Genomic DNA, 220536 nt, shown 5'->3' with positions numbered 1-220536 from the left:
TACGTCCAAGCCGTCCGCGTTAACAACACGATCTTCGTGTCCGGACAGCTGTCCCATACGCCGGAGGGGCAGTTGGTCGCACCCGCAGAGCTGGGGGCGAATGGTAAGCCCGCCAACTTCGACACCATGGAAGCCCAGATGCGGCGCACCTACGAGAACGCGCAGGTGCTGCTGGCAGAGCTGGGTGGTTCGCTCGCGGACGTGGTCGAGGAAACGCTGTTTGTCATCGACGTTCCGTCGGCTTTCGCGGCCAGTGGCAAGGTCCGGCCGGCTGTGTATGGTCAGCCGGTGCCTCAGGTGGCCAGCAACCTGATTGGGGTCTCGGCGCTGGCCTTCCCAGAGCAGCTGATTGAGATTGCCTTCCGGGCAGAAGTTCAGGGCTGAAGACATGGGCGGGCAGAGGCGCCTTCGCGCGCTTATGTGACCAGCGTGCCGCGGAGGACGCACCGGGCGTGCTGGAGGGCAGGGCGTGCAGCTGCTCCTTGGCTACTGCCGATGGGTGCTTTTCTGGTGCCCAAGCCCTAGTTCGACGCTGACAGCCCCATGCAGCTAGGCCGGGAATGTATCGACGAAGAGCTAGGCGGTAGCCTCGCCATCCGGAAGTTCCGCAAAACTGGACGTGAATCCAAGTACTGCATTGATGTATTCGTTCACGTCAAAAGTGAAAGTGCGTGAACGATCCTTCATATGGACCGTTGTCCGTGCCAGCAGAGACACATACGCCAGCCTCTCAAGTGGGAGGGAGACCGAATTATGTGAAAGGTTTGAGAGTTCATTTTCCCAGTTAAATGCGTCAATGTCGTCGTGCATGCCGAGAAACTTCGCGATTGCATGGACGTTCGTGATGTTCTTCTTCAGATCCGAAAGCAGCGCTCTGGCTGGGCTGGGATAATCGCCGTTCACCAATGATCGATACTGTTTGGGATCTTTGAACCGAAGGCAGCAAATGTAGCAATCTATGAATGGAAACTTCATCCTTCGTGCGGGGAAAGTTCGCACGAATGCCATCAATAGTGTATTGGCCTGAAGCGCATCTCGAAGCTGAAATCCAAAGGATTGTGATATTTCACCAAAAAAAATACTGTATTCTGCTTGATCAAGTGCTGCAGGCTGATTTTGCAAAAGCTCTCTATATGATCCTGCATGGAGTTTATTAAATAGCCTTTTTTTGAACTCAATTAGATGATTGGGGTTGTTCGCCCCTGGGAATGCTTGGAAAAGGTAATCTGCATAGTCCGTCATGCTCGGCTTCGGCAAGTTGAATTCGAAGTCGAAGAACTTCCGGAGGTATTTCTCAGCATCGACGCCTTGTCCGTACACGGCATTCACGGCCTCGGGCAAATTATCGTTATCTGTAGCAATTAGGAAGCAGACTCCGTCGACATTGAAGAAATGCTTAACTCTTTCTAGAAACTTAATTGCAAAGTCGGGCCGGCAACGGTCTAGCTCGTCGACGATTACGACAAGGGGTGATTCGATTTCTGATTCGAGAGAATTTTTCAGTGCATCTTTCGCATCAGCCAATGAAAGCCTGAATCGCTCTTCGGCCGACCGCCTTGCCCGGTCCCATCCTAATAGTCCTTCGGCCAACTCGGGCATTGCGGATGCGAGATCTACTACTTTGCCCCCCCCGGGAACAATGGCGCTGGCTAGAATCGACAACGCAGGAAGCGATATCTTTCCGGCCGACTCCGCAAGGGCGGTGACAACTTTCGCGGTAGCTCTCTTTGCGCGACCCTTTTCCATGGCACTAAGGCGATCCCCGAGTGCGGTAGTCATGGCCAAGAGCGGATCGTCAATGTAGTCGGACTGCCAGGCATCCATTCGTACTACAGGGATCTTCAGCTTTCTCTCTAGATGGAACGACAATCTCTCCAGGAATGTCGATTTCCCAGTTCCCCATCCGCCTTTCATTGAAATTACGAACGGAGATTCCCCAAGTGTTGCGATGAGCGTGGAAAGCACCTCACCTGCTTCCCTTCGTGAAAGCGGGTCGTTAGCCCAAGGGGCGTTCGGATTGATGGATGGCCCTTTTGCCTTCTGCAGTGACATTCCGGGTGTACCTTCCTGGCATGGGTGTGCAGAGCGTGCACTATCGTATATCTCGCCTCAAGTGGGCATTGATCCCCTATGGATCGGTCGTTCGTTGTGCTTGGCCAGCCACATCAATTGGCGCAGACATGGGGCGGGGAGGTGGAGGGCACAGCCCTGAAGAAGACCACGGTGGAGTGGCTCCAGTTGCTTTAGAACGCCGGACGCTGAACGCCGCCGTCGTGGAGCGGGAGAGTAGGCAAATCACCCGAGTTGGCGGGCGATCTCAGAAGCAGGCTCGTGGTAGTAGATCATCAAAGACTTGAGGTCCCGATGTCCGATGATTCGAGCCAACTGCAGGATGTCCAACTTCTTCGAAAGCCTCCAGATGGCCTCGGCGCGGCTGTCGTGGAAGTGCACTTCCCTATGTCCGGTCGAATCGCGAACTTTTCGCCAGAGCGCATCACGCACGGCAGATTTGAGCTGGAAGACGGGCCCGAAGCCAAGGGGAAGTGTCTTCAGGATCTCGCAAGCCCGCCGGCTAAGCGGCACATCTCTTGCGTCGCCGTTCTTGGTTTTGGGCAGGTGAACGTATTGCTCGGAAAGATGCACGTTCGGCCAAGTTAGTGACAGGATTTCTCCAGACCGCATGGCTGTCTCTAGGGCGAGCAGGAACGCCAAGCCCGTCCGCTGGGTGGCCGTCTCCGCCGACAGGCCCTTGTCGAGCCCGAACGCTGCGATCAGGTCGGCTTCCTCAGCTTGAGATACGCGTCGCGCGCGCCCTTTAGGTTGCTGCGGCCAGCGAACGTCCGACATGGGGTTTTGCTTTATCCACTTCCATTCCCGACGTGCAGTCTCAAACACGGACCGCATCAGGTTCATTTCGCGAGCAACCGTCCCAGGCTTGACTTGCTTAAGCCTTCCATCTCGCCAAGCGATGATGTCCGAGCTGTCGATTGCCGCGATTCGCCGGTCCAAGAGCGGAAGCGTCCGTTCCCAGGCAGCGATGCGGACCGACTCCCACCGTTCGCCAGCTCGCTTGGGCGCTTCTTCCTTGACGTAGCGGCGCATCGCTTCGCGCAGCGACTTGTCTGGCAGCTTCCCACCTCGAAGTTCTGCCTCTCGCTCAAGAGCCCACTTCGCGGCTTCCTGCTTTGTGTGCTTGGTAGTGGAGTCGCGAACGCCTGCCACGTACACCTGCACGCGCCACTTGTTCCCCGATCGTTGGATGCTGGCCATGGCCGCATCATATGGGGAATTTTTGGGGAGAGTAGCCGGGCAAGTCCGGGCAAATCGTGGTGATAGCGGAAATTAGGGTCACCCTAAGTGCCTGATTTCGTGACGAATCGAGGCGAATCGTGGCGAACACGTAGGCTCCCCAAAACGTGGGATGGTGCCCGGAGCCGGAATCGAACCGGCATGGGGTTGCCCCCGGCGGATTTTAAGTCCGATGCGTCTACCAGTTTCGCCATCCGGGCCTGCAGCGCGGCGCCGATTGTAGCCCAGCTGCAGAATCGCAGCCGGATTGCCGTGGGGCGGCAGCGTGTTTAACTGTCGCTCCCATTCATGTCATAGTCCCAACCATCGTTCCCAGGGGGGGAGCCGCACGATGTCGCTGCACGCGATTGCCTATGCCAGTGAGGCCCGCGCCGATCTGCAGACAACCGATCTTGACCGCCTGCTGGCCGATGCCACGGCATTCAACCGTGTAGCCGGTGTCACCGGTGTGCTGATGTTCGATGGCAGCCGTTTCCTGCAGTACCTGGAAGGCCCGGAGGACGGTATCGATTCGGTGTACCAGCGCATCGTCAATGCGCGCAGCCACGGCCAGCTGAAGGTGCTGTGCCGCGCGCCGGTGGCGCAGCGGGCGTTTCCGCGCTGGTCGATGGGAACCCGGCGCATTGATGCGGAGCTGCTGGCACAGATCGTTGAATCGGCGTGGCCGGGCTTCCTGCTTGGCAGCGGTGGCTTCGAGCGCCTGCGGCAGGCCTGGACCGGCGCCGATGGCGAACTGGAACCGGCCGCGGTCGCACTGGGCTCCTGATCCCATCTTGGCGGGCAGGCGCCCGGGCCGTTACGCTGTCGCCTTTCTGGCGTGGAATTACACGGAGTGGTGCAGCGAATGAGCAGGTCGGCCGAATCCATGGCGGCATGCATGCCGTTGCGCGGGACATGCCAGTGAGCGCGTCCCTTGCGGCAGCGGAGACCCCGCGTTTTGCGGTGATCGGCCTGGGCTACGTCGGCCTGCCGTTGGCGGTGGCCTTCGGTCGGCACTGGCCGACGCTGGGCTTCGACATCGATGCCGATCGCATCGCCGAGCTGCGCGATGGCCAGGACCATACGCTGGAGGTGGAGGCCGACGAGCTGGCCAGTGCTCGGCAGCTGCAGTACGGCAGCGATCCGGCCTTGCTTGATGCATGCAACGTCTACATCGTCACCGTGCCGACGCCGATCGATGCCTATGAGCAGCCCGATCTGGAGCCGTTGCGTTCGGCGACGCGGCTGATCGCCAGCCATCTGCGCGCGGGTGACCTGGTGATCTACGAATCCACGGTGTACCCCGGCACCACTGAAGAAGTCTGCGTGCCGCTGCTGGAAGAAGGCTCGGGCCTGCGCTTCAACGAAGACTTCTATTGCGGCTACAGCCCGGAGCGGGTCAGTCCCGGTGACCGCCAGCGGCGCCTGGCCGACATCCGCAAGATCACCTCGGGGTCGACAGCGGAAGTGGCTGCGGTGATCGATGGCCTGTACCAGCGCATCATTGCCGCCGGCACGTTCCCCGCGCCATCGATGCGCGTGGCCGAGGCCGCCAAGGTGGTCGAGAACATCCAGCGCGATGTGAACATCGCGCTGGTCAATGAGTTGGCGCTGATCTTCGACAGGCTGGGCATCGATACCCAGGATGTGCTCGATGCCGCCGGCAGCAAGTGGAACTTCCTGCCATTCCGGCCGGGCCTGGTCGGCGGCCATTGCATCGGCGTGGACCCGTATTACCTGCTGCACAAGTCCGAGAGCGTGGGCTACCACCCGGACCTGATCCACACGGCGCGGCAGGTCAACAACCGCGTCGGTGAGCATGTGGCGTCGCGGGTGCTGGCGATGCTGGCCGAACGCGGCCGTGAACCAGTGCAGTCGCGCATCCTGGTGCTCGGTGTGACCTTCAAGGAGGATTGCCCGGACCTGCGCAACAGCCGCGCGCTGGAGCTGGCGCAGCGCCTGCGTGATGCCGGCGCTCAGGTCGAGGTCAGTGATCCCTGGGTCGGCCCGGCGGCATTGGCCGATGAGGGCGTGCAGTGGCTGGCCGAACCCGTGGCAGGGGCCTATGACGCGGTGGTGCTGGCGGTTGCCCATGCCCGCTTCAAGGCGATGGATGAGGCGGGTATCCGGTCGCTGCTGGCGCCGGGCGGCCTGGTCTACGACGTCAAATCGGCCTGGCCACGCAACGTGGTTGACGATCGCCTGTAAACCCGGGCGGCGGGCAGCACGGTAGACTCGCAGGCAGTTGCAACCAAGGAACGCCATGCACCGGTATATCGTCTACCTGCTCGCCATCCTGATGTTCCCCATCTGCCTGTGGTTGGCCACGATCTGGCCGGCCTGGTACTGGGGCGTCGGCCTGACCGCCGCGATGGTGGCACTGGGGACCTGGGACCTGCTGCAGAAGCGCAGCACGCTGCGCCGCAACTATCCGGTGATGGCGCACTTCCGCTACGGCCTGGAATCGATCGGTCCGGAAATCCGCCAGTACTTCGTGCAGAGCGACCTGGAGGACGTGCCGTTCTCGCGCCAGCAGCGTGCACTGATCTACCAGCGGGCCAAGAACGAGATGGACACGGTGCCGTTCGGCACCCTGCGCAGCACCTACGCGGTGGATTACGAGTGGATCAACCACTCGCTGGCGCCGACCGCCATCGCCAAGCACGATTTCCGCGTGCTGATCGGCGCCAATTGTGCAAAGCCGTATTCGGCGAGCGTGTTCAATATTTCGGCGATGAGCTTTGGCTCGCTGTCGGCCAACGCGATCCGCGCACTGAACGAAGGCGCGCGGCGTGGTGGCTTCTACCACGACACCGGTGAAGGTTCGATTTCGCCATACCACCGCGAGATGGGCGGCGATCTGGTGTGGGAGATCGGCTCGGGCTACTTCGGTTGCCGTGACGAAAAGGGCGGTTTCAGTGAAGAGCGCTTCGTCGCCAACGCCACCCATGATCAGGTCAGGATGATCGAGATCAAGCTGTCGCAGGGCGCCAAGCCCGGTCATGGCGGCGTGCTGCCGGCGCCAAAGGTGACCGCCGAGATCTCGGTCACCCGTGGCGTGCCGATGGGCGTGGACTGCGTATCGCCGTCGCGTCACTCGGCGTTCTCGACGCCGGTCGAACTGCTGCAGTTCGTCGCCCGTCTGCGCGAACTGTCCGGCGGCAAGCCGGTCGGTTTCAAGCTGGCCATCGGCCACCCGTGGGAGTGGTTCGGCATTGCCAAGGCGATGCAGGAAACCGGCCTGCTGCCGGACTTCATCGTGGTCGACGGTGCCGAAGGCGGTACTGGCGCAGCACCGGCGGAGTTCGTCGACCATGTCGGCGTGCCGATGCACGAAGCACTGCTGCTGGTGCACAACACGCTGGTCGGCCTGGACCTTCGCGAGCGGATCCGCATCGGCGCGGCGGGCAAGATCACCAGCGCCTTCGACATCGCGCGCACCATCGCGCTGGGTGCCGACTGGTGCAATGCCGGCCGTGGCTTCATGTTCGCGCTGGGCTGCATCCAGTCGCTGAGCTGCCATACCGACAAGTGCCCGACCGGCATCGCCACCCAGGACCCGGCGCGCTGGAAGCACCTGGATGCACCGGACAAGGCCACCCGCGTGTACAGCTACCACGAGCACACGCTGCACGCCCTGAAGGAGCTGTTGTGTGCGGCCGGCCTGAACGATCCGGCCGAACTGGGGCCGGAGCACATCCTGCGTCGTGTTTCGCCTGTCGAGATCCGCTCGCTGGCGTCGCTGTACCGCTACCTGGAACCGGGCGAGCTGCTGCACAAGGTGCCGGATCATGCGGTGTTCCATGCATTCTGGGCCGATGCACGCAGCGATTCGTTCCAGCCGCCGCCGAAGATCCAGGCGCTGCGCGCCAGCAAGTCGCGATAATGTGTTGCTGTAGAGCCGAGCCCATGCTCGGCTGCTTCTCTCATCGCAATATTGGAACGAAGAACAGCCGAGCCGAGCATGGGCTCGGCCCTACAGGGGGATGTCATGCGGTTCAGGACCGGCACCATCGACGATGTCGCCATGCTGTGGGCACTGCGCACGCGTTGCGTTCGCGAGACGTGCAGCAGCCATTATCCGGCGGAGGTGATCGATCCGTGGTCTGCTTCGCCGCCGCCGTCGCAGTACGCACGGCTGCTGGGGCAGGGAGGCTGCGTGGTGGCCGAGGACGGGCAGGGTGTCCTGCTCGGGTTCGGCGTGTTTGATACCGACGCCAATGAAGTCGATGCGCTGTTCGTCGATCCGGATCGTGGCGGCACGGGCATCGGCCAGGCGTTGATGCAGCGTCTGCTGGCGATGGCCGATCGTGAGCGCGAGGTGGTGCTGTCAGCCTCGCTCAATGCGGTGCCGTTCTACCAACGGCAGGGATTCATTGCCGTGCGGGAGGAAGCCTACCCGCATCCCAGCGGCGTGGCGCTGGCTTCGGTGAGCATGCGCAGGCCGTGGTGAGCGCCCGGGGATTGGAGAGTCGAGCCATGCTCGACTGCTTCATCGTCTGAATCAAAGGCAGTCGAGGATGGCTAGACTCCACAATGCGGGCGTCACCGCCCAGCCAGCCACCCGATCACGCCCTCAGCGGCGCGCAGGCCACTGGCATAGCACGCCGTCAGCAGGTAGCCCCCCGTGGGGGCCTCCCAGTCCAGCATCTCGCCGGCACAGAACACGCCGGGTACTGCCCGCAGCATCAGGCCATCATCCAGCGCATCCAGGCGCACGCCGCCGGCAGTGCTGATCACCTCGGCCATCGGCCGTGGACGCAGAAGGCGCAACGGCAGGCGCTTGAGCGTGGTAGCCACGGCAGGCAGGTCGTGGCCCGCATCCTTGCCAAGGATCTCGAACACCAGGGTGGCCTTCACCGCATCCAGTCCGGCCTGACGGCGCAGATGCTCACCAAAACTGCGACCCTTGCGCGGCCGCGAAAGATCGGCCAGCAGGCGTGCTTCATCGCGTCCCGGCACCAGGTCCAGCCACAGCATGGCATGGCCATCACGGTTGATGGTCTCGCGCAGGTCTGCGGCCAACGCGTAGATCAGGCTGCCTTCGATGCCGTACTCGCTGGCTACGCATTCGCCCTGCAGCGACTGCGGTTGTCCGGCCAGGTCGAGCCAGTGCGCGACCACCGGCTTCAATGGTGCGCCTGCATTGCGCTGGGCGAAGAACGGCGTCCAGTCGATGTCGAAGCCGCAGTTGGCCGATTGCAGCGGCGCAATGTCCACGCCTCGTGCCTGCAAGGGGGCGACCCAGGCGCCATCACTGCCCAGCTGCGGCCAGCTGCCGCCACCCATCGCCAACACGCTGGCATCGGCGTGGACATCGATCTCGCCGGCTTCGGTGGCGAAGCGCAGCGCGCCGTCGTTGCCCCAGCCGATCCAGCGGTGGTTGGCATGCAGGCGCACGCCCTGTTCCTTCAGTCGGCGCACCCAGCCGCGCAGCAGCGGCGCAGCCTTGCGGTCGACCGGAAACACGCGGCCGGAGCTGCCGACATAGGTCTCCACGCCAAGGCCGGCAGCCCAGTCGCGCAGCGCCTGCGCGTCGAAGCCATCCAGCCAGCGACCCACGGCCGTGGATTGCTCGCGGTAGCGGCTGTCGAACAGCGGCCGCGGATCGGAATGGGTGAGGTTGAGACCGCCCTTGCCGGCGATCAGGAACTTGCGGCCGGGTGAGCCCTTGGCCTCGTACAGGTCCACGTCCAGCCCCGCGGCGCGCAGGCGCTCGGCGGCGAACAGGCCGGCCGGGCCACCGCCGATGACGGCGACCCGATGGGGCAATGCGGTATTACGGCTTGACATCGAGCAGCTCGACATCGAACACCAGCGACGAACCGGCCGGAATCGGCCCGACCCGGCGGTCGCCGTAGCCGTAATCCGGCGGGATCATCAGCGTGCGCTTGCCGCCGACCTTCATGCCGGCCACGCCCTCATCCCAGCCGCGGATGACCTGGCCGGCGCCGAGCGCGAAGGTGAACGGCTGGCCGTGCTTGAAGGAGCTGTCGAAGGTCTTGCCGTGCTTGGTTTCGGTGCGGTTGTCGTAGATCCAGCCGGTGTAGTGCACGGTGACCTTGCTGCCGGGAACGGCTTCGGTGCCGGTGCCAGCGACGGTATCGATGCGCTCGAAGGTGGTCAGGGTGCCGCCCGGCGGCGGACCGGAGGGCTCGCTCGAGCAGCCAGCGGCGGCGAGGGACAGCAGCAGGGGAAGCAGCAGGCGGCGCATCGGGCGTTTCCAGAAGGGCGCAGGGCGAGGGCGGCAAGGGTAGCGCATCGGCGCCGGGTATCATGGCGGCATGGCAAAACTCCTGCTCAATCTGCGCAATGTCGGCGACGACGAATATGCCGATGTCTGCACGCTGCTCGACCAGCACGGCATCGCCTGGTACCGCACCGAACCCAGCCCTTGGGGCATTTCCAACGGTGGCCTGTGGCTGCGCGAGGACGCCGATCATCCGCGCGCGAAGGCGCTGATGGCCGGGTACCAGGCGGCGCGCGGTGTGCGCGTGCGGGCCGAGCGTGAGCAGGCGTTGCGGGATGGCACGGCGGAGACCTTTGGCAGCCTGTTCCGGCGGCGGCCGGTGTTCGTGGTGCTGGTGCTGCTGGGCATGGCCGCTGCGGCGGCGCTGGTGCTGCTGCCGTTCATGCTGTTGCGGGGGTAAGGGGCTTCTGGCCGGGTTGCACCCGGCACCCGCGGTAGTGCCGGCCGCTGGCCGGCAACAGCAACAGCAACGGCAGGCAATCCGTGGCGGGCAGGGCGGTGTCGGCAGGCGGGACACGCCGTAAACCCATCCTTGGGGGCTCGATGGCGCCATCCATGGCGCCAACGGTCCCGCCTGCCCACACCGCCCCGCCTCTGACAGATTCCGGGTGTCTGCCGGGCTTGGGGTCGGATCCCTCTGCTGCGCAGAGGGCTCTGACCCCTGAATCTGTCTGTGCGGGCGGGAGGCGCTAAAATGGCAGGATGATCGCCAACACCGCTGCCTACCATTTCGCCGTCATCGACGCCCCCCAGGCCCTGTGCGACCAGCTGCTGGCGCGTGCCCAGGCGGCCGGGTTGCGGGGCACGATCCTGGTGGCGGGCGAGGGACTGAACCTGTTCCTGGCCGGCGCGCCGGAGGCGGTCGAGGATTTCTACGCCGCGCTGCATGCCGATGCGCGTTTTGCCGGGATGCGGGTCAAGACCAGCCTGAGCGAGCACCAGCCGTTCGCGCGGCTGAAGGCCAAGGTGAAGGACGAGATCATCAGCTTCCGCCGCGATGACGGCCAGCCGCTGGACTATCCGCGTGCACCGGCGGTCGATCCGGCCACCGTGCAGCGCTGGCTGCGGCAGGGCCACGATGACGCCGGCAAGCCGGTGGTGATGCTCGATACCCGCAACCTGCAGGAAGTGGAGTACGGCACCTTCAAGGATGCGCTGGTGCTGCCCATCCACAAGTTCACCGACCTGCCCGAGGCGCTGGCGCCGCATCGCGAGGCGCTGAAGGACAGCACCGTGGTCAGTTTCTGCACCGGCGGCATCCGCTGCGAGAAGGCCGCACTGTGGATGGCCAACGATGGCATGGACAACGTGCTGCAGCTCGATGGCGGCATCCTCGGCTACTTCGAGGAGGTGGGCGGCGAAGGTTATGAAGGCCGCTGTTTCGTGTTCGACGAGCGCGTGGCGCTGGATGCCGAACTGAAGCCGATGGTCGACCAGCCGCTGCCGGAGCCGCGCCCCAGCGCGTTCTGACACGCTTCGGTAGAGCCGGCCGCTGGCCGGCTGCCAGGGCACTTTGCCTGCCGGCCAGCGGCCGGCACTACCAATCGCGCTTGGCGCCGCGGATCAGGGCACCCCGGATCGGCCGGGTCAGCGCTGAACCGGCTCCGCGGGAATCAGCATCCCGCCACCGTCACTGGCCGCTGCGCCTGGCCGACCCCATGCAGGGGAGATCCTGAGACGGAAAACCGCTGATGATCCCGTTGTCGATCCTTGACCTGGCCCCGGTCTGCGAGGGCAGTGACACCACCGCCGCCTTCGCCAACATGCTGGAACTGGCCCAGCACGCCGATGCACTGGGCTACCGCCGTTACTGGCTGGCCGAACACCACAACATGCCCGGCATCGCCAGCGCGGCCACGGCCGTGCTGATCGGCCACGTCGCGGGCGGCACCCGGCGTATCCGCGTCGGTGCCGGCGGCATCATGCTGCCCAACCATGCGCCGCTGCAGGTGGCCGAGCAGTTCGGCACGCTGGCTTCGCTGTATCCGGACCGCATCGATCTCGGCCTCGGCCGTGCGCCGGGCACCGATCAGCCCACCGCGCGTGCACTGCGCCGCTACTTCGACAGCGCCGACCAGTTCCCGCAGGACGTGCGCGAGCTGCTGCACTACTTCGAGCCGGTACAGCCCGGACAGGCGGTGCAGGCGGTTCCGGGCGGTGGCCTGCGGGTGCCGACCTGGATCCTTGGGTCCAGTCTGTTCGGCGCGCGCATGGCCGCCGCGATGGGCCTGCCCTATGCGTTTGCCTCGCACTTTGCGCCCGATGCCATGGACGAGGCGCTGGCGGTGTACCGCCGAGAGTTCCGTCCCTCGGCCACGTTGAAGCAGCCGCACGCGATGCTGGCCCTGAATGTCGTCGCCAGTGACAGCGAGGCCGAATCGCGCCGCCTGTTCACCAGCCAGCAGCAGAGTTTCGTCAACCTGCGCCGCGGCCGGCCGGGCAAGATTCCGGCGCCGATCGACGACATCGAAGCCTTCTGGGAGCCGCACGAAAAGCTCGGCGTGGAGCGGGCCCTGGCCTGCACCGTGCTCGGCGATCCGCAGCAGGTGGCCGATGGCATCGCCGCGTTCGTTGAGCGTCACTTGCCGGACGAGCTGATGCTCACCGCCAACCTGCATGACCACCGTGCGCGCCTGCGTTCGTTCGAACTGGCGATGCAGGCCTGGCATGCCCGCCACGCGGGCTGAACAATGGCGTCACGGCCCGTTGCAGCCGCGACGGGTCTGATGGGGGCTCTTCCCATTGGAGCCTCCCATGGCGGATACCCGCGCCGAACACATCGCCCAGCTGGCAGAACTGATCAAGGACGTGGAGGTGGCGATGTTCACCACCACCGGCGTCGACGGACGACTCTACAGCCGGCCGCTGGCCACCCAGCAGGTCACCTTCGACGGTGACCTGTGGTTCGTCATCACCGCCGACAGCCCGAAGGTTGCCGAGATCGCGCTTGATCCGCACGTCAACGTGGCCTATGCCTCGCCGTCGAAGAACACCTACGTATCGGTGGCGGGGCGCGCGCGCATCGTTGACGACCGCGCGAAGATCGAGGAACTGTGGTCGCCGGCGATGAAACTGTTTTTCCCGGGCGGCAAGGACGACCCGAACCTGCGCCTGATCCACGTGCGGGCCGACTCGGCCGAGTATTGGGATGGTCCGGGCACGCTGCTGGGCAAGGCGTTGAATTTCGTGCTGTCGGCGGTGCAGGACGAGCCGGCGCAGTTGGCCGACAATGGCTTCATCGACCTTCGGTGAGGATCGATGTCCGGTATTGGTAGTGCCGGGCGCTGGCCGGCAGACCTGGAAACGTGGCAGCCGGCCAGCGGCCGGCTCTACCGGATTCCGGCTCAGAACCAGCGCTGGAACAGGTCCACCGTGTAACCCACCAGCTGTCCCGAACTGAAGCCGAAGAACGCGATCGCCGCCAACGCGGCGATCCAGTTGAACAGCATCAGCGCGCCATCGCGTTCCAGCAGCGCCAGCGAGAACAGCAGCAGCTGGAAGCCGAACAGGAAATTGGTGAAGGGAATCGGCAACGAGAGCAGCAGGCCCAGCAGCACCAGCAGAAGGCCGCTAAAGGCGTGGGCGGGGAGGGGTGTCAACAGCTGCGGCAGGCGTGGCCTCAGCATCCTGTCCAGGCGCCGCAGTGGGCGGTCGATGCGGTCCAGGAAACGGTGCATGGTGCCGCGCTTGGGTCCGCGGCGGGCAATGAAGCCGGGCAGCCACGGCCGGCGCAGGCAGAACAGCATCTGCAGGCCGATCAGGATCACCAGTGGGCCGCTGACCGCGCCACCCATGCCCGGGATCGGGATGAACGAGGGCAGGATCGCCACGAACAGGAACACGCCGAACGCGCTCTGCTGCAGGTTGCTCAGGATCTGGCCGAGCGGCATGTGCTCGGCCGGGTCGCCGGAAGCGAACATCTCCAGCAGGGTGCGGATGCCCTCGTTGCGGTAGGCCGGGCGCTCGGCGCCTGGACCCTGGCCGGCCTCAGGCGGTGAGCTCATCGGCCTGCTCGTCGGACAGCGTGCGCAGCAGCAGCTTGTCCACCCGCGCACCGTCCAGGTCGACCACTTCGAAGCGCCAGCCGGCCCAGTCGAAGTACTCGCCTGCGTGCGGGATGCGGCCGAAGTAGTGGATGCACATGCCGGCCAGGGTGTAGTAATCGCCGTCCTCGGCATCGGGCAGCTCGTTGCTGCCGATCAGTTCGCGCAGGTCTTCGATCGGCAGCGAGCCATCCACCAGCAGCGAACCGTCCTCGCGGGTCACCACCAGCGCATCTTCATCGGCATTCTCCACCGCCTGCAGGCGGCCGACCACGGCGCCCATCAGGTCGCTGATGGTCACCAGGCCCTGGATCTCGCCGTACTCGTCCACCACCAGCGCCATCGACTGCTGTTCCTCGCGGAAGATCTCCAGCAGCTTCATCGCGTGGGTCGATTCGGACACGTAGAGCGGTTCGCGCAGGGTCTGGAACAGCGCGTTGTCGCCACGTGCCATGCGCGTGGCCAGCGATTTCAATTCAAGTACGCCGACCACGTCCATGTCGTTGTCGCGGTACACCGGGTACCGCGAGAACTCGTGCTCGGCCATGATTTCCAGGTTGCGCTCCAGCCCGGCCTGGGTGTCCAGCCAGGCAATGCGGTTGCGCGGGGTCATCAGGCTGTCGGCGGTGCGGTCGCCCAGGCGCATGACGCGGTTCATCATGTCACGCTCGTGGGCGTCGATCACACCGGCTTCGTGGCTCTCGGCCACCAGCATGCGGATCTCTTCTTCAGTCACCGAGGCGACTTCGTCCTTGCCCAGGCCGAACAGGCGCAGCACCAGCTGGGTGGTCTTGGACAGCAGCCAGACGAAGGGCAGGGCCAGCTTGGCCAGCCAGCTCATCGGCATCGCGACCAGGCCGGCAATGGCCTCCGAGCGGGTCAGCGCCAGGCGCTTGGGCACCAGTTCGCCGAAGATCAGCGTGATGAAGGTGATCAGGCTGACGGCCAGTGCGGTACCGATGTTGCCCGCGTACGCAAACCCCGGCATCAGCCCCTGGATCCAGCCGGCGAAGGCCTCGCCCAGCGCCTCACCGCCGAGGTAGCCGGTCAGCACGCCGATGACGGTGATGCCGATCTGCACGGTGGACAGGAAGCTCTCCGGCTTCTCGGACAGCTCCAGTGCCTTGGCCGCGCGCTTGGAGGTGGCAGCCATCTGCTTCAGGCGGCTCTTGCGCGAGGTCATGACCGACATCTCGGACATGGCGAAGAAGCCGTTCAGCAGAACAAGCGCGAAGACAATCAGGATCATTTCAAACACGGGCGTCGTCCCCGGTTGGTGGCAGGGAGGGCGGGTGCTGGCGATGGCGGCAGGCGCTCAGGAACGGGGTCCGGCGCGGCGCAGGGGGATAAGGGTCGTCGTCCATAAGGTGCGCCCGAAGGCGCGCTGGCATCTTAGCAAAGGGGCATGGCAGGGTGGCAACCGCCTGTTCAGGTTGGGGGTTCCAAGGCCTCGAAAGGGGGCGGGGATACCCGTGATGGTCATCTAGCCGTCATAATTCCGTCTGGTGCCGTCCTTCCCGCGACGGCTGACAGGTTTCTCAATGTTCTCTCTGCAGACCATTTTCGGTTCCGGCAAACAGTTCTACACCCTGCTCGATGAGGCTGCCGTCGCGGCTTCCGACGCCGCCAAGGCGCTGCATTCCATGCTGCGCGAGGCCGACCGCCAGCCCGCGCTGGACGCCTTCAAGCTGGCCCGCCTGCGCGAACGCGCGGCCTCGGACAAGATCAGCCAGGCGCTGGTGGACAGCTTCATGACCCCGATCGAGCGCGAAGACATCGAAGCGCTGGGCTCGGCGCTGTACAAGATTCCCAAGCAGATCGAGAAGTTCGCCGACCGCTATTCGCTGGCCACGACGCACCTGGAGCACATCGACTTCGCGCCGCGCGCGGCGATGCTCGAACAGGCCGCCGGCGTGGTGGTGGAGATGGTGGCCGACCTGCGCCACATGAACCTGGACCGGATGACCGCGCTCAACGAGAAGCTGCGCTCGCTGGAGAACGAGGCCGACCGCCTGATGCTCGAGCTGTACCGCGACATCTATTCGGGCCGCCTGGACAACCTGCAGATGTTCCTGCTGAAGGAATTCTTCGAGATCCTGGAAAAGGCCATCGACCGCTGCCGCGAGGCTGGCGTGGTGGCGTACCAGATCGTGTTGAAGAACAGCTGACGGACGCCGCCGCATGTTGACCCTTGTCCTGGTGGTGATCCTGGCCGCGCTCGTCTTCGAGTTCATCAACGGCTTCCACGACACTGCCAACTCCATTGCCACCGTGGTGGCGACCAAGGTGCTCTCGCCCGGCTGGGCGGTGATGCTGGCCGCCTTCATGAACCTCATCGGTGCACTGACCGGTACCGCGGTGGCGCTGACCATCGCCTCGGGCCTGCTCAACACCAACGTGGTCGAGGTCACCCCGCAGGTGATCCTGTGCGCCCTGCTGGGCGGCATCATCTGGAACCTGATCACCTGGTGGAAGGGCCTGCCGTCCTCGTCCTCGCACGCCCTGATCGGTGGCCTCTGCGGCGCCGGCCTGGCTGCCGCCCACAACAACTGGGACGCGCTGATCTGGTCCGAGCGCCTGGGCAGCTGGGCGCAGAACAAGGGCCTGCTGTGGAAGGTGTTCGTGCCGATGATCACCTCGCCGATCGCCGGCTTCCTGCTCGGCATCGTGGTGATGGTGCTGCTGTGGGCGCTGATCGCCGGCCTGGCCAAGATCGGTGGTGCCATCGGCCGCCTGGCGCGTCCGCGCATCGTCAACGCCTTCTTCGGCAAGGCGCAGATCGCCTCGGCGGCCTACATGGGCTTCGCCCACGGCCACAACGACGCGCAGAAGACCATGGGCATCATCGCCATGACTCTGATCGGTGCCGAAGCCACCGGCGCATTGAACGACCTGCCGTCCTGGCTGGCCTTCATGCACCCGGACGCGCATGCCGGTGACGGCATCGCGATGTGGATCGTGCTGACCTGCGCGGTGGTGATGGCGGCCGGTACCGCTTCGGGCGGCTGGAAGATCATCAAGACCCTGGGCCACAAGATGGTCAAGCTGCACCCGATCCACGGCTTCGCCGCGGAGACCAGCTCGGCCACCATCCTGACCCTGGCGGCCCACTTCGGCATGCCGGTCTCGACCACGCACAGCATCTCCACCGCGATCATGGGCGTCGGCTTCGCCAAGAACCCGCGCTCGCTGAAGTTCGGCGTGATCGAGCGCATCGTCTGGGCCTGGATCCTGACCATCCCGGCGGCCGGTGGCTGCGCGTACCTGATCCTGAAGCTGTTCGAGCTGTTCGGCTGGACCTGATCGCCCCACGCCAAGGTTGCAAACGAAAAAGCCCGCCATATCAGGCGGGCTTTTTCATGGGCAAGAATTTTCCGCACCCACCGTGTCGACCAAGGTCGACACCTACCAGAGCAGAACCAGGGTCAGGGCCCGTTGCCAAGCAACGGGATCCGCCCCCGTGCCGACCAACGGTCGGCACCCACCAACAGCCGTCAGGAAGCCAGCTTTTGCAGTTGCCGTTGCCGTTGCCGTGGCTGCCAGCGGGTGCCGGGCCGCAGGCCCGGCCAAACCCCTTCAATTACGCTGGAACAACGCCTGTACATCCTTGCGGAACGCCGCCTGGCTGTCCGCCCGGCTGTAGAACATGTGCCCGCCCGGATAACTGCGCACCTGCACCCGGTCCGGATTGCTGCCCATCGTCGGCATCTGGTCCACGGTCAGGATCGAGCCCATGAACGGGCACGACAGGTCATTCCAGCCATGCACGATCAGCACCTGCAGATGCGGGTCGATCGCCACCGCCTGGCGCAGCTGGGTCACCGCACCCTGGCGCAGTTCGCCATTGCGGTCCCACAGCCGGTTCACGTCGTAGTTCAGCGCCTGGTAGCGCGCATCTACTTTCCAGCCGACCACGCGCGTCACGAAGTCGACCATCGCCGTGGTGGTCGGCGCGATGATGCTGTCCAGCAGTGGATCGTTGGCGCGCTGCTCCGGATCATTCGGGAACGGATCGAACGCGGTCACGTTGGAGTCGTAGCGGCTGCCCAGCGTGCCCTTGTCGCGGAACACTTCACGCAGGTAGGCCTGGGTCTCCAGGCGCCCGCCAGCGCGGCGCACGAACTGCGGGTCCAGTCCGGTCAGCGCGGTGACCCGGCGCAGCATGGCCTCCGTAGCCTGCGGATCGCTGCGGCCCTTCATCAACGCGGTGGCGTAATCGCCACGGGTGTACTCCACCACCTCGCGCATCGCCGCATCGGTCAGCTTGCCCTGGCGCTCCAAGTGCGCCGCGGCGATCGACGGCAGCGTCTGCATCCACGCCATCGGCGAGACATCGGCGTTGTCTTCCAGGGTCGGGCTCAGGTAGGGCGAGACCAGCACCAGTCCGTTCATCGCCACGCCCAGCCGGGTCTGCAGGAAGTGGGTGATGCGCGGGCCGCGGTAGCCACCGTAGCTCTCGCCGGTCAGGTACTTGCGCGAGGCCATGCGCTGGTTGCGCAGCAGCCAGTCGTAGATCGAGCGCGACAGGTATTCGACGTCGGCACTGGGGTTGTAGAGCGCTTTCTTGGCTTCATCGTCGCCGATCCGCGCGCGGCTGAAGCCGGTACCGACCGGATCGATGAACACCAGATCGGTGAAGTCCAGCCAGGTGCCCGGGTTGTCGTGCAGGGTGGCCGGCGCCGATGCGCTGTCACCCTCGGAGCCGAAGGTCACCACCTTGGGCCCGATCGCGCCCATGTTGAGGTACACCGACGACGCACCGGGGCCGCCATTGAGCGCGAAGGTCACCGGCCGGTCCTTGCCCGGCATCGTGTAGGCGGTGAACACCACATCGGCGATCACCTTGCCCTTGGCATCGCGTACCGGCAGGGTGCCGACGGTGGCGGTGTAGTCCAGGGTGCGGCCGGCCAGGCGCATGCTCTGGCGGGCCGAGGCGTCGGCGGGCAGCGCAGGCGCTTCGGTCTTGTCGTCTTTCGGGTCGGGCTTGCCCTCGGCGTCGGGCGCGGCCAGCACGCTGGCAGGGGCGATGAGCAGGCCGACGCAGAGCGCGGCAGTGTGCAGCAGGGACTTCATGGCACCGGTTCGGCAGCGGAAGGGGGTTCCGATGCTAGGCCGGTGGCGGGCCATGCCGTATGTGTCCAAAGGCATGGCCGTGCGTTGAGCCCGCTACTGGCCAGATTGGGTCAAGCGGGGAGGGTGGCTGCGGCGTCGTCATCGGCCAGCAGGCCGTAGACGGCCGAGTCGGCCAGCTGCCCCTGGATGCGCCAGCGCTGGCGCAGCACCCCCTCGCGGTGGAAGCCCAGGCGTTCCAACACGTGCGCGGACGGCGCATTGCGCGGGTCGATCTCGGCTTCCACCCGATGCAGGTGCAGGGTGCGGAACAGGTAGGCCAGTACCTGTTGCAGGGCCTCGTGCATATAGCCCTGGCCCTGGCGATCGGGTGCCAGCAGGTAGCCGATCTCGGCGCGCGCCGCATCGCGGTCCACCGCGAATACCACGCAGATGCCCAGCAGCGGACCTTCCAGCGACTCGCGCACGGCCAGCTTCAGCTGGGTGCCGATTGCATGGGCGGCGAGGTCATCGTCGATCTGCTCGCGCGCTTCGGCCAGTCGCGTCCAGGCTGGATGGTTCCACCATCGCATGACATCCGGGTTGGACTGCAGCGTGAACAGCGCGGCGGCGTCGTCACGACGGATCGGGCTCAGGACCAGCCGTGCACTGTGCAGCGGCAGGCCGGGGAACAGCAGCGAGTGGCTGGCCAATACGATGGTCCACACGGGTGGACGCGCATTATGGCGCTGCCGGGTTTGCCGATGGGGGCGGATGGGGTCGGAGCGCATGGGGTCGGATCCGTTTCCTGACAGGAAACGGCTCTGACCCCACTGCCGCCAACCGGGTCAGAGCCCTTTCCTGCGGAAAGGGATCCGACCCCGCTCCGGATCAGACTTCCAGCGAAGCCAGATCGCCCTTCGACTCCAGCCAGCCCTTGCGGTCGGACGCGCGCTTCTTGGCCAGCAGCATGTCCATCAGCGAACGGGTCTGCTCGCCATCGTCCACGGTCAGTTGCACCAGGCGGCGCGTATCCGGATGGATGGTCGACTCGCGCAGCTGGTTCGGGTTCATCTCGCCCAGGCCCTTGAAGCGGGTGACGTTGACTGCGCCCTTGATCTTCTCGCGCTCGATCTTGTCCAGCATCGAACGCTTCTCTTCCTCATCCAGGGCGTAGAACACCTGCTTGCCCACGTCGATGCGGAACAGCGGCGGCATTGCCACGAACACGTGGCCGGCATCGACCAGCGCCGGGAAATGCCTGAGGAACAGCGCGGTCAGCAGGGTGGCGATATGCAGGCCGTCGGAGTCCGCGTCGGCCAGGATCACCACCTTGCCGTAGCGCAGGCCGGTGATGTCGTCCTTGCCGGGGTCGCAGCCGATGGCCACGGCCAGGTTGTGCACTTCTTCGGAGGCCAGCACGCTGTTGGACGACACTTCCCAGGTGTTGAGGATCTTGCCGCGCAGCGGCAGGATCGCCTGGAAATCCTTGTCGCGCGCCTGCTTGGCGCTGCCGCCTGCCGAGTCACCTTCCACCAGGAACAGCTCGGTGCGCGACAGGTCCTGGCTGATGCAGTCGGCCAGCTTGCCGGGCAGGGCCGGGCCCTGCGTGACCTTCTTGCGGACGACCAGCTTCTCGGTCTTCAGGCGCGCACTGGCGCGCTCGATGGCGATCTGCGCGATCTTCTCGCCCAGCTCCACGTTCTGGTTCAGCAACAGGCTGAACGCATCGTGCGCGGCGCCCTCTACAAAGCCGGCGGCCTGGCGCGAGGACAGGCGTTCCTTGGTCTGGCCGCTGAACTGCGGGTCGGTCATCTTCAGCGACAGCACGAACGACACCCGGTCCCACACGTCTTCCGGGGCCAGCTTGACGCCGCGTGGCAGCAGGTTGCGGAAGTCGCAGAACTCGCGCAGCGCCTCGGTCAGGCCGGTACGCAGGCCGTTGACATGGGTGCCATGCTGGGCGGTCGGAATCAGGTTGACATAGCTTTCCTGGACCAGCTCACCTTCCGGCAGCCAGGCCACGGCCCAGTCCACCACCTCGGTGTCCTTCTTGAGGTTGCCGACGAACAGGTCGGCCGGCAGCGATTCGCGCTCGCCCAGTTCCAGCTTCAGGTAGTCGCGCAGGCCGTCTTCGTAGTACCAGGTATCGACTTCACCGGTGGCTTCGTCGGTCAGCTTGACGGTCAGGCCCGGGCACAGCACGGCCTTGGCGCGCAGCAGGTGCTTCAACGCGCGCACTGCGAACTTGGGCGTGTCGAAGTACTTCGGGTCCGGCCAGAAGCGCACGCGGGTACCGGTGTTCTTCTTGCCGACGGTGCCGACCACCTCCAGCGGCGTGGCGCGGTCGCCATTGCGGAAGGTGATGCGGTGTTCGGCACCTTCGCGCTTGATGTGCACCTCCACCAGGGTCGACAGCGCGTTGACCACGCTGACGCCGACGCCATGCAGGCCGCCGGAGAAGGTGTAGTTGTTGTTGCTGAACTTGCCGCCTGCATGCAGGCGGGTGAGGATCAGTTCGACGCCCGGGATCTTCTCTTCCGGATGGATGTCCACCGGCATGCCGCGGCCGTCATCGCTGACCTCCACGCTGCCGTCCTTGTACAGGGTGATCTCGATCGAGCGGGCATGGCCGGCGAGGGCCTCGTCCACCGAGTTGTCGATCACTTCCTGCGCCAGGTGGTTCGGGCGTGCGGTGTCGGTATACATGCCGGGACGGCGCTTGACCGGGTCAAGGCCGGACAGGACTTCAATATCGGCGGCGTTATAGCGGGCGTTCATCTATCTTCTAAAGCGCGGAGCGACGCGCAAGTGTGCGGTCTGGACGGCGATTTTGCACGCCTGCGGTTCAGCCTCGGCGCCGGGGAGGGGGTAAAATGGCAGCCGCTGGAATCTGAACGCCGGCGGCCCCATCGGGTCGAAACATCCAAGCCATACCGCGAGGAGGACCTCATGAAGAAGTTGCTGACCGTTGCAATCCTGGCCGCTGCCGCCGTTGCAGTGCCGCTGGTGGTGGCGCAGAACGCGGGCCAGCCGGCCCCGCAGCAGGGTGACCAGGCCGACAAGGCGCAGGCCGAGGCCGATGCCAAGGCCAAGCGTCGTGCCCAGGCCAATGCCGAAATGAAGGCGCAGGGCCAGCCGGCCCCGCAGAAGGAAGAAGAGGAAGAAGCGCGCAAGAAGCGCTGATCCCGCAACCTGCCAAGCGCCCTTGCGACAAGGGGTGCGCAACGGAACGCCCCGCTCAGCGGGGCGTTTCTTTTTAGGAACGTGGCGTCTGCCCCTTGGGTTGGCGGCCATCAATCTGTAAACTATGGCTTTCCGGGAGTAAGTGCGTGTCCACCCTTTGCGAATGGGCTGGAGCGGCCAAGCGTGGCTTCCAGCATGGCGGGTCGCAGGTGACGGTCGATTTGACCGGCACGGCCGCCCCGACCTCGCACGATGGTCCCCGTCCGGCGCCTGCCGCCGCACGGATCCGCACCTCCCTCGCTGTCCCAGCGAACCGGAAAACCCCCTCCGAGCACCATGCCCGCCCTCCGGGTGCGCGTGGTGTTGCCGTTTTCCATTTCCAGACAGGATGCTTGCAGCCATGACTCCCTTGATTTTCGTAACCGGCGGCGTGGTGTCCTCGCTCGGCAAAGGCATTGCCGCCGCGTCGCTGGCCGCCATTCTCGAAGCCCGTGGCCTGAAGGTCACGATGATGAAGCTCGACCCGTACATCAACGTCGACCCGGGCACCATGAGCCCGTTCCAGCACGGTGAGGTGTATGTCACCGACGACGGCGCCGAGACCGACCTCGACCTGGGCCACTACGAGCGCTTCGTGCGCACCCGCCTGAGCCGCAAGAACTCGGTCACCACCGGCCGCATCTACGAGAACGTGATCCGCAAGGAGCGCCGCGGCGACTACCTGGGCGCGACCGTGCAGGTCATTCCGCACATCACCGACGAGATCCGCCGCTGCATCGACGAAGCCACCGAAGGCTACGACGTGGCGCTGGTCGAGATCGGTGGCACCGTCGGCGACATCGAGTCGCTGCCGTTCCTGGAAGCGATCCGCCAGGTGCGCACCGAGCGTGGCCCGGAGAAGGCGCTGTTCATGCACCTCACCCTGGTGCCGTACATCGGCGCCGCCGGTGAGCTGAAGACCAAGCCGACCCAGCATTCGGTGAAGGAGCTGCGTTCGATCGGCATCCAGCCGGACGTGCTGCTGTGCCGTTCCGAGCAGGCCGTGCCGGATTCGGAGCGCCGCAAGATCGCCCAGTTCACCAACGTCTCCGAGCGCGCAGTGATCAGCGTGCCGGACGTGGACGTGCTGTATCGCATTCCGTCGGGCCTGCACGCGCAGGGCCTGGACGAGATCGTGGTCAACCAGCTGAAGCTGGCCGACAAGGCCGGTCCGGTCGATCTGTCGATGTGGGAGGACGCAGTCGATGCGACCCTGCATCCGCTGGATGAAGTGACCATCGCCGTGGTCGGCAAGTACGTGGATCACCAGGATGCCTACAAGTCGGTCGGCGAAGCACTGAAGCACGGCGGCCTGCGCCAGCGCACCAAGGTCAACCTGAAGTGGCTGGAAGCACAGGATCTGGAAGGCACCGACATGGCCGCACTGGCCGATGTCGACGGCATCCTGGTGCCGGGTGGCTTCGGTGACCGTGGTTTCGAAGGCAAGGTGCTGACCTCGAAGTTCGCCCGCGAGCAGCACGTGCCGTACTTCGGCATCTGCTACGGCATGCAGGCGGCCGTCGTCGATTACGCGCGCAACGTGGTCGGCCTGGAAGGCGCCAACAGCACCGAGAACGACCGCCAGTCGCCGAACCCGGTGATCGGCCTGATCACCGAATGGCGCACCGCCACCGGCGATGTCGAGAAGCGTGACGACAAGAGCGACCTCGGCGGCACCATGCGCCTGGGCCTGCAGGAACAGCGCCTGAAGCCGGGCACGCTGGCCCGTGAGCTGTACGGCAAGGACGTCGTCGCCGAGCGCCACCGCCACCGCTACGAGTTCAACAACCGTTACCGCACCCAGCTGGAAGATGCCGGCCTGGTGATCGCCGGCAAGTCGATGGACGACACCCTGGTGGAAGTGGTCGAACTGCCGCGCGACGCGCATCCGTGGTTCCTGGCCTGCCAGGCGCACCCGGAATTCCTGTCCACGCCGCGTGACGGCCACCCGCTGTTCATCGGTTTCATCCGTGCCGCGCGCGAGCGCAAGGCCGGCGGCAAGCTACTTTCCGAAGCGCGCGCCTGACTTGTGAATGGGGGCTTCGGCCCCCATCCTGCATGCTTCAACCCCCAGCGCACCGGCCCGGCCGGTGCTGCGGACAACAAGGAAACGCCATGAAACTGTGTGGATTCGAGGTCGGGCTGGACCAGCCCCTGTTCCTGATCGCCGGCCCCTGCGTGATCGAGTCGATGCAGCTGCAGCTCGATACCGCCGGCAAGCTGAAGGAAGTCACCGACAAGCTCGGCGTCAACTTCATCTTCAAGTCCAGCTTCGACAAGGCCAACCGCACCTCGGGCACCGCGTTCCGCGGCCCGGGCATGGAAGAGGGCCTGAAGGTCCTGGCCGAGGTCAGGAAGCAGATCGGCGTGCCGGTGCTGACCGACGTCCATGAGTACACCCCGATGGACGAAGTGGCCTCGGTGGTGGATGTGCTGCAGACCCCGGCGTTCCTGGTCCGCCAGACCGACTTCATCCGCAAGGTGTGCTCGGCCGGCAAGCCGGTCAACATCAAGAAGGGCCAGTTCCTGGCGCCCTGGGACATGAAGCCGGTCGTGGAGAAGGCCAAGGCCACCGGCAACGAGCAGATCATGGTCTGCGAGCGCGGTGCCAGCTTCGGCTACAACAACCTGGTCAGCGACATGCGCTCGCTGGCGGTGATGCGCGATACCGGTTGCCCGGTGGTGTTCGATGCCACCCACTCGGTGCAGTTGCCGGGCGGGCAGGGCACCAGTTCCGGTGGCCAGCGTGAGCACGTGCCGGTGCTGGCCCGTGCTGCCGTCGCGGTGGGCATCTCCGGCCTGTTCGCCGAGACCCATCCGGATCCGTCCAAGGCCCTGTCCGATGGCCCCAACGCGTGGCCGCTGGACCAGATGGAAGCGCTGCTCGAGACCCTGATGGAGCTTGACGCGGTGACCAAGAAGCACGGCTTCTCGCGCTTCGCGTGAGTCGTGACCCGCGGGTGGCGCTGGAAGCCCAGCGTCATCGCCGGCACTGGAAACAGTTGCCCTGGGGCCTGATCGCACTGGGCCTGGCCGTGCTGTTCACCGTGGGCATGTTTGGCCTGGTGCTGATCGGTGCGGCGTCGGTGCGCCCCCCGGGTGATGGCAGCAGCGCGCTTGATCTGCGCGCGTATTTCATTGCGCTGCTGGTCGCGGAGCTGCTCGGTGCCGCGGGGTGCCTCGCGGCCGCGGTGCTGGCCTGGCGGCTGAATCGCGGCAAGGTGGCGGCCGGCTTTGCGATCATCCTGCTTTCGCTGTGGCTTGGCGCCCTGTTCTACGGATTGCTTTGATGAATACGAGCACGTCAGCGTGCGGCTGGCCCTGGGGCCTGGTCGCGCTGGGGCTGTCCGTGCTCGCCTGGGCGTCCCTGCTGCTGGGAGTAATGGCCTTTGCGGCCAGCTTCGGCTCGCCGGGTGACGGAAACCATGGCATCCAGGCCATGCAGTACTGGATCGTGGCCGCGCTGGTCACGCTGGGTGTGTCTTTCGTCGGCAGCCTGGTGGCGATGGTGCTCGCTTGGCGACGCCGTCGTGGACCCGTCGCGGCGGCGGTGGCCGGTGCGTTGCTGGTGATGCTGGTGTCGCTGGCCCTGATCGTGATCGGGTCCAGCTGGGGCTGATGCCGCCCAGGCCATTTGGCAAGTGGCGGGCAGCCGGGGATAATCACGCGGCATTCGTTTTGTCGCCCCCTCTCCAGACAGGTAACCGGCCCGACCATGAGTACGATCCGCAGCATCCACGCCCGTGAAATCCTTGACAGCCGTGGCAACCCCACGCTGGAAGCCGAAGTCATTCTGGAGGACGGTTCGTTCGGTCGTGCCGCGGTTCCCTCCGGCGCCTCGACCGGCACCAAGGAAGCGGTCGAGCTGCGTGACGGTGACAAGACCCGTTATCTGGGCAAGGGCGTGCGCAAGGCCGTCGACAACGTCAACACCACGATTGCCGCCGCGCTGAAGGGTTTTGAGGCCACCGACCAGGCCGGCCTCGACCGTCGCCTGATCGATCTGGACGGCACCGAGAACAAGGGCCGCCTGGGTGCCAACGCGCTGCTGGGTGTTTCAATGGCCGCCGCGCATGCCGCCGCTGCATCGAACAAGCAGGCACTGTGGCAGTACCTGGCTGCCAGGACCGGCGTGACCCCGGCGCTGCCGGTGCCGATGATGAACATCATCAATGGCGGCGCGCATGCCGACAACAACGTTGACTTCCAGGAGTTCATGGTGCTGCCGGTCGGCTTCACCTCGTTCTCCGAAGCGCTGCGTGCCGGTACCGAAATCTTCCATTCGCTGAAGTCGGTGCTGAAGGGCCACGGCCTGAGCACCGCGGTCGGCGACGAAGGTGGCTTCGCGCCGGACTTCCGCAGCAACGTCGAAGCGCTGGACACCATTCTCGAAGCGATCGGCAAGGCGGGCTACACCGCCGGTGAAGACGTGCTGCTGGGCCTGGACGTGGCCTCCAGCGAGTTCTTCGAGAACGGCAAGTACAACCTGGTCGGCGAGAACAAGCGCCTGACCTCCGAGCAGTTCGTCGACTTCCTCGCCGACTGGGCCGCGCAGTACCCGATCATCACGATTGAAGATGGCCTGGCCGAGAACGACTGGGCCGGCTGGAAGCTGCTGACCGACCGCATCGGCAAGAAGGTGCAGCTGGTTGGCGACGACCTGTTCGTGACCAACCCGAAGATCTTCCAGGAAGGCATCGACTCGGGCACTGCCAATGCGATCCTGATCAAGGTCAACCAGATCGGCACTCTCAGCGAAACCCTGGAAGCGATCGCCATGGCCGATCGTGCCGGCTACGCCGCCGTGGTCTCGCACCGTTCGGGCGAAACCGAAGACACCACCATCGCCGACATCGCAGTGGCCACAACCGCCACCCAGATCAAGACCGGTTCGCTGTGCCGCAGCGATCGCGTGGCCAAGTACAACCAGCTGCTGCGCATCGAGGAAGCCCTCGGCGCCGGCGCGCGTTACGCCGGTCGTGACGCGTTCGTTTCGCTGAAGCGCTGAGCCGATGCGCGACTGGCGCTGGATGCTGCTGGTGCTGGCCCTGTTGCTGGGCTGGCTGCAGTACCGCTTCTGGTTTGGTCCGGGCAATTCGGGTGAAGTGATGATGCTCGAAGCCCAGGTCGCCAACCAGGAGCGGGACAATGAGGGCCTGCAGCAGCGCAATGATGCGCTCGCTGCGGAAGTGAAGGACCTCAAGGAAGGCCAGTCCGCCATCGAGGAACGCGCGCGCAGCGAGCTGGGCATGATCAAGCCCGGCGAGAAGTTCTATCGCGTGGTCGAGGATGTGCCGGTGCACCCGGCGCAGCCTGCGGCAGGTGTCAGTGCGCAGGTTGGCGACCACCCGGCGGACGTGCCATGAGTGCGGCGATCTGGGTCGTGGTTCCGGCTGCTGGCCGTGGCACCCGCTTTGGCGCGCCGTTGCCCAAGCAGTACCTGCAGGCGGGCGGGCAGATCCTGCTCGCCCATACCCTGGACGCCCTGCTGGCGCATCCGGCCGTAGCCGGGGCAATGGTAGTGATCGGCCCGGACGACGCCGACTGGCCCGGCTGGAACGAGTGGGCGGGCAAGCCGGTGCTCACCTGCATCGGTGGCGCGACCCGTGCCGCTTCGGTGCTGGCTGGCCTGCAGGCGCTGCCGGAGACGGTGCGCGCTGATGAATTCGTGCTGGTCCACGATGCCGCGCGGCCGAACCTGTCCCTGGTCGATCTCGGCCGCCTGCTTGAAGTCGGTCGTGCCGATCCGGTCGGGGCGATCCTGGCCGCACCGGTACGCGACACCCTCAAGCGTGCGGGCGACGACGGTGGCATCGATGGCACCGAGCCGCGCGAGCGGCTGTGGCGCGCACTGACACCACAACTGTTCCGCCGCCACCAGCTCAGCCGCGCGCTGTCCGAAGCCGCCGCCGCCGGTGTTGAAGTCACCGATGAGGCCATGGCCATGGAGCGCCAGGGCCAGCGCCCGCTGCTGGTGGAAGGCAGCGAGGACAACTTCAAGGTCACCACCCCGGCCGATCTGGACCGGTTTGAATTCGTACTTTCCCGCCGCGCCGGCTGACCGTCCGCGCGGCCCTGCAGCAAGGGTTGCATCCATGAGCACCGCACCGTTCCCGCCCGTCCGCATCGGCCAGGGCTACGACGTCCATGCCTTCGGTGAAGGCGACCACATCATGCTTGGCGGCGTGAACGTGCCGCACAGCTGCGGCGTGCTTGCACACAGCGACGGCGACGTGATCCTGCACGCCCTGTGCGATGCCATGCTCGGCGCACTGGCGCTGGGCGATATCGGCCAGCATTTCCCGCCCAGTGACGACCGCTGGAAGGGGGCCGACAGCAGCGAGTTCGTGCGCCACTGCGACAGCCTGCTGCGTGAGCGCGGCTGGCGCGTCGGCAACACTGACATCACCGTGATCTGCGAGCGTCCGAAGGTCGGCCCGCATGCGCTTGCGATGCGTGAGCGCATCGGTGGGTTGCTGCAGCTGCCGCTGGACGCGGTCAGCGTCAAGGCCACCACCTCGGAGAAGCTGGGCTTCACCGGCCGTGGTGAAGGCATCGCCGCGCAGGCGGTCGTGTTGCTGGTGGCGGCATGATCCCGCTGCCGTTGGCGTTTGGTGCGCCGTTGTTGACGGCGCGCATCCGCACCACGCCGGACGATTTCCAGGTGGATGAACTGCCGGCGTTCGAGGCGAGCGGTGAAGGCGAGCATCTGCTGCTGCACATCCGCAAGCGCGGCGCCAACACCGTGCATGTGGCCAAGGTACTGGCAAAATGGGCGGGCCTGCCGGAAATGGCGGTGAGTTACGCCGGCATGAAAGACCGGCACGCGGTCACCACCCAGCGTTTCAGCGTGCACCTGCCCAAGCGCATTGCGCCGGACCTGGCCGAGTTGGCCAGTGACGAAATCGAAGTCATCGAGGCAACCTGGCACAACCGCAAGCTGCAGCGCGGCGCACTGGCCGGCAACCGCTTCAAGCTGGTGCTGCGCGAGGTGCAGGGGGATGCCGCCGCGATCAGCGAGCGCCTGCAGCAGATTGCCGCGCGCGGCCTGCCGAACTGGTTTGGTGAACAGCGTTTCGGCCGCGACGGTGGCAACGTGCCGGCTGCACTGGCGATGTTCGGTGGCCGCCGCATGCGCAAGGACCAGCGTTCGCTGCTGCTCTCTGCAGCCCGTTCGGCGCTGTTCAACCGCGTGCTGGCCGCGCGCGTGGAGCAGGGCAGCTGGGACCAGCCGCTCGATGGCGAAGTCTGGATGCTCGATGGCAGTCGCAGCGTGTTCGGCCCCGAGCCGTACACGGATGTGCTGGCCGAGCGGCTGGCGCGTTTCGACATCCATCCCAGCGCGCCGTTGTGGGGCGAAGGCGAGCTGCGCAGCACCGACGCTGCGCGTGAGCTGGAGCTGGCCGCGCTGGACGACGACGAGTCGAAGGCACTGCGGGCCGGCCTGGAAGATGCGCGCCTGAAGCAGGAGCGCCGCGCGTTGCGTCTGCGTCCGGCGCTGCTGCAGCACCAGTGGCTGGCCGACGACGTGCTGGAACTGTCGTTCGCGTTGCCGCCAGGCTGCTACGCCACCGCCGTGCTGCACGAACTCGGCCCCGTCGAAGACGCCTCGCAGGCCTGACAGAAAAAAGGGGACGGAGGGAATTAAGTCGTTTGTGGCACAAACGACTTAATTCCCTCCGTCCCCTTTTCAACGCCGCGCCAGCAGCACCAGTACCGCGCCGGTGCCGCCTTGTCCGGTCGGTGCCGAATGGAATGCCAGCACGTCGTTGCGCAGCCGCAGCAGGCGATCGACCAGGTTCTTCAGCACCGGTGCGCCGCCATCGGACTGCAGTCCCTTGCCGTGGATGATGCGCACGCAGCCGTACTCGTGTGCATGCGCTTCCAGCAGGAACTGGCGTAGCAGGGCTTCGGCCTGTGCGGCGGTGGCGCCGTGCAGATCCAGTTCGTCCTGCACCGAGTACTGGCCGCGCTTGAGGCGCTGGAACAGGCGTGGTGGCAGGTTGTCGCGGCGATAGCTGGCCACGTCGCCGGCTTCCAGTGGCGCACTGTCGCGCAGCAGCCGGGCGAACTCGCCGGCGGCTTCGGCCTCGTCACGTTCGGCCATGCGCGCACGCGGTTTCGGCCGGGGCGCGGCAGGTGCCGGCTCGGCATCCTTGCGCAGCGGCTTCACTTCGCCGATGGCCGCACGGAACAAGGCGGCCGGATCTTCGTCATCAGGGTGCGACATGCGCACAGGGTAAACCGCCGGCGCAGGTCTGCCTATGACGGTTCGATGTCGGCCGTGACCGCTGACAGGGTAGGACCGGCGGCCCGCATGCGGCACAATAGACGATGCCCTTGCAGGGTCGACCGCTTCCGCAGGGGAGCGCGACGGTCCCGCCCACACTGCACGGTGATGGAATCGAATTCTTGGAAAATCAAGCGGTTAAATCGAAGATGCGAATCCTGGTCAGCAATGACGATGGTGTCGACGCCGCAGGCATCCGGATGCTTGCCGCGGTCCTGCGCGAGGCCGGTCACGAAGTCACGGTGGTTGCGCCCGACCGCGATCGCTCCGGCGCCAGCAACTCGCTGACCCTGGACCTGCCGATCCGGCTCAAGCGCATCGACCATTACACCGTTTCGGTGGCCGGTACACCCACCGACTGCGTGCACCTGGCGCTGACCGGCCTGCTTGAATTCGAGCCTGACATTGTCGTGTCCGGCATCAACAACGCCGCCAATCTCGGCGACGACGTGATCTATTCCGGCACCGTCTCGGCGGCGATGGAAGGTCGCTTCCTCGGCCTGCCGGCGGTGGCGGTCTCGCTGGTCAGCCGCAACCACGATCCGAAGCACTTCGAGACCGCCGCGCGTGCTGCGGTGGAGATTGTCGCCCGGCTCAAGGCCGATCCGCTGCCGGCCGACACCATCCTCAACGTCAACGTGCCGGACCTGCCGTGGAGCGAGGTGAAGGGCTTCGAGGTCACCCGCCTCGGCAACCGCCATCGTGCCGAAGGCTGCATCGCGCAGAAGGATCCGCGCGGCAACGAGGTGTACTGGATCGGCCCTGCCGGCCGTGAGCAGGATTCCGGTCCAGGTACCGATTTCCACGCGGTGCGCACCGGCCACATCTCGATCACCCCGATCCAGGTCGACCTCACCCGCTACCAGGCGCTGGAGAAGGTCGCCAGCTGGGTCGGCGGCCTCAGCGCCGCGCTGGACCAGCCGGCATGAGCCCACGCCTGCGATTGCAGCCGGAAGCCGTCGGTATCGGCATGACCTCGCAGCGCGTGCGTGACCGCCTGGTCGACCGCCTGCGCGAAGCCGGCATCGTCGACGAGCCGACCTTGAACGCGATCCGGGTGGTGCCGCGCCATCTGTTCATCGATGAAGCCCTGGCCTCGCGTGCCTATGAAGACACCGCGCTGCCGATCGGCCATGGCCAGACCATCTCGCAGCCCTGGGTGGTTGCGCGGATGACCGAGGCAGTGCTCCAGGTCGCGCCGAAGCGGGTGCTGGAAGTCGGTACCGGTTCCGGCTACCAGGCCGCCATCCTTGGCGCGTTGGGCCTGGAGGTCTACACCGTGGAGCGCATTGGTGATCTGCTGCGCCAGGCCCGCAAGCGCTTCCGTGCGCTGGGCATGAACATCCGCACCAAGCACGACGACGGCCGCGTCGGCTGGGCCGAGCACGGCCCGTTCGATGCCATCGTGGTCACTGCGGCGGCGCCGGCACTGGTCGACGCCCTGATCGAGCAGCTGGCCGAAGGCGGCCGCCTGGTGGCGCCGGTCGGTGGCCCTGGGGCGCAGTCGCTGGTACAGCTGGACCGCAAGGCCGACGGCAGCATCGAACAGCACGTGCTGGCGCCGGTCACGTTCGTGCCGCTGCTGTCTGGCATGCTCGACTAATCCACGGAGCAGGGTTGCATGAAGATTTTCGGGCCGCTGTACGAGCGGGCGATGAAGTGGGCGGCGCACGAACGCGCGCCGACCTACCTGACGGTGTTGAGCTTCTTCGAGGCGATCATCTTCCCGGTGATGCCGGAGGTGATGCTGGCGCCGATGTGCGTGGCCCAGCCCAAGCGCGGCTGGTGGTTTGCCACCCTCAGCCTGGCCGGCTCGATGGTCGGTGCGCTGGTCGGCTACGCGCTGGGTCACTACGCTTTCGAGGCGATCAAGCCGCTGTTTGAAGTGCTGGGCATGCTGCCGGCGATCGAGCAGGGCATCACCACCGTGCAGGCGAAGATGGCCGAATCGCCGTGGGCGGTGTTCACCTTCCTGGTGCTGGGCGGCTTCATGCCCATCCCGATGAAGGTCTTCACGTGGGCATCGGGTATCGTCGGCGTACCGATGCCGCAGTACCTGTTGAGCATGCTGATCGGTCGCGGCAAGCGCGTGTTCGTGCTGGCTGCGGTCATCCGTATCGGTGGTGCGCGTGCTGAAGCGGCACTGCGTCGCTGGATTGAACCGCTGGGCTGGATCGCCACCGCGTTGGTGGTGGTGCTGATCGCCTGGCTTGTATGGAGGTCGAAGTTCGCATGAGTCCTGATCGTCTGAGCAAGGGAGTGCGCATCGGCGCGCTGGCGTTGCTGGTTTCCACCCTGGCCGCCTGCGGCACCGCCAGTGTGGTTCGTCCTGGTGGTGGCAGCACCGGTGGTGGTGTGACCACGCCGAAGACCTCGGTGCCCAAGCCCGGGCAGACCGTGGTGGTGCGCAAGGGCGACACCATCTATGCGCTGGCCCGCATCCATGACATCACCCCGGCCGACCTGATTGCCTGGAACAGCCTGGACAACCCCTCGACCATCCATCCGGGGCAGGTGATCCGGCTGTATCCGGCCGGTGCCAGCGGCGGCCGCGCGCCGACCACGGTGGTCACCGCGCCGCGCCCGGGTGGCAGCAGCGCCGGCAGCACGGCGCCAACTCCGGCGCCGGCCGGTCCGGTGAAGAGCAACATCGCCTGGCGCTGGCCGGCCGATGGCGCGATCGTCGGCCGCTACGTTGCCGGCGATGCGACCAAGCAGGGCGTGGACATCGCCGGTACCAGCGGCCAGCCGGTCAAGGCCACCGCCAACGGTGTGGTGGTGTACTCCGGCGCCGGCCTGGTCGGCTACGGCGAGCTGATCATCATCAAGCACAGCGACCAGTGGCTGTCGGCCTATGGCCACAACCGCAAGCGCCTGGTGAATGAGGGGCAGAGCGTGAAGGCCGGTGAGCAGATCGCCGAGATGGGCCGCACCGGTGCGAACCGCGACATGGTCCACTTCGAGATCCGCTACAACGGCAAGCCGATCGACCCGCAGCAATACCTGCCGGCGCGCTGATCGTCGATTCATAATCCGGGCGGATCCCCGGCCCGGCGCAGCGCGCCGGGCGTTTGCCGACGGTGCGGCCCATGGGCCGCAAACACCGCCGGCTCACCCGCTACAACGGCAAGCCGGTCGACCCGCAGCAATACCTGCCGGCGCGCTGATCGTCGATTCATAATCCGGGCGGATCCCCGGCCTGGCGCAGCGCGCCGGGCGTTCGCCGACGGTGCGGCCCATGGGCCGCAAACACCGCCGGCTCACCCGCTACAACGGCAAGCCGGTCGACCCGCAGCAATACCTGCCGGCGCGCTGAGGCAGTGGGATCAGGTGGCGCCGGGCAATGCTCGGCGTTCCCGACCTGTAGCGTCGAGCCATGCTCCACTCGCTGTACGCTGCCGCCGTGGGTGGCCGTTTGCGACCTTGAGTGGCACATCTCAAGCTTCCCGACAAGCCAGGGAAGCGGCATGCTTCAACGGAACCAGCCTCCCGATCCGGTGCCGCATGTCTCGCCCAACAGCCCTTTTCGCGCTGCTCATCGTCGCGCCGTTGGCGACCGCCGCCAGCGATCCACGTGACGTGGTCACCCGCCTCTACGACGCCATCCAGGCGCCGCAGTCGAACGAAACGGCGATTGCTCCGCTGCTGGGTGATGCCCTCCGCTCAGCCATCGATGCGCAGCGTGCATATGAACAGGCCTGCACCGCACTGGCCGCGCCCGACGAGAAGCCGCACATGCTCGACCAGAGCCCGTATCTGTTGGCGTCGGACCGGCCGGAGACGATAACGGTGGGAGCGCCCGGATCGAGCGGTGACGCCACCTGGGTCCATGTCGACATGGCCGTGGGCGACTATCGCTGGACCGACCGGGTCCTGCTGCAGCGGCAGGGCCCGGACTGGAAGGTCATGGATATCCGCTGGGGGCAGGGTGGCAACCTGATCGGTCGGCTGCAGGCGTTCTCCGCGTTCCGCTGCACACCTTCGGGCAGCTAGTGCCCGGGCGCACCCGGCGGCTCGAACTCAGCCTTCCAGGATGAAGGCGGCCGCGACCTTGCGGCCTTCGCCGGCCAGAATGTTGAAGGTGCGCGCGGCGGCCGGATTGTTCATCACCTCCAGGCCGATGCCACGCGACAGACAGGCGGCCATCACCACCGCGGGCGGGAATACCTGACGGTCTCCCGTGCCGAGCACGATCAGCGCCGGATTCAGCGCCAGGATCGGCTCCAGGTCCGCCAACTGCAGCGCGGCGGCACTTGCCACCGGCCAGTGCGTGACCAGTTGGTCCGGGGTGAGGAAGAAACTGCCGCCCAGCACCCGGTCATTCACCTTGGCCGAGCGGCCATCTGCGGCACGCAGGCTGTAGGCGTAATCCGGCGGTTCGTGGTTCAGCTGCATGACGGTAGGACGATCAGCCGCGCGGCAGCACGATCTGGCGCTGTTCCTTGCTCGGGCGGTACAGCACCGCGACGTGGCCGATGCGCTGCACCAGCGCGCTTTCGGTGGCTTCGACGATCTCGCCGATCATCGCGTCACGGGCGTCGCGATCCTCTGCGGCGACCTTCACCTTGACCAGTTCGTGGCGCTCCAGCACTTCGTTCAGCTCAGCGATGAAGGCTGGGGTCACACCCTTGCCGCCGGTCTGCAGCAGGGCCTTCAGGTCGTGGGCTTGGCCGCGCAGGAAACGGGTCTGGGAGGCGGTCAGGGCGATGGACATGCAGGAAAACACGGTTGAATGGGACGATCAGGGTATCATGAGGACCCCATCAGCCCCTATTTTCAATGGCTACCCGCAGCAAAAGCAGCCAGCGCTGGCTCAAGGAACACTTCTCCGACCCCTTCGTGAAGAAGGCGCAGGCTGAGGGCATGCGCTCGCGCGCCGCCTACAAGCTCGAGGAGCTGCTCGAACGTGACCGCCTGCTGAAGCCGCACATGGTGGTGGTCGACCTTGGCGCGGCCCCCGGCGGCTGGTCTCAGCAGGTTCGGAGACAGATCGGGGACACCGGTCGTGTGCTGGCGCTGGACATCCTGGACATGCCGCCGCTGGCCGGCGTGGAGTTCCTTCATGGTGACTTCAGGGAAGAAGCCGTCCTATCGCAGTTTGAAGCCATGCTCGGGGATCAGCCGGTAGACCTTGTGCTGTCGGACATGGCCCCCAATAAGAGTGGTGTAGGCGCGGTCGACCAGCCGCGGATGATGCACCTGGCGGAGCTGGCCCTGGATTTTGCCGACAACCACCTGAAGACCGGTGGGGCGTTCCTGATCAAGCTGTTCCAGGGTGAGGGCTTTGACGACTACGTGCGCGACATGCGCCGCCGTTACGACAAGGTCTCCATCCGCAAGCCGGAGGCGTCGCGCAAGCGCTCTCCCGAGGTGTATGCCTTGGGTCAGGGAAAACGCGCCCACATGAAGTAAGCTCGCAACGTACGCAAGTTCGACCCCCACGCAACGCCAGCACTGAGAGGAACACCGGAGCCAATGAGGATGAACGACTTGACCAAGAACCTCCTGCTATGGGTGGTCGTCGCCGTCGTGCTGATGGTGGTCTTCCAGAGCTTCTCGCCGAAGTCCTCCGGGGCCGGCGCGCAGGGCGCGTCGTACTCGCAGTTCCTGGACCAGGTGGACAGCGGCAACGTGCAGAAGGTCGCCTTCGGCGGCGACATGCGCGGCGGCACCAGCCAGCTGACCTACACCACCCGCGGTGGGCAGTCGTCCACCATCACCGCGCCGTTCGATCGTGACCTGATCAACGTGCTGCGCACCAAGAACGTGGAGATCGTGCAGGAGGAGCCGTCCAGCGGCATTTCCCTGGGCGCGATCCTGATGAATTTCCTGCCGGTCATCCTGATCATTGGCTTCTGGTTGTTCATCATGCGCCAGATGCAGGGCGGCGGCGGCGGTGCCAAGGGCGCGATGTCCTTCGGCAAGTCGCGCGCCAAGCTGCAGGGCGAGGACCAGATCAAGGTCACCTTCGCCGACGTCGCCGGCTGCGACGAGGCCAAGGAAGAAGTGGGTGAGCTGGTCGACTTCCTGCGCGACCCGTCCAAGTTCACCAAGCTGGGCGGCAAGATTCCGCGCGGCGTGCTGATGGTGGGCCCGCCGGGCACCGGCAAGACGCTGCTGGCCAAGGCCATTGCCGGCGAAGCCAAGGTGCCGTTCTTCTCGATCTCCGGTTCGGACTTCGTGGAAATGTTCGTCGGCGTGGGTGCCAGCCGCGTGCGTGACATGTTCGAGCAGGCCAAGAAGCACGCCCCGTGCATCATCTTCATCGACGAAATCGACGCCGTCGGTCGCCACCGTGGCGCCGGCCTGGGCGGTGGTCATGACGAGCGCGAGCAGACCCTGAACCAGCTGCTGGTCGAGATGGATGGTTTTGAAGGCGGCGAAGGCGTGATCGTGATCGCGGCGACCAACCGTCCGGACGTGCTGGATCCGGCGCTGCTGCGTCCGGGCCGTTTCGATCGCCAGGTGGTGGTCGGCCTGCCGGACGTGAAGGGCCGCGAGCACATCCTGAAGGTCCACATGCGCAAGCTGCCGCTGGCCGACGATGTCGAGCCGATGGTGATCGCACGTGGTACCCCGGGCTTCTCCGGCGCCGACCTGGCCAACCTCTGCAACGAGGCGGCCCTGTTCGCCGCGCGCGGCAACGAGAAGGAAGTCCGCATGGACCACTTCGACCGTGCCCGCGACAAGATCCTGATGGGTGCCGAGCGCCGCTCGATGGCCATGAGCGAGGACGAGAAGACCCTGACCGCGTACCACGAAGCGGGTCACGCCATCGTCGGCCGCCTGGTGCCCGAGCACGATCCGGTCTACAAGGTCACCATCATTCCGCGCGGCCGTGCGCTGGGCGTGACGATGTACCTGCCGGAAGGCGACAAGTACTCGATGAACCGCGTGGCGATCCAGTCGCAGCTGTGCTCCCTGTACGGCGGCCGTGTCGCCGAAGAGCTCATCTTCGGCGAGGACAAGGTCACCACCGGCGCCTCCAACGACATCGAGCGCGCAACCAAGATGGCCCGCAACATGGTCACCAAGTGGGGCCTGTCGGAGCAGCTCGGCCCGATCGCGTATGGCGAAGAGGACGACGAGGTGTTCCTGGGGCGTTCGGTCACCCAGCACAAGAGCGTGTCCAACGACACGGCGCGCCGGATCGACGAGGAAGTGCGCAACATCCTCGACAAGGCCTATGCCCGCACCACCCAGCTGTTGACCGAGAACATCGACAAGCTGCATGCGATGTCGCAGTTGCTGCTGCAGTACGAGACCATCGACGCACCGCAGATCGACGCCATCATGGAAGGCCGCGATCCGCCGCCGCCGGCGGGCTGGAGCAAGTCGAACAAGGACGGTGGCAACGACAAGGGCGGCGACGCCCGCCCGCTGCCGCCGATCGCAGGCCCGGCCGAATCGCATTGACGGCCCGCTGCACGTAACACCAGACGAGGCCGGGGAAACCCGGCCTTGTCGTTTCCGGGCCTTCGGCCCCTTCCGAACCGAACTGATGCTGGAGCCTGCATGTCCGCCCCGAAGCCTGAACCGATTTCCCACACCGCCGAAATGATCATCGCCACCGTGGTCGGCGTGGGCGTAGGGCTGGGCGCCGACAACCTGCTGCTGGGCTGCGTGGTGGGTATCGGTGTCGGCATCGTGCTGAGCATCGCCAGAACCCTGTACGTGGACCGCAAGCGCCGCCGCCGTTGAGGGGTGTCGGCAGGGCTGCGCCCTGCACCCGTGGTAGTGCCGGCCGCTGGCCGGCAACCTCAGCAGCAACAGCAGAAGCGGGCATTCCTTAGGGGGGCGGGGCGGTGTGGTTTGGCAGGACACGCCGTAAACCCGTCCATGGGGGCTCGATGGCGCCATCCATGGCGCCAACGGTCCTGCCAACCCACACCGCCCCACCTCTGACAGATTCCTGCTGCTGTTGGTAGTTGTCGACCTTGGTCGACACGGTAGATCCACGCCATGCGTGGATGAATCTCTGTCAGATCGAAATCAATATGGGGTCAGATCCGTTTTCCGTAGGAAAACGGATCTGACCCCACGCCATTCCGACAGATCGCGAGAAACTGTCGAAGGCGGGGTGGGTCCGGTTGCGGGAGTGTCCGCGGCATGGATGCCGCGGCCAAGCCCCCATGGGTGAGGGCGCTTTGCTTGCGAAGCACTGCTTCGCAAGCGCCCGAACGCACAGCCGCCAGCGGCTGGGCCGGCCTGGGGGTTTACCGCGTCTTCCGTAACCGGACCCACCCCGCCATCCCTCAGTACACCTGCTGTTGCTTCGGCTGTTGCTGTAGCCCGGGCCTCTGCGGGTGCAGGGCGCCGCCCTGCCGAACTAAACTACCCGCCGTCGTCCCTGCAGGATTGCCCATGTTCGATACCTCGCCCCAGCTCGATTGCGCCGGCCGCATCCTGCGCCTCGACCGTGCCCGGGTCATGGGCATCGTCAACGTCACCCCGGACTCCTTCTCCGATGGCGGCGCGCATGACACCACCGAGGCTGCGGTCGCCCATGGCCTGAAGCTGGTCGAGGAGGGCGCCGACCTGCTCGATATCGGCGGCGAATCGACCCGCCCGGGCGCTGCGCCGGTATCGGTCGAGGAGGAGCTGCGCCGGGTGATTCCGGTGATCGAGCAGCTGGCCGCACGCACCCGGGTGCCGATCAGCATCGACACCTTCAAACCGGAGGTGATGCGCGCGGCGGTGGCCGCTGGCGCCGGCATGATCAACGACATCTTCGGCCTGCGTCAGGAGGGGGCGCTGGACGCCGCCGCTGAAACCGGCGTGCCGGTGGTACTGATGCACATGCAGGGCGAGCCGGGCCACATGCAGGCCGATCCGCACTACGACGACGTGGTCGCCGAGGTGCATGGTTTCCTGGTGCAGCGCCTGTTCGCTGCCGAGATGGCGGGCATTGCGAAGAAGAACCTGCTGATCGACCTTGGTTTTGGCTTCGGCAAGAGCACCGCCCACAACATGACCCTGCTGGCGCGTTCGGAGCGCTTCCTGGAACTGGGGGTGCCGGTGCTGGCCGGCCTGTCACGCAAGCGCAGCCTGGGAGAACTCACTGGCCGCGACACGCCCTCCGAACGCGTGGCGGCTTCGGTGGCCGCGCACCTGATCGCGGTCCAGCGTGGCGCGCGCATCGTGCGCGTGCATGACGTGGCGGCCACCGTCGATGCGCTGAAGATCTGGCAGGCAGTGGAGGCCGTGCCGACGCCGCGTGCCGACGCTGCGCCGACGATCCGCTGGCCGGACGAAGACTGATGGGCGTCGATCGGCGGCCGCTGGCGATCGCCGTGATGGGGCCGACCGCCAGTGGCAAGACCGCCACCGCAATCGCTTTGGCACAGCAACTGGACGGCGAAATCGTCAGCGTCGATTCGGCGCTGGTATACCGCCACCTGGACATCGGCTCGGCCAAGCCTGATGCGGCCGAGCGGGCGCAGGCGCCGCACCATCTGCTGGACCTGCGCGATCCGTGGCAGACCTACTCGGCGGCCGAGTTCGCCGCCGATGCCGGCCGGGTCGTGGCCGACATCGTGGCACGCGGCAAAACGCCGATCCTGGCAGGTGGCACGGGGCTGTACTTCCGGGCCCTGCTGCAGGGCCTGTCGCCGATGCCGGAGGCCGACCCGGTGATGCGCGAAGCACTCACCACCGAGGCGGCCGAGCGGGGCTGGGCGGCATTGCACGCAGAGCTGGCCGAGGTCGATCCGGCCGCCGCCGCACGCATCCATGCCACCGACCCGCAACGCATCCAGCGGGCACTGGAGGTCTATCGCCTGACCGGCACGCCCATCACTGAATGGCAGCGCCGTCCGGGCGTGGCGCCGCTGCCGGTGCGCACCCTCAAGCTGATCCTGGCCCCGCGTGACCGCGCGGTACTGCACCAGCGCATCGAGGCGCGCTTCGACACCATGCTGGCGCAGGGCTTCCTGGACGAAGTGCGGGCACTGCGCGCGATGCCGGAAATGGCCGCCGTGGAGGCCCCGTTGGACCTGCCGGCGGTGCGTGCGGTCGGCTATCGCCAGGCCTGGGAGTACCTGGACGGGGAGGGTGATGCCGCCCGTTTCCGTGACAAGGCGATCTTCGCCACCCGCCAGCTGGCCAAGCGCCAGCTGACGTGGCTGCGCGGCGAGCTTGATGCGCGCTGGTTCGACCCCCATATCGACCAGGAGCGCCTTGCCGGCGCGGTGTCGGCCTTCGTCGCACGCTGAACTCCCGCCAGCCGTGTAACATCATCGGTCGGCGGGCGGCTCGGGGGCCGTGGCAACCGTCGGCAACCCAATAAGAACAATAATCAGGAGTGTGCAATGTCCAAGGGGCAATCGCTGCAGGATCCTTTCTTGAACGCACTGCGGCGCGAGCGCGTGCCGGTTTCGGTGTACCTGGTGAACGGCATCAAGCTGCAGGGCACGATCGAGTCGTTCGACCAGTTCGTGGTCCTGCTGCGCAACACGGTCAGTCAGATGGTCTACAAGCACGCCATTTCCACGGTGGTTCCGGCACGCAACGTGAAGGTCGGTCCGGGCGGTGGTTACGTGCAGTCGGGTGAAGGTGGTCAGGCAGGTGATGAAGCAGACGAGTAATACCGGAGCGGTGAATGTTTGACCGCTCGAAAAAGGGCGAACACGCCCTGTTGATCCAGCCCCATTTCGGCAAGCTGGAAGACGATGTGCTGGAAGAGTTCGGTGATCTGGCCCGCTCGGCTGGGGCCAGCATCGCCGCGACGATCACCGCGCGCCTGGACCGTCCGAATCCGTCAACCCTGATCGGCAGCGGCAAGCTGGACGAGATCAAGGCCGCGGCCGATGCCAGTGGCGCCGACCTGATCCTGGTCAACCATGCGCTGAGCCCGGGTCAGGAGCGCAACCTGGAACGCTTCCTCGAGCGCCGGGTGATCGACCGCACCGGTCTGATCCTGGACATCTTTGCCCAGCGTGCACACAGCCACGAGGGCAAGCTGCAGGTCGAGCTGGCGCAGCTGCGTCACTTGGCTACGCGATTGGTTCGCGGCTGGACCCACCTGGAGCGCCAGCGCGGCGGTTCGATCGGCCTGCGTGGCCCGGGTGAAACCCAGCTGGAAACCGACCGCCGCCTGTTGCAGAAGCGGGTCGAGCAGCTGCAGAAGCGCCTGGAGAAGGTTGAAGTGCAGCGCACCCAGATGCGCCGTGCGCGTGTGCGCAGCGAGCTGCCGCGCGTGGCCCTGGTGGGCTACACCAACGCCGGCAAATCGACCCTGTTCAACGCCATGACCGGCGCCGAGGCCTATGCCGCCGACCAGCTGTTCGCCACGCTGGACCCGACCGTGCGCCGCATCGCGGTCCCGGGCGGCAGCGTGGTGCTGGCCGACACCGTCGGTTTCGTCCGCGACCTGCCGCATGATCTGGTCGCCGCGTTCCGCTCGACGCTGTCCGAGGCACGCGAGGCCGATTTCCTGCTGCATGTGGTCGACGCCGCCGATCCGCACCGCGAGGAGCGCATCGCCCAGGTGGACGAGGTGCTGACCGCGGTCGGTGCCGGTGACCTGCCGCAGCTGCTGGTGTTCAACAAGATCGATCGCATCGACGGTGCCGACGTCCGCCACGATGGCCAGGATGGCGTGCCCGACGAGTCGCGTCGTGAACGTGTCTGGATTTCCGCGCGTGACGGGCAGGGCCTTGAGCTGCTGCAGGCAGTGCTGGGCAAGCGCCTTGGCCTGCAGCACGTGACCGGTGAATTGCGCCTGCCGCCGGATGCCGGCCGCCTGCGTGCGCGCCTGCACCAGCTGGAAGTGATCCGCAGCGAACAGGCCGATGAAGAGGGCTGGCTGCTGCAGGTGGACCTGCCGATTGCCGAAGCCGAGAAGCTGGCCGCCAGTGCCGATGGCGCGCCGATCCGGGCGCTGCTGCCGGAGAAACTGCCGGAGTGGTGAGCTAGCGGCCCATGGCTGGTGGTGCCGGCCGCTGGCCGGCAACGCAATCGTGCCGGAGGGGCGCGACATCCGGCTGTCATCTGCGGTACAACGGGGTTCTTCACCCCACCGTCATGCCGATGTCCATCCCCACCGACGCCGATCTCAATGCCCAGTCCGCCGCGCTCGGGCAGCGCCTGCAACAGGCCTCGCTGCAGCTGGTCACGGCCGAAAGCTGCAGTGGCGGCTGGATCGCCAAGTGCATGACCGACATCGCCGGTTCTTCGGCGTTCTTCGACTGCGGCATGGTGGTCTACAGCTATGAAGCCAAGCAGCGCCTGCTGGGCGTGCGTGCGCAGACGCTGGAACAGTTCGGCGCGGTCAGTCGCGAAACCGTTCTGGAGATGGTGTCCGGTGCGCTGGTCAATTCCGGTGCCGGCATCGCCGTGGCGGTGACCGGTATCGCCGGCCCCGGCGGTGGCAGTCCGGACAAGCCAGTCGGCAGTGTCTGGATCGGCTGGAAGCGCCGCGGTGGTTACGCCCGCGCCGAGCTGTTCCAGTTCGATGGCGACCGCGAAGCCATCCGCCGGCAAACCGTGGCGGCGGCATTGCACGGTATCGACGCCCAGCTGTGACATGCTGCTCCGGTAACCGTCCGGAGCACGCATGATGTGGGAAACGCTGGGCACGGTCCGTGACCTGGGCCGACTGCAGGAAATCGCCGTTGTCCTGATCCGCTACGGCTTCGGCGACGTGGTGCGGCGCATCGGCCTGGCCAGCACGCTGGAGCGGGCAGGGCGCCTGTTGCACTGGAACGAGGACCGGCAGGAGCTGCTGCGGATGACCGCACCGGTGCGCGTGCGCAGTGCGATGCAGGATCTTGGCCCGACCTTCGTCAAGCTTGGCCAGGTGCTGGCAACGCGCGTCGACCTGTTGCCGCCGGAGTGGATTGCCGAGCTGTCCGAACTGCAGAACGCGGTGCCGGCGCTGCCGTACGCCGAGATCCGCGGGCAGCTCGAAGCCGACCTGGGCGCGTCGCCGGCGGAGGTATTCGCCTTCCTTGACGAAACCCCGATGGCCGCCGCCTCGCTGGCGCAGGCCCATCGCGCGCGGCTGCATGATGGTCGTGAGGTGGTGCTGAAGGTGCGGCGTCCCGGCATCCGCGACGTGGTCGAGGCCGACCTGCGGCTGCTGGCGCGGCTGGCCGAGATCGTCGAGGCCCGGTTGCCGGACCTGCGTCGCTATCGCCCGGCCGAGGTCGTGCAGCAGTTCACCGTATCGCTGCGCCGCGAGCTGGATTTTGCCGCCGAATGCCGCAATGCCGAACGCATCGCGCGCAACTTCAGCGGCCGTGACGACATACTGATTCCGAAGGTGCACTGGCAGTGGACCTGCGAGAGCTTGAACGTGCAGGACTTCGTCGACGGCATTCCCGGCCGCGATCTGGCTGGCGTCGATGCGGCGGGCCTGGACCGGCGCGAGCTGGCGCGGCGTGGTGCCGGCATCGTGCTGAAGATGGTGCTGGAGGACGGCAGCTTCCACGCCGATCCACACCCCGGCAACATCATCTACCTGCGTGACGGCCGCATCGGCGTGATCGATTTCGGCATGGTCGGCGCGCTGTCCGAAGTGCGCCGCTTCCAGGTCGCGCAACTGCTGCACGGCCTGGTCGAGCAGGACCCGCAGGGCGTGGCCGACGTGCTGCTGGACTGGGCCGGCGGCGTGGAAGTGGACGAGAACCGGCTGCAGCACGACATCAGCCAGTTCGTCGACCAGTACCGTGGCGTGCCGCTGAAGGACCTGCGCATCGGCCTGATGCTGGGCGACATCACCCAGCTGCTGCGCAGCTACAGCCTGACCCTGCCGGCCGACCTGGCACTGATGATCAAGGCCTTCCTGACCCTGGAAGGCATGGGCCGGCAGCTGGATCCGGATTTCGACATGGCCAGCGCCGCCCGCCCGTTCCTGGAGCGTGTGGTGCTGCAGCGTTATGCGCCCAGGGCGCTGCTCAAGCGCGGCCGGCGCAGCCTGTTGGGCCTGGTCGACTTCGCTGGCGAGTTGCCGCGCGACCTGCGCAAGCTGGTCCAGGCGGCGCGCCGTGGGCGCCTCCAGCTGAAGGTGGAGACCACCGCGCTGCAGGGCTTTGGCGAGCAGGTGAACCGGGCCGCGAACCGACTGGTGGTGGGCGTGATCACGGCCGCGCTGATCATCGGCTCGTCGATCGTGATGCACAGCGTCGGCGGGGTTTCCAGCCGCTGGTTGCTGGCGCTGGGCGTGTGCGGATTCATCGGCGCCGGCTTCTGCGGCGTATGGATCCTGGTTTCGATATGGAGAAGCGGCAAGCACACCTAGTGTGCTTGCCGCAGCGGTTCCCGCTGGGAACCGCGGAATCGCACAGCGATTCCTGTAGAGCCGACTGCCAGTCGGCTGCATTTGCTTTTGCTTTTGCCCGCCGGCGGGGCGTTCGCGCGCTTGCCGAGCATGCCTCGGCCCAACAAGCCCGCACCACCCCGATCGCCCCGGCACTTGCAGTCGCGCATATTAGTAGTAATACTACTAACCATGGACCTGACCGACACCCAGCAGGCGATCCTGCAGTTGATCGCCGAGCGTATCGAGAGCGAAGGCGCACCGCCGTCGCAGACTGAAATCGCACGCGCATTCGGCTTCAAGGGCGTGCGCGCGGCCCAGTACCACCTGGAAGCCCTAGAGCAGGCCGGTGCGATCCGTCGCATCCCGGGTCAGGCCCGCGGCATCCGCCTGGTGCAGGCACCGCCGGTCGAGAAGCTGGCCGAGCCGGGCCTGGCCGACAGCGTGCTGCGGCTGCCGGTGCTGGGCCGGGTTGCGGCCGGCCTGCCGATCGGTGCCGACATCGGCTCGGACGATTTCGTGGTGCTGGACCGGGTGTTCTTCTCGCCGGCGCCGGACTACCTGCTGAAGGTGCAGGGCGACTCGATGATCGATGAGGGCATCTTCGACGGTGACCTGATCGGCGTGCACCGCACCCGCGACGCCCATTCCGGGCAGATCGTGGTGGCCCGCATCGATGACGAGATCACGGTCAAGCTGCTGAAGATCGCCAAGGATCGCATCCGCCTGCTGCCGCGCAATCCCGACTACAAGCCGATCGAGGTGCTGCCGGATCAGGACTTCGCGATCGAGGGCCTCTATTGCGGCCTGTTGCGGCCCAACCGTTGACCCGTTCCGTAGCGCATTACCCCGCGGTCTTTTGTGGCGATTCTCTGGTTCCACTGAGGTTGGTACGGATGTCCGATAATTCTTTTCAGAGCGCCGGGCAGAATCTCAGCCTGTGCGATACGTCCGACTTAAAGTGAACCCATGGCAAAGAAGACCCCCAAAGACAGCAACTCCAACGACACGACCTCTGCAAGGACCAATCCGATGGACGAGAATAAGAAGCGCGCCCTCGCTGCAGCTCTGGGCCAGATCGAAAAGCAGTTCGGCAAGGGCTCGGTGATGCGCATGGGCGACCGCGTGGTCGAGCCCGTCGAAGCCATCCCGACCGGTTCGCTGATGCTCGACATCGCGCTGGGCATTGGTGGTCTGCCGAAGGGCCGTGTCGTTGAGATCTACGGGCCGGAATCCTCGGGCAAGACCACCCTGACCCTGCAGGCCATCGCCGAATGCCAGAAGATGGGCGGCACCGCGGCCTTCATCGACGCCGAGCACGCGCTGGACCCGATCTACGCCGCCAAGCTGGGCGTGAACGTGGACGACCTGCTGCTGTCGCAGCCGGACACCGGTGAGCAGGCGCTGGAAATCGCCGACATGCTGGTCCGTTCGGGTTCGGTGGACATCCTGGTGATCGACTCGGTCGCCGCGCTGACCCCGAAGGCCGAAATCGAAGGCGAGATGGGCGACCAGCTGCCAGGCCTGCAGGCCCGCCTGATGAGCCAGGCGCTGCGCAAGCTGACCGGTAACATCAAGCGCTCCAACACCCTGGTGATCTTCATCAACCAGCTGCGCATGAAGATCGGCGTGATGATGCCGGGCCAGAGCCCGGAAACCACCACCGGCGGCAACGCGCTCAAGTTCTACGCCTCGGTCCGCCTGGACATCCGCCGTATCGGCGCGATCAAGAAGGGTGACGAGATCATCGGTAACCAGACCAAGATCAAGGTCGTCAAGAACAAGCTGGCACCTCCGTTCAAGCAGGTCATCACCGAGATCCTGTATGGCGAAGGCATCAGCCGTGAAGGCGAGCTGATCGACATGGGTGTGGATGCCAAGCTGGTGGAGAAGGCTGGCGCCTGGTACAGCTACGGTGAAGAACGCATTGGCCAGGGCAAGGACAACGCCCGCGGCTACCTGCGCGACAACCCGACTGTCGCCGCCAAGCTCGAGGCCGAGCTGCGCGAGAAATTCCAGCCGGCCGAAGCGGCCCGCGAGGAAGGCGACGACGAAGGCGAAGACGAATAAGGCTTGCTGTGGGGCAGGGTGGCGCCGTCAGTGACGTCGCCCTGCCCCGCAGGTTCGAATCGCCCAGGGATGGGCTGGGCGCCACGGATGGCGCCACCCTTGGAGTACCCATGTCCGACGCCGAAGACATTCCGACCGGCCGCAAGCGCCGGCCTCGTGAGCAGACCCCCGTGCAACGGGCGTTGGGCCTGCTGGTCCGCCGCGAGCACTCGCGCAAGGAACTCACCCGCAAGCTGACCTCCCGTGGCATCGAAGACGAAGCCGCGCAGGCCGCTGTCGCCAAGTTGACCGAGGCCGGCTGGCAGGACGACACCCGTTTTGCCGAGAACCTGGTGAGGATGCGCGCCAACACCGGTTATGGGCCGATCCATGTCCGCGCCGAGCTGGGGACCCATGGCCTGGACAGTGCCGCGATTGCCGCAGCGATGGACAGCTACGAAGGCGACTGGCAGGAAAACGCCCGTGATCTGGTCCGCCGACGCTTTGGCGAGGCCGGCCCGCAGGACCTGACGCAGCGGCGCAAGGCTGCCGATCTGCTGGCCCGGCGGGGCTTCGACGGCGACAGCATCCGCCGCGCGACCCGCTACGACCCGGATGACTGAGACTGGCGGCGCCGGGCCTGATACCCTTTAGGTTTTCGGCGGTCCCTCGCGACCCTGGCCAACGCGGCCGGTGGTCCGGGTCCGCCGGCCCGCAGACTGCCAGCCCCCAATGAACGCATCCGCCAAATTCACGACATCCCAGATCCGCAGCGACTTCCTTGAATTCTTCAAGGGTAAAGGCCACACCATCGTGCCGTCGGCGCGGCTGGTGCCGGGCAATGATCCGACCCTGCTGTTCACCAACTCCGGCATGGTGCAGTTCAAGGACGTGTTCCTTGGCGCGGAAAAGCGCAGCTACGTGCGCGCGGCCGACGTGCAGCGCTGCCTGCGCGCGGGCGGCAAGCACAACGACCTCGACCAGGTCGGCTACACCGCGCGCCACCACACCTTCTTCGAAATGCTGGGCAACTGGTCGTTCGGCGACTACTTCAAGAAGGACGCGATCGCCTGGGCCTGGGAGCTGCTGACCCAGGTCTGGAAGCTGCCGGCCGAACGCCTGCTGGTCACCGTGTACCAGACCGACGACGAAGCCTACGAACTGTGGCGCGACATGGTCGGCGTTCCGGAAGAGCGCATCGTACGCATCGGCGACAACAAGGGCGCGCCGTTCGCTTCGGACAACTTCTGGCAGATGGCCGACACCGGCCCGTGCGGCCCGTGCACCGAGATCTTCTACGACCACGGTGATCATATTGCCGGTGGTCCCCCGGGTTCCCCGGACGAAGACGGCGACCGTTTCATCGAGATCTGGAACCTGGTGTTCATGCAGTTCGACCGCCAGCCCGACGGCACCCTGGTGCCGCTGCCGGCACCGTGCGTGGATACCGGCATGGGCCTGGAGCGCCTGGCGGCGATCCTGCAGCACGTGCACACCAACTATGAGATCGACCTGTTCCAGGCGCTGATCCGCAAGGCTTCCGAGCTGACCGGCACCGCCGACCTGGAGAACAAGTCGCTGCGCGTGATTGCCGACCACATCCGTGCCTGTTCGTTCCTGATCGTCGATGGCGTGCTGCCGTCCAACGAAGGCCGCGGTTACGTGCTGCGCCGTATCATCCGCCGCGCCCTGCGCCATGGCTGGATGCTGGGTGTGCGCCAGCCGTTCTTCAGCAAGCTGGTGCCGACCCTGGTCGAGCAGATGGGCGAGGCCTATCCAGAGCTGCCGGCGGCGGTGGACACCGTCACCCGTGCGCTGCAGGCCGAAGAAGAGCGTTTCGCCGAAACCCTCGACGCCGGCATGAAGATCTTCGAGGACGTGGCCGGCAAGGCCAGCAATGGCGTGATCCCGGGCGTTGACGCGTTCCGCCTGTACGACACTTATGGCTTCCCGCTCGACCTGACCCAGGACATCGCGCGCGAGCGCGACCTGACCGTCGACATCGCCGGCTTCGATGCCGCGATGGAACAGCAGCGCGAAACCGCACGGGCGGCCGGCAAGTTCGGCGGCGGCGTGACCCTGCCGGCCGAGCTGGTGGCAACGCTGAGCCCGACCCTGTTCCTGGGCTATGACCGCCTGCAGGCCGACGGCCTGAGCGTGCTGGCCCTGCTCAAGGACGGTCGTCCGGTGCAGTCGGCCGATGCCGGTGATTCGGTCATCGTCATCACCAACCAGACCCCGTTCTATGCCGAATCCGGCGGCCAGGTCGGTGACACCGGCGTGCTGGCCGGCAACGGCGTGCGCCTGGCGGTGGAGGACACCCAGAAGTTCGCCGGCCAGTTCCATGGCCACGTCGGCACCTTGTCCGAAGGCGGCCTGAAGGTCGGCGATGTACTGTCCGGCCAGGTCGATGGCGAGCGCCGTGGCGCCACCATCCTCAACCACTCGGCCACCCACCTGCTGCACGCCGCGCTGCGCGAAGTGCTGGGCACCCACGTGCAGCAGAAGGGCTCGCTGGTCGCGCCGGACCGCCTGCGTTTCGACTTCTCGCACTTCCAGCCGATCAGCGCGGAAGAGCTGGCGGTGATCGAGCGCAAGGTCAACCAGCAGGTGCGTGCCAACAACGCCGCTGAAGTGCACACCATGGCCATGCAGGAAGCGCTGGACTTCGGCGCGATGGCCCTGTTCGGCGAGAAGTACGGTGAGCACGTGCGCGTGCTGAAGATGGGTGACTACTCCACCGAGCTGTGCGGTGGCACCCACGTCAACCGTACCGGCGACATCGGTCTGTTCAAGATCACCTCCGAGGGCGGTGTTTCCGCCGGCGTGCGCCGCATCGAGGCGGTTACCGGCCAGGGCGCCCTGGACTACGTGGACGCCGAAGAGGCCCGCCTGGCCGAGGCCGCTGAACTGCTCGGTGGCAGCGCTGCCGACGTGGTCGAGAAGATCCGTGCCCTCGGCCAGCGCCAGAAGCAGCTGGAACGCGAACTGGAGGCCGTGAAGGCCAAGGTCGCGGCCGGTGCCACGGCCGACCTGTCCGGTCAGGCCGTCGAGGTCGCCGGCGTGAAGGTGCTGGCTGCCCGCCTGGAGGGCTTCGACGCCAAGGCCCTGCGTGACGGCATGGACCGCCTGAAGCAGCAGCTGGGCGACGCGGTGATCGTGCTGGCCGGTGCCCAGGACGGCAAGGCCGCCCTGGTCGCGGGTGTGAACGGCAGCGCAATGGGCAAAGTCAAGGCCGGGGAACTGTTGTCCCATATCGCCGGTCAGATCGGGGGCAAGGGCGGCGGACGCCCGGACCTCGCCCAGGGTGGTGGCGAGGACGGGCCCGCCCTTGCCACTGCGCTGGCTGCAGTCGTCGAATGGGTCAGCCCCCGCCTGTGATGAACCCCGCCGTCCCCCTCCTTGTAGGAGCGGGACGGCTGACGGTACCATTGCGAATCTTTTCCCTTTGTCGTGGTAGCGCTTCTTGACGGAGCGTCAAGCCGGTGGGGGATACCCTTCCACACGGTTCCATGGAGACTTACAAAAATGTTGATCCTGACTCGCCGCGTCGGCGAAACCCTGATGATCGGTGACTCGGTGAGCGTCACCGTGCTTGGCGTCAAGGGTAACCAGGTGCGTATCGGCATCACTGCGCCGAAGGACGTCGCTGTGCATCGCGAAGAGATCTACCAGCGCATCCAGCGTGGTGATGAAGCCGGTGGCACCGGTAGCGAAAATTCTGCCGAATAACGCTTTACCTTCGCACTCGATTAACGTTATGATTCACGCCCCGCTGAGGTGCAACGCACCAGACGCGGAGAATACCCCGGAGTGATGCCCGAGTGGCCGAAGGGGCTCCCCTGCTAAGGGAGTATAGGGTCAAAAGCTCTATCGAGGGTTCGAATCCCTCTCACTCCGCCAGATACAAAGAAGCGCCTGCAGATCCTCGATCTGCAGGCGTTTTTCTTTATGGCCGGCCTTCAGAGCCGTATCGTCACGCCGACCTGGAAGCCCCGCCCCGGCAGGGGCGCGATGTACTTCAGCGGCGAGTTGTGCGGCCGCGCTTCTTCATTGAGCAGGTTGCTGCCATTGACGAACACTTCCACGCCTGCGATGTAGCTGTTGCGCACTGGAAGTTCGCGGCTGACCTGCAGGTCGACCAGGTTGAATGCGTCGAGCGGAATTTCCTCACTGACATTGCGACCCAGGTACTTCTGCGCGTCGTAGTAGGTGCTGGACAGTTTTGCCTTCCAGCCTTCGCGCTGCCACTGCAGGTTGGCGCCGTAGCGGTTGGTCGGCATGTTCGGCAGATACTCGCCGTCGTTGTGGGCGCGCAGCGAATCCGGGTGGTCGGCCTTGTTCTTCACCAGGTCGGCGAAGGCGGAGACGTTCAACGTGCCATAGCGGCCCAGGTCCAATGCCTGCGACGCGTCGATCTCGAAGCCCTTCACCGTGGTGTCGGTCTGCTTCCAGTACTTCAGCGGCAGGCGGTTGGCGGTCTGCAGGCCGGAATAGCCGAGGTAGAGGTAGTTCTCGTACCGCATCCGGTACGCGGTGGCCGACAGTTCGAAACCACCAAGGTGGAACAGGCCGGTCAGTTCCAGGTTCTTCGCGCGCTCCGGTTCGAGGTTCTGGTTGCCTTCTTCCTGGGTCATCACCGAATAGTGAGCATTGCTCGCGTACAACTCGTTGATCTCCGGTGCGCGCTGCGAGGACGAGTAGCGCACCTTGGCGGCGAACAACGGACCGAGCTCGACGTACGAGCCGAGGCTGTAGCTGTTGAGCCGGTAGTCGCGGTCCTGCAGTTTCGTGTTGGCGGCATTGCGCGCGATCTTGAAGCGGCTTGGTTGCAGGTCATGGTCAACGCGCTCGTGGCGCACGCCAGCGTCGAAACTGGCCCAGCCGAAGTCCAGCGTCTCCTTCAGGAACACCGCGTTGCTGCGGGTGTCGACGTCAGGCAGGTAGCGCAGCGAGCCACTGCCGGTGACATCACGCGACTGGTGGCTGAAACCCAGCATGCCGCTGAGCGGACCGACGCGCTGATGGCTGAGCAGCAGCTCGGCCTGGGTGCTCTCGAAATCGTAGTCGTTGGCGCGGGTGGCACCCAGCCGCTCGCCCGAGGTGTTGTCCAGCTTGGAAACGCGCAGTTCGGCGCGCTCGAACCACGGCAGCGGATTGCGCAGCAGGGCTTCCAGTGCATAGCGTTCCTGCTTGATCACCACCCCCACCGGCAGCCCGTTGGCATAGTTGGAACCGAACGACAGGTTCTGCATCGAGAACCCCGGCACGCCGTACTCGCTGTCCTTGGCATCGATGCTGATACCCACGTAACCACGGTCGAAGAACAGGGTCGACCCGAGCGCCACCTGCGAATTTCTCGCGTAGCCGTTGCCCAACCGGTGATGGTAATCGGGCGTCACGTCGTTGTTGATCTGCTTCTGCACGTACGAAGGCGTGCCGGGTACGTAGGCCGGGTTGACCGGATTGATGTAGGTGCGGCGCTGCCAGACCGAAGTCGGATTGTTGGTGTAGAACGAGAATTCACCATCGGCCCAGTCAGGATTCTCGGTCATGAACTGGTCGATGTAAGGCTGCGAGGCCTTGTTGTAGATCTGCTGTACGCGTGCTTCCTTCTGGCAGCTGTCGGCCAGCGCCGAGTTGACGCCGCCTGTCGGCGGGAACAGTCGGGTGTTGCAGACACGGGCCTTGCTGTTGCCGGGGATGTCGTAGTGCGAGATGCGCTGGCGCGAGACCTGCAGGTTGGTCGAGAGGTTGCGCTGGTTGTTGAAGTTCATGCGGAAGCCCTGCGCATCGGCGGCATTGAAGCCCTTGCGCAGGACCAGTTCCATCGACTGGTCCTTGTCTTCCATGCTGCGCGAGATCAGGCCCGAATCGATCTCCACGCTGCCGCCGATCGCATTGCCGCCATAGCGCACCGTGTCCGAGGACTTGTTGACGGTGACGCTGCGCACGAACAGTGGATCGAACGGAATGTTGATGTCGCCGCTGATCGCGTTCATGCCGAGGATGGACTGGCCGTCCTGCAGGATCTGCACGCGGTTGCCACTGAGGCTGCGGATGACCGGGGCGCCCGCGTTCGGCCCGAAGGCGGTGCTCTGCACGCCGGAGACGTGTTCGAGCAGGCCGCCGAGGGTGCGGTTCTGCGCCTGCGGATTGTCGACGGTGACCCGGCTGTCGATGCGCGAGGGCTGGGAGGCCTGGACCTGGAGGGTGGGGAGGGTGGGTTCGTCCGCGGCCTGGGCGGTGTGGACGGCGAACAGAATGGCAGCAGCAAGCAGGTGGCGACGCATGGCAGGACTCGTGAAGGCGAAGTGAAATGTTATAACGTAACTCTTTGTATCGGCAAGGACGGATGAGACCTTGCCGCCAGACCGAAATCGCGGGGGCGCGAATGAGGTTGCCGCGTGTTCAGCGCCCCGCCTTGCGCCGGGCGCCGATGCTGTGCACGATCCGAGGCGCTGCGCCCCACAACGCGTCACGCAGAATCTTCTTCACTGGAACGGAGCAACGTATGAAGCTGTTGTCCGCTGTGTTGTTGTCTGCGCTTTCACTCCCCGCCGTTCCGGCGCTGGCAGTGGAGACTTCGCCTTCCCCCCTGCTGGGGCGCTGGTCGCTGGATATCGCCACGTCTGCGCTACCCGAAGCGCAGCGCCCGAAGCACGTGGTGCTCGAGTTCAAGGACGCCGGTGGTGGCCGCTGGAGCTCGCACGTGGACATCGTCCTGAACGACGGCAAGACCATGAAATCCGACGGCACGCTGGCCCTGGATGGCACGCCCGGCGCCCTGTCCGGCACCTATGGCGCGGACAAGGCCAACCTGAAACTGCCTGCACCGAACACGCTGGTGATGCAGCTGGTGGACCATGGCACGCCGGCCTCCACCCGCATCTACACCGTGGCGGATGACCAGGCGACGATGACCGAGACCAAGGCGTTCTACGGTCATGACGGTACGCCGATCCTGCAGACCAACCTGTTCAAGCGCATGCCGTAGCGATGCTGCATTCACCACGCCCGCAGGGCAGGCGTGGTGAATGCAACGGCCCTACACGGCGGCGGCCGGATCGCGCTTGCCGGTGTCGATGCCGTACTTGTCGATCGCGTCCTGCATCCGCGAGCGTTCGATGCGGCCTTCGTCGGCCAGCGACTTCAGGGCCGCCAGTACGATGAAGTGGCGATCCACTTCGAAGAATGTGCGCAGCGATTCACGCGTGTCGGAGCGGCCGAAGCCATCGGTGCCCAATGCGGTGAAGCGGCGGTCGTTGATGAAGGGACGGATCTGGTCGCCGACGATCTTCATGTAGTCGGTGGCCACCACCACCGGGCCTTCATGACCCTGCAGGCATTGCTGTACGTAGGGCACGCGCGGTTCTTCGGCCGGATGCAGCAGGTTCCAGCGCTCGGCGGACAGCCCGTCGCGGCGCAGTTCGGTCAGGCTGGTCGCGCTCCACACATCGCTGGCGATGCCGAAGTCCTGCTGCAGCAGGTCTGCCGCGGCTTCCACTTCGCGCAGGATCGAGCCGCTGCCCATCAGCTGCACGCGTGGCTGCAAGGCGTTGTCGGCGGCTGCCGGATGCAGCAGGTACAGGCCCTTCAGGATGCCGGCTTCGGTGCCTTCGGGCAGTGCCGGCTGCGGGTAGTTCTCGTTGAGTACGGTGATGTAGTAGTAGATGTCTTCCTGGTCGACATACATGCGGCGCAGGCCGTCGTGGATGATCACCGCCAGTTCGTAGTTGTAGGTCGGGTCGTAGGACACGCAGCTCGGAATCACCGACGACAGCACGTGGCTGTGGCCGTCATCGTGCTGCAGGCCTTCGCCCATCAGCGTGGTGCGGCCCGACGTGGCACCGAGCAGGAAGCCGCGGGTACGCGCGTCGGCAGCGGCCCAGGCCAGGTCACCGACGCGCTGCAGGCCGAACATCGAATAGAAGATGTAGAACGGAATCGTGGCCAGGCCGTGGTTGCTGTAGGCAGTGCCGGCGGCGATCCATGAACAGATCGCACCGGATTCGTTGATGCCTTCCTGCAGGATCTGACCGTCCTTGGCTTCCTTGTAATAGCTCAGCTGGCCGGCATCCTGCGGGGTGTACAGCTGGCCCAGGTAGGAGTGGATGCCGATCTGGCGGAACAGGCCTTCCATGCCGAAGGTGCGCGATTCATCGGGCACGATCGGAATCACCAGCTTGCCCAGATCCGGGTCCTTCAGCAGGCTGGTGAGGATGCGCACGAAGCCCATGGTGGTGGACTGGCCGCGATCGCCACTGCCCTGCAGCTGGGTGTTGAAGATCGACAGCGGCGGCAGCGGCAGCGGATCCACCTTGGCCAGGCGCGCCGGCAGCTGCCCACCCTGGATGCGGCGGCGTTCGGCGAAGTAGGCGGCCTCGGCGCTGCCGGGTTCCGGGCGCAGATAGGGCATTTCCTCCAGCTGGTCGTCGCTGACCGGCAGGTTGAAGCGGTCACGGAAGGCGCGTACTGCATCGGCGCTCATCTTCTTCAGCTGGTGGTTGATGTTCTGGCCTTCGCCGGCTTCGCCCATGCCGAAACCCTTGACCGTCTTGGCCAGGATCACCGTCGGCCGGCTGCGGGTGTTCACCGCCTGCTGGTAGGCGGCGTACACCTTCTGCGGATCGTGGCCACCACGTGCCAGCGCCCAGATGTCGTCGTCGCTCATGTGCGCGACCAGCTCCAGCAGCTCGGGGTAACGGCCGAAGAAATGCTCGCGCACGTAGGCGCCGCTCTGCGACTTGAAGGTCTGGTAGTCGCCATCCACGCATTCCATCATGCGCTGGCGCAGCAGGCCGCTGTGGTCGCGGGCCAGCAGGTCGTCCCAGCCACTGCCCCAGATCAGCTTGATCACGTTCCAGCCGGCCGCGCGGAACGCGCCTTCCAGTTCCTGGATGACCTTGGCGTTGCCGCGCACCGGACCGTCCAGGCGCTGCAGGTTGCAGTTGACCACGAATACGATGTTGTCCAGCCGCTCGCGGCCGGCCAGCGAAATCGCCGCCAGCGATTCGGGCTGGTCCATCTCGCCGTCGCCGAGGAAGGCCCAGACCTTGCGGTCCTGGTGCTGCTTCAGGCCGCGGTACTCGAGGTAGCGCATGTAGCGCGCCTGGTAGGCGGCGGTCAGCGGGCCCAGCCCCATCGACACGGTGGGGAACTGCCAGAACTCCGGCATCAATCGCGGGTGCGGATACGAGGACAGGCCTTCGCGACCGGCTTCGCGGCGGAAGTTGTCCATGCGCGCTGGATCGATGCGGCCTTCCACGTACGCGCGGCCGTAGATCCCCGGCGCGGAGTGGCCCTGGATGTAGATCATGTCGCCGTCGAAGGTGTCAGTACGGCCACGGAAGAAATGATCGAAGCCCACGTCGTACAGGACAGCCGCCGACTGGTAGGTGGCGATGTGGCCGCCGACGTTGGAGTGCTTGCCGGCACGCAGCACCATCACCATCGCATTCCAGCGGATCATCGCGTTCAGGCGGCGCTCGATGGCCAGGTCGCCCGGGTAGGCCGGCTGGCGCTCCGGCGGGATGGTGTTGACGTAGGCGGTCCACGCGCGCGCATGCAGGTCGCCGTGCCGCTGCGCATCCAGCTCGCTGAGCTGGTCGATCAGGTAATGCGCGCGTGGCCGGCCACCGGCCTGCATCACCGCCTCCAGTGATTCCCGCCACTCCCGCGTTTCCAGCGGGTCGGTATCGAAGGGGGTCAGGGCTTGGTTCATGAGTGTCTCCAGAGGGCGCCGGCTCTGCCTGGGCGACAACACCGGCAGGGCGCACAGCACTGGAGCGGGGTCGCAATGGCGGGGCCGTGACGCGAAGGGCGACCGTCGCGGCCACCGGGGAGGCAAGCGTAGGCCCGGCCCCGCGGCTTCGATAGGCGGGCCTGGCTTGGATCTCTGGCAAGCAAGGGTTGGCAGGGTGCGCCGTATCATGGGCGAATGTGCCGGGCGGAGAGTGCCTGGCATGGCCGCCTGCTGCAACGCCACTGTCATCGATGGCCGTCACCCTGCGGGGCTTTCCAGCCTCGGGGTGTTGGCCGGCCGTGAACAGCGTGAGGATCTGGGAGAAGAGCTACGCGCTGCGCCGACGGCTGCTGCGTGGCTTCTTCCTGCGTCGCGGTTCTGCCAGCGAAGACGCCGAGGACCTGGCGCAGGAGGTATACCTGCGGCTGCTGCGGGCCACCGGCGAGAATGCCGCAGCGATCGAGAACCCGGAGGCCTACCTGTTCACGGTCGCGGCCAACCTGGCACGCGAGCACGCGCGCGCGCGTTTGTCGCTGCCGCCGCTGGAAGACGTGGATCAGCTGGCCGAAGTGCTGAAAAGCGAAGAAGACATCGAGGGTGAGTTCGAGCGCGCGCAGCGCTGGAACGATATCCGCATCACCATCGCACGTCTGCCGGCGACCACGCGACGGGTGATGGAGCTGCATTACCGCGACGGGCTGGACTGCCCGGCAGTCAGCCAGCAGTTGCAGGTGTCGGTGCACATGGTGCGCAAGCACATCGGCAAGGGGCTGGAGGCCTGCAGGAAGGCGCTGGGCGCCAGGGAGCACGCATGAACCGGAACGCATCGCCCATGGCCGACGACACGCTCGCCTGCGAGGCAATGGACTGGTTCCTGCGCAATCGCGAGGGAGTGCTGGACGAGGCCGAGCGGGTTGCGTTCCTGGACTGGATGAAGCGCTCGCCGGAGCACGTGCGCGCCTACATGCACGCCCTTGCGTTGCACCGGCAGGTGGGCGAGGCGCTGCAATCGCCGTTGCCTGACGACGCGGCGGTTCCACCGCGGCAGGTCGCCGCCAAGGTGGTACCGCTGTTCGGTAGCGTGCACGCGCCGCCGCGCGCTGTGCCGCGTCGCGGTCGTGCGCGCTGGTGGGTGGCGGCTGCCGCAGCCTGTATCACCCTGCTCGGCGTGGGCCTGGTTCCGCAGGTGATGCCCACCGAGCAGCTTTACAGTGCCGGACAGGGTGAACTTCGCGACCTGGTGCTGCCCGACCAGACCTTGGTGCGGCTCAACGCGGACAGCCGCCTGCGGGTACGCATGGGCTGGTTCAGCCGCAAGGTGGAGCTGCTGCAGGGTGAGGCAACGTTCGACATCGCCCGCGACCGCCGTCCGTTCGAGGTGGCGGTGAACGGCCTGGAGATCCGCGACATCGGCACGGTGTTCGATGTGTCGCGACGGCTGCAGAGCACGCGCATCGGCGTGGTCTCCGGTGAGGTGGAGGTATGGAGCCGGGGTGCGGACGCCCGGCGTCTTGCGCAACTGCGCGAAGGCCGGGTGGTGCAGGTCGACGCGCGCAGCCATGCGGTCGAGTCATTGGACCTGCCATTGTCGATGCTGCTGGATTGGCAGCAGCGCAAGGTGTCCTTCCTGGATGAGCGGCTGGACGAGGTGGCCGCTGCCTTCAACCGGCACAACCAGGTGCAGGTACGCGTGCTGGACGAGGGTGCGGCATCGGCACGGTTGTCCGGCAGCCTCGATGCGCATCGCATCGGTGCGCTGCAGGCCTTCCTCGAACGTGACCCGCGCTTCGTGGTGAGCCGCGAGGGCGACACAGTGCGGGTTGGCAGCCGCTGAGGCCGAGGTGGCCGTGGACTGTCAGAAAAAATTCATTGAATCCGCGTTCTCCACTTTGGTGGATGCGGGCTCTTACTTGGGAGAAGCCGCTGCCGATCCGCGCAGCGGCGCCTGCTGCCTTCTCTCTTCCAAGGACCCGTGATGCGCAACACGCTCTACCTGTCGATCATCCTCGCCCTGTCTCCCGGCAGCATGCCATTGGCCTTCGCCGCCGCCGCCGATGGCCTGGAGGCGCGTGTGTCCACGCCGATCGCGGCACAGCCGTTGGCGCGTGCACTGGAGCAGTTGTCACGCAGTTCCGGGGTGCAGTTCCTGTACTCGGCCGATGGCGATGCCCGCATGGCCGGTGCGGTGCCGCGCGGTGCCACCGTCAGGCAGGCGCTGGATGCACTGCTGGCCGGTACCGGCCTGGGCTACACCGTGGTGGATGGCAATGTCATCGCCATCGATCCGGCACCGGTACGCAACGCGCCGAACCCCGGCGCACCGAAGCCGCGCGAGGCCGAGGCGGTGGTGGCGCCGACCCTGGACACGGTGAAGGTGATTGCCGCGCACGAGGTGATCGACCAGAAGAAGACCTCACCGGTGATCAAGGATTCGGTGGTCTACGACGAAATGGACAGCTACGGCGACGAGACCCTGGCCGAGAGCCTGATGGCCGCTCCAGGCCTGAGTGCGGTGGAGGATGCCGGCGAGCCACGTTACGTGACGGTGCGCGGCGTACAGGCCAACCTCAACTACACCACCATCGATGGCATCGCGATTGCCAGCGTGGGTGGCAGTGGCTCCGGCGAACGCATGAACAACCTGCAGCTGATTCCCAGCGACATCGGCACCCGTACCGACATCTACAAGAGCTTCAGTGCGGAGCAGGCACCGGATGCGATCGGCGGCGTGATCGACATCATCAGCCGCAGTGCCTTCGACCGGTCCGGCAAGTACGTGTTTGCCGACGTGGCAGGTATCTATTCCACGGCCGAGACCAACGTCGAGCGCAGCGCTGGCGGCAACCACGAAACCCTGGGCCACTTCGGCAAGAGCGCCAAGATGGTGTTCTCCAACCAGTTCGGCGCCGGGCAGGAGTTTGGCATCGTCGCGGTGGCACGCTATGAGCAGCGTTCGCGCAACAGCGTCAAGCGCTGGGTGGAGTCGAACTACTACTACAACGACGCCGGCAAGTACCTCACCGACGGCACCACCGGGCCGGATGAGGCCAAGGGCTGGAACGGGCTGCGTGCGCCCGGCAATTTCAGCACCGGCACCTACACCAACTTCATCACCAACTTCGGCGGCTCGGCCAAGCTGGAATGGAAGCCGTCGGACGATCCGTTCTACGCATCGCTGCTGCTGTATTCGTACCGGTTCTACGAGAACTCGACGATGAACAAGACGGATCTGTACGGAAACGCCAAGTTTCCGGTCCGCAACCAGACCGAAGACAGCGGCACCACCCAGATCAACAGTATCTACATCAAGAACCGCCACGACCGCTGGGACCGCAGCAACCGTGGCGTCATCGCCAGCTTCAACTGGGACATCGGCGACCGTTCGCGGCTGACCCTGCGCGGTGGCCATACCGAAGAGACCTTCCACAACAGCCAGGTCTACTGGGGGGTACGCGCCTACCCGAGCAACCTGTTCGTCGACTACGAGAACGACAGCCACGGTTTCCCCAACGCGGTGGCCGTTTCCGATTCCAGCCTGCTGACCAGTTCCGCATTCAAGCTCAATCCGGCGCAGGCCTACGTCTCCCCGCGCGATGCCAAGGAGAGCATCGACAACCTGCGCGCCGACTTCAGCTACAACATCGACGCCGATGCGAGAGGTTTCGGCCTCGCCGCAGGCGCCGAGTACCGCCACCTGAAGATCTGGCAGGACATCGACTTCGACTATTTCAAGAGCAGTGCCACGCTCAACGACTACCTGTATCCGGGTTCGACGCTGCTGGGCAGCGTGCCGGGCTTCCCGCTGATCGACAACCGCAAGTGGAACGAGCAACTGCTGCCGAAACTGGGCAACAACAATGCGGCGTATCCGAATGCCAACTTCACCAGTGACTACAAGTACGTGGAGGACATCACCAATGCGTACGTGTCCGCGCACTACGCCTGGGACCGGCTGCTGCTGATCGGTGGCCTGCGCCATGACCACACCCGCTTCGATGCCTACAGCCCGTTCAGCAATGATGGCGGCACCACCTATACCTCCGCCTTCCGCAACACGAGCGGTGGCTACAACAACCTGTTGCCCTCGTTGAATGCGACGTTCAAGCTGAGCGAGGACCAGCGCCTGCGCTTCTCCGCCAGCCGCACGCTGGGCCGGCCGACGCCGAGCAACATTGCCCAGGCCACCAGCACCAGCTGTGGCGATGACGAGGAGGGCAGGGGCTTCTGCACCATCAAGCAGGGCAATGCGAACCTGCAGCCGCGCCGTTCCACCAACATCGACCTTGCATGGGACCTGTACTTCAACGGCAACAACGGCCTGGTCTCGGTGGCGTTGTTCGACAAGGTAATCAAGGACGACATCTACACCCTGACCACCTTCGAGAACGTGGGCGATACCCGTTACCGGGTGACCCAACCGATGAACACCGATGAGTCCAGGCTGCGCGGCGTCGAGTTCGCGGTGGCCAACCGCAACCTGCAATGGGGCCGCCAGCGCTTCGACATGTACTTCAACGCCACGCGGCTGGAAGGCAGGACCAACTACCGCATCACCGATGGCACCGAGCGACGCCTGGACCGGCTGCTGTACCAGCCGGACTGGTCGCTCAATGGTTCGGTGATCTGGCGCATGCCGTGGAAGAACTCGCAACTGCGCCTGTCCGGAACCTACCGCAGCCGGATGCTGGTCGACTTCGGCGATACCCAGTGGCTGGACTCGTACTACGACCCGTACATGACCTTCAACATGGCCTTCAGCCACAAGGTCAGCAGGCACGTGACGCTGAAGTACGAAGCCAAGAACCTGTTCAACACCCAGCCGACCTACAGCACCGGCCCGAACGGGCGCTTCCGTACCGAGATCGACGACTACGGCCGCTTCTTCTACTTCCACATCATCTACAACTGAGGGCACAGCCGTGGAGACGATCAATCGCAGGCGATTCCTGGCCCTGGCCGGCCTGTCCGCTGCCGGCGCCTGGATGGGCACGGCACGCGCGCTGGCCGCGCAGGCCGATGCCACCACGCTGAACCCGCGCAACCTGCTGGCCAAGCCGCGCTTTGCCAGCACGCCCTTCACCCTGGGCGTTGCCTCGGGTGATCCCACGGCCGACGGCATGGTGCTGTGGACGCGGCTGGCGACCGAGCCGCTGGTGTTCGGCGGTGGCATGCCGACCCGGCCGATGGTGGTCGAATGGCAGCTGGCGGCGGACGAAGGCATGCGCAAGGTGGTACGCCAGGGTTCGGCGCTCGCGCATCCCGAACTCGGCCACGCGGTGCACGTGGAACTGGAAGGATTGGCGCCCGGACGGCCCTACTGGTACCGCTTTACCGTGGGTGGCCACGTCAGTGCAGTCGGTTGTACCCGCACGCTGCCGGCAGCCGCGGCAGCGGTGGATCGCGTGCGCTTTGTGGTGGCCGGCTGCCAGCACTACGAAGAAGGCCACTACACCGCGTGGCGGCGCATCGCCGAGGAGCCGCTGGATTTCGTCTTCCACTACGGTGATTACATCTACGAAGGTGAAAGCCAGCCTGGCCTGCGGAAGATGAACGGCCAGCCGTTCATCAACCTGCGCAACCACGTCGGCCCGCAGACCTACACGCTGGATGATTACCGCCGCCGCTACGCCCAGTACAAGAGCGATGCCGACCTGCAGGCCGCGCATGCGTCGGCACCGTGGTTCGTCACTTTCGATGACCATGAAGTGGACAACAACTGGGCCGGCGCCGAAGACCAGGACGATACGCCCAGCGAAGTGTTCCTGCTGCGGCGCGCACAGGCGTTCCAGGCCTACTACGAGAACATGCCGCTGCGCCGTTCGGCATTCCCGCGCGATGGCCACATGCAGCTGTACCGGCGCGCACGCTACGGAACGCTGATGGACCTGCACCTGCTCGACACACGCCAGTACCGCAGCAAGCAGGTGAACATGGCGCTGCGTGAGGACGTGGAATCGCCGGAGCGCAGCATCGTCGGTGCGAAGCAGGAGCGCTGGCTGTTCGATGGCCTGGCTGATGCCGCACCGCGTTGGCACACCATCGCCCACCAGGTTGCGCTGGGCAACTACATGCGCGAGAAGGACGGCGTGGTGCAGTCGTCCGATGACCAATGGTCGGGTTACCTGGACAGCCGTCGGCGCCTGCTCGACCACATCCAGAAGGTCGGCTTCGGCAACGTGGTGACCGCCTGTGGCGACGCGCACCGGCATTACGCCAGCGACCTGGTGCAGGACCATCGTGATTCGGGCGTGGTCTCCAGCGAGTTCCTTGCCACTTCGATCACTTCGGGGGCCGATGGCCAGGGCGTGGACGCTTACGCCCGCAACCAGCTTGCGCACAGCCCCAATCTGAAGGCGACCACCGACAAGCGTGGCTATGTGCTGTGCGATGTCACCCGTGATGCGTGGATCGGCGACATGAAGACGCTGGATACGGTGATGCGACCGAACGGTACCGTGCAGAACTGGAAGCGCTACGCGGTGGAGCACGGCCGGCCGGGGCTGCAGGAGGCCTGAATCTAGCGGTCTGCGCTGTAGAGCCGAGCCCACGCTCGGCTGCTTCTTTCGGGGCAATGCGACCGGGGCTAAAGCTGCCGAGCATGGGCTCGGCACTACAGGGATTCTTCAATCGTGCTCGAACCGCAGCGGTTCGGTGCCCATCGCCGGGTCACTGGTGCCGGGGCGACCATCCTCGGCGCGGCCGGCCAAACGCAGCACACTCCCACCCGCGCTGATGCGCAGGTCATACCAGCCGGCGGTAGGCGTTGCATCCCACGCCAATGAAGTCTGCGCATGTGCGGGCAGCGCCAATGTCTGTTCGGGCATGTGTCCTGCATAGGCGCCGCCATGCACGCGCACCTGCTGTGCACTGTCACCCAGATTGCGCAGGTGCAGCCGCAGCTGGCCATCCGCGCGATCAATTGAAGCCTGCACGGCAGGAGCCTTGGCCGCACCCTGGAAGTGGCGGTGGAAGCCGTTCGGACCGAGCAGCCACAGGTCATAGCGGCCCTGGGCGTCCAGCGGCCAACGCTCGCGCAGCGGCATGCCCGGCAGCAGCGTGTAACGGCGCGGCACCGCCTCCAGCCGCAGCCGATCGTAGACATGCAGCACTGCCGCTGCGCCCTCGCAGGACAACGCCAGGTCAACGCCCGCGACGTCGACCGCAGCAATCGATGCCTGCGGTCGATAGGGAAGGGCACGCGCCGGGCGTACACCGCTTTCCTGTTTCGCTGGCTTCAGCCCCTCTGGCAGCGCGGGCACGGTGCGCCCCGGCAAAGCAGCGGCGCGTGCGGCCACCGCGCTCACGTCGGGCAGGCCGCGGACGAACGGGCGGGTATCGCGCTGGGCAAAGTCGAACGCAGTGCTGAGGTCGCCGCAGACCGCGCGGCGCCACGGCGAGATGTCCGGCGCGGACACACCAAAGCGGCGTTCGATCAGTCGAATGACCGAGGTGTGGTCGTACACCTGCGAATCGACCCAGCCACCGCGGCTCCAGGGCGAGATCACGTACAGCGGCACGCGCGGGCCCAGTCCATACGGTCGGCCGCGCAGTTCGGCGAAGTCGTACTTCTCATCTCCCGGTGCCGGATGGCGGTGGTACTCGCCTTCAGTGCTGACCGAGGACGCACCCGCCCAGCCACCGTCCACCGGCGAAGGCGGTGCCGGTGGTGGCATGTGGTCGAAGAAACCGTCGTTCTCGTCGAACATCAGCAGCAGGGCGGTGCGGCTCCACACCTGCGGATCGGCGGTCAGTGCATCCAGCACGCGTGCGGTATAGGCCGCGCCCTGGGCCGGGCTGGAGGGGCCGGGATGCTCGCTGCCGGCCGCGTCGGCGATGATGAAGCTGACCTGCGGCAGGCGTCCGTCGATGACGTCCTGGCGCAGCTGCGCCAGGCCACGCGTGCTGACCCCGCGTGCGCGCAGCTGCGGGTCATGCCCCGGCGCAGCGCGGTAGGCCTGGCGGAACGCCTCGAAGCCGGCCAGCGGGTTGTCGGTGAAGTTGTCGGCCATGTCCTGGTAGATCTGCCAGGATACCCCCGCCTTCTGCAGGCGTTCGACATAGCTGGCCCAGCGGTACGACGCAGGATGCCCGCCGTGCTCGGGGAAGTTGTCGTGCGAGTTGGCGATCACCGGGCCGCCGGCGCGGGCGGCAGCATCGTTGTGGCCGGTCCACAGGAACACCCGGTTCGGGTTGGTTCCGGCCTGCATCGCGCAGTGGTAGGCGTCGCAGATGGTGAAGGCATCGGCCAGGGCGAACTGGAAGGGCAGGTCGCTGCGCTGGAAGTAGCCCATCGAGTGGTTCTGCTTGGCTTTCGGCCATTGCCCCATGCGTCCGTGGTCCCAGGCCCGCTGTGCATCCGGCCAGGTGTGCGGCGTGCCTTCCACGCGCATGTAGCCGAAGTGCGCGGCGGTATCCAGCGGGAACGGCGCGATCGCGCGCTTGCCGCTGGCATCGGGCTGCAGCCACAGGCTGCGCGCGCGGGCGCCGGCCTGCAGTGCCTGCGCCGGAGCGACGAAGCGATCGCCGAAACCCCGCACACCCGGCAGCGTGCCGAAGTAGTGGTCGAACGAACGGTTCTCCTGCATGAACACCACGATGTGCTGCAGGTCTTCCAGGCTGCGGGTTTGCGCGGCGGGGGCGATCGCGGCGGCCCGGGCGATGCTGGGCAGCAGCGGGGAAAGGCCGGCGGCAACGCCGGCCTGCAACAACCGGCGTCGGCCGATATCGGTCACGGGCTCACTCACAGGTCCACACGGAAGGAGATGCCGACAGTGCGCGGAGCGCCGATGAAGGCGTTGTCGCGGCCGTCCACCCCCGCAAGATACCGCTTGTCGGTGAGGTTGCTCACCACCAGGTTGGCACCCATGCCCTTCAGGCGCGGCGACAGGCCCTGCAGGTCGAAGCCGATGTTCGCGTTGAACACGGTGGCCGAGGGCAGCTTGTTGACGTTGGCGGCGTCGAGGTAGCGGGTGCCCAGGTAACGGCCGGACAGGCCGAAGTTCCAGTTCTCGCCCTGCCAGTCCGCCGAGAGTACGAGGGTCTGTTCGGGTTGGCCGATCACCTTGGCGCCGTCGACGATGCCCAGCTGGGTATCACGCGCGGCATCACCGCTGCCCAGGTACTTGGAGCGGTTGTAGGTGTAGGCGGCGTTGAGACGCCAGCCGTTGTCCCAGCCATAGCCGAACGCCGCTTCCAGGCCGTTGCTTTCCACGCCGCCGAAGTTCTCGTAGACGCCGTCGGTCTCGCCCAGGTAGTCGATGCCGCTGACGAAGCCGGCCGGCAGGTAGACGATGCGGTTGTCGAACTTGATGTTGTACAGCGTGACCGAGGCGGTCAGGGGCCAGCGGCTGATGCGCATGCCCACTTCAATGTTGTCAGCGGTCTCCGGCTCGACGTTGCGGAAGCGCTGCGGGTCGGTCTCGCCGAGCACGCCGGAAGGAATCGCGGCGAAGTTCTGCGAGAAGCCGGCGAACAGCTCCATGCCTTCCACGCCCGGCGCCCAGGTGAAGCCGGTGGACAGCAGCGGGTCGGACCTGGAATCGGATGTGACGTGCTCGCTGGCACCGATCACGCGGCGGCGCGACTGGTCGACGAAGAACTGCTTCACGCCCAGACGTGCGCTGAACGGCCCGAACCGCGCCACGTCCTCGACGTAGTACATCTGTTCGTCGACCTTGTACTTGTCCTCGAACTGTACCCAGTACGGCTGGTGGTCGAAGGCGATGTCCTGGCCGACGTTGAGCAGGCGATGCCAGTCGCGGCGTGCCGAACGGTCCAGCTTCTCCACCCACAGGCCGCCGCGGATCGTGTTGTCGACTGCGCCGAAAGTCTGGCGCCATTCGACGTCGGCGGTAACGCCCATGCGGTCGTTGTCGTAGTGGGTGTGGCGATACGACTGCGCGCCCAGCACGTTGCCGGCGTAGCAGTTCGGATCGTACTCGGCGGTGAAGCCCAGGCGCGGGCTGCAGCTGGCCAGGCGCTGCGCGGCACTGCCATCGGGATTGACGAAGAAAATCTGGCCACGGTTGCTGCCGCCGTACACGGTCTTGCCACCGAGGTATTCCGACTCCGGGCGACCGGCTCCGTCATCGCTGACCTGCGCCAGATACGGTGGCAGCCAGTCGCCGCGGCCTTGCATGCGGTGCCCGTAGGCGGCCACCGAGGCCTTGAAGCCGTTGCCACCGTCGAAGGCCGCGCGCAGGTAGCCGAAGGTGTTCTCGCGCAGCGCACGCGAGCCGGAACGGTAGTTCTGGTCCAGGTAGGGAATGCCGGTGAGGGTACCGACCAGGTTGTCGCGATCCGGATTGGTCGCGAAGCCCTTCGGTGAGACGCTGGTGTACTCCGGCTCGTCCGCATCGTTGTAGGACAGGTAGCCGGTCAGGGTCCAGCGATCCAGTTCGGTGATGAACTTGCCGGCGATGTGGTCATTGCTGGTCTTGCCGCTGCCATCGATCCAGTCATGCACGCGCGCCGACGAGGCACTGACCCAGGCGCGGGTGTGGCCGCCGAGCAGGCCGGTGTCATAGCGCACGTAGTACTTGCGTGCCTCGTTGTCACCGGCGCCGACCACGAAGCGCAGGCGGCTGTCCTGCAGCGGATCGCTGGTGAGGAAGTTGAGGGTGCCGCCCAGGGCCTCGTTCGAGCGCGAGGAGATATCGGCGGTGCCCTGGCTGACTTCCACCGTTTCCAGGTCGAGGGTGTCGATGTAGCGGTTGGCCAGCGAGCCGCCGCCGTAACCCGAGCCACCATTGGGCAGGCCGTCGATGGTGGTGCCGATCTGCTGGGTATCACGGTTGGTGACGAAGCCACGCATGCTGATCTGCGTGCCCCACACCGACGAGCCGGTGGCATCGGCCTCGCTGACCACCACGCCGGGCACTTCGTTGAGCGCGTCGTTGACGCTGCTCATCACGGTCTGCCGGTTCAGCGTTTCCGCACGCACGGAAGTCTTGGCATAGCTGGTGGCCTGACCGATCACCTGCACCTGGTCGAGGGTGCGGGCCTCACTGCTGCGCGCATCAGCGGCATCGCCCTGCGGTGCTTCGGCCAGGGCGTCCAGTGCGGGAGCGATCAGCAGGGCAAGCAGCGAGACACGGGGAAAGCGCGCAGACGTTCGCATCGAGACCGGACCTTCAGAGGAGGGAAGCCCCGGAGTGTCGGCAGCGCCAATGACATCGGCATGACGTGGCGATGCAGGAATCGTGTTGTGCGACGGCCGGCACCCGCCGCCTGCTTCAGTACCGTGCGTCCTTGGGCTTCGGGTCACGCGGCCAGTCCTTGCCCTTGTTGGCGAAGTCCGGCCGCGGCTGGTTGATGAAATAGCCGGCGATGTCCACCGCATCCTGGTCCGGCATCACCTGCTGCCCCAGCGGCGGTGCGCGGGTCACTGCCGGTGGCATGTTGTGCTTGATGAAACCGGCCGCCTTGTACAGGCGCGCCATGCCGGCACCGATGTTGAAGCTGTGGTCGCCCCACAGCGGCGGGAAGGCGATGTCACCGCTGGCATCGCGTCGGCCTTCGCCGTTGTCGCCATGGCAGGCGGCGCACTGCACGGCATACAGCGCCTGGCCGCGGACCGGGTCCGGAGTCAGCGTGCTGTCGATGGGGCCCTCACTGGGCGCGGCCACTGTTGCACCCTCTGGCACCGGGCTGCTCAGCCACGCCATGTAGTCGAGCATCGCGCGCATCTGCGGTGCGTCCTTCGGCAGCGGCTTGCCGTTCATCGAGCGCTGCAGGCAGCCATTGATGCGCTCGGTCAGCCCGATCACCTTGCCCGGGCGCGGCATGTAGCGCGGATAGGCACCGCCGCCGGTATTGAAGTAGTGGTTGCCGAACGGTCGCTTGCCCTCGGCCATGTGGCACGAATTGCAGTTCAGATCGTTGCCGACGTTGTCCGGAAGCAGGCGCGCGGTCTCGCTGAGGATGCGCCGGCCGAGCATCACCGATTCGGCATTGCCCAGTCCGGCGATCTCCTCGGCACTGGGCGCGTGGTAGTGGGCGACCAACTTGCCCTGTGCATCGAGGATATCGACCGTACTGGCTACGGCGGCATCCAGGCCCGGGTGCAGGTGACGATAGGCGAGGGTGCCCGCACCGGCCAGCAGCACCACGGTGATCGCACTACCGAGCAGCAGGCGGGAACGTTTGCGCGAACGCTTCATCGTGCGGCCTCCTGCGGAACGAAGTGCACCGGCTTGTCACGCACCACCCGGCGCATGCGTGCCACCTCGACCTCGCTCACCGCGCTGGCCTGGTTGCCCCAGCTGCTGCGGATGAAGGTCAGGATCTGTGCCAGCTGCGCGTTCGGCAACTGCTCGAAGCCGGGCATGGTGAAGGCCATGCGGTCGTGCGGGGTGTGCGGGGTGCGACCCCCGATCAGGGTCACCTGCACCAGCGAACTGGGATCGTCGGCGAACACGATCGAGTTGCCTGCCAGGGCAGGATAGACGCGTGGCATGCCGCGCCCGTCGGCACGGTGGCAGGCCTGGCAGTGCTCGGCATAGGCCAGCGAACCGGCCACGCGATAGTCGCCACTACGCAGCGCGGCGGTGGTGGTGTCGGTACCAGGCGACCACTGCGCACTGCGTCCCTCACGCGCCGGCAGCTGCTTCAGGTAGCGCGCCATGGCCAGCAGGTCAGCGTCGGACAGGTACTGCGTGCTGTGCTCGACCACGTCGGCCATGCCACCGAAGGCTGCCGATCGATCGGTGCGCCCGGTGCGCAGGAAGTCGACGATCTCGCCCTCGCTCCAGCTGGCCAGGCCGGTCGATTCATTGCGCAGGTTCTTCGCATACCAGCCTTCCAGCACCGAGCCGGACAGGAACTGGCGGCTGCCATCGTCGGCCATCGCCTTCTCCTGGAACGCCAGCCCACGTGGTGTATGACAGGCGCCGCAGTGGGCCAGGCCCTCAACCAGCTCAGCGCCACGCTGCTGGCCCACATCCAGCGACGGATCCGGGTTGAAGCTGCGCGGGCGCGCGAACAGCAGCTGCCACCATGCCAAAGGCCAGCGCATGTTGGCCGGCCATGGAATCGTGCTGTCGGCGTTGCTTTGCTTCACCGGCTGCACCGAGCCCATGAAATAGGCATACAGCGCCTTGATCTCGGCATCGCTGGCGATCACGTACGAGGCATACGGCATCGCCGGATACAGCGGCTGGCCGTCGTGGCGGATGCCGCGGCGGACCGCGCGTTCGAAATCGGCGTAGTCGTAGGCACCAATGCCGGAGTCCGGATCGGGGGTGATGTTGGTCGAATAGATCGTGCCCATCGGCGTCTGCATGCCCAGGCCACCGGCGAACGGCTTGCCGCCCGGCGCGGTGTGGCAGGCCGCGCAGTCGGCGGCACGTGACAGGTAGCGCCCCTGCGCGATCAGCGCCGGATCGTGGATGTCGACCTGCGCGGTCTGTCGCGGTGCGAACCAGTAGGGCGTGCTGCGGGCGATGCCGTAGGCGGCGGCCACCGTGGCGGCCAGGGCAATGGCGAGCTTGAACGAGATGCGCATGGCGGCACTGTGGGCACTCCCGGGCGCGCGTTCATTGATCCGGATCAATGACTGAACGGATACAGCTTTTACACCAAACTGAATCGTTCCTGCGTTGTCATCAAGCCGTCATCCGTGCGCGATAGATGGCCGGTCTATTGGGCGTTACCGTCCCAATCTGTCTGATTCATCCCTATGACGTGATATGAAGCGCCTGCTGCTGTTGTTGCTGGCGTGCGCCGGCCTGTGGCTGGCTGCATGCTCATCCTCGATCAACGCCTCGTCCACCTCACTCGCCGATCAGCTGATCGCGCCGGGTGGCGTGTCGACCCTGCTCGATCGTCCGCGCATCGCCGCGGCCATCGCCGAACTGCCCAACCGCCATGGCTTCGCGGCGGGCCGCGATGGCGTGCCGATCTTCTGGCGCGTATTCGATCCGGGCGACTACGGCGCGCGTTACCGCTACCTGCCGCAGCGCCACGAGAACGGCCTGCCGCTGGATACCGGCCTGAGCCTGGCCGTGCCGCAGCCGTTCCGCGCGCAGGCGCCGCGCGGCACCGTGGTGCTGCTGCATGGGTGGATGATGAACGGTGATTCGATGCTGCCATGGTCGCTGCAGCTGGCCGAATCCGGCTACCGCGTGGTCACGCTCGACCTGCGCAACCATGGCCAGTCCGGCACCGGCCCGTCCGGCTATGGCACCTATGAGTCGGATGACGTGGTCGATGTGATCGGCGAGCTGCGCGCGCGCGGCGAAGTGACCGGGCCCCTGTACCTGTTCGGTGTGTCCTATGGTGCGGCCACGGCGGTGTTCACCGCCGACAAGCTGGGTGACCAGGTCGAAGGCGTGGTGGCGATGGAATCGTTCGCCAATGCCGGCGTGGCGATCCGCACCATGATCCCGCACCTGATGGGGCTGCAGCCGGAAGGCCTGAAGGCGCAGGCGGTGGCGTCGTACGCGCGCTGGCGCTACGGCGGCCAGGACATCAACCAGGTGATCGCCGCCGCCAGCCGCCGCATCGACGTCGATCTGGACCGCGTGGACGTCGCGCGTGCGTTGGCCGATACCCGCGCCTGCGTGCTGTTGCTGCACGGGCAGGGCGACCAGCACATTCCGGTCAGCCAGGGCCGCGAACTGGCCCAGGCCAACCCGCGCGCGCACTACATCGAAATGCGCGGCGAGGACCACATCACCCTGCCGCTGCGGCTGGACCTGCTGGCGGGCGTGGTCGATGACTGGATGGCGCGCGACGAGCACCATCCGCAGAGCGCGTGCCCGGCACCGCAGCTGCCGGCCCAGGCTGAGTGGCTGGCGCGCAGCTGAGAAAAAGGGGACGGAGGGGATTAAGTCGTTTCCAGGCCAGGTGTGCGGGAAACGACTTAATCCCCTCCGTCCCCTTTTTCTGTCAGGCCACGCGTCGTGCCAGTGCGCGGGCAGACGCCGCGACGCCGAGCAGCAGCGCGGCCACGCACAGGAAGGCGAAACCGAGGCTGGTGGCATGCGCCAGTGCGCCGATCGCTGCCGGACCGGCGAGGATGCCGGCGTAACCCAGTGTGGTCACCGCGGTGATGGCGATGCTCTCCGGCATCACCCGCTGCTGGCCCGCCATCGAGAACAGCGCCGGCACGATGTTGGCGCAGCCCAGCCCGACCAGTACGTAGCCGGCCAACGCCACCGGGAACGAGGGCACCAGCGTGGCCAGGGTGAAGCCCGCCGCAGCGGTGATGCCGCCGATGACCAGCGTGCGGGTCCGGCCGAGGCGCTCGACGATGCCGTCGCCGAACAGGCGCATCGCGGTCATCGCCAGGGTGAACAACGCAAAGCCGGCCCCGGCCTGGTCGCGCGGTACCTGCCGCACTTCCGCCAGGAACACCGCACTCCAGTCCAGCATTGAGCCCTCGGCAAGGAACACCACGAAGGCCAGCACGCCGATGAACAGGACCACGCCGTGCGGCAGCGCCAATAGCGGGCCTTCGTGCAGGATCCGTTGCGGACGCCAGTGCGGTGCCGACAGCACGGCAACCAGCAGCAGCGCGGCCACCGAAAGCAGCGCGGCCAGCCACAGCGGCGTGCCGAGGATCAGCAGCCCGGTCATGCAGCCGGCGCCGACGAATCCACCGATGCTGTAGAAGGCGTGGAAGCCGGACATCATCGCGCGTCCGGCGTCGCGCTCGACCGCCACGGCCTGCATGTTCATCGCGCAATCCAATGCACCGACGCCGGCGCCGAACACGAACAGCGCTGCGCCCAGCGCCACGGGCGAGGGTGCCAGCACCAGCAAGGGCAGGGCGCCCAGCATCATCGCGCAGGTGATCACCATCACCCGACGGCATCCCAGCCGTCCGGTCAGCGCACCTGCCAGTGGCATCGCCAGCAGCGAGCCGAGCCCGAGGCACAGCAGCACGGCGCCGAGGCTGGCGTCGGACAGCCCGGCCTTGGCCTTGGCGTAGGGGACCATCGGTGCCCACGCGGCGGTGGCGAATCCGGGAATGAAGAAGGCGGCGCGGGTGGCGTGCTGCTGGGCACGTGGGGATGAAGGCGTCATGCTTGATGCGAAGCTCCGGGAGAGCTCCATGAAATCGTTATCAGGCCAGGTCGGCAAGTGCCATGCATGACATCAAACGACGCATACGATTGCAGTGACCCGATTGCGTCACCAGCGATTAACGCCACGCACGGACAGTGGCTGCACAGTCGGCATTCCGCCGGCCGCTGCCGGAGACCTGTACATGAGCACGACACCGACCATCCTCCTTGTCCATGGATTCTGGGGCGGGGCCGCACATTGGGCCAAGGTGATCCTGGAACTGCATCGCAACGGCCACGACCGTGTGCAGGCGGTGGAACTGCCGCTTACCTCGCTGGCCGACGACGCAGAACGCACCCGGAAAATGATCCGGCAGATCGACGGGCCGGTGCTGCTGGTCGGCCACTCCTACGGCGGCGCGGTGATCAGCCAGGCCGGTAGCGAGCCCAACGTGAAGGGCCTGGTCTACATCGCTGCCTTCGCGCCTGATGCCGGCGAGAGCCCCGGTGGGATCACCCAGCAGCACCTGCCGGAGGCAGCGCCGAACCTGGCACCGGACAGCGATGGCTACCTGTGGCTGCGTGCGGACAGGTTCCATGAGAGCTTCTGCCAGGACCTGAGCGCCGACGAGGGCCGGGTGATGGCGGTGACCCAGAAGGCGCCGTTGGCGAGCACCTTCGGTGATGCGGTCAGCGATCCGGCCTGGAAGCACAAGCCGAGCTGGTACCAGCTGTCCCGCCAGGACCGCATGATCGCGCCGGACAACCAGAAGGCCATGGCCACGCGCATCCAGCCCAAGCGATTGCTGGAGCTGGATGCCAGCCATGCCTCGCTGGCCTCGCAGCCGAAGGAAGTGACCGCGCTGATCCTGGAGGCCTGTGCCGCCATCGGCGGCTGAGCCCGCGCGGCGCGTCGCGCCGCACGACAGGATTCCACCTTCGGCGAGATCACCAACCCGGCCACGCAGGCCAAGGTGGTACATCGCACCCAACCGTATTGGTTGCTGGATGCGATGGCGCGTTATGAATTCAGTGATCGCCTGTCGGCCACGCTCAACGTCAACAACCTGCTGGACAAGCGCTACTACACGATCGTCAGCTGGTACAGCACCTACACCTGGGGTGAGCCACGCAATGTGCGGCGGGCGATGACGTACAGGTTCTGACGCGGGTCCTGTAGAGCCGAGCCCGCGCTCGGCTGGCTGTCACACCGCAGCCGAGCGTGGGCTCGGCTCTACGGAAATGCGCCCGCGATGCTTTGCGGCATCGCGGGCGTTGTGGTTACAGCGGCAGGTCGAACACCAGCACTTCGGCGTCGTTGCCGTTTTCCAGGGTCAGCTGCGCTTCGTCGCTGACCTGCAGTGCATCACCGGCTTCCAAGGTGATGCCATTGACCTGCAGCTGGCCTCGGGCAACCTGCACATAGGCACCACGGCCATTGCCGAGCGCGTGGTGCAGCTTCTGGCCGCCATCGAGGATGGTGGCGAAGATGCGGGCATCCTGGTGGATGCGCAGCGAACCGTCGGCGCCGTCCGGCGAAGCGATCAGGCGCAGCTGGCCGCGCTTGGTACCCGGGGCGAAGTGGGTCTCCTCGTAGGACGGCGTGATGTTCTCGCGGTCCGGGAAGATCCAGATCTGCAGGAAGTGCACGGTCTCGTCGGCCGAGTGGTTGAATTCGCTGTGGCTGACACCACTGCCGGCACTCATGCGCTGCACGTCGCCGTAGCGCAGCACCGAGCCGGTGCCCATCGAGTCCTTGTGCTCCAGCGCGCCGCCCAGCACATAGGAAACGATCTCCATGTTGCTGTGGCTATGGGTGCCGAAGCCCTGGCCGCCGATCACCTTGTCTTCGTTGATCACCCGCAGCGGGCCGAAGCTGACGTAGCGGGGGTCGTAGTAGTTGGCGAAGGAGAAGGTATGGCGCGAGGACAGCCAGCCATGCTCGGCCAGGCCACGGGTAGCGCTCTTGCGGATCTGCAGCATGATGGAATCTCCTTGTTCGATGGTTTCGATGGTTTCGATGGGGCGGGGTGAGGCGGTAGTTGCCGTGTTTCCCCGTTGGAGAGAAGTATCTGCTTGCGCCCGGGGTTTGAAAAACGGATAGTTTTGACGGCCATCATCGAAAAATTCGAATGCTCAAGCTCAGCCTCGATGCCCTGCAGATCCTGGATGCCATCGACCGCCGCGGCTCCTTTGCTGGCGCCGGCAAGGCCCTGCACAAGGTGCCCTCGACCATTTCCTACACCGTGGCCAAGCTGGAGGAGGACCTCGGCGTTCAGCTGTTCGACCGGGTCGGCCCGCGTGCCGAACCGACCGAGGCCGGACGCGCCCTGCTGGACGAGGGTCGGCATCTCCTGCGTGCGGCCCGCGAGCTGGAGCTGCGGGTGCGCCGGGTGGCGTCGGGCTGGGAGACCGAACTGACCCTGGCGGTGGACTCGGTGTTCCCGACCTGGCTGCTGGGCCCGGACATCGCCGCGTTTCGTGAGGCGGAGGCGCCGACCCGGCTGCGGCTGATCGGCGAGGCCCTGTCCGGCACCTGGGAGGCCCTGCTGGACCGGCGCGCCGACCTGCTGGTCGGGGCGCCGGGCGAGGGGCCCAGTGGCGGTGGTTACGTGGTCGAGCCGCTGGGCACGGTGGAGTTCGTGTTCGCGGTCGCACCCGGTCATCCGTTGGCCAAGGTGCCGGGCGTGCTCGGTCGCGAGCAGCTGGTCGAGCACTGCGCGATCGCCGTTTCTGATTCGGCGCGGCGGTTGCTGCCGCGCACGGTGGGCCTGTTGATGGGGCAGGAGATGCTGACCGTGCCTGACATGGCCAGCAAACTGAAGCTGCAATGCGAAGGTGTGGGCTTCGGCTTCCTGCCCGAGCCGTGCGCGCGCGCTGCAGTGGCGCGTGGCCAGCTGGTGATCCGCGAGGTGGAGGAACACAAGCCGGAGGAAACGTTCTGGCTGGCCTGGCGCACCGGCGAGGACGGCGCGGCACTGCGGTGGTGGCGCGAGCGCCTGCGCAGGCCGGAGCTGCTGTCGCAGTGGTGGCAGGCAATGGCCAAGGGGTAGGGGTTTGGCAGGGCTGCGCCCTGCACCCGCCGAGGCCAAAGCAACAGCAACAGCAACAGCAACAGCAACAGCAAAAGCGTGCATTCCGTGAGATGGCGGGGTGGGTCCGGTTGCGGGGGCCGCTGCAAGTACGTCCATGTAAGCTCGGTCGCCGCATCCATGCGGCTCACGCCCCCGCAACCGGACCCACCCCGCCTTCGACAGTTTTCCGCGATCTGTCGGAACGGCGTACTGCTCTGGTAGGTGTCGACCTTGGTCGGCACGGTGGATCCACGTCATGCGTGGATGAATTCACTCGATATCTGACAGATGTGTCGACCAAGGTCGACACCTACCAACAGCCGCGTGAACCTGTCGAAGGTCGGGCGGTGTCGGAGTGCGGGGTGTCAGCCGCATGGGCCCGAGGCATGCCTCGGGCGGGTTGGGCAGGACGCCCAACCCCGGTCTTGCCGTGTGCGCAGGAAAGCGCACACGAGCAAGCGGCTGCCAAGCCTGCATGGACGTACTTGCGGCGTCCCCGCACTCCGACACCGCCCCGCCAACCTACGGAATGCGTGCTGCTGCTGTTGTCGTTGAGGTTGCCGGCCAGCGGCCGGCACTACCAGGGGTGCAGGGCGCAGCCCTGCCGAAAAACACGCATAAAAAAAACAGCAGGCCGAGGCCTGCTGTTTCGGTGTAATGGTGCGCCCGGAGAGATTCGAACTCCCGACCGCCTGGTTCGTAGCCAGGTACTCTATCCAACTGAGCTACGGGCGCCAATTACATAAACTTGTTGTGCTGACTGTGTATGGTGCGCCCGGAGAGATTCGAACTCCCGACCGCCTGGTTCGTAGCCAGGTACTCTATCCAACTGAGCTACGGGCGCGCGGTACACAATCAAATTTTACTGCATTTCCAGCGGCGGATGCTGAAAACCTGTCGAGTGGTGCGCCCGGAGAGATTCGAACTCCCGACCGCCTGGTTCGTAGCCAGGTACTCTATCCAACTGAGCTACGGGCGCCCTGCGACAGGAGCGGAATTATGCGGATGTCGGCGCGCACCGTCAACAGTTTTGTGAAAATTTTCATCCAACTGAATGAAAAAGCGGTCCGCCACAGCGTCAGGGGCCTTCAGCCAAGCGAAATGATCGGCACGCGTGCCCAGTTCCTGCGCCGACAGCACGCGCAGCTGCGCGTCCACATTCGGCAGCTTGGCCAGCAATGTCTGCATCGATCCGGTCGGTGCCAACCAGTCGTGTTCCATCAACACCGCCTGCGCGCTGCCATGCACGCGCGCCATCTGTGCGTCGAGGTCTTCGTCCATGCCGGCCGCGGCATAGTGGTTGTTCAGGCCCACGCGCGCCCAGTCGGCGATCAGTCCGCGCGCTTCGGTGCCGCCGAAGCCGAGGCGCCGGCCATGCAGCACGCCTTGGCGCTGTGCGATCCACGGCAGGAAGCGGTAGACCAGTGGCAGCAGCCAGCCCCGCGGTGGCGGGAAGCCGCGCCAGAACGGTGAGCCGCTGGCCGCCAACCACAAGCGGTTGAAGTGCTGCGGATTGCGGCCGGCATGCACGCAGGCCAGCTGACCGCCGAGGCTGTGGCCACCGATGATCCAGGGCAGCGCGCCGGCCTCGTCATCCGCCGCGACAAGGACCGCCTGGCTGGTGGGCAGATCCTGTTCGAGTACCTCGCGATAGCCCCAGTCCTGCGTGCGCGACGGCCGCAGTGAGCTGCTGCCATTGCCGCGCCACTCGTGCAGGTACACCGCCACGCCCTTCGCCGCCAGCGCCTGCGCCAGCGGCAGGTAGTGGCGCGCGGCCACGCCCAGTGCAGGCAGCCACAGCAGGCGCGCGATGGGCTGTGCAGGCACGCAGGCAATCACTTCGTAGCGATGGCCATCAGCGCACTGCACGGCGAGGACGTCCGGTGTGAGGCTCATGCGTGTGGTGCCGCGCCGAAGTGATCGAGCACCAGCACCTCGCTGCGGCCGGGGGCATAGCCCTGCTGCAGGCCGCGTGCAACGTAGTCGATACCGGCTTCGCAGGCATTGGCCAGGCTCAAGCCGTTGCACAGTTGCGCGGCGATGGCCGAGGCCAGCGTGCAGCCGGTGCCATGTGCGTCCAGCGGCAGGCGGGCATGGATGAATTCTTCGCTGCTGACGCCGTCGAAGTAGCGGTCGATCACGCGGTTGCCTTCCTGCAGATGGCCACCTTTGAGCAGCACCGCACCTGCACCCAGGTCGAGCAGGGCGGAGGCCGCCCGTTCGGCGTCATCGCCGTTGCCGATCTTCCGTCCGACCAGCAGCTCTGCTTCCGGCGTGTTCGGGGTGATCAGCGTGGCCAGCGGGATCAGCCGCTCGCGCATCGCCTGCAGGGCGCTGTCTTCCAGCAGGCGCGCGCCGCTGGTGGCGACCATCACCGGGTCCAGCACCACGTGTGGCGGGTGATGGCGCTCCAATGCATCGGCGACGGCATTGATCACCTCGGCGTTGGCCAGCATGCCGAGCTTCACCGCGTGGATGTCGAAGTCGTCGAAGCAGGCGTCCAGTTGCGCGCGCAGGAAATCGATCGGCGGCACATGCACGGCGATGACGCCGCGGGTGTTCTGCGCGGTCAGTGCGGCGATCGCGGAGAGGCCGTGCACGCGATGCGCTGCAAAAGCCTTCAGGTCGGCCTGGATGCCGGCACCGCCGCCGGAGTCGGAGCCGGCGATGGTGAGGGCGGAAACGGGAGTGGTCGGGCTCATCCAGCGATTGTGCCGTGGTCACCGTAAAGGCGGTAGCGTCGCCGCTGATAGATGGGGTCAGATCCCTTTGCCGCAGGAAAAGGGATCTGACCCCTGGAGCGCGGCCCTCAATGTCGCCAGCGCGCCCACTGCTGGTACAGCACATAACCCAGTCCGGTCAGGCCGGTCAGCAGGGCCGGGGCGAGCAGGGCGTCGTACTGCCAGCGCACGAACAGCCAGGCGCCGAGGATGCCGCCGGCGAGGAAGCCGCTGATGATCAGGCCGCTGAGGGTCAGTCGCCGTACCTGCAGTGGCAACCCGCGCAGCAGGTGGCCCAAGCCGATGCCGAGGTCGGTGAACATGCCGCTGAGGTGGGTGGTGCGCACCACCGCGCCGCTGAAGGTGGTGGCCATCGCATTCTGCAGGCCGCAGGCCATGGCAGCGGCCAGTGCACCCCATATCTGGTGCTGTTCGAACAGCGGAATGGACACCAGCAAAAGAGCCGATTCCAGCGCCAGTGCCACGCCGTAGCGTCGGCCCAGCTGCAGGGTGCTGTCCTGGATCAGCAGGCCGCTGAGCATTGCGCCCAGCGAGAACGCGATCAGCAGTCCCCACAGGTGGCCGACCGCGCGCCAGTCACCCTGGGCCAGTGCCATGCCGAGTTGGCTGGTACTGCCGGTCATGTGGCTGACCGCCTGGTGCTCGAAACCGAGGAAGCCGACCACGTTGACCATGCCGGCCACGCACGAGAGCGCGACCGCGCCGATCCAGACCCAGGTGGGCAGGCGTATTCCCATCGGCGGGGCCCCTCAGGGCCCGCCGAAGCCGCCGTTGAACTGCAGCTCGCTGAAGGTGTTGCTGGCCGGGTCGAACACCGCGCCCCAGAACTGCGCGCCGCCATCGCAGACGCGGATCGCTTCGCGGGCCGGATTGATGCCGCTGTCGTCGGGCAGGTGGAAGGCATTGATGTAGATCAGCCGTCGGCCTGCGCTTTCGATGCCGACGTACTGCCGGTCAAAGTCGAGCACCTTCGGCACCTGGGTTTCCAGCGAAGACAGATTCGCTTCCAGCTGGTCGATCTGCTGCCGGCTGGGTGCCCAGTAGCCGCTGACCCGCCCGGCCTCGCGGCCGGGGCTGGGCCGCGAGCAGGTGTCGAGCACCTGCGCGGCGATGATCGGGCGGGTGACCACCCAGGACTGGCCGGTGCGCTCGGCGGTGGGCACACTGGCCGGGCCGCGCGTAGTGGTGCAGGCGCCCAGCACGGCTGCGAGGGTGATTGCAGCCGTGGGCAGCAGCAGGCGGGTGCGGCGGTTCACAACACCTCCGAAGCGTAATCGGCCAGGCGCGAACGCTCGCCACGGCGCAGGGTGATGTGTGCACTATGCGGCCAGTTCTTGAAGCGATCCACCGCGTAGGTCAGGCCCGAGGTGGTCTCGGTCAGGTACGGGGTGTCGATCTGCTCGACGTTGCCCAGGCAGACGATCTTGGTGCCGGGGCCGGCGCGGGTGATCAGCGTCTTCATCTGCTTCGGGGTGAGGTTCTGCGCCTCGTCCAGGATCAGGTAGCGCGACAGGAAGGTGCGGCCGCGCATGAAGTTCATCGAGCGGATCTTGATGCGGCTGGCCAGCAGGTCGTTGGTCGCCTGGCGCCCCCACGTGCCGCCTTCCTGGTTGTGCGTGAGCACTTCCAGGTTGTCGGTCAGCGCGCCCATCCACGGCGTCATCTTCTCTTCTTCGGTGCCGGGCAGGAAACCGATGTCCTCGCCGACGCTGACCGTGGCGCGGGTCATGATGATCTCGCGGTAGCGCTGCTGGTCCATCGTCTGCGCCAGGCCGGCGGCCAGCGCCAGCAGGGTCTTGCCGGTGCCGGCGGTACCCAGCAGCGTGACGAAGTCGATCTCTGGATCCATCAGTGCGTTGAGGGCGAAGTTCTGCTCGCGGTTGCGTGCGCTGATGCCCCACACGGCGTGGCTGCCGTGGCGGAAATCATCGACCAGCGACAGCACCACCTTGCCGTCACCGACCACGCGGCTGACGCGCAGCTCGACTTCATCTTCGCCGGGCAGGTAGACGTACTGGTTCGGGTACCACTCCTCGCCGTCCTGCGCCTGGATTTCGTAATGGGTACGGCCCTTGTCGCTCCAGCTGCGCAGGTCGTCGCCGTGGCGCTTCCAGAAGTCTTCCGGCAGCTCGGTAGCGCCGGTGTAGAGCAGGCTGAAATCGTCCAGCGCGCGGTCGTTCTCGTAGTCCTCGGACACGATGCCGGCGATGGCGGCCTTGATCCGCAGGTTGATGTCCTTGGAGACGAACACCACCGGCAGGTCGGGGGTTTCTTCCTTCAGGGCCAGGATCGCGCCGAGGATGGCGTTGTCCGGGATCACCTTGCCGAAGCTCTTGCCGGCGTCGAAATGGCTGGTCTGGAAGCGCAGCTTGCCGGCGCTCTGCTTGCCGCGCAGCTGCAGCCCATTCGGGCGCTGCAGCGGAATGCCGTCGGCCAGGTTGTCCAGGCCGGAGGCCTGCACCAGCTCGTTGAGGAAGCGGCTCACCTGGCGGGCGTTTCGGCTCGCTTCGGAAGTGCCCTTCTTGCCGTTGTCCAGCTCCTCGATCACCTGCATGGGCAGGTAAACGTCGTGCTCCTCGAATTTGAACAGCGCGGTCGGATCGTGCATCAGCACGTTGGTATCCAGCACGTAGATGCGCTTGCCTCGGGTCATCGTCGATTCCTGGTTACGGACAGGGAAAAACCACCACGGCCTGCTGCCTGGCAGGGTGATGGCAGACACAGTAGGCAGTGGGACTCACTTGGACTGGGAGGCCTTCAGTTCGGCGAGAACGGCATCGGCATGGCCGGCGACCTTGACCTTGCGCCAGGACTGCACGATGCGGCTGTCGGGGGAAATCAGGAAGGTGCTGCGTTCGATGCCACGTACCTGCTTGCCGTACATGTTCTTCATCTTGATCACGTCGAAGGCGCTGCACAGCGCTTCGTCGCCATCGCTGACCAGGGGGAAGCCGAAGCCCTGCCTGGCACAGAAATTGTCGTGCGACTTCACCGAATCGCGCGAGACGCCCAGCACGACCGCGCCGGCCTTCTTGAACTTCGGCAGCAGCGCGTTGAAGTCGATACCTTCGGTGGTGCAGCCGGGAGTGCTGTCCTTGGGGTAGAAGTACAGCACCAGCCACTGGCCGGCATAGTCGCCGAGGGTGGCCTGGTCGCCACCGGACAGCGCCAGCGGCAGGGAGAGGGTGGTGCTGTCCAGGGTATCGCCGTTGTTCATGAGGTCCTTCTGTCGAGCCTGGGTTCTTTCCAAGACAATTGCATGAAACGCCACGCGCCCGTGAGAGGCGCGCGAAAAATCAGGAATTCATTCAGAACTTCATCGGGTCCATGATCGCGTCCAGGTTCAGGTGGTCGCAGAACTCAAGGAAATCGTCGCGCAGCGCGGCGATGTGCATGTTGGCCGGCACGCCGATGGTGACCTGTGCACTGAACATTTCCGCACCGGTCTGCATGGCGCGGTAGCGCGTGCTCTGCAGGTTCTCGATGGTGATGCCCTGGCGGTCGAAGAAATCGGCCAGCTGGAACAGGATGCCCGGCTTGTCGGCGGCGATCACTTCGACAATGTACGGCAGCAGGTTGGACTGCGCCTGCTTGGCCGCGGTGCGGTACCAGACCAGCTTCAGGCCCTCCTCGCGCTCCAGCCGGGTCAGCATCGCCTCGAGCTTGGCCACCGAGTCCCAGGAGCCGGTGGCCAGGGCGGTGACCGAGACATCGCGGCCGACCGTGGCCAGGCGTGCGTCCACCAGGTTGCAGCCGCTGTCGGCGATGCGGCGGGTGACGGACAGCAGGGGGGACTCCGGATGCGTCGTATAGGCGTTGATCAGGAGGTGGTTTTCGCTCGGCGCGGGGCGCGGGGTGGTGTCGGTCAAGGCGATTCCGGGTAATGCATGCGTGAGTCTGAATGCCCGCCAGAGGCGGGGATCCACCGGTGTCCAGCATACTTGCCCGTGCTTTCGCGCCGCAAGTAACATTCAGGCCGCCCCCAGCCTTTCGTGGCGGGCGTTTCCCTTCCCAGCCAAGAGCAGCACGTCCTTGTCCCTTTCCGGCCTCATCACCGCGCTGGCGACCCCGTTCCGGGCCGACGGCGCCCTCGATCCCGATGGTTGGCAGCGCCTGCTGCACCTGCAACTGGAGGGTGGCGTCCATGGCGTTGTCGTGGCTGGCTCGACCGGCGAAGCGGCGACCCTGACCGATGCCGAGTACGACCAGCTGCTGGCCAGCGCCGTCGAACGCATCGGCGGCCGCATCCCGGTCATGGCCGGCACCGGCCTGTCGGGCACCGCCAAGACCATCGAACAGACCCGCCGTGCCGCCGCCCTTGGCGCCAGCCACGCACTGGTGGTCACCCCGCCGTACGTGCGGCCGACCCAGGCTGGCCTGATCGCGCACTATCGCGCGGTGGCCGACCAGGGCGGGCTGCCGGTCGTGCTGTACAACGTGCCCGGCCGTACCGGCTGCGACATGCAGCCGGAGACCGTGGCCGAGCTGGCCAGCCACCCCAATATCGTCGGCATCAAGGAAGCGGTGGGTGACACCGGCCGGGTGCAGGCGCTGCTGGCGCTGCGCAGCCCGACGTTCGCGGTGCTCAGTGGCGACGACGGCACCGCCGCGCGTTCGATCCGGGCCGGCATCGATGGCCTGATCTCGGTCGGTTCCAACGTGCTTCCGGGCGCGTATCGCCGGATGTGCGAGCTGGCTGCCGCGCACGACCACGAAGCCACCGAGTCGTGGGACGCGCGCCTGCATCCCTTCCATGATTTCTGTGGCGTCGAACCCAACCCGATCCCGGTCAAGGCGCTGCTGCGCCGCATCGGCATCGGCCATGACCTGCGCCTGCCGCTGCTGCCGCTGTCGGCAGCACATCATCCCGCGGCCGACCACCTTGCCGGCGACATCGCCGCCCTCGAAGCCCTTTCCAGCCACTGACCTTCCGTCTTGGTCTGACCCAGGAGATTCACATGCGTCAATCCGTTTCCACTGTCCGCGTGCTGTCCTACGCCCTGCTTGCTGTAGCTGTTGCGGCCGGCACCACCGGCTGCTTCAAGCGTGGCGTCAAGGGCGACTACGCCCTGGCCCCGGAAATGCGCCCGCTGGAAGTACCGCCGGACCTGAACCTGCCCAACGCCACCACCGACAACAAGGTGCCGACACTGGCCTCGGCCACCAAGCCGGCGGCGCCGGTCGCCGCAGCCCCGGCGGTGGGCAACACCGGTTTCACCGTTGCCGGTGGCAAGGATGAAGCCTTCGCCAAGGTCGGTACCGCGCTGGAAGGCGTCGAAGGCGTGACCATCGCCAGCCGCGCGCAGCTGCTGGGCTCGTACGACGTGGCCTACGAAGGCAGCAACTTCCTGGTCCGCGTGGTGGCGGTTGATGCAGGTGCCTACATCTCCGCGGTCGACCCGCGTGGCCTGCCGGCCACCGCCGAAGCGCCGGTGAAGCTGATCGCCGCGCTGAAGGCGAAGCTGGCTCAGTAAGGGCCGCCCTGGTAGAGGCCGACCTTGGTCGGCGCTTCCGTGCCAACCAAGGTTGGCACCTACCGGAAGACGCGCCCTGGTGGAGGCCGACCTTGGTCGGCGCTTCCGTGCCAACCAAGGTTGGCACCTGCCGGAAGACGTGCCCTGGTGGAGGCCGACCTTGGTCGGCGCTTTTGTGCCAACCAAGGTTGGCACCTACCGGAAGACGTGCCTTGGTAGAGGCCGACCTTGGTCGGCGCTTTTGTGCCAACCAAGGTTGGCACCTACCGAGAACAGAAAAGGGCGCCATGGGCGCCCTTTTTCGTTGCCGCCGCGGGCGCTTCTCAGCGCTCCAGCAGCTTCAGCTTGTCCGGCTTGCCGTCCCATTCGCCGGCGTCGGCGGGCGGGTCCTTGCGCACGGTCAGCACCGGCCATTCCTTCGCCAGCTCGGCATTGAGGGCAACGAAGCCTTCCTGGCCGGCGGGGACGTCGTCCTCGGGGAAAATCGCGTTGACCGGGCACTCCGGCTCGCAGAGGGTGCAGTCGATGCACTCATCCGGGTCGATCACCAGGAAGTTCGGGCCTTCGTGGAAGCAATCCACGGGGCACACTTCCACGCAATCGGTGTGTTTGCACTTGATGCAGTTTTCGGTGACGACAAAGGGCATGGGCTGGGGGTGGATCGATTCCTGAACCCGCCAATTCTAGAACAGGTTGGCCCCCGGTGTCGGGATGGGACGGAAAACGGGCGTCTGGCAGGCGCGGCCATTGGCGGCACGGCAGGGCGTGTGCGAGGCTGCGCGACAACCGGTCCTGGTGGCCGGGCTCCCTTCCCAGCAGGATCGTCCATGTCCCAGGCCCCGTCCCGCACCGCCTCCCACGGTGGTGAAAACACGGCGTTCATCGTCCTGATCAGTTGCGTGGCCACGCTTGGTGGCTTCCTGTTCGGCTTCGACAGTGGTGTCATCAACGGCACGGTCGATGGCCTGCGCCAGGCCTTCAACTCCAGCGAGGCGGCGCTGGGTTTCGAAGTTGCCTCGATGCTGCTGGGCTGCGCGGTCGGTGCATTCCTGGCCGGTTGGTTGGGCGACCGCCTGGGGCGCCGTGGTGTCCTGATCGTGTCCGCGCTGATGTTCCTGGTCTCGGCGCTGGGCGCCGGGGCGGCCCACGCGTCCTGGCTGTTCATCGCGGCCCGCGTGCTGGGCGGCTTTGCGGTGGGGGCGGCCAGCGTGATGTCACCGGCCTACATCGCTGAAGTCGCCTCGGCGCGCTATCGCGGCCGGCTGGCCACGGTGCAGCAGATGGCCATCATCTGCGGTTTGTTCGCGGCCTTCCTCAGCAATTACCTGCTGGCCCGCGCTGCCGGCGCCTCGACCGAGCCGCTGTGGCTGGGCCATGAGGCGTGGCGCTGGATGTTCTGGATGCAGGCGCTGCCCTCCGCGCTGTTCCTGCTGTTGCTGCTGGTGATTCCGGAAAGCCCGCGCTTCCTGGTGCTGAAGGGCCGCCAGGGGCAGGCGAGGGCGGTGTTGTCGCGACTGTACGGCGAGGCCGCTGCCCGGGCCAAGCAGGCCGAGATCGAAGCCAGCCTGGCACAGGACCAGCACAAGCCGCGCTTCGGCGACCTGCGCAGCAGGGCTACCGGCAGGCTGCGCCCGATCCTCTGGGTGGGCATCGGCCTGGCCATGTTCCAGCAGCTGGTCGGCATCAACGTGGTGTTCTACTACGGCGCGGTGCTGTGGCAGGCGGTGGGTTTCTCTGAAAGCGACGCACTGCTGATCAATGTGCTGTCCGGCGCGCTGAGCATCGGCGCCTGCCTGCTCACCGTGCTGCTGATCGACCGCATCGGGCGCAAGCCGCTGCTGTGGGTCGGCTCGGTCGGCATGTCGGTGGCGCTGGTGCTGATGGTGGTGGCGTTTGCCAGCGGCAGCCTGGCCGGCGGGCGCCTGCAGCTGTCCGATGGCATGGGACGGCTGGCGCTGGTCGCCGCCAACGTCTACGTGGTGTTCTTCAACATGTCCTGGGGCCCGGTGATGTGGGTGATGCTGGGCGAGATGTTCCCCAACCAGATCCGCGGCCCGGCGCTGGCGGTGGCGGGTGCGGCGCAATGGACCTCGAACTTCGCGATCACCGTGACCTTCCCGATGCTGCTGGCCGGCATCGGCCTGGCCGGCGCCTATGGCATCTACGCGGTCGCGGCGATCCTCTCGATCGTCTTCGTGGTCCGCTACGTGCGCGAGACCAAGGGCAAGGAGCTGGAGCAGATGGAAGGCTGACGGCGACTGGCTTCGGTTGCGTTCCGTTGGCGCCTGCTTGTCCAGAGTGTGAGGGGGCAGGCCGCCCTCTCCAGGACACGCAAGAGCCCATCCATGGTGCTCGATGGCGCCTTGCTCGCGTGCGCTGTCCTGCGCACTCGGCAAGACCAGGCTTGGGCTCCTGCCCAACCCGTCGGGCGCATGCGCCCAACCCATCGCGCCAACGGTCCTGGAGAGGGCGGCCTGCCCCCTCCTGACAGTTTCATGGTGCGTGCGGATGCGGCGAAGCGCTGGTCGGTTGTTGCCGCAGCTGGCGGGAAACCGTCCAGAGTCGGTGGGGTCACCCAGGGCAGGACCGTTGGCGCCAAGGATGGCGCCATCGAGCCCCCATGGATGGGTTCACGGCGTGTCCTGCCCTGGGTGACCCCACCGGCTCGAGCCGATTGCAGGGAGGCGCCAAAGCGACCAACCCGACCGCAATCACTGCAATCCCGGAAAACAGAAAAGCCCGCACAAGGCGGGCTTTTTCGGTTCCTGCTGCGGCGACTGGCGCTCCCTAGGGGACTCGAACCCCTGTTTTAGCCTTGAGAGGGCCACGTCCTAACCACTAGACGAAGGGAGCGTAACTGTGTCGCTGCCGAGGCAGGAGCGCTAGTATATGCACCTCGATGCCATTGGGCAATCCCGAAACTTCAACCGGAAGCGCCAACATCATTTCCTCTGCTACATCACCGTTCAGCCTGCGCGTCATCCCGCGCGACCAGCACACGATCTCCCGCAAGGACATCAGCCCGAACGCCCTGCGCGTGCTTTACCGCCTGCGCGATGCCGGCTTCGGCGCCTACCTTGTCGGCGGCGCGGTGCGCGATCTGCTGGTCAATGGCCAACCCAAGGATTTCGACGTGGCCACCGACGCCACGCCCGAGCAGGTCAAGCAGCTGTTCCGCAACTGCCGCCTGATCGGCCGCCGGTTCCGCCTCGCCCACGTAGTGTTCGGTCGCGAAATCATCGAAGTCGCCACCTTCCGTGCCAACAGCGATGACGGCAGCGGCGACCGCGAGATGGAAAACGGCATGCTCGTGCGCGACAACGTGTACGGCACCATCGAAGACGACGCCATCCGCCGCGACTTCACCTGCAACGCCCTGTACTACGCCATCGAGGACTTCTCGGTGCGCGACTACACCGGTGGTTTCGAGGACGTGCAGGCGCGCCTGATGAAGTTGATCGGCGACCCGGTGCAGCGCTACCAGGAAGACCCGGTACGCATGCTGCGAGCGGTGCGCCTGGCGGCCAAGCTCGGCTTCCAGATCGAAGAGGGTACTGCCGCGCCGATCCCGCACCTGGCCGGCCTGCTCAACGAAGCCGCGCCAGCGCGCCTGTTCGAGGAAGTGCTCAAGCTGTTCCTGTCCGGACACGGCGTGGCCAGCTTCGAAGGCCTTGAGCGTTACGGCCTGCTCGACGTGCTGTTCCCGGAAAGCGCCAAGGCGCTGAAAGCCAACCGCACCGGCGCGCTGCGCCGCATGCTGGTCGAGGGCCTGGCCAATACCGATGCGCGGGTGGCCAACGACGAACCGGTCTCGCCGGCGTTCCTGTTCGCGCTGCTGCTGTGGCCGGCGTTCTGCCGTGCACAGGCGACCCTGCTCAAGCAGGGCGTGGCACCGGAAGAGGCGCAGCGCCGCGCCGCCGACCGCGTCACCGTGCAGCAGTTGAGCACCATCGCGCTGCCGCGCCGCTTCTCGCTGCCGATGCAGGAAATCTGGCTGCTGCAGTCGCGCTTCAGCTCGCGCCAGCGCAAGCGCGTGTTCCGCACCCTGACCCATCCGCGCTTCCGTGCCGCGTTCGATTTCCTCAGCCTGCGCCAGGTGGCGTCGTCCGAGCACGCCGCCGATGTCGAGTTCTGGCGCGAAGCGCAGGCGCAGTCCGGTCGTGAGCTGGAGTCGTCGCTGGATGCGATGCACAGCGAAGATGGCGATGACGAGAGCGGAGCGCCGCGCAAGCGCCGCCGTCGCCGCCGTCGTCCGGGTGCCGCGGCCGGTGCAGCGGGCGAGTAAGCGATGACCCTCGCCTGGATCGGCCTCGGCGCCAACCTCGGCGACGCGGCCGCCACCGTCGGCGCGGCGATTGCCGCGCTGGACGGCCTGCCCGGGACCCGGCTGCGCCAGGCCTCGCGGCTTTACGCAACGCCGGCCTGGGGCAATGAAGACCAGCCGCCGTTCGTCAATGCGGTGGCCTCGGTCGAAACCACCTTGCCGGCCGATGAGCTGCTGCAGGCCATGCTGGCGCTGGAGCAGCGCTTCGGTCGCACGCGTGATCCGGCAGTGCACTGGGGCCCGCGCGCGCTGGACCTGGACCTGCTGCTGTATGGTGCGCAGGCGCTCGACCAGCCTGGGCTGAAGGTGCCGCATCCGTACCTGCACGAGCGTGCCTTCGTGCTGGTGCCGCTGGCCGAAATCGCGCCGGAACTGACAATTCCTGGCCATGGACGCGTGCAGGATGCAGTGATGCGGGTCGATGCCTGCGGGATCGCGCCGATAGGGTGATAATGCCCGGGTTATCTCCCCCGGTTATCAGCACATGAGCACCCACGCAGACAGCAAGCCCTGGACCGTTCCCGCCCTGGCCGAGGCCAAGCGCAATGGCCAGAAGCTGGTCATGTTGACCGCCTACGACGCCGGCTTCGCCCGCACCTTCGATGCCAACGGCGTCGATCTGATCCTGATCGGCGATTCGCTGGGCATGGTCGTGCAGGGTCATGATTCGACCCTGCCGGTGACCGTGGCCGACATGGTCTACCACACCCGGGCCGTGGCCCGCGTGCTGCAGCGTGCGCTGCTGGTGGCCGACCTGCCGTTCGGCGCCGATGCCACCCCGGAACGCGCGCTGGATGCCTCGCTGCAGCTGCTGCAGGCCGGTGCCGAGATGGTCAAGATCGAAGGTGCCGGCTTCAAGGTCGACATCATCCGCTACCTGGTCGAGCGCGAGATTCCGGTCTGCGCGCACCTCGGCCTGACCCCGCAGTCGGTGCTGCGACTGGGCGGCTTCAAGATCCAGGGCCGCGGCGATGCTGCGCGCCAGCTGGTGGAGGACGCCAGGGCCGTGGCCGCCGCAGGCGCCAGCATCATGGTGCTCGAATGCGTGCCGACCCCGGTCGCTGCCGAAGTGACCGCTGCGGTGGATGTGCCGACCATCGGCATTGGTGCTGGCCCGCAGTGCGATGGCCAGGTGCTGGTGCTGCACGATTTCCTCGGCCTGGACAGTGGCCATCGCCGTCCCAAGTTCGTCAAGGATTTCCTTGCCGAAGGTGGCTCGGTGGCCGGTGCCACCCGCGCCTTTGCCGACGCGGTGCGCGACGGCAGCTTCCCCGACGAACAGCACGCCTACGCCCAATGATCCAGACCTTCAACGAGCTCGGCGCGTTGCGCGAGCAGATCGCCCAGTGGAAGCGTGAGGGCCTGCGCGTGGCGCTGGTGCCGACCATGGGCAACCTGCATGGGGGGCACCATTCGCTGGTGACCCTGGCCCGCCAGTACGCCGACAAGGTGGTGGCGAGCATCTTCGTCAATCCGACCCAGTTCGGCCCCAACGAGGATTTCAGTCGCTACCCGCGCACGCCCGAGGCCGACGTGGCCGGGCTGGAGCAGGTCGGCTGCGATGCCGTGTGGCTGCCCAGCGTGGAGACGATGTATCCGCTGGGCGTGGACAGGACCACGCGCATGCACGCGCCGGGTGTCAGTGAAGTGCTGGAAGGCGCCAGCCGCCCGGGGCACTTCGATGGCGTCTGCACGGTGGTGGCGCGCCTGTTCCTGCAGGTGCAGCCGGACGTGGCCGTGTTCGGCCGCAAGGACTACCAGCAGCTTGCCGTGATCAGGCAGATGGTGGCCGAGCTGTCGTTCCCGATCCAGATCGTCGGTGCTGAGATCGTGCGCGACGAGGATGGCCTGGCCAAGAGTTCGCGCAACCAGTACCTGAGCGACGAACAGCGCCCGGTCGCGACCACCATCCACCGCACCCTGCTGGGCATGCGCGAGGGCTACGTGGCGGGGCAGGCACGTGATCGCATCGAAGCCGACGCCACGGCCGCATTGCAGGCAGCCGGGTTCCAGGTCGACTACGCGGTGCTGCGCACCCCGGAGCTGGCCGAGCCGACCTTCGACGGCGGTGGCCGCGTGGCGCTGATTGCCGCGCGCCTGGGAACCACCCGGTTGATCGACAACCTGGAGTTCTGAGTTCCGGCGGCGCCGCGCGATGCATGGGGTCAGATCCCTTTTCCAGGGGAAAAGGGTTCTGACCCCGGTTTCACCGCCTACCTGAACAGGTTGCCGGCCGTGATGCCCCGCGCTGCGCGGGTGCTAGAATCCGCTCTTTCCTTTGCCGTTGCAGCGCCCCCATGCACCTGTCCCTGCTCAAGACCAAGATCCATCGCGCCACCGTCACCCATTCCGAGCTGAACTACGAAGGCTCGATCGCCATCGATGACAACCTGCTGGCTGCCACCGGCATCCGCGAGTTCGAGCAGGTGCACATCTGGGACGTGACCAATGGTGCGCGTTTCTCGACCTATGCCATCCGCGCCGAAGCCGGCAGCGGCGTTGTCTCGCTCAACGGTGGCGCTGCGCGCCACGTGCAGGTCGGTGACATCATCATCATCGCCGCGTTCGCCAGCATGACCGAGCAGGAAGCTGACAGCTTCAGGCCGAAGCTGGTGTACGTTGATGGCAACAACCAGATCACCCACACCAACGACACGATCCCGACCCAGGCCGCATGACAACGAACAACGGATTCGACTCGCTGCATTCCCACGCCCAGCGCCTGAAGGGCGCAAGCATTCCCAGCCTGCTCGCCGCCGAACCCGGCCGTGTACAGGAGCTGGCGCTGCGGGTCGGTCCGTTGTACGTCAATTTCGCCCGGCAGAAATACGATGCCGCGGCGTTGCAGGCGCTGTTGGCGCTGGCTGCCGAGCGTGATGTCGGCGGTGCCATCACGCGCCTGTTCCGCGGCGAACAGGTCAACCTGACCGAAGGGCGCGCCGCGCTGCATACCGCGCTGCGCGGCGATGTGGTCGATGCGCCGGTGGCGGCCGAGGCCTATGCCACCGCGCGCGGGATCCGCCAGCGCATGGGCGTGCTGGTGCGCGCGCTGGAAGACAGTGGCGTGACCGATGTGGTCAGCGTCGGCATCGGTGGTTCCGACCTTGGCCCGCGCCTGGTCGCCGACGCGCTGCGTCCGGTCAGCGGTGCGCGCCTGCGCGTGCATTTCGTCTCGAACGTGGACGGCGCCGCCATGCAGCGCACGCTGGCCACGCTGGATCCGGCCAAGACCGCCGGCATCCTCATCTCCAAGACCTTCGGTACGCAGGAAACGCTGCTCAACGGCCAGATCCTGCACGACTGGCTGGGCGGCAGCGAGCGCCTGTATGCAGTCAGCGCCAATCCGGATCGCGCCGCCAAGGCCTTCGCGATCGCCGCCGATCGCGTACTGCCGATGTGGGACTGGGTGGGTGGCCGCTATTCGCTGTGGTCGGCGGTCGGTTTCCCGATCGCGTTGGCGATCGGCTTCGAGCGCTTTGAGCAGCTGCTGGAAGGCGCCGCACAGATGGATGCGCATGCGCTGGATGCACCGCTGGAGCGCAACCTGCCGGTGCTGCATGGCCTGACCGACATCTGGAACCGCAACCTGCTGGGCCATGCCACGCATGCGGTGATGACCTACGACCAGCGTCTGGCGCTGCTGCCGGCCTACCTGCAGCAGCTGGTGATGGAAAGCCTGGGCAAGCGCGTGCAGCGTGATGGTGCGCCGGTCACCACCGACACCGTGCCGGTGTGGTGGGGTGGGGCAGGCACCGATGTGCAGCACAGCTTCTTCCAGGCGCTGCACCAGGGCACCAGCGTCGTTCCGGCCGACTTCATCGGCTGTGTGCACAACGATGATCCCTACACGATCAATCACCAGGCCCTGCTGGCCAACCTGTTGGCACAGACCGAGGCGCTGGCCAATGGCCAGAGCAGCGACGATCCGCACCGTGATTACCCGGGCGGGCGGCCGAGCACGCTGATCCTGCTCGACGCGCTGACCCCGCAGGCACTGGGTGCGCTGATCGCCATGTACGAACACGCCGTGTACGTGCAGTCGGTGATCTGGAACATCAACGCGTTCGACCAGTTCGGTGTCGAGCTCGGCAAGCAACTGGCCAGTGGCCTGCTGCCGGCGCTGCAGGGCGAGGATGTGGCGGTTGCCGATCCGATGACCCGCGAGATCCTGGCGCAGCTGAAGCGCTGATGCTCTGGTAGTGCCGGCCGCTGGCCGGCATCCAGGTGATGCTTCAATCGTTCATGAGGTTGCCGGCCAGCGGCCGGCACTACCGCAGCGGATGGGTTGCCGGCCAGCGGCCGGCACTACCGCAGCGGATGGGTTGCCGGCCAGCGGCCGGCACTACCGCGTCACCGGCTCGGGTCGCGCTCCGGGCTTGGCCGCTTGGCCAGTTTGCGCTGCAGCGAGCGCCGGTGCATGCCGAGCAGGCGCGCGGCCGCTGACACATTGCCGCCGGTCTCGTGCATCGCCTGCTGGATGTGTTCCCACTGCAGGCGGCTGATCGGCGTCATCGCATCGGGCACTTCCATTTCGCCATCGTCGGCCGGGCCGTCGTCTTCCTCGCCGAGGGCGCGCAGGATCATCGGCACCGTGGCCGGCTTCGGCAGGTAATCATCCGCACCCAGCTTGATCGCCTCCACCGCGGTGGCGATGCTGGCGTAGCCGGTCACCAGCAGGATCCGCATGTCCGCGCGCAGCGCGCGCAGCGGCTGGATCAGTGCCAGGCCGGAATCGCTGCCCAGCTTCAGGTCGATCAGCGCGAACGCCGGTGGATGCTGCCGGGCCAGCGCCAGCGCACTGGCGGCATCCTGTGCGGTCTGCGTTTCAAGCCCCTTGCGGGCCAGGCTGCGTTGCAGGGTACGCAGGTACAGCTCGTCGTCGTCGACCAGCAGGCCCAGGGTGGAATGGTGAAGGCTCATGGGGTGTCCTCGCGTGGGGCCAGCGGCAGGCGGAAGCCGACGCGGCTGCCGGCCCCCTGGGCCGGGCGCATCCACATCTCGCCGTCGAGGCGTTCGATGGTGGCATGGGACAGGGCCAGGCCGACGCCCATGCCCTCGCTCTTGCTGCTGCCGAACAGCTTGCCCGGCAGCACGGCGGCACGGGCGTCGAAGCCATGGCCGTAGTCGCGGACTTCGCCGATCAGGTCGTCGCCTTCGATGCGCAGGTCCAGGTCCACGCGTGGCCGGCCGGCTTTCTCGCCGGCATCGGCGGCGTTGTTGAGCAGGACCATCAGCAGATGGCCAACGCCCGGGTCCAGCGGTAGCCGCAGTGGCGCATCATCGTTGCGGTGCAGGTCGATGGTCGGCCGCACCAGGCGCCATTGCTCCAGCACCTGCTGTGCGCTGGAATGGCTGCGGCCCGGTGCGTCGGCCGAGGCCGGAGCAGCCAGCGCCAGCACGCGCTCCCGGCACTGCACCAGCAGCTCGCGCAGGGTTTCCATGTCCTCGCGCACTTCCGGCTCTTCGCTGCGCTCGGCCACATCGTCGGCGAGCAGGGTCATGGTCGCCAGCGGCGTGTTCAGTTCATGCGCCACCGAGGCGGCATGGGTGGCCAGCGCGACGATGCCCTCGTTGCGGGCGAAGCGCTCGCGCAGTGCCGACAGTTCCAGTTCGCGCTCCCGCAGGGCCAGCGCCAGCCGGGTGGAGAAGGCCAGTGCCACCGCGGCGGAAATCAGGAAGTTGGCGACCACGCCCCAGCGATTCAGGTCCTGCGCGCGGAAATAACCGTCCGGCAATGGCTGGCCGAAGATGCCGCTGGCGGCGTAGCCGAGCAGGCAGGCCAGTGCGACCGCCAGTGCCCAGCGCAGGGGCAGGGCGAACGCGGCCAGCGCGATCAGGATCAGGAACAGCGAGCTGAACGGGTTGGCCATGCCGCCGCTCCAGCCGACCATCCAGGTCAGGATGATCACGTCCACCAGGATGTGGCCGAACGCGGTCAGCGGTGCGGTGTCAGCCGCGTCCGGACGCAACTGGGTATAGATGTTGAACAGGGCCAGCACCGCCACGCCGGCCCATAGCGGCAGCTGCGGCAACGGCAGGCCCAGCACCCAGGTGGCAACCAGGATGGTGGCGGCCTGGCCGCCTACGGCAAGCCAGCGCAGGCTGCACAGGGTACGGAGAAACGGGGCGTCGGGACCGGTCATTCACGCTCATCGTATGCGTTCACGGGCGGCTGTGCCTGCGACAATCGGCCGCAGCCGTGCCACCGGCTGAATGCGAGTCACCCGGAATGCGGGGGCGGGCGGTAGAATGCGCCCATGCACGACGCCGTCACCCGCCCGACTCCTCCCTCCGATGCCACCTCCTGGCCCCGCCGCCAGACCCATGCCGTGCAGATCGGCGGGGTCACCGTAGGCGGAGGCAAGCCGGTCGTGGTGCAGTCGATGACCAACACCGACACGTCCGACGTGGCCTCCAGCGTGAAGCAGGTGGCCGAGCTGTGGCGGGCCGGTTCGGAAATGGTGCGTTTGACCGTCAATACCGTGGAAGCCGCTGCGGCGATCCCGCGCATCGTCGACAAGCTGGCGATGATGGGCATCGACGTGCCGCTGATCGGTGATTTCCACTACAACGGCCACCAGCTGCTGACCGCCGAGCCGGCATGTGCCGAAGCGCTGGCCAAGTACCGCATCAACCCGGGCAACGTCGGCTTCGGCAAGAAGAAGGACCTGCAGTTCGCCCAGTTGATCGAGTTCGCGATCCGCTACAACAAGCCGGTGCGCATCGGTGCCAACTGGGGCTCGCTGGACCAGGCCCTGGCGGCGAAGTTGATGGACGAGAACAACCTGCGCGAGCAGCCCTGGGATGCCGGTCGCGTGCTGCGCGAGGCGCTGATCCGTTCGGCGCTGGATTCGGCCGAGCAGGCGGTGGAGCTCGGCCTGCCGCGCGATCGCATCGTGCTGTCGGCCAAGGTCAGTGGCGTGCAGGAGCTGATCGCGGTGTACCGCGACCTGGCCCAGCGCTCCGATTTTGCCCTGCACCTGGGCCTGACCGAGGCCGGTATCGGCAGCAAGGGCATCGTCGCCTCGTCGGCGGCGCTGGGCGTGCTGCTGCAGGAAGGCATCGGTGACACCATCCGCATCTCGCTGACCCCGGAACCGGGCCAGTCGCGCACGCAGGAAGTGATCGTCGCCCAGGAACTGCTGCAGACCACCGGCCAGCGTGCCTTCACGCCGCTGGTCACGGCTTGTCCGGGCTGCGGCCGCACCACCTCCGAGTTCTTCCAGGAACTGGCCAAGGTGGTGCAGAACCACGTGCGCGAGAAGATGCCGCTGTGGAAGATCCACCATCCGGGTGCGGAGAACATGACCCTGGCGGTGATGGGCTGCATCGTCAATGGGCCGGGTGAGTCGCGGCACGCCAACATCGGTATTTCCCTGCCGGGCACCGGTGAAACCCCGGCCGCGCCCGTGTTCGTCGATGGCGAGAAGAAGGTGACCCTGCGTGGCGAGAACATCGCCCAGGAGTTCGTCGCCCTGATCGACGATTACGTCGAACACAAATATGTCCGAAGCGCCGGATAAGCCTGCGATCCTCGCTGCGCCGGAGTCCGCCTCCGGTTTCCGCCACTGGATGGCGCACAATGCCTGGCGCCTGGTGCTGCTGTTCGGTGGCGTGCTGCTGCCGTTGGCGGGTTTCGTCGCCCTGGCCGACGAAGTGCATGAGTTTGAATCGTTCCATTTCGATGCGCCGCTGCTGTGGCAGATGCATGGCCTGCACTCACCGCTGCTGGACCGCTTCTTCGTGCTCATTTCCAGGCTGGGCTACGAATGGTTCCTGATTCCCGCCGACGTGCTGATCATCGGCGTGCTGCTGGGCTACCGGCGTTGGCGTGAGGCCACCTTCGTGGCGGTCAGCTTCGTCGGCTCGGCGCTGCTGAACATGGGCAGCAAGCATTTCTTCCAGCGCCAGCGCCCCAGCCTGTGGGAATCGATCGCGCCGGAATCGACGTTCAGCTTTCCCAGCGGCCACGCGATGGGCTCGATGACCCTGGCCGTGACCCTGGTGCTGCTGGCCTGGAACACCCGCTGGCGCTGGCCGGTGCTGCTGCTGGCGCCCGCGTTCAGCCTGCTGGTCAGCGTCTCCCGGGTCTATCTGGGCGTGCATTACCCCTCCGATATCCTGGCCGGATGGTGTGCCGCGCTGGTTTGGGTGGTAGGGTGCTATCTGGTCATGTTCAGTCGCCGGCATCCTTGGCGACGTCAGGATTCGCCGCCAGCGACGGCCAGCGAAGCATCATCACAGGGGGATTGACGTGGATGGCCCCTCCGGGGCGTCTACGTAATAGATCAGTTGTTTCGTTGCAGCAGGTTCTGCAAGACAGGGGGCAAGCACAACGCGCGGTACTGTGATGCGCAAGGCAGAATGCCCGGGTCGCATCTCGAACGCGCTTGCAGGGGTATCGGCGCCCTGCCTAGCTTGACCTGCAATGGCCGCATTCGAAGAGGTACGTGAATGACGATTCGAGTCTACCTGGTGGATGACCACGCACTGGTCCGCACCGGGATGAAGATGATCCTGTCGGGGGAGACCGACATCGAGGTGGTGGGCGAAGCCGAGACCGGCGAAGATGCGCTGCGCGACGTCCGCCAGCTGCTGCCGGACGTGGTGCTGTGCGACCTGCACCTGCCCGGCGTGAGTGGCATGGAGGTGACCGAGCGCATCGTCCGCAGCCATCGCAACACCCGCGTGGTGATCGTGTCGGTGCTGGAAGACGGTCCGCTGCCGAAGCGCTTGCTGGAAGCCGGGGCTGCGGGCTACATCGGCAAGGGCTGCGATGCACAGGAGCTGCTGCGTGCGGTGCGCGATGTGGCCATGGGCCGTCGCTACCTGGGCACCAGCATCGCGCAAAACCTGGCCTTGTCGACCGTTGAAGGCAACGGCTCTCCATTCGACAGCCTGTCGCCGCGCGAGCTGGAAGTGGCGTTGCTGCTGACCCAGGGCCTGCGCCAGGAAGACATCGCGCGGCGCCTGAGCCTGAGCGCGAAGACAGTGAACACGCACAAGGCGCGGCTGTTCGAGAAGATGGGGATCCACGACAACATCGCGCTGGCGCGCATGGCCAGCCAGTACGGGCTGGTGGATCCGGCACGGCCGCTGTAAGGGATTCGGCCAACGGCTGAGCCCCTCGCGGTGGTGGTGCGGTTGGATTGTGGTGGTTGGCCGGGCGGATGGGCTGTGCAGGGGGCGCTGCAAGTACGTCCATGTAAGCTCGGTCGCCGCTTGCTCGTGTGCGCTGTCCTGCGCACACGGCAAGGCCAGGGTTGGGCGTCCTACCCAACCCGCCCGAGGCGTGCCTCGGGCCCATGCGGCTCACGCCCCTGCACAGCCCATCCGCCCGGCCACGGTTCCGTGCGCGTCCACCGCGGAAAGAAGAAGGGAAAGGCGGGAGCGGGTCGCGCGCTGTGCGCGCTCGTCGCCCGGGGTCGGATCCCTTTCCCGGTGGGAAAGGGCTCTGACCCCCGATGATGCTGGAGCCGAGCGTGGGCTCGGCTCTACAGCTGTGTCGGGCTCAGTGGCCGCGTACGCGCTTGATGATCTTCGCGGCGTCGGCGGCGCTGGCGCGCACCTTGTCCCACTGACCGTCGGCGATCCAGCTGCCCGGCACCATCCACGAACCACCGATGCAGACCACGTTCTTCTGCTCGAGGTACTCGGCGGCGGTGTTTTCGGTGATGCCGCCGGTCGGGCACAGCTTGAGGTCGGCAACCGGGCCGGCCAGACCCTTGATCATCGCCAGCCCCCCCACGGCGGTGGCAGGGAACAGCTTGCACACGCGGAAGCCGCGCGCATACAGCGACAGCAGTTCGGTCGGCGTGGCCGCACCCGGCACTACCGGCAGCGGTGCCGCCGCCAGCGCATCGGCCAGCGCCGGTGGCGTACCCGGGGTCACCAGGAAGTCCGCGCCCGCATCGATCGACTGCTGCATCTGCTCCACGGTCAGCACCGTGCCGGCGCCCACCACCACGTCCGGCAGCTCGCGCTTGAGCATCGCCAATGCTTCCATCGCCACTGGCGTACGCAGCGTCAACTCGATCGCCGGCAGGCCACCTTCCAGCAACGCCGCACTGACCGCACGCGCCTGGTCCAGCGTATGAATCGTCACCACCGGCAGGATGCCCGCCGCACGCAACAGCTCCGCCGCCTTCACCTGATGTTGTTCGATACCCATGCTTTTGCCCTTGCCTTTGCTCTTCTAGATTCAGTGGCCGCAGCGCAAATGACGCGCCGGGAATTGTCCAGGGCGCTCTACTGCCCAGGCCGGGAAGCCTGCCGCGGCTTTTCGCTTCAGGCGTCTTTTGCCTCATGCGGCGCCGCCGCCGCTGCGGCATCGTGCCCCAGCTCGTACTCCGCGTCGTATTCCCACGGCCCGCCATCGGCCGCCGCCGGCCCGCACGAAATCGAAATCGCGCCCTGATCAGCCGGACCCACCACGCGACGGTTGATCGCGAACAGGTTGCGGCCCAGGTCATGCGCGGCAGGCGCCGTGTTCGGGGCCAGCGGACGCGCGGCCCACTCGGCCGCGTCCACCAGCACTTCCAGCGTGCCGGCCTCGCCATCAAGGCGGATCATGTCGCCCTCGCGGACCTTGGCCAGCGGACCACCGCGCGCCGCTTCCGGCGTCACATGGATCGCCGCCGGAATCTTGCCCGAGGCGCCGGACAGGCGGCCGTCGGTGACCAGTGCCACGCGCCGGCCCTGGTTCTGCAGCAGCCCCAGCAGCGGCGCCAGCGAATGCAGTTCCGGCATGCCGTTGGCACGCGGGCCCTGGTAACGCACCACCGCCACGAAGTGCTCGGGCAGCAGGCCGCCGGCATGCAGCTTGTTCAGCACCTGCGGCGCATCGACAACCACGGCCGGTGCTTCGATCGTGCGGTACTGCGGCTTCACCGCCGACAGCTTGATCAGCGACTTGCCCAGGTTGCCGCGCAGCAGGCGCAGGCCGCCCTGGTGCTCGAACGGGTTGTCGACGCCACGCACCACTTCGTCATCGGCGCTGTGTTGCAGGCCCGGCAGGTAGACCAGCTGGCCGTCGCGCAGCTGCGGCTCGCGCGCGTAGTCGGCCATGCCGCCGCGCGCCACGCTGACCAGGTCACCGTGCATCAGGCCCGCCCTGATCAGCTCGCCGAACACGAAGGCCGGTCCGCCAGCGGCCGCGAAACGGTTCACGTCGGCCTCGCCGTTCGGATAGACGCGGGCCAGCAGCGGAATCAGCTGCGACAGTTCGTCGAAGTCGTCCCAGGTCAGCACGATGCCGGCGGCACGCGCCACTGCGATCCAGTGGATGGTGTGGTTGGTCGAACCGCCGGTGGCCATCAGCGCGATGACCGCGTTGATGATCGCGCGCTCATCGATGATCCGGCCCAGCGGACGGAAGTCGTCGCCGAGCGCGGTGATGTCCAGTGCACGTTCGGTGGCTTCGCGGGTGAGGGCGTCGCGCAGCGGCGTGCCCGGATTGACGAACGATGCGCCCGGCAGCTGCACGCCCATCGCTTCCAGCAGCACCTGGTTGGAATTGGCGGTGCCGTAGAATGTGCAGGTGCCGGCGCCGTGGTACGAGGCGGACTCGGCTTCCAGCAGCTCTTCGCGGGTGGCTTCGCCGGCGGCATAGCGCTCGCGCACTTCCGCCTTCTGCTTGTTCGGGATGCCCGGGGTCATCGGGCCAGCCGGCACGAACACCGCCGGCAGGTGGCCGAAGGCCAGCGCGCCGATCAGCAGGCCCGGCACGATCTTGTCGCACACGCCGAGGTAGACGGTGGTATCGAACATGTCATGGCTGAGGCCGATCGCAGTGGCCTGGGCGATCACATCGCGCGAGAACAGCGACAGTTCCATGCCGCCGCGGCCCTGGGTGACGCCGTCGCACATCGCCGGCACGCCGCCGGCCACCTGTGCCGTAGCACCCAGCTCGCGGGCGATCTCGCGGATCTGCTCGGGATAGGTCTCGAACGGCTGGTGCGCCGAGAGCATGTCGTTGTAGGCGGTGATGATGCCCAGGTTCGGCGTCACGCCGCCGCGCAGGCGGCTCTTGTCGGTACCGCCACAGGCGGCGAATCCATGGGCGAGGTTGCCGCAGCTCAGGCGGCTGCGGAACGGGCCTTCGCGCAGGGAGGCGTCGATCGCGGCCAGGTAGGCGGCACGCGAGGCGGCGCTGCGGCGGATGACACGCTCAGTGATGGCTTGCAGTTGCGGATGGAGGCTCATTGGCTACCGGCGTTCAAGGTGGCGAGAGGCAAGCGGCGGCAGGGCACCGCCGCCGACATCAATCAGCCCAGTGGACGCGCAGGCGCGCGCCTTCCAGGTTGATCGCGTTGAGGATCGGATACTGCTGGGCGTCGTTGCTGTCCAACGCTTGGCGCAGCACCTGCAGCTTCTGCTTGCCGCGCAGCAGCAGCAGGCGCTGTCGGCACTGGCGCAGCCCATGCGGGGTCAGCGTGATGCGCAGCGGCCACTGGTTCGCACCCGGGCAGCCGGTGGCATCCAGCGCGGCATAGGGCAGGGTGCTTTCCAGTGCGCGGGCGAGGTCCTTCGAGCCCGGGAACAGCGAGGCGGTGTGGCCGTCGTTGCCCATGCCCAGTGCCACCAGGCTCGGCGGCTGGCTGTGCTGTGCCTGCAGGTTGGCGGTGTACACGCATTCGGGCAGGGGCTTGCCGATCCGCACCAGTGGATCGAAATGCGCACCCTCGGCGCGTTTCAGCAGGTGCTCGCGCACCAGCCAGGCATTGCTGTCGCGATCCTGCGGCGACAGCCAGCGCTCGTCGGCCAGGCTCACTTCCACCCGGTCCCAGTGCACGTCCAACTCGGCCAGCGCCTGGTAGACCGGCGCCGGTGTAGTGCCGCCAGACAGCAGGATGCGGGCGCGGCCCACTTCGTTGATGTCGTGGTTGAGGGTGTGCGCCATCTCGGCGGCAACGGCTTCGATCCAGCCATCGGCATCGCCATGGTTGATGAACTCGATGCGGTCGTCGTGGAAGGTGGTGGGGCTCATGCGGCAACTCCAGGTGCGTCACGTTCGGCGTCGGCGGCATAGGCGGCGGCGCCCAGCAGTCCGGCGTGGGGATGCATCACCGCCAACGAGGGCACGCGCGCCATGATGGAAGAGAACCGGCCCTTGTGCTCGAAGCGCTGGCGGAAACCGGAGTGCTGCAGCGAATCGAGCATCTTCGGGGTCAGCCCGCCGGTCAGGAACACGCCGTCCCAGGCGCCCTGGGTCAGCACCAGATCGCCAGCAATGGCGCCGAACACGGCGCAGAACACATCCACGGTGCGCATCGCCTGCGGATCGCCGTGCAGGGCGCGGGCGGTCACGTCCACCGGCTGCAGCTGGCCCGGATCGATGCCGGCCATCTCGCACACGGCGCGATGGATGTTGACCAGGCCGGGGCCGCAGATCAGGCGCTCGTTGGAGACGCGGCCGAACTGCTCGGACAGGATCTCCAGGATGCGGATCTCTTCCGGGGTTCCCGGCGGGAAGCTGACATGGCCGCCTTCGGTTTCCAGCGGATAGCAACGGCCGTGGCGCATGATCAGGCCGCCGACGCCGAGACCGGTACCGGGCCCGATCACCGCGTAGTTGCGTGGCTGGCCGGGCTTGCCCGGTACCCAGGTAGCCCCGCCGACCTGGACCACGTCATCGGGCTGCAGCAGCGAAATCGCCATCGCCTGCGCGGCGAAGTCGTTGATCAGGTGCAGTTCGTCGAACCCGAGCATGGCAGCGGTGCGGCTGCGCGAGATTACCCATGGATGGTTGGTGATGCGTGCTTCATCACCATCCACGCGACCGGCCACGGCGAACACGCCGCGGCTTGCCGTGGCGCCGATCTGTTCCAGATGGTGGCGCGCGGCATCACCCAGCGACGGGAACTCCGCCACCGCGTACTCGCGGATGCTGTCCTTCTGCAGCGGTGCGTCCAGCGAGGTGTCGGCAAGGGCGAAGCGCGCGTTGGTGCCACCGATGTCGGCGACCAGCACTGGCTGCGAGCTGGCACTCATGCCGACGCTCCGCTGTCGGGCGCGTCCAGGTCCTGCGGCAGGAACCCGCCCGCATTGCCCGGGCCCCATTGGCCGGCGGGGTAGGGCTCCAGCGGCAGCTTGGCGTCCTTCCAGGCGTCGGCGACGCTGTCGATCCAGGCCCAGGCCGCACGCACTTCGTCATCGCGCACGAACAGCGTGTGGTTGCCGTTGAAGGCATCCAGGAACAAGCGTTCGTAAGCGATACGGCGGTGCAGGCCGGTCGGCACCGACAGTTCCAGCTCCAGCGGATGCAGCTCCAGCGCGCCCCATTCCGGGCCTGCCAGGCTGCTCATCAGGCCCAGTTCGATGTTTTCCTGCGGCTGCAGCTGGAACACCAGGCGGTTCGGTGCGGCCTGCGCGCGCTGCGGGCGCTCGAACAGCCAGTGGGTGACCGGCTTCAGCGTGACCACCACGCGGGTGGTGCGCTCGGGCAGGCGCTTGCCGGTGACCAGGTGGAACGGCACGCCGCTCCAGCGCCAGTTGTCGATATGCGCGGTGACACCGGCGAAGGTTTCCACGTCGCTGCCTTCCGGCGGCTGGTAGGCCTGTGCCGGCTGGCCATTGATGGTGCCGGCGGTGTAGCGGCCACGGATGCTGTCACGCGCGGCGTGCCTGGCATCGAGCGGGCGCAGGGCGCGCAGCACCTTGACCTTCTCGTCGCGGATGCGATCGGCTTCCAGCGATGCCGGCGGTTCCATCGCCACCATGCACAGCAGCTGCAGGATGTGGCTCTGCACCATGTCGCGCAGCGCGCCGGAGCGGGCGTAATAGGCATCGCGGCCATCCACGCCTTCGCTTTCGGCCACCAGGATGTGCACCGATTCGATGTAGTTGCGGTTCCACACCGCTTCCAGCAGCGTGTTGCCGAAGCGCAGTGCGATCAGGTTCTGCACCGCGGCCTTGCCCAGGTAGTGGTCGAGGCGGAACACGCGGTCCTCGTCGATCCACTGGCCGATGGTGCTGATGATTTCCTCGGCGCTCTCGCTGTCGCTGCCGATCGGCTTTTCCAGCATCAGGCGTGCCGGCGCGGCGAGGGCGCCGCCCTTGGCCAGGCCTTCGCAGGTGGAGATGTACAGGCCCGGCGGGATGGCGAGGTAGCTGACGCACTTGCGGTGCACGAGGTCGGCGACCGCGGCGGCAACCGAGTCGACGTCGCGCAGGTCCACCGAGCGGTAGTCGATGCGACGCAGCAGGGCGCTGATGTCGTCCTGCGTGGCCATCGGCATGGCCTGCTGCAGGCGCGGCCGCAGGATGTCATGGAAGGCTTCGGTGTCATGCCCGGACAGGGCCAGCGCACGGATGCGGAAGTCCTCCGGCAGCAGGCCGTCGCCAAGCAGGCGAAGCAGCGAAGGGAACAGGTAGCGCTGGGCCAGATCACCTGTGGCACCGAACAGGAAGAGGGTGTCGTGCATCGCTCGAGTTTCAGATCCGGGTGACATCGTTGTCAATCGCTTCATGGCTGGGTTCGGGGGACATCCGCGCAACTGCCTGTCCGAGGTTCGTCAGGGGCGTTCTCCGGGGTGCCGGAAGACCGTTCCATTCGAAACCACTGCCTCGGCGGAACCTTCGTTCAACCGCCGACGCAGATCGGTGCGCACCGATCATCGGATAGTGCCACGTGAAAACGTTTACATGGCAGAATGGGCAACTGTATTCGATTGCAGTGCTCGCCGTCATGCGGCAAGCGCGCAATCATCACTGCCATCGGGAGGGCCGAGGCAGTCCCAAAAGACAGCCCGGCTTCGGGCGGACCGGATAGGTGATATGGCAAAAGTGCAGTTGCAGGGTGTGCGCAAGGTCTATGACAACGGCCAGGTCGCGGTGAAGGACGCCAGCTTCGAGGTCGCCGATGGCGAGCTGATGGTGCTGGTCGGCCCGTCCGGCTGTGGCAAGTCGACCCTGCTGCGGATGGTGGCTGGCCTGGAGGAGATCAGCGGCGGCACGCTGACCATCGGTGACCGCGTGGTCAACGACGTGGCGCCGAAGGATCGCGACATCGCGATGGTGTTCCAGAGTTATGCGCTGTACCCGCACATGACCGTGGCCGAGAACCTGGCCTTTGGCCTGAAGCTGCGCGGTCACGACAAGGCGACCATCGACAAGCGCATCGCCGAGGCGGCGCAGACGCTGGGCCTGACCGAGATGATGGACAAGCTGCCCAAGGCGATGTCCGGTGGCCAGCGCCAGCGTGTCGCGCTGGGCCGTGCGCTGGTGCGCGAGCCGGCGGTGTTCCTGCTCGACGAACCGCTGTCCAACCTGGATGCCAAGCTGCGTCACAGCGTGCGTACCGAGATCGCGCAGCTGCACCGCAAGCTGGGCACCACCATGATCTACGTGACGCACGACCAGGTCGAAGCGATGACCCTGGGCCAGCGCATCGTGGTGCTGAAGGATGGCGTCATCCAGCAGATCGATACGCCGATGGCGCTGTACGATCGCCCCGCCAACCTGTTCGTGGCCGGCTTCCTCGGCAGCCCGGCGATGAACGTGCTGCGCGGTACGCTGCAGGGCGATGCCGGTGGCGTGACCGTGGTCGATGGTGAGTGGCGTGCACCGCTGGGCCAGGCCACCATCGATCCGGCCTGGCTGCAGAAGCCGATCGCGGTGGGCGTGCGTCCGGAGCACCTGCAGCCGGCGGCCGCCGACGATGCGCATGCGTTCGTCGCACGCATTGAAGGCATCGAACCGGTCGGCAACGAGATCTTCGTCAACCTGAGCAGTGGCCAGCACGCGCTGACCATGCGCGTGGCGCCGCAGGCGCTGCCCGAGGTGGGCGAGCAGATCCGCGTGGCGATCCATCCGCAGGGCCTGCATTTCTTCAACCCGGAAACCGGCGCGCGCCTGTAAGGGGTAGTGCCGGCCGCTGGCCGGCAACCTCAACCCTGCATGGTTGCCGGCCAGCGGCCGGCACTACCATTCCTGCACCCACCCGTGCAGGTCCCCGCCTGCTTCAGCGGGCCAGGCCATCCAGCAACGGCACGCGCTGCGCAATGGCATCGCCCACCTGCAGGTCAGCGTCGCTGGCCTCCAGTGGCAGTACCGCCAGTGCCAGGTCGCCGGCCACGCTGGCAATCGTGCCCAGCCCCGCGCCATCCTGCTGCACGCCATCGCCGGCCTGTGCCGGTGCTGCGGTATGCAGCAACTGCACCGCACGCTTGGCTTTGCCGAGGAAGTGGGTGCGGGCGACGATTTCCTGGCCGGGATAGCAGCCCTTCTTCACGCTGTAGCCGTTCAGGCGGTCCAGGCCCAGCTGTTGGGGGGTCCACACTTCGCGCTGGCCTTCTTCCAGCCGCGGCAGGCCGTAGCGCAGGTCGGCCTGGCGCCAGGCCAGGGCGAAAGCGGCCTCATCGGCTTCATTGCCGGCAGCGAACGCGTCGGCGCTGCCAATGCGCAGGGTGCGCGGCAGGGCATCGCTGCCCAGGTCCAGCTCCCAGCCGTCGCCTGTGGTCTGCGCAATCGCCGCGCCGCTGGCGGCCTCGGGCGCGGTGAGCGCGCCAGCCGCCGCCAGATCGCTGCGCACCTGCACCTTCACCTTGCGGCGGAACACGAAGCGCTGCAGTTGCGACGCAATCGCATCGGCATCGCCGTCAGCCAGCACCAGCATCACGTGGTCTTCGGCCAGCCGAAGCAGCTGGAACACCGCCAGGGTGCGGCCCTTGGCGCTCAGCCAGGCACTCCACTGCCAGTGCTGCAGGGGCAGGGCGGTGACATCGCTGCTGAACTGGGCGTGGGCAAAGACAGCCGCATCCGGGCCCTGCAGGCTCAGCAGCTGGTGGCCGGGCAGGCGCGGATATCCGACGAAAGCAGGGGGCAGGTTGTCAGGCACGTGAACGAGGTCTAAAATTTGTGCGTTGCGAGACCGAACATGATAGGCCAAACAACCCCCACTCCCGACGACGAATCTGAAGCCCCGCTGGTCCCCGCGGCACCCGTGCCCGTGGAACAGGAAAAAGCGGAAGAATTCGGCGGCCGCGGCGGACTTGATCCGGTGCGGTATGGCGATTGGGAGAAAAACGGACGCTGCATCGATTTCTGATCAGCATTGAGCCAACGCGGCCGTGTGCCGCCCAGCCGAGACAACGAGCCCAGCGAATGGCGACCAGACAACGCCCACTTTCCCCGCACCTTCAGGTGTATCGCTGGCAGATTCAGATGGCCACCTCGATCCTGCATCGAGCCACTGGCGTCTTTCTGTCTGTTGGTGCCCTCATCATCGCCGCCGGCCTGCTGGCCCTGATGATGGGGCCCGAGTCCTGGAACTGCTTCACCGGCCATGCCGGGGCCTGGTATGGCCGCGTGTTCCTGTTCGCGTGGACATGGTCGTTCGCCTATCACCTGTGCAATGGCATCCGCCACGTCGTGCAGGACTTCGCCATCGGCTTCAGCATCCCCGCCTTCATCCGCAGCAGCTGGCTGTCGGTCATCGGCAGCCTGGTGATCACCCTGCTGGTGTGGGCCTATGTGATGTTCGGAGGTGCCGCGTGAGCAAGTTCCGTACCCCGTTGAAGAACGTGCGCGGCCTTGGCTCGGCCAAGACCGGCACCGAGCACTTCGTGCACCAGCGCCTGACCGCCGCCGCACTGGCGGTGCTGGGCATCTGGTTCCTGGTCTTCGTGCTGGGCCTGCTGGGCTCGGACTACGCCACCGCCGCCGCCGCCGTGGCCAAGCCGTGGAACGCGGTGCCGTTGATCGGCCTGCTGATCGCCATGTTCTGGCACGCGCAGCTCGGCATGCAGGTCGTGCTGGAAGACTACATCCACGAATCGCTGCTGGCCCTGGTGCTGCAGACCGCGGTGAAGTTCGTCGCCGTGCTCGGCATGATCGTCAGTGTGTTTGCGGTGGGCCGCATCGCCCTCGGCGTTGCCTGAGCCCAGGCACCTACACAGGAATCCAGATTAGATGTCCGCTTACAAGATCACCGAACACAAGTACGACATGGTCGTGGTCGGCGCCGGCGGTGCCGGCCTGCGCGCCACGTTCGGCCTGGCCGCCAAGGGCCTGCAGACCGTGTGCCTGACCAAGGTCTTCCCGACCCGTTCTCACACCGTTGCCGCCCAGGGCGGTATCTCGGCCGCGCTCGGCAACATGGGCGAGGACGACTGGCGCTACCACTTCTTCGACACCATCAAGGGGTCGGACTGGCTGGGCGACCAGGACGCCATCGAGTACATGTGCCGTGAGGCCATCCCGGCCATCATCGAGCTCGAACATTACGGCGTGCCGTTCTCGCGCACCGCCGAAGGCAAGATCTACCAGCGTCCGTTCGGTGGCATGACCACCAAGTATGGCGAAGGCCCGGCGGCGCAGCGTACCTGCGCGGCGGCCGACCGTACCGGCCACGCGATGCTGCACACGCTGTACCAGCAGTCGCTGAAGCACGACGCGCGCTTCATGATCGAGTACTTCGCGCTCGACCTGATCTTCGACGAGGAAGGCGCCTGCCGCGGCGTGCTGGCCCTGGACATGTCCGACGGCACCCTGCACCTGTTCCGCGCCCAGGGCGTGGTACTGGCCACCGGCGGCTACGGCCGTGCCTACTTCAGCGCCACCTCGGCGCACACCTGCACCGGCGACGGTGGCGGCCTGGCCATGCGTGCCGGCATCGCCATGCAGGACATGGAGTTCGTGCAGTTCCACCCGACCGGCATCTACGGCGCCGGCTGCCTGATCACCGAGGGTGTCCGCGGTGAAGGTGGCATCCTGCGCAACAGCAGCGGCGAGCGCTTCATGGAGCGCTACGCGCCGCACTACAAGGACCTGGCCTCGCGCGACGTGGTCAGCCGTTCGATGACCATCGAGATCCGCGAAGGCCGCGGCGTCGGCGAGCACAAGGACCACATCCTGCTCGACCTGACCCACCTCGGCCCGGGCGTGATCGACGAGAAGCTGCCGGGCATCGCCGAGAGCGCCCGCATCTTCGCCGGCGTCGACGTGCACAAGCAGCCGATTCCGGTCATCCCGACCGTGCACTACAACATGGGCGGCATTCCGACCAATTACCACGGCGAAGTGGTGCAGAAGGTCGGCGACAACGACAACGCGGTAGTGCCGGGCCTGTACGCCATCGGCGAAGCGGCCTGCGTGTCCGTGCACGGCGCCAACCGCCTGGGCTCGAACTCGCTGCTGGACCTGGTGGTGTTCGGCCGTGCCGTGGCCAACCGCTGTGCCGAGACCATCAAGCCGGGCGCTGCGCACAAGCCGCTGCCGGCCGATGCCTGCGACAAGGCGCTGGGCCTGCTGGACAAGCTGCGCCACGCCAACGGCGATACCCCGACCTCGGTCATCCGCGATCGCATGCAGCGCACCATGCAGGCCGACGCGGCGGTCTTCCGCACCAGCCAGACGCTGAAGGAAGGCTGCGAGAAGATGGACAAGATCTTCGACTCGTTCCAGGACGTGAAGGTCTCCGACCGTTCGCTGGTGTGGAACTCGGACCTGATCGAGACCTACGAGCTGAACAACCTGCTGCTCAATGCGGTGGCGACGATCAACTCGGCCGAACAGCGCAAGGAAAGCCGCGGCGCGCATGCGCACGAGGACTTCCCGGACCGCGACGACGTCAACTGGCAGAAGCACACCCTGGTCAGCGTCGACGAGAAGGGCAAGTGCAGCTTCGACTACCGTCCGGTGCACATGTACACGTTGACCGACGACGTGTCCGTGGTGCCGCCGAAGCCGCGCGTGTACTGATCCGACCCCGCCTACCATGCAATCCGCGCCCACGGGCGCGGGCCGCCTGAGCCAACGAGAGCAGCCATGGCCGAGTTTTCACTCCCCAAGAATTCCAAGATCACGAAGGGCAAGCATTTCCCCGTCAAGAACGGCGGCAAGAATGTGCGCACCTTCAAGATCTACCGCTGGAGTCCGGACGACGACAGCAACCCGCGCACCGATACCTATGAAGTCGATCTGGACGCCTGTGGCCCGATGGTCCTGGACGCCCTGATCAAGATCAAGAACGAGATCGACCCGACCCTGACCTTCCGCCGCTCGTGCCGCGAAGGTATCTGTGGTTCGTGCGCCATGAACATCGACGGCACCAACACCCTGGCCTGCACCCGAGCCATCTCGGACTGCGGCAAGAAGGAAGTGCCGATCTACCCGCTGCCGCACATGAACGTGGTCAAGGATCTGGTTCCGGACCTGACCCACTTCTACGCGCAGTACGCGTCGATCAAGCCGTGGATCCGTACCCAGACCCCGGCACCGCCGGACCGCGAGCGCCTGCAGTCGCCGGAAGACCGCAAGAAGCTGGACGGCCTGTACGAGTGCATCCTGTGCGCCTGCTGCTCGACCAGCTGCCCGAGCTACTGGTGGAACGGCGAGCGTTACCTGGGCCCGGCGATCCTGCTGCAGGCCTACCGCTGGATCATCGACTCGCGCGATGAGGACACCGGTGCGCGCCTGGATGATTTGGAAGATCCGTTCAAGCTGTACCGCTGCCACACCATCATGAACTGCGCCCGGACCTGCCCGAAGGGCCTGAACCCGGCGCTGGCGATCGCCGAGATCAAGAAGCTGATGATGGAACGCCGCGCCTGATCAGGCCCGGCTGTACCGGGTAGAGCCACGCCACGCGTGGCTGTGCCACCCCAGTAGAGCCACGCCATGCGTGGCTTTGCTGTATCTGGAGAAGCACGATGGAAGAAGATGTTCTGCTGAAGAAGCTGCGCTGGCGCTGCCGCCGCGGCATGCGTGAGCTGGACCAGCTGTTCGGCCGCTACCTGGACCACGAGTGGAGCACTGCGCCGACCGAAGAGCGCGAGGTTTTCCTGTTCCTGCTCGACTGCGAGGACGATAAGTTGTGGCGCTGGTTCATGGGCTACGAGGCCTGCCCGCATGCGCACGCGATCCCCCTCATGCAGAAGATCCTCGCCCTCAAGCCTTGAGTGGCGCCCCTCGCGGCTGCAGGCCGCCGCCCAGCTGGCGGTGCTGCTGGCTGCGCCGTGGCTGCTGCGCGCATCGGATCTGCCTTCACGGCTGCTGATGCCCGCAGTGGTGCTGGCCTGGTGCACGGGCCTGGCCGAACTGGCCTGGCGCCAGCGCAGGCCGCGCGTGCAGGTGCTTCTGCCTCCGCTTCCCGAGCCACTGCAGGTGGCCGGGCAGGACGTTGATACGCCACGGCTGGTGGTGCGTGGCCCATGGCTGTTGTTGCTGTGGCGTGAGGATCGGCGCCGCCAGCGCCTGCTGTTCTGGCCGGATGTGCTCGATTCCGGGCAGCGACGTGAACTGCGACTGGCCGTAGCCGCACGCGCCGTTTCCCGTCAGCCCCGGACGATGGCACCATAAGCTGAATTGACCGGCGTGCCTGCATGTTCAAACCCATTCCCGTGGCCATTGGCCTGCGCTACCTGCGCGCCAAGCGCCGCAACGGCTTCATCTCCTTCATCTCGATGGCATCGATCCTGGGCATCGCGCTCGGCGTTACGGTGCTGATCACCACGTTGGCGGTGATGAGCGGATTCCAGAAGGAAATCCGCAGCCGCCTGCTGCAGATGACCGCGCACACCACCATCAGCCGCGACGGCGAGCCGATGCCGGACTGGATGCGCGTGGTCGACGTGGCCCGCAAGGACCCGCGCGTGGCCGGTGCCGCGCCGTACATCGAGATCCAGTCGATGATCAGCGGCCCGCGCGTGCAGGGCGCAATCATCCAGGGCATCGATCCGGCGCTGGAGCCGAAGGTATCGGTGATCGACAAGAAGGTCACCAAGGGCAGCTATGCCAGCCTGACGCCGGGCAGCTTCAACCTGCTGCTGGGCAAGGAACTGGCGATCTGGCTCGGCGTCGACGTCGGTGACCAGGTGCTGGTGACCTTCGCCGAAGTGCAGGGCACGCCTGCCGGTGCCGTGCCGCGGATGAAACGCTTCACCGTCAGTGGCATCTTCGAGGCCGGCTACAACGAGGTCGACCGGGGTGTCGGCTTCGCCAACATGCAGGACCTGGAGCGCGTGCTGCGCAGCGACGGTGCTACCGGCGTGCGGCTGAAACTGCACGACATGGACCGCTCGCTGGAAGTGGGCGTGGACCTGGCGCAGAGCCTCGGCGGCGCGTACCGGGTAAGTGACTGGACCCAGCAGAATGCCAACCTCTACCACTCGCTGCGCATGGAGAAGGTGGTGATGGGCATCCTGCTGTCGCTGATCATCGCCATGGGTGCGTTCAACCTGGTGTCCTCGCAGGTGATGCTGGTGACCGACAAGCAGGCCGACATCGCCATCCTGCGCACCCTCGGCCTGACCCCGGGCGGGGTGATGCAGGTGTTCATGGTGCAGGGTTCGCTGATCGGCATCTTCGGCACGCTGGCCGGCCTGATCGGCGGCATCACCCTGACCCTCAACCTGGAACGCATCCTCGGTGCAATCGAGAGCGTGTTCAACGTCAAGCTGCTGCCGGAGGATGTGTACTACATCACCGGCCTGCCGACCGACATGCAGACCGGCGACGTGGTGGCGATCACCGTGGTCGCGCTGCTGATGAGCTTCCTGGCCACCCTGTATCCCGCCTGGCGGGCAGCACGCACCCAGCCGGCGGAGGCCCTGCGTTATGAATAAGGTCTTCAACCGCGGCGATGAGGTGATCCGCGCCGAAGCACTGGGCAAGACCTACGCCGAAGGGCGCATGCAGACCCCGGTGTTCGATGGCCTGGACCTGACCGTGACCGCCGGCGAGACGGTGGCGATCATCGGTGCCTCCGGTGCCGGCAAGAGCACGCTGCTGCACCTGCTGGGCGGGCTGGATGTTCCGACTGCAGGCGAGGTGTACGTCACGGGCCAGCGCATGTCGGCGCTGTCGGATACCGCGCGCGGCCTGCTGCGCAACCAGGCGCTGGGCTTCGTCTACCAGTTCCACCACCTGTTGCCGGAATTCACCGCGCTGGAAAACGTGATGATGCCGGTGCTGCTGGCCGGCACCGCCGTGGCCGAAGCGAGCAGCCGGGCCACCACGCTGCTGGAAGCGGTCGGCCTCGGACATCGCCTGGACCACAAGCCGGGCGAGCTGTCCGGCGGCGAACGCCAACGTGCCGCGGTGGCACGTGCGCTGGTCAATCATCCGGCCTGCGTGCTCGGCGACGAGCCGACCGGCAACCTGGATGACCGCACCGCTGCTACCGTGTTCGAGCTGATGCTGGAACTCAACCGCGCGCGTCATACCAGCCTGGTGCTGGTTACCCACGACCGCAGCCTGGCGAGGCGCCTGGACCGGGTGCTGGAGCTGCGCGAAGGGCGCCTGCACGCACTGGCCCACGCCGACGTCTGAGCGGCCGGCAACGGCCGCCTCCCGGCGCCTGAACGGGTTTACCTGCCATCGCGCCGGCCGCACATCGGCCGGCGCATGATCGCAGCAGGTTCCCCGAGGAGATCGCCATGAAGACCCCGATCCTGATCGCCGGACTCTGCCTGGCGCTGGCCGCCTGCGCGACCACCGGCCGGCTCAGCAGTACCGAGAAACTGGATCTGTACCGCGCCCACGCCGGCGCGCCGCAGAACGACATGCAGTTCTTCGGCAGCCTCAATGGCTGGACCGAACTGGGTGACAGCGCGCTGGCGGTGTGGACCCGGCCGAGCGAGGCTTACCTGCTGGAACTGAGTGGTCCGTGCCCGGACCTGTCGTACGCCACCGCCATCGGGTTGACCAGCAGCATGGGCCGCGTGTCATCGCGTTTCGACAAGGTGCTGGTGCGCGACCCGACCGGTGGCCCGCGCATGCCGTGCTTCATCAACAGCATCCGCAAGCTGGACGTGAAGGCACTGCGTGCCTCCGAGCAGGAGCTGCGCCAGGCGCAGGTGCAGGAGCGCGAGGAAAATACGAAATAGCGCGGTAGTGCCGGCCGCTGGCCGGCAACCTGGCATCTGCGCGATGCCGGCCAGCGGCCGGCACTACCTTTGGGTCAGGCTTCCGGGGTGAAGCCGGCAGGCTTTTCCGCGTCCTTCTCGAACAGGAACTTGACCAGTTCGCCCTCAAGGAATGCGCGATGCTCCGGGGTACGCGGCGACAGGCGGTTTTCGTTGATCAGCATGGTCTGGTGCGCAAGCCACGCGGCCCAGGCCTGCTTGCCGATGTTGCTGAAGATGCGCTGGCCCAGTTCGCCGGGGTAGGGCACGAAGTCCAGGCCCTCGGCATCGCGTTGTTCGTACTGGCAGAAGACGGTTCGGGACATGGTACTCACTCGTGGTTGCGGGGTTTCTTGGGCGTTCGTTTCGGCGCCTTGACCGTGGCGCCATCGAGCAGCTTGCGGATGGGGGCCGGCAGGCCCAGCGCGGGCAGTTCGTCGGTGGCGACCCAGCGCAGCGTGGGTTCTTCCACGCGCAGGCCGTGCACCTGCCGCGACAGTACCTGCAGGTGCAGCTTGTAATGGCTGAAGGTGTGCTGCAGCACGGGCAGCTCCTCGGCGTCTTCCAGCGAACCTTCGACGTGCGCGTCGAACCAGTCCTGCAGTACGCTGCCGGCCTCGGCCTGCGGCAGCGTCCACAGCTGCGCCCAGATGCCGGTGTCCGGCCGCTTCTGCAGCAGCACGCGCTGCTGGGCGTCGCGCAGCAGCAGGGCCATCGCTTCGCGCTCGGGCAGGGCCTTGCTGGGCTTGGGCGTGGGCAGTTCGGCGGTGCGGCCTTCGCGGCGCGCCGCGCACGCGTCCTGCAGCGGGCAGATCACGCAGGCTGGCTTGGCGCGGCTGCACACCGTCGCACCCAGGTCCATCTGGGCCTGGGTGTAATCAGCCATTCGCCCGGCCGGCACCTGCGCCACGTGCGCCTCGGCAATCGACCACAACTGTTTCTCGATGGCCGGCAGGCCGGGAAAGCCGTCGATGCCGTGGTAACGGCTGAGCACGCGCTTGACGTTGCCATCGAGGATCGCGAACGGATCGTTCCAGGCCTGGCTGAGGATCGCACCTGCGGTGCTGCGGCCGATGCCGGGCAGGGCATGCAAGGCATCGAAATCGCGCGGCAGGTCGCCGTCGTGCAGTTCCACGCAGCGCTTCGCGGCGGCATGCAGGTTGCGTGCGCGGGCGTAGTAGCCGAGCCCGGCCCACTGCGCCATCACCGCGTCATTGCTGGCGGCGGCGAGGTCGGGCAGCGTCGGGAAATGCTGCAGGAACCGCTGGAAGTACGGGATGACCGTGGCTACCTGGGTCTGCTGCAGCATGATTTCCGACAGCCAGACCCGATAGGGGCTGCGTGGGTGCTGCCAGGGCAGGTCGTGGCGACCATGGCCGTCGAACCAGTGCAGCAGGCGGGCGACGAAATCGTCCCGTTCTGCAGTTTCGGCGCTGGCGTGCGGCTGGCGGGGCATTGGAGTTCCAGAGAGGCAGCCACCCGTGGGGTGGCTCTACCAGGCTGCGGTAGAGCCACGCCATGCGTGGCTGCGCGGTGTATCAGGCGCCCAGCGCTTCGGGCAGCAGGGCGTCGACGAAGGCTTCCGGGTCGAACACGCGCAGGTCTTCCGGGCGCTCACCGATACCGGCAAAGCGGATCGGGATGCCGAACTCGCGGGCCAGCGCGAACACCACGCCGCCCTTGGCAGTGCCGTCCAGCTTGGTCACCACCAGGCCGGTCACGTTCACTGCGGCATTGAACTGGCGCAACTGCGACAGCGCGTTCTGGCCGGTGGTGCCGTCGATCACCATCAGCACTTCGTGCGGGGCGGTGGGGTCGATCTTGCCGAGCACGCGGCGGATCTTGCCCAGCTCGTTCATCAGGCCGGACTGGGTGTGCAGGCGGCCGGCGGTATCGGCGATCAGCACCGAGGTGCCGCGGGCCTTGCCGGCCTGCAGCGCGTCGAATGCCACCGAAGCGGCATCGGCGTTCTGCCCCTGCGCGACCACGGCTACGCCGTTGCGCTCGCCCCAGGCCTGCAGCTGGGCCACGGCGGCGGCGCGGAAGGTATCGCCGGCAGCCAGCATCAGGCTGTGGCCGTCATCCTTGAAGCGCTTGGCCAGCTTGCCGATGGTGGTGGTCTTGCCGACGCCGTTGACGCCGACGGTGAGCACCACGAAGGGCTTGGCGTTGCGATCGATCACCAGCGGCTTGGCCACCGGCTGCAGGATCGCGATCAGCTCGGCGCGCAACGCGGCCAGCAGCGCATTGGCGTCGGCGAACTCGCGCGACTTCATGCGCTTGCGCAGGCCCTCGACCAGATCGGTGGTGGCGCCCACGCCGACGTCGGCGGTGATCAGTGCGGTTTCCAGTTCGTCCAGCAGATCGTCGTCGAGCTTGGGGTTGCGCGAGAACAGTCCACCGAAGCTGCGCGCGATGACGCTGTTGCGCAGGCGTTCGCGCCAGCCGGGCTTGCCGGCAGGCGCCGGAACGGCATCGATCGAGGCGGCGGCAGGCAGGTCGTCGGTGACCGGTGCCGGGGTGGGCTGAGGCACTGGTGCGGGTGCCGGTTCGATGGCCGGGGCCGCCACCGGGGCGACGTCGATCCGGGCGGCCGATTGCGGAGCGCTCGGAGCGGGAACGACCGGAGCCGGAACCACCGGAGCCGGAACCACCGGGGTGGGCTCGAAAGCGACCGGAACGACGGCTGCCGGCGGCGGCTCGGCCGGCGCAGGCGCGGCCGGTACGGCTACCGGTGCTGGCTCTTTGTCCTCGATCGGCGCGGCCGACGGGAACGCCGCCGCCAGCTCTTCAGCCGAGTAGTGCTGGGTCTTGGGTGCCTCCGCTGCGGGGGCATCCTGGGGCTTCTTGCGGCGGAAAAAACTGAGCATTGGCAAAAGGCGCTGAAATCAGGGGGATATGCTACCACTCGGGCCTGTCGGGCCGATGTGGACTCAAGGTCGCGGTCCGCCGGCCGTTAACCGGTCCGGAGGGCCACGTCGTGCGGCCCGGAGACCGCCATGGACAACGTGATGGGAATTGCCCTCGGCGGGATGCGTGCGGCCCAGCAGGGCGTGCAGGTGGCTGCGCACAACGTGGCCAACCTGGCGACCCCGGATGCCCAGCGCCTGCAGCTGCAGCGCAGTGCTGCCGGGCAGGGTGGGGTGCAGGCCGCGGTGATTCCCGTCGGCGCCGATGCCGGCGCGCCGCTGGGTGACCTGCTGGCCGCGAAAGCCGAGGTGGTGGCCTTCGCCGCCAATGCCGCGGTGATCCGCCGCCAGGACCAGATGCTGGGTTCGCTGCTGGATCGCGACGCCTGAACCCCTTCGGCAGGCGCCAACCGCCGCCCCTGGTGGGTGCCAACCTTGGTTGGCACTCTCCACCCGCGCCGGTAGCTGCCAACCTTGGTTGGCACGCTCGATCCGCCCCGGTAGGTGCCAACCTTGGTTGGCACGCTTTTGGGGCGCCAACCAAGGTCGGCCTCTACCAGAGCACCGCCGGGTAAGCCGGGCCATGCCCGGCGACCCCCCTGTCGATCAGGCCGACAGTTCCAGCAGCAGCTTGTTCAGCCGCGCCACGTAGGCACCCGGGTCCTTCAGGCTGTCACCGGCGGCCAGCGCGGCCTGGTCGAACAGCACCCGGCCGAGGTCGTCGAAACGCGCGCCATCGGCTTCGGCATCCAGCTTGGCAATCAGTGGGTGGCCCGGGTTGATTTCCAGCACCGGCTTGCTGTCCGGCACCTTCTGCCCGCTGGCTTCCAGGATCTGGCGCATCTGCAGGCCCAGGTCCTGTTCGCCGATGGCCAGTACCGCCGGCGAATCGGTCAGGCGGTGTGACACGCGCACTTCGGCCACGTCATCGCCCAGCACGGTCTTCAGGCGCTCGACCAGGCCCTGCTTGTCCTTCGCCGCGGCTTCCTGTTCCTGCTTGTCCGCTTCGGTTTCCAGCGCGCCCAGGTCGAGATCGCCACGAGCGATGTCGACGAAGCCCTTGCCGTCGAAATCGGTCAGGTAGCCCATCAGCCACTCGTCGATGCGGTCGGTCAGCAGCAGCACTTCCACGCCCTTCTTGCGGAACACTTCCAGGTGGGGGCTGTTGCGCACCTGGCTGTAGCTCTCGCCGGTCAGGTAGTAGATCTTGTCCTGGCCTTCGGTCATGCGGCCGAGGTAATCGGCCAGCGACACCGTCTGCGCATCGCTGTCGCCGCGGGTGGAGGCGAAGCGCAGCAGCCCGGCCACCTTCTCGCGGTTGTTGTAGTCCTCGGCCGGGCCTTCCTTCAGCACCTGGCCGAATTCCTTCCAGAACGTGGCGTATTGCTCCGGCTTGTCGGCGGCCAGCTTGTCCAGCATGTCCAGCGAGCGTTTGGTCAGCGCCGCCTTCATCGAATCGATGACCGGGCCGGACTGCAGGATCTCGCGCGAGACGTTCAGCGACAGGTCGTTGGAGTCGACCACGCCCTTGATGAAGCGCAGGTACAGCGGCAGGAACTGCTCGGCCTGGTCCATCACGAACACGCGCTGCACATAGAGCTTCAGGCCCTTGGGCGCATCGCGGTGGTACAGGTCGAACGGCGCGCGGCCGGGCACGTAAAGCAGCGAGGTGTACTCCAGCTTGCCTTCGACCTTGTTGTGGCTCCACGCCAGCGGATCGCTGTGGTCGTGCGCCACGTGCTTGTAGAACTCGGTGTACTCGGCGTCGCCGATCTCGGTGCGCGGACGGGTCCACAGCGCGCTGGCGCGGTTGACGGTCTCCCACTCGACGGTGGCGCCTTGTTCGCCACCTTCCTTCGGCATCTGGATCGGCAGGCCGATGTGGTCCGAATACTTCTTGAGGATGCTGCGCAGGCGCCAGCCGTCGGCGAAATCATGCTCGCCATCCTTCAGATGCAGGACGATGCGGGTGCCGCGCTCGGCCTTGTCGACAGTGGCGACGTTGAAATCGCCTTCGCCGCGCGAGGTCCAGCGCACGCCTTCACCTGCGGCCAGGCCGGCGCGGCGCGAGGTCACTTCCACTTCGTCGGCAACGATGAAGGCGCTGTAGAAACCGACGCCGAACTGGCCGATCAGCTGCGAATCCTTCTTCTGGTCGCCGGACAGCTGGCGCAGGAAATCGCCGGTGCCGGACTTTGCGATCGTGCCAAGGTGGGCGATGGCTTCGGCGCGGCTCATGCCGATGCCGTTGTCTTCGATGGTGATGGTGTGCGCGGTGGGGTCGAAGCTGACGCGCACGCGCAGCTCGCTGTCGCCTTCCAGCAGCGCCGGCTGGGTCAGGGCCTCGAAGCGCAGCTTGTCGGCGGCGTCGGCGGCGTTGGAGACCAGCTCGCGCAGGAAGATCTCCTTGTTGGAGTACAGCGAGTGGATCATCAGCTGCAGCAGCTGCTTGACTTCGGTCTGGAAGCCAAGGGTTTCGGTCTGGGTGGTCTCGGTCATCGATAGGGCTCCATGTGCAATGCCGCGCCAGCGCGTGCGGCCTCGCCAAGGGGTATGGCTGATTGTCCCGAAATCAAGGGGTTGGTCGGCCGGGCGGCGCCCGGCACCTGCAGAGGCCGAAGCAACAGCAACGCCAACCCACACCGCCCCGCCTCTGACAGATTTCCCGCGGCTGTTGGTAGGTGTCGACCTTGGTCGACACATCTGTCAGACATCGAAATAAATCTGGGGTCAGATCCGTTTTCCGCAGGAAAACGGATCTGACCCCAAGAGCCGTTCCGACAGATCGCACGGAACTGTCGAAGGCGGGGTGGGTCCGGTTGAGGGGGCGTGAGCCGCATGGATGCGGCGACCGAGCTTACATGGACGTACTTGCAGCGTCCCCCTCGACCGGACCCACCCCGCCAACCCACGGATAGCCGGCTTTTGCCGTTGCTTCGGCCGTTGCCGTGGCTTCGACGGGTGCCGGGCAAAGCCCGGCCGAACTACAATCCCGCTCATGCTGAATTTCTCGAATTCCTCCCGCCGGGGGCGCCGATGAGCGGCCGCGGTGGCAATGACGGCCAGGTCCGCATCATCGGCGGGCGCTGGCGCAATACCCGGCTGCCGGTGCCGACCCTGCCGGGCCTTCGCCCCAGCAGCGACCGCGTGCGCGAGACCCTGTTCAACTGGCTGATGCCCAAGCTCGGCGGCGCCCGCGTGCTGGACCTGTTCGCTGGCAGTGGCGCGCTGGGCCTGGAGGCGGTCTCGCGTGGCGCTGCCCACGCCACCCTGGTCGAGCGCGATGCGCAGCTGGGACGCAACCTGACCGCCGCCGTCGCCAGGCTGCAGGCCAGCGACCAGATCACCGTCGTGCAGGCCGATGCCCTGCGCTGGCTGCAAGGGGCGCAGGCGCAGCAGGCCGACCTGGTCTTCATCGACCCGCCGTTTGCCGATGGCCTGTGGCAGGACGTGCTGGCCCAGCTGCCGCGGCACCTGGCCGCCGACGCCTGGCTGTACCTGGAATCGCCAGCCGGCCACGTGCCGGTGCTGCCGCCGGACTGGCTGCTGCACCGCGAGGGTGGCACCCGCGAGGTGCGCTTTGCCCTGTACCGCCGTGCCACTGCTACACTTTGACCTCATCTGAACATCTGCATCCGCCCATGACCGTGGCCAATCGCCGCATTGCCGTCTACCCCGGCACGTTCGACCCCATCACCAACGGTCATATCGACCTTGTGAGCCGGGCCGCGCCGCTGTTCGAAAAGGTCGTGGTCGGCGTGGCGCAGAGCCCGTCCAAGGGCCCGGCGCTGCCGCTGGAGCAGCGCGTGCAGCTGGCGCGTGGCGCGCTGGCCCACCACGGCAACGTCGAGGTCATCGGCTTCGATACCCTGCTGGCCCATTTCGTACGTTCGGTGCAGGGCGGGGTGCTGCTGCGCGGCCTGCGCGCGGTGTCCGACTTCGAGTACGAATTCCAGATGGCCAGCATGAACCGCCACCTGATCCCCGAGGTCGAGACCCTGTTCCTGACCCCGGCCGAGCAGCACAGCTTCATTTCGTCCTCGCTGGTCCGCGAGATCGCGCGCCTGGGCGGCGACGTGTCCGGTTTCGTGCCGGCCGCGGTGCTCGAAGCCCTGCGCAAGGTCCGCGAAGCGAAGTCGGCACAGTCGTAAGCCCCGCTGTACCCGCACCCCATTACGTACACCACCACGCACCATTCCGGGAGGAAACCCATGAACACCACCATGCGCGCGATGCTGATCGCTTCGTTGGCCCTGGCCTTCACCGCCTGCAAGAAGGAAGAGGCCGCTCCGGTCGACGAGGCCAAGCCGGCCCTGGTCGCCCCGGCCAAGGACGACGATGCAGGCTGGAAGAAGTACCTGCAGGAAGTGGCGATCCAGAACATGGGCAACATCACCAACAGCCCGTTCCTGTACTACCTCTCGCCGGAATCGGACCCGGACTTCCAGGCCAAGTACGAGCGCCAGACCGAAAGCGCGACCCAGGCCGTGGCCCGTGGCGTGCAGCCGGGCAACATGCTGGCCTTCGGTTCGTCGGCCTCGGGCAAGATGGCTGACATGATCCAGGCCGTGTTCAAGGACGTGTCGCCGGATTCGATGAAGGGCGTGCGCGTCGTCTTCATCGGCCAGTCGGCTGACAACGCCCGCGTGCAGGCTGCGATCCAGCCGACCGGTGCCGAGTACATTTTCGTCGAAGCCAAGTAATACCGAGCCATGGCGGCCATGCTCCGGCATGGCCCGGGCGGCATCCTGCAAGGGCGCCGCTGATGACCTGACCGGCCCGCGCGCCCGCGCTGGCCGGTCCTTTGTCCCAGGGCGCGGGCGAGGAGTATCGCCGTGTCGCTGAAAATCAACGAGCTCTGCGTCAACTGCGACGTGTGCGAGCCGGCCTGCCCCAACCAGGCCATTGCGATGGGTGAAACCATCTACGTGATCGACCCTGCGCGCTGCACCGAATGCGTGGGTCATTTCGACGAGCCACAGTGCGTGGTCGTCTGCCCGGTCGAGTGCATCGACCCGGACCCGGAGATCGTGGAAACGGAAGACCAGCTGCTGGCCAAGCTGCGCCAGCTGCAGCACGATCACCCCGAACTCTACGCGGAGCCCCCATCCGAATGAAGACGCTGATCGTCCGCCCCCTGTTGCTGCTCGGCCTGCTGCTGAGCCCCATGGCCTGGGCTGACAGCCCGGCCCGTGCCGATCGCCCTGATGGCGCGGCCATTGCCAGCGGCCACGCACTGGCCACCCAGGCCGGCATCGACATCCTGGCGCAGGGCGGCAACGCCTTCGACGCTGCAGTGGCGGTGTCGTCCACGCTGGCGGTGGTCGAGCCGATCAGTTCCGGGTTGGGCGGCGGCGGCTTCTTCCTGCTGCACGACGCGGCCACCGGCAAGGATGTGATGCTGGATGCGCGCGAGACCGCCCCGGCCGCGGCGACCCCGCAGGCCTTCCTCGACAAGCAGGGCAACCTGGACCGTGATCGTTCGGTCAACGGTGCCTGGTCGGCGGGTATTCCCGGCCTGCCCGCAGCGCTGGTCGAGCTGTCAGCCAAGCATGGCAAGCTGCCGTTGTCGGCCTCGCTGCAGCCGGCGATCCGCATCGCGCGCGAAGGTTTCCCGGTGTACGACCGCATGGCCAAGGGCTACGCGTCGCGGCGTGAAGTGATGGAGCGCTATCCCGGCACGCGCGAGGTCTACCTGCGCAATGGCAAGCCGATCGCCAGCGGTGACCTGTTCAAGCAGCCGGAACTGGCGCAGACGCTGGAGCGCCTGGCCGCGGGTGGCTTTGATGGCTTCTACAAGGGCCAGACCGGAAAGCTGTTGCTGGCGGGCGTGAAGCAGGCTGGCGGCAAGTGGACCGCTGAAGAACTGGCCGGTTACCGCGTCAAGCAGCGCGAGCCGATCGTGTTCAACTACAACGGCTGGAAGATCACCACCGCGCCGCCGCCGTCGTCCGGTGGCATCGCGCTGGCCAGCATGCTGCAGATCCTGGAAGGCTGGGACATCAGGAAGATGGACCCGGCCCACCGCACCCACCTGGTGGTGGAGTCGATGCGCCGCGCCTACCGCGACCGCACCTTCTTCCTCGGCGATCCGGACTTCGTGCAGATCCCGCAGAAAGTGCTGACCAGCAAGGACTACGCACAGGGCCTGCGGGCGACCATCCATCCGGAGAAGGCCACGCCCAGCGACCTGCTGTCGGGCAACCCGACGCCGCTGGAAGATGACGAGACCACGCACTTCTCGATCATCGACCGCGACGGCAACCGCGTCGGCGCCACCCAGACCGTCAACCTGCTGTATGGGTCGGGGCTGATTCCCAAGGGCACCGGCGTGCTGCTGAACAACGAGATGGACGACTTCGCGCTGAAGCCGGGCACGCCCAATGCGTTCGGCGTGATGGGTTACGAGGCCAACGCGCCGAAGGCCGGCAAGCGCATGCTCAGCTCGATGACGCCGACCTTCATGGAGAACGCCGACAAGGTCGTGGTGCTGGGCACTCCGGGTGGCAGCCGCATCATCACCATGGTGCTGCTGGGCATCCTCGGCTACGACGACGGCCTGGATGCACAGCAGGTTGCCGCGCTGCCGCGCTACCACCACCAGTGGCTGCCGGACCTGATCGAAGCCGAGGACGATGCGTTCGACGCGGCGACGGTGAAGCAGTTGCAGGCGATGGGCCACAAGATCGACCTGCCGGGTGACGTCGCCGCAGGCGGCCGCGGTTCCAGTCACGTGTGGGGCAACCTGCAGACCGTGGAATGGGACCGCAAGGCGAACAAGCTGTTCGGCGGCAGCGACCCCCGCAACCCGGTGGGCAGCGCCCAGGTCGTGCCGGCACGCTGATCCGGTAGCGCCGGCTGCTGGCCGGCTATCCGTCAGATTACCGAAACCCCGCCTTTGCCGGCGGGGTTTTCTGTTTCCTTTCTAGCGATTATTTAACGGGCCGGCGCCGATAATCGACGCATGAAACTCTGGTCTATTCGCGGAAACTCGCAGCGCCTCGATGGCGGTGCGATGTTCGGCAACGCACCGCGTGCGTTGTGGGAAAAATGGGCGGCACCCGACGAGCTCAATCGCATCGAGCTGGCCTGCCGCGCACTGCTTGCCAGTCCGCTGGAAGGCAAGACCGTGCTGTTTGAAACCGGTATCGGGGCGTTCTTCGATCCGCGCATGCGCGAGCGCTACGGAGTGCAGGAAAGCCAGCACGTACTGATCGATTCGTTGCGCGAAGCCGGCTTCGAGCACGAGGATATCGATGTGGTGGTGCTCAGCCACCTGCATTTCGATCATGCTGGCGGCCTGCTGGCGGCATGGAGCGAAGGGCGTGAACCCGAGTTGCTGTTCCCCAACGCGACCTACGTGGTCGGTGCGCAGCATTGGCAGCGCGCCGTGCAGCCGCATCCGCGCGACCGTGCCAGCTTCATTCCGGAACTGCCGGGCCTGCTGCAGGCCAGTGGCCGGCTGGAAGTGGTGGACGGGGAGTACTCGAAGGCACTTGGCCGCAGCGTGCGCTTCAGCTACAGCGACGGGCATACGCCGGGACTGATGCTGGCCGAGATCGTCGGTCACGCGCATGCCGGCGAAAGTGCGCATGGTGGCGTGGTGTTCTGTGCCGACCTGATCCCGGGGCGCTCATGGGTACACGTGCCGATCACCATGGGCTACGACCGCAACGCCGAGCTGCTGATCGACGAGAAGCGGCAGTTCCTTGAAGACAAGCTGGCGCGCAACGTGCGGCTGTTCTTCACCCACGACCCGCAGGTGGCGCTGGCGCAGCTGGGTCGTGATGACAAGGGACGTTTCGTGACCCTGCACGAACAGGGCGAGCTGAAGGCGCGCGCCCTGGGGTAATGAAAAGGCCGGGCAATGCCCGGCCTTTCACTGACGGTGGCAGATCCAGCCATGCGTGGATGGCGTTCGATCCGGACGCGACGATTACGACGACTTCAGGCAGCTGCTCATGAAGGTCTTGCGCGCATCACCGGCCAGCTTCTTCGCGCCCGCGTCAGCGTTGCACTTGCGCATCCGTTCCTGCTGCGGATTGACCGCCTTGGTCTCGGCGGCGTGGCCGCTGAGGCAGGAGCTCTGCGCGGTCTTGTAGGCATCACCCTTCAAGCCCTTGTTCTTGGCCGAGCATTCGGCCATGCGCTGCTGCTGCGGGGTGGTGGCGTTGGCAGCCAGGGGCAGGCCGACCAGCAGGACGGCGGCCAGCAGGAAAGAGGCTTTCATCGGGAGCTCCAAGGGTGGCGGGTGCGCGGAGCATTCGCTTCGGGCCGGCAAGGCCACGTGAAGAATCACGCCAGTGCCGCGCCTGCTTGCGGCAACGTTCAGACCGGCGTATTACTTAGCCATATGGATAAGTATAATCCCGCCATTGAAGATGTCTTCCAGGCACTGGCCGACCCGACCCGTTGCGCGATCGTAGCGGCGCTGGGGCAGGGGCCGCGCACGGTGTCGATGCTGGCCGAACCCTTCGAGATGGCCTTGCCCTCACTGATGAAACACCTGGCCGTGCTGGAGCGCAGCGGCGTGGTGCGCAGCCACAAGCAGGGGCGCACACGCACCTGCGAACTGGTGCCGGCGCGGCTGGGCCAGGCCGAACAATGGCTCGCAGAACAGCGTGCGGCTTGGGAAGCGCGTTCCGATCGCATGGTCGATTTCGTCGAAACCCTTCACCGACAGGAGCAGGCTCACGGCTGGAGCCGCAGGTAACAACCCCGACACCGATCTGGTCATCAGCCGTGTGCTGAACGCACCGCGCGCCGCCTTGTGGCGGGCGTGGACCGACCCGGAACTGCTGCGCCAGTGGTGGTGCCCGAAGCCGTGGACCACCGAGGTGCGGGCATTCGACCTGCGCCCCGGCGGGGCCTTCCACACCTTCATGCAGGGCCCCGATGGCGGCAGGAGTGACAATCCGGGCAGTTTCCTGGAGATCGTGCCGCAGCAGCGCCTGGTGTTCACCCCGATGCTGGGTGCGGGCTGGCGACCGCAGTCACCCTGGCTGGGCTTTACCGCCGTGATCACGATGGAGGACGAGGAGCAGGGCTGCCGCTACACCGCGCGGGTGATGCACCCGGACAAGGCCCTGCGTGACCAGCATGAGCAGCTGGGCTTCTTCGACGGCTGGAACACCGCCATCGACCAGCTGGAAGCCTTCGCCGCCGGGCTGTAGGCAGGAATGCGGGGTGGTGGGATCAGAGCCCTTTCTGCGAAAGGGGTCCGACCCCCGCGATGTTGGGGTCAGATCCCTTTCGCTGTGAAAGGGCTCTGACCCCGGTTCAACGGATCAACCGACGCGGGTACCGAAGATGCGGTCGCCGGCGTCGCCCAGGCCCGGCAGGATGTAGCCCTTGTCGTTGAGCTGGGCATCGATGGCTGCGGTGTAGATCTCCACGTCCGGGTGCACGGCCTTGACCGCTTCGATGCCTTCCGGCGCGGCCACCAGGAAGATGCCCTTGATGCGGCGGGCACCGGCACGCTTGAGCATGTCGATGGTGGCGATCAGGGTGCCGCCGGTGGCCAGCATCGGGTCCAGGATCAGCGCGTCGCGCTCTTCCAGGCGGCCGGTCAGGCGCTCGAAGTAGGGCACCGGCTGCAGGGTTTCCTCGTCGCGCTGCAGGCCGACCACGCTGACACGGGCCGCCGGGATCAGCGACAGCACGCCGCTGAGCATGCCCAGGCCGGCACGCAGGATCGGCACCACGGTGATCTTGGCGCCGGCAATACGCTGCACCGTCACCGGGCCGGCCCAGCCGGGCAGGGTGTGCGGCTCGGTGTCCAGGTCGGCGGTGGCCTCGTAGGCCAGCAGCGTACCCAGCTCGTTGGCCAGTTCGCGGAAATCCTTGGTGCTGAGCGCAGCGTTGCGCATCAGGCCGATCTTGTGCTGCACCAGCGGGTGGCGCACTTCGACGATCTTCATGGTCGGGAAGGGGGGAAAGGAGAGAGGAGGCCATTTTGCCGGATTGGCGTGTCGAACCCCAAACCGGGCCTGGATCTGATGTACATGAAATGTGCAGGCGCATGTCACGGCCATGCAACCTTGCGGACATACCGTGCAGACCCATTCTTAACAGGAATGGGGATTCCCAGTGCATATCAAGACTCCGTTGGCCGTTGCCATCACCCTGACCCTGGCGATGGGGGCCGCGGCACCGCTGCAGGCTGCCGGGCAACAGGCGGTAGCCGCTACCGGCGCCGTGGCGGCCGACGCGGTCGACCTGGACCGTATCGAAGTGCGCGCCCAGCTCGAATCGCAGATCCGCGCGGTCGACCTCAAGCGCAGCAGCGACGCCATCGAGGACGCGGTGTCCTCCGATGCCCTGGGCCAGTATCCGGACAAGAACGTGGCCGAATCACTGCAGCGCCTGCCAGGCGTCAGCGTGACCCGCGACCAGGGCGAAGGCCGCTTCGTGGTCATTCGCGGCCTGGATGCCAATCTCAACAGCGTCAGCGTGGATGGCATCGCCATCGGTACGCCGGAAGATTCCAGCCGCGCCGCGCCGCTGGACGTGATCCCATCGGACTCCACCGAGCGCCTGCGCGTGGTCAAGTCGCCGACCCCGGACATGCCCGGTGATGCCATCGGCGGCGCCGTGCTGGTGGAATCGGCGTCGGCCTTCGACCGCGACGGCCGCAGCCTGCGCGGCAAGATCGAGGGCAGCCACCAGCAGCTGTCCGGCGAGACCAGCCCCAAGGCCGCCTTCAACTACAGCGAAGTGTTCAACGACACGTTCGGCGTGGCGCTGGGCGTGAACTACCAGAAGCGGAAGTTCGAGTCGGACAACACCGAAGTGGAATATGACGGCGAGGACGATGCCGCCCCCGGTGACGTGACCGCGATCAACCTGCAGCACCGCAAGTACGAGATCGAGCGCAAGCGCATCGGTGCCAACCTCAACCTCGACTGGCGCCCCAACGAAGACAGCACGTACTACCTGCGCACGCTGTACAGCCAGTTCGACGATGCGGAGACCCGCCAGCGCGTGATCTTCAACTTCGACGACGCGAAGATGGTCAAGACCGGCACCGACCAGTACCGGCTCGATGGCATGCCGAAGGACTCGATCGACAAGCGCATGCGCTACCGCACCAAGAAGGAGAACACCTTTGCGGCCAGTCTTGGTGGCGAGAACAAGCTGACCAACGCCGTGGTCGATTACCGGATCGGCTACACCCGTACCGAAGAGCGCGTGAACGACGAGATGGAGGCGCGCTTCAAGCTCAACGGCAAGGCCTTCAATGGCACCCTGGACCAGAGCAGCCGCCTGCCCAGCTACAGCTTCGATAACCCGCAGTGGCTGGACAACGGCAACTACGCGTTCGACCGCGTCGTGCTTTCGCCCAAGCAGGTGAACGACAAGGAACACAGCGCGCAGGTCAACGTGCGCTTCGACGGCGACAGCAGCAGCATCAAGTTCGGCCTGCTCGGCCGCTGGCGCGACCGCGACGTGAATGTCGATGAGCGCGAACTGCGCGTCGGCCCGAAGGTGGTGCTGTCGAGCTGGACCACCTCTTCGCCGGAGCATCGCCACGGCAACATGGGGGATGGCATGGACTCGGCTGCGATGCGCGCGCTCTGGGCCGCCAATGGTGGCCAGTACAGCGCCCGCCCGCAGGATGTCGGCGGCAATGCGATGACGTCGCTGGAAGAGGATTACGTGGCCAGCGAGGACATCTTCGCCAGCTATGCCATGGGTACCTGGGATGTGGGCGCGCTGCGCATCATCGGCGGCGTGCGCGTGGAGAACACCCGCTTCAAGGCAGTCGGCAACCAGGTGGACGTGGCCGCCAACGGCCGCAGCTTCACCGTCACCCCGCGCGTGGCCAACAGCAGCTACACCAACGTGCTGCCGGGCCTGCATCTGCGCTATGACGCGGCCGATGACTGGGTGCTGCGCGCCTCGGCCAACAAGACCGTATCGCGCCCGTCCTTCGGCGACGTCTCGCCGCGCGTGGGTTACAGCCGCGGTGACGAGGAAGTGCGCCTGGGCAACCCGGAACTGGATCCGTACGAGTCGAAGAACATCGACCTGTCGGTGGAGAAGTACATCGGCAGCAGCGGCATCGTTTCGCTGGGCCTGTTCCACAAGTCGATCGATGGCTACATCGTGGAGACCGTGCGGACCAATGATCCGGCCTACGGTGGATTCGACGTGACCCAGCCGATCAATGGTCGCAAGGCCACCGTGCGTGGCGCGGAGTTCAACTGGCAGCAGCAGCTGGCCTTCCTGCCGGAGGGCCTGGATGGCCTGCTGGTCGGTGCCAGTGGCACCTGGCTGGACACCACGTTCGATGCCGGCATCAAGGGACGTGAGGGCGAGGACTTCACCCTGCCGCGCGCTTCCAAGCATGTCTACAGCGCACACATCGGCTATGAAAAGTACGGTGTAAGCACGCGTCTGGCGGCCGTGTACCGCAGCGAGTATCTGGACAGCATCGGCAAGGGGCGTGCATTCGACATCTACGTGGCACCCAACACCCAGCTCGATTTCTCGCTGGACTACAAGTTCACCCCGCGCGTGAGCATGTACTTCGAAGCGCAGAACCTGCTGGACAAGCCGCTGGAGCTTTACCAGGGCACCCGCTCGCGCACCCTGCAGATGGAAGAGTACGGCCGCACCTATGCGCTGGGCCTGAAGGTGGCGCTGTGATGGGGCGTGGCGTCACTGTCCTGGCCGCCGCGCTGGCGGCTACGCTGGTCGCCGGCTGCACGCCGGCCACCGGCAACGATCCGGTTGCGGGAGCGGCCGCGCCGGCCGCCAATGGCGAGCGCGTGGTGAGCACCATCGCCGAAGCGTTCCTGTCACCGATGACCCCGGCCGACAACATCGACTCGCCGGCGGCCTGGCGCGCGCCGGACGGCGCGCTGTGGCTGATCGCCACCGCCAAGGCCACCGACAAGCTGGTGGTCTACGACGGCAGCACCGGCCAGCACCTGCGTGACGTCGGCAGCAGCGGCACCGCACCGGGGCAGTTCGACCGCCCAAACGGCATCGCGGTGACCGACGACCTGCTGTGGATCGTCGAGCGCGACAATCACCGCGTGCAGGTGCTGAGCCTGCCGGACTTCGCGCCGCTGGCGACCTTCGCTGCGGACGACCTGCGCAAGCCGTACGGTCTGTGGGTCGACCGCCGTGCCGATGGCTACAGCGTCTACGTCACCGATTCCTGGGACAACGGCGAGGATGCGCAGGGGCGTGACATCCTGCCGCCGCTGGCCGAGCTGGACAAGCGCGTGCGCCAGTACCATGTGACCCGCGACGGCGCGAAGGTCGAGGCGAAGCTGGTGGCCAGCATCGGCGATACCACCGAGGCCGGTGCACTGCGCGTGGTCGAGTCGATCTGGGGCGACCCCGAGAACGACCGGCTGCTGATTGCCGAAGAGGACGAGCGCTACGCCAGCGAGTTCAAGGTCTACACCCTGGCGGGCCGCTTCACTGGCACCACCTTTGGCCGCGACGTGTTCAAGGCCCAGGCCGAAGGCGTGACCCTGCGCACCTGCGGCAAGGACGGCTGGTGGATCACCACCGAACAGGGCAAGCAGCGCAGCGTGTTCCACCTGTTCGACCGGCACACGCTGAAGCCGGTCGGCGCGTTCCAGGGCAATACCGTGGCCAACACCGATGGCATCTGGATGATGCAGCAGCCCAGCGCGCGCTTCCCACACGGTGCGCTGTATGCAGTACATGACGACCAGGGCGTGGTGGCCTTCGATTGGGAGAGCATCGCCAAGCAGCTGGCGTTGCCGCTGGAGTGTGGCGCATGAGCGGGCAGTGCGTAATGCGCGCGCTGGCGCTGGGCCTGCTGCTGGCGCTGCCGTCGCTGTCGTTCGCGGCGGCCGAACCGAATACCCAGGTGCCGGCAGGTAGCCGCCACTACGCGGCGACGACGGTGCCGGACCGCATCGTCGCCTCGCCGGCGGTTGATTCCAGCCATGGGTTCGCCGTGGCCTGGCGTACCGACGACAGCGTGCAGGCGCCGCTGCTGGAAATCGCGCTGGCCGCAGATTCGCCGGCCATTGAAGGCATCCGCCAGGTGCGTGCGACGACCCGCGCGCTGCAGACCGAGAACGGTCTGTCGCACCACCATCGGGCAGATATCGATGGCCTGCAGCCGGATACCCAGTACGTCTACCGTGTGCAGGGCAATGGCAGCTGGAGCGCCTGGAACCAGCTGCGCACGCTGGCCAGCGCCGATCAGCCGCTGACCCTGCTGTACTTCGGCGATACCCAGAACAAGAACGTCAGCCATGTCAGCCGCGTGGTGCGCGCCGCGCAGAAGGCCGCGCCGCAGGCGCGCATGAGTCTGTTTGCCGGCGACCTGGTCAGCGGTGGCGACAACATGGATGACAGCGAGTGGGGTGAGTGGTTCGCTGCGACCAGTTGGCTGGCGCAGGAAACGCTGGTGGCGCCGGCCATCGGCAACCACGAGTACTTCGAGGAATTCGAGGACACCCCGCAGGAGCGCCGCGTGCTGGGCCGCCACTGGCCGGTGACGTTCGCGCTGCCGGGCAATGGCGCCACCGCCGCGCAGCAGACCAGCTACTGGTTCGATGCGCAGGGCGTGCGCGTGGCCGTGGTCGATGGCACATCGGCACTCGACCTCGGCACCGCCAAGGCGCAGGCACAGTGGCTGGACAAGGTGCTGACCGGCAATCGGCAGGCGTGGACCATCGTGCTGCTGCACCAGCCGTTCTACTCGCCGCGCGAAGGGCGCGAGAACGCCGCGTTGCGTGACGTGCTGCTGCCGGTGGTACGCCGCCACAACGTCGATCTGGTGCTGCAGGGCCATGACCACACCTATGGCCGCCGTGGCGAAGGGCAGGCCGCGACGCCGCAGTATGTGGTGACCGTGGCCGGACCGAAGCAGTACCGCCTTTCCGACGAAGCGCGCAGGACGATGGACCCGGTGGCCGAGGACACCCAGCTGTTCCAGGTGCTGAACATCGACCCGCAGCACCTGCGCTATGAAGCACGCACCGTGACCGGCCGTCTTTACGATGCCTTCGAATTGCGTCGTGATGCCAAGGGTGGAAAGCAGCGCACGGAGTTGACCGAAGGCCGCATCACGCCACGCGACTGCCCGCGTGCGCAGACCGCCAAGGGTCGCGCCGACCGCTGCTGGGAATGAGGAGACGCCGATGACCACACCCCGCCGCATCATTCCATTGGCTGCCATCGGCGCGTCCCTGCTGTTGCTGGCCAGTGCGGTAACCGCCGCCGATACCGTGCTGCATCCCTTCCTGGTCGCCCAGCCGGCGCAGGCCCCGCAGGAGGTGAACCTGGCGGTGGAGATCCCGGCCGGCAGCTTCACCAAGTACGAGATCAAGGAAGACGGCCTGGTGCACGTGGACCGCTTCCAGTCGATGCCGGTCGCCTATCCGGCCAACTACGGCTCGATGCCGCGCACCCTGGCCGGCGACAACGATCCGCTGGATGCACTGGTGTTGACCCGCGAACCGCTGCATCCGGGCGTGATCGTGCGTTTCCGGCCGATCGGTTACCTGAAGATGATCGATGGCGGCGAGCACGACGAGAAGATCATCGGGGTGCCGACCGACAAGGTCGACCCGACCTACGCCAACATCCGCGACCTGGCGGACCTGCCGGAGGCCGAACGGCAGCGGATCGAAGCGTTCTTCCGCGTCTACAAGGACCTGCCGGCCGGGCGCAACCCGGTGCAGCTCAATGGCTGGGGCAACGCCGCCGAGGCACGGTCAGTGATCCGCGAGGCCATGCAGCGGTTCAAGCACTAGAACCCCGCCGTGGGTGGCCGGACGCGCGCATCACCTTCACCGCCCCTGGCTATCATGTCCGCCTTCCACATCGAAGGCGGTGCATGTGTCGGTAGCGTTGGTATGGTTCCGCCGTGATCTGCGGCTGCAGGACAATCCGGCCCTGCAGGCCGCGCTGGATGCGGGTCACGACGTGGTGCCGGTCTATCTCCACGCGCCGCACGAGGAAGGGGACTGGGTGCCTGGCGCGGCCTCCGATGCATGGCGCCACCGTTCACTGGGTGCCTTGGACGCCGACCTGCGCACGCGCGGTTCCTCGCTGGTGCTGCGTAGCGGTGACAGCCTGCCGGCCCTGCAGTTGCTGATCGGGCAGACCGGCGCCGAGGCGGTGTACTGGAACCGCAAGTACGAGCCGGCCACCCAGCCACGCGACGCCACCATCAAGCGCACGCTGCGTGAGCAGGGCATCGACGCGCAGAGCTGCAATGGCAGTCTGTTGTTCGAGCCCTGGGACATCGCGACACAGCAGGGTCAGCCGTACAAGGTGTTCACTCCGTACTGGCGCAACGTACTCAGTCATTGGCGCCTGCCGACGCTGAGTGCCGCGCCGAAGGCACTGACCGCGCACTCGGTCGACGGCCTCGCATTGGACGAGCTGCGGCTCGCGCCCACGCTGGACTGGGATTCCGGCTTCTGGGAGCACTGGCAGCCGGGCGAGGCCGGCGCGCTGGAGGCGTTGTCCGTGTTCGAGGACGGCGCGTTGCGCGGTTACCGCGAGCAGCGTGACCTGCCGGACCGGGTCGGCACCTCGCGGCTGTCGCCGCATCTGCATTTCGGCGAGATTGCACCGTGGCGCATCGCGCATGCGCTGGAGAGATTGCGCAGTGCCGGCACTGACGCCGACATCGACGGCTATCTGCGGCAACTGGGCTGGCGCGATTTCGCCTACCACCTGTTGCATCACTTCCCGAAGACGCCGACCGACAACCTCAATCCGCGTTTCGACCGCTTCCCTTGGGCCACGCCCACTGCAGCGCAACTGCATGACTGGCAGCGCGGCAACACCGGCGTGCCGATCGTCGATGCGGGCCTGCGCGAGCTGTGGCACACCGGCTACATGCACAACCGGGTACGGATGATTGTTGCCAGCTACCTGTGCAAGCACCTGCGTGCGCACTGGCTGCATGGCGCGCGCTGGTTCTGGGACACCCTGGTCGATGCCGACCTGGCCAACAACACGATGGGCTGGCAGTGGGTGGCAGGCACCGGCGCCGACGCGGCCCCGTACTTCCGGGTGTTCAACCCGGTCACCCAGGCCGAGAAGTTCGACCCGCAGGCCCGCTACATCAGCCGCTGGGTGCCCGAACTGGCGGCGCTGCCGGTGAAAGCGCGCTTCGCGCCGTGGCAGCATCCGCTGCTGCTGGCGGCGCATGCCCCGCGCTATCCGCGTACGCCGCTGGTGGATCTGGCCGTCGGCCGCGATGCTGCGCTGGCCGCCTACCGGCAGACGGGGGCTGGGTAAAGCGCGGGCTGAGCGTTCCAGTCAGTTAGCTGAACGCGGCCCTGTTGCCGCGACCGATCATCATCCCGACATCGCATCGGGCTGTTTATTCTCTTTGCGCCCGTAAGCCGCCGACCCGACCGGAAAACAAGGAGAACCACATGATCCGCAACACCACCCGCAACGTCGCACTGGCCCTGATGAGTGCGGCCGTCCTGTCGGCCTGCGCCACCGGCGGCTCCTATGTGCAGAGCGACCAGTACGGCAACCCGACCGAACAGCAGAACCGTACCGGCCGCAACGCGCTGATCGGTACCGCCATCGGTGTGGCTGCCGGCCTGCTGACCGGCGACAGCGCCACCGAGCGTCGTCAGCACGCACTGATCGGTGCCGGTATCGGTGCGCTCAGCGGCGCCGCCGTCGGCCAGTACCAGGATCGCCAGGAACGCGCGCTGCGCGAGCGCACCGCCAACACCGGCATCGATGTGCAGCGCCAGGGCGACAACATCATGCTGAACCTGCCGGACGGCATCACCTTCGACTTCGGCAAGGCCACCCTGAAGCCGCAGTTCTACGGCTCGCTCAACGGTGTGGCCGGTACGCTGCGCGAGTACAACCAGACCATGATCGAAGTGGTGGGCCACACCGACAGCATCGGCAGCGACGCGGTCAACAACCGCCTGTCGAAGGAACGCGCCGATTCGGTGGCGCAGTACCTGATCGGCCAAGGCGTGCAGAGCGTGCGCATCGAAACGCTGGGGGCCGGCAAGTCGTATCCGATTGCCGACAACAGCACCGATGCCGGCCGTGCCAAGAACCGTCGCGTTGAAATCCGCGTGATTCCGCTCAAGCAATAACGCGTAGCGTTGTTGCTGTTCCGGCCTGGCCGGAACGAAAATGCCGCCCTTGCAGGCGGCATTTTCTGTAGGTGCCGAGCTTGCTCGGCACGCCGATAGCGCTTCCGGTTGAGGCTTCTCCGAAAGGCGCCGACCAAGGTCGGCATCTACCGAAAGCCACGCAGCCGGAACGAAAATGCCGCCCTTGCAGGCGGCATTTTTGTGGGTGCCGAGCTTGCTCGGCACGCCGACAGCATTCCCGTTCGCGGCTTCTCCGAACGGCGCCGACCAAGGTCGGCATCTACCGAAAGCCACGCAGCCGGAACGAAAATGCCGCCCTTGCAGGCGGCATTTTCTGTAGGTGCCGAGCTTGCTCGGCACGCCGATAGCGCTTCCGGTTGCGGCTTCTCCGAACGGCGCCGACCAAGGTCGGCATCTACCGAAAGCCATCGGCCGGAACGAAAATGCCGCCCTTGCAGGCGGCATTTTTGTGGGTGCCGAGCTTGCTCGGCACACCGACAGCGTTCCCGTTCGCGGCTTCTCCGAACGGCGCCGACCAAGGTCGGCATCTACCGGACGCCCGGCGCAGCGGGAAGGAAATGCCGCAACTCATCTCCTGGTAGATGCCGACCTTGGTCGGCGCGGTTCCAACCGCAGTCGAGCATGGCTCGCCTCTACGAAATCCGGTTACGCCGCCGAGGCGGCGACCTTCTCCAGGATGCGCTTGCCGCTGCTCTCCAACGCCGCGTCTTCCTGGGCCTTCTGCTGCTGTGCCAGCTTCGCACCCGGGCACTGCGCCAGCATGTAGTTGGCGTCGAAGTTGAGCTTTTCCACCAGGAAATCGACGAACGCCCGCACCTTCGGCGAGACCAGGCGGCCACCGGCGAACACGGCGTTGAAGTCCACTTCCGGGCCGGTCCAGCCGGCCAGCACGCGCCGTACCATGCCGGACTCCACGAACGGCTTGGCCATCACATCACCGGTCAGCAGCAGGCCTTCGCCACACACCAGTGCACCATTAAGCGCAGACATGTCGTTGGCGGTCATCAGCGGGGTGACCGGGAAGTCACGCAGCTCGCCGCCGTTCTCGCCCAGCTGCCAGGTGAAGCGCGGTGAATTGCCAGTGTGATACGGCTTGCGCATCGCCAGGATGCGATGGAACTGCAGTTCTTCCGGATGCAGCGGCTCACCATAGCGCTCGATGTAGGCCGGGCTGGCGAACACCTGCGTGCGCAGGCTGCCCAGCTTGCGCGCGACTAGGTTGGAATCGGGCAGGGCGCCCACACGCAGCGCCAGATCCGCTTCGCCGGCAATCAGGTCCAGCTTCTCGTTGCCCATGTGCATGTCCAGGCGGATTTCCGGATACTGCGCATGGAACTGGCCCAGCAGCGGGGCGATCCAGGTGATGCCGATCGAATAGGGCACGGTGAAGCGCAGCCAGCCGCGCGGGCCGGACTGCAACTGGCTCACCGCGCTTTCGGCTTCTTCCAGCTCGCGCGCGATGCGCTGGCAATGCTCGTGGTAGATCGAGCCGGCTTCGGTCAGGCCGAGGCGGCGGGTGGTCCGGTGCAGCAGCCGCGCGCCCAGGCGCGTTTCCAGCTCCTGCACTTTGCGGCTGACCGTGGTCTTGGGCAGGCCGAGCGATTTGGCAGCGGCAATGAAACTGCCTTGCTCGACCACCTTGACGAAGATCAGCGTCTCGTTGAGATCGTGGGACATGGTCGGGGATCCTGGACGTCGGGGATGGGACAATCGTGACAGAACGATTGGACCGGGAGCGGGATGATTATTCCCCTTAATCAGGACTAATCAAGTAAAGGTTTGAGGTCTATCGTGGCGCCATTCGTGAAATGGAGCCCCCTCGCCATGAGCCTGCGCAACATTCTTGCCCGCTTCCGGCATGTCGGCCAGAACACCCTGGACCTGGCGATGACCGTCGAAGCCCGTCCGAGTTCCTTGGTACACAAGGACTTTCGTGAGTTTACCGCGCCCATGCGTCAGCAGCGTGGCGGTGCCATCCGCCTGGCCCCGCACAAGGGTGACCGGCTGCGCCGGATCGGGACTATCCCGGATTTGGGAGGAAATGTCCCGTGAATGGGATACTGACGCCCGAAGTCCTGGTCCTCGGCGGCACAGGTGCCGTCGGCCAGGGCGTGGTCGGCGCATTGCTGGAAGCCGGCAGCCCGGTGCTGGTGGTTGGCCGCGACCCGGGTCGGCTGGCGGCGCTGCATGAGCAGTTCGCCGACGAGCCCGGCCTGGAGACGCTGCTGGGCTCGCTCAGCGATGACGGCTCGGCGCGTGCCTTGGCCGAACGCATCGCGCAGCGCCCCCGTCCGCTGGCGGCGGTCATCGCCGCAATGGGTGGCCCCTACCGTCGCGGCCGGGTGACCGACCGCAATGGCGAAGAGCTGTTGGGGGCGATGCAGGCCGATCTGATGCCGCACGTGCACGCGGTGCGTCACCTGCTGCCGCTGCTGCAGGACAACGTGCATGCGCGCCGCTACGTGATGATCGGCAGCCCCGCCAACGCCAAGCCCTGGGCGGGTTACGGCGAGACCTCGATCACCACCGCCGCGCTGCGCATGTACGCGCAGGTGGTGCACCAGGAAGCGCAGGCACTGGGTGTGCGCGCGCAGATGCTGGAAGTCTGCAGTCCGGTGTGCACCCCGGCCAACGCGGCCAATGCGTGCATCGAGTGGCCAAGCTCGTTGCTGGTCGGTCGTCGTGTGGTCTCCCTGCTGGACGGCTGCCGCGACAACCGCGCCATCGTCCGCTGCGACAGCAGCGATGCCGAACTGCCGCGCGGCCTGCTGCACCTGGATGTCCCTCCACTGTGGCGCGATACCGCGGGCATCGCTTGACCTCGACCATGGTTGAGGTCGCAGTATGCGCCGCCGATTTTTGCAACACGTTCTCATATAGCTGTACCACCCCTCCGTACGGATGCATGCCATGACTTCCCCCAATACCACCCCACATCGTTTCGGCCATCGCATCGCGATGGTCGGCGTGTCGATCCTCGCCGCGGCCGTGCTTGCGGCCTGCAGCGGCGGCCATGCCGAAGAGGCCGGTGCTCCGCCGCCGCCGCAGGTCAGCGCCGCGCCGGTGCTGGTCAAGCAGGTCAGCCAGTGGGACGAGTTCAGCGGCCGCGTCGAAGCGGTGCAGAGCGTTGAACTGCGCCCGCGCGTGTCCGGCTACATCGACAAGGTCAACTACGTCGAAGGCCAGGAAGTGAAGAAGGGCGAAGTGCTCTTCACCATCGACGCGCGCAGCTACCAGGCCGAGTACGATCGCGCGGCCGCCGAGCTGGCCCGCGCCCGCACCCAGGCCACGCTGGCCCGCAGCGAGTCCGAGCGTGCCAAGCGGCTGTCCGAGCAGCAGGCGATCTCCACCGAGACCGCCGAGCAGCGCCGTGCGGCTGCCGACCAGTCCGGTGCTGCCGTGCAGGCGGCGCAGGCTGCGTTGGATGCGGCCCGCCTCAACCTGGAGTTCACCAAGGTGCGTGCACCGATCGACGGCCGTGCCGGCCGCGCGATGGTCACCGCCGGCAACCTGGTCACCGCCGGCGACAGCGCCAGCGTGCTGACCACGCTGGTCTCGCTGGATACCGTGTTCGTCTACTTCGATGCCGACGAAAGCACGTTCCTGCGCTACGCCCAGATGGCACGCAAGGGCGAGCGCCCCAGCGAGCGTGACAGCGCGCTGCCGGTGAAGGTCGGCCTGTCCGGCGAAGAGGGCTACCCGCATGCGGGCAAGGTCGACTTCCTCGACAACCAGGTGGCGCGCAGCACCGGCACCATCCGCGTCCGTGCGCTGCTGGACAACGCCGACCGCCAGTTCACGCCGGGCCTGTTCGCCCGCGTGCAGCTGCTTGGCAGCGGCCAGTTCCAGGCCATGCTGATCGATGACAAGGCCGTGCTGACCGACCAGGACCGCAAGTACGTCTACGTGGTCGACAAGGATGGCAAGGCCCAGCGCCGCGACATCCAGCTCGGCCGCACCGCCGACGGCCTGCGCATTGTCGAGCACGGCCTTGCCGCCGGCGACAAGGTGATCATCGACGGCGTGCAGAAGGTCTTCATGCCGGGCATGCCGGTGCAGGCCAAGGCCGTGGCGATGCAGCCGCAGGCTGCGCCGCCGGCACCGGGCCGTGATGCGACTGCCGCACTGAACCACTGATCCGCGTCCCCGCTTAGCTGCCGGCGCCAGCGGCAGCCTTCCCTGCCTTCGTCATCCCGGCGAGGGGCAGGGTGGCTGTTGCCCGCCGAACGCCTTTCCCAGGAATTCCTCCATGGACTTTTCCCGTTTCTTCATCGACAGGCCGATCTTCGCGGCGGTGCTGTCGATCGTGATCTTCGCCGCAGGCCTGATCACGATTCCAATCCTGCCGATCAGCGAGTACCCCGAAGTGGTGCCGCCGTCGGTGGTCGTGCGCACGGTGTATCCGGGCGCCAACCCCAAGGTCATTGCCGAGACCGTCGCCACGCCGCTTGAAGAAGCGATCAACGGCGTCGAAGGCATGATGTACCTGAAGTCGGTTGCCGGCTCGGACGGCGTGCTGCAGATGACCGTCACCTTCCGCCCGGGTACCGATCCGGACGCGGCGGCGGTGAAGGTGCAGAACCGCGTGGCGCAGGCGCAGGCGCGCCTGCCCGAGGACGTGCGCCGGCAGGGGGTGACTACGCAGAAGCAGTCGCCGACCTTCCTGATGGTGGTGCACCTGACCTCGCCGCAAGGCAAGTACGACACCCTGTACCTGCGCAACTACGCCCGCCTGCACGTCAAGGATGCGCTGGCGCGTATTCCGGGCGTGGGTGACGCGCAGATCTTCGGCGGCGGCGACTACGCCATGCGTGCCTGGCTGGATCCGGACAAGGTGGCTTCGCGCGGCCTGACCGCCAGCGATGTGGTGCGTGCCATGCGCGAGCAGAACGTGCAGGTGTCGGCCGGCCAGCTCGGTGCCGAACCGTTGCCGAACAGCCAGTTCCTGACCCTGATCAACGCCCAGGGCCGCCTGAAGACCGAAAAGGAATTCGGCGACATCGTGCTCAAGAGCGGAACCGATGGCGAGATCGTGCGCCTGGCCGACGTGGCCCGCCTTGAACTGGGTGCCGGTGACTACACCCTGCGCTCGCAGCTGGATGGCAAGAACGCGGTCGGTATCGGTATCTTCCAGTCGCCCGGTGCGAATGCGCTGGAGATCCGTGACCAGGTCATCTCGACGATGGACGAGATGCAGAAGACCATGCCGGCCGACGTGAAGTACGAAGCGGTGTATGACACCACCATCTTCGTGCGCGACTCGATCAAGGCCGTGGTCTCCACGCTGCTGGAAGCCATCGCCCTGGTGGTGCTGGTGGTGATCCTGTTCCTGCAGACCTGGCGTGCCTCGATCATCCCGTTGATCGCGGTGCCGGTGTCGGTGGTGGGTACCTTCGCCGCGCTGTATCTGCTGGGCTTCTCGATCAACACGCTGAGCCTGTTCGGCCTGGTGCTGGCGATCGGCATCGTGGTCGACGACGCGATCGTGGTGGTGGAGAACGTCGAGCGCAACATCGAGGAAGGCCTGTCACCCACCGCTGCGGCCCACCAGGCCATGCGTGAAGTGTCCGGCCCGATCGTGGCGATCGCGCTGGTGCTGTGTGCCGTGTTTGTGCCGATGGCCTTCCTGTCCGGCGTCACCGGCCAGTTCTACAAGCAGTTCGCAGTCACCATCGCCATCTCCACGGTGATCTCGGCGATCAACTCGCTGACCCTGTCGCCGGCCCTGGCCGCGCGTCTGCTGAAAGCCCATGGTGCTCCGAAGGATGCGCCGAGCCGCCTGATCGACCGCCTGTTCGGCTGGGTGTTCCGTCCGTTCAACCGCTTCTTCAAGTCCAGCTCGGAGAAGTACGAGCGTGGCGTAGCCCGCATCCTCGGCCGTCGTGGCGCGGTATTCGTGGTCTACGCGATCCTGCTGGTCGGTACCGGCGTGATCTTCAAGCTGGTGCCGCCGGGCTTCATCCCGACCCAGGACAAGCTGTACCTGATCGCCGGTGTAAAGCTGCCGGAAGGTTCGTCGATCGCGCGCACCGATGAAATGCTGCGCAAGGTCGCCAAGATCGCCCAAGAAACCGATGGCGTGGCCCACACCATCTCGTTCCCGGGTCTGAACGCGCTGCAGTTCACCAACACGCCGAACACCGGTGTGGCGTTCATCCCGCTCAAGCCGTTCGCCGAGCGCCATGGCCGCACCGCCGCACAGATCAATGCCGAGATCAACCAGAAGATCGCCGGCCTGCAGGAAGGCTTCGCGTTCGCGATGATGCCGCCGCCGATCCTCGGCCTGGGCAACGGCAACGGCTACCAGATGTTCATCGAGGACCGTGGCAACCTGGGTTACGGCGCGCTGCAGAATGCGGTGCAGGCAATGCAGGGCACCGTTGCGCAGACGCCGGGCATGGCCTTCCCGATCAGCAGCTACCAGGCCAACGTGCCGCAGCTGGATGCCGAAGTGGACCGCGTCAAGGCCAAGGCGCAGGGCGTGCAGCTCACCGAGCTGTTCGACACCCTGCAGACCTACCTCGGTTCGGCCTACGTCAACGACTTCAACCAGTTCGGCCGTACCTGGCAGGTGATCGCCCAGGCCGACGGTCCGTTCCGCGAGACGGTCGAGGACATCGGCAAGCTGCGTACCCGCAACGACCGCGGCGAAATGGTGCCGATCGGTTCGATGGTCACCATCAAGCAGACCTTCGGCCCGGACCCGGTGCTGCGCTTCAATGGCTATCCGGCAGCAGACCTGGCCGGTGAGGCCGACCCGCGCCTGCTGTCCTCGGCCGAGGCGATGAACAAGCTGACCGAGATCGCCGGCAAGGTGCTGCCGGTGGGCATGACCACCGAATGGACCGACCTGAGCTACCAGCAGGCGACCCAGGGCAAGGCGGCCTTCATCGTGTTCCCGGTGGCGATCATGCTGGCCTTCCTGGTGTTGGCCGCGCTGTACGAGAGCTGGTCGCTGCCGCTGGCGGTGATCCTGATCGTGCCGATGACCCTGCTGTCCGCGCTGTTCGGCGTGTGGCTGACCGGTGGCGACAACAACGTGTTCGTGCAGGTCGGCCTGGTGGTGCTGATGGGCCTGGCGTGCAAGAACGCGATCCTGATCGTCGAATTCGCCAGAGAGCTGGAGATGGGCGGCAAGGGCATCGTTGAAGCCGCGCTGGAAGCCTGCCGCCTGCGTCTGCGCCCGATCGTGATGACCTCCATCGCCTTCATCGCCGGTACCGTGCCGCTGGTGCTGTCGCATGGTGCGGGTGCCGAGGTGCGCTCGGTGACCGGTATCACCGTGTTCGCCGGCATGCTGGGCGTGACCCTGTTCGGCCTGTTCCTCACCCCGGTGTTCTACGTGGCCCTGCGCAAGTTCGTCACCCGCAACGGCGGTGGCCAGCTGGTGCAGCACGGCGAGCCGACCATCCACCACTGACATGGAACCCCGTCGCCGCCGGTCACTGGCCGGCGGCGGCTTTCCCCTCACAAGGCATGCATCCATGAATACCCATCAGAACAAGATCGCGCTGGTCACCGGCGCCACCCGTGGCATCGGCCTGGAAACCGTGCGCCAGCTGGCCCAGGCAGGTGTGCATACGCTGCTGGCCGGTCGCAAGCGCGATACGGCGGTGGAGCTGGCACTGAAGCTGCAGGCTGAAGGCCTGCCGGTCGAAGCCCTGCAACTGGACGTGACCGACGCGGCCAGCATCGCCGAAGCGGTCGAGCAGGTGCGCCAGCGTCACGGCCGCCTCGACATCCTGGTCAACAATGCCGGCATCATGATCGAGAACCCGGCGCAGGCGCCGTCGGAGCAGTCGCTCGACACCTGGAAGCGTACCTTCGACACCAACGTGTATGCGCTGGTCGCAGTAACCCAGGCATTCCTGCCGCTTGTCAAGCAGGCCAAGTCCGGGCGCATCGTCAACGTGTCGAGCATGCTCGGCTCGCAGACCCTGCACGCGGATCCCTCATCGGGCATCTACGACTTCAAGATTCCCGCCTACAACGCGTCCAAGGCCGCGGTGAACAGTTGGACCCTGAGCCTGGCCTACGAGCTGCGCAACACCCCGATCAAGGTCAATACCGTGCATCCGGGTTACGTGAAGACCGACATGAACGGCGGCAACGGCGAAATCGAAATCGCCGAAGGCGCGCGCTCCAGCGTGCAGATGGCGCTGATCGGCGAATCCGGTGCCAGCGGCAGCTTCACCTACCTGGGCGAGGTGCTGCCATGGTGATCCGCACGTTGGCGATGGCCGTCTCCAGCCTGGTGCTGGCAGGCTGTGTCAGCGTCGGCCCGAACTACAAGGCCCCGGTGCAGGAACCGGTGGTCCTGCAGAGCGCACAGCAGCCGGTCTTCAGCACCGTTTCGCCGGTGGCCAGCTGGTGGGCGCAGTTCGATGATCCGGTGCTGGAACAGCTGGTGCATGGCGCCCTGTCGGACAACCTGGACCTGCGCGTGGCCGTGGCCCGCGTCAGCCAGGCCCGCGCGGTGTTCGTCGAAAGCCGTTTCGACCAGGCGCCGCACATCACCGCTGGCGGCAGCTACGACCGCCGCAAGCAACCCGATCCGCAGCTGGGTGGGCAGCGGGTGTTCAGTGAAAGCTACCAGCTCGGCTTCGACGCCGGCTGGGAGCTGGATCTGTTCGGCCGCAAGCGCCGTGCCGCTGAGGCCGCACGCGCCGACCTCGGTGCCGAGCAGGCCAACCTGGCCGATGCGCAGGTACTGGTCGCCGCCGAAGTGGCACGCAATTACTTCGAGCTGCGCGGAACGCAGAAGCGCATCGCGGTGGCCCAGCACACGCTGGAAAACCTGCGCGATACGCAGAAGCTGACCGAGGCGCGCTGGGAACTGGGCGCGGGAAGCGAGCTGGATGTGCAGAGCAGCCGCGCCCGCCTGAAGGCGATCGAGGCCGACATCCCGTTGCTGGAAGTGGCCGAGGCGCAGTCGCGCAACCGGCTGGCCGTGCTGCTCGGCCAGCGCCCGGAAGTGCTGACCGACATGCTCGCGCCGCACGACGTGCCGGCCTTCGCCAAGGCGCTGCCGCTGGGCGATACCCGCGAACTGCTGCGCCAGCGCGCCGACGTGCGCGTGGCCGAGCGTCGCCTGGCCGCTGCGACCGCACGCGTGGGCGTGGCCACCGCGGACCTGTTCCCGCGGTTGTCGCTGTCCGGCTTCGTCGGGTTCCTCGGCGGCGATGCCAGTGGCCTGGTCAATGGCAACAACAAGGCCTGGTCGCTGACCCCGTCGCTGAGCTGGGCGGCATTCGACTTCGGTACCGTGCGTGCACGCCTGCGTGCCAGCAAGGCTGAAGCCGAAGGCGTGGCCGCGCAGTACGAGCAGGCCGTGCTGCTGGCGCTGGAAGATACCGAGAACGCGCTGACCCGCTATTCCAAGCAGCAGGCACGGCTGGCGATCGTGGTCGAGCAGGCACAGGCCGCACGGCGTGCCGAATCACTGGCACAGATCCGCTATCGCGAAGGCTCGGAAGACTTCCTGACCCTGCTGGATGCGCAGCGCACGCAGCTGGCGGCCGATGACGCCCTGGCCGCGGCCGAGTCCGAAGTCAATGTCAGCGTGGTGGGCGTGTACAAGGCGCTGGGCGGCTGGGGGCAATCACCGCAGCAATCGAGCGTGGCGCAGGTGCAGTAACCGCAGGGGACGGAGGCAGTGCTTCCGTCCCCTCCTGCTTTCAGGGCCACTGATTGGCCGGCACCTCGCGCTCGCGCATGCGCACGATGCAGAAGCGATGGCCGGTCGGTGCTTCCATCACCCACCAGCGTTTGACGAAGCCTATCCGGCGCGCGCCGAGCTTCTCCAGGCGGTCGGCCTCGGCATCGATGTCGTCGCTCTCGATGTCCAGGTGCACCCGTGACGGGTGATCGACCCGCTGGACTTCCACGTTCAAGCCCGCCGGTGCACCCAGCAGGTCGGCATACTCGGCGCCCCCTTCGACACGCGCCGCCTGTGCCTGCAGGCCGAGCGCGGCGGCCCAGAAGCCGGCACCTGCGTCGGCGGGAAGGTCCTGGCAGTCGATGATGAATCCAGCCAGCCGGCTCTGGTGGGCCATGTCCTGCTCCGCAGTTCGGGGGAGGAGGCAGGGTAACGCGATGCGTTCCGCGTACATCTTCACCTTCGTGACGTTTCTGACTCTGCCGGAATGCCGGCCCGACGTGTAACAAGTGGGTCAGGCACTCGGGAGGACAGGCGATGGCGGATGGAAGGCGGGATACCCAACGGATGTTGTTCGGCGATCCGGGTCCACCCGGTGCGGGTCTGTCAGTGGCGGTCGTGGTGCTGCTGGTGCTGGCGACGATGGCGGCGGCGGTCGGTTTCCTGCGCCTGCAGGATTCGATGTTGGGGCTGGGCCTGATTGGCGTGGCCGTGTTCCTGGCGATCGGGGCCCGCATCTGCCAGGCGCGCGACCAGCATCAGGCGCTGTATCGCCTGCTGTCGCCGCAGCCACCGCCGTAGCGGCGGCTGCCGTGGCTGCTCAGTGCCTGGGCCAGTCCAGTTCGACCACCAGCGGGAAATGATCCGATGGCAGCACGCCACCGATGCGGCGGTCATCGGTCAGGAAGCTGCGCGCATGGAAGCCGCGCACCAGGACCCAGTCCAGCTGCACGGTGGCCTTGCCGGTGAAATCGTGGAAGGTCAGCCGCGGGCCCTGCGGAGCCTTCACCTGGGTACGGGTGTCCTGCAGCACGCGGGTGAATGCCTTGTAGGTGTCGCCGCCGGGTTCGCTGTTGAAGTCGCCGGTCAGCACGACGGGCAGATCGGTCGGCAGGTTGGCCACGCGCTTGCCGATCAGTTCGGCACCCTTGACCCGCCGCGGCTCGTCTTCGTCGCGGTAGGGCAGGTGGGTGTTCATGAAGTAGAAGCGGCGGCCGTCGTCGATGCGGCGGAACAGCGCCCAGGTGACCATGCGTGGATACAGGTTGCCCCAGGTGATGCTGCCGGGCACATCGGGCGTATCGGACAACCAGAAGTTGCCTGATTCCTCGATCGCCAGCACCTTGCTGTCGTAGAACACGCCCATGTGCTCGTCGCCGCTGCCGCCGCGGCGGCCCTCGCCGAACCAGCGGTAGCCGGGGAGGTGTCCTGCCAGGTACTCGGCCTGCTCCTGCACCAGTTCCTGGGTGCCGATCACCGCCGGGTGCGCATCGAGGATGACCTTCACCATCGCGTCGCGACGGTCGGGCCAGCGCTTGCCCGGCTCGGTATCGGCCGGGGTGCGCACATTGAACGACATCACCTTCAACGGCGCGGGGGCTGCGGCCCAGGCGCTGGTCGCAGGCAGGGCAAGCGCCAGCAGCGCAGACAGTACAGGGCGACGGAAACGCGACAACATCGTGGAATCCCTCCATTCCATGAAAACGGTTTCATGGAGCATCGCACGGATTGCCTGTTCGTGGCTGTGCGCGCGCTGGCGGTATCCGCCGGTCGCTGCGGCGTATTCAGCAGGGCCTTTGACAGCGCATTGACCCGCCCGCGCGGGCCTGCGTGCTAGAACGGCGCTGCCGGCCACTGAACCCGGCACCGCAGCAACCATCAACGGAACCACAAGGAGCTGTGCCATGACACGATTGATTCGCGCCCTGCAGGTGTCGCTGAACCTGCGTTCGGACAATTCCACGCAGTGCATCCGTTCCAAGTATCGCTACTGGAATATCTTCTGACCGGAAGGACTCCACGTATTCGATGACATCGCCAGGGAGGGTCGATGATCTTCCCTGGCATTGGAGGCAGGGCATGGATGAGCGTGCAGCGGATGCGGAAGTGGTTTCCATCGACGACCTGCTCGAACGCGTGCGTCGCGAAGGGCCGGTACTGCGCTTCAACAATGATGTCGTCGGCATCTTTGATCCGGCCCTGGCGGTCAGGATCGACAAGGCCAACACCGACCAGCACACCGTACCGGATTCACTGATTGATTTTCTCGGGCTGCGCAGTGGCAGGGACCCTGTTGCGTGGCGCGAGGTGCGGGCGTTGCTGAGCGAGCAGGCCGGGCGGCTGGCCAGTCCCGGCCACATGCGCGACCTCTACACGCGCATGCACGGCTTCCTTGCCCAGCGCGCGGACAGGCCGCATGACCTCAGCGAACTGAGCTGGTGGACGATCTCGCAGTCGCTGTTGCCGATGTTGATCGACGGCCTCAGTCGATCCGACGTCGATGCGCTCATCGGTGAGCAGAAGACCCGATACAACGCCATCGTGCTGCAGAACTTCTCGTTCTGGCGGCGGATCATCGACTTCCATCTTTCCCGCCGCGCGGCGCGCACGGTGTCGCGGCACATCCGGCGTCGTGCGCGCCAGACCGTGCCACGCGAGGACTTCCTGCAATCCCTGCTGCCGCTGGTGCAGCGGGTCGGGGTGGACCGCGTGGCCTATCTGGTGTCGATGGTGCTGGCCGGCATGTCGGGCCTGCCGGGCATCACGGCGGCCAGCCTGCTGTACGCGATGCATCGATTTCCGCACTGGCAGGCGCGCATCCGCGAGGAAACCTCGGCGCTGAGCCTGGAGCAGTTGTATGCGCTGCCGATCAAGTCGCTGCCGTGCACGTCGCGTTTCGTCAAGGAAACCCTGCGGCTGTGGCCGGGACTGTTCGCCCTGCATCGTCCGGCCTCGCACGATATCGACATCGAGGGCGTGTGCATCCGCAAGGGCGGGGCATACGAGTTGTCGTCCTACTTCCAGCATCATTCGCCGGAGTACTGGCAGAACCCGGACAGCTTCGATCCTGATCGCTGGTTGCCGGAGCGACGCCAGGCCAACAAGGGCGCCTACGTGCCCTTCGGATTTTCCTCGCGGGCCTGCATCGGCAGTGCGGTCGGCCACGCGCAGCTGCTGCTGTTCTGCGCATTGGTGACCCGCGATTTCGAGTTGACGGTACAGGATGAGCCCACGCCGTGGATGCAGCTGGAAGGCTTTGCCATTCCGGTCGATTTCATCGGTACGCTGACGCCGCGGCACGCCTGACAGCATCTGTACTGCCTGGCTCAGTCTTCAATCTCGCCACGGCGGCCTGCCGCGCGCACCGCCTGCGCGGTGGTGGCCACGCCGAGCCGTTGTCGCGCTCGCCGCAGGTGGTTCTCCACCGTGCGTGCAGACAGCCCCAGCGTGGCCGCGATCTCCGCCTGGCGCCGTCCAGCAGCGACCCAGCGCAGCACCTCGCGTTCGCGTGCGCTCAACGCGCCTGCGGGGATATCCGCAGGCGCCTCGGCGAACTGGCGCGCCGCACGGAAGGCTGACGTTCCGACCATTTCCAGCAGCAGGCGCGCGCTGGCGGATGCATCAATCGAGGTGCCGGCGAAACTGACCGCACCCTCCAGGCCGGTCGGGCCGAACACCGGAACCTGTAATCCATGCAGGCCATCGCCGCGCGGCTGCTTCACCACCTGATAGCGTTCGCCGCGCACGCCCTGGCGCTTGCTCCAGAAGAACGGCGCATTGCTGTCCAGTACATGGCGGTTGACCGGGCAGGCATGCAGGTAGCGGGCAAGTCCGGTATCGCTGCCGTCGCCGAACCAGTCACCCTCGATCCAGTACACGCGCTGCGCGTCGCGTTCCAGCCCGGTCCCGGTGGCAAACACCAGCAGTCGATCGTAGCCCAGGGGTGAGGCGGTGGCGCGCAGCACGCCGCCCACCGCGGGCAGTGACCGCGCCTGTTCCAGTTCCAGCAGCGCGGGCACCAGCGCAGGCATTAGCTCAGCGCCCCGCCAGTGCATCGAGCAGCGTACGCGCGGCCAGCTTGCCCAACGCGTTGCCGGCCAGCGGACTGTCGCCGGTCAGCAGCAGGCGATCCTGCAGCACGCTGCCATCGATGCCCTCATTGACGATCTGCACGCCCTGCTGGGCCAGGCGTTCACCGAAGAACCAACGCAGCTGCCCCGGCATGTAGCCGATCTCCGGTGTCTGCCGGTCCATTGCGTCGGGGAAGGCGCAGATGCGGTAACCACGGAACAGCGAGCCACCCTCGGCTTCGTCGACGCCCGCTGCCAGCAGCGCCGCCGGGCCATGGCAGAGGGTGATGATGTGGCGCTGGCTGGCCATGGCCCACTGCAGCGCGGCCTTCACCGCCGCGCTCCCGGGCAGGCCGATCAATGCGCCATGGCCACCGGGAATGAAGATGGCGGCATAGTCTGAATCGGCCCCCAGGCCGGCCACCACCTCATCCAGCTGCAACGGCTGGCGGAAGCGCGCCTCATAGCGTTCGTACAGGGCGCCGATCTCGCGGTCCTCGCGCGGGAAGGCCCACCATTCGAACTTGACGGCGTTGCCGGACAGCGTCGCCACGTCGATGTCGAAGCCGGCCTTGTCCAGGTGGTACATCGGCAGCAGGGTTTCCACCGGGTGGTTGCCGGTGGAGAACAGGTGGCCATTGGCGGTCGGCAGATAACGCTCGTCGGCGGCGATCATCAGCACCTTCCAGCGGCCGTCGCGGCGTGCATCCGGATAGTCGGCCCCGGACAGGTCGCTCTGGGGCGAGGTGAACTGCGACAGCGAGTACGGCGACGGGAAGAAGGCATCGCGCTCGGCCGGATCGGGGCTGGGCTGGCGGCTGGGCTCTTGCGTGTTCATGCGGACCTCCGTTGGGGGAAAGTGAGCCCAGCATAGGAGGCCGCGTGCGCAGGCGCGATGAGGGATTCCCCTCAATGGACCACCACCCGGATGCTGCATCGCGCCACCGGCCCGGTTGGACAGCGGGATTATGTCGTGTTATCTAGCCGGTGCCGGGATAATCCCGGCATAACCACACAGCAAGCAAAGGAATGAAAATGAAAAGATTCGCCCGAGCATTGCGCGTCACTCTGAATATCCATCCGAACGAGAAGAGCAGTGTGTGGAATACCTGGCCGCTCTGGGTCGAGTTCTGATCCCGCGGGGCAACCCCGCCATTGAGCGGTAGCAAGACGAAGGGACTCGTCTTTCGAGTCCCTTCCTGCCGGAGACGCACTGCATGCAAGGGATGTCGAATGAAGGCAGCGCCATTGCTGCCGAGCGCCTGGCTGCGCGCGTGGAGCGCGAAGGACCGGTGCTGAAACTGGAAACCGGCGGTATCGGGGTGTTCTGCCCAGAGCTGGCCGGCAAGGTCGACAAGGAGAATTCCGAGCACCTGTTCGTGGTCGAGTCGCTGGCCGACCTGTTCCGCCGGCACGAACGCGTGCGCTGGACCGAAGTGCGCAGCCTGATCGCGACCCGCAGTGCTGAGCTTACCGGAGCGCAGACCCTGGAGGCGCTGCAGTCGCGCATGCGGCAGGCGTTGGACGCACTGTGCGGGCGCGAGCTGGATGCCACGCCAGCCGTGTGGAAGGTGATGGCGCATCCGCTGGTGCCACTGGTGATCGACGGGCTCGACGCGCGCGGTACCGAGGCCATCGAACGCGCCCTGCATCTGCGCTACACCACCCAGGTCGAGCAGGTCATCCATCGGCGTCATCTGCTGCGCAACTTCCTCATCGGTCGTGGCGAATCGCGGGCGATCGCCGCCGAACTCAGGCGCCGGGTCCGCAGCGGACGTTCGCCGCTGGACTATGCACAGTCATTGTTGACCCTTCGCGAGCGCATCGGCCTGGACAAGGTCACCTACCTGGTCACCGTGCAGCTGATCGCCATTTCCGGGGTGCCCGGCATGATGGCCGCCTGCCTGCTGCTGGCGATGCAGATGCATCCACACTGGCGCCAGCGCATCGAGGAGGAATTCGCGCCGCTCTCGGATGCGGAAATCCATGCGCTGCCGATGGCCAGGATTCCCTGCACGATGCGCTTCCTGAAGGAAGTGATGCGGCTGTATTCTACGCCCTTCAACAACCGTCGGGTGGCCGCCTGCGATCTGCAGGTGGAAGGGCAGGCCATCGCCGAGGGCACGGTGTTCGAGCTGAGCTCGTTCATCCAGCATCGCTCGGCGAAATACTGGGATGACCCGCTGCAGTTCGATCCCGATCGCTGGCTGCCCGAGCGGCGCAAGCGCACCGCCGGCATCTATGTGCCTTATGGCTTCCCCACGCGCTCCTGCGTGGGGTCGGCGGTGGGCAACGCGCAACTGGTACTGCTGTGTGCGCTGCTGGCGCGCGAATTCCGTTTCACCCCCAGCGCCGACTACCGGCCCGAGGTGCGCATGGAAGGCTTCGCGATTCCCGCGGCGCTGCACGGCACGTTCTCGCGCCATACGGCCGGTGCCTGATCTGCAGGGGCGGACGGCTTACTTTGCCGTACGCCCGTGTTCCTGTATGTCCTCATGCAGGATCCGCCGCAGCTCGACGATGGCCGGCGTGGCTTCCTGCACGCTGTGACCGGACACGATCACCTTCTCCGAAACGGCGTGTGGCAGGTGCGAGCTCCAGTAGGGCACCAGCCCGTCATCGGTTTTTTCCAGTGGGCCATCGGCCTTGGCGCGGGCGATGATCGAGTGGTAGTGCACCTTCGGTGACATCGGCAGGTCGGCCACGGCGCGGACGAACGGGTCGTCCTTGTCCAGGTTCTGGATGCTGTTCATCTGGTAGCCGTGCTTGCCGTCATTGCGGTCGATCTGGCCGTCGTTGGCCAGCGTCGCCACGTCCTCCAGCACGGTCAGCGGCAGCCGTACCAGGCGGCCGATCCAGCGGCCGAGGCGGGTACCGGCCACGTCGGTGCCGCGATGCGGTGTGGCGATGAAAACCACCCGCGATACTTCCCGTTCCGGCAGGAAGGTCAGTACCGGCGCGCCCTTGGTGCGCAGCAGCTCGCGCTGGGCGGGCGTCATCTGCGCGGTGGCCAGCAGAGTGTCGACCAGGTGGTCGCCGGAGGAAGAGACCATCAACCGCGCGATCACCCCGCCCATGCTGTGCCCGACCAGCACCATGTCATGCGAGGCCTGCGCCTTGCCGCTGGGGTCGAAGTGCTTGAGCACTTCGGCCAGCGTGTGGCGCATCGCATCGTGGCTCATCGCGATGGGCATGTTGGTCGGGTAGTAGAACTGCCAGACCTGGAAGTCCTGGCGGATCTCGTCGTCGCGCATCAGTTCGTTGGCCACGTTCACCCAGGCCTCGGGACTGCTGGCCAGGCCATGGATCATCAACAGCACGCGGCGGTTCGGGTCGTAGGGCTGCATCATGTACAGATGCGGCGCGTCGATGCCGCCCTTGCCACCAAACAACGAGCGCAGCGACTGCTGGCTGAAGTTGGAGCGCGCCAGCCACAGTGCGTAGCCCGCAGTGAAGTTGGCCGCCAACGGCACCTGCTGGCCGTGCAGGGTTACTTCCGAGACCTGGTAGGGATCGTGGATCTCCAGTTCCGGCTCGTCGTCGTGCAGCACTTCCCACAGGTTCTTTCCCGAGAAGCGCAGCAGCACCGTCATCGAAGGCGAGGGCATCTCGCTCCAGCTCTGCGCGGCCGGGGTGCTTGCCTGCGCAGCGGGCGTCGCTGCCGAAGGCGGGGTGGCCGTGCTGCCAGCCGGATCGTCCATCACCGCCACCAGCTCGGCACCGAAGCCATCGCGGCGATGCACGCTGCGCAGCGTACCGGTGAATGACAGCGAGGCCGCCGGTACCAGCTCGGTGGGGGTGCGCGTGTCCAGCGGCGACGCTTCGCCTGAAGGGGCCAGCACGAAGGTCCAGCGACCCAGCTGGAAATGGCTGGCCTGGCTGTGCACGCGCCCGGTGGCGTACGCGTTGTACAGCTGCACCGAGGCTTCCTGCACAGCCAGGTTGTAGTAGTCGCGCACCTGGGTCTGGCGGTCCTCGAAACCACGCTGGTTGGCGGTGCGCTCGGTGAAGAACAGATAGGCATAGGCCTGGCGCGCGACCTGCATCCACGCATCGAGGCGCGGCTGGAAGTCGGCATCCAGTTCGGTGATCGCGGTCTTGGCGCGGCCGGATGCCGAGTACTCGCGCTTCGGTGCCGGCAGGGTCATCGCATGCTGCAGCCACAGCTCGGCCAGGCTGGAGCGCTTGTCTTCCTCGCGCACCACGATGCTGCTTTCCATGGCCTCGATGCAGGGCAGGCCGGGCTTGGCACAGACGCCCTCATCGAGCCCGGCCACGCGCAGTGTCTCGGTGGTCGCCGCGCTGAGCTTGCCGGAGGTGAGGATGTCACCGCGCTTGAGCGCGATGTACTGGCCGGGCGTGACCGAGGCGACCTGCACCGACGGCCCGAACTGGCGCAGCGTCGCGCAGCCCCCCAGGGTGAGCAGCACGGTGATGATGAGGGTCGTGCGGCCGATGAAGCCCATGCCCGTGGTAGCCATACGATGCTCCTGCGCGGTGGCGTCACTCTAGCGGCCGGCCTGTCAAAGCGGAATAGACCGAACGGTCGGTTTGGGCCTGGCCGCCGTGGGCGATTCAGCCATTCCCGTGTGACACTGCGGCGAATGGAAGGGACACGGTGATCGCGATGGCCTGGCTGTAAACCCGCATTCCCCCGCCCGTGGTGATGCTGCTGTGCGCCGCTGCGGGCTTTGCAGCACGCTGGCTGTGGCCGGGTTTCCACCTTCGGGTGCCGGTGCCGGTTCTGCTCGCAGGCGTGACGGTGACGCTGGGTGTCGTGCTCAATCTGCTGCCCAAGCTGTCTTTCCAGCGCGCCGGTACCACCGTCAATCCTCTGCGACCTTCGGCGTCGAGCGCGCTGGTTACCAGCGGAATCTACCGCCGCACGCGCAATCCGATGTATCTGGGCCAGGCGTTGGTCCTGCTTGGCGCCATGGTGTACCTGCAGAACCTGATCGCGCTGCTGGTGGTGCCGCTGTTCCTGGTGTACATCACCCGGCTGCAGATCCTGCCGGAGGAGCGGGCACTGATGGCCCGCTTTCCCGAGGCGTACGCGCAATACCGTCATCGCGTGCCGCGCTGGCTGTAGCGTCGGCTACGCCATCAGCGGCTGATCTGGCACTTCACCGCAGCCGAATAACCCTCGTAGTCGTCGCCCGCGATCACGTGCAGGGTGTGGCGCTTGTCAATGCGCTTCACGTACGACGGTTCTTCGGTGTTGGCATGCTCGTTGACCTCGGTCACCGACCAGGCCTTGGCCAGGCGCTTGGAATCGACGCCGTTCAAGTACACGAAGAGGCTCTTCTCGCCTTCGGCCACGTTTACATCGGCACTGGTGACCGTGCCGCCAAACAGCGCGACCGGCTTGTCCTCCGGCTCGAAGGTGCCGCCCGGTTTCTTGGCCAGGCCGGCGGCCTGCAGCGCATCGATGGCGTCGGCCGCACTGAAGTTCGAGCCGGCCTTGCAGGCCAGCAGCGCTTCCAGCGTGGCGGTGCCAGGGGGCGCGATGGCCGGCGCCGCAGCGTGCGTGGCTGAGGCTGCGGCGAGGGTGGTGAGGAGCAGGACGAGCGTGGTTGTGGCGGTTTTCATTGCAGATCCTTCTGGCGGCAGCAGGCCGGGGCAATGCAGCGATGGAGCGAAAGCTCCATCCCGATTATGCCCCACGCTTCCCGCACGACGAGCAGGCACAAAAAAGCCGGAACCCCCTCGGCGGGAGATCCGGCTTCTTGCGGCCTCGACAGGCCATACAGATGGTGGAGGTGGGCCCTACCGCAATGTGATCGTAAGTTGTTGATGGTGAAGGTGGTTGGTGCTGGTGTCGGAAACGGATACCCCCAGCAATACCCCCACTCTATGCAGCCTTTGCGGGTTCAATTCCATCCCGCTCGGCAACCCGGGCGGCCTGCCAGGCGTCCACCTCAGCCTCGATCCAGCCTACCGCGTTACCGCCCAGCGGCACAGGCGCCGGGAAGGTGCCGGCGCTGATCCGGTCATAGATCGTGGTCTTGCCCAGGCCCGTGCGGCGCTTGACCTCGGGCATCTTGATGAAAACGAGCGGCTCGGTAGCCATGTTGTCCTCCTTCAGTTCGTGGCCAGCGCAGCGCGCAGCTGCTCGGTGGCGGTGATTCGGCGCTGTGGTCCGTAGGGCTCCCATTCGCCCTCGCTCCCGTCTACCATCGCCAAAACACCGGGAGGTATCAGGGATGAAGGAGGTGGGGAAAACGAGTTCAGGTGGGCCCATTTATGAGGTGCCGCCAAATCTCTCGCTTGTCGTTCAGCGCGAGCGTATGCGCCGAGAGGCAGAGGCAGCCAAAGAAGAGGCCCGTCGGCACCAGGAAGCGGCAGACATAGCGCGTTCGTCTGCCCGCGCGGCATGGGCTGCTGTTTGGATATCTGTAGCTGCGCTTGTAGTGTCATTCGTTGCAATCTTCTGGAAGCAGGGCGGTTAGGCTTCTCTGGTCTGGCGGGATTAGTCATGATGCGGCTCGTTCGCAGAGCCCAAGGTCGGAGGTGCAGCCGCCTCCGGCCTGCTCCTGAAAGAACAGGTCGAACTGCCGGCCGCCGCGGCTCGTGCGGCTCCACTCCACCAGGGTGTCGATCCGCGAATAGGTGCCAGGCCGATCCACGTCGGTGGGATCGGTCACTGCGGGGAAGAACGTCGCGCTGCCTCGCTTGTTGGCAGCGGCCACCAGCGCCTCCCAGCTCCGAATCCGGTCGATGTGATCAGGGAACAGGTCGGCAATGTTGCGCAGCTCAGATTTCCGACAGTTGATGCAGGGCATGCATCCGACACGTCCCATGCCGAGGGCATAGAGCGGGTTGGGGGCAATGCCATGCCGGCGGTGCTGATCCCATACCTGTTGGACTGTCCAATCGAAGATCGGCCGCCACACGTGGCAGCCGGACTCATGCCGGTTGAAGCGCGGCTGCTTGGCCCGGTTGGCGGATTCCTCGGCCCGGATGCCGAGCCACTGCAGTACCGGTCCAGCCTTCAGCATCGGCCCGACCACCTGGGTTGTGATGGGGATCGTCTTCAGTTCCTCAGTGCAGAACTGCGCCATGCGCGAAGGAAAGCGCCCCTTGCTGATGCACAAGTCGAGGAACGGGTTGCCCGTCGGCTCATGCAGCGCAGCGGCCTGGCGCACGACTTCATCGGGGATGCCCTGGCCTGGCCACTTCTGCAGGATGTATTCGCGGTGCTGCGCGAGCTGCCGGCTGAAGTCTGCGCGGACAGTTTCGACCTCGGGGCCGCCGGTCTTGTGCGCCAGCTCCGCCACGTAGTCGTAGACGCGCTGATCCTCGTTGCCCGTATCAGCGAACACGGCACGGAATGGCCGGCCCAGCTCGATTGCGCGCAGGTAGACCGCGGTGCTGTCCTTGCCGCCGGAGACGTTGACCAGGTGTTGGATCTTCATCAGGCCACCGCCTTTTGCCAGCACCAGCGCAGCCCATTGCGCGCGGCCCGGCATGCGCGGCTGATCGGCCACAGGGGGGCGATGCCGGCCAGTAACCCGGCCAGGGCGAACACGTGGACCATTGCAGCGGTGAGCAGCTGGTCAGCCATGTGTGATCTCCTCGGGCTGCATTGGCGTGGCAAAATGCCGGCCAATCCACAGGGGGATTTGGGAATGAGTCAGTTGCAGCAGTTGTGGAATGGAATAAGCCCGTGCATGGAGCCCGGAATCGGCGGCTGTGTAGTGTGGTGGGATGCTTGGGCGGCAGTCGGTACCGTGCTTGCGGTTTTCACTGCCATTTTCGGTCCGTCTATCCAGCGTAGGTTTTTCCTCAGGAAAAAGGCGAATGCGGTGTTTGCAGCCGCCTATCGCAGCGACACATTGATGGCAAGGATTATCCTGGATGGGCTGATCGAGAGTTTTCCGGTCTCGGCGGAAACGGATCCGGACAGCGCGGCGCCAGTCGTACACCCTTTGGCAGATTCGGCGGAGGAGCGTGAGTACTTCGAGCAGTACACCGAAAAACTGAGCAGTCTTGCGAATCGGGAGGTGGATGGTTCCAAATGGCCGGCAGCAGATCTCGACTTGATTCTCGCAGTCGCGCATGCCGTGCAGTCCGCGAAGGATGTCGTCCGCCTCGGGAAACAGGTAAATGGCGAAGATGCTGGACGGAGAGGCTGGGACATTATGGAAGATATGTTTCGCTCGGTGATGTCCAGCGCTAAGGAAGATATTGGTTTTGCTGACAGAAGCTTGGCGCGAGCAACTGATTACCCTTCCGTTCGACATAAAGCGCTGCGAGAGCCTTGGGATAGGGTCTGTACTTGGTGGCGCAAACTGCTCCGTCAGCGTGCAGGACAGTGACTCAGGCATTGCCCGTCGCCTTGCTGTCGATCAGGGCCAGCAGTCGGGTCGATTCTTCGCGCACCCACGCTGGGTTCGTGTTCGCGTTGTCCGCATCTGCGTACCAATGCACCACAGCCTCACGGAACTGCCCCAGGTCCGTGGCCTGCGCGGGCGGGGCGGTATAGTTCTCGCGGCCAGCGGGCCACACCGCGCAGTTGCGCAGCGCCTCATAGTCCTGCGCGTCCTTGCGGTAGTAATCCTTGATGCGGTCGTCCATGGCCTCCCATTCCGTGTACGGTGAGCCATCCGCATGGCGATTGCAGCTTCGCAGATACAGCAGACGTGCGATGCGCTCGATTGCATCCACTGGCTCCCCCACCGGCTGGCTGACCATTTTGCGGTCTTGCGCAAGATGGTCCCCAACCGGCTGGCGGGCGGCGAGATGCTTGACCACCGACTCCATGGCTATCCGCATGTACGCGTCCGGGCACGATTGGCGGTCAAGGTCAGTGCGCACAAGTTCGGCAATGTCCCACGCATCCCCCTGACCACCCGTGGAGGGCTGGGCGGCGAACCAGTGGCGGATGTTGTCAGCGACAACCTGCGGATCAACGATGCTTCCCCCAGGAACGCATGTAGCGATCATTGCTTCCAGGTCGAGGCCGCTGGGCTGGGAGGGCTGGGCGGGAATGATCGCGGCGTGCAGCTCCATGGCCTGCTGGCCGTAGCCGATGCCGTGAGTTCCGGCGTTGTATGCGTCACCTATCAGGTCGCGTGCGCGGTCGTACGGCACAGTTGCCAGCCTCACCCTCTCACCGGGCTGCACTTCCGCCAGGGTTTTGTCAGTGTTCATGCTGATTCTCCTTTGACGCGGGCGAGGGCGGCGGCGAATGCCCGCATCGATGCTTCGCACTCGCGGTGCGCGTTGATCTGAGCCTGCATGCCATTGGATTGACCAAGCGCGCGGAACGCCGCCGTCAGGCGGTCGCCGTGATCGATCAGCTCGGCGACTGCGGCGCGGGCTCGCATAGCGAGAACCTGAGCGTCTCCTTCGCCATCAGCGATCTGGCGCAGCACCGCCAGCACATCAACAGCCAGAGTCTTGTTGTCGTTGCTCATGCCTGCATGTCCTTGTTGTTGGCGGGAAGGCGCGCCAGGCGCAGCGATTCCCAAGTGAGGGGATAGGGGCCACGCTTGACGCGCGTGTCGGCAGTGGTCAACGACACGCCCAGTTCGTCAGCGATCTGGCGCATCGTGTAGCGCTTGTTCTCGACCACGCGGGCGTAAAGAGCGGCCTTTGCTCTGCCGGCCTTGACCCTGTATCGGTGGTGCCGCTCGCTCAGCGTGGGGTCCATCACGCTGCGTCCGATTGGGAGGGGGCTGCGGTCCGCGTCTCCATTGCAGCGATCGCCAGAGGCCGCACGAACCACGCAGCGAGGCCGTCTTCCGTCTCGCCTAGCCACGCCAGACGCCAGTCCTCTCCGGGTGCCTCCGGGTTCCAGTCGTGTAATTCCTGTGCGGCGTTGTAAACGCCCGATCCGATGCCCTCTTCGGAAAACTCGCCCTCGACCACGGCCAGGTCGAAGCCCTGCGCGAGGAAGAACGGTCGCAGTGATACCTCGCGACCGTCAGCCCACATCGGCACATCCGGATGGCACGGAATCTCGCCGTCGGCGTTGCGCGCCGGGAGACGACTTGGGTGGTATAGGCCCCGCCACGGGTCGGCCGGATCGACAGCGGTGCGGGACTGATTCCTGACCAGCTCCAGTAATTCGGTCGCCTGCGCCAGCCGGGCACGGGTGGTATCGCAGAGCGGCGTGTCGCCGTCCTGCATGCTGCTGCGAAGAGTCGCCACATAGGCGGTTACGGCGGCTTCGAACACGCGCAGATCTTGCAAGCGCGGCAGGCGGTGGTGCAGATCCCGCAGCGCGGTCTGGGCCTGCGCGAGGGTGATGGCCTTCGCCTGGTTGGGCAGCCACACTGCCTCGACAGCGATCGCGCTGATCGTTTCAAATGCGTCGCGCAGAACGGGACAGTTCGTAGGAAGAAGCGTGAGGTTCGCGGTCATCGGCGGGCCTGCTTGAATTGGGTGTCGCTGTTGACGAACGCGCCTGCGAGCGGCGCTATCTGGGACGCCTGCTCGGCGCCAGCGGAGCGAAGGGGGAAGGGCGCGGCATGGCGATAGCGCCGGTTCGCATCGGAGGCGAACCGGCCGGCGTCGATGCGAATCACCTGGTACTCAGGGAAAGCCTCATCAGGAAGCACTTCGCGCGCCTCCTCCATCAGTGCGACAAAGCGCGCCTGCCACTCGACCGGCATCGACTGCAGGGTGCGTCGCGGCACCACGTGATAGACGGCGCGGCTGGGGCCGAAGGCGTGCCAGACGGGGCCATCGGAATAGATACTGCCGGGCCTGCCGGGTTCGGTGGCGGTCGCGGCGTGGGATTCGCTGCTCATGCGTGCCTCAGTCCATCTCATGGGCTGCCATGCGCTCTGCATAGCTGCCGTGGTTGGCGGTGTGCCGGCTCATCAGCGGGCGAAGTGGGGTGTGCCCGAGCACCTCGATGTGCCCGCCCGCTGCGAGGAAAGCGTCCAGGTCGTCGGCGAGCTGCTGCCGGTCGAGTTCCCGGTGTCGGATCGTGGTTGCTGCGTCACTGACGCCGGTGAGCGGACCTACCACGCAGGTCGGTCGCTCCCGCGCGGGTGCCGCGCGCAGCGGCGCGATCGCATGTTGCGTGTGGCTGGAGAGGCGCCAGATCCCGCGCACGCCTGAGCGGTGGCAGATGGCCTGGCCGCTGCGTGCCAACCCCTTCAACGTGTAGCCGATAGCCTGGTGCGTGCTGTTGATGCGACCAGCGGTCTTGATCTGTTCGACCGTAGCGCCTTGCGGGAACATGGACAGGACCTTGCGCACTTCGGCGGCCCGGCCGATCTGTTGCGGACGGGCGCTCATGCGCGGGCCTCCGCGAGCATTTCGCGCATTGCGCAGCCGTGGTGCAGCACACGCGATGAGTGGTGAGCAACGGCATCCGGATTATTGGTCAGGACAAGCGTGTCCTGCAGCGGATACGCAGTGTGTCCGTCCCAGTCGTCCAGGACCTCCTGCAGGCCGAAATGTGTGCGCAGATCCTGCGCGTTGGTGGTCTTGCCGCAGCGTTGCGGCCCGTAGATGACAACAGAGCGGTTCATGCGGCGATTCCTCGCGTGCGGCGCGTAGCGCGGTTGTTGGGGGAGATCGAACGAACACGCACGCCTTGGCGGTCGAGCCAGCGGTGCGCAGCCTGGGCGGCAAGTCGGTTGAGAGAAAACGAGACGCCACCGAGGGTGAGCGAGTGGTGCGACACCCCCACGCTCCGGCTGGCGCTGGCGGCGACCTTCAGGAGCGACTCGCGCGGCGCGGCGGTGTAGAGGCCGGCCCATAGCCAGCCCTGGCAGACCATCAATACGAGTGACTCGCCCTGATGGCCGGTGGCGAATTGCTGCTCCACTGGCAGAGTGGGTTGCACGCTCATGCCGTCATTGCCAGGTCGCGGGCCTTGGCGATCTCCGCCTCGGCGGCGGCGATGCCGGTGGCGGTCAAGGTCGCCTTGCGCGGCAGCTGCGGGTCGTCGTACCTGATCAGCACGCGCTCATCCAGCCAGTTCATGACGCGGCGCGTGAACAGCTTCTCGGGGCGGTTGCGGGGCGCGAATCCGTTGGCGGTGCGGTGGAGGGTGAGGTCGGAAGCGCCATGCGCTGCGAGCAACGCGGCTTTTTCCTTCGGCTTGAGTGGAGCGGACATGGCTTTTTCTCCTGGTCAGGCAGCGATGGGCGTGGAAGGGGAGTCGGCAGCGATCTCGGCAAGGACCTCGCCGCGATGGCGGGCGAGCAGGGAGATCGGGATGCGCAGGTGTGCCAGGCTTGCATCCGTCCAGCGCAGCTCTGCCAGCGCGGCTTTTTCCATCGGTACCGGGCGGGTGGCGAGGCCACACCTATGGCATTCGATGTGCAGCAGCGGCGGGCAGGGGGCGCCCAGGCGATGGCCGGTAGGGGCGCCCTCGGTCACCACGACGTGAGGTCGATGGCCGGGACCACACAGCGGCACGGAATCGGGGAGCGGGCGAGAGGTCTGGCGCATGGTCAGCCCCTCACCGAGGTGCTGATCGCCCAGCGTGCCTTGGCCGCATCACGGTCAGCATTCGCTTGGTGGATCTCCGCGATACGCAGTGGTACGACAACGGCGGCCACCAGCGCGACGGCTGCCCAAGCGAGGCGGAGGTGCCGACTCATGCGGCACCCGCTGTCGCACGAGCGAGAGCACGCTTGCAGCGAGGGCACGTCACTGGCTGGGATTCGCACGCGGTCCAGCCGACAGAGCGGCGGCCAGGCTGCGCGCCACAGAGTGCCTTGCCTGTGGCTTCGATGAAGCCAAAGCTCCGGCGCACCTGGGCTGCGGGGACCGCATGCAGATTGGTGCCCTGCCCGCGCTCCAGGCCGTTTGCGCATCGGCCGGCGAGCTTCACCGCCACGACCTCAACAGGGGCGCTCATGCGCGCACCTCGGCCGACATGTCACGCGAGCAGGCCTCCAGGCGGAGGCTTGCGACGCCCATGCGCCGGGAGCGGCGCAGCTGGTTGCGGTTGTGTTCGCCCTTGCTGCGGACCCAGAGGGTACGGGCAGTGCTGTGATCGCGTGCTGCTACGGCCCGCAGGGCCTTCACGGCCAACAGCGGCAGCAGGCAGGGGCTTGGATCGGCGTAGCGATGGGACATGGCGCGCTCCTGTTCGAAGGAGGGCGCCGGCGGGTCAGGTGCCGAGGGGGCGGCTATTGCCGGCGGGGGGAGGGGCCGGCAGGGTGGCGACCCGCCGGTCGCCCGCCGGCTGATGGCCGGCGGGAGAATTTATCCCACAGCTAAATTTGGATTGCAATAGCTGACAGCTAAATTATGGCGCAGGGCTGAAAGTAAGCCGGTCTCGCCTGATAATTCCTAGGCATACAGGGGCCATGGAGGCTGACATGTGGAGCAGGTTGATGGTGCTAGGGGTTGCGCTTGCATGCGCGCCATGGGCTTCGGCCGAGGTGTTCAAGTGCAAAGGGAGGAGTGGCGAGACGGTCTACTCGCAGGCGCCATGTTCCGCAGATGCGGCCCCAATGAAGCTGCGGTCGAACCGCGCTGCCACGGAGAGTTCGGGCGAGGCTGCAAATCGCGCGGCGGTGTACCAAACGACAGAGCTTGCTGATGCAGGCATCGCCGAACGCAACTGTTTGTCATCGGAGCAGAGCAGGATCTACGGCCCGGTCAACGCCCGAGGGCAGGATGTGTCGCGTCAGATCGCCGCGCTGAACCGTGAACTGGCTACGGCAAGGAACAACCTTGCCGGCGCCACTTATGCGTCTGGGATACGGTCTCAGATTGCTAGCTTGCAGCAGGCCCAGACAGCTGACAGGATTTCTGCGGACAGCCAGATGGCCGAGGCAAGGAAGCGGTGCGGTGACGCTCGGGCTGAGCGAGAGCGAGCAACGCGGGAAAAATACTCGGGTGCCAGCACGCCGTAAGTGTGGGCGCTTTGCGCGCCCACTTGCTCTGGTTCAGGGTCACGCGTCCTGGATGGAAATGTCCCGGATGAAGCCAGCCTCATCCAGCGGAACTCCGTCCATGCAGCATTCCCTCGCGGCTTCCATTTCTCGGTGCAGACGCACCAGCGCGTCGTTTTCAAGGCAGTCGATGCCTGGCGTGTTGAACGTTGCCTGATCGATCAAGCAACCCAGGTTGTAGTGATCGCGGAGCCAGCGGATACGCCGGAGGATGCTGTCTCGCGTCACGCCATCGATGGTCGATGGCCTAGGGTTCTCGACCAGACGCAGCTTGGGCCTTTGCCCATCACGCCTTGCGACGCGCTGAGCGATCACCTGGGCCAATGCTTCGAGTGTCCCCGCGGCTGGGGGCTCCTTCTTCTGCTTCTCCATCCTTCTCCCTGAGCCTTTGCGCAAGCGCCTTGCTGAAGTCGATCAGGTTGTCGGGCGTTACCGTTGCCTCACCTCGCTGATAGAGGTACTCGTAGGCATAAGCCAGTGGTGTACCGTCTTCTTCATTGCTGAAGTCATCAATTCCGAGGTTGGCGAAGGTCAGCCTCACAAGCCTAATCGCGGAGGCGATGATCTCAGGGTCGATTCGCAGATCCTGAGAACCAGCAGCGGCCCCAGCACCAGCGTCGTCGTCGGACCTCGGCTGGTCCAGCCAGCCGTGGGATAGCCCGGCCGCGCGTTCGATCTTGCGCGCAACGTCATCCCCCATCTTCTTGCCGTTCAATAGCTGGTTCAGATAGGAAGGCGCCATGTCCAGGTGGATGGCGATCGCTTTCTGCGTCCCCAACTGGGGTTTTAGCGTGGCGACCAAGGCCTGGAGGTTGAGGTGTCTGGCGGTGATGGCATCCATACGCCAAGCGTAGCTAGTAGCTAAACAGGGAGGTTGCGCTGAGCGCTTGACAATGAGGTTTAGCTCCGGGCTAAATACTGGCCCTATGGACCTACTCACCTTCATTTCGGACCCCGAACGTAAGCGGCGCCTCGCTGCCTTGACCGGCAGTTCTGAGGGATACCTGTGGCAGTGCGCGACCGGATGGAGGAACAAGAAGCCCAGCCCGGTCTTGGCGCGAAAGATTCAGCTGGCATCGGTCGAGATCGGTGTCGCGCTGGGCTGCGAGCCGTTGGCGCTCGCCGCAATCCGCCCCGACATTTGGCCGGCTGAAACTGCATGACCGCCTCGGCAGACATGAGCCAGGTTTGCGGGCGCAAACAGCACCGCTACCACTCCGCCGGCGCCTGCTGCGGCGTCATAGGTACGGACAGCGGTGAAGCGCATGCGCTGCGGGAAACTGATGATCTCTGCCATGCGGTCAATGTTGTCCCCGCCGCAGTCAGCTTTTCCACGATGATCGATGGCGCATTTCAGGGGGCCGCATGACGTGCCGTCGCTCTGACCTCTACTGGCGGGACGCGCTGCATAACGCAGTGACCCGTGCTCCTGGGGGGCTGCAGGACGCGGCCGCGCACATTAGCAAGCGCCGTGGCAAGTCGATCTCGGCGGAAACGCTGAGGAAGAAGCTCAGGGGCGTCGATGGCGAGTCCGTTTCGATGGAGATGGCCGAGATCCTGACGGACTACCTGCAGCTATTCGTCGGTACGCAGGAGATTGCAACTGACTGGGTCTGCTCCCTTGCTGCCCAGTATGACCTGATGGTCGATTACGTACCACCGCCGCCGCAGGGCGGTTGGCCTGACGAGCTGGCCGCGATCCAGGCGAAGCTGCTGGAACTGCACAAGCTGACGGGGGCGTTGGCTGGTGCGGGCATCGACGCGATAGCGGATCAACGCCTGAGCGTTCCCGAGGCAGATCGAATCCAAGACCTTTCGCGCGAGGTGCGCAAGCTCTGCTACCGCTTGGAGCGCAATGCGTGCCGTGCGGCTGGGCAGCTGGGGACGGAGGACTGACGTGGGTACGGACCACGCCCGTCGATCTCAGTATCGAAGGCGTGGCATAGCCAGCGCATCCGCGCGGCGAGCCATGGAGCTTGCGGCACTTGCGTTGACCGATGCAGTGCCGGGGCTGATAGGCGAGGAAGCATTGGCAGAGCGAGAGCGCATCCGCCAGCGACAAGAGCAGCACGACAACCGGCAGCACTGTCTGCCTTTGGGGAATCCAGATGTACCAAGCAAGCATTGATTCGGCCCCATCCCCCCGGGTGGCTTGTGAAAGGCCGCGTGCAGACCGTGCTACTGAATCCGCCTTGGCATTGCGAGCCATTCGCGATACCAGCGATGGGTCCTCCCTGGACCTGACGGGCGCGGGTATTCGGACGCGCATTTCCTGGGTACATAGCGGCTCGGGAAACTACTGAATGTCTGAGAATTATGGGGATGTGCTGCAGCAGCTGCAGTCTGCCGGCCTGCTGGTCACCGAACTGGACACCACCGGGCGCATGGTCCGGTGCCGCGTCGAAGGTTCACGCGAGCGCCGGGGCTGGTACGCGCTCCACGAACTGAACACCTCGGCCGGCGAAGTTCTGGTCGTCGGCACCTACGGCGTCTGGCACGGCAACGAGAACGGCGCGACCAAGGTTGATCTGCGTAAGCGCGACAAGACCTTCTCCGATGAACAGCGCGAAGCGCTGCGCAACCGCCTGGCCGAGGATCGGCGCAGGGCGGAGACCGCCCGGCAGACCCAGGCGAAGCGAGCGGCAGAGCGAGCGTCGTCCGCCTGGGCCAAGGCCAATGCCGTTGGCGAGGCCGACTACTTGGTCAGCAAGGGCGTGCAGGGTTTCGGCCTGCGCTATGGCACCACGGGCGCCGCACTTGTCCCACTGCTCGACGTCAACGGACAGGTGCATGGCCTGCAGGTGCTGCGCAGCGCGAAGCTGGCGGCGGCAGGGCACAAGCCTGCGAAGGAGTACTGGCCGGCCGGTATGGTCAAGAAGGGCCACTTCCACCTGATCGGCGGAAGTCCCCAGTGGATCTTGCTGGTGGCCGAGGGCTACGCCACTGCGGCCACGCTGCACATGGCTACGGGCTACCCGGTGGCCGTGGCGTTCGATGCCGGCAACATGCTGGCCGTCGCCTCGGCCCTGGCGAAGCGCTATCGCGGCATCAAGATGCTGCTGTGCGCCGATGACGACGTGTTGCAGAAGTGCCGGCACTGCAAGAGCCGCCTGGTGCTGGCCGATCATCCGCAGTTCTGCCCATCGTGCGCGCAGCCGCATGGCGCGTCGAATGCCGGCCTGCTCGGTGCCGAGGCCGCAGCGCTGGACGTGGGCGGGGCGGTGTTGCACCCGGTCTTTGCCGATGAGCCGTCCAGGCGTGAGCGCTTCATCGACAACGGCCGCAAGGTCAGCGACTTCAACGATCTCCACGCTCAAGAGGGCCTGCACGTCGTGCGGGCGCAGGTCGAGGCCCGTCTCACGGAGCTTTCATGGCGGGTGCCTGCAGAAAAACGCGCGCCTTCCATCACCAACGATGGGGGCGAGGGGAATGATCGCTTGGCCCCCATCCATTCGCTGACTGAGCTGCTCGATCGCTTTGCGTTGGTTTACGGGCAGGGCGGCACGGTGTTCGACCACAAAGAGCACATGCTGGTGGCCCTGGGCGACATGCGCGATGCTTGCGTGCGTAAGGAACTGCACCGCGCGTGGATGGAGCATTCGGATCGGTCGATCGTGCGTGTCCGCGAGGTCGACTTTGATCCCTCGGGCGAGAAGCCGGGCGTGACCTGCAATCTCTTCGCAGGCTGGCCGACTGTGCCGCAGGAGGGCAACTGCGACCGGCTGCTCCAGCTGCTCTGGCATATGTGCGGGAACGAGGCCAACCAGAAGGCGCTGTACGACTGGGTGGTCAAGTGGCTCGCGTACCCGTTGCAGCATCCGGGTGCCAAGATGAAATCGACCATCGTGATCCATGGTCCGCAGGGCACCGGCAAGAACATGTTCTTCGATGAGTACATGAAGCTTTACGGTGAGTACGGCCGCGTGCTTGACCAGGCCGCCCTAGAAGACAAGTTCAACGATTGGGCAAGCCGCAAGCTGTTCCTGCTGGCCGACGAAGTGGTTGCACGCACCGAGGTCTACCACCTCAAGAACAAGCTCAAGGCGCTGATCACCGGCGATCGCATCCGCATCAACCCCAAGAACATCCAGGCCTACGAGGAAGACAACCACGCCAACCTGGTCTTCCTCTCAAACGAGGCGATGCCGGTCGTGCTGGAAGAGGATGACCGCCGCCATGCGGTGATCTGGACGCCAGATAAGCTGAGCCAGGAGTTCTATTCCGAGGTGCTGTCCGATATCCGCAACGGCGCGACGGCGGCGCTTCACCACTACCTGCTGCAGGTTGACCTGACCGGCTTTACCAACGGCACCAATCCGCCGATGACGCAGGCCAAGGAAGAACTGATCGGCCTGAGCCAGGACAGCCCGCAGCGATTCCTGGACGAGCTCTACGGCGATGACATTCCCGGGCTGAAACCCATGCCGGCGCTGTCGAAGGAGTGGTACGAGGTCTACAAGGCCTGGTGCGCACGCGAAGGCATGCCACGCCCGGCGCCGTCACCAAAGTTCATCAACGCGCTGGTGCGCAAGCGCCAGATCCTTCACCCCGACCGAGCGCGGAAGCGCTACCAGATCGAGCAGACCGTCAACGGGCCTCATGGGTTCCTGATGCTGGGCGATTGCACGGTGCCTGACGGAAAGACAGAGGCCGCGTGGCTGGGGGACCAGGTCGTGGCATTCCGCCGCATGTACTCCGATTACAGGGCGCGTGCGTGATGACGATGCCTATCAATGTGCGGTGCGTGCGGGATGTGCGGGCAGATGTGCGGGCAATGAACTGCCGTGAATCGCTTGCGGCAGTACGCGTGTGCGGGATGTGCGGGCATCGGCCTACATGGGCGGGCGCGTGCGCGAATGGGCATCGCTCTGCAACGCCCCGATGCGGCTCGCGTGCGTATATAGATGACCGCACATCCCGCACACGCCGCACACGCCTTGTGCCGCGTGGATTCAGCGGCTATTGCATCCCGCACACGCCGCCGCACAGCCCGCACATGTTCGCGCGCGCGCGTTTTTCCGCTTTAACGATCTTCGAAGGAAATGGAGAAGGGGGTAGCAATGGCTGAGGAAGACGTGACGATCACTGGCAAGGAGCTGGCCTCGCTGATCGGCTGCAAGCCGTCCTATGTGGTCGAGCTGAGGAAGAAGGGCAGGGTGGTGGTGGGTAAGGGCGGCAAGGGATTCCTGAAGGCCGCCTCCCTGGAGCTTTACGCTCGCACCGCAGACCCGGTCTATGCCGGTGTCGCCCAGCGCCACGCAGATGAGCGCGGTAGCGCGCTGGTGGGGATCGGGGAGGGGGCCAATGCCGTCGACGCCGACATCGACGACGACGAAGATGACGGAGACGACGACGAAGCCAGGCCCTCACGCGCCGGCCGCCCTCAGACCCCGGACTCTGCGCGCAAGGCCAAGGCGCTCGCTGACAAGGCCGAGACCGACGCGCACATGGCCCACATCGCGCTGCAGAAGGAGCTGGGGCTGCTGCTGCCTCGTGCGGACGTAGAAGCCTTCCTAGCAGAGCACGCCACGACGTTTCGGGGGGCGATGGAGCGGTTGGCCGATACGCTAGCGCCGCAGCTCGCTGCAACGCTGGATGAGGCTGGGTGCCGCCGTCTCGTGTGGGATGAGGTGAGCCACGCTCTGGAAGAGCTCAGCCAGGGCTTTCGCACGTTGGCGGCCAAGGTGGCAGAGGGTGCGGAATGATGCAGGCACAGCACTGCCTGGCGTCGGTGCTGGCACGCTCGCTTCAGCCGCGACGGCCGATGAGCGTGTCGCAGTGGTGCGATGAGCACATGCGTCTGTCCACCAAGAGCGGTAGCAAGCCCGGGCGCTGGGTGACGGATCGCAACCCGCCCCTGCGTGAGCCGATGGACAACATGTCTGCCCGAAGCCCCGTCCACGACCAGGTCTGCATGTTTCCGATCCAGTTCGGCAAGAGCCAGCTTGCGACCAATGCCATGGCCTATTGGATGGACTACGCTCCCGGCCCGATGATGTATGCGCTACCGGGCGAGGTGTCCATGAACAAATGGATTGCCCAGAAGCTCAACCCCATGATCGAGGTCTGTGCAGCGGTCAAGAAGGCGCTGACCAGCACCGCCAGCCGCGACAGCGCCAACCAGCGCACGTTTAAGGACTTCGCCGGCGGCCAGCTGTTCGTGGAGCACATGGGCAGCCCGCAGCGCCTGAAGTCCTCGACGGTGAAGTACCTGCAGGTGGATGAGATCGATGAGGCGCCGCAGCAGCTCTCCACTGGCGACGATCCGGTGAAGATGCTGGACGGCCGTACATCGTCGTTCCCGACCACCTACAAGCGGCAGTACATCAGCACCCCTGGCATCGCCGGGCTCAGCCGGATTGCGAAGCTGTACGACAAGAGCGATCAGCGTCGGTATCACGTGCCGTGTCCCCACTGCGGCCACTTCCAGGCGCTGCAGTGGAGCGGCCTGGTGTGGGCGCCCGACAAGAGTCACGCATGGTATGCGTGCTGTGAGTGCGGCGTCGCGATCGAGGAGCACTTCAAGACAGAGATGATTGCGAAGGGGCGCTGGGTCGCCGCCAATCCTGAATCGCCCATCCGCGGCTACACCATCAACTGCCTGTACTACCAGTTTGGCCTGGGTCCACGCTGGCTGGACCTGGTAAAAGAGTGGCTGGAGGCGCAGGGCGATCCAGCTTCCCTCAAGACCTTCGTGAACGACCGTCTGGCCGAGACGTGGGAAGACCCGGCAATGAGGGCGGTCAAGCACAACGTCATCAAGGATCGTGCCGAGCCCTATGCGCTTCGCTCGGCTCCGCAAGGTGTGCTGGCTATCACCGTAGGTGTAGATACACAGGACAATCGCCTTGCTGTTCACGTCGTCGGCTGGGGGCGGGGTATGACCGCCTGGACGCTGGACTATGTGGAACTGCAGGGCGATCCAGCCGAAGAAGCGGTGTGGGTAGCCCTGACCGATTTGCTCAATCGCGCAATCGAGCGCGAAGATGGCGCGCTGCTCCGGCCGCTAGCTGTGGCCATCGACGCTGGTGGCCACCGCACCGAGGCCGTCAAAAACTACGTCCGTCAGCGGCGCATCACCCGGCCAATGTGCATCTTTGGTGCTGTACCCAACAACGCTCCTGTGCTGTCCAAGGGAAAGTTGGCTGACGTCACCTGGAAGGGCAAGACCGACAAGCGCGGCATCACCATCAACCACGTGGGGACCGTTGCAGCCAAGCACTACCTCTACAGCCGTCTGTCGGCCGACGCCGAGCGCAAGCCCGAGAATCGTATGGTCCACCTCAGTGACCAGCTACCGGAGGAGTTCTTCCCGGGCTTGGTGTCGGAGGTCTACAACCCAGTCAAGAACCGCTTTGAGAAGAAGGTGACCCGAAACGAGCCATTGGACACATGGGTATATGCCTACGCGGCGACCCATCACCCAGAGGTCCGTATCAACCGCTTCACGCGTTCCGATTGGGACCTTTTGGAACAACGGCTGGCTGCGCCGCCAAGCGTGAGCGTTTCACGCGAAACGCCAGCTGCTGCGTCGGAGGCCGACGCTTCCACTGATTCCCGTGAAACATCGAGTGTGCCTCGCCGGCAGCGGCCCGCGCAGCCTCGCAGCATGGGGAGGCAGTGGTGAGCAGGAACACAGTCCGAAACAAGGTGCGAATCAGTGAGCTGACGGAGGAGCTCGCCGTCGGCGCCGCGCTGCGCCTGCGATGTGACAGCGACGACATACGCAGCGTTGTGGAGGCCGTGGTGGCCTACCTTGTCGAGGAGTACCCAGCCCAGGATCTGTACATTCCCGCCAGCATGCAAAGCAGTGCCTACCCTGTGGAAGCGATCCGGAAAGGGATGCAGGAACAGGAGTCAGTACGGTCGCTGTGTAGGAGGTTCAGGATCGACAGACGGACGCTGTACCGCTTGCTTGATGAGCCTTGCTCCAATGGGTAGGGGGTGCGGGTGAGTTCCCCGAGACTCACCCGCACCTGATCAGCAAACTGGCATCCATGATCTCGCGGATGCCTCACTGATGAGCTGGACCAAAGACGATGTGCAGAGGCTGAAGGCCGCCATCGCCAGCGGCCAGTTGTCCGTCCGGCATGGTGATCGTCAGATCACGTATCAGTCTGTCGAAGCAATGTTGACAGCATTGGACCGCATGGAAGCTGAGGTTGCCGCCACGACGGCGGGGCGACGGAAGTCGGCCACACGCCGCTATCGGTTCACGACGCTAAGGGGCTTCTGACATGGCGGCCTCGCTACTGGACAGGGTCATCGGCGCCATTTCTCCCCAGGCAGCCCTGAAGCGTCATCGCGCCAGGGCAACGCTGGATGCGGTGCGTGCCTACGAGGGCGCCTCACGCACTGACGGTTGGCGTGTTCGTAGGGCAGGGGCCAGCGCGAACGCCGATCACCTGGCAGACGCCCGCGAACTGCGCAACCGGGCTCGGGCGCTGGTGCAGAACGTTCCGTACTGCGCGCGGTCCCTCCAGGTGCTGGTGAGTGCAACGATCGGGACCGGCATTACTCCCAAGGCCGAAGGCCCAAACGCTTCCGCGCTGGACATCCTGTGGGGCCGCTGGGCCGATGTGGCGGATGCGGACGGAAAGTCGGACATTTACGGCCTTATGGCTACCGCGTATCGCGCGATGGAGCAGGACGGTGAGGTCATTATTCGCCGCCGCACCAGGCGTCAGTCGGACGGTCTTGCGGTCCCGCTGCAGCTTCAGGTGCTGGAGATCGACTGGCTGGATGGGAACAAGAACGGGTCTGCGTCGGGCGGTGGTCAGATCATCAACGGCATTGAGTACGACGCGATCGGCCGGATTCGCGGCTACTGGTTGTTCGGAGCGCATCCCGGTGAGGCTGTGCGTGGCTCTGTACGCTTGAGCAGTTCGTTGGTGCCGGCATCCGACATCATCCACCTCTACAACCCCGTCCGCCCGGGGCAGGGACGCGGCATTACGCGCTTCGCGCCGGTGATCGCGCGAGTGCGCGACCTGATGCTGTACGAAGACGCCGAGCTCGCGCGTAAGAACCTGGAAGCGCGGCTTGGTGTGATCGTCAGTGGCGACATCGACTCGATGTCCAACGCGGACGATGACGGCCCTTCGCAGCTCGGCTCAGATCGCGACCAGGTCACCGACCTTGGGCCACTGCCCAGCGGTGGGGTCACCCACATCACTGGTGCCACAGCCTTCCAGACTGTCGAGCCAAAGCCGGCAGGGGGCTACGTCGAGTATTGCAAGTTTAACGCGCACATCATCACTGCTGGCATCGGTGTCCCGTACGAGTCGGCCACCGGTGATATGCGTGAGGTGAACTTCTCCAGTGCCCGCATCCGGCAGATGGAGTTCCGTCGTGATTGCGAGCAGATGCAGTGGCTGGTGCTAGTCCCGCAGATGTGTAAGCCGATCTGGCGCTGGTTTGACGAAGCAGCTGCGCTTGGCGGTGGGGTCCGTTCCACGGGAAGCACTGCCGACTGGAGCACGCCGCGCTGGGACTACGTCAACCCCAAGCAAGACATCGAATCGGAAATCGCAGCGATGGGCGCCGGTCTCAACTCACCCAGTGAAGCGCTGCGTCGGCGTGGCTACGACCCGGATGCGGTGTACGTCGAGATGGGCAAGGACTTCAAGCGGATGAAAGAGACCGGCGCCCTCGGTCTGATGACTTTCCTTCAATCCAGTGGCGCCCGGACCGGCCTGGTCGACGCCTCAACAACCAACGAGGAATGACCATGCCCCAGCCAATCCAGGCTCCGACGCAGGACGGTACGACGCGCCTCATGCCCCCGCAGTTGCGTGAGGCCACGCTGCAGCCGACCAGCTTTGATAGCGAGGCACGCACGATCGAACTCCAGTGGACCGCCGGTACCCGTGTGCGCCGCTACGACTGGTGGAATGACACGTACTACTGGGAGGAGCTGGTCGTTGATGAGGCTGCCTGCAACATGGAGCGTCTGTCGTCTGGCGCTGCACCGGTCCTGGACAGCCATAACACCTGGGGCATCGGCTCACAGATGGGTGTGGTTGATCGCGCCTGGCTCTCCAATGGTGAAGGCCACGCCCTTATCCGTCTCTCCGGTCGCGAGGAGCTGGCCGGGGTAATCGCCGATATCGGTGCCGGAATCATTCGCAATATCTCGGTTGGTTACACCGTGCAGCGCTATGAGATCGAGCGCGCCGTCAACCCCGGCGATTTGCCGATCTACCGCGCGGTGGAGTGGACGCCGAGCGAGATCAGCTTCGTCACTGTGCCGGCCGACCCGGCAGCAGGTACCCGCAGCAATCAACCCGCACAGGGGACCCCCTGTGTATTCACCCGTAGCGCATCGTCGCAGGAGCACACCATGCCTCAGCCCGCCGCCCGCGCCGCCGAATCGGCGGTCCAGCAGGAACCCATCAACAACACCCCGGCTCCGGCAGCGCCGGCCGCAGCTCAGGCTCCGGAAGGTGACACGCGCGCAGCCGACATCGTGGAGCTGGCAGCTCGCCACGGCCAGACCGAGCATGCAGCTGGCTGGATTCGCGCTGGTCACTCGGTCGACCACGTGCGCGGCCTGATCTTGACCACGCTGGAGCAGCGCGACGCCGCTGCTGGCGGCAACATCAACCGCATCAGCGTCACTGAGGACGAGCAGGATCTGCAGCGCTCCGCTGTGACGCATGCGCTGCTGCACCGAGCACAGGTGATCGATCCCGCAACCAAGCGGATCTTCGCGCTCACCGGTGACAATCCAGTGCGCGGCCTGACCCTGATGGATCTGGCCCGTCGTAGCCTGGAGCGCTGCGGCGTACGCACCGATGGCATGGCGAAGCTGGAGCTGGTCGGCCGCGCGTTCACGCAGAGCGGCAGTGACTTCCCGGTGCTGCTCGAAAGCACGATGCACAAGGCACTGCAGGCGGCCTACGCCGTTGCGCCGGACACCTGGTCCCGCTGGTGCGTCACCGGCACCGTCAGTGATTTCCGCGAGCATTCGCGCTACCGCGTGGGCAGCATTGGCAACCTGGACAAGCTGACCGAGGCTGGCGAGTTCAAGAACAAGAAGATCCCGGACGGCGAGAAGGCAACCATCACCGCTGGCACCAAGGGCAACACCATCAACCTGACGCGTCAGGCGATCATCAACGACGACCTGGGTGCGTTCCTCGGCTTGGCGACCGCCTTCGGTCGTGCCGCAAAGCGGACCATTGAGGCCGACGCGTATGCGTTCCTCGCCAGCAATCCGAAGCTGGATTCCAACAAGACGCTGTTCCACGCCGACCACGGCAACATCCTGGCGGCAGCGGTGCCGAGCGTCACCTCGGTCGACGCGATGCGCGTCCGGCTGGCCCAGCAGAAGGACGTGGGCGGGAATGATGTGCTGGATCTGTCGCCGGCACTCTGGCTCGGTCCGACCAAATACGGCAGTGCCGCGCGTGTCACCAACAAGGCCGAGTACGACCCGGACGCTGAAGGGAAGCTGCAGCGCCCGAACGCTGTGCAGGGTCTCTTCCGCGACATCGTCGACACCGCGCGCATCAAGGACGACAAGTGGTACCTGTTCGCCGATCCGAACGACTGTCCGGCCATCGAGGTCGCATTCCTTGATGGGATCACCGAACCCTTCCTGGACTACGAGGAGGGGTTCACCGTCGACGGTGTGCGTTGGAAGGCACGCCTCGATTTCGGCATCGCCGCCCTCGACTATCGCGGCGTGCAGCGCTGCGGCTGATCCCCAACTGGAGCACTGAGACATGGCACAGAACTTCGTATCCGATGGGGACGTGATCCCTTGGACCAACACCACCGATCAGCCGGTTGCATCGGGTCAGCCAGTTGCCGTCGGGCACCAGCTGGGTGTCGCCCTGGTCAACGTCGCAGTCGGCGCGACCGGCAGCGTAGCCCTGGGCGGCGTGTTCACGCTGCCGAAGGTGCCGGCGGCGGTCTTCGAGCAAGGTGAAAAGCTGGTGTGGAGCGCGAGCGCCAAAGCATTCGACGGAAGCGCCGCGACCGCCGCTGCCGGCGACATCACCGGTGCGGCGTTTGCCTGGGCTGCCGGCTCTGCCGGTCAGGCGACGGCCGAGGTGCGGCTCTCGCCGGGCAACGCCACCAAGGCATAACCGAATAGGCCGGCACCGCTCACTGATGCCCGCGTGGCGTGAGCGGTGCCGGTTCTTCCACAGCGACAACGGGGAATCGCATGGGTACCACCGGCACGCCGCGCGGCGTACGCAACAACAATCCTGGCAACATCGACCGTACCAGTACGCCGTGGCAGGGTGAGGATCGGTCAGCTGCTGCCGTCGCCCGCGAGGCCCGCTTCTGCGTCTTCCTGACCCCGCAGGCGGGGTTCCGGGCCTTGGGCAAGACCCTGCTCACCTACCAGCGCAAGCATGGCCTGCGAACGGTGAAGGAGATCATCGGTCGCTGGGCGCCACCGGTGGAGAACAACACCACCGCATACGTGCAGCAAGTTGCTAACGCCGTAGGCGTGTCGCCGTCCGAAGTGATCCGGTTGGACAACCCTGTGACGCTGGGTCGTCTCGCGACCGCCATCGCCAAGCACGAGAACGGTGGCACGTACTGGAACGCCGACGTTGTCGCCGCAGGCATTGCCGAGGCGCTGAAATGATTGGGAGCGGCGTGGGGGATAGCGCACCTTGGTGGCTGGCTGCCAGCGCAGTCGCGCTATGGCTCGTCCGGGAGACGTGGGGTGCGGTTCTGGCGCGCCGAAAAGAGCGCACCGAAACCGACGCCAACGTGGATCTGCTGAACGGGCTCGTAGAGCGGGTGAAGTCGTTGGAGACGTCCCAAGCGGAGGTGGTCAAGCAGTACAACGAAGAGGTTCGCTTGCGCATGAAGGCGCAGGAGGATGCTCATCGCCTGCGGTTGCGTGTCATCTCGCTGGAGTCGGCGCTCAAGCAGTTGGGAGTGGTGGTCCCGCCTGTTGAGGAGTCTGTGGCATGACGCGGGTACTCCTAGCGCTACTGCTCGGTCTGAGCGTCTTGGTTATCTGGCAGAGGGGTTCGGTTGTTCAAGCTCACCGGGCTGCCGACATCGCCTTGGCTGCCCGGGACAGAGCCCGCAATGAGCGTGATGCCGCTGCGACGGCACTGGCCGATGCAAATGGTGTGCTTGCAGCAGAGCGCGGACGCGCTCAGGCAGCCAATGACTTGGCTGCCACATATGAGAAGGAAAAGAACGATGCACAGAAAGCCTCTGATCGTCTCGTCGCTGATCTTCGCGCTGGCAACCAGCGCCTGCACCAGCGTTGGCAAGCGTCCGTCGCCACCGCAGAGCTGTCCGAGGCCGCCGCTGCCGGCAGCCAGCCTGATGGTCGAGCCGACGACCGAATTGAAAGTGCGGGCCGAGCTATTGGCGCCGCCGCCCAGTGCGACGCCCAGGTGAGGGCGCTGCAGGCTTACGCGATGCTGTGTTCGGGAGGTGCGCGGTGAGCGAGCTGGAGTTCCTGCGTGACATGGACGCGACGATCCACGCCTCGTTAGCCCTTGCCGGCATGGCCTGCACGGCCAAGGTGACGGCGGTGAAGGACGGGACTGTCACTGAGGGTGTGAGGGTCTATGTCGATCGCGACGTAGAGACGATCGGCGAGCTGCGCCAGTTCGTCGCCGGCCGTGTCGAGGTGTCCTTTCTGCGTGTAGATGTCGAACCTGAGCAGGGCGACCGTGTAGAGGTTGGCGGTGAGGTGTTCGTGACTTCGAAGAAGCTCAGTGACGACGGCTCGCGCAGCGTCTGGCTGGTGCGCCGTGGCTGAGCGACCCGAACCCCTCTCCTGGCAGCTGGTCGAGTTCTTGCGCGGTCGAGTGCAGATGATCCAAGCCAGCGCCGGATTCCTCACCGACATAGGGGCGGGGCTGATCGTGGTCGACGATGCCGAGCTGGGTGAGGATCAGTCGGGACCAGCCACGCTCATTTCGGTCCAGCAGCTGTCGCGCACCGGCGGTGGGTCTGCCCAGGTCACCTCCGACGCCTCGGTCACGATTGAGTTTGAGGTGCCGCGAGAGAGCGGTGAGGTGAACCCTCGGCTGCTCGTGCACCGGGCCAGGTACGACCTGATTCGCGTGTTGACCTTCAACGACAAGCTGCTACCCAAGGGCATTACCACGTTTGAGTTGCTTCAAAGCCAGATGGCAACCCTGGAAGACGACGCAGGGCATTCCGCCGTCGTCGCTCAGATCACCGCGCGGGCTGGTCTGACCGAGACCTTTGAGCCCGTCCCCAACCCGTAGGAGCAGCACCACCATGGCACAGCCCAAAGTCCGCAAGTTTGCAGGCGATCTGCGTTTCTGGGAGCACGGCGCGAACGGCGCCCGCGTTCCCGTCATCCCGGAGCCGACCGACAAGTTCGGCAACCAGCCGCTGGAGCAGTCGTCGCTGACGTTCAGCTACGAAGCTGGCGACTCGGTGGAAATCAAGAGCAAGCGCCGCGACGCGCGCTATCAGCAGATCATCCACAAGGATTCCAACCCTGGTGTCACCAGTGTCTCGATCACCGCGCTGGAAGTTCCGCCGGCCATCCTGGCCCGCATGCTGTACGGCACGCTTGTGGCCACCCAGGTCGCCGCCGGCACCGCAACCGGCATTTCCGTGACCGTGGGTAGCGCGGACACGCCTGTGAAACTGCCGCACAACTTCCTTCTGGCCGACCCCGAACCGACTTTCAAGAAGGGCGCGGTCGACCTGGTAAAGGGCACGGATTACACCCTCGACTCGGCGCATGGCCTGCTGATCCCGAAATCCAGCGGCCAGCTGCAGGCGGGCGATACCGTCGTGGCGAACTACAAGTACGACGCATATCTGGAAACCGCCATCAGCGGCGGCACCACGCCGAGCAAGTCCTTCCAGATCCTGGGCGATATGCAGGACCGCATTAGCGGCGACGAGGGCCTGCTGACCATCCCGAACGTCGACCTGACCGTGGACGGCGACGTGGACTGGTTCAGCGATGAGCCGATCCAGGTAACCCTGACCGGCCCGGTGATCTTCCAGGCCGGCGAGGCCGATCTCTACACGTTCAAGATCGCAGCGCAGTCGGCGGGCTGAACGAGCTGTTGCCTTCGGCAAAAGGGAGGGCGCCCGAACGGCGCCCTCCCAGCATGAATCAGGAACGTTCAGTGGCGTCCAATCGCAACAACAACCTGCTCAAGTACTACGTCAGCGGTCGGCGGGCAAAGGGCTTCCACGGCCTCACCGACCTGGCTGGCGACGTGCTAAACCGCTACGACCTGTCGGTGCAGCGTGCCTTTGTTGGGCTGCAGCGCCGGGCCGGGCCGGCGACTGCACAGGAGGTGCGCGCCTCCTACAACATCCGGGCCTCGGCTCTGCGCGGTAAGTACCGAGTGGAGACAGGGGAGCGAGGTTACAGCACGGGCAAGCGCGGCAAGGATGATTTCCTCTCCATCTGGGCAAGCACGCGGCAGATTTCGCTGATCGAGTTCGGTGGCCGTTGGGCCGGCCGTAAGTCCAAAGGCGCGACAGCCAGCATTGGTCTGGGCGAATCAAAGTCCTACGACGGTGCCTTCATAGCCACGATCAAGGGTCGCAGAGCCATCCGGGTGCGCAGCTGGGATCGGGCGAAGCAGAAGCGCCACGGCCGTGGCCCGGTTCGCATCCTGCGTGGGCCCAGCCCGTTCGAGATGCTCTCCGGTGCTGATGGTAACAGTCGGGCCCTGGCGGCGCGCCGTCGCCTGATAGACCGTTTCCACACCACCTATCTGACTGAGTTGCGCCGTCAATGGCGCGTCAACGGAAACACCAATGGCTGATCGGCTGGAAGAAGCAATCCGCGTTGTCATCGAAACCCGGGGCCGCGAGGGTGTGGAAGAACTGCGCGCGGCGTTCGGCGATCTGGGTGACGTATCGGTCGAGACGGCTGGGAAAGCTTCCAAGCTTTTGGACTCGCTGACCGGCCTGAACGTAGCAGCTGCGAAAGCGGATGCGTACGACGGGATGCTGGCTGACCTTGCCGAGCTGGAGCAGCAGTTTGACGCCAACCAGAAAGCCGCGCTGGCCCTTAGCCTCGGCATCGGCGAGATGGAGAAGCCATCCCGTGAGGTACTGGCTACCCAGCGTGAGTTGCGCAAGGAGGGCGAGCGCCTGCAGAAGGCGCTCCATGAGCAGTGGGAAGCTGTCGCCAAGGCCGATAGCGAGCTGTCCTCGCTGGGCGTCAATACCGCCAACCTGGCCGATCACCAGCACCGTCTGCGGGTCGAGGCAGCCCGTAGTGCAGCAGCACTCAGCGAGCAGGCCCGAGCCGCAGCTGCAGAGGCTGAGGCGGGGCGTCGGCGCAAACAGCTGATCGAGGAAGGCGACGCTGCCTTCCGCAAGCAGGCCAGTACCAGCAAGGCGGCGGCAAAGGCGTTGGCCGATTACCGAGAGCGCGCTGATGACGCCGCAGCCGGCAGCGGTGACCTGGCGTCGGCCACCGAGAGCACTGTTAGCTGGTTTGGCAGGCTCAAGGCGGTAGCCGCTGGCGCGATTGCATTTGTCGGTCTGAACCGAGTGGTCGATGGCATCAAGGCCATCGTGAAGGAAGGCAGCGACGCCGAGCAGGAGCTGGCGCAGCTGGAAGCGGCCCTACACGCCACGGGACGCACCAGTGAGTTCACCGCGCAGAGCCTGGCCGCCATGCGCCAGCAGCTGCAGAGTGGGCTGTTTGACGATGGGCAGATCAGCGCCGCCCAGGTGCGCCTGCTGTCCTACACCAATATTGTAGGCGAGCAGTTCCCGGCAGCGATGCAGATCACCATCGACCAGGCCCAGCGGTTGGGCATGTCGCTGGAGCAGTCGGCCGAGGTTGTGGGCAAGGCGCTGCAGACGCCGTCTAAGGCTATGGAAAGCCTGAGCAAGCAAGGCTTCACGCTGGACGACAGCCAAAAGGCGCTTATCAAGAGCCTGGAGGCCACGGGTCAGGTCGCGCAGGCGCAGTCCATTATTCTGGACCTGCTTGCAGAGTCGTACGGCGGAGCGGCAGCAGCAGCGAAGGTGGGTACCATCGCAGGCCTGTGGAAGGCGGCCACTGATCGGTTCAAGGACTGGAAGCAGGAAGTTGCCGACCAGGGTGTGCTGACCTACTTCAAGGACCAGCTGAACACGCTTCTGACCACGCTGGATCGCCTTGCGGCCGATGGCAGCCTGTCGCGCTGGGCCAAGCAAACCGCCCAGGCCATCATCACCATGGCCGAGGCGGTAAAGGGCACGACCCAGTGGGTTGTGGACCATGCGCGCGTGATCGGTCTGATGGCCGCCGCGTACGCTCAATTCAAGATCGTCGGCGCGCTGATCCAGCTGAACGCCTGGCGTGCCTCCCTGATTGCGACTACGAACGCTCAGATCGCCAACAACGCAGCGGTTGCCAGCGGAAGCCGTGGCATCGGTCGGTTTGGTGCGCTGTTGCGTGGTCTGCCAAAGATCGTGCCCATTACCGTCGCTGTACTGGGGCTGGAAGCGGCCATGGGCGGTCTGGATGTCCTCAAGACCGTGGCTCAGGATATCTGGAAGCAGCACGACCCGGCGCTGAAGCGTGCCGGTGAAGCGCAGCGGGCCTACATCAGCCAGGTACGCGACTCCGCGCTGCAGCTGCGTCAGCAGGCGGTGTCTTTCGTCGCATACCGTGACGTGGTCATCAAGTCAGCCGAAGAGGTTGCGAAGCTGGGCGAGGCCGAGCGGCAAGCCTACGAGAAGCGGCTGTCTGGTCTGGAGCAGTACCTCACCGCGCAGGAGGGGTTCCTGCTGATGCAGCAGAAGGCCGGTGTTGCGACGGCAGAGCAGCTGCAGCAGCTGGGCCAGGTCACACAGCGGTTGCTGGAAGTCTCCACGGGCTTCGCATCCCTGAAAACAGGTGTGAAGACCGCCGCTGATGCTCTATCCAACGGCATTGGTGGCGCTGCTCAGCAGGTTGTGGCGCAGCTTGAAGGGATTGATGGCAACGCCAAGCTGGCGGCTGAGTCCATCCGTAAGATGTTCTCCGGGCTCAACTTTGCCGATACGGCCAGCCTTGCCTCGGTAGGCGAAGCGCTGGGCTTCATCGCCACGCAAGGTGCTGCGGCCCAGCAGAACGTGCGTGATGGCCTTCTCGCGACGCTGCAGCAGCTGTCGGGTGAAGAACTCGCCCGGTTCCAGGGTGCGGCGCAGGCGGCATTCAGCTCGCTGCCGCAGGGGGCAGTGAACGCTGCGGCGGTGCTGCAGACCACTCTGCTTGCCGCGATGACCAAGCTGGGCGTGGCCTCGGGCCAGCTGGGGGTCAGCTTCACCCAGGCAGGTCGGGATGCCATCGCTGCGTTCGGTGCCGTCACAGAGAACGCCATTGCGACCGGCACGCAGATTGAGGCTGCGTTCAAAGCTGCCTTGGGAAATGTGGCAACACTGGACGAGGCACGTACCTTAGGCAGCCTGCTACAGGCTGCGGGCGAGCAAGGGCGCGTCGGCTTTGACTCGGCAGCGAGGTCGGCGGCCGCCTTGAGCGCACGGATTCGCGAGATCCAGGCCGGCCTCAACCCGCTTGCCGATGAGTTCAAACGGCTTGGTATCCAGTCGCAGCAGTCTCTGGATGCGGCCCGTGACTCTGCTTGGGAAGCCTTCGAGACCATCCGGCAGGGAGCGGCCAGCGGTAAAGCATCTGTCGAGGATGTCCGTCGTGCGTTCAGGGCGTACGCCGATACCGCAAAGGCAGCTGTCGCCGATAGTGATGCCTGGCGCCGGAGCCAGGTGCAGTCCCAGCTGGACGTTCAGGGCGCGATCTACGACACCAGCGATTCGATGGAGCAGCTTGGGACAAAGGGCGCCGCTGCGATGGGTCGAGTCGAGCAGGGTGCTCAGAAGGCGACTGACGCCATGCTCGACGTTAAACGCGCATCAGATGAGGCCGCGACCGGCGTTGAACGGGTCGCTGAGGGGGCTTCTGCGGCCGGAGGCAGCTTGGCGAGCGCCTCAAATGCCGCTCAGGGTTTCTCGCTGAGCATGGGTGAGATTTCGCAGAAGACGAGAGACATGTTGAGCCAGATGAGCGGCCCGAACAGCCTTCAGCAGTTCGCCAACATCTGGAACTCGCTGTACGCACAGCGACAGGAGCTTGCCAGGTACACCGAGGAGCAAAAGCAGTTGCTCGAAGGCATGGACGAACTCGCAGGCAAGCGAAAGGAGCTGGCCGAGCGCTTTGACCTGGTCGGCGCCAGCGAGCTCGATAGCGTGGTTCAGCTTGAGAACCAAATCGAAGCGAAGCGGCTGGAAAAGGAAAGGGCCGCGAAACAGGCGGCCGAGGAGCGGCGGAAAGCTGCTGTCGCTGAGGCGGAAGCACAGGCGAAAGCCGACGCCTCCCGGATCAAGGCGGGTGAGGCGAAGGAGCAGGTTCTGGTCATTGACTGGAAGGCGCCTAGCAAGGAGATCGTTGCTGGCGCGACTGCAGCCGAGCAGCAACAGGCCGAGCGCATCGCGAACATAGTTGCGCCACTGGTGCTCCGCAAGGTTCAGCAAAGCCGATCCGTGTCTGTGCGGGGGAGGCGCTGATGACGCGCATCATTCTGGGAGGCATCGACCTTCCTGCCGATCTCCAGTGGACCGATGAGTTCACCGCCTGGCGTATCGGTCAGCAAGCGCGCACGAGCTTGACCGGTGCGTTGATCGTTCAGGAATCGGCGCGACAGGCTGGACGCCCGATCACCTTGAAAACTTCTCGTGACGGGACGGCATACGTTGGCGTGGTGGACCTTCCAACCCTCCGAGCCCTTCAGGAAAGCGAAAGCGAGGCGCGCCTGGCGCCCATCAATCTCATCATGCCCGCGCACAACGGCGGGGACCGCCCCTTCCAGGTGCGCTGGCGCCGAACCGATGGCCCGGCGATCGAGGTTGAGCCGACTCGCTTCGCAGTACCGGCACTCGATGCCGACCTCTTCTCTATCACTCTTCGCCTTATGACGGTGTAATACATGACGATCTCTGCTATCGATATCAAGCTGCGCCAGTCGCAGCGACTCACCGACAACCCCGACGGTGGTGGCCGGATGGTGCAAGCCGAGATCATCGACGGCGCCATGAACAATCTTTTCCCCGATATTGGCGATGAAGAACGCACAACGGGGCGAACGACTCTGCGCAAGCTGTTCGTGCATCTGGATACGGCTGCGCCGGACGTGCTGAAGGATGCGATCGGCGTGCTGATCGACCCGCCGAGCGACCCTCGTGTGACCGTAAGCATGTTCGCGACCGGGTCGTACAGCGATGTTCGGCTGGATGCCAAGAACCGCGTCGAGAGCTACATCACGCGCGGCACCGAGTCCAGGTTCATCCTTATGGGCAACCATTTCAGCGGTCAGATGACGATGCTGGTCTATACCACGTCAGATGCGCCCAGCCCCGACATCAATGACAACTTCAGCCTGTTGACCCTCGCCGGCTCCGGGCATGATGAGGCGGAGCAGTACGTTCGCGTGAAGACCGTTCTCTCCAGGACCACTCGCACCTTCACGGACGATCAAGGCGCATTCGAGCGCGATGTTCTCGTGATCGAGTTGATCAACCCGCTGCTGCGAAACTTCTTCGGACAGGAGGTCGTGCGCTACAGCGCGACAAAGCCGGCCACCCGCGTGTATGAGACAAATGTGGTTGACGCGACGAGCTACCACAGCGTCAAGCGCCTCTCTGCGGCTGCCAAGCCTGGCGACCTCTCTGTGGTGGTCGACACGCCGTACGTTCCGATTGTCCCCACCTCCACGGCGGAGACGCCGGTGAGCGACGTTCTGGCTGGCATGGGCACCATCAGCCATGTGCAGTCGGGGCCAGCCGGCAGCTTGAGCCAAACGTTCTCCGCGAGCTTCAATGCCGGCGTGGCGGTCAACCGCTACTTGGGCACCGGTGTGGCAGTGGGTAGCGTCAAAGTCATGGCTGGAAGCGTCGAGCTGGTAGATGACGGCAGCGGTGCCCTGGAATCGGCGGCGGTGACTCCCTGGAGCGGAAGCGTCGACTACCAATCCGGGGTGATAACGATTTCCCACGCTACGGGCGTCGGATTGACCAGCCTGAGCATCTCCGCCACTCCTGCCGGCTCAATCTCTGTGCAGGGCTACACCGACGAGATCACGGTGACCCAAAACAACCAGGGAATGGTCTGGTTGATGCAGCTGACGCCTCTGCCGGCGCCTGGGACGGTCACTGTCGACTATCGGGCTCTGGGGCGTTGGGTGAGGCTGAGCGACAACGGAAAGGGGCAGCTGGTCGGCAAGCCTGGTCAGGGCGGTGGCACGATCAACTACATGACCGGCTCGGTCGTTCTGACGGCAGGCGCTTTGCCGGACCTGAAGAGCAGCATCATTGGCGCGTGGGGCACTGCAGTTGTTGCAGAGCCTCGTACGGGCGATACGGCCATTTTGCCGCCCGCGCTGCACTTCACGTTGGGCGAGGGGACCGCAGTCCCCGGTAGTGTCCACATGAAGCTTCGCGTCGGAGGGGCTGATGTCGAGGTGACCGATAACGGCGTCGGTGGTCTGCTTGTCGGGGGACAGCTACGCGGCTCGATCGCGTATGCCACAGGTGAGGTAACGCTGCGGCCGGCGACCCTGCCGGACGCTGATAGCCAGGTCGCGGTCACATATGACTGGGGCCAGCAGCTCAATGCGGCGCCACAGCCGGTGCCGGACGGCTCCGGGATCGTCTCCTTTGTGCTGCCGCAAGGGCCTGTGCGGCCGGGCTCGGTTCTCCTTGACTGGGTGATCAGCGTGCGCCGCGATCGCGACGACATCTCGTCAGCGCCGCAGCCAATGCGCGCGATCGCCAGGGACGATGGCAATGGAAACCTGCGGGCCGTCTCGGTCGGTGATGCCAGTGCCGACACGGTGTTGGGCTCGGTGAACTATGCGACCGGGGCGGTAAGCCTGCAGGCTGGAAAGTTCATGGTCCGCCAGGTGTCCTACCCGCAGTACGAGCTTCAGTCCGGTCGGCTGAAGGTGGTGGGGTACGGCCGCTTGGATGTGCTCGCTGAGTTTTCTGCTGGCACTATCATCTCAGTCGCTTGGCTGTTGTCGGGCGACTCCTCGCAGCAAGCGCAGGAGAGCTTGCCGCTGCCCTCGATGCAGCTGCAGCTGACGCCCACCATCAGTGATAGCGTCGTTCCTGGTAGCGTGCGCTTCAGTTTCCGTGGGCGGACATACGTGGACCGCAGCGGCGGCCTGTATCACAGCATCGACCCTGCCACTGGTGCGGGTGTTTACGCCGGCACGATCGACTACACGTCCGGAGTGGTGAATCTGTCGCAGTGGGTGCCGGGCGGAAGCAACCAAGTCCAGATCCTCTCCCTGCTGACCCGCATCGCTGACCCGGGCGTTGCGTTCATCTTCTTCCGCGCGCCGGGCTCCCCTTTGCGACCGGGTATGTTCACGTTGAGGGCCAGCCGCCTCGACGGTGAGCTGCTGACTGCGACGGCTGATATCAATGGTGATATCGCCACCTCCCAGATGCGGGGCACGGTCGATTGGGAGAGCGGTGTCGTCAAGGTGCAGTTCGGCGAGCTCGTGCCCGTCGCCGGCAATGAGGGAATGCCCTGGTTCGACCCCGCATTGGTGGAAGGGGACCGCGTCTGGCGGCCGGCTCTGGTCCTGCCTGGCTCGATCTACATGGGAGCCGTGGTCTATCGGTCAATCCCCCTGTCTGAGGTGGTGATCGGCCTCTCATCTGTTCGCCTTCCCAGCGACGGTCGTGTTCCGGCGTTCAAGCCCGGGCAGACGGTCCTGATTCACCACACGGCAAAGCACAGCGTTGCGGAGCCCCAGGCGAATCAGGTGCTGAGTTTTGGCCGGACGCGTATCGCAGGGCTGGAAGTCAGGGACGCGGCTGGGAAGCCCGTGGATAGCGCCTGGTACACCGCTGACCTTGATGCAGGGAGCTTGACCTTCAGCGATCCGCTCAACCTTTCCGCATACACGCTGCCAATCGTAGTGAGCGAGCGGGTCGAGGACCGGCGTTTGGTGGTCCAGCCGCAGATCACAGGAGAAATTGAAATCAACACCGGCTTGACCCACGACTACCCAGCTGGCGAATCCCTCATCAGTACGGCGCTGCGGCTTGGCGAGGCGAATGGATCACTGGACCTGCAGGCGCGGGTCGAGAGCCTGTTCGATCAGGCCGCGTGGACCGGAGCCTGGAGCAACATTCCGATTGGCAGCCCGGCGCCTGGCACCTACAACGACACGGACTTCCCTCTCGACGTGACCAACAGCGACGCCATAACGGAAAGGTGGGCTGTTCGGTTCACCAGTTCGACGAATTTTGAAGTCATGGGGGAGACGGTGGGCGTGATCGCCACTGGGAGTACCACAACGGACCTTGCGCCCATCAACCCTCGCACCAACAAGGCGTACTTCAGCATGCGGGCTGCTGGTTGGGGTGGTGGTTGGTCGGTGAACAATGTCGTGCGATTCAATACCGTGGGCGGCTTGGCACCGGTGTGGATGGCGCGGACCACGCTACCTGGTACGCCGGCAGGCGCAACCGACTCCACCCGGCTTATGGTCGTGGGCAACGTCGCTGGAGGTGCCCAGTGACGTTGGTACCAATCGTCTACCGCAGCACTGATCCGGGAGCGCCTATCCTTAACGGCCAGGCCGGCTCATTGCTTGCCGTGCTCAACGCGATCCTGGTGACAGGGTATGGGGATGGAGCATCCGCGAAGCCTGGCGCAGGCTGGACTCGCCCCTACGCCAGTTCTTCTGTGCAGGTGTTCCGAAACAGTGCTACGACGGGCTCTGGCACCTATTTGCGAGTGCGCGACGATGCATCGGCTGCAACGTTGAACACGGGTTGTCTGGCTCAATTGTTTGCCTACAGTTCGATGTCCGACATTGACACCGGCGCGGATCAAACCCCCAGCGCTGCGCTACAGGCCCGTGGCTCATTCATTGCGAAGGCGCCGACAACAACCGCCGACGCTCGGAGCTGGATTGCCATAGCGACGGAGATTGGTTTCTACCTTTTTACGGCGTGGAGCAACTTTGGCAACGGCCTTGGCCCCTATTACTACGGCGACATTGACACGACAGTATCGGGCGATGTTTTCCCCTTCGTGATGTTCGGTTCGAACGATCTGACGTTCTACACCCCGGCTTGGAACGCCGACGTCTGCTCGTTGTTCTTTGCATCGCCTTTAGGAGTCGCGGTCGAAGGAGTGTCCAGTCGCGACAATTCGTACGTTCCCGGTGGATTTGTGGTGCGCAGCTACAGCGGCGGGCAGAATGCTCCAGGTCGGGTCGCCACTACTGGGATCGATCCGCCTGCAGGTGGGCAGAACAGGCGTTCATATGGCTCCGGGGTATACCCTGTGGGCCCAGACCGTGCCCACGGGGGATACAACTACATGCGCGCAGCAGTGCGTGAAGCGCCGTTCGCCTTGCGTGGTCACTTGCCGGGAATTCTGGTGCCGCTGCATGCCCGGCCGCACGCAGAGGGCAGCGTAGTGCCCTTCATCGAAGGAATCGGGCTCGGCCAGTGGCTGGCTGTGAACTACAACGTTGTAGAGCCCGATGTCGCCGATCGCAACGGCCAAGTGCTGTTCCGCCTGGATGCGCCCTGGCGATGATTCATGGAACCTTCTATCGCAGTTGGGGTCCCCGAGGCGGCGACGGCTTCCTCGGCGGAAACGCGCCGGAGGGCGAGGACGACGGCCGGGCGAAGATCATGAATGTGCCGAGTCGCGTGTACATCCAGGTTTATGCGATGCAGGACGCCGTGACCTTCCAGTACTTGGCATCAGTGCTGAGCGGTCCAGACGGTGTATGGCGGCTTCAGGGAATCGACCGGACAGTGAAGTACCGCGTAATCGGTACGGATGTGGCTGGGAGGGTCAATTCAGCCATCCAAGACTGGGTGGTGCCAGCAAAGATGGAGCCGTGATGCCAGGGGGCGGTGCATTCGTTCGGCTGAACCTTGGCCCGCGATTCAGTGGTGCGGGTGGGTTCACGCCACTGAATCTCGGTGTCGACTGGGATGAGAATCCTGTTGAGCCCGTAGTGCGGGGCCTGTCGCTCGCCGTCTCGATCGCTTGGAGAGATGCTGGTCGGGCGAGGTGTTCCACCAAGGTTGGCTGGGGCACGTCGAGTTCGCTCCGTTGTTCGCGCTTAGTGCCATGGGAGGGCGCGTCACGGGTGGACGGTTCCACGTCAGTTGCGTGGGGCGTCGCCCCCCGCATTGCTGGCGAGGCGGGGTTTCGTTGGCGGAACGCTGCTCTCGTTGGCGAGAGCGTTGGGTTGCCGTGGGGTGGGTTGCCGCAGGCGTCGCGATTCCTGCTGGCTGGTTGGCGAGGCAGGCTCGACGTTGCCGGGATCACGGCTCGTATCGCGTGGATGCGAGGCTTGCCTGTCCACGCGAAGCGGGGGCTGCCGTGGCAGGGAGCACCCAGCACGGCAAGCGATAGCTGGTCCGACAGCTGGAAGCACCTCGGCGTGACCAGGCGTCCTGGTCGCTTGCCTTGGGGCTCTGCGAGGCCGTTGCCTTGGGTCATCCGCCCTCCGGTAAAGCCTGACCCCGATCCAGATCCAGAGCCCGGCGTTCCGCCAGGTCATTCCGTTTCGCTGAACTTGGGTTGCTCGGTGGTGGGCGTCCCGGGTCTTGCGCCCCTCAACCTTGGAACCACCGCGTGCTACGTGGTGCGACCGCAACGCAGGACGTATGTCGTGATCAATGAAGTTTCGTTTGTACGGCTCCCTGATCGGACGCCCATCGAGGTGTCGAGGATCTCGCTCAGTGCGAGCAGGAGCGCCTGGGGGTGGACCTTCGACGTTGAGCTGGCCGACCCAACGCAACTGTCGCTGCTGAAGCCCACGGCGGGTGGCCCGCGCCAGTTTGAGGTTTCTCTCAATGGACATGTGTGGACTGGCATCATCGAGAGCTTCCAGAAGCAGCGAGAGTTTGCCGATGGGGGAGTCCGGCTCAGCGGCAGGTCGCGGACAGCGCTGCTTGCGGCGCCGTACGCGCCGGCAAGGGTCAAGGTCGCCAACGAGGACAGGAGCATGGCCCAGCTGGTGGCCGAAGAACTGGCCGATACCGGATTCACCAGCCAGTACGAGACGGTTGATTGGACGGTGCCCGCTGGTGCTTGGTTCTATGACGCCAGCACGCCCCTCGATGCGATCAGTGCACTGGCCGAGGCGAGCGGGGCGGTTGTTCAATCTCATCCGCAAGAGCTCACACTTCACGTCCGCGCGAGCTACCCAGTCAGCCCATGGCTCTGGCGCGACACTCAGCCAGCCCATGTTGTGCAAGAAGACACCGTGCTGACTGAGAGCTTGCAGATGCGGAGCGCGCCACTGTATGACGCCGTCGTGGTGACCGGCGAGATTTCTGGGAAAGGAGTCACCTGCAAGGTGCGTAAAGCTGGCGAGGCAGGGCAGCTCTACGCTCAGCAAGTGAGCAGCCCGCTGATCAGCGTAGCTGCAGCAGGCGCTGAGCGAGGACGCAACGTTCTGAGCGATCGCGGTGAGCAGGCAGCCGTGGACTTGACCGTTCCCCTCTTTCCGAAGCCACTGAAGGCGGGGGAAGTGGGGGCCATCATGCCTTTGGATCTGGTGGAGGTCGTCGCCGCTGAGGGCACATGGCACGGCCAATGCGAGTCCTTGCGCATCGATGTTGTGATCGACCAGCAGGCCGTTGTGATTGAACAGACCGCCACTATCGAGAGGCACTACACCGATGCGGACTGACCTGTGGGATCAATTCGGCGAGCTGGTGACCAGTAGCCCCCGATTGCTGGCGACAGTCACCGCCCACAACAGTGACGGAACCAGCACGCTGACCACTTATGACGGAGTGCAGATGCGGGCGTTTGGTCAGCTCCAGCTGCCCATCCCCTACAACGTGTGGGTTCGGGCTGGGCGCCTAGTTGAGGCCGCCCCCAATTTGCCCCTCATCGAAGTAACCGTCTAGTAAGACAGGGCGCCGCCCGGATGCCGGCAAGCATTCGGGCGGCGCCGCAACACAGGTGATCTCAGCACCTGGCATTGGCCGCAGCCCCGTCGCCCTCGCGAGAGCGGCGGGATTGTCGGCTTCCCCTATCGCAAATACTGAGAAACCATGCCAAAGCCAATCATTTCCTGGCCGGGCGGCAAGCGCCGCCTCCTGAAGCACCTCTATCCGCACTTCCCGACCCACGACTGCTACGTCGAGGCATTCGCCGGCGGTGCCGCGTCGTTGCTTATGCGGCCGTACCCAGCACAGATGGAGGTGCTCAACGACATCAACGGCGAGCTGGTGTCCCTGTACCGCTGCGTGCGCCACCACCTGGATGAGTTCGTGCGCATGTTCCGCTGGTCCCTGGTCTCGCGACAGATGTTCGAGTGGGCACAGATGGAGCGCCCGGAGACGCTGACCGACATCCAGCGCGCAGCGCGGTTCTACTACCTGCAAAAGCTGGCATTCGGCGGCAAGGTGCAGGGGCAATCGTTCGGTGTGGTGACGGCTGGTGGGCCGCGATTGAACCTTCTGCGCATTGAAGAGGAACTGAGCGCGGTGCATCTTCGCCTGGCAAACACCGTAATCGAGTGCCTGCCATGGCAGGAGTGCGTGCGGCGCTACGATCGCCCGGGAACACTGTTCTACCTTGATCCGCCCTACTGGGAAACCGAGGGCTATGGCGTTGAGTTCCCGTTTGCTGAGTACGAGGCGATGGCCGAGCTGATGCGCACCTCGGCTGGCCGGTTCGTGGTCTCGATCAACGACCATCCTGAGATCCGCGAGGTCTTCGCCGGCTTCGACCTGGTGCCGCTTCAGTTGGACTACACCATTGGCGGAGGGCAGGGGAGAGGAAAGAAGTTCGGGGAGCTGATCATTAAGAGCTGGGACGACAGCCAGGCCAGTTTGCTCTAGGCATCACGCAACCTGGTGGAGCAAGTCTTCGCGATTGTTGCGTGGCGTGTTGACGGCGCGACTGACCCTGTACGCCTCCATGGATGGAGGCGAGCTTGCCAGCAGCATCGCCATGGCATCGTCGGGGCTGGCGGCCATCCACTCATCGATCTGGCCGACCTGCAGCCACACCGGCATGCGGTCGTGGATGTCGGCCGAGACGCCGCTGCTGTCGCCGGTGATGATGGTGAAGGTGCCCAAGTTGCCGTCGGGCAGCAGCGGGCTGGTGTCCTCCCACAGGCCGGCGGCCAGCAGCGGCCCGGTGGCGTGGATGAACCACGGGTCCTTCTTTCCGTCCTCGGGGCTGACCGACCACTCGTAGTAGCCGGCCATGGGGATCACGCAGCGGCGCTTCTTGAAGGCCGACCGGAAGGCTGGCTTGGTGGCCACCGTCTCGATCCGGGCGTTGATGGTCGAGCCTTGCAGGCCCTTGGCCTTGGCCCAGAACGGCAGCAGGCCCCACGCCAACCGGGTGACCTGCCGGCCTTCGCCCCGGTCTAGGATTACCGATGCGCGTTGCGTGGGCGCGAGGTTGTAGCTGGGCTGGATCTCGGCCAGGCCGGGGGCAAGGTCAGCCAGCCCCGGCTGGCCGAAGTCGACAACGGGGAGCTGGACGAATCGGCCGCACATGGCCGGAGGGTAGCCCGGCCGGCCGTGCCCGGGGCGTGTAGGGACACCCCGACCCGACAGGGCGAGGTTGCCCGATGGTGCCAGTCGGCCAAGGCGGGCATCCTGACCGTGCCGGATCCGGGGCCGCAGGCAGCTCAACCCGGGGGCGCGTGAGCAGCGCCGCGCCGGTACGGCGCGCTATGGAGCCCGATCAGCTTGACGGACGTGTTCCCACCCACAAAGGGAGTCCGCAGTGCTGAGGTCGAGCCTTGATTGAGTCACGTTCGGCGGATGGTCATCAGCGAGCTCAACATAAGTCCTGTCGCTGCACAGATTGCTGGGAAACACCGCGATACAGCTGGAACCAGGCTGCTTACTGGATCGGTACAACACACCCTCATATCCAGCCCACTTGAGGAGCAAGCCAAATCGCTGGCTTGGAGAGGGCAGGCCGAACTGTGCTGGCCAAGCCCGCCAGTTCACGTCCTGTAGGTTGGACTGAAGGCGTGATGGCGTACGAATCAGTAGCTCATCTGGCTTACCCAACTTGAGCGACCTTGCAAGAGTTGCCAGCTCGCGCGGGACTGTGAATTTTGCGAGGACTTTTGCAACCGGCTTTAGGTTGTCAAGACTTCTAACGTCGAACACCCGCTCAATGTGCCCGTTTATTCGCACCGAGGCATCGCTTCGTCGAAGGCTCATTTCTGCTGGGGTTAGGCCAGTGGCTTGCATTTTATCCGAGGCCATTTGATAGCATTCTCGGAAAGCAGTCTCGTGCGAATCCCCTATGTAGAGGGCAGGGAACACAGCTGCAGCGCCAGATTCGTCGCAGTCATTCCCGATGCTGAATCGTCCTCCCACCGAACGCACGCTGCCTGCAGCAGAGAGAGGGTCATGCGAATAGCGGTACTGCACCATTCGCACCCAGTTTGTGAAGTCAAAAGGAGGCGCCGGTCGCGAGTTCAGCGCTTCGATTAGCTGATCGCGTCTCCTGGTCCTCTCTGGCTCCAGCCCGTGATATAGCTCATCGTGAAGAGCGTCTAGTTCACGAGATCGCTTCTTCCACACCTCCAGATCAGATTCGGTGAATCTGTCGAGGACGTGAATATTCGCGGGGAAGTCGTTGGGAATGCCGTGTAGAGGAACGGGCTGCTGAGGCCTCCTTGGCATGCGCTACCTAACCTGATCCTCTTGGATGGCAGTAACGATAAATCGACGCAAACGGTCATGTCTACCTAGGCGGACCATATCCCTAGGCGCAATATCCCCTAGAAGAGGGTTCTTGGTTCGAAACCAGAGAGCAGTCTTGGCCGCATCTCCTTCGAAGATGTCCGCGACCATATTCGCGATTGCTCCGATTTCCTCCAGGCGCTCCCTCACAGCTTTGGGAGCGTTTTCATCCCACCGAACAGAAGCGGATGAAACCGAGGCAATTTTGGAGACCGCATTGCGGTCCAAGTGCATGAACTCGGCAACCTTCTTAGGTTCGAAATAGTCGCCTTTTCCGAACTGCAAAGAGTCCCTCTGGGGGACGCTAAGGAAGAGCGGGGCAGTTTGCATTGGGTAGCCGGACGGGCGGGGTGAAGGGGAGTATTGCACATCTCTTTTCTGGCTGCACCATTTGATGCCCAAATTTCAACCAACTTTTAGCCATCATAAAAAATATACAAAACAACGACATAGATGAAATCATGGTCGTCACCAGCCTTAACGTGGGTGCCCCAGCTCGTGCCATCCGGACGGCGGCGATCATGTCGCAGCCCTTGCGACGCCAGGGCGTATCCTTCCATCCATGCGTCCCTCGAACGGCTACCAAGGCTTCCGCACCGCCCCGATCCCCTCTGGCTGGGTCCAGACCGGCGAGCGCTGGGCGCTTTGGTACAACGGCCGCGAGACGGCCAGCGTTACACCCGACGGCGGTCCTGGGGTCCGGCTATGGATGGAAGGCCAGAAGATGTGGCAGGTGAAGGAAGTGCGCGCGGCCAACGTCCGGCAGGCGAAGCGGTACGCCGAGCGCTGGTGTGCGGCCAGGCTCTATCCCGATCTGCCACTGCGCCAGGCAGTCGCCCGGCTGACCGACAGCACCCCGATCCAGCCCGAGCCGCCGCTGCCCGGGCTGCCGCCGACCCGCGAGCAGCAGCAACAGGCCCGGCGTCTGACCGAGGCTGGGGCGAAGGAGGTCGAGCGGATCAAGGCGGCGCTTGAACCGCGCAAGCCGCCGGCAGAGACGAAACCCCGAGCGAGGGACGTCCGCACCAAGGCGTGGGTGAGGGCAGGGCTGCAGCAGATGCGGCGGGGCGTTTAGGCCTCATCCTGCCCGCAGCTTCACCACGTTGCCGTCACGCAGACCATCGAGGTAATCCGCCCAGACCTGCATCATCCGCACGCGCTCCTGCAGGTGCGATGTGCGGTTGTAGGCCCGGCCGTTGGGATCCTTCACCGCGTGAGCAAGCTGGTGCTCGATGATGTCCGGGCGGAAGTGCAGGACCTCGTCCAGAATGGTGCGAGCCGTCGCGCGGAAGCCGTGGCCGGTCATCATCGTGCGGTCGTAACCCATGTTGCGCAGCGCTGCGGTAACGGCGTTCTCTGACATCGGGCGTTTGGAATCGCGGGCGCCAGAGAACACCCACTTGTGCCGGCCGGTGATCGGCTTGATGTCCTCCAGGATCTGCAGCGCCTGCCTGGACAGCGGCACCAGGTGCGCAGCACGCATCTTCATCTTGCTGGCAGGGATGGTCCACACGGCCGCGTCGAGGTCGAACTCCTCCCATTCCGCATGCCGCAGTTCGCCAGGACGCAGGAACACCAGCGGCGCCAGCCGCAGCGCCGCGCGTGTGATGGCAGATCCGCTGTATGCCTCGATGGAGCGCAGCAGGCCACCCAGCTGCACGGGGTCAGTAATCGCCGCATGGTGGGCCTCCTTAGGCGGCGCGAGCGCTCCTTTCAGGTCGGCAACCGGGTTTCGCTCGGCGCGGCCAGTGGCCACGGCGTAGCGCATGATCTGGCCGCAGTTCTGCATGATCCGATGCGCGGATTCGATTGCGCCGCGTTCCTCGATGCGTCGGGCCACCCGGAGGAAGTCGGGCGCGGTGAGGTCCGCAACAGAGCGTGACCCGATCCAGGGGAATACGTCGTTCTTCATCCAGGCTTCGACCTTCTCCGCATAGCTGGGCACCCAGGGGCGCGCGGCCAGCCACTCATTGGCGATGGTCTCGAAGCTGTCCGAGCCCAGGGCGGATTGGGCGAGGGCAGCAGCCTTCTTCTGCGCGCCTGGGTCGACGCCTCGGGCCAGCAGCCGGCGGGCTTCGTCGCGGGCCTCGCGCGCGCGCGCCAAGGAGACATCCGGGTACAGGCCGATCGAAAGCAGCTTCTCCTTGCCGGCGATGCGGTACTTCCAGCGCCAGCTGCGCGCACCGGTCGGGGTGAGATAGAGGTACAGGCCGCCACCGTCGGTGATCTTCTGCGGTTTGTCGCTGGGCTTGGCGCGCCTGATGGCTGCGTCGGTCAGAGGCATTGGGGGTATCGCTTCAGTGGGTGCGGTCGGATACCCCTTGATATACCCCCACCGTCTCATGGATTGAAACGGATTGCCCCGGTCTGCTGCGGACAATAAAAAAGCCCGGAAACCCTTGTGATGCGGGGGTTTCCGGGCTTCTCCGGTCCTTGACGAACCGTTCGTTGGTGGAGGTGGGCGGAATTGAACCGCCGTCCGAAGGCACTCCATCCCCAGCACTACATGCTTAGCTCACCGTTGGATCTCGTCCCCGAACAGCACGGTGCGCAAAGCGCATCCGGGAACCAGCCTGTTGTGTTCTAGTGCCGGACTGACAGGCAGCCATCCAGCGCGATTCCATGATAGTGACTCTACACCGCGAGCATGGACACAAGCGGTTTCGAGGCTTAGGCCTTAAGCGGCCAGAGCGTAGTTGTCGTCGTTGGCAACTAGAGTTTTGCAGCTGGATTTACGAGGAAAGCTACCCCCTCGGCATGCGCCAGGCGACTTCACAACCCCCGTCGAAACCAATGCACCCCCGGTTTCTTCAAGTTCTGCAAGGTACGAGGCCTGTTTCGTGTCGCCACGGCCAGTGCCTGCCCAACGCTGCCAATGCTACGCCAAAACAGCTGAACAGTCACCGTGGCAATCCACAACATGTTGTAGAGCCAGCGGCATAGCGGATTGGTAACGTCACTGGCACGAATTTGCGACACACTGGCGGCGACCATCCGGGCCAGGACAGACACGGAGACTGTGGGTGACCGATGCAAGCCAACAACGCAGCCTGCGGCAGCTGATCGGGCCGGTCGGTGCCGACTACCAGCGGCGCGCCCTGCCGCCCGGCTGGGTCTGGGCGGTGCTGGCGGTGTTGCTTGCGGCCACCGCGCTGACCGAGCTGCCGGCGACTGCGGCCGCGGCATTGGTGGCCAGTGCGGTGGTTGTGCACTGGTCGCAGCGCGGTCGCATCCATTGGCTGGGCTGGCGCCTGCCGGGCCTGGCCGTGTTGGCGGCCCTGCTGTGGGGGCCGGAAGTGCTGTCGCAATGGTTCGAGCACGGGCTGGCCGTGGTCCTGATGTCGCTGGCCAGCCTCAGCATCGGCGTGCATGTATGGCAGGCGCGACAGATGGCGCGGCAGCTCCAGGGCGCGGCCGATTCGCTGGATGACGCCCAGCTGCTGGCCCTGCTGCCGGCCGACGCGGCCCAGCTGGCGCAGCGGTGGCGCGCCGGCGATGACCGGCATGCGCCGGAACTGGCAGTGGTGATGCACCTGGCCGTGATGCACGCAGCGCTGGCACCGCGCATGCGCGGGCAGGGCGTGCTGGCAGGGTGACCGGTCGGCGGTTTCCGCGGCCGCGGTCAGGAACCTGACAATGGCTTGCGCAGGTAGATCCGCTCGTGCCCGGGCGGGCAATCGGGCAGCCGCCCATAGACGGTGTAGCCCTGCCGCAGGTAGAAAGCTTCGGCCTGCCAGTCGAAGGTATCCAGCATCACGTTGCGGGCGCCAAGCTGGCGCGCGGCGGCTTCTGCTTCCGCCAGCAGGCGCTGGCCGATGCCTTGCCCGCGCAGTTCCGGATCCACCCACAGCACATGTACCTGCAGCCAGCCGGCACAGACGTCGGCCAGCACACCACCGCGCAGCGCGCCGTGCTCGTCATGCCAGGCCAGGCGGACTGGAGTCTCATCGAGTGAATCGCCGCCGTGGGCCTGGTTGAAGGCCAGCAGGCGCGCGCACAACGTGCGCGTTTCATCGGCGCTGGCAGTCACCATGGCGCCGATGGGGGCGGTCATGCGTCGCGGTTGCCGCGACGCATCACACGCTGCTTCTCGATCGCCCAGTCGCGGTCCTTGGCGGCATCGCGCTTGTCGTGGGTCTGCTTGCCCTTGGCCAGCGCGACTTCGAGCTTGATCTTGTTCTTGCTCCAGTACATCGCAGTGGGCACGATCGTGTAGCCATCGCGCTCGACCTTGCCGACCAGCTTGTCGATCTCGCTACGGTGCAGCAGCAGCTTGCGCTCGCGCCGGTCATTGGCCACCACGTGGGTGGAGGCCTGGATCAACGGGGTGATCTGCGCGCCGATCAGGAAGATCTCGCCGTGCTTCACATAGGCGTAGGCGTCGATGATGTTCCCGCGGCCAGCGCGGATCGACTTCACCTCCCAGCCCTGCAGGGCCAGGCCGGCCTCGAAGCGCTCTTCGATGTGGTACTCGTGGCGGGCACGCTTGTTCAACGCGATGGTTTTGTTGGCCGTCGCGCTCTTTGCTTTATCCTTGCCGCTGTTCTTGCTCATTTCCGTATTGTCTCCGATTCGGGCCCGCCCGGTCGATTGCCGAAACGTCCTGTATTCATGCCTACTATCCGCCGCAGCGCCCTGGTCGAACATTCGGCCGCGCGCATGTTCGACCTGGTCAACGACGTCCAGGCCTATCCGCGCCGTTTCCGCTGGTGCTCGGCTGCCCAGATCCTGGAGCAGGGCGAGGACCGCCTGGTGGCGCGCCTGGACCTGGGCCTGGGCTCGTTCAGTACCTGGTTCCAGACTGAAAACACCCTGCAGCGCCCGCACAGCATCGACATGCAGCTGCGCGATGGCCCGTTCAAACAGCTGCACGGCCGCTGGGAATTCCATGCGCTGGCCGAGGACGCGTGCAAGGTCACCCTGACCCTGGAGTTCGAACCCAGCTCGCGCCTGCTCGGTCCGGCCCTGGCGATCGGCTTCCAGGGACTGGCCGATCGCATGGTCAATGATTTCGTCCGCGTCGCCGACGAGGGCTGAGCGATGATCGAGGTCGAGGTGGTGCTGGCCTGGCCGGAGCGCGTGCTGTCGCGCCACCTGCAGCTGGAAGAGGGAGCGACCGTGGCCGACGCCATTGCCGCCGCTGCGCTGGAAGGTAGTGCCGACTGTCCGGCCGCCGCGGTGCATGGCGTGCTGGCCCGTCCACAGCAGGCGCTGCTGGACGGGGACCGCATCGAGCTGCTGCGCCCGCTGCTGGCCGACCCCAAGGACAACCGCCGGCGTCGCGCGCTCGGCGGTTGATCCCGGCAACCCGTCCCTGCGGACGGGCAGGCCTCAGCGGCCCTTCTTCTTCTTGTCCTTCGGCAGGTTGCGGCCGAACTGGCGCACCGTCTGCTGGGCCAGAGCCTTGTCGTTGCCCGGGAAGTAGTCGCCTTCCCAGCGGGTCACGGCGTCATTCTCGAAGAACACCACGAAGTTCTTCACTTCGGTGCGGCCGAGGCGGTTCACGCGCTGGCTGGAGGTGTAGTCCCAGCGCTGGGCGTGGAACGGGTCGGGGATGGACGGGGTGCCCAGCAGCGCGGTGACCTGCTGCTTGCTCTGCCCGACCTGCAGCTTGGCCACGGCATCTTCCCGGATCAGGTTGCCCTGATAGATGGGTTGCTTGTAGATGATGCCGCACCCGGTGGTGGACAGGGCGACGGCGGCGACCAACAGGAGATTGCGCATCGGGACTGGCGGTTGGGGAAATCAAACCGATGATACACTCCCGGCGTGCCACCGCGACCCAATCCGAGGCAGCTGGCGCTAAATCGCCAATGAACGGAGACCTATGGAAACCCACGACCTGCGTAAAGTCGGCCTGAAGGTGACCCATCCGCGGATGCGGATCCTGGCGCTGCTCGAACAGCGCAATGCCCAGCACCACCAGCACCACATGACCGCCGAGGACATCTACCGCCAGCTGCTCGAGCATGGCGACGAGATCGGGCTGGCGACGGTCTACCGGGTGCTGACCCAGTTCGAGGCCGCCGGCCTCGTGCTCAAGCACAATTTCGAGGGTGGCCAAGCCGTTTACGAGCTGGACCGTGGTGGCCACCACGACCATATGGTCGACGTGGACAGCGGCAAGATCATCGAATTCGAAAGCCATGAGATCGAGGAGCTGCAGCGCAAGATCGCGGCCGATCACGGCTATGAGCTGGAAGAACACTCGCTGGTGCTCTACGTGCGCAAGAAGCGCAAGTAGGCCGTTCCGGCCAGCCGCTAGCGACGAAACCCCGGGCTTGCCCGGGGTTTTTCGTTGCCGGGGTCAGGGCCCTTTCCCTCCAGGAAAGGGGGCCGGCCCCGGGCGCTCTGCGGGGTCGGATCCCTTTGCGCCAGCAAAGGGCTCTGACCCCTTGCAACCGAGCAGGATCTCCAGGTCCACCGCCTCGGCCATCGCCCGGTTGCCGGCATCCCCCGGGTGGAGGTGGTCGCCGGAGTCGTAGGCGGCGGCCATCCGTGACGGATCGGCCGGGTCGCGTAGCGCCGCGTCCAGGTCGATCACCGCGTCGAACGGGCTGTTGCTGCGCAGCCATGCATTGAGCTGTTGGCGCAGGACCTCCTTGTCCGGGTGGTAGTAGTCGTCCAGCGGCGTGCCGGGCAGGGCGCCCGCGAACGGCATCAGGGTGGCGCCGAATATGCGTAGACCCCGCCGGTGGGCCTGTTCGGCCAGGGCACGATAGCCGGCCTGCAGCTCGGGCAGGCTGGGCCGGGGCTGCGCGCGGGCGAAGGCAGTACCGGGCCAGCTGATGTCGTTGATGCCGATCAGCACGATGACGCTGGCGACGCCGGGCTGATCCAGTGCGTCACGCCGCAGGCGGGCCAGAACCGACTCGCCCATGCCGTCGCTCAGCAGCCGATTGCCGGAAATGCCCGCGTTGACCACCGCGACGCCGCGCGGTGCCAGACGCGCGGCCAGGTGGTCGGTCCAGCGCTGGTCCTGGTCGAGGCTGGCGGTGGCGCCGTCGGTGATCGAGTCGCCAATCACCACCACGCTACGCGCACTGGCGGCGGCCTCGACCTCGATCCCGGTGAGGAACAGGCGTGCGGTAGTGGAACTGGCACCCTGCAGGTCGCGCGCCCGGGCCTGATTGCCGCCGGCGATCCAGCTGGTCTGGCGGCCGTCCCAATGGAACGTCTGCACCGGCGTCGGCCCCGGCACGAAGACGCTGACCTGCAGCGCCTGGTGGTCTTCCGTGGCCACCGCCAGCGGATCGCTCAGCCGTTCCTGACCGGCACCGATCAACACCCCAGGCTGGCCGTCGAAGCTGAGCGGTTGCGGGGTGGCGCCCGCGCCCGCGGCCACGCTGGCCGCCCCGATCCGCAGCGGCTGGGTGCCGTAGGCATTGCTCAGCCGCACCCGCAGCCGGGACCCGCCCAGGCTGATGCGCGCGGTCTGGCGGAAGGTCTGGTCCTGCAGCGTGGCCGGAACCAGGGTCGGGAACAGGAAATCCGCGTCCCAGACCGGTTGCGGGCTGGCCTGCCAGCTGGCGACCCAGTGCGGGGCGGATGCGGCACTGGCGACGCCGGACAGGGCGAGCAGGGCGGTGGCGGTGAGCTGGCTCAAGCGGTTCATCGGGCAATCCAGGTGGGAGGGAACGCCATGGTGATTCCGGGGTCATCTGTGAACTAGACTGCGCATGGACAATCATCTGTGAACTGGATTCATCGCCATGGCGCGACCCGACATCAACCGATCCGGCGAACTGGAAGTGTTCGTGCGGGTGATCGAGACCGGTGGCTTCTCCGCCGCCGCACGCACCCTGGACATGACGCCGTCAGCAGTGAGCAAGCTGGTGGCCCGGCTGGAGCAGCGGCTGGGTACGCGCCTGCTGCAACGCTCCACCCGCCAGCTGCAGCTGACCCCGGAAGGCTGCGCGTTCTACGAGCGCGGCCTGCGCGTGCTGGCCGACCTGGAGGAGGCCGAGCGCTGTGCCAGTGCCCATGCCGAGCCGCGCGGACGGCTGCGGGTCAACTCCAACGTGCCGTTCGGCCAGCATTTCCTGCTGCCGCTGCTGCCGGCATTCCTCGAACGCAACCCGCAGGTAGGCGTGGACCTGACCCTCAATGACGAGGTGATCGACCTGCTTGAGCAGCGCACCGACGTGGCGGTGCGGGCCGGTCCACTGAAGAGCTCCAGCCTGGTGGCGCGGCGGCTGGGTGCGACGCGGATGATGATCGTGGCTGCACCGGCCTACGCGCAGCGACACGGGCTGCCACGCACTGCCGAGGAGCTGCAGTCGCACAACCGGCTGGATATCGGCCATGCGCGCGCGATGCAGGGCTGGCCGTTGCTGCAGGACGGGCGCGAACGCATGCTGCTACCCAGTGGCAACGCGCGCGCCAGCAACGGCGATGCGCTGCGCCAGCTGGTGCTGGGTGGGCTGGGCATGGCGCGGCTGGCAGCATTCCAGGTGCAGCAGGACATTGCCGCCGGGCGCTTGCTGCCGGTGCTGGAGGACGCCAATCCCGGTGACCTGGAAGAGGTGCACGCGGTGTTCCTGGGGCAGGGCGGCTACCTGCCGCTGCGGGTGCGCGCGTTTCTTGATTTCCTGGTGGAGAACGTCGATCTGACGCAGCCACAGGGGTAGTGCCGGCCGCTGGCCGGCAACCTCATGATCTTCATCCACCCGCATCGGGGTGCCGGCCAGCGGCCGGCACTACCTTGCGGAAGCCGAGCCAATGCTCGGCTCGGCCGGCGTTACACCTGCAGCAGCTTGCGTGCGGCGGCGCGCGCTTCCTTGCTCACTTCCACGCCGCCGAGCATGCGCGCCAGTTCTTCCTCGCGCGCCTTGCTGTCCAGCTTTTCCACTGCGCTCTGGGTCATGCCTTCCACCGGGGCCTTGCTGACCCGGTAATGGGCATGGCCCTTGGAGGCGACCTGCGGCAGGTGGGTCACGCACAGCACCTGGCGCTTCTCGCCAAGGGCGCGCAGCTTCTGGCCGACGATGTCCGCCACCGCGCCACCGATGCCGGAGTCGACTTCGTCGAACACCATGGTCGGCACTGCATCCAGGTCCAGCGCGGCCACTTCGATGGCCAGCGAGATGCGCGACAGTTCGCCACCCGAGGCCACCTTGCGCAGGGCACGCGGTGGCTGCCCGGCATTGGCCGCCACCAGGAATTCCACGCGCTCGGCACCCTGCGGGTCGGGCTTGCCGGCGTCCTGCGGTTCCAGCTCGATCAGGAACTGGCCGCCGCCCATGCCCAGCTCGGCGATGATGCCGGTGGTGGTGGCCGACAGCTCGGCAGCGGCGGCGCGGCGGCTGGCGGTCAGCAGCCCGGCCTGCACGCGCCAGGCCGCAGCGGCCTTGTCGATCTCGCCGGCGAGGCGCTGCAGGCGTTCGTCAGCCCCACGCAGCTGTTCCACTTCGGCGTGCATGCGCTCGCGCTGCGCGCCCAGCTCGTCCATTGGCACACGGTGCTTGCGGGCCAGGTCGTGCAGGCGGCCGAGGCGACGCTCGTTCTCCTCGAACTGTTCCGGGTCGGCGTCGAGGTCGTCATGCACGCGGTCCAGCAGCGACAGGGCTTCGTGCAGCTGGATCGAGGCATTCTCGATCAGGCCGTCGACCTCGCCCAGGCGCGGGTCGTGTTCGATCAGGCGCGACAGCTCGTGGCGCACCTGCTGCAGCAGGTCCAGCGCGGAACTGCCGTCGTCGCCATTGAGCTGGTTGCTGGCCGCCTGGCAGGCACTCAGCAGGGCACTGGCATGGGCCTGGCGGCGGTGGCTGGCGCCCAGCGCGGCAATCGACTCCGGTTCCAGGTCTTCGCGGTCCAGTTCGCGCAGCTGGTGCTCCAGGAAGCCGATCCGGTCACTGACGTCGCCCTGCTGCGACAGCGCCAGCGATTCATCGACCAGCGCCTGCCAGGCCGCAGCGGCGCGGCGCACCTGGCGGCGCTCGTCCTCGTTGCCGGCATAGGCGTCCAGCAGGGCCAGCTGTGATGGGCGTGCCAGCAGGGCCTGCTGCTCGTGCTGGCCGTGGATCTCCACCAGCAGCGAGGCCAGGTCGCCCAGCTGCGCCAGGGTCACCGGGCGGCCGTTGATCCAGGCCCGCGAGCCGCCATCGGCACGGATCACGCGGCGCAGCTGGCACTGCTCCTCGTCGTCCAGCTCGTTGTCGGCCAGCCACTGGCGCGCGGCCTGCAGCTGATCCAGCGCGAACTCGGCCGACAGCTCGGCGCGCGCGGCGCCGTGGCGGACCACGCCGCTGTCGGCGCGCAGGCCGGACAGGAAGCCCAGCGCGTCGACCATCAGTGACTTGCCGGCGCCGGTCTCGCCTGAAACCACGGTCATGCCTGGCCCGAACTCCAGTTCGGTGGCGCGGACGACGGCGAAATCCTTGATCGAAAGATGTCTGAGCATGGGTAAGGGGGTATCAGCAGCCGCGCAACGCTAGCACGCGGGCGCGGGAGGTCCAATGACTTGCCAAGGTGATCCGCCGCCATTATCTAGTGTCCGTGTCTCACAGGTTGATTCCATGCACGGTTCTCCCGACCAGCTTGCCCCGCGTGCGCGCCATCTGCTGCGCACGCTGATCGCGCGTTACATCCAGGACGGTGAGCCGGTCGGCTCGCAGACGCTGGCGCGCGTGGCCGGGCTGGAGGTCAGTCCGGCCACCATCCGCAACATCCTGGGTGACCTGGAAGACCTGGGGCTGCTGGCTTCGCCGCACACCTCGGCCGGGCGCGTCCCGACCGCACATGGCTACCGGGTGTTCGTCGACAGCCTGCTGCAGATGCAGCCGCCGGGCGAAGGCGAGCTGGCCCGGCTGCGGCAGGAACTGGCCAGCGGCGGCAGCACCCAGGCCCTGCTTGGCAGCGCCTCGGAGCTGCTGTCGGCGATGAGCCACTTCGTCGGCGTGGTCAGCGCCCCGCGGCGCGAGCAGTTCGCGTTCCGCCAGATCGATTTCGTGGCGCTGGACGGGCGCCGGGTGCTGGCGATCCTGGTGTTCGCCGACAACGAGGTGCAGAACCGGGTCATCGAGACCCGCCAGGAGTTCGCGCCGGGCCAGCTGGAACAGGTCGCCAACTACCTCAACGCGCATTTCGCCGGCCTGCCGATGGCCGAGATCCGCACCCGCCTGCTGCTGGAACTGCGTGATGCCCGTTCGGAGCTGGAGCAGCTGCTGGCGCACAGCATCGAGCTGGCCGAGCAGGCCCTGCAGCCGGCGGCCGATGACATGCTGGTGGCCGGGCAGACCCGTCTGATGGGGGTGCAGGACCTGTCCGACCTGGAGCGGCTGCGCGAGCTGTTCGAGCTGTTCTCCAGCAAGCGGGAGATCCTGCAGCTGCTGGAGCGGACCATCCAGGCGCCCGGCGTGCGCATCTTCATCGGCGAGGAGACCGGGATGATGCCGCTGCAGGGCGTCTCGCTGGTCACTGCCCCTTACACGGCCAATGGCCAGGTGCTGGGCGTGCTGGGCGTGATCGGCCCCAAGCGGATGGCCTACGACCGGATGATCCCGCTGGTCCAGGCCACTGCCGATGTACTCGGCGCGGCGTTTTCGCCAGCCGGGCGCACTCCTGGAACATCCGACGCTTGAAACGCAGCATCCCGCCCACACTAGGGTGGGTGGAGGCGGAGACTGACCGCCAGGGACCCAGACATGAACCACGAACATCCAGATATCGAATCCCAGCAGACTGCCGCCGATGCGGCCGCCGCCGCCGGCGTCAACGACGAAGTGGAGCGCCTGCGCGCCGAGGTCGAGCAGATCAAGGCCGATGCGCTGCGTGAGCGCGCCGACCTCGAGAACCAGCGCAAGCGCGTTGCCCGTGACATCGAGCAGGCCCGCAAGTTCGCCAACGAGAAGCTGCTGGGCGAGCTGCTGCCGGTGTTCGACAGCCTGGATGCCGGCTTGAAGGCGGCCGGCGATGACCCGCATCCGCTGCGCGAGGGCCTGGAGCTGACCTACAAGCAGCTGCTGAAGGTTGCCGCCGACAACGGGCTGGTCCTGCTGGACCCGATCGGCCAGCCGTTCAACCCGGAACACCACCAGGCCATCAGCCAGGTGCCGGCCCCAGACGCCGCCCCGGGCAGCGTGGTGACCGTGTTCCAGAAGGGTTACCTGCTCAACGAGCGCCTGCTGCGGCCGGCGCTGGTGGTGGTGGCCGCCGACTGACCCCTCCAGGGCCGGAAGGCGGGAATGTCCCGTCACCCGGCCCGACGCTGAACGCGCCGGGCGACCGGAAACACAGCGTTCGGGAGATGGCTTGAATGTTCCACGAGCCTCCCCCACATCGTATTCATCCACCGGCCGAACGGCCGGACTGACCCCAACAAGCATCCTCAGGAGTCTCCCCCATGGGCAAGATCATTGGTATCGACCTCGGCACCACCAACTCGTGCGTGGCGATCATGGACGGCGGCAAGGCCCGCGTCATCGAGAATTCGGAAGGCGATCGCACCACCCCGTCGATCGTCGCCTACACCAAGGACGGCGAAGTCCTGGTGGGCGCCTCGGCCAAGCGCCAGGCCGTCACTAACCCGAAGAACACCTTCTACGCGGTGAAGCGCCTGATCGGCCGCAAGTTCACCGACGCCGAAGTGCAGAAGGACATCGCCCACGTCCCGTACAGCATCCTGGCCCATGACAACGGCGATGCCTGGGTGGCCACCAGCGACGGCAAGAAGATGGCGCCGCAGGAAATCTCGGCCAAGGTGCTGGAAAAGATGAAGAAGACCGCCGAGGACTTCCTCGGTGAGAAGGTCACCGAAGCGGTCATCACCGTGCCGGCCTACTTCAACGACAGCCAGCGCCAGGCGACCAAGGACGCCGGCCGCATCGCCGGCCTGGACGTCAAGCGCATCATCAACGAGCCGACCGCGGCCGCGCTGGCCTATGGCCTGGACAAGGGCGACAACAAGGATCGCAAGATCGTGGTGTACGACCTGGGCGGCGGCACCTTCGACGTCTCGGTGATCGAGATCGCCAACGTTGACGGCGAGAAGCAGTTCGAAGTGCTGGCCACCAACGGCGATACCTTCCTGGGCGGCGAAGACTTCGACAACCGCGTCATCGAGTACCTGGTTGAAGAATTCAACAAGGACCAGGGCATCGACCTGCGCAAGGATCCGCTGGCCCTGCAGCGCCTGAAGGACGCTGCCGAGCGCGCCAAGATCGAGCTGTCCAGCGCCCAGCAGACCGAAGTGAACCTGCCGTACGTCACCGCTGACGCCTCGGGTCCGAAGCACCTGAACATCAAGCTGACCCGCGCCAAGCTGGAAGCGCTGGTGGAAGACCTGATCAAGAAGTCGATCGAGCCGTGCCGCGTCGCCCTGAACGATGCCGGCCTGCGTTCGAGCGACATCAGCGAAGTGATCCTGGTCGGTGGCCAGACCCGCATGCCGAAGGTGCAGCAGGCGGTGACCGAGTTCTTCGGCAAGGAACCGCGCAAGGACGTCAACCCGGACGAAGCCGTGGCACTGGGCGCTGCGATCCAGGGCGGCGTGCTGGGCGGCGACGTCAAGGACGTGCTGCTGCTGGACGTGACCCCGCTGTCGCTGGGCATCGAGACCATGGGCGGCGTGTTCACCAAGATCATCGAGAAGAACACCACCATCCCGACCAAGGCCTCGCAGGTGTTCTCCACCGCCGAGGACAACCAGTCGGCCGTGACCGTGCACGTGCTGCAGGGTGAGCGCGAGCAGGCCCGCTTCAACAAGTCGCTGGCCAAGTTCGACCTGTCCGGCATCGAGCCGGCCCCGCGTGGCCTGCCGCAGGTGGAAGTGTCCTTCGACATCGACGCCAACGGCATCCTGCACGTGTCGGCCAAGGACAAGAAGACCAACAAGGAACAGAAGGTCGAGATCAAGGCCGGTTCGGGCCTGTCCGAGGAAGAGATCGCACGCATGGTCGCCGACGCGGAAGCCAACCGCGAAGAAGACAAGAAGTTCCAGGAGCTGGTGCAGGCCCGCAACCAGGCCGATGCCCTGATCCACGGCACCCGCAGTGCCATCACCGAGCACGGCAGCAAGGTCGGCGGCGATGTCATCGGCAAGGTCGAGGCGGCCCTGGCCGACCTGGAAACCGCGATGAAGGGTGACGACAAGGCACAGATCGAAGCCAAGTCGAAGGTGCTGGAGGAAGCCGGCCAGTCGCTGTTCGCCGCTGCTTCGGCCGACCAGGGCGGTGCCCCGGGTGCCGACGCCGGCAACGCCGGCAAGGCGCAGGACGACGTGGTCGACGCCGAGTTCACCGAAGTCAAGGACGACAAGAAGTCCTGATCCGGACCGACACGGGACGCTGGCCATCAGCGTCCCGTTGTCGCATCAGGGTCCTGACCGCCCACCGGCGTGTCGGGGCGCCCGACGCAAGAGCGGACCTGGTTCCGCTCTTCCGCTTTGACGAATCCCGACTTTCCGGAACCAGATTCACCATATGAGCAAGCGCGATTATTACGAAGTGCTGGGCGTTGCCCGCACCGCCACCGACGACGAGCTGAAGAAGGCCTACCGTCGCTGTGCGATGAAGTTCCACCCGGACCGCAACCCGGGTGATGCGGCGGCCGAAGCCTCCTTCAAGGAGTGCAAGGAAGCCTACGAAGTGCTGTCCGATGGCAACAAGCGCCGCATGTACGACAGCCACGGCCACGCCGCGTTCGAGCACGGCATGGGCGGTGGTGGTCCGGGCGGCCCGGACATGAACGATATCTTCGGCGATATCTTCGGCAACATTTTTGGCGGGGGCGGCGGTGGGCCGCGCCAGGCCCGTCGCGGCGCCGACATCGGCTACGTGATGGAGCTGGACCTGGAAGAAGCGGTACGCGGCGTCGAGCGCCGCATCGAGATCCCGACCCTGGCCGAGTGCGGCGACTGCGATGGCAGTGGCTCCGAAGACGGCAAGGTCGAAACCTGCAATGTGTGCCATGGCCGCGGCCAGGTGCGCATCCAGCGCGGCATCTTCGCCATGCAGCAGGCCTGCCACAACTGCGGCGGCCGTGGCCAGATCATCGCCAAGCCCTGCAAGACCTGCCACGGCAACGGCCGTGTCGAGGAAGACAAGGTGCTGTCGGTGAAGGTGCCGGCGGGCGTCGATACCGGCGACCGCATCCGCCTGCAGGGTGAAGGTGAGGCCGGTCCGGCCGGTACGCCGCCGGGTGACCTGTACGTGGAAGTGCGCGTGCGCGAGCATGCGATCTTCCAGCGCGATGGCGACGACCTGCACTGCGAAGTGCCGATCCGCATCTCGCAGGCAGCGCTGGGCGACACCGTACGCGTGGCGACCCTCGGCGGCGAAGCGGAAATCCGCATCCCGGCCGAGACCCAGACCGGCAAGCTGTTCCGCCTGCGCGGCAAGGGCGTGCGTTCGGTGCGCAGCCGCAGCGAGGGCGACCTGTACTGCCGCGTGGTGGTGGAGACCCCGGTCAACCTCACCAACGAACAGCGCAAGCTGCTGGAGCAGTTCGAAGCCACCTTTGTCGGCGAGGAAGCACGCAAGCATTCGCCGAAGTCGGCGACGTTCATGGATGGCGTGAAGGGCTTCTGGGACCGGATGACGTCCTGAGTTTTTCAACCGAAGCGTTGAGCGGTAGCGCCGGGCCATGCCCGGCGTTTTCGTTTGCGATCAGCGGAAAAACGCCGCGGGCGTCTGCCCCAGTTGGCGCTTGAACATGCTGGTGAACGCGCTGGGGCTGTCGTAGCCCATCGCCAGCGCCACATCGATGACCTTGTCGCCGACTGCCAGCCGCTCCAGGGCGGCCAGCAGGCGCGCCTGCTGCCGCCACTGCCCGAAGGTCATGCCCAGTTCGCCGGCGAAATGGCGCTGGATGGTCTTCACGTCCACCTGCAGGGCCTGGGCCCAGTCCTGCAGCGTGGCGTCGTCGGCGGGATGCTTCTGGATGTGCTGGCAGATCCTCTGCAGGCGCGGGTCGGTGGGCGAGGGCAGGTGCAGCGGCAGCACGTCCATGCGGTGCAGCTCGTCCAGCAGCAGGCGCACCACGCGACCGTCGCGGCTGTCGTCCACGTGCGCGGACTCGATCAGGCTGGCCGCCAGCAGTAGTTCGCGCAGCAGCGGCGCCACCTGTACTGCGAACGCCCCATCCGGCAGTTGCGGCGCGAAGTCCGGTTCCACGTACAGGCTGCGCATGTGCACCTCGGCGATGCAGTCCACCGCATACACCATGCCGGCCGGAACCCAGATCGCGCGGGTGGAGGGCACGACCCAGCGGCCACCGTCCGCGCGCACCACCATCAGGCCGGACATGGCGAAGACCAGTTGGTGACGGCGATGCCGGTGTGGCGCGATGTGGGTACCGGGCGGGTAGTGCCGGGCGCGGCTGGTCACCGGGCGGTGTACCGGCACTTCGTTCCACGGCGCGGTCTCGCGGATCGGGCAGGGAGTGTCCTTTTTGCGATATGCCATGACCCGAACGCGGCAGAAGGGAGTGGGGGTCCACCGTAGCATGCGTGGCTCGCCCCCAACCTGACTGTGTCCATGTCGACCCTGGCTTCTCCCGCAACGACCTCACGCCCGGTGGCTCCCGGCGTGCTGGCCGCCATCTCCACCTCGCATGTCGTCAACGACATGATGCAGTCCCTGATCCTGGCCATCTATCCGGTGATCAAGGGCGGCTTCAACCTCAGCTTCACCCAGATCGGCCTGATCACGCTGACCTACCAGCTCACCGCGTCGATCTTCCAGCCGTTGATCGGCATGGCCACCGACCGCCGCCCGGCACCGTACTCGCTGCCGATCGGCATGGCCTCGACCCTGTGCGGCATGCTGCTGCTCGGCTTTGCGCCGAACTACGCGGTGGTGCTGATGGCTGCGGCGATGGTCGGCATTGGTTCGGCCATCTTCCACCCGGAGGCCTCGCGCATCGCCCGGCTGGCCTCGGGCGGTCGCCATGGCTTCGCGCAGTCGGTGTTCCAGGTGGGTGGCAACTTCGGTACCGCGCTGGGGCCGTTGATCGCTGCGGCCGTGATCGTGCCGTATGGCCAGCGTGCCGCATCATGGTTTGCCGGCGCCGCGCTGATCGGCATCGCGCTGCTGACCTATGTTGGCCGCTGGTATGCACTGCACCTGGGCACACCGCGTCCGGCCAGCACCGCGTCTATGGCCCCGCGGCATTCGTCGCGCACCGTGGCCAAGGTGCTGGCGATCCTGCTGGTGCTGATCTTCAGCAAGTACTTCTACATGGCCAGCATCGGCAGCTACTTCACCTTCTACCTGATCCACCACTTCGGCATTCCGGTGGCACAGGCGCAACTGCATCTGTTCGCGTTCCTGGTGGCGTCTGCCGCCGGTGGTTTCCTCGGCGGCCCGCTGGGTGACCGCATCGGCCGCAAGCCGATCATCTGGACCTCGATCCTCGGCGTGGCCCCGTTCGCGCTGATGCTGCCGCACGCCGATCTGCTATGGACCACAGTGCTGGCAGTGCTGATCGGTTTCGTGCTTTCTTCGGCGTTCTCGGCCATCGTGGTGTACGCGCAGGAGATGATGCCGCACCGCATCGGCATGGTGTCCGGCCTGTTCTTCGGCTTTGCCTTCGGCATGGGCGGGCTTGGCGCGGCCGTGCTGGGCATGCTGGCAGACAGGACCAGCATTGAATTCGTCTATCAGCTGACCGCGTTCCTGCCGCTGCTCGGTATCGTCGCAGCGTGGCTGCCACCGTCGCGGCCTGCTGCTCACTGAGGGGCTTGGGTTTGCAGGGCTTGCAGCCCTGCACCTGCAGAGGCAACAGCCGAAGCGCGCTATCCCTGGTGTGGCGGGGTGGGTCCGGTTGAGGGGGACGCTGCAAGTACGTCCATGTAAGCTCGGTCGCCGCATCCATGCGGCTCACGCCCCCTCAACCGGACCCACCCCGCCTTCGACAGTTTCCTGCGATCCGTCGGAACGGCTCTTGGGGTCAGATCCGTTTTCCGAAGGAAAACGGATCTGACCCCGATTTATTTCGGTATCCCACAGATGTGCCGACCAACGGTCGGCACCCACCAACAGTCGCGGGAATCTGTCAGAGGCGGGGCGGTGTGGGTGGGCAGGACCGTTGGCGCCATGGATGGCGCCATCGAGCCCCCATGGGTGAGGGCGCTTCGCCTGCGAAGCACTGCTTCGCAAGCGCCCGAACGCACAGCCGCCAGCGGCTGGGCCGGACCCCGGAGGGGGGGTTACGGCGTGTCCTGACCACCCACACCGCCCCGCCATCCCACGGAATGCGGCTCTTGATATTGCTTCGGCTTCGCCTTCGGCAGGTGCAGGGCTGCAAGCCCTGCCGAAAACTCCCTTGGGCGTAGAATGCGGCCATGAGCGAATCCCTTGATAACCACCTGGTCCACGGCCGCCGCCAGCGGCCGGATGGGCCGTCGCCGATCGATGTCATCTCGGTCCAGTCGCAACTTGTGTACGGCCACGCCGGCAACAGTGCCGCCGTCCCGCCGATGCGCGCACTGGGCGTGCGCGTCGCCGAAATCCCGACCGTGCTGCTGAGCAATGCGCCGTTCTACGACACTACGCGGGGCCGCGTGCTGCCCGCCGACTGGTTTGCCGACCTGCTGCTGGGTACCCACGAGCGTGGCCTGCCGCAGCGGGCGAAGATGCTGGTGTCCGGTTACTTCGGCACCACCGCCAACGGTGCGGCCTTCGCCGACTGGCTGGACAACATCCTGCCGGCCTGCCCACAGCTGCGTTACTGCCTGGACCCGGTGATCGGTGATACCCATACCGGACCCTACGTGGAACCGGGCCTGGAAGCGATCTTCGCCGAGCGCCTGCTGCCGCACGCCTGGCTGGTGACGCCCAATGCCTTCGAACTGAATCGCCTGACCGGCATGCCGGCACTGGCCGAGGCCGATGCCATCGCCGCCGCGCGCACGCTGCTGGATCGTGGCCCGCACTGGGTGATCGCGCACAGCGTAGGCGGCAACCCGGGTGAGCTGGTCACCCTGGCGGTCGGGCACGAGGAAACCTGGCGCTGGACCTCACCGCTGCTGCCGGTGGACGTGGCCGGTACCGGTGACGTGCTGATGTCGCTGGTGGTGTCGTTCCTGCTGCGCGGTGAGTCGATGCAGCAGGCGATTTCGCGCGCGATTGCCGGCACCCATGCGGCGCTGGAGGCGACCCTGGACAACGGCTTCGAGGAGTTTGACGTGATCGCTGCCGCGCCGGCGGCGCTGGCCGAAGGAACGCGCTTCCGCGCTGAACGCGTGGCATGAGCGGCCTGGATCCACGCACGCCGCGCACGGTCGGCATCGTCGGCAGTGCTGGTGCCTATGGGCGCTGGCTGTGCCGCTTCTTCCAGCAGCACCTGCAGCTGCAGGTGATCGGCCATGACCCGGCCGACCCGGACTCGCACACGCCGGAACACCTGCTGGCGCAGGCCGATGTACTGGTGTTCTCGGCACCGATCCGGCACACGCCGGCGTTGATCGCCGAGTACGTGCGGCAATCGGCGGGCCGCGAGCAGGGCAGGCTGTGGCTGGATGTGACCTCGGTAAAGGAGGCACCGGTGCAGGCGATGCTGGCCTCGCAGGCCGAAGTGGTCGGACTGCACCCGATGACCGCGCCACCCAAGGCGCCGACCCTGAAGGGGCGGGTGATGGTGGTCTGCGAAGCGCGGCTGCAGCACTGGCGGGCATGGGTCGATATGCTGTGCACCGCGCTGCAGGCCGAGTGCGTGCGCGCGACGCCGCAGCACCACGACCAGATGATGGCGCTGGTGCAGGCGATGGTGCATGCCACCCACCTGGCGCAGGCAGGCGTGCTGCGCCAGTACCAGCCGCAGCTGGGCGATCTGGCCGCGATGATGCCGTACCGTTCGGCGTCGTTCGAGCTGGACACGGCGATCATCTCGCGCATCCTGTCGCTGAATCCGGCGATCTACGAAGACATCCAGTTCGGCAACCCGTACGTGGCGCCGATGCTGGAGCGGCTGGTGGGGCAGCTGCAGGCCCTTCAGGTGCAGGTCGGACAGGGCGACGACGGCGCACGGGCTGCATTCCGTGAGCAGCTGCTGTCAGCCAATCGCAGTGCCTTCGGCGAGCAGGCCCTGGCGGATGGCAACTACACGTTCGAACGCGTGGGGTATCTGCTGGCCGATCTGACCGAGCGCAACGCGCTGTCGGTGCACCTGCCGGAGGACCGGCCTGGCTCGCTGCGCGAGCTGTTGAACGTGTTCGAGCAGCATGGCATCAGCCTGGCTTCGATCCATTCCTCGCGCACGCCCGGCGGTGAAGTGCACTTCCGCATCGGATTCGTGGCCGGCAGCGATCCGGCGGCGATCACCCGGGCCGCGGCCGACGTGGACGCCAGCGGCATCGGACGGGTGCTGGGCTGAATTCATCCACAGGCGGTGTGGATGGTTTCTGAGCAAACGTGTGGATAACCCTGCGCAGCCCTTGTCAGGCAAGGCTGTCAAGATGCTTGGTGAAAAATTGATCACGCCTTCTTGTGGAGTCGAGCCGTGCTCGACTGCCCTTGGCAAAGCGCGTGTCGACCGAGGTCGACACCTACCAGATCAGGGCGACACGGCCAGTGCCCACCAAGGTGGGCAGCGCTAGATCATCAACCGCAGTTCGCCGCCGCTGGTGGTGAATTCGCGGCCATTGCGAACCAGATGACGCCCGTCATCCAGCTCGTAACGCGGCGTGGATTCAGAGTGATGCCCGCTGCCATTCGCCTCGGGCTTGAACTCGATGATGATGTGGCTTTCGCCATTGCTGTCGACTGCAGGGAACTGACGGAACGACATCGCGTACCTCCTTCAGCGGATGCTGCTGATGCGAGGCCAGCTTGGTCCGGCCGATGTTAGCCGGCCGTCATCAATCGATGAACTGCAGTCGTGCCAGTTCAGCGTACAGTCCGCCTTCGGCCAGAAGCTGGGCATGGGTACCTTCGGCGACGATGCGGCCCTGGTCCATCACCACGATGCGGTCGGCCTTGAGCACGGTGGCCAGGCGGTGGGCGATGACCAGCGTGGTGCGACCGGCCATCAGCCGCTCCAGCGCCTGCTGCACGCTGTGCTCGCTCTGTGCGTCCAGCGCGCTGGTGGCTTCATCGAGCAGCAGGATCGGCGCGTCCTTCAGCAGTGCGCGGGCAATCGCCACGCGCTGCTGCTGGCCACCGGACAGGCGCGCACCGCGTTCGCCCAGCTCACTGTCGTAGCCCTGCGGCAACGCGCGCAGGAAGCCATCGGCCTCGGCCGCACGCGCGGCAGCTTCGACCTCGGCGTCACTGGCCTGCAGGCGGCCATAGCGGATGTTGTCGCGCGCACTGGCCGCGAACAGCGTCGGCTGCTGCGGCACCAGCGCCAGCTGCGCGCGCAGCTCGGCCGGATCGACCTGGCGTACGTCGATGCCATCCACGCAGATGCGGCCGCTGGCCGGATCGTGGAAGCGCAGCAGCATCGACAGCACCGTGCTCTTGCCCGCGCCCGACGGGCCGACCAGGGCCACCGTCTCGCCCGGGCGGACATGCAGGTTGAAGTGGTCCAGCGCGGCCTGGTCCGGACGTTGCGGATAGTGGAACACCACGTCGTCGAACTGGATTTCGCCGCGCAATGGTTGCGGCAGAACGTGCGGCTGCGCCGGCGCACGGATCTCGATGTCTTCCTGCAGCAGTTCGCCAATGCGGCCCATGCCACCGGCTGCACGCTGCAGTTCGTTCCACACTTCGGCCAGCGCGCCCACCGAGCCGCCGCCGATCAGCGCGTACAGCACGAACTGCCCCAGCGTGCCGGCACTGAGGCGCCCGTCGATGACATCGTGCGCGCCCAGCCACAGCACGCCAACGATGGCGCCGAACACCAGCAGGATGGCGCTGGCGGTGACCAGCGACTGCGCACCGATGCGTCGGCGCGCGGCGCCGATGGCATCGCCCAGTGCCTTGTCGAAGCGTCCGCGCTCGTAAGGCTCACGTGCATGTGCCTGCACCGTGCGCACGGCGCCCAGCGTCTCGCTGGCCAGGCTGTTGGCATCGGCGATGCGGTCCTGGCTGCTGCGTGCAACCGTGCGCAGCTTGCGCGCGCCGATGATGATCGGCAGTACCGCCAGTGGGATGCCGAGCAGCGACCATGCCGCCAGCCTGGGGCTGGTGACGAACAGCATGGCCAGGCTGCCGACCACGGTGACGCTGCTGCGCAGGGCGACCGACATGGTCGAGCCGACCACGCTGCGCAGCAGTTCGCTGTCAGCGGTCAGGCGCGAGACCAGTTCGCCGCTGCGGCTGCGGTCATGGAAACCGGCACCGAGCTGGATCAGGTGTGCGTACAGGCGGCTGCGCAGGTCGGCCACGACTTTTTCGCCAAGCAGCGACACGAAGAAGAACCGTGCGGCCGTTGCCAGTGCCAGCACCACCGCCACCAGCATCAGCAGGGCGAAGGCACGGTTGATCTGGCCACCGCTGGTGAAGCCGTGGTCGATCATCTGCTTCACGGCGGGGGGCAGGCTCAGCGTGGCGGCCGAAGAGACCGCCAGCGCCAGCAGCCAGGCGGTGAACAGCCCGCTGTGGCGGCGCACGAACGGCCACAGCGTCCTCAGGCTGCCGAGGCGGCGCAGCGGTGGGGCCGAGGCGGGGGCGTCGTCCTTGTCAGTCATCCTGGTCGTCGTCTTGTATGCGGATACGGTCACGGGTGGCGTCGCGCAGGCGGATTTTCAATGCATCGACCTGATCGGCCGGCAATTCGACCCGCAGGCACACGCCGTTGGCATCGAACTGTTCATCGCGCTTCACGGCGCCGAAGCTGGGAAGGGTGGCATGCAGGGTGCCCAGATCCTCGAAGCCGGCCAACAGCTGCAGCCGGGCCATCGCCACCAGCGGCAAGCGCGGGGCGGTACGCAGGCATTCGGCGGCGGCGGCGCCGTAGGCGCGCACCAGTCCACCGGCGCCCAGCTTGATACCGCCGAACCAGCGCGTCACGACCACCATCACCCGGTCGAAGCCCTGGCCGTCGATCGCAGCCAGGATCGGCCGCCCAGCGGTGCCGGCGGGCTCGCCATCGTCACTGGAGCGGTAGTCCTGGCCGTGCCGGTAGGCCCAGCAGTTGTGGGTTGCGTCGGCTACGGCCACCTGTTGCAGGAACGCCAATGCTGCCGCAGCGCCATCGATCGGCGCGGCATGGGCAATGAAGCGGCTGTGTTTGACTTCCAGCGTGTGGCTTACCGGCTGGGCGAGGGTATCGGGCATTCCCGCCATTCTACGGGGTCGCCGGAGGTCACTGCCGGCTTCAGTCGTCCAGCAGCGGGCGCAGGTCGCGCGGCAGGCGTGCTTCCGGATACTGCTGCACATAGCGCTCCAGGCTGGCGCGGGCCAGGTCGCGCTGGCCGTCATCGCGGCGCGCGCGGATCTTCTGCAGCCACTGCCGTCGCGGCAGCTGTGCATCGGCGTCCACCTCGGCCTGCACGGCATCCGCACTGAGCCGCGCGTCGGCGCCGCGGCGCATGACGCCGGGCGCGGAGCGGCTCGGGGCCTGCCGCTTCATCGAGGTGATCTCTACCCGATCCAGTGCCTGCGCCCGTTCCGCATCGGCAGCGTTGGCCATTGGCGCCTCGGCGGTGCGTGCTTTCAGCGCCCCTGCCGGGGCCGGCGCCAATGCCGGTGCAGGTGCTGAGTAGGCAGCCGGTGCGGGAGGCGCGGGCGGTGCCGCTGCCGGTGCGGTGGCCGGAGCAGGCGGGAGCGCCGCAAAGGACGTATCGGCGGCCGCATCCGCCGCCATCGATCGTGCAGCCTGGGCCGGAGCTTCAGCAGTCTCGGTCGGCGCAGGCTTGGCTACCCGCGCGACGGGCGGCGCCGGGGGAGTAGCAACAGGGGCCGCCTCGGGTGCTGCAGGTTCGGTGGCCGTTTCCGATGCCGTAGCCGCGCTGTCGGCTGGACTGCTCCCAGCGGCCTGATCGGCGGCCGCGACGTCTGCCGCAGCGGGTGCCGCAGCAACAGCGGCCTCGCCTGCCGGAACCGGCGGCGGTTCCGGGCGCAGCTGCCAGGCGATGCCGATGGCGAACACCATCGAGGCGGCGATGCCGAACACCGCCGGCCAACGCGGACGTGTGCGCTGCCTGCGCGGCGCCTCGGCGGAGACAGCAGCATCGGCCGCCGGTGCGTGCACGGCAGCGCGGGCCGCGGCCAGGATGGTGGCGTCCAGTGCGGCGGGCGGAGCCTGCTCGGCGCGACGGCCGAGCAGCCGGGCCAGCTCGCGTTCTTCCGGCGTCAGCGGTTCGTCTCGGTTCATGCGTTCAATCCCGCACGCAGCTTGTCCATCGCGTAGCGCAGCCGCGATTTCACGGTTTCCCGGCCTACGCCGGTGATCTGGCCGATCTCCTCCAGGCTCAGTTCCTGATCCAGCCGCAGCTGCAGCACTTCGCGCTGCTCGGGCGGCAGTTGCTCCATCGCCAGCTGGATGCGGCGACGTTGTTCGAATTCGGAAAGCTCGGCTTCCGGGGTCTGCCCGTCCTCGATCGCGGCCAGGCGCAGGTCGGCGTCGGCCGGTGCGGCAGGGCGATGGCGAGCGGCCCGCCAGTGGTCGTTCAGGCGGTTGTGGGCGATGCGGAACAGCCAGGTGCTGAATGCAGCGTCAGGCTGCCAGCCCGCGCGCGCGCTGATCACCCGCTGCCAGACATCCTGGAAGATCTCCTCGGCCAGCGCGTTGTCGCGCAGTTGCCGCAGCAGGAAGCCGAACAGGCGCTTGCGATGGCGTGCATACAGGCTTTCGAACGCGCGCAGGTCGCCACCGGCCCAGGCCAGCATCAAGGCTTCATCGGTTGGCAGTGCGCTGGCTTCCACGGCGTACAGGGTAAGGCCTGCAGGCGATGGCGCATAGCCGGTGACGGGGGCGGGCAGGGCGAGGTTCATGGCGTGGAAGCGGCTACGGGCAGGAGGAAAAACGTACGGGCGCACGATTCGGGGTTTACGGGCTTCCATTGCCCCCCGGGTGGCGCGCTATGCTCGGCGGCTCAGGGGAGGCGACGCACAGACGGCGCCAAGAGATTGTCATTTGTCCACGCACGTTGAACCGGCGGAAGAGCCACCACACGAGGCCGTGCTGAGCACGGCGCTGGTGCGCGCATTGCATGCGCTGCTGCCGGACTCGGCCGTGGTCCGCGTTGGCTGGGATGACCCGCAGCTGGGCCGCGGACAGGGCGGCTGGCCGGCTGTCGCGGCGGCCGACGCGTTGACGGCGCCCGGCGTGGGCAACGGTTGCCATGGCTGGGAATATGACGGTGCCCGCCTGCAGTTGTCGGTCGAAGGCGCCGTGCCTTCAGCGGCGTGGTGGGGGCTGGCCCGGCAGGCCATGGAGCTGGCGCTGCAGCGCGGTCGCCAGGCCGGGCAGATCAAGGCGCTGGAAGAAGCTGAACGGCTGCAGCAGGCGCTGTTCCAGATCGCCGATCTGGCTGGCGCCGACCTGGAGATGTCGGAGATGCTGCGTCACGTGCACGGCGTGCTTGGCACGCTGATGTACGCGGAAAACTGCTACATCGTCGAGTACGACGATGTCCGCGACCAGATCCGCTTCCTGTACTTCGCCGACCAGGTCGATGACTTCGTGGCCGATCCGTCGCAGAGCCATGACGCCGACGAGATGCCGCGCAGCCTGACCGTGGCGTTGCTGCGCCACGGCAAGCCGCTCAGCGGCCCCTCGCGCGAGTTGCTGGCGCGCGTGGTCGAGCAGGAGCACGACCCGCAGCGTGGACCGGAGAGCCTGGACTGGCTGGGCGTGCCGATGCTGCGCGATGGCCGGGTATGCGGCGCCATCGTGGTGCAGAGCTATGAGCTGGCGGCCCGTTATGGCGAGGCCGAGCGGGCGCTGCTGGGTTTTGTCGCGCAGCACGTGCAGACCGCGATGGACCGGCGCCAGGCGCAGGTCCGGCTGGAACAGCAGGTGGAGCGGCGTACGCTGGAGCTGCAGCGTGCCAACCACAGCCTGCAGGATGAAGTGGCCGAGCGCCGCCGCGCAGAGCAGCTGCAGACCGCGCTGTACAACATCGCCGAGATGGCGATGTCGGCCGACAGCCTGGCCCAGTTCTACGGGCAGGTGCATGGCGTGGTCGGGCGCCTGCTTGACGCGCGCAATTTCTATATCGCGCTGGTGAACGGGGCCGGCAGCGGCCTGGACTTCGTCTACTCGGTGGACGAGCACAACGCCAGCCGTGCACCACGCCCGTTCAGCCGCGGCCTGACCGAGTACGTGGTGCGCAACCGGCGTCCGTTGCTGGCTTCGCGGCAGCAGATCGACGCACTGCTGGCCAGCGGCGAAGTGCGCGAATCGGGCGCACGTTCGCATTGCTGGCTGGGCGTGCCGCTGCTGCGCGATGACGAGGTGGTCGGCGCGATCGTGGTGCAGAGCTACAGCGAGAACAGCACGTTCAGCGTGCACGATCAGCGCTTGTTGACCTTCGTTGCACAGAACATCGGAACCGGGCTGGCGCGCCAGCGCGACCAGCAGCAGCTGCGTTCGGCGCATGCCGAGCTGGAAAAGCGCGTGGAGGAACGTACCCGCGAGCTGGCCGAGGTCAACGAGAAGCTGCTCGGGCAGATCGGCGAGCGCCTGCGTGCCGAGCAGCGCCTGACCCATCAGGCCATGCACGATGCGCTGACCGGCCTGCCCAACCGCCTGCACCTGCTTGATCGCCTGCAGGATGCGCTGGCGCTGGCCAAGCGCGAGGGTGGGCCGGTGTTCGCCGTGCTGTTCCTCGACCTGGACCGCTTCAAGCTGGTCAACGACAGCATCGGCCACGCTGCCGGAGATCGCATGCTGGTGGAGGTGGCCAAGCGCATCGTATCGATGGCCGGCACCGATGACGTGGTGGCGCGGCTGGGCGGCGATGAGTTCGCGGTGCTGCTGCAGTGTCCGCAGGGGCTGGCACAGGCGCTGGAGTTCGGCCAGCGGCTGTTGCTGGCACTGCAGGAATCGATGTGGATCGCCGGGCGCGAACTGTTCCCGTCCGGCAGCCTGGGCATCGCCTTGTGGAACCCGCGCTACCGGACCGGTGAAGAACTGCTGCGCGACGCAGACGCGGCGATGTACCGGGCCAAGGCGCAGGGTCATGACCGCTGCGCGATCTTCGACGAAGACATGCGCGAAGAAGCGATGCGCAGCCTGGACCTGGAAGCGGATCTGCGGCGTGCGATCAACAACCGCGACTTCGTGCCGTTCTACCAGCCGATCGTGCGCCTGTCCGATGGCGAAGTGGTGGGGCACGAAGCCTTGCTGCGCTGGCGCCACGAGCGTCGTGGCCTGTTGCTGCCCGGGGCGTTCCTGGAGCTGGGCGAGGAAAGCGGCCTGATCGAGCAGGTCGACTGGCTGATCTACGAACAGGTCATCGCGGGACTGGCCGAAGGCGGCCACGGCTATGTCTCGGTGAACGTATCGCCACGCCATTTCCGCTCGGCCGAGTTCAGTGGCCGCCTGTTCGGTCTGCTCGATGCATGCGGTGCCGACCCGCGTCGGCTGCGCCTGGAGATTACCGAGGTGGCGCTGCTGGATGATGGCCCGCATACGCTGCGCATCCTGCAGGGCCTGCGCGAGCGTGGCATCCAGGTGCAGCTGGACGATTTCGGTACCGGCTTCTCGGCGCTGTCCTACCTGCACCGCTTCCCGATCAGTACGTTGAAGATCGACCAGAGCTTCATCGCCGGCCTGCATGGGCCGGAAGTGCAGAGCACGCGCGCGCTGGTCGAGGGCGTGTTGTCACTGGCCCGCACCTTGGGCATCGAAACCATCGGCGAAGGCATCGAGACCGAAGCGCAGCGGCAGACGCTGCGCGAACTAGGTTGCGACTACGGCCAGGGCTACCTGCTGGGCCGTCCCGCGCCGTGGGACGGCGCAGTGGCCTGAGCCACCGCGCCGGGTCGCCTCAGCGCAGGGCGGAGCGACGCTTCTCGTCGATCCACTTGGAAGCCTGGGCCGGCTGGTAGTTCTGCATCCACTCCAGCATTTCCTCGATGTCCGAGCCGTACCACAGGTCCTGGCGCTGGTCCGGATGCAGGAAGCGCTCTTCCACCATGCGATCGATCATGCCGATCAGCGGGGCGTAGAAGCCTTCCACGTCGAGGAAGGCGCATGGCTTGTTGCCGATGCCCAGCTGGCGCCAAGTCAGCATCTCGAAGATCTCTTCCATGGTGCCGAAGCCGCCGGGCAGGGCGACGAAGCCATCGGCGAGGTCGAACATGCGCGACTTGCGCTCATGCATCGAACCGACGATCTCCAGTTCGGTCAGGCCGCGGTGGGCCACTTCCCAGTCGGCCAGCTGGCGCGGGATCACGCCGGTCACCTCCCCGCCGGCGGCGAGCACGGCATTGGCCACGGTTCCCATCAGGCCGACGTTGCCGCCGCCATACACCAGGCGCAGGCCGTCACGGGCGATGCGATCACCCAGGGCAATGGCGCGTTCGGTGTAGGCCGGCTTGCTGCCAGCGTTGGAACCACAGTACACACAGATCGATTTCATGGATCTTCCTGTCTCTTGGCCGGAAACGAAAACGCCCCGTCGCCAACCGCAGGGCGGTCAGGGACGGGGTGTCGGTGGATTATGAGGCCTTGACAGGCCTTCTGTAGAGCCGAGCCACGCTCGGCTGCGCTTCGTTCAGATCGCGGCAAAGGCTGAGTCGAGCATGGCTCGACTCTACAAACGCCAAGCAGGCTTACGCGGCAGCCGCCTGTTCGCGGCGCGGGCCTTCACGCAGGGCGCGGCCCACCATGCCGACCAGCAGGTCCAGCTCATCGCTGTCCATGCCGAAGTGCGGGGTGAAGCGCAGCGAATTCTCGCCGCCGTGGATCACGTTGATGCCGTGCTGGCGCAGCCATTCCTCGGTGGAATTGGCGCCGTAGCACTTGAACTGCGGGGCCAGCTCGCAGGAGAACAGCAGGCCGGTGCCCTGCACCTTGGTGATCAGACCGCCCAGTTCGCTCTTGAGCTGTTCCAGCTTGCGCACGGCCTCGGCACCGCGTTCGGCGATGTTGGCACGCACCTGCGGGGTCAGCTGCGCCAGGGTGGCACAGGCCACGTCCAGCGCGCGTGGGTTGCTGGTCATGGTGTTGCCGTAGATGCCCTTGCGGTACAGCTGCGCGGCGTGCTCGGTCACCGCCAGCACCGACAGCGGGTACTGCGCGGCGTTGAGCGCCTTGGAGTAGGTCTCCATGTCCGGCGGATCCAGGCCTTCGAAGCCCGGGTAATCGACCACCGACAGCACGCCATGCGCGCGCAGACCAGCCTGGATCGAGTCCAGCAGCAGCAGGCTGCCGTGCGCACGGGTCAGCTCACGGGCCACGGCATAGAACGCCGGCGGCACCGAACGGCCCGGGTCGCCTTCGCCCATTACCGGTTCCAGGAACACCGCCTCGATGAACCACTGGTTGCGTGCGGCGTCCTCGAACACCTTGCGCAGGCCGGCCTCGTCGTACGGCGCCACGGTGATCACCGAATCCTCGCCGCGGTAGCTGGCCAGGTGCTGCATGTAGCTCTTGCGGCTGGAATCGGAATACAGGGCAGGGCGGTCGGTACGGCCATGGAAGCTGCCCTTGACCACCACGCGCTTGATCGTGGCGCCGGCGTGGCGCGCGC

At 66.1% G+C, this 220536-nt stretch carries 217 protein-coding genes, 6 tRNA genes, 1 other RNA gene and 1 pseudogene (1 of these 225 running past the window's edge); 137 read left to right on the top strand and 88 right to left on the bottom strand.

Annotated features, from left to right (window positions below):
- A partial coding sequence (locus AC5QAB_RS14675; RefSeq protein WP_495233469.1) for a RidA family protein occupies positions 1-384 on the top strand: 384 nt, incomplete at its 5' end.
- 192 nt (positions 385-576) lie between these two features.
- Here AC5QAB_RS14675 and AC5QAB_RS14670 read toward each other — a convergent pair.
- The 3 genes from AC5QAB_RS14670 to AC5QAB_RS14660 form a co-directional block, all read right to left on the bottom strand.
- Positions 577-2052, bottom strand: coding sequence for a P-loop NTPase fold protein (locus AC5QAB_RS14670; RefSeq protein WP_197561132.1), 1476 nt, complete (start codon positions 2050-2052; stop codon positions 577-579).
- Positions 2053-2295: 243 nt separating this feature from the next.
- On the bottom strand, positions 2296-3270 hold the full coding sequence (locus AC5QAB_RS14665; protein ID WP_495233468.1) for a tyrosine-type recombinase/integrase: 975 nt from the start codon (positions 3268-3270) through the stop codon (positions 2296-2298).
- Positions 3271-3422: 152 nt separating this feature from the next.
- Positions 3423-3509: transfer RNA gene (locus tag AC5QAB_RS14660), tRNA-Leu, on the bottom strand.
- A gap of 131 nt (positions 3510-3640) precedes the next feature.
- Here AC5QAB_RS14660 and AC5QAB_RS14655 point away from each other — a divergent pair.
- The 4 genes from AC5QAB_RS14655 to AC5QAB_RS14640 all read left to right on the top strand — a co-directional run bounded on the left by AC5QAB_RS14655 (position 3641) and on the right by AC5QAB_RS14640 (position 7741).
- Positions 3641-4075 (top strand): BLUF domain-containing protein, encoded by a 435-nt coding sequence (locus tag AC5QAB_RS14655; protein WP_014646679.1) that lies wholly within the window; start codon positions 3641-3643, stop codon positions 4073-4075.
- 134 nt (positions 4076-4209) lie between these two features.
- On the top strand, positions 4210-5496 hold the full coding sequence (locus tag AC5QAB_RS14650) for a nucleotide sugar dehydrogenase (RefSeq protein ID WP_014646680.1): 1287 nt from the start codon (positions 4210-4212) through the stop codon (positions 5494-5496).
- Between the two features lie 55 nt (positions 5497-5551).
- Positions 5552-7174 carry an FMN-binding glutamate synthase family protein gene (locus AC5QAB_RS14645; protein ID WP_049442295.1) on the top strand — a complete coding sequence of 541 codons (1623 nt, stop codon included), beginning with the start codon at positions 5552-5554 and terminating at the stop codon, positions 7172-7174.
- 105 nt (positions 7175-7279) lie between these two features.
- Complete coding sequence (locus AC5QAB_RS14640; protein WP_032959291.1) at positions 7280-7741, top strand: GNAT family N-acetyltransferase; 462 nt, start codon at positions 7280-7282, stop codon at positions 7739-7741.
- Between the two features lie 92 nt (positions 7742-7833).
- On the opposite strand, the gene AC5QAB_RS14635 is transcribed toward AC5QAB_RS14640, so the two are convergent.
- Positions 7834-9081 carry a TIGR03862 family flavoprotein gene (locus AC5QAB_RS14635; protein ID WP_046429894.1) on the bottom strand — a complete coding sequence of 416 codons (1248 nt, stop codon included), beginning with the start codon at positions 9079-9081 and terminating at the stop codon, positions 7834-7836.
- Positions 9068-9502 carry an FKBP-type peptidyl-prolyl cis-trans isomerase gene (locus tag AC5QAB_RS14630; RefSeq protein WP_014646684.1) on the bottom strand — a complete coding sequence of 145 codons (435 nt, stop codon included), beginning with the start codon at positions 9500-9502 and terminating at the stop codon, positions 9068-9070. The genes AC5QAB_RS14635 and AC5QAB_RS14630 overlap by 14 nt, the downstream gene beginning before the upstream one ends.
- A 70-nt stretch (positions 9503-9572) precedes the next feature.
- On the opposite strand from AC5QAB_RS14630, the gene AC5QAB_RS14625 reads away from it, so the two are divergent.
- The 4 genes from AC5QAB_RS14625 (at position 9573) to AC5QAB_RS14610 (ending at position 12790) form a co-directional block, all read left to right on the top strand.
- Positions 9573-9938: a DUF6164 family protein gene (locus AC5QAB_RS14625; protein ID WP_032959288.1), complete on the top strand. Its 366-nt coding sequence runs from the start codon at positions 9573-9575 to the stop codon at positions 9936-9938.
- Between the two features lie 302 nt (positions 9939-10240).
- Positions 10241-11008 (top strand): sulfurtransferase, encoded by a 768-nt coding sequence (locus AC5QAB_RS14620; protein ID WP_049405797.1) that lies wholly within the window; start codon positions 10241-10243, stop codon positions 11006-11008.
- A gap of 221 nt (positions 11009-11229) precedes the next feature.
- Positions 11230-12225: an LLM class flavin-dependent oxidoreductase gene (locus tag AC5QAB_RS14615; protein WP_329858428.1), complete on the top strand. Its 996-nt coding sequence runs from the start codon at positions 11230-11232 to the stop codon at positions 12223-12225.
- Positions 12226-12292: 67 nt separating this feature from the next.
- On the top strand, positions 12293-12790 hold the full coding sequence (locus tag AC5QAB_RS14610) for a pyridoxamine 5'-phosphate oxidase family protein (protein ID WP_014646688.1): 498 nt from the start codon (positions 12293-12295) through the stop codon (positions 12788-12790).
- A gap of 92 nt (positions 12791-12882) precedes the next feature.
- Here the strand turns inward: AC5QAB_RS14610 and AC5QAB_RS14605 are convergent, their stop codons facing one another.
- Together AC5QAB_RS14605 and AC5QAB_RS14600 are read right to left on the bottom strand one after the other, a co-directional pair.
- Positions 12883-13542 carry an exopolysaccharide biosynthesis protein gene (locus tag AC5QAB_RS14605; RefSeq protein ID WP_014646689.1) on the bottom strand — a complete coding sequence of 220 codons (660 nt, stop codon included), beginning with the start codon at positions 13540-13542 and terminating at the stop codon, positions 12883-12885.
- Positions 13526-14830 carry a hemolysin family protein gene (locus tag AC5QAB_RS14600; RefSeq protein ID WP_032959200.1) on the bottom strand — a complete coding sequence of 435 codons (1305 nt, stop codon included), beginning with the start codon at positions 14828-14830 and terminating at the stop codon, positions 13526-13528. Before AC5QAB_RS14600 ends, AC5QAB_RS14605 begins: the two co-directional genes overlap by 17 nt.
- A 292-nt stretch (positions 14831-15122) precedes the next feature.
- Here AC5QAB_RS14600 and AC5QAB_RS14595 point away from each other — a divergent pair, with 292 nt between their 5' ends.
- Both AC5QAB_RS14595 and AC5QAB_RS14590 read left to right on the top strand, forming a co-directional pair.
- Positions 15123-15749, top strand: a complete 627-nt coding sequence (locus AC5QAB_RS14595; RefSeq protein WP_004152833.1) for a DUF47 domain-containing protein — start codon at positions 15123-15125, stop codon at positions 15747-15749.
- A 13-nt stretch (positions 15750-15762) separates the two neighbouring features.
- Positions 15763-16884: an inorganic phosphate transporter gene (locus tag AC5QAB_RS14590; protein WP_014646691.1), complete on the top strand. Its 1122-nt coding sequence runs from the start codon at positions 15763-15765 to the stop codon at positions 16882-16884.
- Positions 16885-17157: 273 nt separating this feature from the next.
- Here the strand turns inward: AC5QAB_RS14590 and AC5QAB_RS14585 are convergent, their stop codons facing one another.
- The 3 genes from AC5QAB_RS14585 to parE all read right to left on the bottom strand — a co-directional run bounded on the left by AC5QAB_RS14585 (position 17158) and on the right by parE (position 21411).
- On the bottom strand, positions 17158-18654 hold the full coding sequence (locus tag AC5QAB_RS14585; protein ID WP_014646692.1) for a S10 family peptidase: 1497 nt from the start codon (positions 18652-18654) through the stop codon (positions 17158-17160).
- 110 nt (positions 18655-18764) lie between these two features.
- Positions 18765-19343: a GNAT family N-acetyltransferase gene (locus AC5QAB_RS14580; protein ID WP_041864133.1), complete on the bottom strand. Its 579-nt coding sequence runs from the start codon at positions 19341-19343 to the stop codon at positions 18765-18767.
- A 178-nt stretch (positions 19344-19521) separates the two neighbouring features.
- Positions 19522-21411 carry a DNA topoisomerase IV subunit B gene (parE, locus tag AC5QAB_RS14575; protein WP_032959196.1) on the bottom strand — a complete coding sequence of 630 codons (1890 nt, stop codon included), beginning with the start codon at positions 21409-21411 and terminating at the stop codon, positions 19522-19524.
- A gap of 171 nt (positions 21412-21582) precedes the next feature.
- On the opposite strand from parE, the gene AC5QAB_RS14570 reads away from it, so the two are divergent.
- From AC5QAB_RS14570 to truD, 10 genes are all read left to right on the top strand, one after another.
- Positions 21583-21816 carry a hypothetical protein gene (locus tag AC5QAB_RS14570; protein ID WP_014646695.1) on the top strand — a complete coding sequence of 78 codons (234 nt, stop codon included), beginning with the start codon at positions 21583-21585 and terminating at the stop codon, positions 21814-21816.
- A gap of 400 nt (positions 21817-22216) precedes the next feature.
- Complete coding sequence (pyrG, locus tag AC5QAB_RS14565) at positions 22217-23881, top strand: CTP synthase (protein ID WP_014646697.1); 1665 nt, start codon at positions 22217-22219, stop codon at positions 23879-23881.
- Positions 23882-23970: 89 nt separating this feature from the next.
- A complete protein-coding gene (gene kdsA, locus AC5QAB_RS14560) occupies positions 23971-24801 on the top strand; it encodes a 3-deoxy-8-phosphooctulonate synthase (protein WP_005408999.1) in 831 nt (276 codons plus the stop codon).
- Positions 24798-25145, top strand: a complete 348-nt coding sequence (locus tag AC5QAB_RS14555) for a hypothetical protein (protein WP_049405808.1) — start codon at positions 24798-24800, stop codon at positions 25143-25145. The genes kdsA and AC5QAB_RS14555 overlap by 4 nt, the downstream gene beginning before the upstream one ends.
- Positions 25145-25474, top strand: a complete 330-nt coding sequence (locus tag AC5QAB_RS14550) for a hypothetical protein (protein WP_049405810.1) — start codon at positions 25145-25147, stop codon at positions 25472-25474. The genes AC5QAB_RS14555 and AC5QAB_RS14550 overlap by 1 nt, the downstream gene beginning before the upstream one ends.
- Before the next feature lie 96 nt (positions 25475-25570).
- Complete coding sequence (gene eno, locus AC5QAB_RS14545) at positions 25571-26863, top strand: phosphopyruvate hydratase (protein ID WP_014646700.1); 1293 nt, start codon at positions 25571-25573, stop codon at positions 26861-26863.
- Between the two features lie 4 nt (positions 26864-26867).
- A complete protein-coding gene (gene ftsB / locus AC5QAB_RS14540) occupies positions 26868-27221 on the top strand; it encodes a cell division protein FtsB (RefSeq protein WP_197562015.1) in 354 nt (117 codons plus the stop codon).
- Positions 27218-27916, top strand: coding sequence for a 2-C-methyl-D-erythritol 4-phosphate cytidylyltransferase (gene ispD / locus AC5QAB_RS14535; protein WP_049405812.1), 699 nt, complete (start codon positions 27218-27220; stop codon positions 27914-27916). Before ftsB ends, ispD begins: the two co-directional genes overlap by 4 nt.
- A 34-nt stretch (positions 27917-27950) precedes the next feature.
- Entirely contained in the window at positions 27951-28448 is a 498-nt protein-coding gene (gene ispF, locus AC5QAB_RS14530; protein ID WP_014646702.1) for a 2-C-methyl-D-erythritol 2,4-cyclodiphosphate synthase, read from the top strand.
- Positions 28445-29476 carry a tRNA pseudouridine(13) synthase TruD gene (gene truD, locus AC5QAB_RS14525; RefSeq protein ID WP_049405814.1) on the top strand — a complete coding sequence of 344 codons (1032 nt, stop codon included), beginning with the start codon at positions 28445-28447 and terminating at the stop codon, positions 29474-29476. The genes ispF and truD overlap by 4 nt, the downstream gene beginning before the upstream one ends.
- A gap of 69 nt (positions 29477-29545) precedes the next feature.
- On the opposite strand, the gene AC5QAB_RS14520 is transcribed toward truD, so the two are convergent.
- Positions 29546-30085, bottom strand: a complete 540-nt coding sequence (locus AC5QAB_RS14520) for a Smr/MutS family protein (protein WP_032959185.1) — start codon at positions 30083-30085, stop codon at positions 29546-29548.
- A 209-nt stretch (positions 30086-30294) separates the two neighbouring features.
- On the opposite strand from AC5QAB_RS14520, the gene surE reads away from it, so the two are divergent.
- The 5 genes from surE to AC5QAB_RS14495 all read left to right on the top strand — a co-directional run bounded on the left by surE (position 30295) and on the right by AC5QAB_RS14495 (position 34138).
- Positions 30295-31074: a 5'/3'-nucleotidase SurE gene (surE, locus tag AC5QAB_RS14515; protein ID WP_032959183.1), complete on the top strand. Its 780-nt coding sequence runs from the start codon at positions 30295-30297 to the stop codon at positions 31072-31074.
- Positions 31071-31748 (top strand): protein-L-isoaspartate(D-aspartate) O-methyltransferase, encoded by a 678-nt coding sequence (locus tag AC5QAB_RS14510; RefSeq protein WP_010485977.1) that lies wholly within the window; start codon positions 31071-31073, stop codon positions 31746-31748. The genes surE and AC5QAB_RS14510 overlap by 4 nt, the downstream gene beginning before the upstream one ends.
- 18 nt (positions 31749-31766) lie before the next feature.
- On the top strand, positions 31767-32381 hold the full coding sequence (locus AC5QAB_RS14505) for a YqaA family protein (protein WP_014646707.1): 615 nt from the start codon (positions 31767-31769) through the stop codon (positions 32379-32381).
- Positions 32378-33163 (top strand): peptidoglycan DD-metalloendopeptidase family protein, encoded by a 786-nt coding sequence (locus AC5QAB_RS14500; protein WP_495233467.1) that lies wholly within the window; start codon positions 32378-32380, stop codon positions 33161-33163. Before AC5QAB_RS14505 ends, AC5QAB_RS14500 begins: the two co-directional genes overlap by 4 nt.
- A gap of 486 nt (positions 33164-33649) precedes the next feature.
- Entirely contained in the window at positions 33650-34138 is a 489-nt protein-coding gene (locus AC5QAB_RS14495; protein WP_197562106.1) for a hypothetical protein, read from the top strand.
- Positions 34139-34165: 27 nt separating this feature from the next.
- On the opposite strand, the gene AC5QAB_RS14490 is transcribed toward AC5QAB_RS14495, so the two are convergent.
- Both AC5QAB_RS14490 and yhbY read right to left on the bottom strand, forming a co-directional pair.
- Positions 34166-34540, bottom strand: a complete 375-nt coding sequence (locus AC5QAB_RS14490) for an Mth938-like domain-containing protein (RefSeq protein ID WP_053495070.1) — start codon at positions 34538-34540, stop codon at positions 34166-34168.
- 13 nt (positions 34541-34553) lie between these two features.
- Positions 34554-34859: a ribosome assembly RNA-binding protein YhbY gene (yhbY, locus tag AC5QAB_RS14485; protein WP_014646711.1), complete on the bottom strand. Its 306-nt coding sequence runs from the start codon at positions 34857-34859 to the stop codon at positions 34554-34556.
- A 65-nt stretch (positions 34860-34924) separates the two neighbouring features.
- On the opposite strand from yhbY, the gene rlmE reads away from it, so the two are divergent.
- The 15 genes from rlmE to AC5QAB_RS14410 all read left to right on the top strand — a co-directional run bounded on the left by rlmE (position 34925) and on the right by AC5QAB_RS14410 (position 50357).
- Positions 34925-35557 (top strand): 23S rRNA (uridine(2552)-2'-O)-methyltransferase RlmE, encoded by a 633-nt coding sequence (rlmE, locus tag AC5QAB_RS14480; RefSeq protein ID WP_005409014.1) that lies wholly within the window; start codon positions 34925-34927, stop codon positions 35555-35557.
- A 69-nt stretch (positions 35558-35626) separates the two neighbouring features.
- Complete coding sequence (gene ftsH / locus AC5QAB_RS14475; RefSeq protein WP_005409015.1) at positions 35627-37561, top strand: ATP-dependent zinc metalloprotease FtsH; 1935 nt, start codon at positions 35627-35629, stop codon at positions 37559-37561.
- Positions 37562-37660: 99 nt separating this feature from the next.
- Complete coding sequence (locus AC5QAB_RS14470; protein WP_014646713.1) at positions 37661-37846, top strand: hypothetical protein; 186 nt, start codon at positions 37661-37663, stop codon at positions 37844-37846.
- A 663-nt stretch (positions 37847-38509) separates the two neighbouring features.
- Positions 38510-39406 (top strand): dihydropteroate synthase, encoded by an 897-nt coding sequence (gene folP, locus AC5QAB_RS14465; protein ID WP_197621514.1) that lies wholly within the window; start codon positions 38510-38512, stop codon positions 39404-39406.
- Entirely contained in the window at positions 39406-40359 is a 954-nt protein-coding gene (gene miaA, locus AC5QAB_RS14460; RefSeq protein WP_053495072.1) for a tRNA (adenosine(37)-N6)-dimethylallyltransferase MiaA, read from the top strand. The genes folP and miaA overlap by 1 nt, the downstream gene beginning before the upstream one ends.
- A gap of 96 nt (positions 40360-40455) precedes the next feature.
- Positions 40456-40731, top strand: a complete 276-nt coding sequence (gene hfq / locus AC5QAB_RS14455; RefSeq protein WP_004152891.1) for an RNA chaperone Hfq — start codon at positions 40456-40458, stop codon at positions 40729-40731.
- Between the two features lie 14 nt (positions 40732-40745).
- Entirely contained in the window at positions 40746-42056 is a 1311-nt protein-coding gene (hflX, locus tag AC5QAB_RS14450; protein ID WP_049405705.1) for a ribosome rescue GTPase HflX, read from the top strand.
- A gap of 119 nt (positions 42057-42175) precedes the next feature.
- Entirely contained in the window at positions 42176-42670 is a 495-nt protein-coding gene (locus tag AC5QAB_RS14445; RefSeq protein ID WP_329857532.1) for a CinA family protein, read from the top strand.
- 34 nt (positions 42671-42704) lie between these two features.
- On the top strand, positions 42705-44387 hold the full coding sequence (gene ubiB, locus AC5QAB_RS14440; protein ID WP_032962195.1) for a 2-polyprenylphenol 6-hydroxylase: 1683 nt from the start codon (positions 42705-42707) through the stop codon (positions 44385-44387).
- A gap of 210 nt (positions 44388-44597) precedes the next feature.
- A complete protein-coding gene (gene lexA, locus AC5QAB_RS14435) occupies positions 44598-45233 on the top strand; it encodes a transcriptional repressor LexA (protein ID WP_032962190.1) in 636 nt (211 codons plus the stop codon).
- Between the two features lie 204 nt (positions 45234-45437).
- A complete protein-coding gene (recA, locus tag AC5QAB_RS14430) occupies positions 45438-46475 on the top strand; it encodes a recombinase RecA (RefSeq protein ID WP_005412937.1) in 1038 nt (345 codons plus the stop codon).
- A gap of 110 nt (positions 46476-46585) precedes the next feature.
- Complete coding sequence (recX, locus tag AC5QAB_RS14425; RefSeq protein WP_046429917.1) at positions 46586-47077, top strand: recombination regulator RecX; 492 nt, start codon at positions 46586-46588, stop codon at positions 47075-47077.
- 109 nt (positions 47078-47186) lie between these two features.
- Positions 47187-49835 (top strand): alanine--tRNA ligase, encoded by a 2649-nt coding sequence (gene alaS, locus AC5QAB_RS14420; RefSeq protein WP_241884373.1) that lies wholly within the window; start codon positions 47187-47189, stop codon positions 49833-49835.
- 147 nt (positions 49836-49982) lie between these two features.
- Positions 49983-50186, top strand: coding sequence for a carbon storage regulator CsrA (csrA, locus tag AC5QAB_RS14415; RefSeq protein WP_004152909.1), 204 nt, complete (start codon positions 49983-49985; stop codon positions 50184-50186).
- Between the two features lie 78 nt (positions 50187-50264).
- A tRNA-Ser gene (locus AC5QAB_RS14410) sits at positions 50265-50357 on the top strand.
- 59 nt (positions 50358-50416) lie between these two features.
- Here AC5QAB_RS14410 and AC5QAB_RS14405 read toward each other — a convergent pair.
- Positions 50417-52747: a TonB-dependent receptor gene (locus AC5QAB_RS14405; RefSeq protein WP_495233466.1), complete on the bottom strand. Its 2331-nt coding sequence runs from the start codon at positions 52745-52747 to the stop codon at positions 50417-50419.
- A 221-nt stretch (positions 52748-52968) separates the two neighbouring features.
- Between AC5QAB_RS14405 and AC5QAB_RS14400 the strand changes: the two genes are divergently transcribed.
- Entirely contained in the window at positions 52969-53451 is a 483-nt protein-coding gene (locus AC5QAB_RS14400; protein ID WP_075076276.1) for a LuxR family transcriptional regulator, read from the top strand.
- Between the two features lie 51 nt (positions 53452-53502).
- On the opposite strand, the gene aceE is transcribed toward AC5QAB_RS14400, so the two are convergent.
- Positions 53503-56178: a pyruvate dehydrogenase (acetyl-transferring), homodimeric type gene (aceE, locus tag AC5QAB_RS14395; RefSeq protein WP_241884375.1), complete on the bottom strand. Its 2676-nt coding sequence runs from the start codon at positions 56176-56178 to the stop codon at positions 53503-53505.
- Positions 56179-56498: 320 nt separating this feature from the next.
- Between aceE and AC5QAB_RS14390 the strand changes: the two genes are divergently transcribed.
- The 4 genes from AC5QAB_RS14390 (at position 56499) to AC5QAB_RS14375 (ending at position 62714) form a co-directional block, all read left to right on the top strand.
- Complete coding sequence (locus AC5QAB_RS14390; protein ID WP_129407560.1) at positions 56499-57014, top strand: RNA polymerase sigma factor; 516 nt, start codon at positions 56499-56501, stop codon at positions 57012-57014.
- Positions 57011-58033, top strand: a complete 1023-nt coding sequence (locus AC5QAB_RS14385) for a FecR family protein (RefSeq protein WP_241884376.1) — start codon at positions 57011-57013, stop codon at positions 58031-58033. The genes AC5QAB_RS14390 and AC5QAB_RS14385 overlap by 4 nt, the downstream gene beginning before the upstream one ends.
- 141 nt (positions 58034-58174) lie before the next feature.
- Positions 58175-61108: a TonB-dependent receptor gene (locus AC5QAB_RS14380; protein WP_495233465.1), complete on the top strand. Its 2934-nt coding sequence runs from the start codon at positions 58175-58177 to the stop codon at positions 61106-61108.
- 10 nt (positions 61109-61118) lie between these two features.
- Positions 61119-62714 (top strand): alkaline phosphatase D family protein, encoded by a 1596-nt coding sequence (locus AC5QAB_RS14375; protein WP_495233464.1) that lies wholly within the window; start codon positions 61119-61121, stop codon positions 62712-62714.
- A 108-nt stretch (positions 62715-62822) separates the two neighbouring features.
- On the opposite strand, the gene AC5QAB_RS14370 is transcribed toward AC5QAB_RS14375, so the two are convergent.
- The 4 genes from AC5QAB_RS14370 to AC5QAB_RS14355 all read right to left on the bottom strand — a co-directional run bounded on the left by AC5QAB_RS14370 (position 62823) and on the right by AC5QAB_RS14355 (position 69703).
- Positions 62823-64931: a phosphocholine-specific phospholipase C gene (locus AC5QAB_RS14370; RefSeq protein ID WP_069117229.1), complete on the bottom strand. Its 2109-nt coding sequence runs from the start codon at positions 64929-64931 to the stop codon at positions 62823-62825.
- 8 nt (positions 64932-64939) lie between these two features.
- A complete protein-coding gene (locus tag AC5QAB_RS14365) occupies positions 64940-67318 on the bottom strand; it encodes a TonB-dependent receptor domain-containing protein (RefSeq protein ID WP_329857549.1) in 2379 nt (792 codons plus the stop codon).
- 115 nt (positions 67319-67433) lie between these two features.
- Positions 67434-68360 carry a c-type cytochrome gene (locus tag AC5QAB_RS14360; protein WP_495233463.1) on the bottom strand — a complete coding sequence of 309 codons (927 nt, stop codon included), beginning with the start codon at positions 68358-68360 and terminating at the stop codon, positions 67434-67436.
- Positions 68357-69703 (bottom strand): c-type cytochrome, encoded by a 1347-nt coding sequence (locus tag AC5QAB_RS14355; protein ID WP_014646732.1) that lies wholly within the window; start codon positions 69701-69703, stop codon positions 68357-68359. Before AC5QAB_RS14355 ends, AC5QAB_RS14360 begins: the two co-directional genes overlap by 4 nt.
- 184 nt (positions 69704-69887) lie before the next feature.
- On the opposite strand from AC5QAB_RS14355, the gene AC5QAB_RS14350 reads away from it, so the two are divergent.
- Positions 69888-71006, top strand: a complete 1119-nt coding sequence (locus AC5QAB_RS14350; RefSeq protein ID WP_014646733.1) for an alpha/beta fold hydrolase — start codon at positions 69888-69890, stop codon at positions 71004-71006.
- An 82-nt stretch (positions 71007-71088) separates the two neighbouring features.
- Here AC5QAB_RS14350 and AC5QAB_RS14345 read toward each other — a convergent pair whose 3' ends face one another.
- Complete coding sequence (locus tag AC5QAB_RS14345) at positions 71089-72228, bottom strand: MFS transporter (RefSeq protein ID WP_032957729.1); 1140 nt, start codon at positions 72226-72228, stop codon at positions 71089-71091.
- A gap of 184 nt (positions 72229-72412) precedes the next feature.
- Between AC5QAB_RS14345 and AC5QAB_RS14340 the strand changes: the two genes are divergently transcribed.
- Together AC5QAB_RS14340 and AC5QAB_RS14335 are read left to right on the top strand one after the other, a co-directional pair.
- Positions 72413-73108, top strand: a complete 696-nt coding sequence (locus tag AC5QAB_RS14340) for an alpha/beta hydrolase (protein WP_032957727.1) — start codon at positions 72413-72415, stop codon at positions 73106-73108.
- A gap of 27 nt (positions 73109-73135) precedes the next feature.
- Positions 73136-73375: pseudogene (locus AC5QAB_RS14335) on the top strand (TonB-dependent siderophore receptor); the annotation flags it as partial.
- A 115-nt stretch (positions 73376-73490) separates the two neighbouring features.
- Here AC5QAB_RS14335 and AC5QAB_RS14330 read toward each other — a convergent pair.
- The gene (locus AC5QAB_RS14330; protein ID WP_134966635.1) at positions 73491-74192 is read right to left on the bottom strand and encodes a pirin family protein; all 702 of its coding nucleotides are present in this window, start codon (positions 74190-74192) and stop codon (positions 73491-73493) included.
- A 149-nt stretch (positions 74193-74341) separates the two neighbouring features.
- Between AC5QAB_RS14330 and AC5QAB_RS14325 the strand changes: the two genes are divergently transcribed.
- Positions 74342-75262 carry a LysR family transcriptional regulator gene (locus tag AC5QAB_RS14325; protein WP_014646737.1) on the top strand — a complete coding sequence of 307 codons (921 nt, stop codon included), beginning with the start codon at positions 74342-74344 and terminating at the stop codon, positions 75260-75262.
- A 679-nt stretch (positions 75263-75941) separates the two neighbouring features.
- On the opposite strand, the gene AC5QAB_RS14320 is transcribed toward AC5QAB_RS14325, so the two are convergent.
- The 10 genes from AC5QAB_RS14320 to AC5QAB_RS14275 form a co-directional block, all read right to left on the bottom strand.
- Positions 75942-76018, bottom strand: a tRNA-Arg gene (locus AC5QAB_RS14320).
- A 32-nt stretch (positions 76019-76050) separates the two neighbouring features.
- A tRNA-Arg gene (locus tag AC5QAB_RS14315) sits at positions 76051-76127 on the bottom strand.
- Between the two features lie 58 nt (positions 76128-76185).
- Positions 76186-76262 (bottom strand) — tRNA-Arg (locus AC5QAB_RS14310).
- A complete protein-coding gene (locus AC5QAB_RS14305; protein WP_069117217.1) occupies positions 76253-77179 on the bottom strand; it encodes an alpha/beta hydrolase family protein in 927 nt (308 codons plus the stop codon). The genes AC5QAB_RS14310 and AC5QAB_RS14305 overlap by 10 nt, the downstream gene beginning before the upstream one ends.
- On the bottom strand, positions 77176-77985 hold the full coding sequence (thiD, locus tag AC5QAB_RS14300) for a bifunctional hydroxymethylpyrimidine kinase/phosphomethylpyrimidine kinase (RefSeq protein ID WP_069117216.1): 810 nt from the start codon (positions 77983-77985) through the stop codon (positions 77176-77178). Before thiD ends, AC5QAB_RS14305 begins: the two co-directional genes overlap by 4 nt.
- Positions 77986-78092: 107 nt before the next feature.
- Positions 78093-78761, bottom strand: coding sequence for a YoaK family protein (locus AC5QAB_RS14295; protein ID WP_046429933.1), 669 nt, complete (start codon positions 78759-78761; stop codon positions 78093-78095).
- A gap of 12 nt (positions 78762-78773) precedes the next feature.
- Entirely contained in the window at positions 78774-79280 is a 507-nt protein-coding gene (locus AC5QAB_RS14290; protein WP_069117214.1) for a hypothetical protein, read from the bottom strand.
- Positions 79277-80677, bottom strand: coding sequence for a PhoH family protein (locus tag AC5QAB_RS14285; RefSeq protein WP_014646742.1), 1401 nt, complete (start codon positions 80675-80677; stop codon positions 79277-79279). The genes AC5QAB_RS14290 and AC5QAB_RS14285 overlap by 4 nt, the downstream gene beginning before the upstream one ends.
- A gap of 84 nt (positions 80678-80761) precedes the next feature.
- Positions 80762-81241 (bottom strand): peroxiredoxin, encoded by a 480-nt coding sequence (locus AC5QAB_RS14280; protein ID WP_014646743.1) that lies wholly within the window; start codon positions 81239-81241, stop codon positions 80762-80764.
- A gap of 91 nt (positions 81242-81332) precedes the next feature.
- The gene (locus AC5QAB_RS14275; protein ID WP_005409051.1) at positions 81333-81893 is read right to left on the bottom strand and encodes a glycine cleavage system transcriptional repressor; all 561 of its coding nucleotides are present in this window, start codon (positions 81891-81893) and stop codon (positions 81333-81335) included.
- A gap of 163 nt (positions 81894-82056) precedes the next feature.
- Between AC5QAB_RS14275 and dapA the strand changes: the two genes are divergently transcribed.
- The gene (gene dapA, locus AC5QAB_RS14270; protein WP_032960833.1) at positions 82057-82950 is read left to right on the top strand and encodes a 4-hydroxy-tetrahydrodipicolinate synthase; all 894 of its coding nucleotides are present in this window, start codon (positions 82057-82059) and stop codon (positions 82948-82950) included.
- 32 nt (positions 82951-82982) lie between these two features.
- Positions 82983-83498: a hypothetical protein gene (locus AC5QAB_RS14265; RefSeq protein ID WP_049442314.1), complete on the top strand. Its 516-nt coding sequence runs from the start codon at positions 82983-82985 to the stop codon at positions 83496-83498.
- Between the two features lie 323 nt (positions 83499-83821).
- Here AC5QAB_RS14265 and fdxA read toward each other — a convergent pair whose 3' ends face one another.
- Complete coding sequence (fdxA, locus tag AC5QAB_RS14260; protein ID WP_005409054.1) at positions 83822-84145, bottom strand: ferredoxin FdxA; 324 nt, start codon at positions 84143-84145, stop codon at positions 83822-83824.
- A 180-nt stretch (positions 84146-84325) separates the two neighbouring features.
- Here fdxA and AC5QAB_RS14255 point away from each other — a divergent pair, with 180 nt between their 5' ends.
- Positions 84326-85750: a sugar porter family MFS transporter gene (locus AC5QAB_RS14255; RefSeq protein WP_046429936.1), complete on the top strand. Its 1425-nt coding sequence runs from the start codon at positions 84326-84328 to the stop codon at positions 85748-85750.
- A 526-nt stretch (positions 85751-86276) separates the two neighbouring features.
- On the opposite strand, the gene AC5QAB_RS14250 is transcribed toward AC5QAB_RS14255, so the two are convergent.
- Positions 86277-86351: transfer RNA gene (locus AC5QAB_RS14250), tRNA-Glu, on the bottom strand.
- A gap of 52 nt (positions 86352-86403) precedes the next feature.
- Between AC5QAB_RS14250 and pcnB the strand changes: the two genes are divergently transcribed.
- From pcnB to pgi, 6 genes are all read left to right on the top strand, one after another.
- Positions 86404-87783, top strand: a complete 1380-nt coding sequence (gene pcnB, locus AC5QAB_RS14245) for a polynucleotide adenylyltransferase PcnB (protein WP_032960826.1) — start codon at positions 86404-86406, stop codon at positions 87781-87783.
- Positions 87784-87786: 3 nt separating this feature from the next.
- A complete protein-coding gene (gene folK / locus AC5QAB_RS14240) occupies positions 87787-88272 on the top strand; it encodes a 2-amino-4-hydroxy-6-hydroxymethyldihydropteridine diphosphokinase (protein ID WP_032960824.1) in 486 nt (161 codons plus the stop codon).
- A gap of 34 nt (positions 88273-88306) precedes the next feature.
- On the top strand, positions 88307-89122 hold the full coding sequence (gene panB / locus AC5QAB_RS14235; protein ID WP_014646749.1) for a 3-methyl-2-oxobutanoate hydroxymethyltransferase: 816 nt from the start codon (positions 88307-88309) through the stop codon (positions 89120-89122).
- The gene (gene panC / locus AC5QAB_RS14230; RefSeq protein WP_014646750.1) at positions 89119-89958 is read left to right on the top strand and encodes a pantoate--beta-alanine ligase; all 840 of its coding nucleotides are present in this window, start codon (positions 89119-89121) and stop codon (positions 89956-89958) included. Before panB ends, panC begins: the two co-directional genes overlap by 4 nt.
- Positions 89959-90119: 161 nt before the next feature.
- Complete coding sequence (gene panD / locus AC5QAB_RS14225) at positions 90120-90500, top strand: aspartate 1-decarboxylase (RefSeq protein WP_014646751.1); 381 nt, start codon at positions 90120-90122, stop codon at positions 90498-90500.
- A complete protein-coding gene (gene pgi / locus AC5QAB_RS14220) occupies positions 90497-92011 on the top strand; it encodes a glucose-6-phosphate isomerase (RefSeq protein WP_049406249.1) in 1515 nt (504 codons plus the stop codon). Before panD ends, pgi begins: the two co-directional genes overlap by 4 nt.
- 161 nt (positions 92012-92172) lie before the next feature.
- Here the strand turns inward: pgi and AC5QAB_RS14215 are convergent, their stop codons facing one another.
- Both AC5QAB_RS14215 and AC5QAB_RS14210 read right to left on the bottom strand, forming a co-directional pair.
- Positions 92173-92742: a response regulator transcription factor gene (locus AC5QAB_RS14215; protein WP_012510702.1), complete on the bottom strand. Its 570-nt coding sequence runs from the start codon at positions 92740-92742 to the stop codon at positions 92173-92175.
- Complete coding sequence (locus AC5QAB_RS14210) at positions 92739-93965, bottom strand: ATP-binding protein (RefSeq protein WP_197561833.1); 1227 nt, start codon at positions 93963-93965, stop codon at positions 92739-92741. Before AC5QAB_RS14210 ends, AC5QAB_RS14215 begins: the two co-directional genes overlap by 4 nt.
- Positions 93966-94079: 114 nt before the next feature.
- Between AC5QAB_RS14210 and ispG the strand changes: the two genes are divergently transcribed.
- The 3 genes from ispG to AC5QAB_RS14195 all read left to right on the top strand — a co-directional run bounded on the left by ispG (position 94080) and on the right by AC5QAB_RS14195 (position 96924).
- A complete protein-coding gene (gene ispG, locus AC5QAB_RS14205; RefSeq protein WP_041863307.1) occupies positions 94080-95345 on the top strand; it encodes a flavodoxin-dependent (E)-4-hydroxy-3-methylbut-2-enyl-diphosphate synthase in 1266 nt (421 codons plus the stop codon).
- Positions 95326-96075, top strand: coding sequence for a phosphatase PAP2 family protein (locus tag AC5QAB_RS14200; RefSeq protein WP_032958602.1), 750 nt, complete (start codon positions 95326-95328; stop codon positions 96073-96075). The genes ispG and AC5QAB_RS14200 overlap by 20 nt, the downstream gene beginning before the upstream one ends.
- Before the next feature lie 201 nt (positions 96076-96276).
- Positions 96277-96924 (top strand): response regulator, encoded by a 648-nt coding sequence (locus AC5QAB_RS14195; protein ID WP_005416124.1) that lies wholly within the window; start codon positions 96277-96279, stop codon positions 96922-96924.
- A gap of 409 nt (positions 96925-97333) precedes the next feature.
- Here AC5QAB_RS14195 and AC5QAB_RS14190 read toward each other — a convergent pair whose 3' ends face one another.
- The 5 genes from AC5QAB_RS14190 to zwf form a co-directional block, all read right to left on the bottom strand.
- Complete coding sequence (locus AC5QAB_RS14190) at positions 97334-97993, bottom strand: bifunctional 4-hydroxy-2-oxoglutarate aldolase/2-dehydro-3-deoxy-phosphogluconate aldolase (protein ID WP_014646757.1); 660 nt, start codon at positions 97991-97993, stop codon at positions 97334-97336.
- Between the two features lie 116 nt (positions 97994-98109).
- Positions 98110-100026 carry a phosphogluconate dehydratase gene (gene edd, locus AC5QAB_RS14185; protein ID WP_032958604.1) on the bottom strand — a complete coding sequence of 639 codons (1917 nt, stop codon included), beginning with the start codon at positions 100024-100026 and terminating at the stop codon, positions 98110-98112.
- Between the two features lie 58 nt (positions 100027-100084).
- Complete coding sequence (pgl, locus tag AC5QAB_RS14180) at positions 100085-100810, bottom strand: 6-phosphogluconolactonase (protein ID WP_014646759.1); 726 nt, start codon at positions 100808-100810, stop codon at positions 100085-100087.
- The gene (gene glk / locus AC5QAB_RS14175) at positions 100807-101814 is read right to left on the bottom strand and encodes a glucokinase (RefSeq protein ID WP_197561834.1); all 1008 of its coding nucleotides are present in this window, start codon (positions 101812-101814) and stop codon (positions 100807-100809) included. Before glk ends, pgl begins: the two co-directional genes overlap by 4 nt.
- Entirely contained in the window at positions 101811-103247 is a 1437-nt protein-coding gene (zwf, locus tag AC5QAB_RS14170; protein ID WP_014646761.1) for a glucose-6-phosphate dehydrogenase, read from the bottom strand. The genes glk and zwf overlap by 4 nt, the downstream gene beginning before the upstream one ends.
- A 352-nt stretch (positions 103248-103599) precedes the next feature.
- Between zwf and AC5QAB_RS14165 the strand changes: the two genes are divergently transcribed.
- Positions 103600-104682 carry an ABC transporter ATP-binding protein gene (locus AC5QAB_RS14165; protein ID WP_014646762.1) on the top strand — a complete coding sequence of 361 codons (1083 nt, stop codon included), beginning with the start codon at positions 103600-103602 and terminating at the stop codon, positions 104680-104682.
- 103 nt (positions 104683-104785) lie between these two features.
- Here AC5QAB_RS14165 and ygfZ read toward each other — a convergent pair whose 3' ends face one another.
- A complete protein-coding gene (gene ygfZ, locus AC5QAB_RS14160) occupies positions 104786-105661 on the bottom strand; it encodes a CAF17-like 4Fe-4S cluster assembly/insertion protein YgfZ (protein ID WP_495233462.1) in 876 nt (291 codons plus the stop codon).
- A 39-nt stretch (positions 105662-105700) separates the two neighbouring features.
- Between ygfZ and AC5QAB_RS14155 the strand changes: the two genes are divergently transcribed.
- The 10 genes from AC5QAB_RS14155 to AC5QAB_RS14110 all read left to right on the top strand — a co-directional run bounded on the left by AC5QAB_RS14155 (position 105701) and on the right by AC5QAB_RS14110 (position 112652).
- Positions 105701-105871: a DUF1674 domain-containing protein gene (locus tag AC5QAB_RS14155; protein WP_005409075.1), complete on the top strand. Its 171-nt coding sequence runs from the start codon at positions 105701-105703 to the stop codon at positions 105869-105871.
- 56 nt (positions 105872-105927) lie between these two features.
- On the top strand, positions 105928-106320 hold the full coding sequence (gene sdhC, locus AC5QAB_RS14150; RefSeq protein WP_024958620.1) for a succinate dehydrogenase, cytochrome b556 subunit: 393 nt from the start codon (positions 105928-105930) through the stop codon (positions 106318-106320).
- A complete protein-coding gene (gene sdhD, locus AC5QAB_RS14145; protein WP_495233461.1) occupies positions 106317-106703 on the top strand; it encodes a succinate dehydrogenase, hydrophobic membrane anchor protein in 387 nt (128 codons plus the stop codon). The genes sdhC and sdhD overlap by 4 nt, the downstream gene beginning before the upstream one ends.
- A 31-nt stretch (positions 106704-106734) precedes the next feature.
- A complete protein-coding gene (sdhA, locus tag AC5QAB_RS14140) occupies positions 106735-108525 on the top strand; it encodes a succinate dehydrogenase flavoprotein subunit (RefSeq protein WP_014646765.1) in 1791 nt (596 codons plus the stop codon).
- A gap of 66 nt (positions 108526-108591) precedes the next feature.
- The gene (locus AC5QAB_RS14135) at positions 108592-109377 is read left to right on the top strand and encodes a succinate dehydrogenase iron-sulfur subunit (protein WP_005409079.1); all 786 of its coding nucleotides are present in this window, start codon (positions 108592-108594) and stop codon (positions 109375-109377) included.
- 98 nt (positions 109378-109475) lie between these two features.
- A complete protein-coding gene (locus AC5QAB_RS14130) occupies positions 109476-109724 on the top strand; it encodes an FAD assembly factor SdhE (protein ID WP_005409080.1) in 249 nt (82 codons plus the stop codon).
- On the top strand, positions 109675-110124 hold the full coding sequence (locus AC5QAB_RS14125; protein WP_041863309.1) for a hypothetical protein: 450 nt from the start codon (positions 109675-109677) through the stop codon (positions 110122-110124). The genes AC5QAB_RS14130 and AC5QAB_RS14125 overlap by 50 nt, the downstream gene beginning before the upstream one ends.
- Before the next feature lie 23 nt (positions 110125-110147).
- Positions 110148-111389 (top strand): lipoprotein-releasing ABC transporter permease subunit, encoded by a 1242-nt coding sequence (locus AC5QAB_RS14120; protein ID WP_032958619.1) that lies wholly within the window; start codon positions 110148-110150, stop codon positions 111387-111389.
- Positions 111382-112095, top strand: coding sequence for a lipoprotein-releasing ABC transporter ATP-binding protein LolD (gene lolD, locus AC5QAB_RS14115; protein ID WP_032958621.1), 714 nt, complete (start codon positions 111382-111384; stop codon positions 112093-112095). Before AC5QAB_RS14120 ends, lolD begins: the two co-directional genes overlap by 8 nt.
- A gap of 107 nt (positions 112096-112202) precedes the next feature.
- Positions 112203-112652 carry a DUF6491 family protein gene (locus tag AC5QAB_RS14110; RefSeq protein ID WP_032958624.1) on the top strand — a complete coding sequence of 150 codons (450 nt, stop codon included), beginning with the start codon at positions 112203-112205 and terminating at the stop codon, positions 112650-112652.
- A 74-nt stretch (positions 112653-112726) separates the two neighbouring features.
- On the opposite strand, the gene AC5QAB_RS14105 is transcribed toward AC5QAB_RS14110, so the two are convergent.
- The 3 genes from AC5QAB_RS14105 to ftsY form a co-directional block, all read right to left on the bottom strand.
- Complete coding sequence (locus tag AC5QAB_RS14105; RefSeq protein ID WP_049442323.1) at positions 112727-112996, bottom strand: oxidative damage protection protein; 270 nt, start codon at positions 112994-112996, stop codon at positions 112727-112729.
- 5 nt (positions 112997-113001) lie between these two features.
- Positions 113002-114126 carry an A/G-specific adenine glycosylase gene (gene mutY / locus AC5QAB_RS14100; RefSeq protein WP_495233460.1) on the bottom strand — a complete coding sequence of 375 codons (1125 nt, stop codon included), beginning with the start codon at positions 114124-114126 and terminating at the stop codon, positions 113002-113004.
- A gap of 82 nt (positions 114127-114208) precedes the next feature.
- Positions 114209-115540, bottom strand: coding sequence for a signal recognition particle-docking protein FtsY (gene ftsY, locus AC5QAB_RS14095; protein ID WP_197562157.1), 1332 nt, complete (start codon positions 115538-115540; stop codon positions 114209-114211).
- Positions 115541-115669: 129 nt separating this feature from the next.
- Here ftsY and AC5QAB_RS14090 point away from each other — a divergent pair, with 129 nt between their 5' ends.
- Positions 115670-115969, top strand: coding sequence for a hypothetical protein (locus AC5QAB_RS14090; RefSeq protein ID WP_075075795.1), 300 nt, complete (start codon positions 115670-115672; stop codon positions 115967-115969).
- A 216-nt stretch (positions 115970-116185) separates the two neighbouring features.
- On the opposite strand, the gene htpG is transcribed toward AC5QAB_RS14090, so the two are convergent.
- Positions 116186-118078 (bottom strand): molecular chaperone HtpG, encoded by a 1893-nt coding sequence (htpG, locus tag AC5QAB_RS14085; RefSeq protein WP_197562158.1) that lies wholly within the window; start codon positions 118076-118078, stop codon positions 116186-116188.
- A 537-nt stretch (positions 118079-118615) separates the two neighbouring features.
- Between htpG and rsmD the strand changes: the two genes are divergently transcribed.
- From rsmD to AC5QAB_RS14055, 6 genes are all read left to right on the top strand, one after another.
- A complete protein-coding gene (gene rsmD, locus AC5QAB_RS14080; RefSeq protein ID WP_014646773.1) occupies positions 118616-119194 on the top strand; it encodes a 16S rRNA (guanine(966)-N(2))-methyltransferase RsmD in 579 nt (192 codons plus the stop codon).
- 26 nt (positions 119195-119220) lie between these two features.
- Positions 119221-119730: a pantetheine-phosphate adenylyltransferase gene (gene coaD, locus AC5QAB_RS14075; protein ID WP_014036814.1), complete on the top strand. Its 510-nt coding sequence runs from the start codon at positions 119221-119223 to the stop codon at positions 119728-119730.
- Positions 119731-119790: 60 nt separating this feature from the next.
- Positions 119791-120282, top strand: coding sequence for a hypothetical protein (locus AC5QAB_RS14070; protein WP_032959157.1), 492 nt, complete (start codon positions 119791-119793; stop codon positions 120280-120282).
- Between the two features lie 132 nt (positions 120283-120414).
- Entirely contained in the window at positions 120415-120696 is a 282-nt protein-coding gene (locus tag AC5QAB_RS14065; protein WP_004153175.1) for a YfhL family 4Fe-4S dicluster ferredoxin, read from the top strand.
- The gene (gene ggt, locus AC5QAB_RS14060; protein ID WP_014646774.1) at positions 120693-122423 is read left to right on the top strand and encodes a gamma-glutamyltransferase; all 1731 of its coding nucleotides are present in this window, start codon (positions 120693-120695) and stop codon (positions 122421-122423) included. Before AC5QAB_RS14065 ends, ggt begins: the two co-directional genes overlap by 4 nt.
- Positions 122424-122543: 120 nt before the next feature.
- On the top strand, positions 122544-123431 hold the full coding sequence (locus AC5QAB_RS14055; RefSeq protein WP_019338337.1) for an MBL fold metallo-hydrolase: 888 nt from the start codon (positions 122544-122546) through the stop codon (positions 123429-123431).
- 84 nt (positions 123432-123515) lie between these two features.
- Here the strand turns inward: AC5QAB_RS14055 and AC5QAB_RS14050 are convergent, their stop codons facing one another.
- Complete coding sequence (locus tag AC5QAB_RS14050; RefSeq protein ID WP_046430010.1) at positions 123516-123809, bottom strand: PsiF family protein; 294 nt, start codon at positions 123807-123809, stop codon at positions 123516-123518.
- A gap of 57 nt (positions 123810-123866) precedes the next feature.
- On the opposite strand from AC5QAB_RS14050, the gene AC5QAB_RS14045 reads away from it, so the two are divergent.
- On the top strand, positions 123867-124292 hold the full coding sequence (locus AC5QAB_RS14045) for an ArsR/SmtB family transcription factor (RefSeq protein ID WP_495233459.1): 426 nt from the start codon (positions 123867-123869) through the stop codon (positions 124290-124292).
- A 31-nt stretch (positions 124293-124323) separates the two neighbouring features.
- A complete protein-coding gene (locus AC5QAB_RS14040) occupies positions 124324-124752 on the top strand; it encodes an SRPBCC family protein (RefSeq protein ID WP_495233458.1) in 429 nt (142 codons plus the stop codon).
- 114 nt (positions 124753-124866) lie between these two features.
- Here the strand turns inward: AC5QAB_RS14040 and upp are convergent, their stop codons facing one another.
- Positions 124867-125499, bottom strand: a complete 633-nt coding sequence (gene upp, locus AC5QAB_RS14035; protein ID WP_005409099.1) for a uracil phosphoribosyltransferase — start codon at positions 125497-125499, stop codon at positions 124867-124869.
- A 217-nt stretch (positions 125500-125716) separates the two neighbouring features.
- On the opposite strand from upp, the gene AC5QAB_RS14030 reads away from it, so the two are divergent.
- From AC5QAB_RS14030 to AC5QAB_RS14005, 6 genes are all read left to right on the top strand, one after another.
- Positions 125717-128230, top strand: a complete 2514-nt coding sequence (locus tag AC5QAB_RS14030; RefSeq protein ID WP_401733302.1) for a TonB-dependent receptor — start codon at positions 125717-125719, stop codon at positions 128228-128230.
- Positions 128230-129345 carry an NHL repeat-containing protein gene (locus AC5QAB_RS14025; RefSeq protein WP_032959149.1) on the top strand — a complete coding sequence of 372 codons (1116 nt, stop codon included), beginning with the start codon at positions 128230-128232 and terminating at the stop codon, positions 129343-129345. The genes AC5QAB_RS14030 and AC5QAB_RS14025 overlap by 1 nt, the downstream gene beginning before the upstream one ends.
- A complete protein-coding gene (locus tag AC5QAB_RS14020; protein ID WP_053496001.1) occupies positions 129342-130709 on the top strand; it encodes a purple acid phosphatase family protein in 1368 nt (455 codons plus the stop codon). Before AC5QAB_RS14025 ends, AC5QAB_RS14020 begins: the two co-directional genes overlap by 4 nt.
- A 10-nt stretch (positions 130710-130719) precedes the next feature.
- Positions 130720-131334: an inorganic diphosphatase gene (locus AC5QAB_RS14015; RefSeq protein ID WP_134967025.1), complete on the top strand. Its 615-nt coding sequence runs from the start codon at positions 130720-130722 to the stop codon at positions 131332-131334.
- A gap of 85 nt (positions 131335-131419) precedes the next feature.
- The gene (locus AC5QAB_RS14010; protein WP_197561311.1) at positions 131420-132835 is read left to right on the top strand and encodes an FAD-binding domain-containing protein; all 1416 of its coding nucleotides are present in this window, start codon (positions 131420-131422) and stop codon (positions 132833-132835) included.
- Between the two features lie 140 nt (positions 132836-132975).
- Positions 132976-133671 carry a YiaD family glycine zipper/OmpA-like lipoprotein gene (locus tag AC5QAB_RS14005; RefSeq protein ID WP_014646784.1) on the top strand — a complete coding sequence of 232 codons (696 nt, stop codon included), beginning with the start codon at positions 132976-132978 and terminating at the stop codon, positions 133669-133671.
- Positions 133672-134337: 666 nt separating this feature from the next.
- Here the strand turns inward: AC5QAB_RS14005 and AC5QAB_RS14000 are convergent.
- On the bottom strand, positions 134338-135369 hold the full coding sequence (locus AC5QAB_RS14000; protein WP_005416157.1) for a LysR family transcriptional regulator: 1032 nt from the start codon (positions 135367-135369) through the stop codon (positions 134338-134340).
- 147 nt (positions 135370-135516) lie between these two features.
- Here AC5QAB_RS14000 and AC5QAB_RS13995 point away from each other — a divergent pair, with 147 nt between their 5' ends.
- The 6 genes from AC5QAB_RS13995 (at position 135517) to AC5QAB_RS13970 (ending at position 143329) form a co-directional block, all read left to right on the top strand.
- Positions 135517-135744: a hypothetical protein gene (locus AC5QAB_RS13995; protein ID WP_041863314.1), complete on the top strand. Its 228-nt coding sequence runs from the start codon at positions 135517-135519 to the stop codon at positions 135742-135744.
- Positions 135741-136511 (top strand): SDR family NAD(P)-dependent oxidoreductase, encoded by a 771-nt coding sequence (locus AC5QAB_RS13990; RefSeq protein WP_075077055.1) that lies wholly within the window; start codon positions 135741-135743, stop codon positions 136509-136511. Before AC5QAB_RS13995 ends, AC5QAB_RS13990 begins: the two co-directional genes overlap by 4 nt.
- Positions 136512-136602: 91 nt before the next feature.
- On the top strand, positions 136603-137829 hold the full coding sequence (locus AC5QAB_RS13985) for an efflux RND transporter periplasmic adaptor subunit (protein ID WP_069117195.1): 1227 nt from the start codon (positions 136603-136605) through the stop codon (positions 137827-137829).
- Between the two features lie 112 nt (positions 137830-137941).
- Complete coding sequence (locus AC5QAB_RS13980) at positions 137942-141112, top strand: efflux RND transporter permease subunit (protein ID WP_053495139.1); 3171 nt, start codon at positions 137942-137944, stop codon at positions 141110-141112.
- 64 nt (positions 141113-141176) lie between these two features.
- Positions 141177-141914, top strand: coding sequence for an SDR family oxidoreductase (locus AC5QAB_RS13975; RefSeq protein WP_014646789.1), 738 nt, complete (start codon positions 141177-141179; stop codon positions 141912-141914).
- Entirely contained in the window at positions 141908-143329 is a 1422-nt protein-coding gene (locus AC5QAB_RS13970; RefSeq protein WP_164110119.1) for an efflux transporter outer membrane subunit, read from the top strand. The genes AC5QAB_RS13975 and AC5QAB_RS13970 overlap by 7 nt, the downstream gene beginning before the upstream one ends.
- 40 nt (positions 143330-143369) lie before the next feature.
- Here the strand turns inward: AC5QAB_RS13970 and AC5QAB_RS13965 are convergent, their stop codons facing one another.
- On the bottom strand, positions 143370-143747 hold the full coding sequence (locus tag AC5QAB_RS13965; protein WP_014646791.1) for a VOC family protein: 378 nt from the start codon (positions 143745-143747) through the stop codon (positions 143370-143372).
- A gap of 140 nt (positions 143748-143887) precedes the next feature.
- Between AC5QAB_RS13965 and AC5QAB_RS13960 the strand changes: the two genes are divergently transcribed.
- Positions 143888-144151 carry a hypothetical protein gene (locus AC5QAB_RS13960; RefSeq protein ID WP_495233457.1) on the top strand — a complete coding sequence of 88 codons (264 nt, stop codon included), beginning with the start codon at positions 143888-143890 and terminating at the stop codon, positions 144149-144151.
- 19 nt (positions 144152-144170) lie between these two features.
- Here the strand turns inward: AC5QAB_RS13960 and AC5QAB_RS13955 are convergent, their stop codons facing one another.
- Positions 144171-145028, bottom strand: coding sequence for an endonuclease/exonuclease/phosphatase family protein (locus AC5QAB_RS13955; RefSeq protein ID WP_197561310.1), 858 nt, complete (start codon positions 145026-145028; stop codon positions 144171-144173).
- Between the two features lie 401 nt (positions 145029-145429).
- Here AC5QAB_RS13955 and AC5QAB_RS13950 point away from each other — a divergent pair, with 401 nt between their 5' ends.
- Entirely contained in the window at positions 145430-146656 is a 1227-nt protein-coding gene (locus AC5QAB_RS13950; RefSeq protein ID WP_049404686.1) for a cytochrome P450, read from the top strand.
- Between the two features lie 20 nt (positions 146657-146676).
- Here the strand turns inward: AC5QAB_RS13950 and AC5QAB_RS13945 are convergent, their stop codons facing one another.
- Positions 146677-147381: a PA1136 family autoinducer-binding transcriptional regulator gene (locus tag AC5QAB_RS13945; protein ID WP_495233456.1), complete on the bottom strand. Its 705-nt coding sequence runs from the start codon at positions 147379-147381 to the stop codon at positions 146677-146679.
- Positions 147382-147385: 4 nt separating this feature from the next.
- Positions 147386-148258, bottom strand: coding sequence for a glyoxalase III HchA (gene hchA, locus AC5QAB_RS13940; protein WP_495233455.1), 873 nt, complete (start codon positions 148256-148258; stop codon positions 147386-147388).
- A 379-nt stretch (positions 148259-148637) separates the two neighbouring features.
- On the opposite strand from hchA, the gene AC5QAB_RS13935 reads away from it, so the two are divergent.
- Positions 148638-149861, top strand: coding sequence for a cytochrome P450 (locus AC5QAB_RS13935; protein WP_238381426.1), 1224 nt, complete (start codon positions 148638-148640; stop codon positions 149859-149861).
- 18 nt (positions 149862-149879) lie between these two features.
- On the opposite strand, the gene AC5QAB_RS13930 is transcribed toward AC5QAB_RS13935, so the two are convergent.
- Entirely contained in the window at positions 149880-151901 is a 2022-nt protein-coding gene (locus tag AC5QAB_RS13930) for an esterase/lipase family protein (RefSeq protein ID WP_495233454.1), read from the bottom strand.
- Between the two features lie 185 nt (positions 151902-152086).
- Here AC5QAB_RS13930 and AC5QAB_RS13925 point away from each other — a divergent pair, with 185 nt between their 5' ends.
- Entirely contained in the window at positions 152087-152509 is a 423-nt protein-coding gene (locus tag AC5QAB_RS13925) for a methyltransferase family protein (protein ID WP_495233472.1), read from the top strand.
- A gap of 14 nt (positions 152510-152523) precedes the next feature.
- Here AC5QAB_RS13925 and AC5QAB_RS13920 read toward each other — a convergent pair whose 3' ends face one another.
- The 4 genes from AC5QAB_RS13920 to AC5QAB_RS13905 form a co-directional block, all read right to left on the bottom strand.
- On the bottom strand, positions 152524-153009 hold the full coding sequence (locus tag AC5QAB_RS13920; protein ID WP_032959123.1) for a hypothetical protein: 486 nt from the start codon (positions 153007-153009) through the stop codon (positions 152524-152526).
- Between the two features lie 262 nt (positions 153010-153271).
- Positions 153272-153490, bottom strand: coding sequence for a helix-turn-helix transcriptional regulator (locus AC5QAB_RS13915; protein WP_065183319.1), 219 nt, complete (start codon positions 153488-153490; stop codon positions 153272-153274).
- Between the two features lie 403 nt (positions 153491-153893).
- Entirely contained in the window at positions 153894-154835 is a 942-nt protein-coding gene (locus AC5QAB_RS13910) for a phosphoadenosine phosphosulfate reductase family protein (RefSeq protein ID WP_239504103.1), read from the bottom strand.
- Positions 154835-154984, bottom strand: coding sequence for a hypothetical protein (locus AC5QAB_RS13905; protein WP_197651642.1), 150 nt, complete (start codon positions 154982-154984; stop codon positions 154835-154837). The genes AC5QAB_RS13910 and AC5QAB_RS13905 overlap by 1 nt, the downstream gene beginning before the upstream one ends.
- A 64-nt stretch (positions 154985-155048) precedes the next feature.
- On the opposite strand from AC5QAB_RS13905, the gene AC5QAB_RS13900 reads away from it, so the two are divergent.
- Positions 155049-155738: a hypothetical protein gene (locus tag AC5QAB_RS13900; protein ID WP_197651643.1), complete on the top strand. Its 690-nt coding sequence runs from the start codon at positions 155049-155051 to the stop codon at positions 155736-155738.
- Position 155739: 1 nt separating this feature from the next.
- Here AC5QAB_RS13900 and AC5QAB_RS13895 read toward each other — a convergent pair whose 3' ends face one another.
- The 11 genes from AC5QAB_RS13895 to AC5QAB_RS13845 all read right to left on the bottom strand — a co-directional run bounded on the left by AC5QAB_RS13895 (position 155740) and on the right by AC5QAB_RS13845 (position 160470).
- Positions 155740-156573, bottom strand: a complete 834-nt coding sequence (locus AC5QAB_RS13895) for a hypothetical protein (RefSeq protein WP_015994720.1) — start codon at positions 156571-156573, stop codon at positions 155740-155742.
- The gene (locus AC5QAB_RS13890) at positions 156570-156839 is read right to left on the bottom strand and encodes a hypothetical protein (protein ID WP_015994721.1); all 270 of its coding nucleotides are present in this window, start codon (positions 156837-156839) and stop codon (positions 156570-156572) included. Before AC5QAB_RS13890 ends, AC5QAB_RS13895 begins: the two co-directional genes overlap by 4 nt.
- The gene (locus tag AC5QAB_RS13885) at positions 156836-157075 is read right to left on the bottom strand and encodes a leucine zipper domain-containing protein (RefSeq protein ID WP_015994722.1); all 240 of its coding nucleotides are present in this window, start codon (positions 157073-157075) and stop codon (positions 156836-156838) included. The genes AC5QAB_RS13890 and AC5QAB_RS13885 overlap by 4 nt, the downstream gene beginning before the upstream one ends.
- A complete protein-coding gene (locus AC5QAB_RS13880; RefSeq protein ID WP_015994723.1) occupies positions 157075-157788 on the bottom strand; it encodes a hypothetical protein in 714 nt (237 codons plus the stop codon). Before AC5QAB_RS13880 ends, AC5QAB_RS13885 begins: the two co-directional genes overlap by 1 nt.
- Positions 157785-158177 carry a hypothetical protein gene (locus AC5QAB_RS13875; RefSeq protein WP_495233453.1) on the bottom strand — a complete coding sequence of 131 codons (393 nt, stop codon included), beginning with the start codon at positions 158175-158177 and terminating at the stop codon, positions 157785-157787. Before AC5QAB_RS13875 ends, AC5QAB_RS13880 begins: the two co-directional genes overlap by 4 nt.
- Before the next feature lie 7 nt (positions 158178-158184).
- Entirely contained in the window at positions 158185-158673 is a 489-nt protein-coding gene (locus tag AC5QAB_RS13870) for a hypothetical protein (RefSeq protein ID WP_015994725.1), read from the bottom strand.
- Positions 158670-158909, bottom strand: a complete 240-nt coding sequence (locus AC5QAB_RS13865; RefSeq protein WP_164072187.1) for a hypothetical protein — start codon at positions 158907-158909, stop codon at positions 158670-158672. The genes AC5QAB_RS13870 and AC5QAB_RS13865 overlap by 4 nt, the downstream gene beginning before the upstream one ends.
- Positions 158906-159232, bottom strand: coding sequence for a hypothetical protein (locus AC5QAB_RS13860; protein WP_111007518.1), 327 nt, complete (start codon positions 159230-159232; stop codon positions 158906-158908). The genes AC5QAB_RS13865 and AC5QAB_RS13860 overlap by 4 nt, the downstream gene beginning before the upstream one ends.
- On the bottom strand, positions 159229-159501 hold the full coding sequence (locus tag AC5QAB_RS13855) for a hypothetical protein (protein ID WP_164072186.1): 273 nt from the start codon (positions 159499-159501) through the stop codon (positions 159229-159231). Before AC5QAB_RS13855 ends, AC5QAB_RS13860 begins: the two co-directional genes overlap by 4 nt.
- A gap of 15 nt (positions 159502-159516) precedes the next feature.
- The gene (locus AC5QAB_RS13850) at positions 159517-159837 is read right to left on the bottom strand and encodes a hypothetical protein (RefSeq protein WP_197651644.1); all 321 of its coding nucleotides are present in this window, start codon (positions 159835-159837) and stop codon (positions 159517-159519) included.
- A 408-nt stretch (positions 159838-160245) separates the two neighbouring features.
- The gene (locus AC5QAB_RS13845; RefSeq protein ID WP_014646649.1) at positions 160246-160470 is read right to left on the bottom strand and encodes a hypothetical protein; all 225 of its coding nucleotides are present in this window, start codon (positions 160468-160470) and stop codon (positions 160246-160248) included.
- Between the two features lie 233 nt (positions 160471-160703).
- Here AC5QAB_RS13845 and AC5QAB_RS13840 point away from each other — a divergent pair, with 233 nt between their 5' ends.
- A complete protein-coding gene (locus AC5QAB_RS13840) occupies positions 160704-161255 on the top strand; it encodes a DUF4124 domain-containing protein (protein ID WP_015994730.1) in 552 nt (183 codons plus the stop codon).
- A 39-nt stretch (positions 161256-161294) separates the two neighbouring features.
- Here AC5QAB_RS13840 and AC5QAB_RS13835 read toward each other — a convergent pair whose 3' ends face one another.
- From AC5QAB_RS13835 to AC5QAB_RS13825, 3 genes are all read right to left on the bottom strand, one after another.
- On the bottom strand, positions 161295-161609 hold the full coding sequence (locus tag AC5QAB_RS13835) for a hypothetical protein (RefSeq protein ID WP_239504091.1): 315 nt from the start codon (positions 161607-161609) through the stop codon (positions 161295-161297).
- The gene (locus AC5QAB_RS13830; protein ID WP_239504090.1) at positions 161581-162135 is read right to left on the bottom strand and encodes a hypothetical protein; all 555 of its coding nucleotides are present in this window, start codon (positions 162133-162135) and stop codon (positions 161581-161583) included. Before AC5QAB_RS13830 ends, AC5QAB_RS13835 begins: the two co-directional genes overlap by 29 nt.
- Before the next feature lie 225 nt (positions 162136-162360).
- Positions 162361-162591: a hypothetical protein gene (locus AC5QAB_RS13825; protein WP_164072019.1), complete on the bottom strand. Its 231-nt coding sequence runs from the start codon at positions 162589-162591 to the stop codon at positions 162361-162363.
- A gap of 119 nt (positions 162592-162710) precedes the next feature.
- On the opposite strand from AC5QAB_RS13825, the gene AC5QAB_RS13820 reads away from it, so the two are divergent.
- The 23 genes from AC5QAB_RS13820 (at position 162711) to AC5QAB_RS13710 (ending at position 189131) form a co-directional block, all read left to right on the top strand.
- Positions 162711-163190: a hypothetical protein gene (locus AC5QAB_RS13820; RefSeq protein WP_239504089.1), complete on the top strand. Its 480-nt coding sequence runs from the start codon at positions 162711-162713 to the stop codon at positions 163188-163190.
- 428 nt (positions 163191-163618) lie between these two features.
- On the top strand, positions 163619-166012 hold the full coding sequence (locus tag AC5QAB_RS13815; protein WP_251467545.1) for a DUF5906 domain-containing protein: 2394 nt from the start codon (positions 163619-163621) through the stop codon (positions 166010-166012).
- Between the two features lie 342 nt (positions 166013-166354).
- On the top strand, positions 166355-166999 hold the full coding sequence (locus AC5QAB_RS13810; protein ID WP_015994690.1) for a hypothetical protein: 645 nt from the start codon (positions 166355-166357) through the stop codon (positions 166997-166999).
- Positions 166996-168921, top strand: coding sequence for a phage terminase large subunit family protein (locus AC5QAB_RS13805; RefSeq protein WP_164072017.1), 1926 nt, complete (start codon positions 166996-166998; stop codon positions 168919-168921). The genes AC5QAB_RS13810 and AC5QAB_RS13805 overlap by 4 nt, the downstream gene beginning before the upstream one ends.
- Positions 168918-169235, top strand: a complete 318-nt coding sequence (locus AC5QAB_RS13800; protein ID WP_146260224.1) for a hypothetical protein — start codon at positions 168918-168920, stop codon at positions 169233-169235. Before AC5QAB_RS13805 ends, AC5QAB_RS13800 begins: the two co-directional genes overlap by 4 nt.
- Positions 169236-169314: 79 nt before the next feature.
- Positions 169315-169530, top strand: a complete 216-nt coding sequence (locus AC5QAB_RS13795) for a phage head-tail joining protein (RefSeq protein WP_015994693.1) — start codon at positions 169315-169317, stop codon at positions 169528-169530.
- Position 169531: 1 nt separating this feature from the next.
- Entirely contained in the window at positions 169532-171022 is a 1491-nt protein-coding gene (locus AC5QAB_RS13790) for a phage portal protein (RefSeq protein WP_015994694.1), read from the top strand.
- Between the two features lie 2 nt (positions 171023-171024).
- Complete coding sequence (locus AC5QAB_RS13785) at positions 171025-173001, top strand: prohead protease/major capsid protein fusion protein (RefSeq protein ID WP_197651646.1); 1977 nt, start codon at positions 171025-171027, stop codon at positions 172999-173001.
- Between the two features lie 22 nt (positions 173002-173023).
- Positions 173024-173389 carry a DUF2190 family protein gene (locus tag AC5QAB_RS13780; RefSeq protein WP_015994696.1) on the top strand — a complete coding sequence of 122 codons (366 nt, stop codon included), beginning with the start codon at positions 173024-173026 and terminating at the stop codon, positions 173387-173389.
- Positions 173390-173469: 80 nt separating this feature from the next.
- Entirely contained in the window at positions 173470-173901 is a 432-nt protein-coding gene (locus AC5QAB_RS13775) for a virion protein (protein ID WP_015994697.1), read from the top strand.
- A 128-nt stretch (positions 173902-174029) separates the two neighbouring features.
- Positions 174030-174236 carry a hypothetical protein gene (locus AC5QAB_RS13770; RefSeq protein ID WP_239504087.1) on the top strand — a complete coding sequence of 69 codons (207 nt, stop codon included), beginning with the start codon at positions 174030-174032 and terminating at the stop codon, positions 174234-174236.
- Complete coding sequence (locus AC5QAB_RS13765) at positions 174233-174724, top strand: lysis system spanin subunit (protein ID WP_015994699.1); 492 nt, start codon at positions 174233-174235, stop codon at positions 174722-174724. The genes AC5QAB_RS13770 and AC5QAB_RS13765 overlap by 4 nt, the downstream gene beginning before the upstream one ends.
- The gene (locus tag AC5QAB_RS13760; RefSeq protein WP_015994701.1) at positions 174721-175044 is read left to right on the top strand and encodes a head-tail joining protein; all 324 of its coding nucleotides are present in this window, start codon (positions 174721-174723) and stop codon (positions 175042-175044) included. The genes AC5QAB_RS13765 and AC5QAB_RS13760 overlap by 4 nt, the downstream gene beginning before the upstream one ends.
- Before the next feature lie 55 nt (positions 175045-175099).
- Positions 175100-175519 carry a hypothetical protein gene (locus AC5QAB_RS13755; protein ID WP_015994702.1) on the top strand — a complete coding sequence of 140 codons (420 nt, stop codon included), beginning with the start codon at positions 175100-175102 and terminating at the stop codon, positions 175517-175519.
- 13 nt (positions 175520-175532) lie between these two features.
- Positions 175533-176333, top strand: a complete 801-nt coding sequence (locus AC5QAB_RS13750) for a phage tail tube protein (RefSeq protein ID WP_015994703.1) — start codon at positions 175533-175535, stop codon at positions 176331-176333.
- Between the two features lie 53 nt (positions 176334-176386).
- On the top strand, positions 176387-177055 hold the full coding sequence (locus tag AC5QAB_RS13745; protein ID WP_495233452.1) for a hypothetical protein: 669 nt from the start codon (positions 176387-176389) through the stop codon (positions 177053-177055).
- The gene (locus AC5QAB_RS13740; protein ID WP_251467526.1) at positions 177048-180794 is read left to right on the top strand and encodes a Laminin subunit alpha-2; all 3747 of its coding nucleotides are present in this window, start codon (positions 177048-177050) and stop codon (positions 180792-180794) included. The genes AC5QAB_RS13745 and AC5QAB_RS13740 overlap by 8 nt, the downstream gene beginning before the upstream one ends.
- Positions 180794-181210: a hypothetical protein gene (locus AC5QAB_RS13735; RefSeq protein WP_015994706.1), complete on the top strand. Its 417-nt coding sequence runs from the start codon at positions 180794-180796 to the stop codon at positions 181208-181210. The genes AC5QAB_RS13740 and AC5QAB_RS13735 overlap by 1 nt, the downstream gene beginning before the upstream one ends.
- Positions 181211-181213: 3 nt before the next feature.
- On the top strand, positions 181214-184819 hold the full coding sequence (locus AC5QAB_RS13730) for a hypothetical protein (protein WP_251467522.1): 3606 nt from the start codon (positions 181214-181216) through the stop codon (positions 184817-184819).
- Positions 184816-185850, top strand: a complete 1035-nt coding sequence (locus AC5QAB_RS13725; RefSeq protein WP_015994708.1) for a hypothetical protein — start codon at positions 184816-184818, stop codon at positions 185848-185850. The genes AC5QAB_RS13730 and AC5QAB_RS13725 overlap by 4 nt, the downstream gene beginning before the upstream one ends.
- On the top strand, positions 185847-186164 hold the full coding sequence (locus tag AC5QAB_RS13720; RefSeq protein WP_164072009.1) for a hypothetical protein: 318 nt from the start codon (positions 185847-185849) through the stop codon (positions 186162-186164). The genes AC5QAB_RS13725 and AC5QAB_RS13720 overlap by 4 nt, the downstream gene beginning before the upstream one ends.
- Positions 186165-186943: 779 nt before the next feature.
- Positions 186944-187969, top strand: a complete 1026-nt coding sequence (locus tag AC5QAB_RS13715) for a hypothetical protein (RefSeq protein WP_495233451.1) — start codon at positions 186944-186946, stop codon at positions 187967-187969.
- Between the two features lie 370 nt (positions 187970-188339).
- Positions 188340-189131: a DNA adenine methylase gene (locus AC5QAB_RS13710; protein ID WP_015994711.1), complete on the top strand. Its 792-nt coding sequence runs from the start codon at positions 188340-188342 to the stop codon at positions 189129-189131.
- A gap of 3 nt (positions 189132-189134) precedes the next feature.
- Here AC5QAB_RS13710 and AC5QAB_RS13705 read toward each other — a convergent pair whose 3' ends face one another.
- A complete protein-coding gene (locus AC5QAB_RS13705; RefSeq protein ID WP_015994712.1) occupies positions 189135-189800 on the bottom strand; it encodes an SOS response-associated peptidase in 666 nt (221 codons plus the stop codon).
- A gap of 177 nt (positions 189801-189977) precedes the next feature.
- On the bottom strand, positions 189978-190697 hold the full coding sequence (locus AC5QAB_RS13700; protein ID WP_478429575.1) for an RES family NAD+ phosphorylase: 720 nt from the start codon (positions 190695-190697) through the stop codon (positions 189978-189980).
- A gap of 874 nt (positions 190698-191571) precedes the next feature.
- Here AC5QAB_RS13700 and AC5QAB_RS13695 point away from each other — a divergent pair.
- Entirely contained in the window at positions 191572-192084 is a 513-nt protein-coding gene (locus tag AC5QAB_RS13695; RefSeq protein WP_015994715.1) for a hypothetical protein, read from the top strand.
- Between the two features lie 3 nt (positions 192085-192087).
- On the opposite strand, the gene AC5QAB_RS13690 is transcribed toward AC5QAB_RS13695, so the two are convergent.
- Both AC5QAB_RS13690 and ssrA read right to left on the bottom strand, forming a co-directional pair.
- Positions 192088-193293: a tyrosine-type recombinase/integrase gene (locus AC5QAB_RS13690; protein WP_235646664.1), complete on the bottom strand. Its 1206-nt coding sequence runs from the start codon at positions 193291-193293 to the stop codon at positions 192088-192090.
- Positions 193294-193458: 165 nt separating this feature from the next.
- Positions 193459-193812, bottom strand: a transfer-messenger RNA (tmRNA) gene (gene ssrA, locus AC5QAB_RS13685).
- A gap of 220 nt (positions 193813-194032) precedes the next feature.
- Between ssrA and AC5QAB_RS13680 the strand changes: the two genes are divergently transcribed.
- On the top strand, positions 194033-194605 hold the full coding sequence (locus tag AC5QAB_RS13680; protein ID WP_014646803.1) for a hypothetical protein: 573 nt from the start codon (positions 194033-194035) through the stop codon (positions 194603-194605).
- Positions 194606-194631: 26 nt separating this feature from the next.
- Here the strand turns inward: AC5QAB_RS13680 and AC5QAB_RS13675 are convergent, their stop codons facing one another.
- Together AC5QAB_RS13675 and smpB are read right to left on the bottom strand one after the other, a co-directional pair.
- Complete coding sequence (locus tag AC5QAB_RS13675) at positions 194632-195063, bottom strand: GNAT family N-acetyltransferase (protein ID WP_014646804.1); 432 nt, start codon at positions 195061-195063, stop codon at positions 194632-194634.
- On the bottom strand, positions 195060-195563 hold the full coding sequence (gene smpB, locus AC5QAB_RS13670) for an SsrA-binding protein SmpB (RefSeq protein WP_005409231.1): 504 nt from the start codon (positions 195561-195563) through the stop codon (positions 195060-195062). The genes AC5QAB_RS13675 and smpB overlap by 4 nt, the downstream gene beginning before the upstream one ends.
- Before the next feature lie 57 nt (positions 195564-195620).
- On the opposite strand from smpB, the gene AC5QAB_RS13665 reads away from it, so the two are divergent.
- Positions 195621-196046: a type II toxin-antitoxin system RatA family toxin gene (locus tag AC5QAB_RS13665; RefSeq protein WP_032959119.1), complete on the top strand. Its 426-nt coding sequence runs from the start codon at positions 195621-195623 to the stop codon at positions 196044-196046.
- Between the two features lie 3 nt (positions 196047-196049).
- Complete coding sequence (locus AC5QAB_RS13660) at positions 196050-196307, top strand: RnfH family protein (RefSeq protein WP_014646806.1); 258 nt, start codon at positions 196050-196052, stop codon at positions 196305-196307.
- A gap of 33 nt (positions 196308-196340) precedes the next feature.
- Here AC5QAB_RS13660 and AC5QAB_RS13655 read toward each other — a convergent pair whose 3' ends face one another.
- Positions 196341-196733 carry an outer membrane protein assembly factor BamE gene (locus AC5QAB_RS13655; RefSeq protein ID WP_014036847.1) on the bottom strand — a complete coding sequence of 131 codons (393 nt, stop codon included), beginning with the start codon at positions 196731-196733 and terminating at the stop codon, positions 196341-196343.
- Positions 196734-196836: 103 nt separating this feature from the next.
- Between AC5QAB_RS13655 and fur the strand changes: the two genes are divergently transcribed.
- Complete coding sequence (gene fur / locus AC5QAB_RS13650) at positions 196837-197253, top strand: ferric iron uptake transcriptional regulator (protein WP_014646807.1); 417 nt, start codon at positions 196837-196839, stop codon at positions 197251-197253.
- 63 nt (positions 197254-197316) lie between these two features.
- Here the strand turns inward: fur and AC5QAB_RS13645 are convergent, their stop codons facing one another.
- Entirely contained in the window at positions 197317-198624 is a 1308-nt protein-coding gene (locus AC5QAB_RS13645; RefSeq protein WP_197561306.1) for an SGNH/GDSL hydrolase family protein, read from the bottom strand.
- Between the two features lie 97 nt (positions 198625-198721).
- Here AC5QAB_RS13645 and AC5QAB_RS13640 point away from each other — a divergent pair, with 97 nt between their 5' ends.
- On the top strand, positions 198722-199639 hold the full coding sequence (locus AC5QAB_RS13640; protein ID WP_032959114.1) for a LysR family transcriptional regulator: 918 nt from the start codon (positions 198722-198724) through the stop codon (positions 199637-199639).
- A gap of 110 nt (positions 199640-199749) precedes the next feature.
- On the opposite strand, the gene recN is transcribed toward AC5QAB_RS13640, so the two are convergent.
- A complete protein-coding gene (recN, locus tag AC5QAB_RS13635) occupies positions 199750-201411 on the bottom strand; it encodes a DNA repair protein RecN (protein WP_069117167.1) in 1662 nt (553 codons plus the stop codon).
- 115 nt (positions 201412-201526) lie between these two features.
- Here recN and hrcA point away from each other — a divergent pair, with 115 nt between their 5' ends.
- The 4 genes from hrcA to dnaJ all read left to right on the top strand — a co-directional run bounded on the left by hrcA (position 201527) and on the right by dnaJ (position 206554).
- Positions 201527-202591, top strand: a complete 1065-nt coding sequence (gene hrcA, locus AC5QAB_RS13630; protein WP_053495149.1) for a heat-inducible transcriptional repressor HrcA — start codon at positions 201527-201529, stop codon at positions 202589-202591.
- 63 nt (positions 202592-202654) lie between these two features.
- Positions 202655-203170 (top strand): nucleotide exchange factor GrpE, encoded by a 516-nt coding sequence (gene grpE / locus AC5QAB_RS13625; protein ID WP_014646812.1) that lies wholly within the window; start codon positions 202655-202657, stop codon positions 203168-203170.
- Between the two features lie 182 nt (positions 203171-203352).
- Entirely contained in the window at positions 203353-205275 is a 1923-nt protein-coding gene (gene dnaK / locus AC5QAB_RS13620) for a molecular chaperone DnaK (RefSeq protein ID WP_032959111.1), read from the top strand.
- A gap of 154 nt (positions 205276-205429) precedes the next feature.
- Positions 205430-206554: a molecular chaperone DnaJ gene (gene dnaJ / locus AC5QAB_RS13615; RefSeq protein ID WP_014036853.1), complete on the top strand. Its 1125-nt coding sequence runs from the start codon at positions 205430-205432 to the stop codon at positions 206552-206554.
- A 60-nt stretch (positions 206555-206614) separates the two neighbouring features.
- Here dnaJ and AC5QAB_RS13610 read toward each other — a convergent pair whose 3' ends face one another.
- A complete protein-coding gene (locus AC5QAB_RS13610) occupies positions 206615-207412 on the bottom strand; it encodes an AraC family transcriptional regulator (RefSeq protein ID WP_495233450.1) in 798 nt (265 codons plus the stop codon).
- A 72-nt stretch (positions 207413-207484) separates the two neighbouring features.
- Here AC5QAB_RS13610 and AC5QAB_RS13605 point away from each other — a divergent pair, with 72 nt between their 5' ends.
- The 3 genes from AC5QAB_RS13605 (at position 207485) to AC5QAB_RS13595 (ending at position 211322) form a co-directional block, all read left to right on the top strand.
- On the top strand, positions 207485-208684 hold the full coding sequence (locus AC5QAB_RS13605; protein WP_041863321.1) for an MFS transporter: 1200 nt from the start codon (positions 207485-207487) through the stop codon (positions 208682-208684).
- Between the two features lie 608 nt (positions 208685-209292).
- Positions 209293-210201, top strand: coding sequence for a pyridoxal kinase (pdxY, locus tag AC5QAB_RS13600; protein WP_197561271.1), 909 nt, complete (start codon positions 209293-209295; stop codon positions 210199-210201).
- Positions 210198-211322, top strand: coding sequence for a prephenate dehydrogenase (locus AC5QAB_RS13595; protein WP_014646817.1), 1125 nt, complete (start codon positions 210198-210200; stop codon positions 211320-211322). Before pdxY ends, AC5QAB_RS13595 begins: the two co-directional genes overlap by 4 nt.
- A 219-nt stretch (positions 211323-211541) precedes the next feature.
- Here AC5QAB_RS13595 and AC5QAB_RS13590 read toward each other — a convergent pair whose 3' ends face one another.
- The 5 genes from AC5QAB_RS13590 to AC5QAB_RS13570 form a co-directional block, all read right to left on the bottom strand.
- Positions 211542-211736, bottom strand: a complete 195-nt coding sequence (locus AC5QAB_RS13590; RefSeq protein WP_014646818.1) for a hypothetical protein — start codon at positions 211734-211736, stop codon at positions 211542-211544.
- A gap of 70 nt (positions 211737-211806) precedes the next feature.
- Positions 211807-213579 (bottom strand): ABC transporter transmembrane domain-containing protein, encoded by a 1773-nt coding sequence (locus AC5QAB_RS13585; protein WP_032960563.1) that lies wholly within the window; start codon positions 213577-213579, stop codon positions 211807-211809.
- Positions 213572-214168 (bottom strand): YigZ family protein, encoded by a 597-nt coding sequence (locus tag AC5QAB_RS13580; RefSeq protein ID WP_197561272.1) that lies wholly within the window; start codon positions 214166-214168, stop codon positions 213572-213574. The genes AC5QAB_RS13585 and AC5QAB_RS13580 overlap by 8 nt, the downstream gene beginning before the upstream one ends.
- Positions 214169-214208: 40 nt before the next feature.
- On the bottom strand, positions 214209-215207 hold the full coding sequence (locus AC5QAB_RS13575; RefSeq protein WP_197561273.1) for a hypothetical protein: 999 nt from the start codon (positions 215205-215207) through the stop codon (positions 214209-214211).
- Complete coding sequence (locus AC5QAB_RS13570; protein WP_229653773.1) at positions 215204-215722, bottom strand: RNA polymerase sigma factor; 519 nt, start codon at positions 215720-215722, stop codon at positions 215204-215206. Before AC5QAB_RS13570 ends, AC5QAB_RS13575 begins: the two co-directional genes overlap by 4 nt.
- Before the next feature lie 247 nt (positions 215723-215969).
- On the opposite strand from AC5QAB_RS13570, the gene AC5QAB_RS13565 reads away from it, so the two are divergent.
- On the top strand, positions 215970-218810 hold the full coding sequence (locus AC5QAB_RS13565; RefSeq protein WP_197561275.1) for a bifunctional diguanylate cyclase/phosphodiesterase: 2841 nt from the start codon (positions 215970-215972) through the stop codon (positions 218808-218810).
- Between the two features lie 19 nt (positions 218811-218829).
- Here the strand turns inward: AC5QAB_RS13565 and AC5QAB_RS13560 are convergent, their stop codons facing one another.
- Positions 218830-219423, bottom strand: a complete 594-nt coding sequence (locus tag AC5QAB_RS13560; protein ID WP_014036864.1) for an LOG family protein — start codon at positions 219421-219423, stop codon at positions 218830-218832.
- Positions 219424-219616: 193 nt separating this feature from the next.
- A protein-coding gene (locus tag AC5QAB_RS13555; RefSeq protein WP_014646824.1) for an aminotransferase class III-fold pyridoxal phosphate-dependent enzyme crosses the window boundary here: on the bottom strand, positions 219617-220536 show its 3' portion. The gene runs 577 nt beyond the window's last position; 920 of the gene's 1497 nt are visible here — the last part of the coding sequence; its start codon lies off the right edge, out of view; its stop codon occupies positions 219617-219619.

The organism is Stenotrophomonas sp. YJH_SMC_127 (genome assembly GCF_059372445.1).
Note: the sequence above shows the minus strand (reverse complement) of the source record. Positions and strands in the feature narration are given on the sequence as shown.

What these genes read in the sequence shown, in the direction of transcription:
- AC5QAB_RS13700 (WP_478429575.1), bottom strand. Translation starts at nt 190,697, where the DNA reads ATGGTGCAGTACCGCTATTCGCATGACCCTCTCTCTGCTGCAGGCAGC.
- AC5QAB_RS14470 (WP_014646713.1), top strand. Translation starts at nt 37,661, where the DNA reads ATGTCCGCCCCGAAGCCTGAACCGATTTCCCACACCGCCGAAATGATC.
- AC5QAB_RS13925 (WP_495233472.1), top strand. Translation starts at nt 152,087, where the DNA reads ATGCTGCTGTGCGCCGCTGCGGGCTTTGCAGCACGCTGGCTGTGGCCG.
- AC5QAB_RS14345 (WP_032957729.1), bottom strand. Translation starts at nt 72,228, where the DNA reads ATGACGCCTTCATCCCCACGTGCCCAGCAGCACGCCACCCGCGCCGCC.
- AC5QAB_RS13830 (WP_239504090.1), bottom strand. Translation starts at nt 162,135, where the DNA reads ATGGATGCCATCACCGCCAGACACCTCAACCTCCAGGCCTTGGTCGCC.
- AC5QAB_RS13595 (WP_014646817.1), top strand. Translation starts at nt 210,198, where the DNA reads ATGAGCGGCCTGGATCCACGCACGCCGCGCACGGTCGGCATCGTCGGC.
- AC5QAB_RS13915 (WP_065183319.1), bottom strand. Translation starts at nt 153,490, where the DNA reads ATGGCTACCGAGCCGCTCGTTTTCATCAAGATGCCCGAGGTCAAGCGC.
- AC5QAB_RS14050 (WP_046430010.1), bottom strand. Translation starts at nt 123,809, where the DNA reads ATGAAAGCCTCTTTCCTGCTGGCCGCCGTCCTGCTGGTCGGCCTGCCC.
- AC5QAB_RS14190 (WP_014646757.1), bottom strand. Translation starts at nt 97,993, where the DNA reads ATGGGTATCGAACAACATCAGGTGAAGGCGGCGGAGCTGTTGCGTGCG.
- AC5QAB_RS14595 (WP_004152833.1), top strand. Translation starts at nt 15,123, where the DNA reads ATGTTCTCTCTGCAGACCATTTTCGGTTCCGGCAAACAGTTCTACACC.
- AC5QAB_RS14215 (WP_012510702.1), bottom strand. Translation starts at nt 92,742, where the DNA reads ATGAGCCTTCACCATTCCACCCTGGGCCTGCTGGTCGACGACGACGAG.
- AC5QAB_RS14020 (WP_053496001.1), top strand. Translation starts at nt 129,342, where the DNA reads ATGAGCGGGCAGTGCGTAATGCGCGCGCTGGCGCTGGGCCTGCTGCTG.
- AC5QAB_RS13655 (WP_014036847.1), bottom strand. Translation starts at nt 196,733, where the DNA reads ATGCGCAATCTCCTGTTGGTCGCCGCCGTCGCCCTGTCCACCACCGGG.
- thiD (WP_069117216.1), bottom strand. Translation starts at nt 77,985, where the DNA reads ATGAGCCCGACCACTCCCGTTTCCGCCCTCACCATCGCCGGCTCCGAC.
- AC5QAB_RS13610 (WP_495233450.1), bottom strand. Translation starts at nt 207,412, where the DNA reads ATGGCATATCGCAAAAAGGACACTCCCTGCCCGATCCGCGAGACCGCG.
- AC5QAB_RS13825 (WP_164072019.1), bottom strand. Translation starts at nt 162,591, where the DNA reads ATGGCAGAGATCATCAGTTTCCCGCAGCGCATGCGCTTCACCGCTGTC.
- AC5QAB_RS13695 (WP_015994715.1), top strand. Translation starts at nt 191,572, where the DNA reads ATGCGTCCCTCGAACGGCTACCAAGGCTTCCGCACCGCCCCGATCCCC.
- ftsH (WP_005409015.1), top strand. Translation starts at nt 35,627, where the DNA reads ATGAACGACTTGACCAAGAACCTCCTGCTATGGGTGGTCGTCGCCGTC.
- grpE (WP_014646812.1), top strand. Translation starts at nt 202,655, where the DNA reads ATGAACCACGAACATCCAGATATCGAATCCCAGCAGACTGCCGCCGAT.
- AC5QAB_RS14600 (WP_032959200.1), bottom strand. Translation starts at nt 14,830, where the DNA reads ATGATCCTGATTGTCTTCGCGCTTGTTCTGCTGAACGGCTTCTTCGCC.
- AC5QAB_RS13735 (WP_015994706.1), top strand. Translation starts at nt 180,794, where the DNA reads ATGACGCGCATCATTCTGGGAGGCATCGACCTTCCTGCCGATCTCCAG.
- AC5QAB_RS14005 (WP_014646784.1), top strand. Translation starts at nt 132,976, where the DNA reads ATGATCCGCAACACCACCCGCAACGTCGCACTGGCCCTGATGAGTGCG.
- AC5QAB_RS14285 (WP_014646742.1), bottom strand. Translation starts at nt 80,677, where the DNA reads ATGACCCGAGGCAAGCGCATCTACGTGCTGGATACCAACGTGCTGATG.
- AC5QAB_RS14125 (WP_041863309.1), top strand. Translation starts at nt 109,675, where the DNA reads ATGCGCACGCGATCCCCCTCATGCAGAAGATCCTCGCCCTCAAGCCTT.
- AC5QAB_RS13560 (WP_014036864.1), bottom strand. Translation starts at nt 219,423, where the DNA reads ATGAAATCGATCTGTGTGTACTGTGGTTCCAACGCTGGCAGCAAGCCG.
- AC5QAB_RS13740 (WP_251467526.1), top strand. Translation starts at nt 177,048, where the DNA reads ATGGCTGATCGGCTGGAAGAAGCAATCCGCGTTGTCATCGAAACCCGG.
- folP (WP_197621514.1), top strand. Translation starts at nt 38,510, where the DNA reads ATGTTCGATACCTCGCCCCAGCTCGATTGCGCCGGCCGCATCCTGCGC.
- AC5QAB_RS14645 (WP_049442295.1), top strand. Translation starts at nt 5,552, where the DNA reads ATGCACCGGTATATCGTCTACCTGCTCGCCATCCTGATGTTCCCCATC.
- AC5QAB_RS13705 (WP_015994712.1), bottom strand. Translation starts at nt 189,800, where the DNA reads ATGTGCGGCCGATTCGTCCAGCTCCCCGTTGTCGACTTCGGCCAGCCG.
- AC5QAB_RS13755 (WP_015994702.1), top strand. Translation starts at nt 175,100, where the DNA reads ATGATCCAAGCCAGCGCCGGATTCCTCACCGACATAGGGGCGGGGCTG.
- AC5QAB_RS14585 (WP_014646692.1), bottom strand. Translation starts at nt 18,654, where the DNA reads ATGAAGTCCCTGCTGCACACTGCCGCGCTCTGCGTCGGCCTGCTCATC.
- ispF (WP_014646702.1), top strand. Translation starts at nt 27,951, where the DNA reads ATGAGCACCGCACCGTTCCCGCCCGTCCGCATCGGCCAGGGCTACGAC.
- AC5QAB_RS14195 (WP_005416124.1), top strand. Translation starts at nt 96,277, where the DNA reads ATGACGATTCGAGTCTACCTGGTGGATGACCACGCACTGGTCCGCACC.
- AC5QAB_RS13995 (WP_041863314.1), top strand. Translation starts at nt 135,517, where the DNA reads ATGAGCCTGCGCAACATTCTTGCCCGCTTCCGGCATGTCGGCCAGAAC.
- AC5QAB_RS14200 (WP_032958602.1), top strand. Translation starts at nt 95,326, where the DNA reads ATGTCCGAAGCGCCGGATAAGCCTGCGATCCTCGCTGCGCCGGAGTCC.
- AC5QAB_RS13575 (WP_197561273.1), bottom strand. Translation starts at nt 215,207, where the DNA reads ATGAACCGAGACGAACCGCTGACGCCGGAAGAACGCGAGCTGGCCCGG.
- ispG (WP_041863307.1), top strand. Translation starts at nt 94,080, where the DNA reads ATGCACGACGCCGTCACCCGCCCGACTCCTCCCTCCGATGCCACCTCC.
- hrcA (WP_053495149.1), top strand. Translation starts at nt 201,527, where the DNA reads ATGCACGGTTCTCCCGACCAGCTTGCCCCGCGTGCGCGCCATCTGCTG.
- AC5QAB_RS14120 (WP_032958619.1), top strand. Translation starts at nt 110,148, where the DNA reads ATGTTCAAACCCATTCCCGTGGCCATTGGCCTGCGCTACCTGCGCGCC.
- truD (WP_049405814.1), top strand. Translation starts at nt 28,445, where the DNA reads ATGATCCCGCTGCCGTTGGCGTTTGGTGCGCCGTTGTTGACGGCGCGC.
- AC5QAB_RS14090 (WP_075075795.1), top strand. Translation starts at nt 115,670, where the DNA reads ATGGACAACGTGATGGGAATTGCCCTCGGCGGGATGCGTGCGGCCCAG.
- AC5QAB_RS14305 (WP_069117217.1), bottom strand. Translation starts at nt 77,179, where the DNA reads ATGAGCCTCACACCGGACGTCCTCGCCGTGCAGTGCGCTGATGGCCAT.
- hflX (WP_049405705.1), top strand. Translation starts at nt 40,746, where the DNA reads ATGTTTGACCGCTCGAAAAAGGGCGAACACGCCCTGTTGATCCAGCCC.
- recX (WP_046429917.1), top strand. Translation starts at nt 46,586, where the DNA reads ATGTCCGACGCCGAAGACATTCCGACCGGCCGCAAGCGCCGGCCTCGT.
- AC5QAB_RS14360 (WP_495233463.1), bottom strand. Translation starts at nt 68,360, where the DNA reads ATGAAGCGTTCGCGCAAACGTTCCCGCCTGCTGCTCGGTAGTGCGATC.
- AC5QAB_RS14665 (WP_495233468.1), bottom strand. Translation starts at nt 3,270, where the DNA reads ATGGCCAGCATCCAACGATCGGGGAACAAGTGGCGCGTGCAGGTGTAC.
- surE (WP_032959183.1), top strand. Translation starts at nt 30,295, where the DNA reads ATGCGAATCCTGGTCAGCAATGACGATGGTGTCGACGCCGCAGGCATC.
- coaD (WP_014036814.1), top strand. Translation starts at nt 119,221, where the DNA reads ATGACCGTGGCCAATCGCCGCATTGCCGTCTACCCCGGCACGTTCGAC.
- edd (WP_032958604.1), bottom strand. Translation starts at nt 100,026, where the DNA reads ATGAGCCTCCATCCGCAACTGCAAGCCATCACTGAGCGTGTCATCCGC.
- AC5QAB_RS14000 (WP_005416157.1), bottom strand. Translation starts at nt 135,369, where the DNA reads ATGTCCCACGATCTCAACGAGACGCTGATCTTCGTCAAGGTGGTCGAG.
- AC5QAB_RS13980 (WP_053495139.1), top strand. Translation starts at nt 137,942, where the DNA reads ATGGACTTTTCCCGTTTCTTCATCGACAGGCCGATCTTCGCGGCGGTG.
- AC5QAB_RS13605 (WP_041863321.1), top strand. Translation starts at nt 207,485, where the DNA reads ATGTCGACCCTGGCTTCTCCCGCAACGACCTCACGCCCGGTGGCTCCC.
- AC5QAB_RS14615 (WP_329858428.1), top strand. Translation starts at nt 11,230, where the DNA reads ATGATCCCGTTGTCGATCCTTGACCTGGCCCCGGTCTGCGAGGGCAGT.
- AC5QAB_RS13710 (WP_015994711.1), top strand. Translation starts at nt 188,340, where the DNA reads ATGCCAAAGCCAATCATTTCCTGGCCGGGCGGCAAGCGCCGCCTCCTG.
- folK (WP_032960824.1), top strand. Translation starts at nt 87,787, where the DNA reads ATGACCCTCGCCTGGATCGGCCTCGGCGCCAACCTCGGCGACGCGGCC.
- AC5QAB_RS14590 (WP_014646691.1), top strand. Translation starts at nt 15,763, where the DNA reads ATGTTGACCCTTGTCCTGGTGGTGATCCTGGCCGCGCTCGTCTTCGAG.
- AC5QAB_RS14630 (WP_014646684.1), bottom strand. Translation starts at nt 9,502, where the DNA reads ATGCGCCGCCTGCTGCTTCCCCTGCTGCTGTCCCTCGCCGCCGCTGGC.
- AC5QAB_RS14605 (WP_014646689.1), bottom strand. Translation starts at nt 13,542, where the DNA reads ATGAGCTCACCGCCTGAGGCCGGCCAGGGTCCAGGCGCCGAGCGCCCG.
- AC5QAB_RS14110 (WP_032958624.1), top strand. Translation starts at nt 112,203, where the DNA reads ATGAAGACCCCGATCCTGATCGCCGGACTCTGCCTGGCGCTGGCCGCC.
- AC5QAB_RS13590 (WP_014646818.1), bottom strand. Translation starts at nt 211,736, where the DNA reads ATGTCGTTCCGTCAGTTCCCTGCAGTCGACAGCAATGGCGAAAGCCAC.
- AC5QAB_RS13880 (WP_015994723.1), bottom strand. Translation starts at nt 157,788, where the DNA reads ATGACCGCGAACCTCACGCTTCTTCCTACGAACTGTCCCGTTCTGCGC.
- ispD (WP_049405812.1), top strand. Translation starts at nt 27,218, where the DNA reads ATGAGTGCGGCGATCTGGGTCGTGGTTCCGGCTGCTGGCCGTGGCACC.
- AC5QAB_RS14500 (WP_495233467.1), top strand. Translation starts at nt 32,378, where the DNA reads ATGAGTCCTGATCGTCTGAGCAAGGGAGTGCGCATCGGCGCGCTGGCG.
- AC5QAB_RS13845 (WP_014646649.1), bottom strand. Translation starts at nt 160,470, where the DNA reads ATGTCCCATCGCTACGCCGATCCAAGCCCCTGCCTGCTGCCGCTGTTG.
- AC5QAB_RS13730 (WP_251467522.1), top strand. Translation starts at nt 181,214, where the DNA reads ATGACGATCTCTGCTATCGATATCAAGCTGCGCCAGTCGCAGCGACTC.
- zwf (WP_014646761.1), bottom strand. Translation starts at nt 103,247, where the DNA reads ATGCACGACACCCTCTTCCTGTTCGGTGCCACAGGTGATCTGGCCCAG.
- glk (WP_197561834.1), bottom strand. Translation starts at nt 101,814, where the DNA reads ATGAGTGCCAGCTCGCAGCCAGTGCTGGTCGCCGACATCGGTGGCACC.
- hchA (WP_495233455.1), bottom strand. Translation starts at nt 148,258, where the DNA reads ATGAACACGCAAGAGCCCAGCCGCCAGCCCAGCCCCGATCCGGCCGAG.
- smpB (WP_005409231.1), bottom strand. Translation starts at nt 195,563, where the DNA reads ATGAGCAAGAACAGCGGCAAGGATAAAGCAAAGAGCGCGACGGCCAAC.
- AC5QAB_RS14505 (WP_014646707.1), top strand. Translation starts at nt 31,767, where the DNA reads ATGAAGATTTTCGGGCCGCTGTACGAGCGGGCGATGAAGTGGGCGGCG.
- miaA (WP_053495072.1), top strand. Translation starts at nt 39,406, where the DNA reads ATGGGCGTCGATCGGCGGCCGCTGGCGATCGCCGTGATGGGGCCGACC.
- panB (WP_014646749.1), top strand. Translation starts at nt 88,307, where the DNA reads ATGAGCACCCACGCAGACAGCAAGCCCTGGACCGTTCCCGCCCTGGCC.
- AC5QAB_RS14070 (WP_032959157.1), top strand. Translation starts at nt 119,791, where the DNA reads ATGAACACCACCATGCGCGCGATGCTGATCGCTTCGTTGGCCCTGGCC.
- eno (WP_014646700.1), top strand. Translation starts at nt 25,571, where the DNA reads ATGAGTACGATCCGCAGCATCCACGCCCGTGAAATCCTTGACAGCCGT.
- pdxY (WP_197561271.1), top strand. Translation starts at nt 209,293, where the DNA reads ATGAGCGAATCCCTTGATAACCACCTGGTCCACGGCCGCCGCCAGCGG.
- AC5QAB_RS14670 (WP_197561132.1), bottom strand. Translation starts at nt 2,052, where the DNA reads ATGTCACTGCAGAAGGCAAAAGGGCCATCCATCAATCCGAACGCCCCT.
- AC5QAB_RS13870 (WP_015994725.1), bottom strand. Translation starts at nt 158,673, where the DNA reads ATGAGCGCCCGTCCGCAACAGATCGGCCGGGCCGCCGAAGTGCGCAAG.
- AC5QAB_RS14340 (WP_032957727.1), top strand. Translation starts at nt 72,413, where the DNA reads ATGAGCACGACACCGACCATCCTCCTTGTCCATGGATTCTGGGGCGGG.
- AC5QAB_RS14405 (WP_495233466.1), bottom strand. Translation starts at nt 52,747, where the DNA reads ATGCGTCGCCACCTGCTTGCTGCTGCCATTCTGTTCGCCGTCCACACC.
- recN (WP_069117167.1), bottom strand. Translation starts at nt 201,411, where the DNA reads ATGCTCAGACATCTTTCGATCAAGGATTTCGCCGTCGTCCGCGCCACC.
- AC5QAB_RS14350 (WP_014646733.1), top strand. Translation starts at nt 69,888, where the DNA reads ATGAAGCGCCTGCTGCTGTTGTTGCTGGCGTGCGCCGGCCTGTGGCTG.
- AC5QAB_RS13855 (WP_164072186.1), bottom strand. Translation starts at nt 159,501, where the DNA reads ATGTCCGCTCCACTCAAGCCGAAGGAAAAAGCCGCGTTGCTCGCAGCG.
- AC5QAB_RS14255 (WP_046429936.1), top strand. Translation starts at nt 84,326, where the DNA reads ATGTCCCAGGCCCCGTCCCGCACCGCCTCCCACGGTGGTGAAAACACG.
- AC5QAB_RS13905 (WP_197651642.1), bottom strand. Translation starts at nt 154,984, where the DNA reads ATGGCTGACCAGCTGCTCACCGCTGCAATGGTCCACGTGTTCGCCCTG.
- AC5QAB_RS14165 (WP_014646762.1), top strand. Translation starts at nt 103,600, where the DNA reads ATGGCAAAAGTGCAGTTGCAGGGTGTGCGCAAGGTCTATGACAACGGC.
- lolD (WP_032958621.1), top strand. Translation starts at nt 111,382, where the DNA reads ATGAATAAGGTCTTCAACCGCGGCGATGAGGTGATCCGCGCCGAAGCA.
- AC5QAB_RS13900 (WP_197651643.1), top strand. Translation starts at nt 155,049, where the DNA reads ATGAGTCAGTTGCAGCAGTTGTGGAATGGAATAAGCCCGTGCATGGAG.
- hfq (WP_004152891.1), top strand. Translation starts at nt 40,456, where the DNA reads ATGTCCAAGGGGCAATCGCTGCAGGATCCTTTCTTGAACGCACTGCGG.
- AC5QAB_RS13930 (WP_495233454.1), bottom strand. Translation starts at nt 151,901, where the DNA reads ATGGCTACCACGGGCATGGGCTTCATCGGCCGCACGACCCTCATCATC.
- AC5QAB_RS14385 (WP_241884376.1), top strand. Translation starts at nt 57,011, where the DNA reads ATGAACCGGAACGCATCGCCCATGGCCGACGACACGCTCGCCTGCGAG.
- AC5QAB_RS13745 (WP_495233452.1), top strand. Translation starts at nt 176,387, where the DNA reads ATGAATCAGGAACGTTCAGTGGCGTCCAATCGCAACAACAACCTGCTC.
- AC5QAB_RS13660 (WP_014646806.1), top strand. Translation starts at nt 196,050, where the DNA reads ATGATCGAGGTCGAGGTGGTGCTGGCCTGGCCGGAGCGCGTGCTGTCG.
- AC5QAB_RS13580 (WP_197561272.1), bottom strand. Translation starts at nt 214,168, where the DNA reads ATGCCCGATACCCTCGCCCAGCCGGTAAGCCACACGCTGGAAGTCAAA.
- AC5QAB_RS13895 (WP_015994720.1), bottom strand. Translation starts at nt 156,573, where the DNA reads ATGAACACTGACAAAACCCTGGCGGAAGTGCAGCCCGGTGAGAGGGTG.
- AC5QAB_RS13640 (WP_032959114.1), top strand. Translation starts at nt 198,722, where the DNA reads ATGGCGCGACCCGACATCAACCGATCCGGCGAACTGGAAGTGTTCGTG.
- sdhA (WP_014646765.1), top strand. Translation starts at nt 106,735, where the DNA reads ATGTCCGCTTACAAGATCACCGAACACAAGTACGACATGGTCGTGGTC.
- AC5QAB_RS14135 (WP_005409079.1), top strand. Translation starts at nt 108,592, where the DNA reads ATGGCCGAGTTTTCACTCCCCAAGAATTCCAAGATCACGAAGGGCAAG.
- AC5QAB_RS14105 (WP_049442323.1), bottom strand. Translation starts at nt 112,996, where the DNA reads ATGTCCCGAACCGTCTTCTGCCAGTACGAACAACGCGATGCCGAGGGC.
- fdxA (WP_005409054.1), bottom strand. Translation starts at nt 84,145, where the DNA reads ATGCCCTTTGTCGTCACCGAAAACTGCATCAAGTGCAAACACACCGAT.
- AC5QAB_RS13585 (WP_032960563.1), bottom strand. Translation starts at nt 213,579, where the DNA reads ATGACTGACAAGGACGACGCCCCCGCCTCGGCCCCACCGCTGCGCCGC.
- AC5QAB_RS14295 (WP_046429933.1), bottom strand. Translation starts at nt 78,761, where the DNA reads ATGGGAATACGCCTGCCCACCTGGGTCTGGATCGGCGCGGTCGCGCTC.
- AC5QAB_RS14620 (WP_049405797.1), top strand. Translation starts at nt 10,241, where the DNA reads ATGATCGCCAACACCGCTGCCTACCATTTCGCCGTCATCGACGCCCCC.
- AC5QAB_RS14510 (WP_010485977.1), top strand. Translation starts at nt 31,071, where the DNA reads ATGAGCCCACGCCTGCGATTGCAGCCGGAAGCCGTCGGTATCGGCATG.
- AC5QAB_RS13750 (WP_015994703.1), top strand. Translation starts at nt 175,533, where the DNA reads ATGGCACAGCCCAAAGTCCGCAAGTTTGCAGGCGATCTGCGTTTCTGG.
- AC5QAB_RS14610 (WP_014646688.1), top strand. Translation starts at nt 12,293, where the DNA reads ATGGCGGATACCCGCGCCGAACACATCGCCCAGCTGGCAGAACTGATC.
- AC5QAB_RS13665 (WP_032959119.1), top strand. Translation starts at nt 195,621, where the DNA reads ATGCCTACTATCCGCCGCAGCGCCCTGGTCGAACATTCGGCCGCGCGC.
- AC5QAB_RS14570 (WP_014646695.1), top strand. Translation starts at nt 21,583, where the DNA reads ATGAAGAAGTTGCTGACCGTTGCAATCCTGGCCGCTGCCGCCGTTGCA.
- ftsB (WP_197562015.1), top strand. Translation starts at nt 26,868, where the DNA reads ATGCGCGACTGGCGCTGGATGCTGCTGGTGCTGGCCCTGTTGCTGGGC.
- lexA (WP_032962190.1), top strand. Translation starts at nt 44,598, where the DNA reads ATGGACCTGACCGACACCCAGCAGGCGATCCTGCAGTTGATCGCCGAG.
- AC5QAB_RS13890 (WP_015994721.1), bottom strand. Translation starts at nt 156,839, where the DNA reads ATGAGCAACGACAACAAGACTCTGGCTGTTGATGTGCTGGCGGTGCTG.
- AC5QAB_RS14625 (WP_032959288.1), top strand. Translation starts at nt 9,573, where the DNA reads ATGGCAAAACTCCTGCTCAATCTGCGCAATGTCGGCGACGACGAATAT.
- AC5QAB_RS13790 (WP_015994694.1), top strand. Translation starts at nt 169,532, where the DNA reads ATGGCGGCCTCGCTACTGGACAGGGTCATCGGCGCCATTTCTCCCCAG.
- AC5QAB_RS13985 (WP_069117195.1), top strand. Translation starts at nt 136,603, where the DNA reads ATGACTTCCCCCAATACCACCCCACATCGTTTCGGCCATCGCATCGCG.
- AC5QAB_RS13950 (WP_049404686.1), top strand. Translation starts at nt 145,430, where the DNA reads ATGGATGAGCGTGCAGCGGATGCGGAAGTGGTTTCCATCGACGACCTG.
- AC5QAB_RS13775 (WP_015994697.1), top strand. Translation starts at nt 173,470, where the DNA reads ATGGGTACCACCGGCACGCCGCGCGGCGTACGCAACAACAATCCTGGC.
- AC5QAB_RS13955 (WP_197561310.1), bottom strand. Translation starts at nt 145,028, where the DNA reads ATGTTGTCGCGTTTCCGTCGCCCTGTACTGTCTGCGCTGCTGGCGCTT.
- AC5QAB_RS14635 (WP_046429894.1), bottom strand. Translation starts at nt 9,081, where the DNA reads ATGTCAAGCCGTAATACCGCATTGCCCCATCGGGTCGCCGTCATCGGC.
- AC5QAB_RS14655 (WP_014646679.1), top strand. Translation starts at nt 3,641, where the DNA reads ATGTCGCTGCACGCGATTGCCTATGCCAGTGAGGCCCGCGCCGATCTG.
- AC5QAB_RS14445 (WP_329857532.1), top strand. Translation starts at nt 42,176, where the DNA reads ATGTCCATCCCCACCGACGCCGATCTCAATGCCCAGTCCGCCGCGCTC.
- alaS (WP_241884373.1), top strand. Translation starts at nt 47,187, where the DNA reads ATGAACGCATCCGCCAAATTCACGACATCCCAGATCCGCAGCGACTTC.
- AC5QAB_RS14640 (WP_032959291.1), top strand. Translation starts at nt 7,280, where the DNA reads ATGCGGTTCAGGACCGGCACCATCGACGATGTCGCCATGCTGTGGGCA.
- AC5QAB_RS13785 (WP_197651646.1), top strand. Translation starts at nt 171,025, where the DNA reads ATGCCCCAGCCAATCCAGGCTCCGACGCAGGACGGTACGACGCGCCTC.
- AC5QAB_RS13945 (WP_495233456.1), bottom strand. Translation starts at nt 147,381, where the DNA reads ATGCCTGCGCTGGTGCCCGCGCTGCTGGAACTGGAACAGGCGCGGTCA.
- AC5QAB_RS14325 (WP_014646737.1), top strand. Translation starts at nt 74,342, where the DNA reads ATGCTCAAGCTCAGCCTCGATGCCCTGCAGATCCTGGATGCCATCGAC.
- AC5QAB_RS14495 (WP_197562106.1), top strand. Translation starts at nt 33,650, where the DNA reads ATGTCTCGCCCAACAGCCCTTTTCGCGCTGCTCATCGTCGCGCCGTTG.
- AC5QAB_RS13780 (WP_015994696.1), top strand. Translation starts at nt 173,024, where the DNA reads ATGGCACAGAACTTCGTATCCGATGGGGACGTGATCCCTTGGACCAAC.
- AC5QAB_RS14365 (WP_329857549.1), bottom strand. Translation starts at nt 67,318, where the DNA reads ATGCGAACGTCTGCGCGCTTTCCCCGTGTCTCGCTGCTTGCCCTGCTG.
- AC5QAB_RS13865 (WP_164072187.1), bottom strand. Translation starts at nt 158,909, where the DNA reads ATGAACCGCTCTGTTGTCATCTACGGGCCGCAACGCTGCGGCAAGACC.
- csrA (WP_004152909.1), top strand. Translation starts at nt 49,983, where the DNA reads ATGTTGATCCTGACTCGCCGCGTCGGCGAAACCCTGATGATCGGTGAC.
- AC5QAB_RS13570 (WP_229653773.1), bottom strand. Translation starts at nt 215,722, where the DNA reads ATGCTGGCCTGGGCCGGTGGCGACCTGCGCGCGTTCGAAAGCCTGTAT.
- AC5QAB_RS14055 (WP_019338337.1), top strand. Translation starts at nt 122,544, where the DNA reads ATGAAACTCTGGTCTATTCGCGGAAACTCGCAGCGCCTCGATGGCGGT.
- AC5QAB_RS14490 (WP_053495070.1), bottom strand. Translation starts at nt 34,540, where the DNA reads ATGCAGCTGAACCACGAACCGCCGGATTACGCCTACAGCCTGCGTGCC.
- AC5QAB_RS14265 (WP_049442314.1), top strand. Translation starts at nt 82,983, where the DNA reads ATGCGTCAATCCGTTTCCACTGTCCGCGTGCTGTCCTACGCCCTGCTT.
- AC5QAB_RS14025 (WP_032959149.1), top strand. Translation starts at nt 128,230, where the DNA reads ATGGGGCGTGGCGTCACTGTCCTGGCCGCCGCGCTGGCGGCTACGCTG.
- aceE (WP_241884375.1), bottom strand. Translation starts at nt 56,178, where the DNA reads ATGAACCAAGCCCTGACCCCCTTCGATACCGACCCGCTGGAAACGCGG.
- rlmE (WP_005409014.1), top strand. Translation starts at nt 34,925, where the DNA reads ATGGCTACCCGCAGCAAAAGCAGCCAGCGCTGGCTCAAGGAACACTTC.
- AC5QAB_RS13645 (WP_197561306.1), bottom strand. Translation starts at nt 198,624, where the DNA reads ATGAACCGCTTGAGCCAGCTCACCGCCACCGCCCTGCTCGCCCTGTCC.
- AC5QAB_RS13975 (WP_014646789.1), top strand. Translation starts at nt 141,177, where the DNA reads ATGAATACCCATCAGAACAAGATCGCGCTGGTCACCGGCGCCACCCGT.
- AC5QAB_RS14030 (WP_401733302.1), top strand. Translation starts at nt 125,717, where the DNA reads ATGGGGGCCGCGGCACCGCTGCAGGCTGCCGGGCAACAGGCGGTAGCC.
- AC5QAB_RS13960 (WP_495233457.1), top strand. Translation starts at nt 143,888, where the DNA reads ATGGCGGATGGAAGGCGGGATACCCAACGGATGTTGTTCGGCGATCCG.
- AC5QAB_RS14355 (WP_014646732.1), bottom strand. Translation starts at nt 69,703, where the DNA reads ATGCGCATCTCGTTCAAGCTCGCCATTGCCCTGGCCGCCACGGTGGCC.
- AC5QAB_RS14330 (WP_134966635.1), bottom strand. Translation starts at nt 74,192, where the DNA reads ATGCTGCAGATCCGCAAGAGCGCTACCCGTGGCCTGGCCGAGCATGGC.
- AC5QAB_RS13690 (WP_235646664.1), bottom strand. Translation starts at nt 193,293, where the DNA reads ATGCCTCTGACCGACGCAGCCATCAGGCGCGCCAAGCCCAGCGACAAA.
- panC (WP_014646750.1), top strand. Translation starts at nt 89,119, where the DNA reads ATGATCCAGACCTTCAACGAGCTCGGCGCGTTGCGCGAGCAGATCGCC.
- recA (WP_005412937.1), top strand. Translation starts at nt 45,438, where the DNA reads ATGGACGAGAATAAGAAGCGCGCCCTCGCTGCAGCTCTGGGCCAGATC.
- AC5QAB_RS14015 (WP_134967025.1), top strand. Translation starts at nt 130,720, where the DNA reads ATGACCACACCCCGCCGCATCATTCCATTGGCTGCCATCGGCGCGTCC.
- AC5QAB_RS13970 (WP_164110119.1), top strand. Translation starts at nt 141,908, where the DNA reads ATGGTGATCCGCACGTTGGCGATGGCCGTCTCCAGCCTGGTGCTGGCA.
- AC5QAB_RS13840 (WP_015994730.1), top strand. Translation starts at nt 160,704, where the DNA reads ATGGAGGCTGACATGTGGAGCAGGTTGATGGTGCTAGGGGTTGCGCTT.
- AC5QAB_RS13850 (WP_197651644.1), bottom strand. Translation starts at nt 159,837, where the DNA reads ATGCGCCAGACCTCTCGCCCGCTCCCCGATTCCGTGCCGCTGTGTGGT.
- AC5QAB_RS13805 (WP_164072017.1), top strand. Translation starts at nt 166,996, where the DNA reads ATGATGCAGGCACAGCACTGCCTGGCGTCGGTGCTGGCACGCTCGCTT.
- pyrG (WP_014646697.1), top strand. Translation starts at nt 22,217, where the DNA reads ATGACTCCCTTGATTTTCGTAACCGGCGGCGTGGTGTCCTCGCTCGGC.
- ftsY (WP_197562157.1), bottom strand. Translation starts at nt 115,540, where the DNA reads ATGCTCAGTTTTTTCCGCCGCAAGAAGCCCCAGGATGCCCCCGCAGCG.
- upp (WP_005409099.1), bottom strand. Translation starts at nt 125,499, where the DNA reads ATGAAGATCGTCGAAGTGCGCCACCCGCTGGTGCAGCACAAGATCGGC.
- sdhC (WP_024958620.1), top strand. Translation starts at nt 105,928, where the DNA reads ATGGCGACCAGACAACGCCCACTTTCCCCGCACCTTCAGGTGTATCGC.
- kdsA (WP_005408999.1), top strand. Translation starts at nt 23,971, where the DNA reads ATGAAACTGTGTGGATTCGAGGTCGGGCTGGACCAGCCCCTGTTCCTG.
- ggt (WP_014646774.1), top strand. Translation starts at nt 120,693, where the DNA reads ATGAAGACGCTGATCGTCCGCCCCCTGTTGCTGCTCGGCCTGCTGCTG.
- ubiB (WP_032962195.1), top strand. Translation starts at nt 42,705, where the DNA reads ATGTGGGAAACGCTGGGCACGGTCCGTGACCTGGGCCGACTGCAGGAA.
- mutY (WP_495233460.1), bottom strand. Translation starts at nt 114,126, where the DNA reads ATGCCCCGCCAGCCGCACGCCAGCGCCGAAACTGCAGAACGGGACGAT.
- AC5QAB_RS13675 (WP_014646804.1), bottom strand. Translation starts at nt 195,063, where the DNA reads ATGACCGCCCCCATCGGCGCCATGGTGACTGCCAGCGCCGATGAAACG.
- AC5QAB_RS14400 (WP_075076276.1), top strand. Translation starts at nt 52,969, where the DNA reads ATGAAGCTGTTGTCCGCTGTGTTGTTGTCTGCGCTTTCACTCCCCGCC.
- AC5QAB_RS14130 (WP_005409080.1), top strand. Translation starts at nt 109,476, where the DNA reads ATGGAAGAAGATGTTCTGCTGAAGAAGCTGCGCTGGCGCTGCCGCCGC.
- AC5QAB_RS14520 (WP_032959185.1), bottom strand. Translation starts at nt 30,085, where the DNA reads ATGTCGCACCCTGATGACGAAGATCCGGCCGCCTTGTTCCGTGCGGCC.
- AC5QAB_RS13720 (WP_164072009.1), top strand. Translation starts at nt 185,847, where the DNA reads ATGATTCATGGAACCTTCTATCGCAGTTGGGGTCCCCGAGGCGGCGAC.
- dnaJ (WP_014036853.1), top strand. Translation starts at nt 205,430, where the DNA reads ATGAGCAAGCGCGATTATTACGAAGTGCTGGGCGTTGCCCGCACCGCC.
- parE (WP_032959196.1), bottom strand. Translation starts at nt 21,411, where the DNA reads ATGAACGCCCGCTATAACGCCGCCGATATTGAAGTCCTGTCCGGCCTT.
- AC5QAB_RS13920 (WP_032959123.1), bottom strand. Translation starts at nt 153,009, where the DNA reads ATGAAAACCGCCACAACCACGCTCGTCCTGCTCCTCACCACCCTCGCC.
- AC5QAB_RS13965 (WP_014646791.1), bottom strand. Translation starts at nt 143,747, where the DNA reads ATGGCCCACCAGAGCCGGCTGGCTGGATTCATCATCGACTGCCAGGAC.
- AC5QAB_RS13910 (WP_239504103.1), bottom strand. Translation starts at nt 154,835, where the DNA reads ATGAAGATCCAACACCTGGTCAACGTCTCCGGCGGCAAGGACAGCACC.
- AC5QAB_RS13765 (WP_015994699.1), top strand. Translation starts at nt 174,233, where the DNA reads ATGACGCGGGTACTCCTAGCGCTACTGCTCGGTCTGAGCGTCTTGGTT.
- yhbY (WP_014646711.1), bottom strand. Translation starts at nt 34,859, where the DNA reads ATGTCCATCGCCCTGACCGCCTCCCAGACCCGTTTCCTGCGCGGCCAA.
- panD (WP_014646751.1), top strand. Translation starts at nt 90,120, where the DNA reads ATGCACCTGTCCCTGCTCAAGACCAAGATCCATCGCGCCACCGTCACC.
- pgl (WP_014646759.1), bottom strand. Translation starts at nt 100,810, where the DNA reads ATGAGCCCCACCACCTTCCACGACGACCGCATCGAGTTCATCAACCAT.
- AC5QAB_RS14280 (WP_014646743.1), bottom strand. Translation starts at nt 81,241, where the DNA reads ATGAACAACGGCGATACCCTGGACAGCACCACCCTCTCCCTGCCGCTG.
- AC5QAB_RS14210 (WP_197561833.1), bottom strand. Translation starts at nt 93,965, where the DNA reads ATGACCGGTCCCGACGCCCCGTTTCTCCGTACCCTGTGCAGCCTGCGC.
- pgi (WP_049406249.1), top strand. Translation starts at nt 90,497, where the DNA reads ATGACAACGAACAACGGATTCGACTCGCTGCATTCCCACGCCCAGCGC.
- AC5QAB_RS13935 (WP_238381426.1), top strand. Translation starts at nt 148,638, where the DNA reads ATGCAAGGGATGTCGAATGAAGGCAGCGCCATTGCTGCCGAGCGCCTG.
- fur (WP_014646807.1), top strand. Translation starts at nt 196,837, where the DNA reads ATGGAAACCCACGACCTGCGTAAAGTCGGCCTGAAGGTGACCCATCCG.
- AC5QAB_RS13795 (WP_015994693.1), top strand. Translation starts at nt 169,315, where the DNA reads ATGAGCTGGACCAAAGACGATGTGCAGAGGCTGAAGGCCGCCATCGCC.
- AC5QAB_RS13885 (WP_015994722.1), bottom strand. Translation starts at nt 157,075, where the DNA reads ATGGACCCCACGCTGAGCGAGCGGCACCACCGATACAGGGTCAAGGCC.
- AC5QAB_RS14380 (WP_495233465.1), top strand. Translation starts at nt 58,175, where the DNA reads ATGCGCAACACGCTCTACCTGTCGATCATCCTCGCCCTGTCTCCCGGC.
- htpG (WP_197562158.1), bottom strand. Translation starts at nt 118,078, where the DNA reads ATGACCGAGACCACCCAGACCGAAACCCTTGGCTTCCAGACCGAAGTC.
- AC5QAB_RS13875 (WP_495233453.1), bottom strand. Translation starts at nt 158,177, where the DNA reads ATGAGCAGCGAATCCCACGCCGCGACCGCCACCGAACCCGGCAGGCCC.
- AC5QAB_RS14155 (WP_005409075.1), top strand. Translation starts at nt 105,701, where the DNA reads ATGATAGGCCAAACAACCCCCACTCCCGACGACGAATCTGAAGCCCCG.
- AC5QAB_RS14550 (WP_049405810.1), top strand. Translation starts at nt 25,145, where the DNA reads ATGAATACGAGCACGTCAGCGTGCGGCTGGCCCTGGGGCCTGGTCGCG.
- rsmD (WP_014646773.1), top strand. Translation starts at nt 118,616, where the DNA reads ATGAGCGGCCGCGGTGGCAATGACGGCCAGGTCCGCATCATCGGCGGG.
- dnaK (WP_032959111.1), top strand. Translation starts at nt 203,353, where the DNA reads ATGGGCAAGATCATTGGTATCGACCTCGGCACCACCAACTCGTGCGTG.
- AC5QAB_RS13860 (WP_111007518.1), bottom strand. Translation starts at nt 159,232, where the DNA reads ATGAGCGTGCAACCCACTCTGCCAGTGGAGCAGCAATTCGCCACCGGC.
- AC5QAB_RS13810 (WP_015994690.1), top strand. Translation starts at nt 166,355, where the DNA reads ATGGCTGAGGAAGACGTGACGATCACTGGCAAGGAGCTGGCCTCGCTG.